Origin of the sequence: Mesorhizobium sp. M0816, from assembly GCF_040320005.1 — a bacterium.
Lineage (GTDB): Bacteria > Pseudomonadota > Alphaproteobacteria > Rhizobiales > Rhizobiaceae > Mesorhizobium.
Window position 1 is genome coordinate 55,905 of sequence record NZ_JAMYOT010000005.1, and the last position, 224,497, is coordinate 280,401.

The 224,497-nt window shown below is 62.1% G+C and carries 213 protein-coding genes, 2 tRNA genes and 2 pseudogenes (2 of these 217 only partly in view); 90 read left to right on the forward strand and 127 right to left on the reverse strand.

Annotated elements, in window-relative coordinates; all coding sequences use genetic code 11:
* The 3 genes in view from NKI17_RS09040 to cysS are tightly spaced (at most 6 nt apart) and all read right to left on the reverse strand, a layout consistent with a single transcriptional unit that may run on beyond the window.
* On the reverse strand, positions 1–329 hold the 5' portion of the coding sequence (locus NKI17_RS09040; RefSeq protein ID WP_023677742.1) for a GFA family protein. 163 nt of this gene lie to the left of the window's left edge; 329 of the gene's 492 nt are visible here — the first part of the coding sequence; the start codon lies at positions 327–329; its stop codon lies beyond the left edge, outside the window.
* A gap of 6 nt (positions 330–335) precedes the next feature.
* Complete coding sequence (locus NKI17_RS09045) at positions 336–722, reverse strand: VOC family protein (protein WP_023677743.1); 387 nt, start codon at positions 720–722, stop codon at positions 336–338.
* A complete protein-coding gene (gene cysS / locus NKI17_RS09050) occupies positions 719–2,188 on the reverse strand; it encodes a cysteine--tRNA ligase (RefSeq protein ID WP_352569650.1) in 1,470 nt (489 codons plus the stop codon). The genes NKI17_RS09045 and cysS overlap by 4 nt, the downstream gene beginning before the upstream one ends.
* Before the next feature lie 414 nt (positions 2,189–2,602).
* On the opposite strand from cysS, the gene NKI17_RS09055 reads away from it, so the two are divergent.
* Positions 2,603–2,752 (forward strand): hypothetical protein, encoded by a 150-nt coding sequence (locus NKI17_RS09055; protein ID WP_352569648.1) that lies wholly within the window; start codon positions 2,603–2,605, stop codon positions 2,750–2,752.
* A gap of 55 nt (positions 2,753–2,807) precedes the next feature.
* Here the strand turns inward: NKI17_RS09055 and NKI17_RS09060 are convergent, their stop codons facing one another.
* Positions 2,808–3,569 (reverse strand): SOS response-associated peptidase, encoded by a 762-nt coding sequence (locus NKI17_RS09060; RefSeq protein WP_352569646.1) that lies wholly within the window; start codon positions 3,567–3,569, stop codon positions 2,808–2,810.
* Between the two features lie 123 nt (positions 3,570–3,692).
* On the opposite strand from NKI17_RS09060, the gene NKI17_RS09065 reads away from it, so the two are divergent.
* The 4 genes from NKI17_RS09065 (at position 3,693) to NKI17_RS09080 (ending at position 6,060) form a co-directional block, all read left to right on the forward strand.
* On the forward strand, positions 3,693–4,118 hold the full coding sequence (locus tag NKI17_RS09065; RefSeq protein ID WP_352569644.1) for an NUDIX hydrolase: 426 nt from the start codon (positions 3,693–3,695) through the stop codon (positions 4,116–4,118).
* A 48-nt stretch (positions 4,119–4,166) separates the two neighbouring features.
* Positions 4,167–4,544 carry a TIGR02301 family protein gene (locus NKI17_RS09070; RefSeq protein WP_023677748.1) on the forward strand — a complete coding sequence of 126 codons (378 nt, stop codon included), beginning with the start codon at positions 4,167–4,169 and terminating at the stop codon, positions 4,542–4,544.
* A gap of 374 nt (positions 4,545–4,918) precedes the next feature.
* Positions 4,919–5,176 carry a hypothetical protein gene (locus NKI17_RS09075; RefSeq protein ID WP_023677749.1) on the forward strand — a complete coding sequence of 86 codons (258 nt, stop codon included), beginning with the start codon at positions 4,919–4,921 and terminating at the stop codon, positions 5,174–5,176.
* A gap of 80 nt (positions 5,177–5,256) precedes the next feature.
* A complete protein-coding gene (locus NKI17_RS09080) occupies positions 5,257–6,060 on the forward strand; it encodes a hypothetical protein (RefSeq protein ID WP_352905717.1) in 804 nt (267 codons plus the stop codon).
* 32 nt (positions 6,061–6,092) lie between these two features.
* On the opposite strand, the gene NKI17_RS09085 is transcribed toward NKI17_RS09080, so the two are convergent.
* Positions 6,093–7,424, reverse strand: coding sequence for a dihydroorotase (locus NKI17_RS09085; protein WP_352569642.1), 1,332 nt, complete (start codon positions 7,422–7,424; stop codon positions 6,093–6,095).
* Positions 7,425–7,507: 83 nt separating this feature from the next.
* On the opposite strand from NKI17_RS09085, the gene ygfZ reads away from it, so the two are divergent.
* The 3 genes from ygfZ to NKI17_RS09100 all read left to right on the forward strand — a co-directional run bounded on the left by ygfZ (position 7,508) and on the right by NKI17_RS09100 (position 11,203).
* Positions 7,508–8,368, forward strand: coding sequence for a CAF17-like 4Fe-4S cluster assembly/insertion protein YgfZ (gene ygfZ / locus NKI17_RS09090; RefSeq protein WP_352569640.1), 861 nt, complete (start codon positions 7,508–7,510; stop codon positions 8,366–8,368).
* The gene (locus NKI17_RS09095; RefSeq protein WP_352569638.1) at positions 8,368–9,000 is read left to right on the forward strand and encodes a YfbR-like 5'-deoxynucleotidase; all 633 of its coding nucleotides are present in this window, start codon (positions 8,368–8,370) and stop codon (positions 8,998–9,000) included. Before ygfZ ends, NKI17_RS09095 begins: the two co-directional genes overlap by 1 nt.
* A gap of 64 nt (positions 9,001–9,064) precedes the next feature.
* On the forward strand, positions 9,065–11,203 hold the full coding sequence (locus tag NKI17_RS09100; protein ID WP_352905718.1) for a putative bifunctional diguanylate cyclase/phosphodiesterase: 2,139 nt from the start codon (positions 9,065–9,067) through the stop codon (positions 11,201–11,203).
* 117 nt (positions 11,204–11,320) lie between these two features.
* On the opposite strand, the gene NKI17_RS09105 is transcribed toward NKI17_RS09100, so the two are convergent.
* The 11 genes from NKI17_RS09105 to NKI17_RS09155 all read right to left on the reverse strand — a co-directional run bounded on the left by NKI17_RS09105 (position 11,321) and on the right by NKI17_RS09155 (position 22,351).
* A complete protein-coding gene (locus NKI17_RS09105; protein WP_023719871.1) occupies positions 11,321–11,593 on the reverse strand; it encodes a DUF3303 domain-containing protein in 273 nt (90 codons plus the stop codon).
* A gap of 22 nt (positions 11,594–11,615) precedes the next feature.
* Positions 11,616–13,079, reverse strand: coding sequence for a RimK family ATP-grasp domain-containing protein (locus NKI17_RS09110; protein WP_352905719.1), 1,464 nt, complete (start codon positions 13,077–13,079; stop codon positions 11,616–11,618).
* The gene (locus NKI17_RS09115; protein ID WP_352795744.1) at positions 13,076–14,182 is read right to left on the reverse strand and encodes a peptidase C39 family protein; all 1,107 of its coding nucleotides are present in this window, start codon (positions 14,180–14,182) and stop codon (positions 13,076–13,078) included. The genes NKI17_RS09110 and NKI17_RS09115 overlap by 4 nt, the downstream gene beginning before the upstream one ends.
* 209 nt (positions 14,183–14,391) lie before the next feature.
* Positions 14,392–15,186 (reverse strand): anti-sigma factor family protein, encoded by a 795-nt coding sequence (locus NKI17_RS09120; RefSeq protein WP_352905720.1) that lies wholly within the window; start codon positions 15,184–15,186, stop codon positions 14,392–14,394.
* On the reverse strand, positions 15,183–15,701 hold the full coding sequence (locus tag NKI17_RS09125) for a sigma-70 family RNA polymerase sigma factor (protein WP_352448995.1): 519 nt from the start codon (positions 15,699–15,701) through the stop codon (positions 15,183–15,185). Before NKI17_RS09125 ends, NKI17_RS09120 begins: the two co-directional genes overlap by 4 nt.
* A 161-nt stretch (positions 15,702–15,862) precedes the next feature.
* Positions 15,863–16,195: a DUF6572 domain-containing protein gene (locus tag NKI17_RS09130; protein ID WP_051406156.1), complete on the reverse strand. Its 333-nt coding sequence runs from the start codon at positions 16,193–16,195 to the stop codon at positions 15,863–15,865.
* A gap of 36 nt (positions 16,196–16,231) precedes the next feature.
* The gene (locus NKI17_RS09135) at positions 16,232–18,934 is read right to left on the reverse strand and encodes a DUF2339 domain-containing protein (protein ID WP_352905721.1); all 2,703 of its coding nucleotides are present in this window, start codon (positions 18,932–18,934) and stop codon (positions 16,232–16,234) included.
* Between the two features lie 84 nt (positions 18,935–19,018).
* The gene (locus NKI17_RS09140; RefSeq protein WP_352905722.1) at positions 19,019–19,294 is read right to left on the reverse strand and encodes a PaaI family thioesterase; all 276 of its coding nucleotides are present in this window, start codon (positions 19,292–19,294) and stop codon (positions 19,019–19,021) included.
* Entirely contained in the window at positions 19,291–20,079 is a 789-nt protein-coding gene (gene recO, locus NKI17_RS09145) for a DNA repair protein RecO (protein ID WP_352622552.1), read from the reverse strand. The genes NKI17_RS09140 and recO overlap by 4 nt, the downstream gene beginning before the upstream one ends.
* A gap of 117 nt (positions 20,080–20,196) precedes the next feature.
* Positions 20,197–21,285: a porin gene (locus tag NKI17_RS09150; RefSeq protein ID WP_352905723.1), complete on the reverse strand. Its 1,089-nt coding sequence runs from the start codon at positions 21,283–21,285 to the stop codon at positions 20,197–20,199.
* A 361-nt stretch (positions 21,286–21,646) separates the two neighbouring features.
* The gene (locus NKI17_RS09155; RefSeq protein WP_352622548.1) at positions 21,647–22,351 is read right to left on the reverse strand and encodes an antitoxin Xre/MbcA/ParS-like domain-containing protein; all 705 of its coding nucleotides are present in this window, start codon (positions 22,349–22,351) and stop codon (positions 21,647–21,649) included.
* Positions 22,352–22,711: 360 nt separating this feature from the next.
* On the opposite strand from NKI17_RS09155, the gene NKI17_RS09160 reads away from it, so the two are divergent.
* On the forward strand, positions 22,712–23,149 hold the full coding sequence (locus NKI17_RS09160; protein WP_352782835.1) for a CPBP family intramembrane glutamic endopeptidase: 438 nt from the start codon (positions 22,712–22,714) through the stop codon (positions 23,147–23,149).
* Between the two features lie 103 nt (positions 23,150–23,252).
* Here the strand turns inward: NKI17_RS09160 and era are convergent, their stop codons facing one another.
* The 9 genes from era to rpoZ all read right to left on the reverse strand — a co-directional run bounded on the left by era (position 23,253) and on the right by rpoZ (position 30,750).
* On the reverse strand, positions 23,253–24,179 hold the full coding sequence (era, locus tag NKI17_RS09165; RefSeq protein ID WP_023677765.1) for a GTPase Era: 927 nt from the start codon (positions 24,177–24,179) through the stop codon (positions 23,253–23,255).
* Positions 24,176–24,901 (reverse strand): ribonuclease III, encoded by a 726-nt coding sequence (gene rnc, locus NKI17_RS09170; protein ID WP_352501816.1) that lies wholly within the window; start codon positions 24,899–24,901, stop codon positions 24,176–24,178. The genes era and rnc overlap by 4 nt, the downstream gene beginning before the upstream one ends.
* A gap of 4 nt (positions 24,902–24,905) precedes the next feature.
* On the reverse strand, positions 24,906–25,655 hold the full coding sequence (gene lepB / locus NKI17_RS09175) for a signal peptidase I (RefSeq protein ID WP_352905724.1): 750 nt from the start codon (positions 25,653–25,655) through the stop codon (positions 24,906–24,908).
* 77 nt (positions 25,656–25,732) lie between these two features.
* Entirely contained in the window at positions 25,733–26,146 is a 414-nt protein-coding gene (gene acpS / locus NKI17_RS09180; RefSeq protein WP_023719885.1) for a holo-ACP synthase, read from the reverse strand.
* The gene (locus NKI17_RS09185) at positions 26,143–26,724 is read right to left on the reverse strand and encodes a DUF2062 domain-containing protein (RefSeq protein WP_023677769.1); all 582 of its coding nucleotides are present in this window, start codon (positions 26,722–26,724) and stop codon (positions 26,143–26,145) included. The genes acpS and NKI17_RS09185 overlap by 4 nt, the downstream gene beginning before the upstream one ends.
* Positions 26,725–26,955: 231 nt before the next feature.
* Positions 26,956–27,330 (reverse strand): VOC family protein, encoded by a 375-nt coding sequence (locus tag NKI17_RS09190; RefSeq protein WP_352905725.1) that lies wholly within the window; start codon positions 27,328–27,330, stop codon positions 26,956–26,958.
* Between the two features lie 13 nt (positions 27,331–27,343).
* Positions 27,344–27,922 (reverse strand): orotate phosphoribosyltransferase, encoded by a 579-nt coding sequence (pyrE, locus tag NKI17_RS09195; RefSeq protein WP_352449004.1) that lies wholly within the window; start codon positions 27,920–27,922, stop codon positions 27,344–27,346.
* Between the two features lie 86 nt (positions 27,923–28,008).
* On the reverse strand, positions 28,009–30,237 hold the full coding sequence (locus NKI17_RS09200; protein ID WP_023677772.1) for a RelA/SpoT family protein: 2,229 nt from the start codon (positions 30,235–30,237) through the stop codon (positions 28,009–28,011).
* 111 nt (positions 30,238–30,348) lie between these two features.
* On the reverse strand, positions 30,349–30,750 hold the full coding sequence (gene rpoZ, locus NKI17_RS09205; protein ID WP_023677773.1) for a DNA-directed RNA polymerase subunit omega: 402 nt from the start codon (positions 30,748–30,750) through the stop codon (positions 30,349–30,351).
* A 278-nt stretch (positions 30,751–31,028) separates the two neighbouring features.
* On the opposite strand from rpoZ, the gene NKI17_RS09210 reads away from it, so the two are divergent.
* A complete protein-coding gene (locus tag NKI17_RS09210) occupies positions 31,029–31,610 on the forward strand; it encodes a LabA-like NYN domain-containing protein (protein WP_023677774.1) in 582 nt (193 codons plus the stop codon).
* The gene (locus tag NKI17_RS09215; protein WP_245274739.1) at positions 31,607–32,284 is read left to right on the forward strand and encodes a uracil-DNA glycosylase; all 678 of its coding nucleotides are present in this window, start codon (positions 31,607–31,609) and stop codon (positions 32,282–32,284) included. Before NKI17_RS09210 ends, NKI17_RS09215 begins: the two co-directional genes overlap by 4 nt.
* Before the next feature lie 30 nt (positions 32,285–32,314).
* Here the strand turns inward: NKI17_RS09215 and NKI17_RS09220 are convergent, their stop codons facing one another.
* The 4 genes from NKI17_RS09220 to dapA all read right to left on the reverse strand — a co-directional run bounded on the left by NKI17_RS09220 (position 32,315) and on the right by dapA (position 35,165).
* Positions 32,315–32,836 carry a hypothetical protein gene (locus NKI17_RS09220; protein ID WP_352622542.1) on the reverse strand — a complete coding sequence of 174 codons (522 nt, stop codon included), beginning with the start codon at positions 32,834–32,836 and terminating at the stop codon, positions 32,315–32,317.
* A 107-nt stretch (positions 32,837–32,943) separates the two neighbouring features.
* Positions 32,944–33,672 (reverse strand): GH25 family lysozyme, encoded by a 729-nt coding sequence (locus tag NKI17_RS09225; RefSeq protein ID WP_352569836.1) that lies wholly within the window; start codon positions 33,670–33,672, stop codon positions 32,944–32,946.
* 106 nt (positions 33,673–33,778) lie between these two features.
* A complete protein-coding gene (gene smpB / locus NKI17_RS09230; RefSeq protein WP_023768487.1) occupies positions 33,779–34,258 on the reverse strand; it encodes an SsrA-binding protein SmpB in 480 nt (159 codons plus the stop codon).
* Between the two features lie 25 nt (positions 34,259–34,283).
* Positions 34,284–35,165, reverse strand: a complete 882-nt coding sequence (gene dapA / locus NKI17_RS09235) for a 4-hydroxy-tetrahydrodipicolinate synthase (RefSeq protein WP_352449009.1) — start codon at positions 35,163–35,165, stop codon at positions 34,284–34,286.
* A 327-nt stretch (positions 35,166–35,492) separates the two neighbouring features.
* Between dapA and NKI17_RS09240 the strand changes: the two genes are divergently transcribed.
* On the forward strand, positions 35,493–37,532 hold the full coding sequence (locus NKI17_RS09240) for a lytic transglycosylase domain-containing protein (protein ID WP_352569996.1): 2,040 nt from the start codon (positions 35,493–35,495) through the stop codon (positions 37,530–37,532).
* A 230-nt stretch (positions 37,533–37,762) separates the two neighbouring features.
* Complete coding sequence (locus NKI17_RS09245) at positions 37,763–38,656, forward strand: alpha/beta fold hydrolase (RefSeq protein WP_352569837.1); 894 nt, start codon at positions 37,763–37,765, stop codon at positions 38,654–38,656.
* Between the two features lie 265 nt (positions 38,657–38,921).
* Here NKI17_RS09245 and NKI17_RS09250 read toward each other — a convergent pair whose 3' ends face one another.
* Positions 38,922–39,983 (reverse strand): tyrosine-type recombinase/integrase, encoded by a 1,062-nt coding sequence (locus NKI17_RS09250; protein WP_023677783.1) that lies wholly within the window; start codon positions 39,981–39,983, stop codon positions 38,922–38,924.
* A gap of 238 nt (positions 39,984–40,221) precedes the next feature.
* The gene (locus NKI17_RS09255) at positions 40,222–41,418 is read right to left on the reverse strand and encodes a porin (RefSeq protein ID WP_352569838.1); all 1,197 of its coding nucleotides are present in this window, start codon (positions 41,416–41,418) and stop codon (positions 40,222–40,224) included.
* Between the two features lie 449 nt (positions 41,419–41,867).
* On the opposite strand from NKI17_RS09255, the gene NKI17_RS09260 reads away from it, so the two are divergent.
* The 3 genes from NKI17_RS09260 (at position 41,868) to NKI17_RS09270 (ending at position 43,709) form a co-directional block, all read left to right on the forward strand.
* Positions 41,868–41,958 (forward strand) — tRNA-Ser (locus tag NKI17_RS09260).
* 222 nt (positions 41,959–42,180) lie between these two features.
* A complete protein-coding gene (locus tag NKI17_RS09265; protein ID WP_023677785.1) occupies positions 42,181–42,423 on the forward strand; it encodes a GIY-YIG nuclease family protein in 243 nt (80 codons plus the stop codon).
* A gap of 134 nt (positions 42,424–42,557) precedes the next feature.
* Positions 42,558–43,709: a porin gene (locus tag NKI17_RS09270; RefSeq protein WP_352471037.1), complete on the forward strand. Its 1,152-nt coding sequence runs from the start codon at positions 42,558–42,560 to the stop codon at positions 43,707–43,709.
* Between the two features lie 263 nt (positions 43,710–43,972).
* On the opposite strand, the gene NKI17_RS09275 is transcribed toward NKI17_RS09270, so the two are convergent.
* Positions 43,973–45,625, reverse strand: a complete 1,653-nt coding sequence (locus NKI17_RS09275; RefSeq protein WP_352905726.1) for a tetratricopeptide repeat-containing sulfotransferase family protein — start codon at positions 45,623–45,625, stop codon at positions 43,973–43,975.
* 80 nt (positions 45,626–45,705) lie between these two features.
* On the reverse strand, positions 45,706–47,358 hold the full coding sequence (locus NKI17_RS09280; RefSeq protein WP_352905727.1) for a tetratricopeptide repeat-containing sulfotransferase family protein: 1,653 nt from the start codon (positions 47,356–47,358) through the stop codon (positions 45,706–45,708).
* 120 nt (positions 47,359–47,478) lie between these two features.
* Between NKI17_RS09280 and NKI17_RS09285 the strand changes: the two genes are divergently transcribed.
* Complete coding sequence (locus NKI17_RS09285; protein WP_352905728.1) at positions 47,479–48,585, forward strand: pyridoxal phosphate-dependent aminotransferase; 1,107 nt, start codon at positions 47,479–47,481, stop codon at positions 48,583–48,585.
* Between the two features lie 32 nt (positions 48,586–48,617).
* On the opposite strand, the gene NKI17_RS09290 is transcribed toward NKI17_RS09285, so the two are convergent.
* On the reverse strand, positions 48,618–49,118 hold the full coding sequence (locus NKI17_RS09290) for a winged helix DNA-binding protein (protein ID WP_352905729.1): 501 nt from the start codon (positions 49,116–49,118) through the stop codon (positions 48,618–48,620).
* 199 nt (positions 49,119–49,317) lie between these two features.
* On the opposite strand from NKI17_RS09290, the gene NKI17_RS09295 reads away from it, so the two are divergent.
* The 11 genes from NKI17_RS09295 (at position 49,318) to NKI17_RS09345 (ending at position 58,038) form a co-directional block, all read left to right on the forward strand.
* Positions 49,318–49,596 carry an acylphosphatase gene (locus tag NKI17_RS09295; RefSeq protein WP_023677791.1) on the forward strand — a complete coding sequence of 93 codons (279 nt, stop codon included), beginning with the start codon at positions 49,318–49,320 and terminating at the stop codon, positions 49,594–49,596.
* 150 nt (positions 49,597–49,746) lie between these two features.
* The gene (locus tag NKI17_RS09300) at positions 49,747–50,409 is read left to right on the forward strand and encodes a TetR/AcrR family transcriptional regulator (protein WP_352591978.1); all 663 of its coding nucleotides are present in this window, start codon (positions 49,747–49,749) and stop codon (positions 50,407–50,409) included.
* Positions 50,410–50,457: 48 nt separating this feature from the next.
* On the forward strand, positions 50,458–51,621 hold the full coding sequence (locus NKI17_RS09305; protein WP_352905731.1) for an isovaleryl-CoA dehydrogenase: 1,164 nt from the start codon (positions 50,458–50,460) through the stop codon (positions 51,619–51,621).
* Positions 51,622–51,703: 82 nt separating this feature from the next.
* Entirely contained in the window at positions 51,704–52,096 is a 393-nt protein-coding gene (locus NKI17_RS09310) for an AbrB/MazE/SpoVT family DNA-binding domain-containing protein (RefSeq protein ID WP_023677794.1), read from the forward strand.
* Entirely contained in the window at positions 52,093–52,476 is a 384-nt protein-coding gene (locus NKI17_RS09315) for a type II toxin-antitoxin system VapC family toxin (RefSeq protein ID WP_023677795.1), read from the forward strand. The genes NKI17_RS09310 and NKI17_RS09315 overlap by 4 nt, the downstream gene beginning before the upstream one ends.
* A gap of 4 nt (positions 52,477–52,480) precedes the next feature.
* The gene (locus NKI17_RS09320) at positions 52,481–54,088 is read left to right on the forward strand and encodes a carboxyl transferase domain-containing protein (protein ID WP_352905732.1); all 1,608 of its coding nucleotides are present in this window, start codon (positions 52,481–52,483) and stop codon (positions 54,086–54,088) included.
* Position 54,089: 1 nt separating this feature from the next.
* Positions 54,090–54,620 (forward strand): O-acetyl-ADP-ribose deacetylase, encoded by a 531-nt coding sequence (locus tag NKI17_RS09325; RefSeq protein ID WP_352905733.1) that lies wholly within the window; start codon positions 54,090–54,092, stop codon positions 54,618–54,620.
* 115 nt (positions 54,621–54,735) lie between these two features.
* Positions 54,736–55,110: a hypothetical protein gene (locus tag NKI17_RS09330; RefSeq protein ID WP_352578451.1), complete on the forward strand. Its 375-nt coding sequence runs from the start codon at positions 54,736–54,738 to the stop codon at positions 55,108–55,110.
* Positions 55,111–55,139: 29 nt separating this feature from the next.
* On the forward strand, positions 55,140–55,520 hold the full coding sequence (locus tag NKI17_RS09335) for a hypothetical protein (protein ID WP_245274740.1): 381 nt from the start codon (positions 55,140–55,142) through the stop codon (positions 55,518–55,520).
* A gap of 43 nt (positions 55,521–55,563) precedes the next feature.
* Complete coding sequence (locus tag NKI17_RS09340) at positions 55,564–55,938, forward strand: hypothetical protein (protein WP_352591963.1); 375 nt, start codon at positions 55,564–55,566, stop codon at positions 55,936–55,938.
* Between the two features lie 111 nt (positions 55,939–56,049).
* Entirely contained in the window at positions 56,050–58,038 is a 1,989-nt protein-coding gene (locus NKI17_RS09345) for an acetyl/propionyl/methylcrotonyl-CoA carboxylase subunit alpha (protein WP_352905734.1), read from the forward strand.
* A gap of 96 nt (positions 58,039–58,134) precedes the next feature.
* Here NKI17_RS09345 and NKI17_RS09350 read toward each other — a convergent pair whose 3' ends face one another.
* Both NKI17_RS09350 and NKI17_RS09355 read right to left on the reverse strand, forming a co-directional pair.
* Positions 58,135–59,256, reverse strand: a complete 1,122-nt coding sequence (locus NKI17_RS09350) for a branched-chain amino acid ABC transporter substrate-binding protein (protein ID WP_352905735.1) — start codon at positions 59,254–59,256, stop codon at positions 58,135–58,137.
* A 378-nt stretch (positions 59,257–59,634) separates the two neighbouring features.
* On the reverse strand, positions 59,635–59,901 hold the full coding sequence (locus tag NKI17_RS09355) for an SEL1-like repeat protein (protein ID WP_010915070.1): 267 nt from the start codon (positions 59,899–59,901) through the stop codon (positions 59,635–59,637).
* Positions 59,902–60,360: 459 nt separating this feature from the next.
* Here NKI17_RS09355 and NKI17_RS09360 point away from each other — a divergent pair, with 459 nt between their 5' ends.
* The 5 genes from NKI17_RS09360 (at position 60,361) to NKI17_RS09380 (ending at position 63,999) form a co-directional block, all read left to right on the forward strand.
* The gene (locus tag NKI17_RS09360) at positions 60,361–60,705 is read left to right on the forward strand and encodes a DUF2147 domain-containing protein (protein WP_023677801.1); all 345 of its coding nucleotides are present in this window, start codon (positions 60,361–60,363) and stop codon (positions 60,703–60,705) included.
* A gap of 204 nt (positions 60,706–60,909) precedes the next feature.
* Complete coding sequence (locus tag NKI17_RS09365; protein ID WP_023677802.1) at positions 60,910–61,062, forward strand: hypothetical protein; 153 nt, start codon at positions 60,910–60,912, stop codon at positions 61,060–61,062.
* Positions 61,063–61,103: 41 nt separating this feature from the next.
* Positions 61,104–61,298 carry a hypothetical protein gene (locus NKI17_RS09370; protein WP_352905736.1) on the forward strand — a complete coding sequence of 65 codons (195 nt, stop codon included), beginning with the start codon at positions 61,104–61,106 and terminating at the stop codon, positions 61,296–61,298.
* 80 nt (positions 61,299–61,378) lie between these two features.
* Positions 61,379–62,881, forward strand: a complete 1,503-nt coding sequence (locus NKI17_RS09375) for an AMP nucleosidase (RefSeq protein ID WP_352905737.1) — start codon at positions 61,379–61,381, stop codon at positions 62,879–62,881.
* Positions 62,882–62,961: 80 nt separating this feature from the next.
* Positions 62,962–63,999, forward strand: coding sequence for an endonuclease/exonuclease/phosphatase family protein (locus NKI17_RS09380; protein WP_352905738.1), 1,038 nt, complete (start codon positions 62,962–62,964; stop codon positions 63,997–63,999).
* Positions 64,000–64,029: 30 nt separating this feature from the next.
* Here NKI17_RS09380 and NKI17_RS09385 read toward each other — a convergent pair whose 3' ends face one another.
* The 3 genes from NKI17_RS09385 to NKI17_RS09395 form a co-directional block, all read right to left on the reverse strand.
* Complete coding sequence (locus NKI17_RS09385; protein ID WP_352454346.1) at positions 64,030–64,626, reverse strand: DUF922 domain-containing protein; 597 nt, start codon at positions 64,624–64,626, stop codon at positions 64,030–64,032.
* Positions 64,627–64,737: 111 nt separating this feature from the next.
* Positions 64,738–66,417 (reverse strand): electron transfer flavoprotein-ubiquinone oxidoreductase, encoded by a 1,680-nt coding sequence (locus NKI17_RS09390; RefSeq protein WP_023677807.1) that lies wholly within the window; start codon positions 66,415–66,417, stop codon positions 64,738–64,740.
* Between the two features lie 104 nt (positions 66,418–66,521).
* On the reverse strand, positions 66,522–66,704 hold the full coding sequence (locus NKI17_RS09395; RefSeq protein WP_352905880.1) for a hypothetical protein: 183 nt from the start codon (positions 66,702–66,704) through the stop codon (positions 66,522–66,524).
* On the opposite strand from NKI17_RS09395, the gene NKI17_RS09400 reads away from it, so the two are divergent.
* The 3 genes from NKI17_RS09400 (at position 66,655) to NKI17_RS09410 (ending at position 69,139) form a co-directional block, all read left to right on the forward strand.
* Positions 66,655–67,299 carry a hypothetical protein gene (locus tag NKI17_RS09400; protein ID WP_023677808.1) on the forward strand — a complete coding sequence of 215 codons (645 nt, stop codon included), beginning with the start codon at positions 66,655–66,657 and terminating at the stop codon, positions 67,297–67,299. The two genes, NKI17_RS09395 and NKI17_RS09400, sit on opposite strands and share 50 nt — an antisense overlap.
* A 37-nt stretch (positions 67,300–67,336) precedes the next feature.
* A complete protein-coding gene (locus NKI17_RS09405; protein WP_352449032.1) occupies positions 67,337–68,218 on the forward strand; it encodes a uracil-DNA glycosylase in 882 nt (293 codons plus the stop codon).
* A 105-nt stretch (positions 68,219–68,323) separates the two neighbouring features.
* A complete protein-coding gene (locus NKI17_RS09410; protein WP_352636421.1) occupies positions 68,324–69,139 on the forward strand; it encodes a helix-turn-helix domain-containing protein in 816 nt (271 codons plus the stop codon).
* Here NKI17_RS09410 and NKI17_RS09415 read toward each other — a convergent pair whose 3' ends face one another.
* Together NKI17_RS09415 and NKI17_RS09420 are read right to left on the reverse strand one after the other, a co-directional pair.
* The gene (locus NKI17_RS09415) at positions 69,140–70,117 is read right to left on the reverse strand and encodes a DMT family transporter (RefSeq protein WP_502894460.1); all 978 of its coding nucleotides are present in this window, start codon (positions 70,115–70,117) and stop codon (positions 69,140–69,142) included. It abuts the gene before it with no gap.
* Positions 70,114–70,338: a hypothetical protein gene (locus NKI17_RS09420; RefSeq protein ID WP_352905881.1), complete on the reverse strand. Its 225-nt coding sequence runs from the start codon at positions 70,336–70,338 to the stop codon at positions 70,114–70,116. Before NKI17_RS09420 ends, NKI17_RS09415 begins: the two co-directional genes overlap by 4 nt.
* Before the next feature lie 154 nt (positions 70,339–70,492).
* Between NKI17_RS09420 and pepN the strand changes: the two genes are divergently transcribed.
* Together pepN and NKI17_RS09430 are read left to right on the forward strand one after the other, a co-directional pair.
* Positions 70,493–73,138, forward strand: a complete 2,646-nt coding sequence (pepN, locus tag NKI17_RS09425; protein WP_352905739.1) for an aminopeptidase N — start codon at positions 70,493–70,495, stop codon at positions 73,136–73,138.
* A 189-nt stretch (positions 73,139–73,327) separates the two neighbouring features.
* On the forward strand, positions 73,328–75,652 hold the full coding sequence (locus tag NKI17_RS09430; RefSeq protein WP_352905740.1) for a PAS domain-containing sensor histidine kinase: 2,325 nt from the start codon (positions 73,328–73,330) through the stop codon (positions 75,650–75,652).
* Positions 75,653–75,703: 51 nt separating this feature from the next.
* Here NKI17_RS09430 and NKI17_RS09435 read toward each other — a convergent pair whose 3' ends face one another.
* From NKI17_RS09435 to NKI17_RS09510, 16 genes are all read right to left on the reverse strand, one after another.
* Positions 75,704–76,183: an EF-hand domain-containing protein gene (locus NKI17_RS09435; RefSeq protein ID WP_352569858.1), complete on the reverse strand. Its 480-nt coding sequence runs from the start codon at positions 76,181–76,183 to the stop codon at positions 75,704–75,706.
* Positions 76,184–76,328: 145 nt separating this feature from the next.
* Positions 76,329–79,295 carry a bifunctional [glutamine synthetase] adenylyltransferase/[glutamine synthetase]-adenylyl-L-tyrosine phosphorylase gene (locus tag NKI17_RS09440; protein ID WP_352636419.1) on the reverse strand — a complete coding sequence of 989 codons (2,967 nt, stop codon included), beginning with the start codon at positions 79,293–79,295 and terminating at the stop codon, positions 76,329–76,331.
* A complete protein-coding gene (locus tag NKI17_RS09445; protein WP_352569861.1) occupies positions 79,295–80,764 on the reverse strand; it encodes a sensor histidine kinase in 1,470 nt (489 codons plus the stop codon). The genes NKI17_RS09440 and NKI17_RS09445 overlap by 1 nt, the downstream gene beginning before the upstream one ends.
* Before the next feature lie 6 nt (positions 80,765–80,770).
* Complete coding sequence (locus tag NKI17_RS09450; RefSeq protein WP_352454335.1) at positions 80,771–81,445, reverse strand: response regulator transcription factor; 675 nt, start codon at positions 81,443–81,445, stop codon at positions 80,771–80,773.
* Between the two features lie 399 nt (positions 81,446–81,844).
* Positions 81,845–83,401, reverse strand: a complete 1,557-nt coding sequence (locus tag NKI17_RS09455) for a Do family serine endopeptidase (RefSeq protein WP_352569862.1) — start codon at positions 83,399–83,401, stop codon at positions 81,845–81,847.
* Between the two features lie 116 nt (positions 83,402–83,517).
* Complete coding sequence (locus NKI17_RS09460; protein ID WP_352569863.1) at positions 83,518–83,982, reverse strand: cytochrome c-type biogenesis protein; 465 nt, start codon at positions 83,980–83,982, stop codon at positions 83,518–83,520.
* Complete coding sequence (locus tag NKI17_RS09465; protein WP_352569864.1) at positions 83,979–85,967, reverse strand: heme lyase CcmF/NrfE family subunit; 1,989 nt, start codon at positions 85,965–85,967, stop codon at positions 83,979–83,981. Before NKI17_RS09465 ends, NKI17_RS09460 begins: the two co-directional genes overlap by 4 nt.
* Before the next feature lie 14 nt (positions 85,968–85,981).
* A complete protein-coding gene (gene ccmE, locus NKI17_RS09470; RefSeq protein ID WP_352454332.1) occupies positions 85,982–86,425 on the reverse strand; it encodes a cytochrome c maturation protein CcmE in 444 nt (147 codons plus the stop codon).
* Positions 86,426–86,428: 3 nt separating this feature from the next.
* Positions 86,429–87,565, reverse strand: coding sequence for a c-type cytochrome biogenesis protein CcmI (ccmI, locus tag NKI17_RS09475; RefSeq protein ID WP_352756234.1), 1,137 nt, complete (start codon positions 87,563–87,565; stop codon positions 86,429–86,431).
* Positions 87,566–87,787: 222 nt separating this feature from the next.
* Positions 87,788–88,222, reverse strand: a complete 435-nt coding sequence (locus NKI17_RS09480) for an RT0821/Lpp0805 family surface protein (protein WP_352449042.1) — start codon at positions 88,220–88,222, stop codon at positions 87,788–87,790.
* Between the two features lie 121 nt (positions 88,223–88,343).
* On the reverse strand, positions 88,344–89,771 hold the full coding sequence (locus tag NKI17_RS09485) for an ATP-binding protein (protein WP_352454424.1): 1,428 nt from the start codon (positions 89,769–89,771) through the stop codon (positions 88,344–88,346).
* Between the two features lie 10 nt (positions 89,772–89,781).
* Positions 89,782–90,447, reverse strand: a complete 666-nt coding sequence (locus tag NKI17_RS09490) for a response regulator transcription factor (RefSeq protein ID WP_352569867.1) — start codon at positions 90,445–90,447, stop codon at positions 89,782–89,784.
* Between the two features lie 64 nt (positions 90,448–90,511).
* On the reverse strand, positions 90,512–90,811 hold the full coding sequence (locus NKI17_RS09495; RefSeq protein WP_352569868.1) for a hypothetical protein: 300 nt from the start codon (positions 90,809–90,811) through the stop codon (positions 90,512–90,514).
* A 373-nt stretch (positions 90,812–91,184) separates the two neighbouring features.
* Complete coding sequence (locus NKI17_RS09500) at positions 91,185–91,649, reverse strand: DUF3168 domain-containing protein (protein WP_352569870.1); 465 nt, start codon at positions 91,647–91,649, stop codon at positions 91,185–91,187.
* Between the two features lie 157 nt (positions 91,650–91,806).
* A complete protein-coding gene (locus NKI17_RS09505) occupies positions 91,807–92,079 on the reverse strand; it encodes a hypothetical protein (RefSeq protein ID WP_352570000.1) in 273 nt (90 codons plus the stop codon).
* A gap of 308 nt (positions 92,080–92,387) precedes the next feature.
* The gene (locus NKI17_RS09510; RefSeq protein ID WP_352905741.1) at positions 92,388–93,284 is read right to left on the reverse strand and encodes a LysR family transcriptional regulator; all 897 of its coding nucleotides are present in this window, start codon (positions 93,282–93,284) and stop codon (positions 92,388–92,390) included.
* A 129-nt stretch (positions 93,285–93,413) separates the two neighbouring features.
* Here NKI17_RS09510 and NKI17_RS09515 point away from each other — a divergent pair, with 129 nt between their 5' ends.
* From NKI17_RS09515 to NKI17_RS09535, 5 genes are all read left to right on the forward strand, one after another.
* A complete protein-coding gene (locus NKI17_RS09515; protein ID WP_352905743.1) occupies positions 93,414–94,307 on the forward strand; it encodes a methyltransferase domain-containing protein in 894 nt (297 codons plus the stop codon).
* 19 nt (positions 94,308–94,326) lie between these two features.
* On the forward strand, positions 94,327–94,959 hold the full coding sequence (locus NKI17_RS09520) for an NAD(P)-dependent oxidoreductase (RefSeq protein WP_352905745.1): 633 nt from the start codon (positions 94,327–94,329) through the stop codon (positions 94,957–94,959).
* Between the two features lie 175 nt (positions 94,960–95,134).
* The gene (locus tag NKI17_RS09525; RefSeq protein WP_352569875.1) at positions 95,135–97,294 is read left to right on the forward strand and encodes a transglycosylase domain-containing protein; all 2,160 of its coding nucleotides are present in this window, start codon (positions 95,135–95,137) and stop codon (positions 97,292–97,294) included.
* 97 nt (positions 97,295–97,391) lie between these two features.
* A complete protein-coding gene (locus tag NKI17_RS09530; RefSeq protein WP_352569876.1) occupies positions 97,392–97,976 on the forward strand; it encodes a DUF1214 domain-containing protein in 585 nt (194 codons plus the stop codon).
* A complete protein-coding gene (locus NKI17_RS09535) occupies positions 97,969–98,517 on the forward strand; it encodes a DUF1254 domain-containing protein (protein WP_352698706.1) in 549 nt (182 codons plus the stop codon). The genes NKI17_RS09530 and NKI17_RS09535 overlap by 8 nt, the downstream gene beginning before the upstream one ends.
* Positions 98,518–98,531: 14 nt before the next feature.
* Here NKI17_RS09535 and NKI17_RS09540 read toward each other — a convergent pair whose 3' ends face one another.
* Positions 98,532–98,717 (reverse strand): hypothetical protein, encoded by a 186-nt coding sequence (locus NKI17_RS09540; RefSeq protein ID WP_023677835.1) that lies wholly within the window; start codon positions 98,715–98,717, stop codon positions 98,532–98,534.
* 187 nt (positions 98,718–98,904) lie between these two features.
* On the opposite strand from NKI17_RS09540, the gene NKI17_RS09545 reads away from it, so the two are divergent.
* Complete coding sequence (locus NKI17_RS09545; protein WP_023677836.1) at positions 98,905–99,915, forward strand: DUF2336 domain-containing protein; 1,011 nt, start codon at positions 98,905–98,907, stop codon at positions 99,913–99,915.
* Positions 99,916–99,926: 11 nt separating this feature from the next.
* Here NKI17_RS09545 and NKI17_RS09550 read toward each other — a convergent pair whose 3' ends face one another.
* A complete protein-coding gene (locus NKI17_RS09550; protein WP_352454316.1) occupies positions 99,927–100,274 on the reverse strand; it encodes a DUF1491 family protein in 348 nt (115 codons plus the stop codon).
* Between the two features lie 170 nt (positions 100,275–100,444).
* Between NKI17_RS09550 and NKI17_RS09555 the strand changes: the two genes are divergently transcribed.
* Together NKI17_RS09555 and NKI17_RS09560 are read left to right on the forward strand one after the other, a co-directional pair.
* A complete protein-coding gene (locus tag NKI17_RS09555) occupies positions 100,445–100,705 on the forward strand; it encodes a type II toxin-antitoxin system ParD family antitoxin (RefSeq protein WP_023677838.1) in 261 nt (86 codons plus the stop codon).
* Entirely contained in the window at positions 100,698–100,988 is a 291-nt protein-coding gene (locus NKI17_RS09560) for a type II toxin-antitoxin system RelE/ParE family toxin (RefSeq protein ID WP_023677839.1), read from the forward strand. The genes NKI17_RS09555 and NKI17_RS09560 overlap by 8 nt, the downstream gene beginning before the upstream one ends.
* 23 nt (positions 100,989–101,011) lie before the next feature.
* Here NKI17_RS09560 and NKI17_RS09565 read toward each other — a convergent pair whose 3' ends face one another.
* Positions 101,012–101,779 carry a peptidoglycan-binding domain-containing protein gene (locus tag NKI17_RS09565; protein WP_352905747.1) on the reverse strand — a complete coding sequence of 256 codons (768 nt, stop codon included), beginning with the start codon at positions 101,777–101,779 and terminating at the stop codon, positions 101,012–101,014.
* Complete coding sequence (locus tag NKI17_RS09570; protein ID WP_352566204.1) at positions 101,754–103,499, reverse strand: ATP-binding protein; 1,746 nt, start codon at positions 103,497–103,499, stop codon at positions 101,754–101,756. Before NKI17_RS09570 ends, NKI17_RS09565 begins: the two co-directional genes overlap by 26 nt.
* A gap of 519 nt (positions 103,500–104,018) precedes the next feature.
* Between NKI17_RS09570 and NKI17_RS09575 the strand changes: the two genes are divergently transcribed.
* Both NKI17_RS09575 and NKI17_RS09580 read left to right on the forward strand, forming a co-directional pair.
* On the forward strand, positions 104,019–104,387 hold the full coding sequence (locus NKI17_RS09575) for a DUF5330 domain-containing protein (protein ID WP_023677842.1): 369 nt from the start codon (positions 104,019–104,021) through the stop codon (positions 104,385–104,387).
* 112 nt (positions 104,388–104,499) lie between these two features.
* Positions 104,500–104,928, forward strand: a complete 429-nt coding sequence (locus tag NKI17_RS09580) for a SufE family protein (RefSeq protein ID WP_023677843.1) — start codon at positions 104,500–104,502, stop codon at positions 104,926–104,928.
* Positions 104,929–105,042: 114 nt separating this feature from the next.
* On the opposite strand, the gene NKI17_RS09585 is transcribed toward NKI17_RS09580, so the two are convergent.
* Positions 105,043–105,468: a Ros/MucR family transcriptional regulator gene (locus NKI17_RS09585; protein WP_023677844.1), complete on the reverse strand. Its 426-nt coding sequence runs from the start codon at positions 105,466–105,468 to the stop codon at positions 105,043–105,045.
* 673 nt (positions 105,469–106,141) lie between these two features.
* Between NKI17_RS09585 and NKI17_RS09590 the strand changes: the two genes are divergently transcribed.
* From NKI17_RS09590 to NKI17_RS09600, 3 genes are all read left to right on the forward strand, one after another.
* Positions 106,142–108,253, forward strand: a complete 2,112-nt coding sequence (locus tag NKI17_RS09590; protein ID WP_352566131.1) for a S9 family peptidase — start codon at positions 106,142–106,144, stop codon at positions 108,251–108,253.
* Positions 108,254–108,330: 77 nt separating this feature from the next.
* Positions 108,331–108,957: a LysE family translocator gene (locus NKI17_RS09595; RefSeq protein WP_352501776.1), complete on the forward strand. Its 627-nt coding sequence runs from the start codon at positions 108,331–108,333 to the stop codon at positions 108,955–108,957.
* A 144-nt stretch (positions 108,958–109,101) separates the two neighbouring features.
* Positions 109,102–109,485 carry an SET domain-containing protein gene (locus NKI17_RS09600; protein ID WP_352905749.1) on the forward strand — a complete coding sequence of 128 codons (384 nt, stop codon included), beginning with the start codon at positions 109,102–109,104 and terminating at the stop codon, positions 109,483–109,485.
* Between the two features lie 11 nt (positions 109,486–109,496).
* Here the strand turns inward: NKI17_RS09600 and NKI17_RS09605 are convergent, their stop codons facing one another.
* From NKI17_RS09605 to NKI17_RS09620, 4 genes are all read right to left on the reverse strand, one after another.
* Positions 109,497–110,447 carry a cytochrome c gene (locus NKI17_RS09605; RefSeq protein WP_352905751.1) on the reverse strand — a complete coding sequence of 317 codons (951 nt, stop codon included), beginning with the start codon at positions 110,445–110,447 and terminating at the stop codon, positions 109,497–109,499.
* A gap of 9 nt (positions 110,448–110,456) precedes the next feature.
* Positions 110,457–110,900 carry a c-type cytochrome gene (locus NKI17_RS09610; protein ID WP_352449059.1) on the reverse strand — a complete coding sequence of 148 codons (444 nt, stop codon included), beginning with the start codon at positions 110,898–110,900 and terminating at the stop codon, positions 110,457–110,459.
* Positions 110,901–111,074: 174 nt separating this feature from the next.
* On the reverse strand, positions 111,075–111,671 hold the full coding sequence (locus tag NKI17_RS09615; protein ID WP_023677850.1) for a superoxide dismutase: 597 nt from the start codon (positions 111,669–111,671) through the stop codon (positions 111,075–111,077).
* Positions 111,672–111,778: 107 nt separating this feature from the next.
* Entirely contained in the window at positions 111,779–112,657 is an 879-nt protein-coding gene (locus NKI17_RS09620) for a branched-chain amino acid aminotransferase (protein ID WP_352847199.1), read from the reverse strand.
* Positions 112,658–112,808: 151 nt separating this feature from the next.
* Here NKI17_RS09620 and NKI17_RS09625 point away from each other — a divergent pair, with 151 nt between their 5' ends.
* The 4 genes from NKI17_RS09625 (at position 112,809) to NKI17_RS09640 (ending at position 117,169) form a co-directional block, all read left to right on the forward strand.
* Entirely contained in the window at positions 112,809–113,471 is a 663-nt protein-coding gene (locus NKI17_RS09625; protein WP_352591620.1) for a haloacid dehalogenase type II, read from the forward strand.
* 171 nt (positions 113,472–113,642) lie between these two features.
* A complete protein-coding gene (locus tag NKI17_RS09630) occupies positions 113,643–114,467 on the forward strand; it encodes a L,D-transpeptidase (protein WP_352636407.1) in 825 nt (274 codons plus the stop codon).
* Positions 114,468–115,017: 550 nt separating this feature from the next.
* On the forward strand, positions 115,018–116,073 hold the full coding sequence (locus NKI17_RS09635) for a hypothetical protein (RefSeq protein ID WP_352905753.1): 1,056 nt from the start codon (positions 115,018–115,020) through the stop codon (positions 116,071–116,073).
* A gap of 199 nt (positions 116,074–116,272) precedes the next feature.
* The gene (locus NKI17_RS09640) at positions 116,273–117,169 is read left to right on the forward strand and encodes a hypothetical protein (RefSeq protein WP_352569880.1); all 897 of its coding nucleotides are present in this window, start codon (positions 116,273–116,275) and stop codon (positions 117,167–117,169) included.
* A gap of 420 nt (positions 117,170–117,589) precedes the next feature.
* Here the strand turns inward: NKI17_RS09640 and NKI17_RS09645 are convergent, their stop codons facing one another.
* From NKI17_RS09645 to NKI17_RS09665, 5 genes are all read right to left on the reverse strand, one after another.
* Positions 117,590–117,781 (reverse strand): DUF6494 family protein, encoded by a 192-nt coding sequence (locus NKI17_RS09645; protein ID WP_023679340.1) that lies wholly within the window; start codon positions 117,779–117,781, stop codon positions 117,590–117,592.
* Between the two features lie 811 nt (positions 117,782–118,592).
* Positions 118,593–119,735 carry an MFS transporter gene (locus NKI17_RS09650; RefSeq protein ID WP_245274795.1) on the reverse strand — a complete coding sequence of 381 codons (1,143 nt, stop codon included), beginning with the start codon at positions 119,733–119,735 and terminating at the stop codon, positions 118,593–118,595.
* Positions 119,736–120,536: 801 nt separating this feature from the next.
* Entirely contained in the window at positions 120,537–120,806 is a 270-nt protein-coding gene (locus NKI17_RS09655) for a c-type cytochrome (protein WP_352532616.1), read from the reverse strand.
* A 132-nt stretch (positions 120,807–120,938) separates the two neighbouring features.
* Positions 120,939–121,976 carry a YncE family protein gene (locus tag NKI17_RS09660; protein ID WP_352636405.1) on the reverse strand — a complete coding sequence of 346 codons (1,038 nt, stop codon included), beginning with the start codon at positions 121,974–121,976 and terminating at the stop codon, positions 120,939–120,941.
* A 440-nt stretch (positions 121,977–122,416) separates the two neighbouring features.
* The gene (locus NKI17_RS09665) at positions 122,417–123,949 is read right to left on the reverse strand and encodes a helicase HerA-like C-terminal domain-containing protein (protein ID WP_352905755.1); all 1,533 of its coding nucleotides are present in this window, start codon (positions 123,947–123,949) and stop codon (positions 122,417–122,419) included.
* Positions 123,950–124,212: 263 nt separating this feature from the next.
* Here NKI17_RS09665 and NKI17_RS09670 point away from each other — a divergent pair, with 263 nt between their 5' ends.
* The 4 genes from NKI17_RS09670 to NKI17_RS09685 all read left to right on the forward strand — a co-directional run bounded on the left by NKI17_RS09670 (position 124,213) and on the right by NKI17_RS09685 (position 128,459).
* Positions 124,213–125,655: a methylmalonyl-CoA mutase subunit beta gene (locus tag NKI17_RS09670; RefSeq protein WP_352905757.1), complete on the forward strand. Its 1,443-nt coding sequence runs from the start codon at positions 124,213–124,215 to the stop codon at positions 125,653–125,655.
* Complete coding sequence (scpA, locus tag NKI17_RS09675; protein ID WP_352905759.1) at positions 125,652–127,775, forward strand: methylmalonyl-CoA mutase; 2,124 nt, start codon at positions 125,652–125,654, stop codon at positions 127,773–127,775. The genes NKI17_RS09670 and scpA overlap by 4 nt, the downstream gene beginning before the upstream one ends.
* A gap of 76 nt (positions 127,776–127,851) precedes the next feature.
* Entirely contained in the window at positions 127,852–128,073 is a 222-nt protein-coding gene (locus NKI17_RS09680) for an AbrB/MazE/SpoVT family DNA-binding domain-containing protein (protein ID WP_095496758.1), read from the forward strand.
* Positions 128,070–128,459 (forward strand): type II toxin-antitoxin system death-on-curing family toxin, encoded by a 390-nt coding sequence (locus NKI17_RS09685; RefSeq protein WP_352569885.1) that lies wholly within the window; start codon positions 128,070–128,072, stop codon positions 128,457–128,459. The genes NKI17_RS09680 and NKI17_RS09685 overlap by 4 nt, the downstream gene beginning before the upstream one ends.
* Here NKI17_RS09685 and NKI17_RS09690 read toward each other — a convergent pair.
* A complete protein-coding gene (locus NKI17_RS09690) occupies positions 128,456–128,929 on the reverse strand; it encodes a GreA/GreB family elongation factor (RefSeq protein WP_352449075.1) in 474 nt (157 codons plus the stop codon). The genes NKI17_RS09685 and NKI17_RS09690 overlap by 4 nt on opposite strands.
* A 74-nt stretch (positions 128,930–129,003) precedes the next feature.
* Positions 129,004–129,822 carry a class I SAM-dependent methyltransferase gene (locus NKI17_RS09695; protein WP_352905761.1) on the reverse strand — a complete coding sequence of 273 codons (819 nt, stop codon included), beginning with the start codon at positions 129,820–129,822 and terminating at the stop codon, positions 129,004–129,006.
* Between the two features lie 21 nt (positions 129,823–129,843).
* Here NKI17_RS09695 and NKI17_RS09700 point away from each other — a divergent pair, with 21 nt between their 5' ends.
* Both NKI17_RS09700 and NKI17_RS09705 read left to right on the forward strand, forming a co-directional pair.
* Positions 129,844–130,629, forward strand: coding sequence for a TetR/AcrR family transcriptional regulator (locus NKI17_RS09700; RefSeq protein WP_352569887.1), 786 nt, complete (start codon positions 129,844–129,846; stop codon positions 130,627–130,629).
* A gap of 92 nt (positions 130,630–130,721) precedes the next feature.
* Entirely contained in the window at positions 130,722–132,098 is a 1,377-nt protein-coding gene (locus tag NKI17_RS09705; RefSeq protein WP_352569888.1) for a TIGR03808 family TAT-translocated repetitive protein, read from the forward strand.
* Here NKI17_RS09705 and NKI17_RS09710 read toward each other — a convergent pair.
* Positions 132,091–133,095, reverse strand: a complete 1,005-nt coding sequence (locus NKI17_RS09710; RefSeq protein WP_352569889.1) for an asparaginase — start codon at positions 133,093–133,095, stop codon at positions 132,091–132,093. The two genes, NKI17_RS09705 and NKI17_RS09710, sit on opposite strands and share 8 nt — an antisense overlap.
* Before the next feature lie 26 nt (positions 133,096–133,121).
* Positions 133,122–134,288: an acetyl-CoA acetyltransferase gene (locus tag NKI17_RS09715; RefSeq protein WP_352569890.1), complete on the reverse strand. Its 1,167-nt coding sequence runs from the start codon at positions 134,286–134,288 to the stop codon at positions 133,122–133,124.
* Between the two features lie 224 nt (positions 134,289–134,512).
* On the opposite strand from NKI17_RS09715, the gene betI reads away from it, so the two are divergent.
* Genes betI through betB form a run of 5 tightly spaced genes read left to right on the forward strand, consistent with a single transcriptional unit; the run spans position 134,513 to position 140,815 of the window.
* Complete coding sequence (betI, locus tag NKI17_RS09720; RefSeq protein WP_352454288.1) at positions 134,513–135,103, forward strand: transcriptional regulator BetI; 591 nt, start codon at positions 134,513–134,515, stop codon at positions 135,101–135,103.
* A complete protein-coding gene (gene betC, locus NKI17_RS09725; RefSeq protein ID WP_352905764.1) occupies positions 135,100–136,629 on the forward strand; it encodes a choline-sulfatase in 1,530 nt (509 codons plus the stop codon). The genes betI and betC overlap by 4 nt, the downstream gene beginning before the upstream one ends.
* A complete protein-coding gene (locus tag NKI17_RS09730; protein WP_502894463.1) occupies positions 136,629–137,636 on the forward strand; it encodes a threonine/serine dehydratase family protein in 1,008 nt (335 codons plus the stop codon). Before betC ends, NKI17_RS09730 begins: the two co-directional genes overlap by 1 nt.
* A 3-nt stretch (positions 137,637–137,639) precedes the next feature.
* A complete protein-coding gene (gene betA, locus NKI17_RS09735; protein ID WP_352905768.1) occupies positions 137,640–139,292 on the forward strand; it encodes a choline dehydrogenase in 1,653 nt (550 codons plus the stop codon).
* A gap of 59 nt (positions 139,293–139,351) precedes the next feature.
* A complete protein-coding gene (betB, locus tag NKI17_RS09740) occupies positions 139,352–140,815 on the forward strand; it encodes a betaine-aldehyde dehydrogenase (protein ID WP_352624578.1) in 1,464 nt (487 codons plus the stop codon).
* On the opposite strand, the gene NKI17_RS09745 is transcribed toward betB, so the two are convergent.
* Together NKI17_RS09745 and NKI17_RS09750 are read right to left on the reverse strand one after the other, a co-directional pair.
* Positions 140,779–143,049, reverse strand: a complete 2,271-nt coding sequence (locus NKI17_RS09745) for an AGE family epimerase/isomerase (protein ID WP_023679318.1) — start codon at positions 143,047–143,049, stop codon at positions 140,779–140,781. The two genes, betB and NKI17_RS09745, sit on opposite strands and share 37 nt — an antisense overlap.
* Positions 143,050–143,066: 17 nt before the next feature.
* The gene (locus NKI17_RS09750; RefSeq protein ID WP_502894464.1) at positions 143,067–144,581 is read right to left on the reverse strand and encodes a phosphomannomutase/phosphoglucomutase; all 1,515 of its coding nucleotides are present in this window, start codon (positions 144,579–144,581) and stop codon (positions 143,067–143,069) included.
* Between the two features lie 205 nt (positions 144,582–144,786).
* On the opposite strand from NKI17_RS09750, the gene NKI17_RS09755 reads away from it, so the two are divergent.
* Positions 144,787–144,863: transfer RNA gene (locus tag NKI17_RS09755), tRNA-Pro, on the forward strand.
* A 70-nt stretch (positions 144,864–144,933) separates the two neighbouring features.
* On the opposite strand, the gene NKI17_RS09760 is transcribed toward NKI17_RS09755, so the two are convergent.
* The 4 genes from NKI17_RS09760 to NKI17_RS09775 form a co-directional block, all read right to left on the reverse strand.
* A complete protein-coding gene (locus NKI17_RS09760) occupies positions 144,934–146,553 on the reverse strand; it encodes an ABC transporter ATP-binding protein (RefSeq protein WP_352636395.1) in 1,620 nt (539 codons plus the stop codon).
* Position 146,554: 1 nt separating this feature from the next.
* Positions 146,555–147,673, reverse strand: coding sequence for an ABC transporter permease (locus NKI17_RS09765; protein ID WP_352636394.1), 1,119 nt, complete (start codon positions 147,671–147,673; stop codon positions 146,555–146,557).
* Positions 147,666–148,589, reverse strand: a complete 924-nt coding sequence (locus NKI17_RS09770) for an ABC transporter permease subunit (RefSeq protein WP_023679313.1) — start codon at positions 148,587–148,589, stop codon at positions 147,666–147,668. The genes NKI17_RS09765 and NKI17_RS09770 overlap by 8 nt, the downstream gene beginning before the upstream one ends.
* 159 nt (positions 148,590–148,748) lie before the next feature.
* The gene (locus NKI17_RS09775; protein WP_352569899.1) at positions 148,749–150,341 is read right to left on the reverse strand and encodes a peptide ABC transporter substrate-binding protein; all 1,593 of its coding nucleotides are present in this window, start codon (positions 150,339–150,341) and stop codon (positions 148,749–148,751) included.
* Positions 150,342–150,721: 380 nt separating this feature from the next.
* Between NKI17_RS09775 and NKI17_RS09780 the strand changes: the two genes are divergently transcribed.
* Positions 150,722–151,201, forward strand: coding sequence for a TadE family protein (locus tag NKI17_RS09780; protein WP_352618589.1), 480 nt, complete (start codon positions 150,722–150,724; stop codon positions 151,199–151,201).
* Between the two features lies 1 nt (position 151,202).
* Entirely contained in the window at positions 151,203–152,987 is a 1,785-nt protein-coding gene (locus tag NKI17_RS09785; protein ID WP_352905772.1) for a pilus assembly protein TadG-related protein, read from the forward strand.
* Positions 152,988–153,003: 16 nt separating this feature from the next.
* On the opposite strand, the gene bglA is transcribed toward NKI17_RS09785, so the two are convergent.
* The 10 genes from bglA to NKI17_RS09835 all read right to left on the reverse strand — a co-directional run bounded on the left by bglA (position 153,004) and on the right by NKI17_RS09835 (position 169,157).
* Positions 153,004–154,632, reverse strand: coding sequence for a beta-galactosidase BglA (bglA, locus tag NKI17_RS09790; protein ID WP_352905774.1), 1,629 nt, complete (start codon positions 154,630–154,632; stop codon positions 153,004–153,006).
* Entirely contained in the window at positions 154,622–156,628 is a 2,007-nt protein-coding gene (gene glgX, locus NKI17_RS09795; protein ID WP_352905776.1) for a glycogen debranching protein GlgX, read from the reverse strand. The genes bglA and glgX overlap by 11 nt, the downstream gene beginning before the upstream one ends.
* Positions 156,629–156,800: 172 nt before the next feature.
* Complete coding sequence (locus NKI17_RS09800; protein ID WP_352905778.1) at positions 156,801–158,429, reverse strand: alpha-D-glucose phosphate-specific phosphoglucomutase; 1,629 nt, start codon at positions 158,427–158,429, stop codon at positions 156,801–156,803.
* 3 nt (positions 158,430–158,432) lie between these two features.
* Positions 158,433–159,878 (reverse strand): glycogen synthase GlgA, encoded by a 1,446-nt coding sequence (gene glgA / locus NKI17_RS09805; RefSeq protein ID WP_023679307.1) that lies wholly within the window; start codon positions 159,876–159,878, stop codon positions 158,433–158,435.
* Between the two features lie 3 nt (positions 159,879–159,881).
* Complete coding sequence (gene glgC, locus NKI17_RS09810) at positions 159,882–161,147, reverse strand: glucose-1-phosphate adenylyltransferase (protein ID WP_254819896.1); 1,266 nt, start codon at positions 161,145–161,147, stop codon at positions 159,882–159,884.
* A 35-nt stretch (positions 161,148–161,182) separates the two neighbouring features.
* Positions 161,183–163,396: a 1,4-alpha-glucan branching protein GlgB gene (glgB, locus tag NKI17_RS09815; RefSeq protein WP_352569906.1), complete on the reverse strand. Its 2,214-nt coding sequence runs from the start codon at positions 163,394–163,396 to the stop codon at positions 161,183–161,185.
* Positions 163,397–163,542: 146 nt separating this feature from the next.
* The gene (locus NKI17_RS09820; RefSeq protein WP_352569908.1) at positions 163,543–166,011 is read right to left on the reverse strand and encodes a glycogen/starch/alpha-glucan phosphorylase; all 2,469 of its coding nucleotides are present in this window, start codon (positions 166,009–166,011) and stop codon (positions 163,543–163,545) included.
* A gap of 173 nt (positions 166,012–166,184) precedes the next feature.
* Positions 166,185–166,973: an ATP-binding cassette domain-containing protein gene (locus NKI17_RS09825; RefSeq protein WP_352618611.1), complete on the reverse strand. Its 789-nt coding sequence runs from the start codon at positions 166,971–166,973 to the stop codon at positions 166,185–166,187.
* On the reverse strand, positions 166,970–168,052 hold the full coding sequence (locus NKI17_RS09830) for an ABC transporter permease (RefSeq protein WP_023679302.1): 1,083 nt from the start codon (positions 168,050–168,052) through the stop codon (positions 166,970–166,972). Before NKI17_RS09830 ends, NKI17_RS09825 begins: the two co-directional genes overlap by 4 nt.
* Positions 168,053–168,140: 88 nt before the next feature.
* Positions 168,141–169,157, reverse strand: coding sequence for a sugar ABC transporter substrate-binding protein (locus tag NKI17_RS09835; RefSeq protein WP_352449223.1), 1,017 nt, complete (start codon positions 169,155–169,157; stop codon positions 168,141–168,143).
* Between the two features lie 229 nt (positions 169,158–169,386).
* On the opposite strand from NKI17_RS09835, the gene NKI17_RS09840 reads away from it, so the two are divergent.
* The 6 genes from NKI17_RS09840 (at position 169,387) to NKI17_RS09865 (ending at position 174,787) form a co-directional block, all read left to right on the forward strand.
* The gene (locus NKI17_RS09840) at positions 169,387–170,616 is read left to right on the forward strand and encodes an ROK family transcriptional regulator (RefSeq protein ID WP_352905781.1); all 1,230 of its coding nucleotides are present in this window, start codon (positions 169,387–169,389) and stop codon (positions 170,614–170,616) included.
* A 2-nt stretch (positions 170,617–170,618) separates the two neighbouring features.
* Positions 170,619–171,065 carry an RbsD/FucU family protein gene (locus tag NKI17_RS09845; RefSeq protein ID WP_352645766.1) on the forward strand — a complete coding sequence of 149 codons (447 nt, stop codon included), beginning with the start codon at positions 170,619–170,621 and terminating at the stop codon, positions 171,063–171,065.
* Positions 171,062–171,985 (forward strand): carbohydrate kinase family protein, encoded by a 924-nt coding sequence (locus tag NKI17_RS09850; protein WP_352905784.1) that lies wholly within the window; start codon positions 171,062–171,064, stop codon positions 171,983–171,985. The genes NKI17_RS09845 and NKI17_RS09850 overlap by 4 nt, the downstream gene beginning before the upstream one ends.
* Positions 171,986–172,238: 253 nt before the next feature.
* Positions 172,239–173,381: a DegT/DnrJ/EryC1/StrS family aminotransferase gene (locus NKI17_RS09855; RefSeq protein ID WP_352905786.1), complete on the forward strand. Its 1,143-nt coding sequence runs from the start codon at positions 172,239–172,241 to the stop codon at positions 173,379–173,381.
* Positions 173,382–173,399: 18 nt separating this feature from the next.
* On the forward strand, positions 173,400–173,606 hold the full coding sequence (locus NKI17_RS09860; protein WP_352576853.1) for a hypothetical protein: 207 nt from the start codon (positions 173,400–173,402) through the stop codon (positions 173,604–173,606).
* Between the two features lie 161 nt (positions 173,607–173,767).
* The gene (locus NKI17_RS09865; protein ID WP_352645761.1) at positions 173,768–174,787 is read left to right on the forward strand and encodes an LLM class flavin-dependent oxidoreductase; all 1,020 of its coding nucleotides are present in this window, start codon (positions 173,768–173,770) and stop codon (positions 174,785–174,787) included.
* 51 nt (positions 174,788–174,838) lie between these two features.
* Here the strand turns inward: NKI17_RS09865 and NKI17_RS09870 are convergent, their stop codons facing one another.
* The 3 genes from NKI17_RS09870 to NKI17_RS09880 form a co-directional block, all read right to left on the reverse strand.
* Positions 174,839–175,321 (reverse strand): RES family NAD+ phosphorylase, encoded by a 483-nt coding sequence (locus tag NKI17_RS09870; protein ID WP_352905788.1) that lies wholly within the window; start codon positions 175,319–175,321, stop codon positions 174,839–174,841.
* Positions 175,318–175,752, reverse strand: a complete 435-nt coding sequence (locus NKI17_RS09875; protein ID WP_352905873.1) for an antitoxin Xre-like helix-turn-helix domain-containing protein — start codon at positions 175,750–175,752, stop codon at positions 175,318–175,320. The genes NKI17_RS09870 and NKI17_RS09875 overlap by 4 nt, the downstream gene beginning before the upstream one ends.
* A 69-nt stretch (positions 175,753–175,821) precedes the next feature.
* The gene (locus NKI17_RS09880) at positions 175,822–176,448 is read right to left on the reverse strand and encodes a CDP-alcohol phosphatidyltransferase family protein (RefSeq protein ID WP_352905790.1); all 627 of its coding nucleotides are present in this window, start codon (positions 176,446–176,448) and stop codon (positions 175,822–175,824) included.
* Positions 176,449–176,501: 53 nt separating this feature from the next.
* Between NKI17_RS09880 and NKI17_RS09885 the strand changes: the two genes are divergently transcribed.
* A complete protein-coding gene (locus tag NKI17_RS09885) occupies positions 176,502–177,197 on the forward strand; it encodes a phosphatidylglycerophosphatase A family protein (protein ID WP_352905792.1) in 696 nt (231 codons plus the stop codon).
* A gap of 242 nt (positions 177,198–177,439) precedes the next feature.
* Here the strand turns inward: NKI17_RS09885 and NKI17_RS09890 are convergent, their stop codons facing one another.
* Positions 177,440–179,041, reverse strand: coding sequence for an FAD-dependent monooxygenase (locus tag NKI17_RS09890; RefSeq protein WP_352905794.1), 1,602 nt, complete (start codon positions 179,039–179,041; stop codon positions 177,440–177,442).
* Positions 179,042–179,138: 97 nt separating this feature from the next.
* Between NKI17_RS09890 and NKI17_RS09895 the strand changes: the two genes are divergently transcribed.
* Positions 179,139–179,582 (forward strand): MarR family winged helix-turn-helix transcriptional regulator, encoded by a 444-nt coding sequence (locus tag NKI17_RS09895; protein ID WP_352905795.1) that lies wholly within the window; start codon positions 179,139–179,141, stop codon positions 179,580–179,582.
* Positions 179,583–179,953: 371 nt separating this feature from the next.
* Here the strand turns inward: NKI17_RS09895 and NKI17_RS09900 are convergent, their stop codons facing one another.
* The 11 genes from NKI17_RS09900 to NKI17_RS09950 all read right to left on the reverse strand — a co-directional run bounded on the left by NKI17_RS09900 (position 179,954) and on the right by NKI17_RS09950 (position 188,940).
* Positions 179,954–181,243: an ABC transporter substrate-binding protein gene (locus NKI17_RS09900; protein ID WP_352905797.1), complete on the reverse strand. Its 1,290-nt coding sequence runs from the start codon at positions 181,241–181,243 to the stop codon at positions 179,954–179,956.
* A gap of 28 nt (positions 181,244–181,271) precedes the next feature.
* Complete coding sequence (locus NKI17_RS09905) at positions 181,272–182,108, reverse strand: carbohydrate ABC transporter permease (RefSeq protein WP_352905799.1); 837 nt, start codon at positions 182,106–182,108, stop codon at positions 181,272–181,274.
* Entirely contained in the window at positions 182,098–183,045 is a 948-nt protein-coding gene (locus NKI17_RS09910; protein ID WP_352569921.1) for a carbohydrate ABC transporter permease, read from the reverse strand. The genes NKI17_RS09905 and NKI17_RS09910 overlap by 11 nt, the downstream gene beginning before the upstream one ends.
* 24 nt (positions 183,046–183,069) lie before the next feature.
* Positions 183,070–183,933, reverse strand: coding sequence for a TauD/TfdA dioxygenase family protein (locus tag NKI17_RS09915; protein ID WP_352569922.1), 864 nt, complete (start codon positions 183,931–183,933; stop codon positions 183,070–183,072).
* 111 nt (positions 183,934–184,044) lie between these two features.
* Complete coding sequence (locus NKI17_RS09920; RefSeq protein ID WP_352569923.1) at positions 184,045–184,707, reverse strand: TetR/AcrR family transcriptional regulator; 663 nt, start codon at positions 184,705–184,707, stop codon at positions 184,045–184,047.
* Positions 184,708–184,745: 38 nt separating this feature from the next.
* The gene (locus NKI17_RS09925; RefSeq protein ID WP_352569925.1) at positions 184,746–185,138 is read right to left on the reverse strand and encodes a DUF982 domain-containing protein; all 393 of its coding nucleotides are present in this window, start codon (positions 185,136–185,138) and stop codon (positions 184,746–184,748) included.
* 8 nt (positions 185,139–185,146) lie between these two features.
* Positions 185,147–185,392, reverse strand: a complete 246-nt coding sequence (locus tag NKI17_RS09930) for a DUF982 domain-containing protein (RefSeq protein ID WP_352496211.1) — start codon at positions 185,390–185,392, stop codon at positions 185,147–185,149.
* 8 nt (positions 185,393–185,400) lie between these two features.
* On the reverse strand, positions 185,401–185,613 hold the full coding sequence (locus NKI17_RS09935; protein ID WP_352905802.1) for a DUF982 domain-containing protein: 213 nt from the start codon (positions 185,611–185,613) through the stop codon (positions 185,401–185,403).
* Positions 185,614–185,879: 266 nt separating this feature from the next.
* On the reverse strand, positions 185,880–186,122 hold the full coding sequence (locus NKI17_RS09940) for a DUF982 domain-containing protein (RefSeq protein WP_352503357.1): 243 nt from the start codon (positions 186,120–186,122) through the stop codon (positions 185,880–185,882).
* 879 nt (positions 186,123–187,001) lie between these two features.
* Positions 187,002–187,730, reverse strand: coding sequence for a hypothetical protein (locus NKI17_RS09945; protein ID WP_352569927.1), 729 nt, complete (start codon positions 187,728–187,730; stop codon positions 187,002–187,004).
* A gap of 40 nt (positions 187,731–187,770) precedes the next feature.
* Entirely contained in the window at positions 187,771–188,940 is a 1,170-nt protein-coding gene (locus NKI17_RS09950; RefSeq protein WP_352905805.1) for a coiled-coil domain-containing protein, read from the reverse strand.
* Between the two features lie 257 nt (positions 188,941–189,197).
* On the opposite strand from NKI17_RS09950, the gene NKI17_RS09955 reads away from it, so the two are divergent.
* A complete protein-coding gene (locus NKI17_RS09955; RefSeq protein WP_352905874.1) occupies positions 189,198–189,737 on the forward strand; it encodes a glutathione S-transferase family protein in 540 nt (179 codons plus the stop codon).
* A 9-nt stretch (positions 189,738–189,746) separates the two neighbouring features.
* On the opposite strand, the gene NKI17_RS09960 is transcribed toward NKI17_RS09955, so the two are convergent.
* From NKI17_RS09960 to NKI17_RS09980, 5 genes are all read right to left on the reverse strand, one after another.
* On the reverse strand, positions 189,747–190,604 hold the full coding sequence (locus tag NKI17_RS09960; RefSeq protein WP_352905807.1) for a protein-L-isoaspartate O-methyltransferase family protein: 858 nt from the start codon (positions 190,602–190,604) through the stop codon (positions 189,747–189,749).
* Positions 190,605–190,921: 317 nt separating this feature from the next.
* Complete coding sequence (locus NKI17_RS09965; RefSeq protein WP_352905808.1) at positions 190,922–192,043, reverse strand: LacI family DNA-binding transcriptional regulator; 1,122 nt, start codon at positions 192,041–192,043, stop codon at positions 190,922–190,924.
* An 88-nt stretch (positions 192,044–192,131) separates the two neighbouring features.
* Complete coding sequence (locus NKI17_RS09970; protein WP_352756458.1) at positions 192,132–193,661, reverse strand: amino acid ABC transporter permease/ATP-binding protein; 1,530 nt, start codon at positions 193,659–193,661, stop codon at positions 192,132–192,134.
* A gap of 76 nt (positions 193,662–193,737) precedes the next feature.
* A complete protein-coding gene (locus NKI17_RS09975; RefSeq protein ID WP_352637498.1) occupies positions 193,738–194,574 on the reverse strand; it encodes an ABC transporter substrate-binding protein in 837 nt (278 codons plus the stop codon).
* A 163-nt stretch (positions 194,575–194,737) separates the two neighbouring features.
* A complete protein-coding gene (locus NKI17_RS09980) occupies positions 194,738–195,604 on the reverse strand; it encodes a PfkB family carbohydrate kinase (protein WP_352679454.1) in 867 nt (288 codons plus the stop codon).
* A 102-nt stretch (positions 195,605–195,706) separates the two neighbouring features.
* Between NKI17_RS09980 and NKI17_RS09985 the strand changes: the two genes are divergently transcribed.
* Positions 195,707–196,708 (forward strand): SIS domain-containing protein, encoded by a 1,002-nt coding sequence (locus NKI17_RS09985; RefSeq protein ID WP_352905810.1) that lies wholly within the window; start codon positions 195,707–195,709, stop codon positions 196,706–196,708.
* A 64-nt stretch (positions 196,709–196,772) separates the two neighbouring features.
* Positions 196,773–197,900: an NAD(P)/FAD-dependent oxidoreductase gene (locus NKI17_RS09990; protein ID WP_352905812.1), complete on the forward strand. Its 1,128-nt coding sequence runs from the start codon at positions 196,773–196,775 to the stop codon at positions 197,898–197,900.
* Between the two features lie 683 nt (positions 197,901–198,583).
* Here NKI17_RS09990 and NKI17_RS09995 read toward each other — a convergent pair.
* From NKI17_RS09995 to NKI17_RS10010, 4 genes are all read right to left on the reverse strand, one after another.
* The gene (locus NKI17_RS09995; protein ID WP_352905814.1) at positions 198,584–199,021 is read right to left on the reverse strand and encodes a TA system VapC family ribonuclease toxin; all 438 of its coding nucleotides are present in this window, start codon (positions 199,019–199,021) and stop codon (positions 198,584–198,586) included.
* On the reverse strand, positions 199,018–199,245 hold the full coding sequence (locus NKI17_RS10000; protein ID WP_023679266.1) for a hypothetical protein: 228 nt from the start codon (positions 199,243–199,245) through the stop codon (positions 199,018–199,020). Before NKI17_RS10000 ends, NKI17_RS09995 begins: the two co-directional genes overlap by 4 nt.
* 341 nt (positions 199,246–199,586) lie before the next feature.
* On the reverse strand, positions 199,587–200,180 hold the full coding sequence (locus NKI17_RS10005; protein WP_352474439.1) for a DJ-1/PfpI family protein: 594 nt from the start codon (positions 200,178–200,180) through the stop codon (positions 199,587–199,589).
* A gap of 151 nt (positions 200,181–200,331) precedes the next feature.
* Positions 200,332–201,033, reverse strand: a complete 702-nt coding sequence (locus NKI17_RS10010) for a GntR family transcriptional regulator (protein WP_352905815.1) — start codon at positions 201,031–201,033, stop codon at positions 200,332–200,334.
* A gap of 323 nt (positions 201,034–201,356) precedes the next feature.
* Between NKI17_RS10010 and NKI17_RS10015 the strand changes: the two genes are divergently transcribed.
* Genes NKI17_RS10015 through NKI17_RS10025 form a run of 3 tightly spaced genes read left to right on the forward strand, consistent with a single transcriptional unit; the run spans position 201,357 to position 204,919 of the window.
* Positions 201,357–202,583 carry an iron-containing alcohol dehydrogenase gene (locus NKI17_RS10015; RefSeq protein WP_352905816.1) on the forward strand — a complete coding sequence of 409 codons (1,227 nt, stop codon included), beginning with the start codon at positions 201,357–201,359 and terminating at the stop codon, positions 202,581–202,583.
* 18 nt (positions 202,584–202,601) lie between these two features.
* Complete coding sequence (locus NKI17_RS10020; protein WP_352905818.1) at positions 202,602–204,089, forward strand: NAD-dependent succinate-semialdehyde dehydrogenase; 1,488 nt, start codon at positions 202,602–202,604, stop codon at positions 204,087–204,089.
* An 8-nt stretch (positions 204,090–204,097) separates the two neighbouring features.
* Positions 204,098–204,919: an alpha/beta hydrolase gene (locus tag NKI17_RS10025; protein WP_352905820.1), complete on the forward strand. Its 822-nt coding sequence runs from the start codon at positions 204,098–204,100 to the stop codon at positions 204,917–204,919.
* Here the strand turns inward: NKI17_RS10025 and NKI17_RS10030 are convergent, their stop codons facing one another.
* The 6 genes from NKI17_RS10030 to NKI17_RS10055 form a co-directional block, all read right to left on the reverse strand.
* A complete protein-coding gene (locus NKI17_RS10030; RefSeq protein WP_352905822.1) occupies positions 204,920–205,669 on the reverse strand; it encodes a ribonuclease activity regulator RraA in 750 nt (249 codons plus the stop codon).
* Positions 205,670–205,691: 22 nt separating this feature from the next.
* Positions 205,692–206,855 (reverse strand): mandelate racemase/muconate lactonizing enzyme family protein, encoded by a 1,164-nt coding sequence (locus NKI17_RS10035; protein WP_352905824.1) that lies wholly within the window; start codon positions 206,853–206,855, stop codon positions 205,692–205,694.
* A 33-nt stretch (positions 206,856–206,888) separates the two neighbouring features.
* On the reverse strand, positions 206,889–207,986 hold the full coding sequence (locus tag NKI17_RS10040; protein ID WP_352905826.1) for an ABC transporter ATP-binding protein: 1,098 nt from the start codon (positions 207,984–207,986) through the stop codon (positions 206,889–206,891).
* Positions 207,987–207,996: 10 nt separating this feature from the next.
* Positions 207,997–208,887, reverse strand: a complete 891-nt coding sequence (locus NKI17_RS10045) for a carbohydrate ABC transporter permease (RefSeq protein ID WP_352905828.1) — start codon at positions 208,885–208,887, stop codon at positions 207,997–207,999.
* Entirely contained in the window at positions 208,884–209,843 is a 960-nt protein-coding gene (locus NKI17_RS10050; protein ID WP_352905830.1) for a carbohydrate ABC transporter permease, read from the reverse strand. The genes NKI17_RS10045 and NKI17_RS10050 overlap by 4 nt, the downstream gene beginning before the upstream one ends.
* Positions 209,844–209,919: 76 nt before the next feature.
* Complete coding sequence (locus tag NKI17_RS10055) at positions 209,920–211,398, reverse strand: ABC transporter substrate-binding protein (protein WP_352905832.1); 1,479 nt, start codon at positions 211,396–211,398, stop codon at positions 209,920–209,922.
* Positions 211,399–211,616: 218 nt separating this feature from the next.
* On the opposite strand from NKI17_RS10055, the gene NKI17_RS10060 reads away from it, so the two are divergent.
* The 4 genes from NKI17_RS10060 to NKI17_RS10075 are packed head-to-tail and all read left to right on the forward strand — an operon-like array spanning position 211,617 to position 216,184.
* Entirely contained in the window at positions 211,617–212,327 is a 711-nt protein-coding gene (locus NKI17_RS10060; protein ID WP_352503622.1) for a GntR family transcriptional regulator, read from the forward strand.
* Positions 212,328–212,382: 55 nt separating this feature from the next.
* Complete coding sequence (locus tag NKI17_RS10065; RefSeq protein ID WP_352905875.1) at positions 212,383–213,549, forward strand: mandelate racemase/muconate lactonizing enzyme family protein; 1,167 nt, start codon at positions 212,383–212,385, stop codon at positions 213,547–213,549.
* 56 nt (positions 213,550–213,605) lie between these two features.
* A complete protein-coding gene (locus tag NKI17_RS10070) occupies positions 213,606–214,967 on the forward strand; it encodes a mandelate racemase/muconate lactonizing enzyme family protein (RefSeq protein WP_352905834.1) in 1,362 nt (453 codons plus the stop codon).
* A gap of 17 nt (positions 214,968–214,984) precedes the next feature.
* The gene (locus NKI17_RS10075) at positions 214,985–216,184 is read left to right on the forward strand and encodes a mandelate racemase/muconate lactonizing enzyme family protein (RefSeq protein WP_352905836.1); all 1,200 of its coding nucleotides are present in this window, start codon (positions 214,985–214,987) and stop codon (positions 216,182–216,184) included.
* Positions 216,185–216,462: 278 nt separating this feature from the next.
* Here NKI17_RS10075 and NKI17_RS10080 read toward each other — a convergent pair whose 3' ends face one another.
* Positions 216,463–218,049, reverse strand: coding sequence for a serine hydrolase (locus tag NKI17_RS10080; protein ID WP_352905837.1), 1,587 nt, complete (start codon positions 218,047–218,049; stop codon positions 216,463–216,465).
* A gap of 224 nt (positions 218,050–218,273) precedes the next feature.
* Here NKI17_RS10080 and NKI17_RS10085 point away from each other — a divergent pair, with 224 nt between their 5' ends.
* Entirely contained in the window at positions 218,274–218,480 is a 207-nt protein-coding gene (locus NKI17_RS10085; RefSeq protein ID WP_352905838.1) for a hypothetical protein, read from the forward strand.
* Between the two features lie 316 nt (positions 218,481–218,796).
* Here NKI17_RS10085 and NKI17_RS36995 read toward each other — a convergent pair.
* A pseudogene (locus NKI17_RS36995) lies at positions 218,797–218,922 on the reverse strand (IS91 family transposase); the annotation flags it as partial.
* 57 nt (positions 218,923–218,979) lie between these two features.
* Positions 218,980–219,288 carry a hypothetical protein gene (locus NKI17_RS10090; protein ID WP_352637518.1) on the reverse strand — a complete coding sequence of 103 codons (309 nt, stop codon included), beginning with the start codon at positions 219,286–219,288 and terminating at the stop codon, positions 218,980–218,982.
* Positions 219,289–219,374: 86 nt separating this feature from the next.
* On the opposite strand from NKI17_RS10090, the gene NKI17_RS10095 reads away from it, so the two are divergent.
* Positions 219,375–221,051 (forward strand): winged helix-turn-helix domain-containing tetratricopeptide repeat protein, encoded by a 1,677-nt coding sequence (locus tag NKI17_RS10095; RefSeq protein ID WP_352905839.1) that lies wholly within the window; start codon positions 219,375–219,377, stop codon positions 221,049–221,051.
* A 526-nt stretch (positions 221,052–221,577) separates the two neighbouring features.
* Here the strand turns inward: NKI17_RS10095 and NKI17_RS10100 are convergent.
* Both NKI17_RS10100 and NKI17_RS10105 read right to left on the reverse strand, forming a co-directional pair.
* A complete protein-coding gene (locus NKI17_RS10100; protein ID WP_352622882.1) occupies positions 221,578–222,090 on the reverse strand; it encodes an OmpA family protein in 513 nt (170 codons plus the stop codon).
* Positions 222,091–222,100: 10 nt separating this feature from the next.
* Positions 222,101–222,760, reverse strand: coding sequence for a L,D-transpeptidase (locus tag NKI17_RS10105; protein WP_352905841.1), 660 nt, complete (start codon positions 222,758–222,760; stop codon positions 222,101–222,103).
* A gap of 267 nt (positions 222,761–223,027) precedes the next feature.
* On the opposite strand from NKI17_RS10105, the gene NKI17_RS10110 reads away from it, so the two are divergent.
* Positions 223,028–224,089, forward strand: coding sequence for an aminopeptidase (locus tag NKI17_RS10110; RefSeq protein ID WP_352905842.1), 1,062 nt, complete (start codon positions 223,028–223,030; stop codon positions 224,087–224,089).
* A 243-nt stretch (positions 224,090–224,332) separates the two neighbouring features.
* Here NKI17_RS10110 and NKI17_RS10115 read toward each other — a convergent pair.
* Positions 224,333–224,497: pseudogene (locus NKI17_RS10115) on the reverse strand (hypothetical protein) (its annotated part continues 57 nt past the right edge of the window); the annotation flags it as partial.

Sequence of the window (224,497 nt, forward strand, 5' to 3'; positions counted from 1 at the left end):
TGGATGGTCGGGGCGATCTCCTCGGGGTGGTCGAATGTGGCGATGGCGAGGGCCACCCCGTCGGGCGCTTCGAAGGTCAGCGGCGTGCCGCATTCGGCGCAGAAACCGCGCAAAGCCGCGTTGGACGAGCGGAAGCGTTTGGGCTCACCGCGCGTCCAGTCCAGCCTTGCGCCGCGCACCGAGACCAGCGGCAGGTAGAAATTGCCGCTCGCCTTCTGGCACATGCGACAATGGCATACGGAAGCATCGCCGAGAGCTCCTTCGACGCGGAAGCGCACCGCGCCGCACTGGCAGCCGCCTGTATAGACCGGTCTGTTGTCGAGGCTCATCGCGCACTACTCCGGGGCATGGCAAACCGCCTCGACATTGTTGCCGTCGGGATCGAAAACAAAGGCGCCATAATAGTTCGGATGGTAGTGCGGGCGCAGGCCCGGCCCGCCATTGTCCTTGCCGCCGGCGGCAATCGCCGCGGCGTGAAAGGCATCGACCTCGGCGCGGCTGCGAGCGGTGAAGGCGACATGCTGATGATCCTTCGGCTTGTCCTTGCCGGCATGCAGCCAAAACACCGGCCGGTCGCGGCCGTAGCCGCCGACCTTGGCGCCGCCGGTATATTCCTGCGGCACCATGTAAAGCAGCGAGGCGCCGAGCGGCGCTATCGCCCTGTCGTAAAAAGCCTTCGACGCGTCGAAATCCGAAACGGTGATGCCGAGATGATCGATCATCTTTTTACCTCCCAGGTGGTGATGCGTTCGCCGGTGACGGGGTCCTTGCCGTCCTTCAACTGGATGCCTTGCGTCAGCAACTCGTCGCGGATGCGGTCGGCCTCGGCCCAGTTCTTGGCGGCGATCAGCGCGAGGCGTTTGGCGATCGCCTTGGCAATGGCGTCTTCATCCACCTTGGCTGTTGCGATGTCGAAGCCGAGGAACAGAAGCGATGCCTTCAGTGAAGCGGCAGCATCGTTGTCTTCGGCGGCTGCCTTGCCGCTACCTGCGTTGAAATCAACAGCATCACCAGCCAACTGCGTCAGCAACTGGAATGCGGCATAGGTGGCAAGGTCATCCGACAGCGCTTCGATCACATCCGCCGGCACCGGCTTTGCCGTCGGCGGCGCCAGATCAGCCGCCCGCTTCCATTTGCGCAGCGTATTCTCCGCCTCTTCCAGCTTGCGCACGGAGAAGTCGATCGGCTCGCGATAGTGCGTCATCAGCATCGCCAGCCTGAGCACCTCGCCCGGCCATTTGCGGCCGCCAAAGGTATCCGTCTCCAGCAATTCGGTGATCGAATAGAAATTGCCCAGGCTCTTGGACATCTTCTGGCCCTCGACCTGCAGGAAACCGTTGTGCATCCAAATCTTGGCCATCGTTTCGGTGCCGTGGGCGCAACGCGATTGCGCGATCTCGTTCTCGTGGTGCGGAAAGATCAGGTCGATACCACCGCCATGGATGTCGAACACCTCGCCGAGATAGGCGGCCGACATCGCCGAGCACTCGATGTGCCAGCCTGGCCGACCCCTGCCCCACGGGCTGTCCCAGCCCGGCTCCTCGGGCGAAGACAATTTCCACAGCACGAAATCCTGCGGGTTCTTCTTGTGCGCATCGACGGCGACGCGCGCGCCTGCCTGCTGCTCGTCGAGATTGCGCTTCGACAACTGCCCGTAATCCGGCATGGAAGCGGTGTCGAACAGGACTTCTCCAGCCGCGACATAGGCATGGCCGCGTTCGATCAAGCGCTGAATCAAGAAGATCATGTCGACCTTGCCGTCGGGCCTGGGCTCGACGAACTCGGTGGCGCGCGGCTCGACCGTCGGCTCCAGGCAACCGAGCGCCGCCACGTCCTTGTGGAACTGGTCGGCGGTCTTTTCGGTGACCCGCCTGATCGCTTCGTTCAGCGACAGCCTGCCAGAGGCAATCTCGCCGCCGAAATCGCGCAGTGCGCGGGCGTTTATCTTGTCGTCGACGTCCGTAATGTTGCGGACGTAAGTGACGTGCGCTTGCCCGTAGAGATGGCGCAGCAAACGGAACAGCACGTCGAAGACGATCACCGGCCGCGCATTGCCGATATGGGCGAAGTCGTAGACTGTCGGGCCGCAGACATACATGCGCACGTTGCGCGGATCGATCGGGAAGAAATCGTCCTTGCTCCGCGTTAGCGTATTGTAGAGGCGCAGGCTCTTCGATGCGTCAGACATACGTGCGTTCCCGGTGCGTTACTTTGGCATGATCTTTTGGGATCGTGCTCTGGATGGAGTCGGTTACGCCGAGGCGCAAATCGGGGTCCAGCCTGCTGGCCGGGGCGTTTGTCCAATCTGGGAGGAGATGAGGCGAAAACGTCCAGGACCAGCGCGAGGCTAGCCGATAATGCAAATGCCACAAATGGCGAAAGACGTTTTCATGGCCGGCTTTATCGCCTTGCCCGGTGTTGCCGTCAAGTCGCTACCTTCGCCAAAAATATCGTTGGCTCACAGGAATTGAGCCACTGAAACATTTTATTAAACAGGTCGGCACTGTGATGAAACATTCGCCGGCTAGATCAGCAAGCGTCACGATTTGGTCGGATTCGGCCAGCAAACGCAGACACGAAGACGTTACCAGGGAAGAGAACAATGCCTAAGCAAGAATCCAACCGCGTCAAGCAACCGGCGCTCGCCAGCCACTACCGGGCGATCGGCCCGGCAGCAATCGTCGCAGCTCTTCTGCACACCGCGAAGAAGAAGAAGCCGGCGCAGAAGATCGTTTCGCCGCGCGCTGCCTGAGAATGCCGTCGGGAAGGTTGAGGCGCTCACGGCGCACCAGCAATAGTAGCTTTTGCTAAAATAAATTCATCTGACTGTCGTTCGCGCCGGACTTCTGGCGCCTGACCTTCTCGGGCTCAGGCTCGACGACGCCCTTCTCCTGAATCTGCGGCCCGGTATTGACGACCTTGTTGACGAGGTCGGAAACCGGGATCGCTTCGAAGAAATCGGGCTGGGCGGGTCTCAGCAGATGGGCCACATCGCGCGGCTCGAGCGTGCGGCAATCCAGCCAGCGCGCGAAATCTTCGGGATGGATCACCACCGGCATGCGGTCGTGGATATGGGCAGTATCGGCATTGGCGTGGGCGGTCAGAATGGCGCCGGTGTCCATTTCCGAGCCGCCCGGCTCGGCATAGGTCTCAATCAGCCCAGCGAAGGCGACAAGCCCGCCACGCCTTGGCCGCACCCAATAGGGCTGCCCACTTCTGCCACCGGTTTGGTGCCATTCGTAGAATCCCGAAGCCGGTACCAGGGCGCGGCGATGGCGCATGGCAGCGCGAAACGACGCCTTTTCCGAAGCCCCCTCAGAACGCGCGTTGAACAGCAGCGGGAAGTTACGCGTATCCTTGACCCAGGCCGGGATCAGGCCCCAGCGCACCAGCATCGAGCGGCGGTCGGGCAGGTTCGAGCCCGCCGCCCGCGGCAATCCGGCGAGCGCCATCAGCACCGGCTGCGTCGGCGCGATGTTGTAGCGGGCCGGAAACTCCTCAAGTTCCGCCAGGCTGAGAAAGGCGGCGGTCTGGTCCGGAGTGGCCGTCAAAGCAAAGCGTCCGCACATGAATTCAGCTCTCGAATTGGTGGCATGTGAAAGTGGCCATGGAACCCGCCTTTCGCAACCGCTAAAGCTGTTCGCCGACGGCCGGTCCACAACGGGCTATGCCAATCGAGCGATCCGAAGCCCATGGAAGCACGCAAGATCATTCCGGCAGTCTCGGTCTGCGTCGTGCGCGAGAACACGGTGCTGCTGGTCAAGCGGGCCAGGCCGCCCTCGCAAGGCCTCCATGCCTTTCCCGGCGGCAAGGTCGAAGCCGGCGAGACGCTGGAACAGGCAGCACGGCGCGAATTGCTGGAAGAGACCGGATTGCAGGCGCGCCGCTACCGGCCGCTGCGGGAAATCCACATCGACGGCAGCGGCGACGGGCATCCGGTCGACTACTGGCTGACGGTGTTTGGGGCCGATTATGCTGGCGGCGAGGCGGTGGCCAGCGACGACGCCGAGACCGCGGCTTTCTATACGCTGGCCGAAATGACAGCGATGCCGCTCGCCGATGCAGTGTTTGAAATTGCCGACGATCTACTCGGTCCCAACAAAGACGGCGAGATCTGAGCCAGAGAATCGCCTTGCAGGCGACAAATTGTTTCAGCACAAGGACTCATGAGCCGCACGTCTTCTTTTCTCGCCGCATGCCTCGCCGTCAGTGTGGTTGTCGGTGCGCGCCCGGCGATTGCCGCCGAAGCACCGTTCGAGCCCGGGCTGATGCGGCTGGCGGAAGTGCTCGGCTCGCTGCATTTCCTGCGTAATCTGTGTGGCGAGAAGGGCGATCGGTGGCGAGCCGAGATGGAAAAACTGATCGCATCGGAAAATCCGAACCCGGAGCGGCGCGCCCGCTTCATCGCCAGCTTCAACCGCGGCTACCGGTCGTTCGGCGGTACTTATACGCAATGCACCGCCTCGGCGACGGAAGCCATCAGCCGCTACATGAAGGAAGGCGAGACGCTGTCTCGCGACATCGCTTCGCGCTACGGAAACTGACGACGGCAGCTGCCGTTCCGGCAAACCGGCATCAACCGCCGGCGCTGTGGGCGGCGGACGCGTTCGACACTTCTCCGCTTGCCTCGGGTGAGGTCTTGGTGCAAACCTGATGTTGCACTTTTGCAACTATGTTAACGAAACGTTAGCGCGCGAATGTGAAATTAACTCAAACTGAAGGTTTCCGTCCCCTTGGCCGGCCTAATCGGCTAAGTTTGAATCGGATCGGACGCAGGTTTGCTGGACGCGACGGAATTTGTAGAAGACGACCAAAAAAATGTCGTATTTACAAATACTTACTGCGCCTGCGTGTAAAAGGGACAACTCAAGCTTGATCCCTGTCCAACGGATCACCGCTTGAAAGGGTGGAAATCGCAATGGAACATGGCGTCAACGACATCGACGCGCTGGTCAGGGAAGAAAAGCGCCTGACCGCCGTGGAAAGCCACAGCGAAGCCTGGGCAGAAGGATTGTCGGCCGGGATCGAGCCGGAAATCATCGCCGAGGCAGCCCTCGAAACGGCATTCGGCGAAATGCTGCGCACCAATGGCGAGACCTCGGCGCTTGCCCTGCTCGATCGCATGCGTGAAAAGGTGATTGCCGGGGCCTTCGAGCCCGAAAGACTGCGGCACTGACCCCGGTTCTTTGACGACGGCGCGCCGCCGGACATCATGTCCGGGCACATGGATGGGCTGGAACCAGGGAGTAGCAGGCGGTGAATTTTTCGATATCAGGCAAGCCGCGCGGCCTGGTCCTCAGCATTTGGCTTACTGCTTCCTGCGCCACGATTCCCCTTGCACTGTTTCTTGCGAGCAGTCCCGCTCACGCCCTCAGCGAGATCAAGCGCGAAGACCTTCCCTCACCGGTCACGCCGCCACCCGACGGTGACATGTCGCCGCCCGGAAGTACCGTGCCGATGCCCGGCCCGCTCGGCACGACGCCACCACCGACCAGCCGGCCGACGCCATCCGACGAGCCGGAACAAACCGAACCGAAAGGGCCGGCCAACGATGGCGGCATGGCCAATCCGCATGTCGATCCGGACGCGCCCGTGCCCGAAGTCGTCTACGACCTGGCCAAGTTGCCGGAACCGGTCAGGCGCATGCACGATCTGATAGTCGAGGCGTGCAAAAGCGGCGACATCGAAAAACTTCGGCCGCTGATCGGCACGGGAGACATGATGACCCAATTGTCGCTGGGCGACATCGAGGGCGACCCGATCGCCTTCCTGAAGGGCCTTTCGGGCGATACGGAAGGCCAGGAGATCCTCGCCATCCTGGAAGAAGTGCTCAGTGCCGGTTTTGTCCATGTCGATGCCGGCACGCCGCAGGATCTCTATGTCTGGCCCTATTTCTTCGCCCTGCTGCTGGACAAGCTCGACGCCAGACAACGGGTCGAGCTGTTCAAGATCGTCACCGCCAGCGACTATGACGACATGAAGCAGTTCGGTGCCTACATTTTCTACCGCGTCGGCATCACGCCGACCGGACAATGGACGTTCTTCGTCGCCGGCGATTGAGTGGCTAAGCATGGTCTCTTGGAGACAGGAGCTTAGCCCGCCAACGCCTCGGAAAACTCCACCGCCCTACCCTGGCCCGGCGTGACGATCTCGCCTTCCCACATCACGCGCCGGCCGCGCACGATGGTGCCGACCGGCCAGCCGGTCACCTGCCTGCCGTCATAAGGCGTCCAGCCGGCCTTGGAGCCTTGCTGGGCGTTGGCGATGGTCTCGCGGCGCTTCAGATCGACGATGGTCAGATCGGCATCGTAGCCGGCGGCAATGCGGCCTTTCCTGGCGATGCCGAATATGCGTTGCGGGCCGTGGCTGGTCAGGTCGACAAAGCGCTGCAACGTCAGCCGGCCGGCGTTGACATGATCCAACATGATCGGCACCAAAGTCTGCACCCCGGTCATGCCGGACGGCGACGCCGGATAAGGCTTTGCCTTCTCGGCCAGCGTGTGCGGCGCATGGTCGGAGCCGAGCACATCAACGATGCCTTGCGCAACGCCGTACCAGACCCCGTCGCGATGGCGCGTGGCGCGCACCGGCGGGTTCATCTGGATCAGGGTGCCCAACTGCGCATAATCATCGGCGCTCAGCGTCAGATGATGCGGCGTCGCCTCGCAGGTCGCGACATCCTTGTGCTGTTCGAGGAAGCCTATCTCCTCGGCGGTCGAGATGTGCAGCACATGGATCCGGGCGCGGACCTGGCGCGCGATTCGCACAAGGCGCTCGGTGCAGCGCAACGCAGCGATCTCGTCGCGCCACACCGGATGTGAGGACGGATCGCCCGCGATGCGCTCGCCAAGCCGCTCGCGCAGCCGGAACTCGTCCTCGGAGTGAAAGGCGGCGCGGCGGCGTGTGTTCCTCAGGATCGAGGCAACGCCTTCGTCGTCCTCGACCAGCAGGTCGCCGGTGGACGAGCCCATGAAAACTTTTATGCCGGCCGCACCAGGCAGCCGCTCGAGATCGCCAGCGTCTTTTGCATTGTCGCGGGTCCCGCCGACCCAGAAGGCAAAGTCGCAATGCATGCGGCCGGTGGCACGCCGCACCTTGTCGGCAAGGGTTGCCTCACTGGTGGTCAGCGGATTGGTGTTCGGCATCTCGAAGACGGCGGTGACGCCGCCGAGCACCGCTGCCCGCGAGCCCGTCTCCAGATCTTCCTTGTGCTCCAGGCCCGGCTCGCGGAAATGCACCTGGCTGTCGACGACGCCCGGAACGATGTGCAGCCCACGGCAGTCGATCGTCTCATCGGCCGACGCCTCGCGGAGGTCGCCGATGGCAGCGATGCGCCCACCATTGATGCCGACGTCGCGAAAACCCTGGCCGTCGTGATTGACCACGGTGCCGCCTGTCAGGATGAGATCGTAGATGGGGGCCATACGGATCCGGTCTCTTGCGGGGGAAGTGCCAGCGGCTTACGTAATGGCCGATAGTTTTGCAAGATCAGGCTCGTTTTCCCACCATGCCCTTTGCCTCGCTCAGAGATCGCGCACTCGTTTCCGTGTCCGGGCCGGATGCCGAGCACTTTTTACAGAACATCCTGACCACCGACCTCGACGTGCTCGGCAGCAGCGAAGCAAAGCCCGGCGCGCTGCTAACGCCACAAGGCAAGATCCTTTTCGACTTCCTGATCTCGCGCGCCGACGAAAATGCTTTCCGACTTGAATGCCGTACCGAGACCGCCGATGATTTCATGCGACGGCTGACGCTCTACAAATTGCGCGCCAAAGTCGAAATTGCCAAGCTGGATCAGCCGGTTGTGGCCGTCGCATGGGGAAGCGATTCAACCACTTCGCAATTTGAATCAGCACCGTTTGCCGATGCGCGGTTTGTCGATACTGCCGTCAAGCGCTTCTACGGTGACACCGCAGATGGCGGCGACCTTGCCGCATGGCAAGCCTTTCGCATCGCCCATGGCATTGCCGAAAGCGGTGCGGACTACCAGCTCGGCGACGCTTTTCCGCATGACGTGTTGCTCGACGAGATCGGCGGTGTCGGCTTCAAGAAAGGCTGCTACGTCGGCCAGGAGGTCGTCTCGCGCATGCAGCATCGCGGCACTGCCAGGCGTCGGGTGTTGATTGTCTCGGCCGGACGCACCCTGCCCACTTCGCGCGCAGAGTTGACCGTGGAGGGGCGACCGGTCGGCACGCTTGGCTCGACCGCGGCCAGGACAGGCCTTGCCATTGCCCGCATCGACCGGGTCAAGGCAGCGCTCGACGCCGGCCTGCCGATCCTGGCGGAGGACGTCGCCGTGTCGCTCGCTATCCCGTCCTGGGCGAAATTCAGCTTTCCGCAGGAAGCCATCGGCGCGGAGGATGCCTGATGGCTGCCGATCGCGCCGGGGCGCCGCCGCGCGCCTGGCAGCGCATGCTGTCCGGCCGACGGCTCGATCTGCTCGATCCCTCGCCGCTCGACATCGAGATCTCCGATATTGCCCATGGCCTTGCCCGCGTCGCACGCTGGAACGGCCAGACCAGAGGCGAGCACGCCTTTTCTGTCGCCCAGCATTCGCTGCTGGTCGAAACGCTTGTCGGCGAGCTGATGCCGGATGCCGACGCCGACGCGCGGTTGGCGGCGCTGCTGCACGACGCGCCGGAATATGTCATCGGCGACATGATCTCGCCGTTCAAATCCGTGATGGGCGGCAGCTACAGGGATTGCGAGATCAGGCTGCAGCGCGCCATCCATCTGCGGTTTTCACTGCCGGCCGAACTCGACGCGGGACTGCGCAAGGAGATCAAGCGAGCGGATCAGATCGCCGCTTATTTCGAAGCAACGCTGCTTGCGGGTTTTTCGACGGCAGAGGCGACGGAGTTCTTCGGCAGGCCGCGCGGTTTCAATGCCGAGCGCTTCGACATCACGCCGCGCTCGGTGACCTGGGCGCAGAATGCCTTTCTCAAACGGTTTGCGGCGATCGAAAAGTCGCGACGCCAGACTGCCGTTCCAGCCGGCTGAAAACGGTAAATTAACCGGCAGGGACAACAGTGCCGTGGTTAACCATGGTCCATAGGCTTGCCTCATGCCCGTTGCCGGTATCAAGGCTGGTTCGTCCGTCCGCCGACGGAGGGCCAAAGGCGTTGGTCAGCCGCAACCTATTGAAGACGAGCTGCGCGAACAGAACGAGCGTTTTTCGGCAGCGGTCGAGAACATGTCGCATGGCCTGTGCATGTTCGATGCCGATGAACGGATGATCATCTGCAACAGGAACTACATCAGTATCTTTCGCCTCGACGCCGAAGTGGTGCGGCCCGGCATCCGGTTTTTCGACATCCTCCAGCACAGCGTGGATATCGGCATCGCCTCGCAAAGCGCTGAGCAACTCTATGCCATCCGCAAGCCCTATATCGACCAGGCAAAACCTTCCACCTATGAGGAAACGCTTGCAGACGGGCGTATCGTCAACATTTCGCACCGGCCGCTGGCGTCAGGCGGTTGGGTATCGATCTACGAGGACATCACCGAGCAACGGCGCGCCGAGCAGGAGTTGAAGGAGCAGCACCGCCGTTTCGACGCGGCACTTGCCAACATGTCGCAAGGCCTTTTGATGTACGATGCGGATGGCAAGCTGATCGTGCGCAACGAACGTTTCCTGGAACTTTATCATGTCAGGCCGGCCGACTTCCCGCTTGGCATGAGTCACCATGATGCGTTCAAGCGGCTGCTGGAACTGGGCATTTATACAAAGCTCGACCCCGACAGCGAAATCTCGCAAATCGAGGCCTGCCTGCGGGCGGGGAAAACACACGTAACGCATCGCCATCTCGCTGACGGCAGAACGCTGCTGGTTGCGCGCCGGCCGATGAGCGGCGGCGGCTGGGTCGCGACGTTCGACGACGTCACCGAGCGCAGGCGCGTGGAAGAGCGCATGACCCATCTTGCGCACCACGACACACTGACCAACCTGCCCAATCGCTCGATGCTTCGCGAACGGCTCGACCAAGCCCTGAGCGACACGAGAGACGGATCGCTGGCGATATTCTCGCTCGACCTCGATCACTTCAAGGCGGTCAACGACACTTGGGGCCATCCTTCCGGCGACTGGCTGCTGAAATGCGTGGCCGAACGGCTGCAACGGTGCCTGCGCAATGAAACGGACGTTGTCGCCCGCTTCGGCGGCGACGAATTCGTCATCATCCAGTTCAATCTCAAAAGCCCGGGCGACGCGGAAAAGTTGGCCAAACGCATCGTTGAGATCATCGGAAAGCCGTTTCGCGACAAAAGACACGACATGCGTGTCGGCATCAGTCTCGGCATCGCGCTGTTTCCGAATGACGGCAAGGACGCCGACACTTTGCTGAAAAATGCCGATATGGCGCTCTATCGGGCAAAGAGCGAAGGGCGCAACCTGTACCGCTTCTTCGAACCAGCCATGGACGCGATGGTGCGGGCACGCCGGGCGCTCGAAATCGATCTCAGGGCAGCGCTGTCGCGCCGGGAATTCGAGCTGGATTTCCAGCCGATCATGAACATCGCCTCCGGCGAAATCGTCGGTGCCGAAGCCTTGATGCGCTGGCGTTCGCCGGTGCGCGGCCTGGTACGGCCGGACGACTTCATTCCGGCCGCCGAGGAGACCGGGCTGATCGTGCCGCTTGGAGAATGGGCGCTGCGAAAAGCCTGCACGACCGCGGCAGGCTGGGCGGCTTGGCGCATCGCAGTCAATGTCTCCGCCGTGCAGATCAAAAGCGGTACCTTTGCCCGCAGCGTTATCTCGGCACTGGCGTTCTCGGGCGTGCCGGCCAACCGGCTTGAACTGGAAATCACCGAAACGGTGCTGATGGACGAGAGCGATCTGGTGCTCAAGACACTCAGGCAGCTACGCGATCTGGGCGTCCGCATCGCGCTGGACGATTTCGGCACCGGCTATTCGTCGCTGGGCTACCTCAGGCGCTTTCCCGTCGACAAGATCAAGATCGATCGCTCTTTCACCCGTGACATCGACAGTCGCGATACCGCGGCGATCGTGCGCACCATCATCGGGCTTGGCGCACAGCTGGGCATCACCGTCACCGCCGAAGGTGTCGAGACCGAAGCGCAGCTTGAATTCCTGCAAAAGGAGGGTTGTGTCGAGGCCCAGGGCTATTTGATCGGGGTGCCGTCAAAGGCGTCGGACATTAATCGGCTGCTGAAGTCGAGCGCGACGATCCGGCAGTCCGGCTAAGTGCGAAGCGCGGGCAACCGGCTCAGATCTCCTTGAGATGACGCTCGATCCGCGTGTTAACTCCTTGATAGGAGAAGGCGGCATTCAGGTGTGGCGAACCAGGAGGTTCCCAACGGGTCAGAGATGTCCGCTCAATGCCTCCACCATATCCTTGTTCGTCGCCACGGGAACGATCTCGAATTCGACCAGATCCGCCCATTCGATGACCCACCGCTGCAGGAGCGTGACGTCATCGGCCTCCACCAGCAGGAAGCAGCGGCTCATATCCGCTGCGATCCAGCTGTGGTGCACGAGAAGCGCGTCCGGCTTCAGGCGGCCCTGGTCGCGGAAACGGCGGTAGATCTCCTTGCGGTCGCAGCCGCGAAAATCCTCGGTTACGAAGAACAGCATCTTTTTCCCCTCAGTTCGGATATTATCGCCCCGGCCGGTCCAGCCGCTCCAGGAACCACTGCGTCAGCCGCACCCAGACCTCGTCTTTTTCGCCGGAGTCTTCCCAGCCGTGGTCGAGGTTGGGGTTGTCGTTGACCTCGATGACGAAGACGCCGTCCCTGGTTTCCTTGAGGTCGACGCCGTAGAGGCCGTCGCCAATGCAGCGCGCCGCGCTCACCGCCGTCTCGACGACATGGGCCGGTGCTTCCTTCAGGGTGAAGGTCTTGATGCCGCCCTGGTCGGGCTTGCCGTTGGCCTTATGATTGACGATCTGCCAATGTTTCTTGGCCATCAGATAATGGACGGCAAACAAGGGCTGGCCGCCGAGGACACCGACGCGCCAGTCATATTCCGTCGGAATGAATTTTTGCGCGATCAGGAGGTCGGAATCCTCCAGCCATTCGGTTGCGAGCGTCTTCAACTCTTCAAAGGTGCCGCATTTCTTGACGCCGCGCGAAAACGAGGAGTCCGGGATCTTCAGCACCAGCGGGAAGCCCAGCGTCTGTGCCGCAACGTCCAGGTCCGAGGTGCCGGCAATCATCACCGTCGGCGGCACCGGTACCTTGTTGTAGGTCATCAGCTCGTTGAGATAGACCTTGTTGGTGCAGCGGATCATCGACAGCGGATCGTCGATGACCGGCATGCCTTCCTGCTGGGCGCGGCGGGCAAAGCGGTAGGTGTGGTTGGAGATCGAAGTGGTCTCGCGGATGAACAGCGCGTCGTAGTTGGCGAGCTTGGCCAGATCCCGCTTGGTGATCGGCTCGATTTCGACACCCATCTTTTCAGCGATCTTGGCCCAGTGGCGCAGCGACGAAATCTCCGACGGCGGCAGTTCCTCATGCGGATCGACCAGCGTGGCGAAAGTGTAGCGCGCCGGCGTGCGGCCCTTGGTGTCGCGCCACTCGCGGTTGGTGTAGGTGTCCAGGCACTGGAGAAAGTGCGTTTCCTCGTCCTCGGTCATCCTGGCCAGGGGATGGAAGCCAATCTTGCGGATCGAGGCCCATTCGGCGCTGTCCCTGATGTGGAGCTCGAGCGCCGGGGCACGGAACCAGTCGAACAGAAGTTTTGCGAAGCGGTCCCAGATCCTGGATGGTCCGATGCCGAAGAAGATGCAGACCTTCTGCGGAAAAGCGCCGCCCAGGTCCTTGCGGCACTTGTTGAGTGCGAGTTCGAGTTCCGGCAACGCGTGCTCATAGAGCTTGCGTTCTGACAGGTCGATCATCGTTTCGACCGTCGGGATGACCTTATGGCCGCGCGAACCGGCAAGCAGCGACGCGTAATAGCCGCGGCTCTGGTAGCCATAATTGTTCGACAGGTTGATGACCTTCGGCCGCTGACCGCGAAACAGTGCCGGATGGGCAAGGTAGTCGCGATTGGTGATGATCTTGTGCGGCGTCGCCACCTGGTCGAGATCGTTCTGCCGGCCGGTAAGGATGACCCAGGTCATTGGCTGTCGCGCTTTCCGAGAGTGATGGCGGCGCGCAATCCGTCGCGGCCGAATTGCGCCATGTTCATGAAGATGCCGTAAGGCACGGGAATATTGGCAGCATCGAGGATCGTCTCCTGCCGCTCGTCCTCGACCCAGGGGTCGTGGATCAGGATATGATCGCCGTCGTCACCGATGGCCAATACCCAGTGCGGAACCTTCTTGCCGAACATCAGGAAGCCGCTGATCAGGACCAGCACCAGTTTTCCCTCTGCGATCGCGGTGCGAATGTCGTCAAGCCCGAATGAACGGTAATTCACCGGGATGCCGTAAAGTTCCGCGCGGCGGCGAAAGTCGACCTGCGCCAGCTCCATCACCCGGCGCTTGTCCTCGCTGCGCACCGACTGCAGGAACAGCGCGCCGTAGAAGGAGACATAGATCTCAGCAGCAAGCCCGCTCTCATAACCGGCGACGGCCAGCCCGAACGGTTCGCAGCCGCCCGGCCCCGACATCATGAAAACGGTCGTCGCCTCACGCCACAGCCGGATTTCCATCACTGGGTCCGGCACGAATCCGGGGCCGAAGTAAGCCATCGCCATCATCAGGCAGCATGGTCCGCAGGTGAATTCGCAAGTCTGCTGATAAAACGGCACTTCGGTGGCGACCGGAATGTCGCCGCGCAAGGTCTTTTCATAGCGCAGCGCCGTGGCGCCATCCTCGTAGTAGTCCGGTTCACGACCGATCTTGCGGTAGCCGCTCTGCTCGTAGATCTGGATCGCGCGCGGGTTGTCCTCGCGGACCTCCAAACGAAGCATCATGCGGCCGTGCTCGAAAGCGGCGGCCTCGGCCTCTTCCAGCAGCAGGCGGCCAACGCCACGGCCGCCGAAAAATGGACCGACGGCGATCGAATAGAGCCGCGCGACGCCGCTGCCCTTGCGAAACAGCACGACCGCATAGCCGGCGACGTGGCCATCGTTCTCGCCAACCAGCAGTTCGGCGGTGTCGCGTTCGATCAGTTGGCGAAAGGAGCGGCGAGAAATGCGGTCGCTCGAGAAAACAGCTTTTTCGATGGCGGCGAGGTCATCGACGTCGGACGCGCGGGCCTTGCGAATCTCGGCAGGCATGCGGGCTCAGAAAACCTCGATTGGGTTGTGGAAACGGCCCTAGTCTAAACATCGGTCACACCAGCCGAAGTGCCAGCATTCAGCAAGCGCTATCGCACCTCGATTAGGGCCGAATTGTGACAGTTTTCAAGGCAGGCAGGTCGCGCAAAGGCTTTGAAACGACCTTCGTGTTTCGGCATCGGCGCGGCTCCGGAAAAACGAGATCCTGCTCAGCTTTTCAAGCCCGCCAGAAGCTGGCCATAGGCGCTCTTGGCCACCGCAGCCAGCTGCTCGCGCGGCAGCGATCCGACGACGGCGCAGCCATAACCCTTGTCCAGCCAGTAGACGGCCTCAGGACCATTTTCCTCGGACCCATAGGTGCCCTTGGCCTTGGCCGCCGATTCGGCGATTACGAAGAGCGATATGCGCTCGCCCTTGTCGTCCTCGTAAAGCAGCATCGCGGCCTTGCCCTGGCCGGCAGGCAGCAGCCGGCCACCGACCAGTTGGAATCCCTGCGCCGTCAGATCTGGCGCGACGAGCTTCAAACCTACCTGGTTCGACAGCCAGTTCTGCAAATGATCCTTGTCGCTTGCCGGCACTTCCACAGCATGCCGCTTTTCAGCGGCATAGATGACGTGGGCGGCAATCGCCTCTTCGGCAAGCTGGTCCTCGGCCGTATTTTCCAGGCCGAGGCCGCCGACGCCGGCAAGATAGCCGCCAGCACCGCCAATCACCAGCATGGCGGCAGCGGCGGCCGCAAGCCACCAACGCGTGCGCGACGCCGCCGCTTTAACCACCGGCGCCTCGCCGAGCACCACTTTATTCAGCCGCACCGGGATTGGTTCGTCCAGCACGCCGTTAAAGGCCGCGCGCAACGCTGCCCGATCGGCGGCGTAGCGTGCGCTCTTGGCCTTCATCTCGGCATTGGCCTCGAGCCATGCCTCATAGGCCGTCCGCTCGTCGCCCGGCAACTCGCCATCGAGCGCCATGTGAATGTCGCGTTCGGAGAAATCGCGCCGGCTCATTTCTCGACGATCCTTATCGATCGGCGGCGCGCGGTATCATCCAGCAGCGCGCGCAGTTCCTCACGCCCGCGCGCGATGCGCGACATCAAGGTGCCGGCGGGAACCCCAAGGATGTTGGCGGCTTCGGCATAGGAAAACCCTTCGATGGCGACCATCACAAGTGCCGCGCGCCGGTCAGGGCTTATCGCCTGCAGCGCGTCGACGATCTCGCGCGAAGCGATGCTCTCGATCTGCTCGGCGGGTGCTGCCTGCGCCTCGCTTGCCTCGAGCGGCAGCATCGCCGCCTCGCCGCGCCGGTTCACCTTGCGCATCTGATCGATGAACAAATGATGCATGATCGTAAACAGCCACCTCCTGGGGCTTTCCCCTGTCTGCCAATTGTCGAGCCGCACGAGTGCCCGCTCGAGACAATCCTGGACGAGATCGTCGGCGGAATCGCGGTCGCGCAACAGTGAGCGTGCATAGCGGCGCAGACGCGGTATTTCGCCAAGGATTGCTGCCTTCTTTTCGTCCATGACCGCTGGTTCTGGAGCCCTGTCCGTGGTGATTGAACGCGCCTTCGCGGCGCGGCGCAAGCGGCCAGCGCGAAGCGGTCCGCCGCCCCGGTCACCCAAGCAACTGAATAACGCTGCCAGTGGCAGGTTTATTCCCGGCCGATCCCCACCTGAAGACCCCTCTACAAATTCCCCTTCGAGAGGTGCTGAACTTCAAATTGCAATCCGGCCTTTTCGACTGATACCGCAGCTGCGGTAAAGAACCATTGTACCTCGGCTGGCATAATAGACAACAATGCCACCGAAATCATAACGGGTCGCCCCACAGCATCCGGATGTTCTTTGTAGAATTGCCCTTCTAAAACGAAAACACAATATAGATTCAGTTTATTCTCTAGAAGCTCAAGATGATTTTCTACATCATCCCAATCGAGATCATCTACAATGCTGAGCAAATATTCACCATTTTTGCCTTTTGCGACAATATCCACGACGTCCGTATGCTGAACAGCCATCTGTCAATAGCCTTTTCCCGTGATCATAGACTCACACTAATTTACCTCCCTCGCGGCCCTTGTCAGCAGCCGCTGATAAAACAAGCCGATGCCGATGAGCACCGCGCCGAGGCCGATGAAGGACAGCGCCCGCAACACGCCTTCCAGTTCGGACATGTCGAAAATGAAGACTTTGAGCACGGCGACGGCGATCAGCGCCGCCGACGCTATGCGCAGCACCTGCGACTTCAGCCAGACACCGGCGGTGAGCAGCACCACGCCGATGACCAGCCACAGTGCCGAATAAGTATAGGTCTCGAGCTGGCCGAGGCCGCTCCACAGGCCGATGAACTCGCCCTTGAACAGCCGCCTGACCGACAGCGTCGCGTAGGCGAAGGCGAGCACCGCCGCCACTACCGCCAGCATGGCCGCATACCATTTCGGCCGCTTGTCGCGGGTATAGAGCGCCAGTGCGCCTGTCGCGACTGCCGGCAAGAGGTAGGCGAGCAACAGAAGGTTGAACACCGGAATGCTGCCGGTCGATTCGTCCGTCAGCAAGGGGTTCAGCGCCAGAAAATGCTGGAGGACGATGAACGCGACCGAGACCACGCCCGCTGCAATCGAGCCGTAGCGCAGCACCGAGCTTGGCGAGCGCATGTCAATGGCGACCAGGATGGCACCGGCACCGATGGCGATCAGCGTGTAGATCGCCTGTTCGGCAAGTGTCGCAGCAGCCGTATCGATGACGCCGCCATGCATGGCATGGCGCACCAGCATGGCAACGGCGAGCAGGGCAAACAGCGCGGCGCCGGCCTCCATTGCGAGGCGCGGTCGGCCGTTGGTGGTTCGGGCAAGCTGCCAGGCGGCAAAACCGAAAGCGAGCGCCGGCACGCCATATCCAAGCAGCAGCCAGTTGAACACCGGCGTCTTCGACAGGGACTCGGCACCGACGATGGTCGGGTCGAAGGCAGCGCGGCCGAGCACTGCAATCACCGCACCAACGGAAATCCAGCCAAGCACCGGATAGCTGCGCCAGCGCGTCGCCAGCGCCGGCACGACGGCGGCTGCTCCGAGCAGGATGGTTGTCCAGCCTGAACCGAAGGCCATGTGCAGCATCAGCAGGCCGGCAATCGCCGCGCCGCCGAGCGCGAAGGAGACGGCAGCGCCGCCGGTCAGCGGCGGCGCTTCGCCGCGCGCTATCCATTCGCCGCCGGCGACGAAGACGCCGACCAAAACGGCTGCGACCCCCGCATAAGCAAGGTCACGGTCGAGATTGCCGAAGGCAGACCAGAGCGCCAGCAGGATGACCAGTGGCGCGACAGCGCTCCAGGCCGCCCATGCGGCGGCGCGCAGCCAGCCAGCGGCCGCAAAACGGCGCGCTGCCCAAAAGCCGGCGCCGATGAAGACCAGGCCGAGCGCGATGCCGACCCTGAGCATCAAGGCATCGGACGCCACAACCGGCATGCCGTCGACGCCGAGAGCACCACCCGAAAAATCGGAAGCGATCGTGGTCGGCGGAATGATGCCGAGATAGACCAGTACCGTCGCCAGCCCGGCGGCGTGCAGCAGTGCAAGCGCCCGCGGCCGGTAGAGCGCCACCGCCACCAGGGCTGCGACAAGGGCGGCCCCCGGCAATGCACCGCGGATGGCGGCGAAGGCCGGATCGACAAACAGGGCCAGCGCCGAAAGGCCGACGAAGAAGCCCGGCGCGATCGACGGCCAGTCGAAGCCGCTGCCGGCGACCGCTTCGTCGCGGCGGCCAAGCCAGACGAAGGCGAGCACGGCCAGTGTCACCCCGTCGATAAAGAGGATGACGGCAAGGTTCGCCCCCGGCGCGTCGGTCATGTAGAAGATGGTCCAGATGCCCGTGGCGACGAAGGCTGCGGCCATCAAAAGCCTCCAGTCGCGGATGCGGGCAATGACGCAGGTGGCGGCGAGCACGATCGCCAGATAGCCGAACAGCGCCCACGGATTGGGCGCCTGCGAGGCGACCAGCAGCGGCGTCACCATGGCGCCGAGCAGGCCGACGCCGGCCAGCGCCTGACCGTGGACCAGGCTTGCCGCGATCGTCGCCACCCCGATGGCGCCGAGCAGCGTGAAAGCGAGCGTCGGGCCGATGAAGCCGTAAATACTGTACGCGGCGTAGACGGTACCGAACAGGATGAAAGCGCCGGCCGCCGTCAGGATCGCCGGGATATAGGCACCGGCGGCACCTTGCACCGGCACCCTGAAGCCGGTGCGCCGGATGAACTCGCCGCCGGCGACCAGCACCAGCCCGAGTGCCGCCGCCATGACAAGCCGCACGCGTGGCCCGAAAATGCCGGCCTCGATGGTGTAGCGGATCAGAAACAAGCCACCCAGCGCCAGCGCGATGCCGCCGACCCAGACCGCCCAGCGGGTACCGAGCGCCGTTTCGACGTCGGACTGGCGAGCTGCCTTCGCCGCTGCCGCCGGTTGCGCCGACTCCGGCGCGGACGGCGCCGTTCTATCGGCATCGGCCTCTGTAGCTGACACGACCGCTGCGGTCCGTGGCGATACGGCCATGTCGGCTGCGGCCGCAAGCGGGATTGCGGCATCCGCCGGTTTGCTGTCGTTTGCAGCCGGTTCCTTGGCTTGCGGCGGCAGCGCAGGCGTGCCCGAAAGCACAAGGCTGCGCAAGGCGCCAAGCTCGCGCTCGATCAGGCCGATGCGGCTCTGCTGGCGTGAAATGATGACGAACAGCGCGATGATGGCGACGAGGCCAATCAGGCTTTCAAACATGGCGGTTCCCCCAAACCAGGCCAGTTGTCACTGACATTCAATGTTCAGTGACATTCAAATGCGGCGGCCAAACGGCCGGTCCATTCAACGTGCCGCCAGATTGGCCGGAAAGATCGAGCATGTTTCGGTGCCGAAAGCCAGCAGCTTGCCGTTGGCGTCCTTCAGCGCCGCTTCCGAAACCGTCAGGGTGCGGCCCTTGTGCACCACTTTGCCCTCGCACACCACCTCGCCCGTCCTTGGCGTGATCGGACGCGTCAAATTCACTTTGAACTCGGCCTTCGCATAGGCCTCGCCCACCTGCGAAATGGTGCCAAGGCCGAGCGGCGAAACGTTTTCGGGATCAGGTTCAACTTCGCTCATCTGGTGGTTTCCCCGGTGGCGGTTTCCCCGGCGCTTGCCTTGCCGGATTCATGGCCGGGTGAATGATGCCTGCGCAAGGCGGCGAGAAACCCGGCGCGGGCGCCGGGAGGCTCGATGCCGCGCGGTTCGTAGACATGGCGGGTCAAAAAGAAGCCGGTCAGCCGGAAGGCGTCCTCGATCGCCGCCGGATCGGCGCGCAGCCCGGAGCCGCGCTGCAGGAAGGCAGGCAGCGCCAGCATCTTGTCGCGCCACGGCGCGCCCGCCGCCCGCGACACGGCGCGGCCGGATTTCGGCGAGACATAGGCAAGGTCCTGCCTGGTGCCGGTCGCCGCACACTGGCTGAGATCGAGGCCGAAACCGAGTTCGTCGAGTACCAGCAGCTCGAAGCGGGCCACCAGCTCGCCGGCGGCATCGGCATCGTCGAGATGAGCGATCATCACCGCAAGCGTCTCGTAAAGGCCGCCATGGGCGTCACGCTCAGGCAGAAGACGCAAATGCGCGGCCATCGTCTGCAGGCCGTAGACGGCAACGGCGCTGTCCATCAGCCGGGCGGCGTTCATCTCGATAGCCTCGACCTGGAAGGTGCCGAGATGCTCGTCGAGCCGCGCCCGCCACAACAGGTCGACGCGATTGCCGGGCTGCAAGACAGGCTGCTGTTTGCGCGAACGGCCGCCGCGCACGAGACCGAGATGGCGGCCATGCGCGCGCGTCATCACCTCGAGAATGGCGCTGGTTTCGCCATGCTTGCGGGTGCCGAGAATGATTCCCTCGTCGCGCCATTCCATGACGAGAGCTTGTCACCGGTTGGATGGCGAAATCAAGATGTGCGACGTATCCGCCGCCAAACCAAAACGGCCCGTAGCGTATCGCTACGGGGCGTTTTTTGCGAGATCGTCGTTTGATCAGAACGAGCGCTGGAAGCGGAAGATGCCGCCGATTGTGTCGGCATCGTCGGCATCGAAATTGTCGTAATAATCGACTTCGGCGGTGATCGTGTAACCAGGAACGATGGTGTAGGCGACATTGGCCGCAACGGCGAAGTCTTGGTCGTCGGTATAGGAGACCTGGGCGTTCAAAGACGTCTTCTTGTTGACGGCATAGCTGCCGCCGCCCCAGACGGCAAAGTTGCCAGTCCACGGCTTGTAGAAGTTCTTCGCGACGTTGTCGTCGCTGCCGTAGCCCGCCATCACGAACAGGGTCAGGTCAGTAATCGGCTTGACGTCGAGGCGAGCTTTGCCGGCCCATTCTTCTGACGTGCTGTTATAGGCGCCGACCGCAGTGATCGCACCCCAGTCGCCCTTGTATTTCACGCCGCCGACGACAAACGGAACGTAGCTGTCGATCGACTGGTCAGCGCCGGAGCCCGTTTCGACCGAGGCGACTGCCGTAAAGCCATTACCGCCGTCGAAATAGTAACTGATCAGGTTGGTGTCCTTGGTGCCGTAAGGAATGATAGTGTCCTGGACGACGTTGCCGGCGTAACCGATGAACGAATCATAGACAGTTTCATCCTTACCGACGCGGAAACCTCCAAGCTGGATCCAGGCGAAGTTCAGGGTAACCGCCTTGTTGTCCTGCACGCTGAAATCAACACCGCTCACGGTGTGTTTGGTGTTGCCGAAGTTGAAACGGGTCTCGGTATAGGTCTTCAACGTGCCGAACTCGGTCTCCTGGCCGGTCCACGTCTTCAGATTGAAGCGGGCATTCTTGTTCCAGGTCTGCTGCTCGTCACCGTCCAAAAGGTCATGTGTCGTCGCGCCATCGAAAACGCGGCCGGCGTCGCCGAAGCTGGCGTCATAGCGGACATAGCCGCCGATGCGCAGGCAGATTTCGGTGCTGGGGACGTAGTAGTAGCCGGCGCCGTAGACGTCGCAAATCTTGACGTATTCGGCGGGTTCCGGCTCGGCGACCACAACAGCGTCGGCGGCGCGCGCACCGGAGACCGCGACGAATGCCGCGGCTGAGCCGAGAAGAAGGCTCTTGATATTCATTTTCTGACCTCTCCAGTCAAAGTTAAAAATGGCTTTGGATTCATGGGTTGAACGGCTGAACGCCTCACCCACGTCGAAAAAGGCGCGCACCGCACCCCCTCTTCAGGCGGCGAACATACTCATCCGCATTCCAGTCTCAATGACGATTCCGAAAATAATCAATGTTTGTATAGCAGAATAAATTCATGTTGCACAAATATCACTTTATATTTCCTTCACATTTGCCCCCGGCACAAACGAGACACTGTCACAATTGTACAAAAATATACTTATGCCATTAGCCGGCAAACCGATACGAATCCGACATACATTCCTTCTACGTGTTCTTTTTTGGAATAGACTTCTAACGTTGGCAGCGAGGTCAAGGCGACTTCGCCATCGCTGCGTTCTGTGCGGCAAGAACGACTTCCGCCACCAGATCCCGTTTGAGCATTTCAATGGGAATACGTCCGGCGAGGCCGGGCGCGGGGCCGATCAGCCACGACCAGGCATGCCGTGGATCGGGCATCGCGGATAACACTTCCTTGATACCCGACGCCGGCCTGCCGTCGATGAACTGGGCCAGGGGAAATACATGTTTGCGGCCACCGGTGCGCAACGCAACGACCGTGCCGCTCCGCTGCCAGCGATGCAGGGTCGAGCGCGATATGTCGAGATTTTGCTGCAGGAACGTCGACCCGGCGACCCGACCGGCCCAGTCCTCGACCCGCATCGAGTCGAGGTCGCCCGTTCCGGCCAGGCGTTGGATGTCTGCCCCTTGGCCTTCGTGCGCCGTCGACAGATGCGTCCGGGCACGGCGTTCCGCAGCTTCGGCTGCCAATATCCGCACGAAACGCGACGCCATGCCGGGTAATCTTTCCTGCATGGTGTCGATCGCACTGATGTCGGTCGGCGCAAGCAAAGCCACGGCGGCGGCAACGGCGCCGGCGACCCTGCCCGCTGCAACGACCGCATCGCTGTTCGTCACCTTGCCTTGCCGCGCCAGCACGCGCTCGATCTCAACAGCGACGGCGCTTGCAAACTCGATCTGACGGATGGGGTCGATGCGATTCCAAGTCCCGGTCATGTCCTGATCTGGCTGTTTGCCTGCCGGATCCGGTTTGCTCGGAAGCGGGTCTTTCGCACAGCCTATAGGCAGGGTGTATGACGGAGAGACGACAAACGGGAACCACGCACGGTCGCAGTATCGGCAGGAGTTCCATTCGATCTACTGGCCGATTTTGCATGAAATATCGGAAATTTCTCAGAACCCGCTCAGGATTTCCCGTCGCGCCGGTACCAATAAGGAACGGGTCGACCGACGTGGTCGGCGCATAGCCTCCCGAATGATTCGGCGGCTGTTCAAGATGCAAGTCGACCGATCAGGCACCCCGGCGACCTCTGGGCCTGGAGCAACATTCCAGCTGTCATTGAGATACTGCCTATCATCGCGCTTTATGCGGTCTTCAGCGGCCCGCTTGGCGAAGAGCCGGGATGGCGCGGCTTTGCGACACCGCGTCTGCTAGCCAAGCATTCGGCGCTGGCCGGAAGTCTGATCCTCGGCGCTATCCGGGCGATCTGGCATTTTCCGCTCGGCCTGGTCGGCGATCTCAGCGTCTATGGCACAGTCAACGTTGTGCTAGCGGCAGTGGTATTTACCTGGCTCTATCAGAACACCGGTAGCGTGCTTCTCGCCATTCTGATGCATGTCACCCATCAGAACAGCGTACGCTTCCTGGGCAAGGTGTTCATCGACGCCGACCATGTGCAGCAGCAATGGATCGGTGTTGCGATCTGGGCGGTGGCTGCGGTCGCCATCGTTGCCGTCTACGGCACCGAGAGCTTCGCCCGCAGGTCGGCAACGCAGCTTGCTGGCGCCGTTTAATCACGGCGCCTCTGACGCAGAACATCTTGCCGACGGCGTGTCGCTGGCACTTGGGCAATCCTGAGGCGGCCAACAGGCCGCTCTGCGGATCGCCCAAACAGGCTCAGTGCGGAAATTCGAGCCCCATTTCACGGTAGCGCTCGGGATCGTCGCCCCAGTTCTCGCGCACCTTGACGAACAGGAAGAGGTGCACCTTCTGCTCGAGTATGCCTGCGATTTCCATGCGCGCGGCCTGGCCGATGGCGCGGATCGTCTCGCCCTTATGGCCGAGCACGATCTTCTTCTGGCTGTCACGCTCGACATAGATTGTCTGGTCGATGCGCACCGAGCCGTCCTTCTTCTCTTCCCATTTCTCGGTCTCGATGTGGGAGGAATAAGGCAGTTCCTGATGCAGCCTGAGATAGAGCTTTTCGCGGGTGATCTCGGCCGCGAGCTGGCGCATCGGCAGGTCGGAGATCTGGTCCTCCGGATAGTACCAGGGGCCGGCCGGCAAGGTCTCGGCGAGATAGTCGAGCAGGTCCTTGCAGCCGGACCCGGTCAGCGCCGAAACCATGAAGGTGCGCTTGAACGGCACCCTTTCGTTGGCTGCCGCCGACAATGCCAGCAACGTCTCGTGCTTGACCCGATCGACCTTGTTGAGGATCAACACCATCGGCTGTCGGACATCCTTCAGCCGCTCGAGGATGGCGTCGGCATCGCCCCGGATGCCGCGCTCGGCATCGATCAAGAGCAGCACGATATCGGCGTCCTTGGCACCGCCCCACGCTGTGGTCACCATCGCGGTGTCCAGCCGGCGCTTCGGCTTGAATATGCCCGGCGTGTCGACGAAGACGATCTGCGCGTTGTTGTGGGTGGCAATGCCGCGCACGATAGCGCGCGTGGTCTGCACCTTGTGCGTCACGATCGACACCTTGGCGCCGACCAATTGGTTGACCAGCGTCGATTTCCCCGCATTGGGCGCGCCGATCAGCGCGACGAAGCCGGAGCGGGTAGCGGGAGCTTCTGTTGCCGGAGCTTCGGTGGCGGTCATGCGGCACTCCCTTGATCGAGCCAGACGCCTTCCCGCTGCAGAAGTGCCGCGGCTGCAGCCTGCTCCGCCTCGCGCTTGGAGCGCCCGCTGCCGGTCGCCGGCGGATACGCGCCGACCTTGACACTGACGGTGAACAGCGGATCGTGGTCCGGTCCCTCGCGGCTGTCGATTATGTAAACCGGCACTGCGCCTGCCGCCTGATGCGCCCATTCCTGGAGTTCGGTTTTCGCATCGCGACGGGCGGCGTCAATGGCTTGCGAGCGCGGCTGCCAGTATTTGTGGATGAAGGCACGGGCCGCTTCCAACCCTCCGTCGAGATAGAGCACGGCGATCAGCGATTCCAATGCATCGGCGCGCAGATTGACGCGCTTGCGCCCGTCGAGGCCGCGTACGTCCGAACCGGCGCGAATAAGTTCCGGCAGGCCGATCTCCTCGGCAATTTCCGCCAGGGCTTCAGCGTTGACCAGAGCGTTCAATCTCAGCGACAGCTCACCCTCGGCGGCGTCGGGAAATGCCGCCAGCAGCATATCGGCAACGACAAGGCCGAGAACGCGGTCGCCCAGGAATTCGAAACGTTCGTAGTCGATGCCGGCGTGACTGCCGCGAGCGCTGGCATGGGTCAGCGCCCGCTGCAGGCGCTGATGGTCGCCAAAACTGTGGCCGGTGCGCTCCCTGAGCGCCTCGGCGAGCGCATCGGCGGTCAGCCGTTTCGTCGCCGCCATGGCCCTAATTGACGAAATGGAACAGGCGCGAGGCGCGCATCAGTGACGGCCATTTCCAGATTTCGAGCGGGCTGGCGCTGCCGCCGATCGAGAAGAAAATGAGGTTGGCGCGGCCGACCAAATTTTCGTCCGGCACGAAGCCGACGGTGAAGCGGCTGTCCGACGAGTTGTCGCGATTGTCGCCCATCATGAAATAATGACCGGGCGGCACCTTGAACTCTTTGGTATTGTCGCCGATCGAAGCCTGCGTCAGGTCGAGCGTGTCGTAGCTGACGCCGTTCGGCAGCGTCTCGCGATAGACATCGACCGGCCCGTTCTCCTCGGTGATGTCGTGGTTGTCGATCTGCCCGACCTTGACGCGCGGCACACCCACATCGTTGATGAAGAGCTGGCCATCCTTGACCTGGATCTTGTCGCCCGGCAGGCCGACGACGCGCTTGATATAGTCGACAGAAGGATCCGGCGGAAACTTGAACACCACCACGTCGCCGCGCTTCGGCTCTGAGCCCCAGATGCGGTCCGAAAAGATGTTCGGCCCGAACGGCAGTGAATAGCGGGAGAAGCCGTAGGACCACTTGGTGACGAAGAGATAGTCGCCTTCGAGCAAAGTCGGCCGCATCGACCCGGACGGGATCGAGAACGGCTGGAACAGGAGCGTGCGGATGACCAGCGCAAGCAGCAGGGCCTGGACTATGACGCTGACGGTTTCGCCAAGTCCGCCGGATTTCTTCTGGGTTTTTTCAGCCACGCTCATGTCGTCCTCGATTGTGCGTTGGATGGTATAGAGTCTCGGCGCGCGCTGGGCAACGTCATGCCGGTGGTCAGATGCAATCAATGTGGCGCTTCTTCGACCGGCAACGCTTCAATGATCACAAAGGCTTGAGCGAGCGGAAAATCATCGGTGATGGTGAGGTGGATCACCGCGCGGTGCCCTTCAGGCAGAATTTCGTCCAGCCGCGCTGCCGCCCCATTGGTCAGCGCCATGGTCGGCTTGCCGCTGGCCAGGTTGACGACCCCCATGTCGCGCCAGAACACACCCTGCGCCAGACCGGTACCCAATGCCTTGGCGCAGGCTTCCTTGGCAGCGAAACGCTTGGCGTAGGAGGCCGCACGCGCCGCGCGGTTTTCGGAGCGCGCCTGTTCGATCTCGGTGTAGATGCGCTGGATGAAGCGCTGGCCATGGCGTTCCAGCGACTTCTCGATGCGTCTGATGTCGATGAGGTCGCTGCCGATACCGATAATCATTCGGCAGGAACTTCCGGCCCGGTTTTTCCAGCCTTTGCGGCTCTTTCGGCCAGCCGCTTGCGGCGCTGCTCGTGGAAAGTGACCATGCCCCAGCGGGTGATGCCGTAAAACAGCAGGCCGAAAACCAGGCCGAGCGGTATTGCGCCGATCGTCATCGGCTTCAGCACCGGTCCCCACAATTGCGCAAAGGAAAGATTATGCAGCATGTCGCCGAGATGCGCGGGCGGGCCATGCGCCGGCAGGTGTTCATGCAGGATCAGCTTGCCGACCTCCCAGGAGGCGGCCCATAGCAGCGGAAAGGTCAGGGGGTTGCCGAAGACCGTGCCGAGTGCTGCCGCGACCAGATTGCCGGCGATCAGCCAGCACAGGATGGCAGCAATGATGAAGTGAAAGCCAAGCGGGAAAAACGACGCGAATACGCCCGCCGCAACACCGGCGGCCACGGCATGCGGCGTGGCCCTAAGCCGCAGGATGCGCTTGGAAAAATACCGCAGCGAGCGCGAGAACGAGCGGCGCGGCCACAAATAAGTACGCACCCGCTCGAAAAAACCATCAGGCTTGCGCCGTCGAAAAAGCACTCTGTTCCTGTTCCTAGTTCCGTCAATGGCTTCACGCCGGCTTCTCCAGCCGGGCGCGACAGCCCTATGCTGCGCTCTGCGGTCGCCGAAAAGCAACTACGACTTTGATATAGCGATGCGCTGGCCGAAGAACAACGAGGCCGAGGGCATCCGCTCGGTGGCCGGTCGCGCCAGCCTTGGGTATCGCCGTTCTGAACAGGGTATGATCGCGGCGAATTTAAGGAGCGTCGCTTAGGATCGATATTCGCTGACCTCGACGAGGTTGCCGTCCGGGTCACGAAAATAGACCGACATTATAGCGCCACGAGCGCCGGCACGCTCGACCGGGCCGACCTCTATCACCACACCATTGGCGGCGAGGTTGGCACATATCTCGGCGAGCGGCCGGGCAGCAATCAAGCAGAAATCTCCGGAGCCCGGCGCCTTGGCCTTCGGCTCGAAGGTACGCCCGACCTCATGCACATTGATCTTTTGCGTTCCAAACAGCAGCGCCGTTGGTCGATCCGGCTCGTCGAGGCGCTCGAAGCCAAGCACGCGCTGATAGAAGGCGCAGGTATCGTCCACCGAACGAACTGTCAGCACGAAATGATCGATGCCGGCAATCACGGCAGCGTCTCAGTCATATATTGCGGCTGCCCGGCTTGATCGCCGGTATGGCGGCGAGCTCGGGCGGCAGCATGTCGGCTGGATAGGCCGGAACTTCATATTCGGCGAGCGCGATCAGCGGCACGCCGACATCGGTCTTGCCGGCCGAGCGGTCGATGATGCATGCGGCGGCAACGACTTCGGCGCCAAGGCCGCGCAGGCAGTCGATGGTCTCGCGGATCGACAGGCCGGTGGTGACGATGTCCTCGACAATGACGACGCGCGATCCCTTGGCGATCTCGAAGCGGCGCAGCCTGAATTCGCCCCCTTCCCGCTCGACCCAGATCGCCGGCGCACCAAGATGGCGCGAGGTCTCATAGGCCGGGATCAGCCCGCCGATCGCCGGGCCGACGACGTAGTCGATCCTGCCGGGCACGCCAGTGCGGATCTTTTCGGCGAGCGCCTTGCACAAGCGCTCGGTCTTGTCGGCATGCATGAAAACGCGCGCCTTCTGCAGGAAGACCGGGCTGCGCAGGCCCGACGTCAGGATGAAATGCCCTTCGAGAACGGCGCCGGCCTCGCGGAAAATGCCCAGCACTTCATCGGTGTTCATCGTTCACTCCATGTCCATGGTGAATGGTGAATGGTAGTGAGAGCACCCTCTTCACTATTCACTATTCACTATTCACTATTCACTATTCACCCATTCACGCGCCTTGCATCGCTGACGCTCGAATTGTCCTTTAGCTGCGACAGCAGCCGGTTCAAGTGCTTGAGGTCCCACACTTCGAGATCGATCAGCATTTCGGTGAAATCGGGCGCGGTGCGCACCATCGACAGAGTGTGGATATTGGCGTCGTTGGATGCGACGACCTGTGCAATGTCGGCCAGCGAACCCGGCGCGTTGATGGCGGTGACCGAGACCCGCGCCGGGAACCGCTCCTTGGTACGCTCGTCAATATCCCAGCGCACGTCGATCCAGCGCTCGGGCTGGTCGTCAAAGGCCTGCAGCGCCGGCGACTGGATCGGATAGATGGTGATACCGGTTCCCGGCTGCACGATGCCGACGATGCGATCGCCTGGCACTGCCCCCTCCGGCGCGAAGCGCACCGGCAGATCGCCGCGCACACCGCGGATCGGCACCGCGTCGTCGCGCGGCTGGTTCTTGTCCTTGCGTGCGGCGCGGCCCGGAATCTGGAACAGCATGCCGGCGGCGTTGCGGATCTTCGACCAGCCCTCCTCGCGCTGCTTGGGCGCGACCAACGTGACACGCTCGTCCTTGTAGTCGGGAAACACCGCCTTCATGACATCGGTGGAGGCAAGTTCGCCTCGGCCGACCGCGGCCAGTACATCCTCGATGTCCTTGCGCGCCAGCCGGTGCAGCACCGGCTTCAGGCTTTCCTTGGTGAAGGTCTTGCCAGAGCGTTCGAAGGCGCGCTCCAGAATGCGGATACCGAGACCCGAATATTGCTTGCGAATGGCGTTCTTGGTGGCGCGGCGGATGGCCGAGCGTGCCTTGCCGGTAACGACCACCGATTCCCACGCCGCCGGCGGGACCTGCGCCTTCGAGCGGATGATCTCGACCTCGTCGCCGTTCTTCAGCTCCGTCATCAGCGGCATGATGCGGCCATTGACCTTGGCGCCGACGCAAGTGTCGCCGACGTCGGTGTGGACGGCATAGGCAAAGTCGATCGGCGTGGCGCCGCGCGGCAGCGCGATCAGCATGCCCTTCGGCGTGAAGCAGAATACCTGGTCCTGAAACAGTTCCAGCTTGGTGTTTTCGAGGAAGTCCTCGGGATTGTCGCCTTCGGCAAGCTGCTCGATGGTGCGCCGCAGCCAGGCATAGGCATTGGTTTCCTTCGAGATCGCATGGGCGGCACCATTCATCTTGCCGCCGGTATCCTTATAGATCGAATGAGCCGCGACGCCGTATTCGGCGATCTTGTTCATTTGATAGGTGCGGATCTGCAATTCGACGCGCTGGCGCGACGGGCCGACGATGGTGGTGTGGATCGAGCGGTAGTCGTTCTGCTTCGGCGTCGAGATGTAATCCTTGAAGCGGCCGGGCACCATCGACCAGGTGGTGTGGATGGCGCCGAGCGCGCGGTAACAGTCCTCGACCGTCTCGACAACGACGCGGAAGCCGAAAATGTCGGACAGCTGCTCGAACGACAGCGCCTTGGCCTCCATCTTGCGGAATACCGACCACGGCTTCTTCTGCCGGCTCTTGACCTCGGCCTTGATCGAATATTTGTCGAACAGCGTGGAGAGCGCTTTCTCGATCTCCGACAGCACGCCCTTGTTGCGCTCGAAGATTTCGGCCAGCCGTGCGGTGACGGCGCGGTAGGCTTCCGGATTGATGAAGCGGAAGGCAATCTCCTCCAGCTCCTCGCGCATGCCTTGCATGCCCATGCGGCCGGCCAGCGGCGCGTAGATGTCCATCGTCTCTTCGGCGATGCGCAGGCGCTTGGCTTCCGGCACATGGTCGAGCGTGCGCATATTGTGCAGGCGGTCGGCGAGCTTGACCAGAAGCACGCGCACGTCTTCCGAGATCGCCAGCAACAGCTTGCGCAGGTTCTCCGCCTGCTCGGCCTTCTTCGAGACGAGGTCGAGCTTCTTCAGCTTGGTCAGGCCCTCGACCAGCTTGCCCATTTCCGGGCCGAACAATTCGTCGATCTCGGCCCTGGTCGCCGTGGTGTCCTCGATCGTGTCGTGCAGCAAGGCAACGGCGATCGTCGCCTCGTCCATGTGCATTTCGGTGAGGATGGCGGCGACTTCGAGCGGATGCGAGAAATACGGGTCGCCGGAGGCGCGTTTCTGGTGGCCATGCTTCTGCATGGCGTAAACATAGGCCTTGTTGAGCAGCGCCTCGTTGACGTCAGGCTTGTAGCGCTGCACGCGCTCGACAAGCTCATACTGACGCATCATGGGCGGGATCTCGCAATGCTGAAATGAATTATGCGCCGCACTGGCGTACGGCGCATGTCATAGATAGCCACGAAACTGCCGACGCGAAAGTGTCGGCAGTTGTCGCTAAGATCAATAATCGTCGCTTTTTTCCGGCGGCACCAGGCCTTCGATGCCGGCCAACAGGTCTTCTTCGGTCATGCGATCGAAGGTGACGTTGTCCTCGGCGTCGTCGGCATCGGTGGCTGCAACGGCGCTGCCGGTCTGGTCGGCAATCGCCTCGCCATCGGCTTCCGGCTCATCGACCTCGACATGCTTCTGCAGCGAATGGATGAGATCTTCCTTGAGGTCATCCGGCGACAGCGTCTCTTCGGCGATTTCGCGGAGCGCAACGACCGGGTTCTTGTCGTTGTCGCGCGGTACGGTGATCTGCGCGCCCTGGCTGATCTGACGGGCGCGGTGGCCGGCCAGGAGCACCAGCTCGAAGCGGTTGTCGACCTTGTCGATGCAATCTTCAACGGTTACGCGGGCCATGAGTTGCCCCTTTCATGCCTGGATTTGATGGAAAACAGGCGCGGTCCATAACCCGAACGCCGCCAAAATACAAGCTTTTATGGCGGTGCGCAGCTCTGACGCGGGCCGCCTGCGACGACACAGCGCCGATCACAATTGCTTGCGGTGCGGCATGGTGCCTTGGATTGCCGTAAAACTGGCGTTATCTCGAACGATGAAGGCCAACAGGTCTATTATCAGACCGGCCGATAGTCGCCACCCATTTAGACGACCGCTTATTTCGAAAAAGGACATTTTCCATGTTCGATCCTCGTGAAAAAATCGCTCTCTTTATCGACGGTGCCAATCTCTACGCCACCTCGCGCGCGCTGGGCTTTGACATCGATTACCGCAAACTTCTGGCGAGCTTCCAGAAACGCGGCTATCTGCTGCGCGCTTATTACTACACCGCGCTGGTCGAGGATCAGGAATACTCCTCGATACGGCCGCTGATCGACTGGCTCGACTATAACGGCTTCAAGGTGGTGACCAAACCGGCCAAGGAATTCACCGACTCGACCGGCCGGCGCAAGATTAAGGGCAATATGGATATCGAGCTGACCGTCGATGCGCTCGAGCTTGCCGATGTCGTCGACCATTATGTCATCTTTTCGGGCGACGGCGATTTCCGCACGCTGGTCGAGGCGCTGCAGCGGCGCGGGCGCAAGGTGTCGATCGTCTCGACCATGGCTTCGCAGCCGCCGATGATCTCCGACGATCTGCGCCGCCAGGCCGACCATTTCATCGACTTGATGACGCTCAAGAATGAAGTCGGCCGCGATCCGTCGGAGCGGCCGGTGCGCCGGCCCGAACCGGCCGAAGTCGACGAGGAAGACTATTGACGGTCGTTGCCTTGACCGCGCCCCTGGTCGTCTCCCCCGAACCCGATCGCGATTGCCCGCTCTGCCCGCGGTTGCACGACTTCATCGCCGAGTGGCGGCGGCGCGAGCCGTCCTGGTTCAACGCGCCGGTGCCGACCTTTTTGCCGCCGGAAGGCGAGGATGCAGTGCGTCTGCTGATCGTCGGGCTGGCGCCGGGCCTGCGCGGGGCAAACCGGACGGGGCGTCCCTTCACCGGCGATTTTGCCGGCGACCTGCTCTACAACACGCTGATCGCGCACGGCTTTGCGCGCGGCGAATTCAAAGCGCGACCGGATGACGGGCTGGAGCTTGTCGGTACGGCGATTACCAATGCGGTGCGCTGCGTGCCGCCGGACAACAAGCCGGTTGGCGCCGAGATAGCGACCTGCCGGACGTTCCTGGTGCCGACGATCGCGCGATTTCCAAATCTGCGCGCTGTGCTGGCGCTTGGCTCGATCGCGCACCAGTCGACCGTGCGGGCGCTCGGCCAACGCGTTGCAGCCTATCCGTTCCGGCATGGTGGGCAGCAGCAGGCCAATGGCATCACGCTGTTTTCCAGCTATCATTGCTCGCGCTACAACACCAATACCGGCGTGTTGACGGAAGCGATGTTCGTCAACGTCTTCAGTCAGATAGAAGCTTTTCTGAAGACATAGAGTCGGGCGACGCCCGCCAGGGCACGAGCCCTAGATTCGGGCGATCGCGAACAACCAGGCCGGGAGATCCAGCAACCACAGAAACAGTGCAAGCTGCAGCGCGACGCGCAGGCGTTGGATGATCCGCCAATTGCTGGCCATGTCGGATTTGATGCGCAGCGCAAGCGCTCGGTGCATCCCGTCCAGGGTTGCGGGAGGGTGCTGATCGACGAAGTCCTGGAGCAGCTTCTCTGGATCGAAACGGAACGTATAGTTATAATACGGCCACACCATAATCGCGACCAGCAGCCCGATAAGAAAAAGCAATGTCAGCGCCAGCCAGTCCCAAGGCCCCACGCCATCCAGGAGCGCCCTGCCTCCGAGGAGAGAACTCGCGAACGCGGTTGCGAAGATCAGATTGCCGGCGCGCGTATTGAGACTTTCAACCACGCCCTGCTGGTGCTGGAGGCCACGCACCGCCTCCGCATAGACAAATGCCAGGCGGGGGTCGCCGCCGTCCGTCGCAGCAGGCGGGGCGTTGCTGTCATTGGTTGATGAAGGGCGCTCCGGCATCAAATGTACTTAGCACGGCGCCGCCTGCGATATGAATAGCCACATGGGGAACGCTTCGTCGCTCTGTCTTCGGGCCATCGAGGGTGTTTTGGTGGACAGGAATAGCGTCAATCCGACGCCGTCGCTTCAGGCGCTGCGGCAAACAATGCGGCCAGCGTCGCAGGTCCGCCCTGGAGAACATTCAGGTCGACGTCGCCGCTGATGCCGTCGACGCGGCCCCGGTTGTGATACTGCCAGTAGATCCAGTTGTCATGGCCCGGCCGCAGCGCCAGCGAACGCAGCCAGCGCGGGCGGCTGGCTAGCTGCCCGGCATAGGCTTGCGCCGCCTCGTCGGTCACATAGAGGATCGCCGTCTTGCCGAACGCCGCCTCGACCGGGCCGAGGAAGGCGGAGAGTTCGGCGCTCAGCTGTTCGGGAGTTGGCCGCTGCGGGCAATTGCCGCCGAACTCGATGTCTACCACCGGCGGCAGCAAAGGCTGATCGTGCGGCACCACCGAGATGAAGTTGCGTGCCTGATCGGCACCCGGTCTGCAGAAGGTGAAGAAATGATAGGCACCGACGGCAAGACCGGCGGCGCGGGCCGCGCGCAAATTGGCGGCGAAGGCATCGTCGACATGATCGCCGCCTTCCGTCGCCTTGATCACGGCGAAGGCGACATCGTCGGCGGCAACACGCCGCCAGTCGATCTGCCGCTGATGATGGGAGACGTCGATGCCCCTGACCGGATATTTGCCGCGATCCGGAGAAAACGTCTGGAAGTAGGTATAGCCGCCGGCCAGAACGAGGCCCGCCACGAGCAGACCGGCCGCGCCCCATAAGACGATCCGGTTTTTCAAACGAGACCTATCCCTTTTGGTCCGCCCTGCCCGCCGCTATGGCTCCGGGCGTTCGTCGCTCGAAAAGCCAAATCGCTGGCTTTTTTTCCGCTTCGCGGACCGCCCCTCACCCTCGCTCTTTCAGCAGCCGGCCCTTCTCGCGCGACCAGTCGCGCTGCTTTTCGGTCTCGCGCTTGTCGTGCAGCTTCTTGCCGCGGCCAACGGCGAGCAGCAGCTTGGCACGGCCTTGGTCGTTGAAGTAGATCTTCAGCGGCACCAGCGTCATGCCTTCGCGGTCGACGCTTTGCGCCAGCTTGGCCATCTCGCGCTTGTTGAGCAGCAGTTTGCGGCGGCGGCGCGGCTCATGGTTGAAGCGGTTGGCCTGCAGATACTCCGGCAAATAGGAGTTGATCAGCCAGATCTCGCCGCCCTCGACCGAGGCGTAGCTGTCCTGGATATTGGCCTGGCCCTGGCGCAGCGATTTCACTTCCGTACCGGTCAGCACCAGGCCGGCCTCGATCGTGTCGAGCACCTCATAGGAAAACCGCGCCTTGCGGTTTTCCGCAACGGTCTTGTTGTTGGGATCGGCTTTTCTGACTTGATTCATGATGCGGAGAGGTGGTGCCTCATCCTTAGTTTATCAAGCCGGCGTGCTTCATCGCCGCGTCGATCTTCTCGGCGGTCGACGGCTCGACCGTCATTAGCGGCGAGCGCAGCACATTCTCGACCTTGCCCAGCTTCGACAGCGCATATTTCGCGCCGGAAACGCCGGGCTCCATGAAAATCGCCTTGTGCAGCGGCAACAGACGGTCCTGCAGGTCGAGCGCCTTAGCGCAGTCACCGGAAAGCGTTGCCTCCTGGAATTCAGCGCAAAGCCTGGGTGCGACATTTGCCGTCACCGAAATACAGCCGACGCCGCCATGCGCGTTGAAGCCGAGCGCCGAGGCGTCTTCGCCGGAGAGCTGGATGAAATCCTTGCCGCAGGTGGCGCGCTGCTCCGAAACCCGCTCGACCTTGCCGGTGGCATCCTTGACGCCGACGATGTTCTTGAAGTCGTGCACCAATTGCCCCATTGTCTCCGGGCTCATGTCGACCACCGAGCGCGGTGGAATGTTGTAGATGATGATCGGCAGGCTGGTCGCCTTGGCGACGGCGGCGAAATGCGCATAGAGGCCGCGCTGCGTCGGTCTGTTGTAATAAGGCGTGACGACAAGGGCCGCGTCGGCGCCCGCCTTCTCGGCATACTGGACCAGGCCGACCGCCTCGTCGGTGTTGTTGGAGCCGGCGCCGGCGACGACCGGAACCCGGCCCTTGGCGACCTCAATGCAAACCTTGACGACTTGGCGGTGCTCGTCATGCGACAGCGTCGGCGACTCGCCGGTGGTGCCGACCGGGACCACGCCCGTCGTGCCTTCGGCGATCTGCCAGGCGATGAACGCGCGAAAGGCTTTCTCGTCGAAACGGCCGCTCTTTTCGAACGGTGTGACGAGCGCGGTCAGCGAGCCTCTTAGCATGTCGTCCAACTCCTTGGGACTAGCGCATGACCCCGAAAATCGCAGTCGATTTCGGAAAGGATCATGCGCCAAATTTAAATTGCTACAGCGTCCCTTGCGCGTCTGAGAAGACGCGCGGCGCTGTAGGTGTTTGTCGTGCGCGCCTTCTAGCCGAAAGCGAAGCGGCGCACCATAGTCTCGACATTGTTGCGCGGCAAGCATTGCGCCAGCAATTGCAATTCGAACGACCTCGATAAGGTTTTCTTTACGGGCCCTTCATCACATACGAATAGACTGCAGTTCATCTGTGCCCGTGGTAGCATCGAAGAATAGGAAATGACCAAATCCATGCCGACCAGGCGGCTTCATCTTTTCGCGCTTCTCGGCGCGATCGTTGTGCTGATCCCCGGCGCGGCGATCGGCGGCAGCGTCGATGGGCAGGTCACGTCGGCGATCCCGATGACGGAGCCGCAGAACGATGCACTGCAGCAGTCCCCTTCGCCATCCGCCAGCGTCGCGGCGCTGAAGAGCGGTCTCGATGCGCTGGCGGCAAACGACATTCAGCGCGCGCGCCAAGTGCGCGAAACGCTGCCGGCCAAATCGCTCGATCGGCACATCCTTGCCTGGGCGATTGCGCTCTATGGCGGCGACCAGGTGCCGAGCGGCGAAATCGCCGATGCCGCGAAGATGCTGCCGAACTGGCCGGGCACGATGGCCTTGCGCAAGAACAGCGAGCGCGCGCTCTATCGCGAGAACCCCGCGCCACAGGTCGTGGTGCGGGCGTTCGACGGCAGCCAGCCGCTGACCTTCGAGGGCGTGGTGATCCTTGCCCGCTCCTATGTAGCGCTGGGCGATACGAAGGCGGCGCGCTCGGTGCTGTCGCCATTCTGGCGCACCGAAAAGCTCGAAGCCACGGACGAGGCGGCGGTCATCCGCGAGTTCGGCGCGCTGATCCCGGCCGCCGACCATCGCTTCCGCATGGAGCGCATGTTTTATGCCGATCGGGTCGCTTCGGCGCTGCGCGTCGCCGGTCTCGCCGGCGCCCAGCAATTGGCCGATGCCTGGGCGGCAGTCACCAAAGGCGACAAGAACGCGGCCAAGCTGCTGAAGGCGGTGCCGGCAGCGCAGCGGGCGGCCGGCTATCTGTTTGCCGAAGCCGAATATCTGCGCAAGCAACAGAAATTTTCCGATGCCGCCGCGCTGGTGCTGAAGGCGCCGGGCGACCGCGACGCGCTGGTCGATCCGGACGCCTGGTGGGTCGAACGCCGGGTGCTGTCGCGCGAGCTGGTCGACCAGGGCGACATGAAGACCGCCTACAGAATAGTCGCCGCGCATGCCGCCGAAAGTCCCGCCAATGCTGCCGAGGCGGAATTCCATGCAGGCTGGTACGCGCTGCGCGGCCTCAACGACCCGAGCACCGCCGCCAAGCATTTTGCGCAAATCGCGGAGCTCGCCCAAGGGCCGATGTCGCTGTCGCGCGCCTATTACTGGCTCGGCCGTGCCGCCGAGGTCGGCGGTCCCGGCAGTGCCAAGGATTATTTCAGCCGCGCCGCCAGCTACGGCACGACCTTTTACGGCCAGCTCGCCGGCGAGCGTGTCGGCCAGCGGACCCTCAATATCGTCTACCCGCAGCCAAGTGCCGCCGACCGCCGGAATTTTGCCACCCGCGAGGCTGTCAGCGCCATCGAGCGGCTGCAGCAGGCTGGCTATGACCGCTATGCCGAAACCCTCTACCGCGACCTTGCCGGGCAGTTGAGCAGCCCCGGCGAACTGGCGCTGCTTGCGATGCTGGCGGAAAGACAAGGCAACCATTTCATGGCGCTGAAGGTCGGCAAGATCGCCGGCGCACGTGGCATCGACGTCGGCGCGCTGTCGCATCCGCTCGGCGTCATTCCCGACACCGCCAACATTTCCGGCTCGGGCAAGGCGCTGGCCTATGCGATTGCCCGCCAGGAAAGCGAGTTCAACATCGGCGCCGTCTCCAGCGCCGGCGCGCGAGGACTGCTGCAGCTGATGCCAGGCACGGCCAAGCAATTGGCGAAGAAGGCCGGCATGACATTTTCTCAGGCCCGGCTGACCACCGATGCCGGCTACAATGCGACGCTGGGCGCTGCCTTTCTCGGCGAGCAGCTCGGCCGCTTCGACGGCTCCTACGTGCTGACCTTCGCCGGCTACAATGCCGGTCCCGCCCGCGCCGCCCAGTGGGTGGCGAAATACGGCGACCCGCACGGCAAGGACGTCGATGCAGTCGTCGACTGGATCGAGCGGATTCCCTATACGGAAACAAGAAGTTACGTTCAGCGCGTGATGGAGAATTACGAGGTCTACAAGATGCGTATCTCCGGCAAGTACGATATTGTCGGAGATCTGGTGAACGGCCGGGGTTAGCCTTTCCTTCCCCCCTTGTGGGAGAAGGTGGCCGAGCGAAGCTCGGTCGGATGAGGGTGCTCCAGCTTGGTTCCGACAGCGCTCCGTCCAACACCCCCCAACCGTCTCGGCGCTAACGCGCCGATCCACCTTCTCCCACAAGGAGAGAAGGAAGAGCCCCCGATTTGACCGCCCCTGCCCTCGCCTGTAGCAGTCGCAACGATCTGACAGCAGCACGGAATCGAGTGTACATGCCAAACGACGAAGGCTTCTCCGATTTCTTCTACGCCGCGCCGGACGGGCTGTCCCTGCACGCCCGCATCTACGGCGAAGCGAATTCCGGCCGCTGGCCAGTCGTTTGCCTGCCCGGCCTGACCCGCAATTGCCGTGACTTTCACGAATTGGCGCTTTATCTGTCGGCGCAAGCGAAGCGCAACGTCGTCGCCTTCGACTATCGCGGGCGCGGGCAGTCCGCCTACGATGCCGATATCGGCCATTACAATATCGGCATCGAGGCGGGCGATATCCTTGCCGGGCTGGCGGCGCTGAACATCGAGAAGGCAGCCTTCATTGGGACGTCGCGCGGCGGACTGATCATCCATGTGCTCGGGGCGATGCGGCCGCCAGTGCTGAAGGCCATCGTCTTCAACGACATCGGCCCGGTGATCGAGTCGCAAGGTCTCGCCCATATCCGCTCCTATCTCGACCTCGCGCCCAGGCCGAAGACGTACGCAGAGGTGGTCCGCGGCCTGCGCAGCACCCATGGCGCGGATTTTGCGGCGCTGACCGATGCGGATTGGGAGCGGATGGCATCAGCCCTCTACCGCGAGACCGAGGAGGGATTTCTGCCCGATTTCGATCCGAAACTGGTCGAGACGCTGGCGGGGCTCGATCCCAGCCGGCCGCTGGCCGATCTTTGGCCACAGTTCGACGCGCTGGCGGCCATCCCGATGCTCGTCATACGCGGCGCGAATTCGAAGCTGCTGTCCGCCGAAACGCTCGAGCAGATGCGGACGCGCCATACCGATATCGAGACGATCACCGCCGACGGCCAGGGGCATGCACCGTTTTTGGAGTCCGGGATCCTGCCGGGCAGGATCGCTGGTTTTTTCGAACGGGCGGAGCGGCGGGGTGGTGGGAAGTAAAACTCAAGATCAAATAACCACCTTGAAAGCTTTACACGGACCCTATTTAGCGGTGACAGATTGTCGAAGTCGGTGCCCACGTTTCTTCCCTTCTCCCCCTGTGGGAGAAGGTGGATTGGCGCGTAGCGCCAAGACGGTTGAGGGGTGTTGGAAGAAATGAGGCGTTGGCGTTCCCTGGAACACCCCTCATCCGACCGAGCTGCGCTCGGCCACCTTCTCCCACAAGGGGAGAAGGGAGAGCCGTACGCGACCCAGATGGGCGACACTACCGGGATTTTGCTCTTTTCACCACGGTTTTCGGAGACTTTTCGCTCTTAGCCGGCTTATTCTTCTGCTCATCCATCGCTGAATGAGCAGACAAAGCGCTTGCGCCGCCACTGTCCGCGCCACTGCACCGCGGCGTCTCCAGCACAGTGACGCAGCCGTCGAGGTCGTTGGTGGCCAGATGGGCGTAGCGCATGGTCATCGACAGCGTCTGGTGACCGAGCCACATCTGTACGCGCCTGATGTCGATGCCGCCCTGGACGAGACGCGAAGCGCAAGTATGGCGCAATATATGCGGCACGACCTGATCGTCGGCGCCAAGCCCGACTTCGGCCTTAGCATCGTTCCAGATGGCACGAAACTGCGCCTGGCTGAGCTTGGTGAACGGGCCCTTGGGCCGGCGGCCCTCGGTCGCTGGCAGCTTGATCACCTCTTTTACCCGCTCGGTCATCGGAATGGTGCGGCTGCGGCCGGATTTGGTGATCCAGAAACTGACGCGGTGCTCCTGGATATCGTTCCAGATCAAACCCAGCGCTTCGCCGAGGCGGCAACCGGTGTCGACGAGAAAGACGGAAAGCCGATAAGCGTCCTCGCTGCGGCTCTTGATGGCAGCGAACAGCCGGGCCTCCTCGTCCCTTTCGAGGAAACGAATCCGTCCCGCCCGCTCCTTCTGGCGGCGGAACTCGGGCAGGCTGTGGATATCTCCCATCTTGTGAGCCTTGCGCAGCAGTTTGCTGAGGGCAGCCATCTTCCGATTGATGGTTGCGTTGCTGTTGCCGCGCTGGCGCAAGGTGCCGATAAGATTGTCGAGGGTGCTTTGGTCAAAGGCGCTGAAACGCTCCCCAAGGAGGATCTCGTCTATTTCGCCGATGAAGGAGCTGACATTGTATTTATGCCGCCCGTCATCCCAAAGTATGTCCCGGTATGCTGAAAAAAGTTCTCCGATCCTGTGCGACTTTACTTCTCGTATCTTGTTATAACTGTATTTTATCTTGGCAGTTTGAGAAGAAAACATCGAAAAATGATCAGAGGTTCCTCCCTCTTGAATCGCATCGTTCGTCATTATTCGCCACACCCCCGAGTGGATAGGCCTAGACCTACCTGCTTGGCGGTGCCCTTTCAAGAGTTTTAAGCGCTGCGGCCGATTTCATCCACCAGTGGCGGATCCCAACGACATCGTTCCACAACCCTGTTCAGCTACCGAACCCCCTTTTCCTTCTGTTTGCGACCAGTCGCGAAAACAAAAACAGCCCGGGCGTTAAAGCGCCCGGGCTGGATTTCACTTGCTTTAAGTCCAGCCCTTAGAACGAGCGCTGGAAGCGGAGGAAGCCGCCAACGGCGTTTTTCTTGTCGCCCGGGATGCCGGTCCAGTTGTATTCATAACCGGGCAGCGAGTCGCTATCGATGTGGTGGCTGTTATGAGCCCAGTCCACTTCGGCCGTGATCGTCATGCCGGGAACGATATCGTAGGCGATATTGGCCGCGACGCCAGCTTCCTTGGCTTCGTCATACGACGCCTGCAGGTTGAACGAGGTCTTCTCGTTGATGGTGTAGGTGCCACCACCCCAGACTGCCCAGTTACCGCCCCACTGCTTGTAGAAGTTGCGCGGGAGATTGTCGTCAGAGCCGTAGCCGGCCATCAGGAACAGCGACAGGTTCTGCATCGGCGTCACGTCGAGGCGAACCTTGCCGGCCCATTCTTCCAGGCTGCTGTCATAGGCAACAACACCGCTGATGGAACCCCAGCCCTGCGTGTACTTCACGCCGCCAACGATATACGGAACATAGCTGTCGACCGAGTCGTGACCGAGAGTGATGGCAGTATTGGCGCTGTTAAGGATAAAGCCTTCACCGGTTTCCAACGACGCCACGGCCGAGAAGCCGTTGCCGGCATCGAAGTAGTACTGGACGACATTGGTGTCGAAGCCGCCGTAGGGAACGATCGTATCCTGGATGACGTTGCCGGCGTAGCCGGTGAACGTGTTGAAGGCTGTTTCGTCCTTACCGACGCGAAGACCACCGAGCTGGATCCAGGCGAAATTCAGCGAAACGCCTCTGCTACCAAACCTGGAAAAGTGCTCGTCGAACCCAGGCACGGTTTGATAACCGGTTCCCCAGTTGAAGCGGGTCTCGGTGTAGGTCTTCAAGGTGCCCATCTCGGTTTCCTGGCCGGTGTAGGTCCTCAGTGTGAAGCGAGCCTGCTTGTAATAGCCGTCGTTGACGTTGTCTTCACCATCCAAGGCATCCGACAGGTCCTGGTACCTGGCGCCGTCGAACGAGCCAGCCTGGCCCACGGAGATGTCATAGCGGACATAGCCGCCGATGCGCAGGCAGATTTCGGTGCCGGGGATGTAGTAGTAGCCAGCGCCGTAGACGTCGCAGATCTTGACGTATTCAGCGGGTTCCGGCTCGGCGACGACGACGGCGTCGGCGGCGCGCGCACCGGAAACTGCGATCAGTGCCGCAGCGGAGCCGAGAAGAAGGCTCTTGATGTTCATTTTCTGACCTCCAGTCAAAAGTTAAAAAACGGGTCTGGGTATTCTTTGCTGAAGGACAGCGTTCCCTGCCCCATCCCCACTACCGAAAAAGATGCGCACCGCGCCGCTCCTTCAAACCCGACATTACCCATGAGACGGCGGCGTTCAACCACGATCGTACCGGCAAAAGGTTTGTGTTGGCGCTATACCCCAGCGTTGTTGCACAAATGACACGATTTGGCCTCACTCCGAAAGCTCCCGTTAACCAACAGCCCTTCGCAAGCCGTTGCAAACGGCGGATTCCGGCGATGGTCGGCCTGAAATGTGACCATGGCCCGAGTCGCGAACCAGGGAATTGCCGCAGAATCGCCACATCGCCGGGCGGCGCTTTGGCGAAGGGTCGATTTTTCAAGGATAATAGCGCCAGCTTGTTGATTGTGCCGGCGCTTTTCTTTATCCACCGGCGCAACGGAGAGGTGGCCGAGTGGTCGAAGGCGCTCCCCTGCTAAGGGAGTAGAGGTCAAAAGCTTCTCGTGGGTTCGAATCCCATCCTCTCCGCCACCCTACGCCCTGCGGGCTTCGGGTGGCAGGCCATCCTGCTTCGCGCTGCGCGCTTCGCAGGACAAGTCCAGCGAATCCCCTCTCCGCGCGATGCAGGATGCCCTCCGAAGCCGTAGCGAAGGAGGGCCGCAACCTCTTGGAACGCTTGCAAAATCGGGGTTGGCATATTCCTCCTTGCGAAGGAGGATGCACTCCAATGCGTTGGCGAGGGAGGGCCGGTTCGTGTGGTATGTATATCTGCTGGAAAGCAAGACTGCGGAAGGCGAGCGCTATATCGGTGTGACCTCGGACCTGAAGCGACGGATCGCTGAGCATAACGCCGGAAAATCCAGCCATACCTCCAAATTCCTGCCATGGCGGATCGTGACCTGCATCGCCTTCTCGAACCAAGCCAAGGCGACCTCATTCGAGCGTTATCTCAAATCCGGTTCCGGGCATGCTTTTGCCAGCAAACGCCTTTGGTGACCATCTGCCGCTCCTCACGTGATCGTGCAATAATCAGCGGTTTTCCCAAATAATAACGCAATCTCAGCTACTTACGACAGAAACACACGGTGCCAATTCCGCTCTTTCGTTCGATTCTGACTGGAGGTCAGAAAATGAACATCAAGAGCCTTCTTCTCGGCTCCGCTGCGGCACTGATCGCAGTTTCCGGTGCGCGCGCCGCCGACGCCGTCGTCGTCGCCGAGCCGGAACCCGCTGAATACGTCAAGATTTGCGACGTCTACGGCGCTGGCTATTTCTACATCCCCGGCACCGAAACCTGCCTGCGCATCGGCGGCTACGTCCGCTATGACATCGGCATCGGTGACGTCGGCTCATTCGACGGTGCAAAGACCACCGATCAGCAGGACGGCGACTCGCAGGATACTTACTACAAGCACGCCCGCTTCACGCTGAAGACCTGGACCGGCCAGGAAACCGAGCTCGGCACCTTGAAGACCTACACCGAGACGCGCTTCAACTGGGGTAACCACAACGATTACCTTGATGACAACTTCAATGGCGGTACGAGCGTTTCGCTGAACTTTGCCTGGGTCCAGCTCGGTGGTCTGCGCGTCGGCAAGGACGAATCGGCCTTTGATACCTTCATCGGCTACGCCGGCAACGTCATCCAGGATACGCTGGTCCCCTACGGCGGCTTCGACACCAATGTCGTCCAGTATTACTTCGATGCCGGAAACGGCTTCTCGGCCGTGGCTTCGTTGGAAACCGGTTCGGGCAGTGCCGCCGCTGATCCTGGCATTTTCCAAGACAGCAACAGCGGCAATGATTCCATCGACAGCTATGTCCCCTATGTCGTCGGCGGTATCAAATACACGCAGGGCTGGGGCTCGATCACCGGTGTCGCCGCCTATGACAGCACCTGGGAAGAGTGGGCCGGCAAGGTTCGCGTCGACGTTACGCCGATACAGAACCTGACACTGTTCATCATGGCCGGCTACGGCTCTGACGACAACATCGACCGCAACTTCTACAAGCAGTGGGGCGGCAACTGGGCAGTCTGGGGTGGTGGCACTTACACCATAAACGAGAAGACCTCGTTCAACCTCCAGGCGTCGGCTGACGATGACAAAAACTACGGCGTCGCCGCGAACATTGCCTACGATATCGTTCCCGGTCTCACGATCACTGCCGAAGTCGATTGGGCCCGCGACGGTCAGTTTGACAAAGCCTACGATCGCAACTGGACCAATGCCGACGACAAGGACAGCGTCGGCGGCATGCTCCGCTTCCAGCGCTCATTCTAACAGTCCGAGCTAGATTGAGATTGAACCCGGCGGGCAACCGCCGGGTTTTTCGTATCGGCGCGACGCAGCTGTCAACTCTCGATGCATAATGCAGGCTGCTGCTGAGCAGCCGATCGCAGGGCTGGTCGAATGCAATGCTCGCTCCGCACGCTTGTTCGTGCAAAAGAAAAACTTGGGCCGATCTGAAGAGCTGGCCTACCGGATCAATGTATCTCGACAGCAAGTCACGATCGACCTCGGCCGATCGGGCGCATCCTACTTGTTCAAATTTCAGCCAGATCGCCCAAGGCGTCAATCAGCGGCTGAATTGCGCTCTCATACTTTTTCCAGCGTTTGACGGATGAACTATAGATCGGCTGCCGGACCTGCCAGCGGCTCGGGGTATTGACCGATCCGCTCCTCTCGAAAAAGCGCAGGCACGAATCGTCCCAAGGCAAGCCGAGATGATCGATGAGACCGCGCGATTGCGTCTCCTGATCCGCAACCAGCGTCTCATAGCGGCTTTCGAAAATACGTCCGGGAAAGACCTTGTCCCAGTGCCGCATCAAGCGATCATATTCGCGGTAGTACAACCCGAGTGTCTCAAGGTCGGCGTTGTAGCCGTGGTCCTTGGTGAAATGCAAGACGAAGCAGGAGACGCAATTGTCGATGGCATCGCGCCGGCAATGAATGATGCGTGCGTTGGGAAAGAGAATTCCAATCACGCCGATAAACTCGAAGTTGTGCGGCATCTTGTCGACGATGCGGGGCGCGGCAGGCGCGTGCTGACGCAGATAGGACAGGTATTCTTCGGCCAGCGCCCTCGACTGATCCCTCGTCATCGACATAATCGAACTGCGCAGGTCCTCATCCGACAGTATTCTAAAGCCCATCGAGTTCGCGATTCGCCGCAGCTTCGTAAGCTCCCCGGCGCCATGGACATCCGGATGGCTCGCGCAGATCTGCTCGGTCAGCGTCGTCCCCGACCGGGGCATGCCCAGCACAAACACAGGCACTTCAGACGGACTGCCGTGGCCAGCCTTGGCTTCCAATAGTGATGGGCTGAATATCTCGATCATGGAATCGACGCTTCGGCGGTAGTACTCCAGGTCGAAATCGTGACCAGCGGCCTTTTTCGCCCTCTTGAAGTGATCTATCGCCTCTTCATAGCGTTGAAGGTCGTTCAGCACTTTTCCTGCCGCGTGGTGGAGCTGCGATGCAGCAACGGGTTCGAGCCTGGGATTGGAGAGTTCGCGCAGGATAGAGTCGAGCTCGGCAGGTTTTTCGATGAACTTTTGCGTGTCGACCAGGTAATTGTAGGCTGCCCCAACATCGACGCGACGTTCTATTGCCTGATCGAGATAGGCTCTGGCTTCGTCCATGCGGCCGAGGCTGGTGAGCGCACCAGCCAGACCAATCCGGACCATGGGATGGTCGCCGTTGATCTTTAGCGCCTTCTCGTAAAGGGGCAAAGCCATCTCGGCCTTGTCGAAGTTGACGTAGGCACGCGCTAGTCCGCAAAGCGCTTCCACCAGATCGGGTTTCAATTCGCAGGCGCGCTGCAGGTGCCTGATCGCAAGCAAGCTGTCGCCAAGCTTCAGACCGGCCTCTCCCAGGCTAAGGTGGAAATATGGATTCTGAGGCGTCTGGCTTACTGCCCGCGCAAAATATTTGAGAGCCAACTCGTCGTCGATACCGAGCCCCAACGTGCCGAGGATGTAGAGCGAAAGCGGGTGATTGGGCGTGCGGGCGAGAACGCGATGGCATAATTCCTCCGCCTCCGGGAGCCGCTTGGCTTGCTGAAGTTCGAGCGCCTGTCGCAGCAGCATGTCGTCAGCTTGCGCGCGCGAGGGCGATTTCACTTTCGACGGCTGCACTTTCGGCGCCGAACGGGACTTTATGTGTTTGGACCAAGCGGGCGGCAGTCGGTTGCTCATCATGTCTCGCTAGCAAAATGGTCCGGGAGAATCCAGCCTGGCCTGAAGGGCTGGCCTATCCTGTCGGGCGCCCTCCTTGTTCAAAGTTCGGCTAGGTCGCCCAAGGCGTCGATCAGCGGCTGGATCTTGCCCTCATAATTTTTCCAGTGCTTGACAGATGACCTGTAGATCGGCTGCCGGACTTGCCAGCGACTGGCCGTGTTGACCGAACCGTCATTCTCGAAGAAGCGCAGGCAGGCATCGTCCCAGGGCAATCCAAGATGATCGATCAGACGGCGCGATTGTGCCTCCTGATCCGCAACCAGCGTCTCGTAGCGACTTTCGAAGATGCGTCCCGGAAAAACCTTGTCCCAATGTCGCATCAGGCGATCATATTCACGATAATACAGCCCGAGCGTCTGCAGGTCGGTGATGTAGCTGTGTCCCTTGGAGAAATTCAGGAAAAAGCATGAGAGGCAATTGTCGATGGCGTCGCGGCGACAGTGAATAATCCGCGCGTTGGGGAAAAGAAGGCCTATGAGGCCTATCAGTTCGAAATTCTGGGGCATCTTGTCGACTATGCGAAGTGCGGTCGGCGCACGCTCACGAAGGTAGGACAGGTGCCCCTCGGTCAGCATCTTGGCTAGGTCGGGGGTGATCGGCACGATCGATTGGCCCAAACCCTGTGCCGAAAGCCTCGTAAGGCCGACAGCATTTGCGGTTCGTCTTAGCTTGCTAAGTTCTCCTGCGCCGTGAACATCCGGGTGGCTCGCGCAAATCTGCTCGGTCAGGGTGGTCCCCGAGCGGGGCATGCCCAATACAAACACGGGCACTTCCGATGGGCTTCCATAAGCCGCCTTGGCAGCCAACATATCCGGGTTGAAGAACTCGATCGTGGAGTCGACCCAGCGGCGATAGGTTTCCAGATCGAACTTATAGCCGGCGACCTGTTTGGCTTTCTTGAAATGATCTATCGCGTCGTCATAGCGCTTAAGGTCGTTCAGCACCTTGCCGGCAGCGTGATGAAGTGTCATCGCACTGTCCGGATCAAGCTTTGGGTTGCCAAGCTCGCGCAAGATGGACTTAAGTTCCGCCGGCTCTTCAGTGAATTTGCGCGTGCGCACAAGCTCATTATAGGCGGCGGGCATGGCGATGCGACGTTCGATCGCCTCTTTCAGATAGATTTCGGCTTCGTCCATGCGGCCGAGACCGATGAGTGCGCTGGCCAATCCCGCCCGAACGCGAGGATGATCGCGGTTGATCTTGAGCGCTCTCTCGTAAAGCGGCAGAGCCATGTCAGCCTTGTCGAATTCGACGTAAGCGCGTCCCAACGCGCAAAGCGCTTCCAGCAAATCCGGCTTCAACTTCAAGGCCTGCTGGATATGGGTGATTGCGGGCGAATATTCGCTGACCTTCAGATAGGTTTCACCCAGACTAAGGTGGTAATAGGGGTTTCGAGGCTCCTCGCCGACGGCTCGCGCCAAATATCGCAATGCAATTTCATCGTCGAGCCCGATGAATAGCGTGCCCATAATATACAATGCCAAGGGATGGTTGGGCGTGCGCTCCAGCACGCGACGGCACAGTTCCTTAGCCTCGGCCAACCGCTTGGCCTGCTGAAAGTCATACGCCTGTTTCAGCAGCATGTCGTCAGCCTGCGCCCGCGACAATGGTTTGGCTTTCGGCGGTTCCACTTTCGGCGCCGAGCGGGACTTTATATGTTTGGACCAGGCGGGCGGCAGTCGGTTGCTCATCATGTCTCGCTAGCAAAATGATCCGGGAGAATCCAGCCTGACGTGCCCGCCTGCCGCGGAACTTGCGCAGGCCAAGCTGGCAGGCTAGCAAGAAGGCCCCTTTTCGAACGAGCCTTTGCCATGCGCCCTCCCCTTACGCCGCTCATCGACGCGCTTCCCTCCACGGTGCCGTTTGTCGGCCCTGAGGCGCAGGAGCGTGATCGCGGCCGCGCCTTTCGCGCCCGCATCGGCGCCAATGAGAGCAGCTTTGGCCCTTCGCCGCGCGTCGTTGCCCGCATGGCCGAGATTGCCGGCGACATGTGGATGTATTGCGACCCCGATAATCACGATTTGAAGGTAGCCGTGGCCAGGCATCTCGGCGTCGGCGCCGAAAACGTCGTCGTCGGCGAAGGCATAGACGGGCTGCTCAGCCTGGTTGCGCGCATGTATGTGGCGCCGGGCGATGCGGTGGTGACCTCGCGCGGCGCCTATCCGACCTTCAACTTTCATGTTGCCGGCGTCGGCGGCCGGCTGGTCGCAGTGCCCTACGAGAACGATCGGGAAAACCTCGACGGCCTGCTGGCGGCAGTGGCCAGGGAAAAGGCGCCACTGGTCTACCTGTCCAATCCGGACAATCCGATGGGCAGCTGGTGGGAAGCCGCCGAGCTCAGCCGCTTCATCGAAGCCTTGCCGGAAACCACAATGCTGGTGCTCGACGAAGCCTATGGCGAATTAGGGCCAGCCTCAGCGCTGCCGCCGATCGATGTGGCGCGGCCGAACGTCATTCATATGCGCACCTTCTCCAAGGCCTATGGGCTGGCCGGCATACGCTGCGGCTATGCGGTGGCCGAGGCCCAGGTGATTCGGGACTTCGAGAAGATCCGCAACCACTATGGCGTCAGCCGCATGGCGCAGATCGCCGGTGTCGAGGCGCTTGCCGATCAGGCCTGGCTGGATAGCGTGGTGGCGCGGGTCGCCGCCGGCCGCCGGCGTATCGCCGCAATAGCCGAAGCGAACGGGCTGAAGCCGCTGCCTTCGGCGACCAATTTCGTCACCATCGACTGCGGCCGCGACGGCGCTTTCGCACTGAAAGTGCTGCAGACGCTGTTATCACGCGACGTCTTCATCCGCAAGCCGATGGTGCCGGTTCTCGACCGCTGCATCCGGGTCAGTGTCGGCCTCGACCACGAGCTCGACATCTTTGCCGAGGAACTGCCTGGCGCACTGGCGGCAGCGCGGGGGAACTGAAGAGCGCAACGCCGGGATTCCAGTGCTGCCCGCTATTTCTCCCCGAGCAGGCGCATGACGCACTTCAAGGCGTCCGATAATTCGGCAGCCGCGTCATCGGCGAGGCCGGCCGTCAGCCGGGCGAGGTCGCGATCCGCCGCAGCGTGAAGCCTGGCGAGCTCAGCACTTCCGCGAGCGGTCAGCGACAGGATACGTCTGCGCCGATCGGCTGCGTCAGAGCGTGTCTCGGTCAGGCCAGCGGCGGCGAACCTCCTCAGGACGCGTGTGACATAGGCCGGATCGAGCCGGAGTTCGGCAGCGATTTCGGAGGCCGCCGGCCGGAGATCGAGGTGGAACGCCCGTGCAAGAAACCCTGCCTCACCGCCGCTATTGGCGACAGCGCGGGATCGGCCGCCCAATTCGAACAGCAGCCGCGCCTCGCCCAGCGTATAGGCGCTGTGCGTCAAGGTCAGGTCGAGCAGCCCGATCAGGCGCGTGTAGAAGCGATTGAAGCCACGTATCTCCGCGACAAGGGCATTCCGATCGGCCGGCATGTCGACCTCCTTCGGACGGACCGCTCCGTCAGGGCCATGATCGCCTATTATTTGACTTAGTCAATCATCGGTGGAGGCGCCACCCATCTCGCAGTGCGAAATCTGGCGGATAGCGACCGGAGAGAAACCTTCGATGCACGTTGCGCGGTTGAATTTGCGCGGCGATGCGCCAGACTCGACTCAAAGGATGGAGAGCGCGATGACCGATCGTACGGTGCAGGTACGCATATACGGCAAGGTGCAAGGCGTCAGCTACCGGGTTTGGGTGCGGCGCGAGGCGTCGGCGCTTGGCCTTGCCGGGTGGGTGCGCAACGAAGTTGACGGCTCGGTGACAGCCTTGATTGCAGGAACCGGGGCGGCGGTCTCGACGATGATCGAACGGTTTTGGCAAGGGCCGCCAGGGGCAGCGGTTTCAAAGGTCGATGTCGAAGAGATCGAGGCTCGCGACACGTCGGCCGATTTCAGGATTGTTGCCTAGCAAGGCATGGTCCTGCTCATTCGCTTCCATCGCACAAAATTCTCCAGGGTGCAGATAGAGCAAATCTGAAGCCATTGCCCTGCCCGGACATGCCTCGGTTCTTGAATTAATTGAACGTTTGTTTTATTGTCCGCGAAAAGGCGGCTTGTCATGGCGCGTACGACCGGTTCCGACGGAGAGAAGACCGAAGCTGCGGTCCGCGAGGCGGCGGTCAGCCTGATTGCGCGTCTTGGCTACGAGGCGATGTCGATGCGCCAACTGGCGGCCGAGGTCGGCGTCCAGGCAGCGGCGCTGTACCGCTACTTCCCGACCAAGCAGGACCTTCTGTTCATGCTGATGCGTGAGCATATGGAAGGCTTGATCGAGGCGTGGCGCGCAACACGCCCTGTCGGCGCCGATCCGGCAGCGCGGCTTGCCGCTTATGTCGAAAACCACATCGCTTTCCATATCGAACGCCGCCACTCCACCCATGTCTCGAACATGGAGCTGCGCAGCCTGTCGCATGAAAAACTCACGCAGATCCTGCGCATGCGCACGGCCTACGAGAAGGAGCTGCGCGCCATCCTGCGCGACGGCGTCGAAGGGGGGTTATTCAGCATCGAAGACACCGGGCTCACCGCCATGGCGCTGATCCAGATGATGACCGGCGTCATCGTCTGGTTCCGGCCGGGCGAACGGCTGTCGATCGCCGAAGTCACCGCTACATATCTAGCAATGACAATGCGCCTTGTTGGAGCAAAGAGCGATGGCGCGAGGACGAGCCACGGCGCCGTGCGTCCATTCGAGCGCGCAACGGACGCTGCAGCACTTTGATTTCGCGCATGATCCCGATTTTCGCGGTCGTGCGCCGGGAGGAACGGCATGTACACGCATACGCTCAACTTCGGGCTTGACGAAGACATCGAGGCGCTGCGCGACCTGGTGCGGCGCTTCGCCCAGGAAAAGATCGCACCGATCGCCGCCGAGATCGACCGCTCGAACGAATTCCCGGCACATCTGTGGGCGGAGCTCGGCGGGCTCGGCCTGCTCGGCATCACCGCCGATCCCGATTTCGGCGGCAGCGGCATGGGCTACCTCGCCCATGTCGTGGCGATGGAGGAGATTTCGCGCGCCTCGGCCTCGGTCGGCCTCTCCTACGGCGCCCATTCCAACCTCTGCGTCAACCAGATCAACCGCTGGGCGACGCAGGCGCAGAAGGAAAAATATCTGCCTTCGCTCTGCAGCGGCGAGAAGGTCGGCGCACTGGCGATGTCGGAATCGGGAGCCGGCTCCGATGTGGTGTCGCTGCGCCTGCGCGCCGAAAAGCGCAATGATCGCTATGTGCTCAATGGCACCAAAATGTGGATCACCAACGGGCCGGATGCCGAGACGCTGGTCGTCTACGCCAGGACCGATCCGGAACTCCATTCGCGCGGCATCACCGCTTTCATCGTCGAAAAAGCCTTTGCCGGTTTTTCCGTGGCGCAAAAGCTCGACAAGCTCGGCATGCGCGGCTCGAACACCGGCGAGCTGGTGTTCGAGAATGTCGAAGTGCCGTTCGACAATGTGCTGCACGAGGAAGGGCGCGGCGTCGAGGTGCTGATGTCGGGCCTCGACTACGAACGCGCCGTGCTGGCCGGCGGGCCGGTCGGGCTGATGGCAGCGTGCCTCGACGTGGCGATACCTTACGTGCATGAACGCAGGCAGTTCGGTCAGCCGATCGGCGAATTCCAGCTGGTGCAAGGCAAGCTCGCCGACATGTATGCGACGATGAACGCGGCGCGCGCCTACGTCTATGCCGTGGCCGCCGCTTGCGATCGCGGTGAGACGGCCCGCAAGGATGCTGCCGGCTGTATTCTCTTCGCCGCCGAAAAGGCAACGCTGATGGCGCTCGACGCCATCCAGCTTTTGGGCGGCAACGGCTACATCAACGACTACCCGACCGGCCGGCTTTTGCGCGACGCCAAGCTCTACGAGATCGGCGCCGGCACCAGCGAAATCCGTCGCTGGCTGATCGGGCGGGAAATCATGGTGGAGGGCGCCTGATGGCGTCTTTTTGAGATTTTGCCAGAAGCCGCACGATGTGGCACACTTCGGCATATGTGCCACAACACAGGCGAGACGGACCATGGCTGGCAAAACGGGAAAGTCCGGATTTGACGAAGATCCGCAAGCACGATTCGATGCCGGCGCTCGCCAACCACAGCTTCGTGCTCCGGCGAAACGCGAGCGTGTCAAGCTTGGCGAGGGCGGGCGCTTCGTCATTCCTGCCGCGATGCGCGAGGAGATGGGCGTGAAGCCTGGCGAGGACATGATCCTTCATGTCGAAAACGGCGAGCTGCGGGTAAGATCGTGGCTGCAGAATCTGCGACGCGTCCAGGCCGAATTGTCGGCGCTGAAACAGCCCGGTGAAAGCGTCGTCGACGAATTTCTGAAGGAGCGGCGGGAAGAGCAGCGTCGAAGCGACAAGCGTCTGGACCGGCTTCACGCCGAAGGGACGACAGGAAAGCGGGCGAAATGAAGCCCTACGTCATGGACAGTTCGGCGGCGCTCGCAATCCTGCTCAACGAGCAAGGCACCGATAATGCTTTGGGGTTCGCGCCGGATGCACAATGCAGTTCGGTCAATGCGGCCGAAATCATCGCCAAGCTGATCGACAAGGGACGCAGCATGGAACAGGCCGCGGACGACCTCGCCAGTCTCGGCATGCCGATCGCCGTTTTCGACGACGCGATGGGCATCGCCGCCGGGCAGCTTCGACAATTGACGCGGCATCGCGGCTTGTCGCTGGGCGATCGGGCTTGCCTGGCGCTGGCAATTCGCGAGAATGCCATTGCCGTCACCGCTGATCGCGATTGGGGCGACCTCGATGTCGGCTGCAAGATCGAGCTGATCCGGTAGCGCCATGGCCCCCCTCACCTCTCAGATGTCGTCCGCCTCCGATGCCTTCCGCACCAATGCCGAGCGCATGCGGGCGGTAGTCGCCGATATTGCTGAAAAAGCCGCCGCCATCGAGCGCGGTGGCTCGGAAGAGGCGCGTGAGCGGCACGTCTCCCGCGGCAAGCTCCTGCCGCGGCAACGCCTAGCCCAATTGCTCGATACAGGCTCGCCCTTCCTCGAAATCGGCCAGTTCGCGGCATGGTCGATGTATGGCGAGGACATCCCTTCGGCCGGCCTCATCGCCGGCATCGGCCGCGTCGAAGGCACCGAAGTGATGGTCGTCGTCAATGACGCCACGGTGAAGGGCGGCACCTATTATCCACTGACGGTGAAGAAGCATCTGCGTGCACAGGAGATCGCATTGCAGAACAATCTGCCTTGCGTCTATCTGGTCGACAGCGGCGGCGCCAATCTGCCCAACCAGGACGAGGTGTTTCCCGACCGCGATCATTTCGGCCGCATCTTCTACAACCAGGCCAACATGTCGGCCGCCGGCATTCCGCAGATCGCCTGCGTCATGGGTTCGTGCACGGCCGGCGGCGCCTATGTGCCTGCGATGTCGGACGAGACAATCATGGTGCGCAACCAGGCGACCATCTTTCTCGGCGGGCCGCCGCTGGTGAAGGCGGCCACCGGCGAGGACGTCACCGCCGAGGACCTCGGTGGCGCCGACGTGCACACAAGGCTTTCCGGCGTTGCCGACCATTATGCGCTCGACGACGAGCATGCGCTGGCCATATGCCGGCGTATCGTCAAAAACCTGAATCGGAACAAGAATGTAAGCCTTGCCTTACAGAAATCGATTCCGCCGCTTCACGATCCACATGAACTCTACGGCATCGTGCCGACGGATCTGCGCCAGCCCTACGACGTGCGCGAGGTAATCGCCCGCACCGTCGACGGCTCCGAGTTCGATGAGTTCAAGCAGAATTATGGCACCACGCTGGTCACCGGTTTTGCCCATCTCAGCGGCATGCCGGTCGGCATCGTCGCCAACAATGGCGTGCTGTTTTCGGAAAGCGCGCTGAAGGGCGCGCATTTCATCGAGCTGTGCTGCCAGCGCAAGATCCCGCTGATTTTCCTGCAGAACATCACCGGCTTCATGGTCGGGCGAAAATACGAGGCCGGCGGCATCGCCAAGGACGGCGCCAAGCTGGTCATGGCGGTCGCAACGGCCAAGGTGCCGAAGGTGACCGTGATCATCGGCGGCTCGTTCGGCGCCGGCAATTACGGCATGTGCGGACGCGCCTATTCGCCACGCTTCCTGTGGATGTGGCCGAATGCCCGCATTTCGGTGATGGGCGGCGAGCAGGCGGCAACGGTGCTGGCCGTGGTCAAGCGCGAAGGCATCGAGCGCAAGGGCGGGGAATGGAGCGCTGAGGAGGAAGCGAAATTCAAGAAGCCGATTCTGATGAAGTACGAGCACGAGGGACACCCGCTCTATTCGTCGGCAAGGCTCTGGGACGACGGCATCATCGACCCGGCCAAGACCCGCGAGGTGCTGGCGCTCAGCCTTTCGGCCGCGCTCAACGCCGAGGTCGAGGAGACAAAATTCGGCGTGTTCAGGATGTGAGATGAGCGATACCGGCCAGAGGATTCGCATTCAAACCGGCGACATCACGAAGCTGGCGGTCGATGCCATCGTCAACGCCGCCAATACCTCTCTTCTCGGAGGCGGCGGCGTCGACGGCGCTATCCACCGCGCGGCCGGCCCCGAGCTTGTGGCAGAATGCCGGACCTTGCATGGCTGCAAGGTCGGAGACGCAAAAATCGCCAAGGGCTACAGGCTGCCCGCGCGCTACGTCATTCATACGGTCGGGCCGGTCTGGCAAGGTGGCAGCAAAGGAGAAGCCGAACTGCTCGCCTCCTGCTATCGCCGGTCGCTCGAAATCGCCGCCGCAAAGGACTGCCGGACGGTGGCGTTTCCTGCGATCTCGACCGGGGCCTACCGCTATCCGAAGGATCAGGCGACGCAAATTGCTGTCGGGACCGTGAGCGCCTTCATCGGCCAGAACATCGTTCCGGAAACCGTCATTTTCTGCTGCTTCGACGAGCCGACGGCCGAATTGTATCAGCGGGTCGTCGCTGCACTCGGCAGGGTGTGACCCTGCGCGGGAGACAACCCACCACATCTCCAGACTATTTTTTGCTTCTCGATCTGGCCAGACGAAAGAATCACGGCTATTGATCATCGCAAATACCAATGGGGATTGGGCGAAGATGAGGCGGCGGGTTTTTCAGAGAACAACTGTGCATTTACTTGCAGGGTTGCTTATATTAGTGACCCCTGGCATCGGCGCAGCGGAGTCGCTGGCGGGAAGCAAGGGCGAGACCCGTTTCTATCCCTATTTGCCGCAGAGCCCGAAGGATCCGTGTACCAGGGCCTACAAGGCCTATGTAGCGGCCGGCGGCCATTCAGCCTATGCAACCACTCCGTATTCCCGGGTGCGTTTTCTGTACATCATCTGCGGCTCGCGCTTGAATGCACCGTCACAGCAAGCTGCCGAAGAATTGGCGTTGAAATCCTGTCAGGCCGCCCGCAACAGTTACAGAGTTACAACAGGCGGCGGCTGCGAAATCGCTGCCTCCAAGTAGGCGAATATATTTCAGTGTTTGGGGTTCAAATGGGTTTGGCAATGAAATCTTTATCAATCAAGCGAGCAACCATGTCGGTACTTGCACTGCTTGTGGCCTCTGCACCGAATGTCGGCGCCGCCGAATCGCTGGCGGGAAGCAAGGGCGACAGCCGCTTTCCGGTCTATTTTGCACCGGGTACAATCGGAGGCTGCGGCAAGAATTACAAGGACTATGTGGCGGCTGGCGGTCACTCGGCCTATGCGATGACGCCATTCAACTGGGCAACCGAATTCACTATTTGCGGTGCTTATCTGAATGCAACATCCCAGAAGGCTGCGGAGGCGCTGGCGTTGAAATCCTGCCAGTCCGCGCGCAGCAAGTACAAGGTCACGACTGCAGGGGCCTGCGCCATAGCTGCCTCCAAATAGACCGACACTCGTCGGCCTTCGACGTATTCAATGGGTGGGAAAAATGAAATCTATAGGCGTCAAACAAGCAGTCTTCTCGCTAATAACCGGGTTGCTTCTAATCTCGAGCCCCAATGTCGGCGCGGCGGAATCGCTGGCTGGAAGCAAGGGCGACGTCCGCTTCTACCCGTATTTTCCGGCGACCGCGGATCGGCCATGCACCAAGGCATATAAGGCCTATGTGGCGGCCAGCGGCCATTCAGCTTATGCGACCACTCCGTATTCCCGGGTGCGTTCGTTGTACATCCTGTGCGGCTCGCGCTTGAATGCGCCCTCGCAAAAGGCTGCCGAGGATATGGCGATGAAATCCTGCCAGGTCACCCGCGACCGTTACAGGGTCACGACCGGGGGAGCTTGCGAAATCGCGGCCTCAAAGTAGGCAGGCCTCGCTTGCCTACCCTTTGACCGCCAGACTACAAAGCAGGGCATTGCCGCAGTTCGCGTGACGAGAATTCGCGCCGTTGGCGGCAGCTCTGCCTGTGGAGGCCCGATGTTCGCCAAGATCCTGATCGCCAACCGTGGCGAGATCGCCTGCCGGGTGATCCGCACGGCACGCAGGATGGGTGTGCGCAGCGTCGCCGTCTATTCCGACGCCGACGATCGCGCCTTGCATGTCGAAATGGCCGACGAAGCGGTGCATATCGGCGCCTCTCCCGCCAACGAAAGCTATCTGCGCGGCGACAAGATCATTGCGGCGGCCTTGGCCACAGGTGCCGAGGCCATCCATCCGGGCTACGGCTTTCTTTCGGAAAACCCCGAATTCGTCGACCAGGTCGCGGCGGCTGGGCTGATCTTCATTGGCCCGTCGGCGGCCTCGATCCGCGCCATGGGACTGAAGGACGCGGCCAAGCGGCTGATGGAAAAGGCCGGCGTGCCTGTCGTTCCGGGCTACCATGGCGAAGCGCAGGAGATCGTGTTGCTCGCCTCCAAGGCGCGCGAGATAGGCTACCCCGTACTGATCAAGGCGCGCGCCGGCGGCGGCGGCAAAGGCATGCGGCGCGTCGAGCATCCCGATGATTTTTCGGAAGCACTGTCGGGCGCGCGGCGCGAGGCGAAAGCCGCGTTCGGTGACGACCGCGTCTTGGTGGAAAAATATGTCGACAAGCCGCGCCACATCGAAGTGCAGGTGTTTGGTGACAATTTCGGCAACGCCGTGCATCTTCACGAACGCGACTGCTCGGCACAGCGCCGCCACCAGAAGGTGATCGAGCAGGCGCCTGCCCCGGGCATGACGCCGGCACTGCGCAAGGCGATGACCGAGGCGGCGGTGAAAGCCGCCAAGGCAATCCACTATTCCGGCGCCGGCACGATCGAGTTCATCGTCGATGCCTCGCAAGGGCTGAAGGCCGACCGTTTCTGGTTCATGGAAATGAACACCCGCCTGCAGGTCGAGCACCCCGTCACCGAAATGGTCACCGGCATCGACCTGGTCGAGTGGCAGTTGCGGGTAGCCTCCGGCGAAAAACTGCCGAAGACGCAGAGCGAGATCGCGCTCTCCGGCCACGCCTTCGAGGCGCGCATCTATGCCGAGGACGCGGCAAGAGGGTTTTTGCCGGCGACCGGCACCTTGCACCATTTGAAATTTCCGCAGCCGGCACCGGAGGGTGCGACCATGCGCATCGAAACCGGTGTGCGCGCCGGCGATGCGATTTCGCCGTTTTACGACCCGATGATCGCCAAGCTGATCATCCACGGCAAGGACAGACGGGCAGCGCTCACAGCGCTTGGCGCGGCGCTGTCGCAGACAGAAATCGCCGGCTCGACGGTCAACACTGCCTTCCTTGCCGCCCTAGTCGCTGATGCAGATTTTGCGGCGGGCGATGTCGATACCGGCCTGATCGCTAGGCATCTGCAGGCGTTGACGGCGGTTCCGCCGCCGAGCGGTGAGACGATTGCCGCCGCGGCACTTGCCGCGTCCGGTGCGGGCGACTTGCCGTCCTCGGACGATCCCTGGTCGTCACTGGCCGGCTATGCGCATTTCCACACTGTAGCGCGGCGCATGCTGCTGAAGTTTGGCGAGCAGGAGATCGTCACGCGCGTGTCGGTGCGGCCGGACGGACGGTTCGAGGTGGCGCTGGATGCGCCCTATGACAGCGTCAATTCGCATGATCTTCGCGCCGCGCCTCGCCTCGCCCGCTGGCCGGGCCACGTCACGGTCTTCGATGGTGCAATAGGCTACGGTTTTGCCGTGCCGGATCCGCTGGCGCGAGCCGACGAAGCCGCCGCCGCTTCCGGCAGCCTGCGCGCGCCAATGCCCGGCCTAGTCAAATTGGTGCGTGCAGCCAGAGGCGAGTCCGTGATCAAGGGCCAGCCGCTGCTGATCCTGGAGGCGATGAAGATGGAGCACACCATTGCCGCGCCCCATGACGGGGTTATCGCCGAGATTGCTGCCGAAGGCGCGCAGGTAACCGACGGCACCGTGCTGGTTCGCTTTGCCGAGGAACCTCAGTTGACTGCTGTTTCCCTATCCACGAAGTGATCTCGAACGCGTGACAAAGGCGTCGCCAAAAACAACATGGCCGGGTTTGACCCCGGCCATGTTCAATTACAGCAGCGCGTCTTGGCGCCGCGGCCATCACGGCTGGATCGGCGCGTATTTGCCGTCGTGCCACTGGTTGATGTCGTAGCTGGCGTTTTTGAGGTCGCCCTTCTCGTCGAAGGTGACCGAGCCGACAACCGTGCTGATCGGCTGGCCGTTCTTTAACGCTTCAGCGACTTTTGCCGGATCGTCGCTGCCGGCGCGTTTGATGCCTTCGGCGAAGGCCTGGATCACCGCATAGGAAAACAGCGTGAAGCCCTCCGGCACGAAGCCGCCGGCCTTGATCTTGGCGATGGCTTCCTTGGCTTCGGGCTTCGCCTGCGGATCCGACGGGAAGACGAACATGGTGCCTTCGCCGGCCGGACCGGCAACCTGCCAGAATTCCGGCGAAGCGATCGAGTCCGGCATGATCAACTGGAACTTGAGGTTCTGCTCCGCCGACTGGCGCAGGATCAGGCCGGCTTCGGGGTGATAGCCGCCGAAATAGACGACGTCGGCTTTCAGCTCCTTGAGCTTGGTAACAAGAGCGGAATAGTCCTTCTCGCCGGCGTTGATGCCCTCGTAGAGGATCTCTTTGAGACCGTTCTGGTTCATCGTTGCCTTGACGGCATCGGCCACGCCCTGCCCATAGGCGCTCTTGTCGTGCATGATGACGACGTTCTTGCCGGCATATTTCTTGGCGATCCAGGGACCGATGAAAGCGCCCTGCGCATCGTCGCGCGTATAGAGGCGCATGATCGTCGGCCAGCCGGCTTTCGCCGCTGCGTCGGTTAGCACCGGGTTCGAGGAAGCCGGACTCATCATCAGCGCACCGGCTTCGGCGTAGACAGCGGAGGCCGGGATGCTGGAGCCCGAGCAGGCGTGGCCATCGATGAACTTGACACCATTGGCGATGATGCGGTTGGCGACCGAAACCGCCTGCTTCGGATCGCACTGGTCATCCTCGACGTCGAGCTTGATCTGGCGGCCGTCGACGCCGCCCGCCGCGTTGATCGCGTCGGCGGCGGCTTGCGCGCCCTGCTTGAACTGATCGCCGATGGTGGCAAGCTGACCGGTCATCGGTCCGACCACCGAAAAGGTGATGTCGTCGGCGAAGGCGACCGGCGCGGTCATCATCAAGCCAAATATGGCTGCGCTCAAAATACTGAATTTCTTCATGGTGACACAACTCCTCCACTCTCGCGCGACCATCCCGGCCGCGCCTCTTCCAGAGTGGCGGGAGAATTTCATCCTTCACCGGAGCTGTCTAGGCGCATCGTCGGCGCTCGATTGGGCCTGCACACGCGGTCCCAAAGACAAAGCCGCGCCAGCCTTGTTCCGGCCGGTCGCGGCTTTTGCCATGAGCTTCCCAACGCATCGGCGCCAGGACCCGCTCGCCTTCCCTGTCTATTGCACAGCTTGCCGCCGTGTTCTTGATCTTGTTGGCTCAGCCGTCTTGCGCGGCCTTGATTTTTCGAGCCCGGCCCTCTGCGCGGCCTTGACCCGAAGCATCCCTGTTGTGATGTCAGTACCCTTGTGAAGTCGATGCCGGCGAATTCAGTGCATCGTCATCCATTCGCGAGCTTCGCGCAGCGCCTTGGCGATCTCGACCTTCGACATGGCGGCAGACAATTCGGAGCGCAGTTCCGCGGCGCGGGCCGAACCCTTGATCGCGGCGATGTTGAACCATTTGTGGGCGGCGACGACATCGGTCTCGCAATCGCGGCCAGTCGCATACATCATGCCCAACTCGAAAAGAATATCGGCCTGGGCAGTTGCCCCCATGGCGCCGAAGCCGGCTTCAAGCATTTCAAAACGTGCCATTTCAAATCCCCTGTTCTGGCTCCCGAGAGCTGTCTCCGTCTGTCCCTCGGTGTCCTTGATTACCGTCGGGGGCGGCCGCTCTTTCGATGCTTTCGAGAATGCCCCGGAGGCTTGAATCCGTCGTTAAATGGCGTGCTTAATTTGAGGAAAACAAAGCTAAAACAAGAGGTAAACGCGAAAATTCGTTAAGGATACAAAGCCAGCAATCGCGCCGGTTTGCACAAGATTTGAAGAAAACTTGCGAGGCGCGGATCAAGACTCCGCTAACCACAGAAGACAAAGACGTGTGCGGCCCGTTTCATTTTTCGCCGGCGCGGCCGATCGGGAGCGGGCAAAAACCCGCAACCCTTCCGTCGCGGCACCGCTTTTGTTTTTCCGGGAGCTGGACTAGCTTACGTGTGCGTAAGGGGCAGACACCCGGGACGGAGCCCGATTGGACTTACCTGAGGGAGGAAAGACATGTTTCGACAAGTGAGCCTGGCCCTCGCGGCCGCAATAATGATGACCGGCGCGGCATGGGCCGATCCGATCGAAGGCAATTGGAAAACGCAAGCCGGATCGACTGCCGCCATTTCGGGTGGCGGCGGGGCATTTTCGATTACGCTCAAATCCGGCAAATTTGCCGGCAAGAACATCGGTTCACTGAAGGTTGCCGGCGACAACAAATATGCCGGCACCATAACCGACCCGGAAACCGACAAGACTTATTCGGGCAAGGCTTCGCTTTCCGGCAGTTCGCTCAAGATGAGCGGCTGCGTGCTCGGCGGGCTGATCTGCAAGAGCCAGACCTGGCACAAGCTCTGATCGTGCCCTTCCTGCCGGGGTGAGCGGGGCCAGTCGGCCCCGTTTTATCGGCCTCGCAGCCATGGCGTCGCCATGGGTCGCTGCACTCAAGGCGGACCCTCTCAGAAATCATCAACCATTTTTGAACCCCAGATGAACGCCGGGATCAGAGCCGGTTCACCCTGGGCAAGGCATTGTCATGCGTGTTGAAGGAGACACCGCGCAATGCTTGCCCGCCGCTTCACCATCGTCTGCCTGCTGATGAGCCTGTTCGGCATGTTGTTCGCCGTCCTTGTCGCCGAAGCCGGCCGGCCGTCCCGCTCCTGGGACGTCGCCAGTTCCTGCCGACTCGGTTGCTTGAACCATCTTCACCACTGAAACGACAAAGAGCTGAACCTTTAGAGAAAAGCAAAACGCCAATGAACCGCCTCGCCGCCAACACCCTCAAGACGCTTCGGCTGCTGCCGCGCGCGGCGCTCATCCTGACTGTTCTTTCGGTACCGGTACTGGCCGTGCCGACGATGCGCACCAATCCCGGCTCGACGATCGAGGCGCCTGCGTTGAGGAAGTCAGGCCTCGGCTTTGTGCTGCTGGTTAGCCTGCAGCGCGGTTAGCAGACCGAAAAACGCCGACAGCGCGTATTGAGGCCGCCTTACCCCCTCCCAACCGCGCGTCCAACTCTCTATATTGGGTCATGGAAAAGCGAATCTATCCCCAAGCCATTGAATCGGTGGTCACGCCGGAGCCGTTTGGCCGGCAGAGCTTCAACGACGCCAAGAAGGCCGTCGCGGCCCTACAGGTGCTTTACGACCGCAACACCAAGTTCCTGCGCGATTCATTTGCCGCGCTCGCCGCGGGCGGCGACAACAACAAACGCTACCGGGCTTTCTATCCGGAGATCGGCGTCACCACGAGTTCCTTTACGCAAATCGACTCGCGGCAGGCCTATGGCCACATGCCGACGCCGGGGCATTTCTCAACCACCGTCACCCAGCCTGCTCTTTTCGAAAGCTACCTCACCGAACAGCTTCGGCTGATCATGCGCAACCACGGCGTTCCCGTCACGGTTTCGGAATCGACCACTCCCATCCCGCTGCATTTCGCCTTCCTCGAAGGCACGCATGTCGACGGCACTGCTGCCGAGCGCATCAAACGGCCGATCCGTGACCTGTTCGACGTGCCGGATCTCGACGGCACCGACGACCAGATCGCCAACGGCACGTTCGAAGTGGCATTGGGCGAGGCACGGCCGCTGGCGCCGTTCACCGCGCAACGGATCGACTATTCGCTGCACCGGATGTCGCATTATACGGCGACCAGTCCCCAGCATTTCCAGAACTTCGTGCTGTTCACCAACTACCAGTTCTACATCGACGAATTCGTCGCCCGTGCACGCGAATTGATGGCCAATGGCGGTGATGGATATGTCGAGTTCGTCGAGCCGGGCAACATCGTGACCAAAGCAGGGGACAGCGCGCCCGGTGAGGGTGCTGCGCCGCCTCGCCTGCCGCAGATGCCGGCCTATCATCTGAAGAAGCCGAATCATGGCGGCATCACCATGGTCAATATCGGCGTTGGGCCTTCCAACGCCAAGACGATCACCGACCATATTGCGGTGCTCCGGCCGCATGCCTGGGTGATGCTCGGCCATTGCGCCGGCCTGCGCAACACGCAGGCGCTCGGGGATTATGTGCTGGCCCATGCCTATGTACGAGAAGACCATGTCCTCGACGACGATCTTCCGGTCTGGGTGCCGATCCCGCCGCTAGCCGAAATCCAGGTGGCTCTGCAGGAAGCGGTCGCCGAGGTGACCGGGCTTTCCGGATATGATCTCAAGCGCATCATGCGCACTGGCACCGTCGCCACTATCGACAACCGCAATTGGGAGCTGCGCGACCAGCGCGGGCCGGTCCAGCGGCTGTCGCAGTCGCGGGCGATCGCGCTCGACATGGAATCGGCGACGATCGCCGCCAACGGCTTCCGCTTCCGGGTGCCCTATGGCACGCTGCTTTGCGTATCCGACAAGCCGCTGCATGGCGAATTGAAGTTGCCGGGCATGGCGACCGAGTTCTACAAGCGGCAAGTGGCGCAGCACCTGACCATCGGCATCAGGGCGATGGAGAAGCTGGCTGAAATGCCGATGGAGCGACTGCATTCGCGCAAGCTCAGGAGCTTTTCGGAAACGGCCTTCCAGTAAATGCCGAATCGCATGTGTCGGTCCAGGTCAGGACATTTCGTCATCTTGATTGAGCCGCACTTCTGCCGATAGACAAAGCGATGGCACGTGTTCGGGACATGACGGTTGCGCTGGCATTCGTCGCAATGCTTGCACTCTCGGCCGCGCTGGTGGCCGGGTTCTTCGGATCGCTGCATCCGGCCCTCGATTCCTTTGCTCATTTCCGCGTCCATTTTTCGGTGCTGATGGCGCTTTGCGCGCTGCCGCTGCTCGCCACCTCGTTTCGCCTGCAGGCCGCGGCCGCATTGCTGTTTGCGATAGCCTCCTTTGCCACCACGTCGAATGCCTTGCCGCTTTCGCGGCTATGGCAGGTGCAGGCCGCCTACGAAGCCAAACCCGGTGACGAGCCAGTCTACCGCCTGCTGCAGATGAACCTCAGGTTCAACAATCCAACGCCTGAGAAGGTGCTGTCGCTGATCGGCCGGACCCAGCCTGATGTGATCACCCTCGACGAGGTGTCCGAGATGTGGAAGGCAAAGCTTGGGCTGCTATCCGGCGCCTATCCCCACCGGATCCTCTGCCCATATCCCAATGGCGTGTTCGGCGTTGCGCTGCTGTCCAGACGACCGTTTGCCATAGGCACGGAGCCGCACTGCGACAGCCGCGGCGCGATGGCGATCGCCACGGTCGATTTCGGCGGAACCGACGTCGATGTCGCCGCCATCCACCTCACCTGGCCATGGCCGCACAACCAATCACGGCAGATTGGAGGGTTGTCTGACGAAATCGCCTCGCTTGGCGAGACGTCGATCCTGGCAGGCGACTGCAACGCAGCGCCATGGAGCGCCGCCGTCCGGCGCGTCGCATCGCTTGGCAAGCTGACTGTAATGCCGTCGGTCGGGCCGACCTGGCTCTACAGAAGGCTGCCGGATTTCCTGCGCTTCGCCGGACTGCCGATCGACCAGGTTTTCAGCAAGGGCGCCATCGTTATCCGTTCGGCGTCGACCCTTGAGGACACCGGCTCAGACCATCTGCCGGTGCTGGTGGAGTTTTCGCTACGGTCGGATGAACAAAAGCCGCTCGACGAGCACCAGACGGCGACCGCGCTTGCGGCGCTGCCTGGCGGGACGCGAAGCTGAAAATCCGCAGTCCAATCTCGACCTGGCTTATTACTGGCCCACAAAAGCGCGGATGAGGTGCTCGACAGGGCCGCCGTCGCGATGCTCGTGCGCATCGAAGGCGATCTGCTTTGCCTCGTATTCGGCATAGATGGCATTGATCCGGCGCTTTGCCTCGCGACGTGCCTCGAAACAGTGCGGGTCATCACCGACTGTCAGCCCTCGAACCGACTTTTCGGTGGCCCGCATCATCTGTCTGGCGATGCGGCCATGGGTCTCTTCATGGGCGCGGACGCCAGCGAAGAACCGCTTCCAGCGCTTCTGCAGCGCAGGCGACGTGGCTGAGACTAGTTTGGGATAGGTATAGAAGAGATTGAGCGTCCCGTTGGCCTGGCGCAGGCGGCAGACGCCGTTTTCCCGATGGGCGTCGAAGGTCCAATCATCGACGCTGTAGCCGGTCTGCGCGATGGCGTGGGTCATGAAGCCGTGCTTCGGCCCACTGCGATCCATGGCCTCGATCAGGGCCGCGCCGGTGGTTCCGGCAATGCTGTAAGTTCGTGTCTTGACCAGCACCTTAGTGCCGGCCAAGGCTGCAGGGGCGCACAATGCCCCGATCGCCACAACGCTCGTCAGAACTGCCAGGCGCATTTTTCCTTCCTCCCTGTCGCCGCAGAAAGGAAACACAGGCAGGCGGTTTATTCAACAATCCTACGGTTGCGCTGCTCCTCATCTTGTTTAGTCCGGAGCAAACCTTGTGACTTACATGTTCTGGTAGACCGGGCCCTCGCCGCCCTGTGGCGGCACCCAATTTATGTTCTGGTTCGGGTCCTTGATGTCGCAAGTCTTGCAGTGCACGCAGTTCTGCGCGTTGATGACGAAGCGCACATCCTTGGCCGCAGGATCGGCGGCGGCATTGCCATCCTTGTCGACCCATTCGTAGACGCTGGCCGGGCAGTAACGCGTCGAGGGCCCCGCATAGACGTCATGCTCGGAGCGCTTCTGCAGGTCCATGTCGGCGACGAGCAGATGCACCGGCTCGTTCTCCTCGTGGTTGGTGTTGGACAGGAACACCGACGACAGCCGGTCGAAGGTCAGCACCCCGTCCGGCTTCGGGTAGGCGATCTTCTGGTGCGCGGCGGCCGGTTCCAGCGTCGCGTAGTCGGCCCTGCCGTGCTTCATCGTGCCGAAGGGCGAGAAGCCGAACAGCGTGTTCAGCCACATGTCGAGGCCGCCAAGGCCGACGCCGACAATGGTGCCGAAGCGCGACCATAGCGGCTTGACGTTGCGCACTTTCTTCAGGTCCTTGCCGATATCGGTGGCGCGCCAGGTGGCCTCGTAGGAGGCCAGCTCGTCATTGGTGCGGCCGGCGGCTATCGCATCACAGACATGCTCGGCCGCCAGCATTCCGGAGAGCACGGCATTGTGCGAGCCCTTGATGCGCGGCACGTTGACGAAGCCGGCCGCGCAGCCGATCAGCGCACCGCCGGGAAAGGACAGTTTCGGCACCGACTGCCAGCCGCCTTCGGTGATGGCGCGGGCACCGTAGCCCAGCCGCTTGGCACCCTCGAAGGTGCCGCGGATCGCCGGATGGGTCTTGAAGCGCTGGAACTCGTCAAAGGGCGACAGATAGGGGTTCTTGTAGTTCAGGTGAACGACGAAGCCGACTGCCACCTGGTTGTCCTCGAGATGGTAGAGGAAGGAGCCGCCGCCGGTCTTCATATCGAGCGGCCAGCCGAAGGAATGCTGGACAAGGCCGGGCCGGTGGTTTTCCGGTTTGATCTGCCAGAGTTCCTTGAGGCCGATGCCGTATTTTCCGGGCTCACGACCGTCGGAAAGGTGGTGTTTGGCGATCAGTTGCTTGGCCAGCGAGCCGCGCGCGCCCTCGCCGATCAAGACATATTTGCCCATCAGCGCCATGCCCGGCGCAAAGCCCGGACCGTGCGTGCCGTCCTTCTCGACGCCCATGTCGCCGGTGACGACGCCGGTGACCGCACCGGCCTCGTTGTAGAGCAGGCCGACCGCGGCAAAGCCCGGATAGATCTCGACGCCCAGCGCCTCGGCCTTGGTCGCCAGCCAGCGGCAGACATTGCCGAGCGAGACGATATAGTTGCCGTGATTGTTCATCAGCGGCGGCATCAGGATATTGGGCAGACGGAACGAACCGGCGGGGCCGAGAACCAGGAAATGGTCGTCGGTGACCGGTGTCCTGAAGGGATGACCCTCCTCTTCGCGCCAGCCGGGCAGCAGCCGGTCGATGCCGATCGGATCGACGACGGCGCCGGACAGGATGTGCGCGCCGACTTCGCCGCCCTTTTCCAGCACGACGACGGAAAGCTCGGGATTGACCTGCTTGAGACGGATCGCGGCGGCGAGGCCGGCCGGGCCGGCGCCGACGATGACCACGTCGAATTCCATGCTTTCGCGTTCGATATCGCTCATCGATCCCTCACTGGCTCGCTATTCCCGGCCTTGCTGGCTCACGCGCTGCATAGCGCATCAAATAGCGACGGGAAACCGGCGCGGACGTGACAATACCGATTTCGTCAAAAAGTCGCGTCCTGCCGCACAGATTCGCGGTGACGAGCATCAATCATCAATCCTATTCCGTTTGCACAGATATGTCGCACTGATGTTTTTAATTGTTCGACGGCTTGCTTATCGGCCATACTTCCCGCCATGCGCATATTCGGGCCGGCTGGCTTTTCATCGACGCGCTTTTTTTTCACGCCCGGCCGGTTTTGCCGTGCGGCGCTCTTGGCGCTTCTGCCACTGACGGCCCTCGATGCCCGTGCCGAGCAGCAACTGGTCTGGGCGACCGGCGCCTATTCCTTTTCCGACGAGCGCGGCGGTTTCCGCATCACCGGGGCTTCCGGCATCGGCACGAAGGAGGATCCGCTGGTCATCACCGAAGAGCTGAATTCAGCGACGCCGGTAACGCTGGCCATTCGCACGACAAGGCCGATCCAGCCGTTCGGCAAGGCGGGAGACTTCGCCAATGGTCTGATGTATATGCGCATCGACGTGCTCAACAATAGCGGCCAAGCCTGGGTCGAGTTCCAGTTCGAACTCCAGGAGATCCTCGACCAGCCGAGCGTGTTCGGCGACGGCCTGTCGTTCGACCAGCGCAACAAAACGCCCGAAAATATCTGGTCGAGCAGCTACGCCGATTTCGACCGCAATTTCGAACCGTATGACCGCCTGCTGTTCAAGAACGGCAAGATCGACCCGCTGAAGACCGCCAGCTTCTATTTCCTGATCACCGACTACACGCCGCGCTGGACGTTCTATCTGGTGCAGGATCCGCGCATACCGTCGAGCTGAACTTGCAAATTCAAGCTCCGCGGCCGAATGTGAAACCATGACTGCCGCCCCCCACACTAGCCGAGCCGATCTCGCCGAGCTGCTGGCCTTCTACGCCAGCGCCGGCGTCGACGAGGCACTTGAAGAACAGCCGGTAAACAGATTTGCAGAAGCCAGGCCGCCGGAGCGGGTGCCTGCGGCTGCCGCTCTGCCGGCCGGTGAAAATGCATCGCCTCATCGCTCGACGAGCGTGTCGCGCGCCGAAATGGGCGAGAGACCGAATACGGCACCGGCAGTGCGAACGTCCCCGGCCATGTCAACGGTGCCCGACGAGGCGCAGGCGGCATTGGCGCGGCAACTGGCGAGATCGGCGGCAAGCCTCGACGAGCTTCGCCAGCACATGGCGGCATTCGACGGCTGCAATCTTAAATTCACCGCCAAGAACCTGGTGTTCGCCGACGGCAATCCGACTGCCGCGGTGATGCTGGTCGGCGAAGCGCCGGGCCGCGACGAGGATATAGAGGGCTTGCCGTTCGTCGGCCGCTCGGGCCGGCTGCTCGACCGCATGCTGGCCGCGATCGGTCTTGACCGGACATCTGCCTACATCGCCAACGTGATTCCCTGGCGGCCGCCGGGCAACCGCACGCCGACGCCGCACGAGACCGAGATCTGCCGGCCGTTCATCGAGCGGCAGATCGAACTGGTCAATCCGAAGGTGCTGGTCAATCTCGGCGGCCCGTCGGCAAAGACCCTGCTCAACACCTCCGAAGGCATATTGCGGCTGCGCGGCAACTGGCGCGTCCACACGACCCCGTCTGGCGTCGCCATTCCCGCCATGCCGACCCTGCATCCGGCCTATTTGTTGAGAACGCCGGCGCACAAGAAGCTGGCGTGGCGGGATTTCCTCGAAGTGAAGGCGAAGTTGCGGGCACTTGGGTAACGGTGCAGAACGCGTCTTCCGTCCTCCCCTTGCGAGGAAGGAAGGGCGGCATCATGACCTCGCAGGTAATTGAAATGCGCCCACTGCCGGCCTAGTCATCTCGTCATGACAGCAGCCCAGATTTCCGCCGGCAGTCTCATTCGCGAATGGCGTACACGCCGGCGCATGAGCCAGCTCGACCTCGCTATGGAGGCCGAGATCTCGCAGCGGCATCTGAGTTTCGTTGAAAGCGGCCGCGCCGCACCCTCGCGTGACATGGTGCTGCATCTGGCGGAGCAGCTTTCGATCCCGCTCAGGCAGCGCAACCAGCTGCTGCTGGCCGCCGGCTTTGCCCCGAGCTTCAGCGAACGACCACTTGACGATGCCTCGATGGCACCGGCGATGGCGGCGGTCGAGACCGTGCTCAAGGCGCACGAGCCGTTCCCGGCGCTTGCCGTGGACCGGCATTGGAACCTGGTGTCGGCGAACGCCGCCATCGGCCCGTTCCTCGCCAATGTCGCCGACGCCTCCCTGCTGAAGCCGCCGGTCAACGTGTTGCGCCTCAGCCTGCATCCCGGCGGCATCGCGCCGCGCATCGTCAACCTTGCGGAATGGCGGACGCATCTTCTGGAGCGGCTGAAGCGGCAGAACGACGCTGCCGCCGATCCGGTTCTGGTCGAGCTCGAGCGCGAGCTTCGGGCCTATCCGTCCGGCCTTAAAGGCAGCCGGCCGGCGCCGGTCGAACCGAACGCGATTGTCCATCCGCTCAAGCTTGCCCATGGCGACGCGGTGCTGTCGTTCATCAGCACCATCACCGTGTTCGGCACGCCGCTCGACGTGACGCTGTCGGAGCTGGCGATCGAATCTTTTTTCCCCGCCGACGAGCAGACGCGGGCGGTGCTGATGCGGCTGGCGAAAGAGCGGACCGACGCAGCGGGCTGATCACCCTTCCGGCGCGACGGCCTTGCGGGTGCGGGTGCGTTCGAGACCCAGCTGGCGCTCGCGCCAGATGATGAAAATCCCCGCCGCAACCACGATCATGCCGCCGACCAGCATGTTGATCGTGGCGACGTCGCCAAAGACCAGATAGCCGACGACGACGCCGAGGATCATCGAAGTGTATTCGAAAGGTGCTACGACGGAAGCCTCGGCATGGCGATAGGCCGAGGTCATCAGGATCTGGCCAAGCCCGCCGCAAAAACCCGCGGCAATCAGAAGCCCCGCCTGTGCTGGCGTCAGCGCATGCCAGCCGAATGGCAGCGAAAGCAGCGCCATGACGCTCGCGGTTACCGAAAACCACAGCACGATGGTCGCCGTCCGCTCGCTCTGGACGAGGTTGCGAACCAGGAGCATGGCGATGGCCGAGATCGCCGCGGCTATGAGGGCGGCGATGACGCCAAGCACCTCCTGATCGCCAAGGGCAGCGCCCGAACTGAGCAGCGTCAGTTCCGGCCACGAGATGATCAGCACCCCGACCAGGCCGACGGCAACCGCACTCCAGCGATAGATGCGGATGGCTTCGCCGAGGAAGATCGAACTGAACACCACGACCAGCAGCGGCTGCGCGTAGTTCAGTGTGATCGCCTCCGGCAGCGGCAGCCGCGTCAGCGCGAAGAAGCCGAGCCCCATGGCACAGACACCGACGACGCCGCGCGCAATGTGGTTGAGCGGGCGCTTTGTCGAAAAGGCGGTTCCGAGTTTTCCCTGGAAGGCAAGGAAGGCGATGATCGGAAAAATGGCAAAGAAGGAGCGGAAGAAGACGATCTGCCCCGCCGGCACGGTGCCTGCCGCCTTGATGCAGGACGACATGCCGACGAAAACCGCCACCGATACGATCTTGAGCAAGATCCCGGTCAGCGTGCTGTGCTCGCCGGCAAGGTCGCCAGCTGCAAGCACTGGCAAATCCGGTCTGGCTGTCACGCCCCTTTTGCTTCCTCGATCGCCGCCCAGATGCACGCCGGCGTTGCCGGCATGTCGATATGCCTGATGCCGTAGGTGCGGTAGAGCGCGTCGGTCACCGCATTGTGCGCGGCAGGCGTCGACCCGATCGTACCCGCCTCCCGCGCGCCCGTGATGAAGGCCATATCCTCGCGACGCAACACAGAGGCGCTCGTTCCGAATTTCGGCGTGACGACGGTCATGGAAGCCTCGCGATGATGGTTGGGAAATGATCGCCTGAAATAGACGTCGCTGCAGTTTTGTCGAGGGAGCGTTTCGTGTAAAGAGCGCAGACTTCAAATTATTTGGACCAGCGGACCCGCCCGCCGCTCCCGGATCGACAGGAAAAATCAAGGAATGCGCACAGATACCGGCCAGGTCTTCAAGCTCGAAGACTATCGCCCCAGTGATTATCTCATTCCGGAAACCAGCCTGACTTTCCGCCTTTCGCCTGAAGCAACGCATGTGACCGCCGAGCTGACGGTCGAACGCCGCGACGGGATTGCGGCGTCGGTGCCACTGGTGCTGGATGGCGACGGGCTGACGCTCCGCAGCATTGCCATCGACGGCCAGGAGCCGAGCCCTGCGGATTTTCTCGCCACGCCCGATCAACTGACAATCATCAGCCCCCCTGCGACAAGGTGCTTCCAGCTGAGAATTGAAACCGTGTTGGCGCCGGCGCAGAACGAAGCGCTAATGGGCCTCTATCGCTCGAGCGACGTCTATTGCACACAATGCGAGGCCGAAGGCTTTCGCCGCATCACTTATTTCCTCGACCGTCCCGACATCCTGTCGGTCTATACGGTCCGCATCGAAGCTCAGCGCCGTGAGGCGCCGCTGCTTTTGTCCAACGGCAACCCGGCCGGCAGCGGCGAGCTTGCCGGCGGCTGGCACTATGCGGTCTGGCACGACCCCTTCCCCAAGCCGTCCTATTTGTTTGCGCTGGTGGCGGGCGACCTCGGCAAGATCTCGGACAGTTTTGTCACCCTGTCTGGCCGCAAGGTCGAGCTCGGAATCTATGTCGAACCGGGCAAGGAGAGGCTCGCCGGCTACGCCATGGACGCTTTGAAACGGTCGATGAAATGGGACGAGGAGGCATTCGGCCGCGAATACGACCTCGATGTCTTCAACATCGTCGCCGTGTCCGACTTCAATATGGGCGCAATGGAGAACAAGGGCCTCAACATCTTCAACGACAAGTACGTTCTTGCCGACCAGGAAACTGCGACCGACGCCGATTTCGCCAATATCGAAGCCATCATCGCGCATGAGTATTTCCACAATTGGACAGGTAACAGAATCACTTGCCGCGACTGGTTCCAGCTTTGCCTGAAGGAAGGGCTGACGGTTTTCCGCGACCACGAATTCTCGGCCGATCAGCGCTCGCGCGCCGTCAAGCGCATCGCCGAGGTTCGTACGCTGCGCGCCCATCAGTTTCCCGAGGACCAAGGGCCGCTGGCGCATCCGGTCCGGCCTCGCCGCTACCGCGAGATCAACAATTTCTACACGGCGACGGTCTACGAAAAAGGCTCGGAAGTCGTGCGCATGATCCATACCATCCTCGGCGCCGAGACGTTCCGCGCCGGCATGGACCTCTACTTCGAACGTCACGACGGCCAGGCGGCGACGATCGAAGACTTCATCAAAGTGTTCGAAGACGTCTCGGGTCGCGACCTGTCGCAGTTTTCGCTGTGGTATCATCAGGCCGGTACGCCGAACCTGACCGTCAGCTCGGCGTATAATCCGGCGGCGCGGGAATTCACGCTCGAAATCGAGCAGTCGGTGCCGCCAACACCGGCGGAAAGCCGCAAGCGGCTGATGCACATTCCGCTTGCCTTCGGCCTGGTTGGCGCCGGTGGCGAGGCGATAGCCCATAGCGGCGTCGAAGGGGCGAATGTCGAGGACGGTGTCATCCATATCCGCAAACGCCGCCATGTCGTCAGGTTTTCCGGGATTGTCGAGCGTCCGGCCATGTCGCTCAACCGCGGCTTTTCGGCGCCGGTGACGCTTTCGGTCGAGCAGCGGCCCGACGATCAGTTTTTTCTGGCTGGCCACGACAGCGACGCCTTCTCGCGCTGGCAGTCGTTCAACACGCTTTTGACTGATGCGCTGATTGCCGGTTTCCGCCAGATCCTGGACCACAGGCCAACCGAGATCAGCGCCCGGCTGACCGAGCTTGCCGGCAAGACAGCCGGCGACGAAGCACTCGAACCCGCCTATCGGGCACTGGCCCTGGCGCTGCCCGGCGAGGCCGATATCGCCCGCGACATCGGCAAGAACATCGACCCCGACGTCATTTTCGCGGCGCGCGAGGCGCTGGCAGTTGCGATCGCCGGGGCCAACCGCGAGATATTCTCCAAACTTTACGATCGGCTCGCCGACAATGGCCCGTTCAGCCCGGACGCGGCCAGTGCCGGGCGGCGGGCGCTGCGCAATGTCCTGCTGGACTATCTCTCCTTGCTGCCGGGAGGTGCGGGACTCGCTGCCGGGCACTTCCAATCGGCGACCAACATGACGGATCGTGCCGCGGCGTTGACCGTTCTTGCGCACCGTCACCATGGCTCACCTGAGGCGACCAAGGCACTGGCCGATTTCGAGGCGAAATATGCAACCGATCCGCTGGTCATGGACAAATGGTTCCAGACCCAGGCCAGCGTGCCCGGCCCGCAAACCGTGGACGCGGTGCGCGCCTTGACCAGCCACCCGGCGTTCTCGATCGCCAACCCGAACCGGGTACGGGCACTCATCGGTACGTTTTCCAGCGCCAACCAGACCGGCTTCCATCGCGCCGACGGCCAAGGCTACCGGCTTTTCGTCGAAACGGTGCTGCAGGTCGAAAAACGCAACCCGCAGGTGGCCGCCAGGCTGGCGACGGCGCTCAGGTCGTGGCGCTCGCTCGAACCGGTGCGGCAGGCCAAGGCAAGGGAGGCGTTGCTTTCGATCGCCAATACCGAGAAGCTGTCGGCCGATTTGCGAGACATCGTCGAGCGCACCCTGGCGTAAGCGACCTCCCGTTCTCCCCTTGTGGGAAAAAGGGAAGACCACCCGAAAACCCCATTATTTTAGTCGATTTTTAATCTTTTTTCGCCGCGCCTCTGGACAAGGCGAATCACCTTTGATTCTTTAGTGACGATTCGGAAGTGCGGCGTTGCCGGATCGTCAAGCGGGACAGAAAATCGGGGAGTGCCATTTATGGCGAAGGCGGACGCGTGGGGCGCGCCCGGTGGGACGGCGTTTGAGCGTCGCGAGGCGCGAAGCGACGGTCTCGCGGGCAATACGCGGCTCATCGCCGAACCTGCCTACCGACGGCTGCTGGCAGCCGAGCCGCTGTTGCGGCGATCGATCCCGGCCCTCATCATCATGTTTCTGTTGATCATCGCAGTACTGCGCTTTCTTTCGCTGATGAACGAGCGCGACGAGATCGAGCGCGACGCCAAGGCGATCCTTGCGCTGGCCGCCGGCCAACTGGCCAGTTCGATCGCCGACGCGACCATGGTTTCCGCGCCCGGCGCGATCCAGGACCTGCTGGAGAGCACCGGTCGTCAGGGCGCGATGGGCCGAAGCCACGTACTGGCGATCACCGATAGCGCCTTCAAGATCATTGCCGTATCGCCGCAGTCGATGCACTGGGAGGGGCGATCGCTCGATGGCGTCGTGCAGGGCGGGCAGCCGCTGTTCATGTTCGGTGACCGCGCCGGGGTAATGGAGGTCAACATCGGCGGACAGGACTGGTACGCGGCAGTGAGCCTGGCGAATGGCCGAAGGGGTGCCGCGGCAGCGTTCGTGCCGCAGGAGGCAGTTTTTGACGCCTGGCGCAAGACGGTCTCACTCAACGTCACGCTGTTCGTGCTGACGGCCGGCGTGCTGATCATCATCCTCTACGCCTATTTCGGCCAGGCGGCGCGCGCCCAGGCCGCCGATCGCATCTATCTCGAAGCCCACCAGCGCATCGACATGGCGCTGGTGCGCGGCCGCTGCGGCCTGTGGGATTGGGACATGGTGCGCGGCAAGATGTACTGGTCGCGCTCGATGTACGACATGCTGGGCTACGAGCCTTGTGACACGATGCTGTCGTTCGGCGAAGTCGATGAAATCATTCATCCCGAGGACGGCGATTTGTTCGAACTCGCCAACAGGATCGTCGCACGCGAGATCGACCATATCGACCAGGTGTTCCGGATGCGCCATGCCGACGGGCAATGGGTTTGGATGCGCGCAAGAGCACACGTTATCGACCCGGAAGCGCCGGAGATCCAGCTGATCGGCATCGCCGTCGACGTCACCGAGCAGCGGCATCTGGCGCTGCGCTCCGAAGCGGCGGACCTGCGCCTGAGGACGGCCATCGAAAACATCAACGAATCTTTCGTGCTGTGGGATTCGTCCGAGCGCCTGATCATGTGCAATTCCAAATACCAGCAGGACAACGGCCTGTTGGATCGCGACGTGATGCCGGGCGCTCCGCGCGCCGTTCTGGAGGAACGCATGCTGGCCTTCGCCTTGGAGCGGCGGCTTGCCAACACCAACGGACCGCAGGGAGGCGTGACCTTCGAGCGCCAGCTTGCCGACGGCCGCTGGCTGCAGGTGAACGAGTTGCGGACAAGGGACGGCGGTACCGTCTCTGTCGGCTCCGACATCACCCAGATCAAGCTGCACCAGGAGAAGCTGGTCGACAGCGAGCGCCGGCTGATGGCGACAATCCATGACCTCAGCCTTGCCCGCCGCGCGGAAGAAGAACGGGCTCGTGAGCTCGTCGAACTCAATCGCAAATACATGAAGGAAACCGAGCGCGCCGAAGCGGCGAACCGGGCGAAATCCGAATTCCTGGCCAACATGTCGCACGAGTTGCGCACCCCGCTCAACGCGATCATCGGCTTCTCGGAACTGATGGAACGGCGGCTGTTCGGGCCGCTGGGTTCGCCGCGCTACGAAGAGTATGCCACCGACATCAACGGCAGCGGCAAATATCTTCTCGGCGTGATCAACGACATTCTCGACATGTCGAAGATCGAGGCCGGCCAGTTCGCACTGGATCAGGAAGAAATCGATCTCTGCCCGCTTATCAGGGAGACGGTTCGCGTCGTCTCTCTGCAGGCGGCGGAAAAGTCGATCACCGTCGAAACCCGCATCGCCGATTCGCTGACGCTGTTCGCCGACCGCAGGGCGATCAAGCAGATCCTCATCAACCTTCTGTCCAATGCGGTGAAGTTCACCGGGCAAGGCGGCCACATCTCGGTCAGAGCCCGCAGCATTTCCAGCGCGCTGATCCTGACGATCGAGGACAATGGCTGCGGCATCCCGAAGGCGGCGCTGAGCAAGCTCGGGCGGCCATTCGAACAGGTGCAAAACCAGTTCTCCAAGAGCCATGCCGGCTCCGGCCTCGGCCTCGCCATCTCGCGCTCGCTGGCCGAGCTTCAGGGTGGCGCGTTGAAGATCCGCTCGACCGAAAGCGTCGGAACGATCGTCTCGGTACGCATCCCGATCAAGAAAGCCGCGCAGGCGGTCAGGGCCGCTGCCTGAATGACAAAATAAGTCTCCGGCGGCTCGCGCCGCCGGAGCGGTTGTCAATTCTCACTGCATGCCGTCAGCGCCATCATTGCCCTCGCCGTCCCATTGGCGGTGACGGCCGGGACCCTTCGGCAGTTCGTTCTTCTCGATTTTCCCGTCATTGTCACGGTCGAGCATGGCGAAGACCTTCTTCTGGCGGCTTGTGATGTCGTCGGCGGTCAGCGTGCCGTCGCCCTTGGTGTCGTAACGGGCGATGATGCGCCTGGCCATCTGCTCGAAGCGTGCTTTCTCCAGCGCGTCGGCGAGCTGTGCCACGGTCAGCTTGCCGCCATTGTCGGCGACCATCTTCTTCAGCCGCGCGTTCATGGCGTCGGAGAACTGGTCGAAGGTGATGGTGCCGTCATTGTCCTTCATGACCTTGCCGAGGCGCATCATCATGCCGTCGCGCGGCCCGGCCCCGGAGTGCTCGTCTGCATAGGCAGCGGTGCCGACGGCGCCGGCCAGGGCTGCGAAAACGAGTGCAAGTCTGGTCGTCTTTCTCATGGTCTTCTCCTGTTGCATCGTCACCCCCGATGCTAGAGCGGCGGACCTTCAATCCCCCGCTCTATCTCTTTGATTGAACATCGGAACCTCCCAAAGCAGGTCGCAATTTTGGGCCCGATGCTCTCGCCCGTACGGCTGGTTGCCGTCACGGTTGTTTCGCACGAAGCAGAAGGTCGAAATCCTTTCTGACCTTCTGCGACGTCTCCCCGAGATGCGCTTCAAGCACCCCGAAATCCGGCAGGTCGGTGACGGCCAGAAGCAGATCCGAAAGCCCTGGCGGAACGTCGTCTCGTTCGAACGCGCCGGTGAGGCAAAGCCGTATCATCTGGGTCAGCGCCAGATAGAGCGAATAGGCATCCACCAGTTCCTGCCTGACCTGGGCGCTGGCGAAATCCGGCGCCAGGCGCGACAGGACCTCAGCCGTGCCGGTGGCCCTGCGGCCTGCCTCGATCTTTCCGGTGATCAGCGCAATCTGGGCAATGAATTCGAGATCGATGAGGCCGCCCGGGATCAGCTTGATGTCCCAGGGATCGCGCGGCGGCTTCTCCTTGTCGACCATGGCGCGCATCTCGGATGCCTCGGCCATCACCTTGGCTGGATCGCGCGGCAGAGCGAGCACTGCGGCAACTTCTCCCTCGACCTCGCGGCAGAGCTCGGCATCGCCGCCGATCGTGCGGGCGCGCGCCAGCGCCATGTGCTCCCATGTCCAGGCTTCCTGGCGCTGATACTTCTTGAAGGCGTCGACATGGGTGGCCACCGGCCCCTTGTTGCCGGACGGCCGCAGGCGAAGGTCGAGCTCGTAGAGCACGCCCTCGGCGGTCGGCGCCGAAACGGCGGCGATCAGCCGCTGTGTCAGCCGGCTGTAGTAATGCGACGGGGCAAGCGGCTTGTCGCCGTCGGACTCCTCCGCATCGGCGTCGTGATCGTAGAGCAGGATGAGGTCGACGTCGGAGCCCGCCGTCAGTTCGCGGCTGCCGAGCTTGCCCATGCCGAGCAGCGCGACCCGGCCGCCGGCAATATAGCCATGACGCAAAGCGAATTCCGCCATCACCGCCTGCAATGCCGCCTCGATGGTCAGGTCGGCGAGATCGGAAAAAGCGCGGCCGGCGCGCGGCGGGTCGATCGACCCGGCAAGCAGCCTGACGCCGATCAGGAATTTTTGCTCCGAAGCAAAGATGCGCAGCCGGTCGAGCACGTCTTCATAGGCTCTGTCGCCTTCGAGGAAGGCGGCAAGGCGCGCCGACAGATAGGCGCGGTTTGGCAGTTCGCTCAGCAGCGCCGGATCGAGCAGCCCATCGAAGACATGCGGCCGGCGCGTGATGATGGCGGCCAGCCGCGGTGCCGCGCCCATGATAGTCGCCATCAGCTTCAGCAAAGCCGGATTCGACTGCAGCAGCGAAAACAGCTGGATGCCGGCAGGCAGGCCGGCAAGGAATTCGTCGAAGCGGATCACTGCGTCGTCCGCCCGCCGCGTCTGGCCGAAGGCTTGCAGCAGCGCCGGCGTCAGTTCGGTCAGCCGCTCGCGCGCTTCCGCCGACCTGGTGACGCGGTAGCGGCCGAAGTGCCAGCCGCGGATAACCCGGCAGATGTCGCTCGGCCGCTGGAAGCCGAGCCGCTGCAAGGTCTGCAAGGTGTCGGGATCGTCGACGTCGCCGGTAAAGACCAGATTGCCGATGCCGGCCGAAAGCTCCGGCGCGGTTTCGAACAGCGCTGCATAGTGGCGCTCGACCTGGTGCAGCGCCGCGCGGAACGTTTCGGCAAAGCCTGCCGCATCGGCAAAGCCCAGCATGCGGGCGACGCGCTCCAGCCCCTCTTCGTCCTCCGGCAGGATATGCGTCTGCTGGTCGGCAACCATCTGGATGGCATGTTCGACGCGGCGCAGGAACCAGTATTGCCTGGTGAGCGCATCGCGCGCGTCGGCGGTGATCCAGCCGCGCGCGGCGAGCTCGCCGAGCATCGGCACGGTCTCGCGGCCGCGCAGTTCGGGAAAGCGGCCGCCGGCGATGAGTTGCTGGGTCTGGACGAAGAACTCGATCTCGCGGATGCCGCCGCGGCCGAGCTTGACGTTGTGGCCTTTGACCGCGACCTCGCCATGGCCCTTGTGGGCGTGGATCTGGCGCTTGATCGAATGGACGTCGGCAATCGCCGCGTAGTCCATGTATTTGCGCCAGATATAGGGCTGCAGTCCCTTCACGAACGCGGCGCCGGCGGCAACATCGCCGGCCACCGGGCGCGCCTTGATCATGGCGGCGCGCTCCCAGTTCTGGCCGCGCGCCTCATAGTAGCGCAGTGCCGCCTCGACCGGGATCGCCAGCGGCGTCGAGCCGGGATCGGGACGAAGCCTGAGATCGGTGCGGAAGACGTAACCGTGCTCGGTGCGGTCCTGGAGGATACGGACAAGCCGGCGGGTCAGGCGCGAAAACAGCTCTGTGGCATCGAGCGGATCGACGACGGCAGGCGCATCGGGGTCGAAGAAGACGACGAGGTCGATGTCGGAGGAGAAGTTCAGCTCATGCGCGCCGAGCTTGCCCATGCCGAGCAGAATCCAGCCCGAGCGTCGCGCCGGATTTTTGGCATCCGGCAATCGGAGCTTGCCTTGCTCATGCGCGTCGCGGAGCAGGAAATCGACAGCCGCACGCGTGCAGGCGTCGGCAAGGTCGCTCAGTCGCCGCACCGTCAGCGAGGTCTCGGCTTCGCCGGCGAGATCGGCCAAGGCGATCAGGAAATGCGCCTCCGCCTTGCATTGGCGCAGCTCCATCATCAGGCTGCTTTCGGAGACGGCCTGTACGCGTGCTGCCTTGTCGACCGCGGCGCCGATCGATGATAGCCGCGCCTCGATGGCCTCGTCGAAAAGCGCATCGAGTATCCGCGGCCGGCGGCGCGCGGTATCGCGCAGGAACGGCGACAGGTCGAACACGGCGGCGAGGAAATCCTGGACGACCCCCTTGCCTGCCAAGAATTTCGCCAGTCGCGGCAGTTCTTTTTGCCGCGCGGCGTCGGCGATCTCCGACAATTCCTGCCTGGCGCGGCTTGCATCCAGCGGAACGAGCTTTATCGTCGGCTTCAACAGCCTGTCCGTTTCGAGGCGTCGCACTGCCATCCTCGCCACCATCAGCGATCCTCCCGCCCGGGAAAACTCATGACGACGGACAATCCGGGATTGCCGGGCAGAAGCTCAAGCCGTCCATTGTGGAACGTCACGATCGCCTTGGCGAGGCTCAAGCCAAGGCCGGAACCCGGCTGCGAGCGGCTCTTTTCCAGCCGCACGAAACGCTCGGTCACCCTGGCGCGGTCGACATCGTCGGGAATGCCCTGGCCGTTGTCGGAGACGGCGAGTCTGATCTCGCTGCCGACACGCTCCAGCGTCACGCGAACCGTAGGCCTGGAGGTCGAGTCGGTCGAATATTTGATCGCGTTGTCGACGATGTTGGACAGCGCCTGGCCAATCAGCTCGCGATTGCCGTTGACGGCGAAGGAACCTTGCACCGAAGTTTCGAGCGTCACGCCCGCCTCCTCCGCTACCGGCTCGTAGAGTTCGACGACGTCGTGCACGGCAGCGGCCAGATCAACCCTGGTGGTGCTTTCCGAGGAATAGCCGGCTTCCAGTCGCGAGATCATCAGGATGGCGTTGAAGGTCTTTATCAGCTGATCGGATTCGGCGATCGTTCCTTCCAGCGCCTGCCGGTAGTCGCTGGTGTTGTGCTTGCCGGAAAGCGTCGCCTCGGCGCGATTGCGCAGCCTGGTCAGCGGCGTTTTCAGGTCGTGGGCGATGTTGTCGGAGACCTGCTTCAGGCCCTCGTTGAGCGTGGCGATCCTGGCCAGCATGGAATTGAGGTTTTCCGACAGCCGGTCGAACTCGTCGCCGGCGCCGGTGACCGGCAGCCGGCCGGAAAGATCGCCGCCCAGGATACGGCGGCTCGCCTCGGACACGCTGTCGATGCGCTTCAGCGCCGCGCGCCCGACAAAAAACCAGATCAGCAGCCCGCCGACGCCCATCATGCCGAGCGCCAGCATCAGAGCGCGGCGAATGACGGCGCGGAAGCGCTCCGGCTCGCCGAGGTCGCGGCCGACCAGCATGATCATCTGGTTGGGCAGGCGCAGCACCAGGGCAATGGCGTTGTGGCCTTTCTCGCCTTCGGCCTGGACTTCGCTCTGGGCGGGCTCGTTCGGGTCGGCGACCGGGTTGCGCTGCCGCTCGAGCTCGCCCTCACCGAAGCGGCGGTAGGAGAACGGTTCGGTGGTCCAGCCCTCGGCCTCGATCACGCCCGGCTCCAGGCTCTGCACGTTGCCGGTCAGGATCTGGCCGTTGGCATCGGCGATCAGATAGAGATTGGCGCCGGGCTGGCGGGAGCGCTGCTCGACGACACGGACCAGCAGCGGCAAGCCGCCGCGCTGATAGGCGCGGGCGAGGCCGAGCACCTCGTCGTTGATCGTGTCCTGGGTCTGGCCGGTCAGCATGCGCGCCGACAGCGAGGTCATGTAAAACACGAGCAGCACCGCGCAGATGGCGAACAGCAGGAGGTAGAGCGCCGAAAGCCGCGCTGCCGTCGTCTTCATGATGGCCGGCACGGAAAGAGTCATGGGGTTCTAGCCGCTTTTCAGCATGTAGCCGGCGCCGCGAACCGTGTGCAGGATCGGCTTGTCGAAGCCCTTCTCGATCTTGCCCCGCAGCCGCGAGATATGAACGTCGATGACGTTGGTCTGCGGATCGAAATGGTAGTCCCAGACATTCTCGAGCAGCATGGTGCGCGTCACCACCTGGCCGGCATGGCGCATCAGATATTCGAGCAGGCGGAACTCGCGCGGCTGCAGCGTTATCTCGCGCCCGGCGCGGCGCACCGAGTGCGACAGCCGGTCGAGTTCGAGATCACCGACCCGGTAGACGGTTTCGGCTTCCCTGGCGCTGGCGCGGCGGTTCAGCACCTCGACGCGGGCGAGCAGTTCGGAAAAGGCGTAGGGTTTGGTCAGATAGTCGTCGCCGCCGGCGCGCAGACCGGTGACCCGGTCGTCGACTTCGCCGAGCGCCGACAGGATCAGCACGGGCGTCGTATTGCCCCGGGACCTGAGCCCGGCAATGACGGACAGGCCGTCGCGACGCGGCATCATGCGGTCAATGACCATGACGTCATAGTCGCCGGAATCGGCGAGCGCGAAGCCGGTTTCGCCGTCGCCGGCGACATGGGCGGTATGGCCGGCCTCGGCGAACGCCTTCTGCAGGTAGTCGGCTGCCTCGCGATCGTCTTCTATGACGAGAATCTTCATAGAACCGTTATACGCGATTTCACTGGAAGATTGAGTGGCCGGCATATGCATCGTGGCCTTCTCCATGACGTATCGCGAACAAAGTGATTCAGGGATACGCGGTAAGTCTTTGTTTTAGCATGTCGTAGCCTAAAATCGCTTCACGCCTTGAGCGGCATGTTCGAGCGGCAGCGGGCGATGGGAGGCCCGCTGCCGCTGGGGCGGAACACGATGACTGACTAACGTATTCAGGCCCCGTGCTTTCCCGTGCGGTGGCTCGGGGGTGTTGAAAACCGCCGCATCGGAAAAGTCGACCACTAGAGCGCCGCGCGTCCTCTTGGACGCGCAAAGGACGCTCTAGCACCTTGAATCGGCGCATGAGCCTTTCCGAAAACGGAATACGTGTTCGGGGTCATGCGCTCAGCCCTTGGCGACAGGCAGTGCGACGAAGCGGTTGCTGTCGTCGCGGGTGATCTGCATCAGCACCGCCTTGCGGCCGGACTTCACCGCGTCGGCCATCGCCTTGTCGACGTCGCCGGCGCCGTTCACTTCCGCCGAATTGACGGAGGTGATGACGTCGCCGGGCTGGATGCCGCGATCGGCGGCATCGCTGTCGGGGTCGACATCGGTCACCACAAGGCCCTTGCCATTGTCAGACTTGGTGACGGTCAGGCCGAGATCGGCGAGCGTGTCGGTCTTCGGCGCGGGGGCAGGCTGCTGGTCGGCCGAGGCCTGCTTGTCGCTCGACGGCAGCTTGCCGAGATCGACCTTAACCGCCTCGCTCTTGCCGTTGCGCCACACCGTGACATCGACAGATTTGCCGGGCGGGTAAGCGCCGATCAGGCGGGCGAGTTCCTTCGGCGAAGCAACGTCCTTGCCGTCCACCTGGGTGATCACGTCACCGGCGGTGATGCCGGCCTTCTTGCCGGGACCGTTGTCCTGTGCGCTGGCAACGAGCGCGCCCTTGCCGGACCCAAGGCCAAGCGACTCGGCGATTTCGGGCGTGACCGGCTGGATTTCGACGCCGAGCCAGCCGCGCTGGACTGTACCGTTCTTCATCAGATCCTGCACGACCTGCTTGGCGGTCGAAGCGGGAATATCGAAGGCAATGCCGACGCTGCCGCCCGACGGCGAGAAGATCGCGGTGTTGATGCCGACAACCTGGCCGTTGAGGTTGAAGGTCGGGCCGCCCGAATTGCCGCGGTTCACCGAGGCGTCGATCTGGATGAAGTCGTCATAGGGACCGGCGCCGATATCGCGGCCGCGGGCCGAGACGATGCCGGCGGTAACCGTGCCGCCGAGGCCGAACGGATTGCCGACAGCCACCACCCAGTCGCCGACGCGAACCTTGGAATCATCGGCGAAGTCGACATAGGTGAACTTGCTGCCGTCATCGACCTTGAGCACGGCAAGATCGGTGCGCGGATCGGTGCCGATCAGCTTGGCGTCGAGTTCCTTGCCGTCATTGGTCACCACGGTGAAGGCGGTGCCCTCCTCGACGACATGGTTGTTGGTGACGAGATAGCCGTCATCGGAGATGAAGAAACCGGACCCTTGCGCCACCGGCCGCGGCTGGTCGTTGTTGCGGTCACGGTGTCCAAAACGGCGCATTCCGTTCGGGCCCTGATCGCCGCCTTGATCGCCAAAGCCGCGGAATTCGCGGAAGAACCGGCGCAGCTGCGGGTTGTCGGGAAGATTGCCTAAGCCGTCCTCGTCGTCCATCTGGCCGGAACCGTCATCGGCCGTCGACTGGATCTTGGCCTTGACGCGCACGCTGACGACCGCCGGCGAAACGCGCTCGACCACATCGGCGAAGCTCGGGACCTGCGGTGCCTCGACACGCACGGCGTCGGCCAGCACCGGGGCTGTCCCGGTGGCAACAGCACCAAAGCCGATCGCGCCGGCAATGGCCAGGGATGCGGCTGCGGCCAGCAGGCGTTTACGGGTGCGAAGATATGAATTGGGGGCAACATTCATGGTTATCGTATCCTCTTTTCAAGGGACGCCCCTTGATTGGCATCCTCGACAAAGGAAATAGAGGGCCGCACATTACGGCGCCATTTCCGGTACATGAAACTTTCGTAATGTATCGATCAATCGCGGCGGAGCATCTTGTCCAGCGCCGCCTGTTCCTCGGCAGTTAATGCAGCGGTCACCGTCGAATGGCGCGAGCGGGCGGCCAGCAGGATGAATGTCCCGCCAACGAGCAGCAGAAGAACTGGCGTCCCCCAGAGCAAAACATTGCGCAGATTGAAGCGTGGCTTCAGCAGCACGAATTCGCCGTAGCGCGAAACGACATAGTCCATCACCTGCCGATCGGTATCGCCGGCGACCAGGCGCTGGCGCACAAGGATGCGCAGGTCGCGGGCGAGGTCGGCATCGGACTCGTCGATCGACTGGTTCTGGCAGACCATGCAGCGCAGGCCTTCCGACAAAGCGCGCGCCCTCGCCTCGAGTGCCGGGTCGGCGAGCACCTCGTCGGGCTTGACCGCCTGCACGGCGCCGGCGAACAAGAGCGCCAGCAGCAGGACCAGCGAGGCCAGCGTGACCCTTTTCATTGCGGGCTCGCCGATGGCACGCCGGCCGCAGCCTTGCGGCGCGACGGTGCGCCGACGCGCAGGCGGCGGTCGAGCAGCGACATCGCCGCGCCCGCCATCATCACCATTCCGCCGCCCCAGATCAGCGTCACCAGCGGCTTCCACCACAGACGAACGACCACAGAGCCATCGCTGCCCTCGTCGCCAAGCGAAAGATAGAGCTGGCTGAAGCCGATCGTCCTGATGCCGGATTCGGTTGTGGTCATCTGGCGCACCGGATATGAGCGCTTGGCCGAGGTGATCTCGCCGGTGACGCTGCCGTCGGCGCCAAGCAGGGCGAAGCGGCCGCGATCCTCACTGTAGTTAGGCCCCTGGGCCGGGTAGAGTCCCTCGAAGCGCAGCTTGTGGCCGGACAGTTCGACGGTCTCGCCGGCATGCATCGACAGGATTTTTTCGGTGCCGAAGCAAAGCGTGCCGACAATGCCGAGCGTTGTCAGCCCGAGGCCGAGATGCGCAAGCGCTGTGCCGAAGACCGAGCGCGGTAGGCCGGCGAAGCGCCTGAGCATGGTGGCGGGCGCGACGGTGCCGAAGCCGGATTTGACGGCGAGATCGGAGAGCGCGCCGCAGATCAGCCAGAAGGCAAGGCCGACACCGAGTGCCGCCAACACCGAAGCGCCATCGATGAACAGGGCCGTCACCAGCACGGCGAGCAGCGCCGCCGCGAAAGCCGCCATCAGGCGCTGGGCGACCGCGAAAATGTCACCGCGCTTCCAGGCGAGGAGCGGCCCGAACGGCACGACGACCAAGAGCGGCACCATCAGCGGGCCGAATGTCAGGTTGAAGAACGGCGCGCCGACCGAAATCTTGTCGGCAGACAGGGCTTCGACGACGAGCGGGTAGAGCGTGCCGACCAGCACGGTGGCGGTGGCGGTGGTCAGGAACAGATTGTTCAGGACCAGCGCGCCTTCGCGCGAGATCGGGTGAAACAGCCCGCCGGCCGTCAGCCGGGAGGCGCGCAAGGCAAACAGCGCCAGCGAGCCGCCGATGAACAGCGTCAGGATGCAGAGGATGAAAACGCCGCGCGTCGGATCGGTGGCGAATGCGTGCACCGAGGTCAGCACGCCGGAGCGCACCAGGAAGGTGCCGAGCAGCGACAGTGAGAAGGTCAGGATCGCCAGAAGCAGCGTCCAGATCTTCAGCGCCGAGCGCTTTTCCATGACGATCGCCGAATGCAGCAGCGCCGTGCCCGCCAGCCACGGCATGAAGGATGCGTTCTCGACCGGATCCCAGAACCAGAAGCCGCCCCAGCCGAGCTCGTAATAGGCCCAGTAGGAGCCCATGGCGATGCCGCCGGTGAGGAACATCCAGGCAACCAATGTCCACGGCCTTACCCAGCGCGCCCACGAAGCGTCAATGCGGCCCTCGATGAGGGCAGCGACAGAGAAGGAAAAGCAGATCGAGAAACCGACATAGCCGAGATAAAGCAGCGGCGGATGGATGGCGAGGCCGAGGTCCTGCAGGATCGGGTTGAGATCGCGGCCCTCGATAGGCGCCGGATTGAGCCTGACGAACGGGTTCGACGTCGTCAGGATGAACAGGAAGAAAGTGGCGCCGATCGCTCCCTGCACGGCAAGCACATTGGCCCGGAGCGTCGCCGGAAGATTGCCGCCGAAGACGGCGACGAGCGCGCCGAAGAAGGTCAGGATCAGCACCCAGAGCAGCATCGAACCTTCGTGATTGCCCCAGGTTCCGGTGATCTTGTAGATCAGCGGCTGCAGCGAATGCGAGTTCTCCCAGACGCTCTCAACCGAGAAGTCGGAGCCGGCGTAGGCGGTTGCCAGCGCCACGAAAGACAGCGCCGTCAAGGCAAAGCCGGTCAGCGCGGCCGGTGCGCCGACGGCCATCATCTTGTGGTTGCCGGTGCGCGCACCGAACAGCGGCACCATCGTCTGCACCAGGGCCAGCGCAAACGCCAGGATCAGGGCGAAATGTCCGGTTTCAACCATTGTCACCGCACCCGCTAGTCACTCTTGCTCTCCTGCCATACGCCCTTGGCCTTGAGGCCGTCGGCTACCTCCTTCGGCATATAAGTCTCGTCATGCTTGGCCAGCACGCTGTCGGCGACAAAGACGCCATCGGGGCCAAACGAGCCTTCGGTGATCACGCCCTGTCCTTCCCGGAAGAGGTCGGGAAGAATGCCGGTATAGGTGACCTTGACGTCCTTCTGGTTGTCGGTCACCGAAAAGGCGACGGTGGCGCCTTGGCTACGCTCGACCGTGCCTTTTTCGACGAGACCGCCGAGCCTGATGCGCTGGCCCGGCTGAAGGCTGGCGGTGGCCAGATCGGCCGGCATGTAGAAATAGGAGGCCTTCTGGCCAAGCGCATAGAAGGTCAGCCCCGTGGCAACACCGAGAAACCCCAGCCCCGCTGCGATCACCGACAGTCGTTTCTGCTTGCGCGTCATCGTCTACTCCGTCGCCGTCACGCCAAGCGAGGCGGCAAAGGCGGTGAATTTTCTGGCCTGATCGCTGTCCGCGCCAAAGACGGCGATACCGCGATTGAGCGCGTCACGCGCCTGATCTGTCTTGCCCAGCACGGCATAGGAACGAACGAGCTGCATCCACCCTTCCTCGTCGCGCGGATTTTGCCGAAGCTTTTCGTCGAGGCCGGCAACCATGGTGCTGATCATGGCTTGCCGGTCCTGCGGCGACATCGAGGAAGCAGCATCGATATCCTCGGCGGTCGGCCCTTTCGCGGGCGCCTCCGAAGCGACGCTGCGGGCGGCGGATTCGGCCAGCGCCTGCTCGACGGCGCCGCGCCACGGCGAGCCCTGCGGCAAGGCGGCAAGCATCTTTTGCCAGGCCGCCGTGGCTTCAGCTATGCGGCCTTCCTGTGCCATGCCCATGGCGAGATAGAACGATGCCTTCGGATTGGCCGGATCGAGCTTCAACGCCGCCTCGAAAGCCGCCTGCGCTTCGGCGGAGACAATGCCGCCGGCCGCATTGGCGATCGCCTCGCCAAGACCCGCCTGGCGGGCGGCGCTGTCGCCGTCGAGGCGGATGGCGTTGCGATAGGCGGTCACCGCATCGGCGTATCGCTGCATGCGCAGATAGACCGGCGCCAGCACGTCCCAGCCGCGGCCATCGGATGGGTTGGCCGCCAGGTGCGCCTCGGCGCGGGCTATCAGCTCGTCGACCGAGCTGTCGGCGGGGTTCTTGGCCAGGCGTTCGCTGAGCGGCTGCGACGGCAGGTCGGGTGAGCCGAGCTGGCCATAGAGGCCCCAGCTGACCAGCGGAACCAGCAGCACGGCCGCCGTCGCCACCAGCCTTGTCGACCGCGACGGTTGCGTCGCCGTGTCGTCGGCGTGGCCGGCATTGCTCAGGCGAAGGATGCGGCGGGCGATTTCGGCGCGTGCCTCTTCGGCCTCCATTGGCTGGATCAGGCCACGCGCCATATCGCGGTCAAGCTCGGCCAGCTGGTCGCGATAGACTTCAAGGTCGTGATCGCCGGCAGCGGACGCGTTCTTCGATCCGCCGGCCAACGGCAGCAGCACCGCCAGGCTTGCGCCCAGCGTCAGGATTGCGGCTATGACCCAGAACAGCATGGCTCTTCCAATAGAACGAGACCCTTGCCCTGCCAACACAAGCGTGCTGCGACGCTTTGGCGGGGCCGCTCCGATCGATAATGCATGTCGCGCAAAAGTGTGCAGCGGTTTTGCGATAACGACCATGCATCAAAGCAAGGACCTAAAGCGCGTCGCATGAGGCCGGTCGCACGCGACGCGCTTTAGTGCCGGACCGGAATCGGCGGATCGATGGCCGGCCAGCTACGTCAGCGGCGTCCAGCTGCCGTCGGCATTGCGGCACGCGGTTCCGCGCGCGGTGGCGCCGGCGGTGCCGGTAAACACCGTATGGGTGTATTGCCGGCAGTCCTGCGAGCCGACGCGATAGGGCTGGGCGGCGACCACTTCGCCGCGATGGGCCGAACCGTCGCTCTTCCAAGCCACTTTCTGGCCGCTCGCCGTGTATTCAAGCGCCTTGTATTCCGCCTCGAGCGCGCTGCGCTTCTCGGTCTCGCTCAGGCCGGCGCCGATAGAGCCGCCGACGAGGCCGCCGCCCATGGCGGAGATGATCGTCGTCGCCACCTTGGCGCCGCTGGGGGGCGTCGCGGCCGGCGTCACCGTAACGGCCGGGCCCTTGCCGAGCGTTGTGCAGCCGGAGACGGCGAGCAGGGCGGAAACGAGCGCGACGCGAATCTTCATGCCAATACCGGCTTTCTTGAGCTGGACCGCCGCGCTGTCAGCAGCTGGCGCGGCCATAATGTCGATGTTTGTCGGAAATTTGGCCGCGGCCGGCCACCTGGAAAAGCAATCTGGAAAAGCATTACTGAAGGCTCCGCAATCGAACCATCGCCTTCAATCCACCCATGACGGATCGTTCCAGCGCCAGAGAGCCTCCATACTCGTTGACAAGGTCGGCGACAATGGCAAGTCCGAGCCCGCTGCCCGGTTTTGTCTCGTCGAGCCGCCGGCCGCGCTGCAACACCTCGCGCGCCTTGTCGTCGGGAATGCCGGGGCCGTCATCCTCGATGCTGATCTCGAACAGGTTGGCTGCGCCTTCCGTGCCAGCGCCACCCTTGCTGGAGATTGGCTTGACCGAAACGGCGACCGCGCTCCTTGCCCATTTCATCGCATTGTCGAGCAGATTGCCGAGCAGCTCCTCCAGGTCCTCGCGTTCGCCGGCAAAGACGATGTCGGTGGCCGGCAGTGAGAGCGACAGCGCCGTCTGCGGGTTGAGCTTCTGCAGCACCCGAACCATGCGCTGGACCAGCGGCGCCACCGGCGTACGGTAGACGACGCTGTCGCGCTGCGCGGCGACGCGGGCACGTTGCAGATAATGGTCCACTTGCTTTTGCATGGAAGCGGCCTGCTCGGCGATCAGCTGACCCTTGGCGCCACCCAGCGCCCGTCCCTCGTTGAGCAGCACGGCAAGCGGCGTCTTCAGCGAGTGAGCCAGGTTGCCGACCTGTGTGCGCGACCGCTCGACGATACGCCTGTTGTTCTCGATCAGCGCATTGGTCTCGTTGGCGAGCGGCTCGATCTCGGCCGGGAAACGGCCGTCTAGGCGCTGCGCGGTTCCTTCGCGCACCATGGCAAGCGCATTCCTGACCCGGCGCAGCGGCTGCAGGCCGAGCAGGATGGCAATCGCATTGATGGCGATCATGCCGACGCCGAACAGCGACAGATAGGTCAAAAGGCGCCGCTGGAAGGTGGCGATTTCCTGCTCGAGCTCGGTCTGGTTGCCCATGACGCGGAAGCGCGCGGCGCGGTTTTTCGCATCGAGCACGAACTCGCTCTCGAACACCTCCAACTGCTCGCCTTCGATGCCGTCCGCTGAATAGCTGCGCTGGAAGCTGGCATTGAAGGGCACCTCGGCAACGCTTGGCGACGGGATCGCCTTGGTCATCGACGACGAATGGAGATCGCCGTGCACGCCTTCCGAGGCAGGCTCGACCGACCAGTACCAGCCGGAATTCGGTTCCGAGAACCTCAAATCACCAAGGTCGGGGGCGCCGGTCAATTGGCCGCTTTCAGAAACGCCGACCGAGCCGATCAGGTTGAACAGATGCGCCGAAAGCAGGCTGTCGAAACCGCGCTCGCTGGCCTGGCGATAGAGCGTGGTGATCAAGGTGAAGATGACGACCAGAGTGAGGATCGCCCAGACCGTGGAAAAGGCGATGACGCGAAACGCCACCGAACGCGGCCATGACCGCAGCGACGGCGTGTTCGAGACGGCGGGTTTTGTAGGCAGCGGTTCCGCGTTACGCCTCCGGCTTACGCATGCGGTAGCCCATGCCGCGAACAGTTTCGATCATGTCGATGCCCATCTTCTTGCGAAGCCGTCCGACAAAGACCTCGATGGTGTTGGAATCGCGGTCGAAATCCTGGTCGTAGAGATGCTCGACCAGCTCGGTCCGGGACACCACCTCGCCCATATGGTGCATCAAATAGGCAAGCAAGCGGAATTCGTGCGAGGTCAGCTTCAGCGGCACGCCGTCGACGTCGGCCTTGGAGACCTTGGTGTCGAGGCGGAGCGGCCCGCAGGTCAGTTCGGACGAAGCGTGCCCGGCAGCACGCCGGATCAAGGCCCGCACCCTGGCCAGGATTTCCTCGATGTGGAAGGGTTTGGTGACGTAGTCGTCGGCGCCGGCGTCGATGCCGGCAACCTTGTCGCTCCAGCGGTCGCGTGCCGTCAGGATCAGCACCGGCATCTTGCGGCCGCCGCGCCGCCAGCGTTCGACCACGCTGATGCCGTCCATCTGCGGCAGGCCGATGTCGAGCACGACGGCATCGTAGGGCTCGGTGTCGCCGAGAAAGTGCCCTTCCTCGCCGTCGAAAGCGCGGTCGACGACATAACCGGCATCGACCAGCGCGTCGCCGATCTGCCGGTTGAGATCCTTGTCATCTTCGACGACGAGTACGCGCATGCGGGAGGCCTGTTGAAACTGGTCAGATATAGGCCGATTCCGGCAGACTGGGAAACGGCACGGTTCAGTTCAGCGGAACGACGATCTCGGAGCGACGGGGACGCTGCCCGTCCTTGCCCGGAACGAGCACGACGATGACGCAGACCGGCTGGCCGCCGCGTGTCGACTGCGAGGCCTTGGCCAGGGTGCCGCCATTCTGCTCGGCCACCTGCTGGCCGATCGCGTAGCAGTCGGACGCGGCGACGACGACCGGCTGAGTCCACTCGGGCACGACAGCGGGGATCGCCATCGCTTGCGACGCAAGCAGACCGGCGGCTGACAGCGCCAGTGCCGCGGTCCGGAAGTGGGAGCGAAGGGTTTTCATGGTCAGCGTTCTAACGCGCCGGTGCTGAACGTGATATGAACGGTGAACGCTCGAATGCATGCCCGCCACACCCCTGAAGCGCGAGATTACCGGATTGCCATTTCGCCGCCCGGCTCCGCGAAATCGCCAATGTTTAACCTAGCCCTCCAATCCTTCGCCGACAACCGGCATCATCTGGCGGGCAGGACCATTTGGGAGGACGAAGCATCCGGCCCAAGGCAACCGATGGCAGTTCAGGCGAACCGAACCTGAAACAAAAAACCCGCCTCTGCGGCGGGTCGCTGGCGCCATCAGCACCATAGGGGAATTAGTAGCATAGCTGCCGGCACAAAGCAAGAACAAAATTGTCCGATTTGCAAAAAGTGCCCGGTGCTCAGCCCTCGTCCTTGATCACGGCACGGAAGCGCAGCAGCCCGTGATGGGCCGAAAGGTCCTCGTCGTAGCGGGCTTCGGCGAATTCGAGCTTGAGGTAGGCGCGGCGATGTTCGCCGAGCGAGAGAGCCGTATCGCGCAGGCGGGTGCTAACAAGGTCCATGATGTCATTGGTTTCCTTGCTGGCCTCTGATTTCGACCAGACATGCAACGTCAGCAACTGTTCTGCGTCGTTCTCCATTCCCGTTGCCCAATCGTAGACGCTGGTGCGGCCGAAGGTCATGTGGGGGAACGCAACATTTTCCGGCGCACGGTCGAACAATCTTGCGTCGCCCAATGCCGCCGATAAATCGGGATCGCCATTCACAGCATCGAATATGGCCTTCTGCAATTCGACGGCCGGCGCGGTCATCGTCTTTCCCTTCGCCCGTCGCGTCGAGCTCCCGGCTGCGTAGCTGCGTTGCATGAAGGCATCCCGCCAAAGCGCGAATCAGCGCGTCTCATGCGGATTATGAACCTTCATGATCTCGGCAATAAGCCCTGCTCCTGCAACCCGCGACGGCACGGCCGACGAAGCGGATGCGTTTGCTTCCTGGCTGCAGCTGGAATGGGAAATGTCAGGCTCATGATTTGGGCTGCGTCGATGCGGATACGGCCTGCTTGAGTGCCCGCGACGCCCGCTTCTTCTTCGGGGCGACCGGATTCAGAGCTGCCGCCGCGCGGTCCGCCTCTTCCTTGGCCAGTCGCAATTCCCTCAGCCTTGCCGTCTTGATGGTCCTGGCCTTCGCCTCCGAGAGATATTCGGCAGTTGCTTTGTTCCGCTCCGCCGCCTTCTTTTGATTTTCCATGAAGCGAGCCTCAGATTTTCCCATGATGTTCTGATTGCCTTGGGCCATCCGTAAAATCTCCTTGCAGCTAAAGTCGAAAACGTGAATTTCACTGTAAGATAGGTGTTTCACAGCGGAAATTCAATTCTCAGGCATTTGGCATGACCCAACTGTGGTGAGAGACCTAGCGGAAATAATACCTGTTAATATTATCGGGATCGCAAGATTCTCTGGCGCTCCCGCAAATCGAGTATCCAGCGAGTCTTCCGAGAGAACCAACGCCGGACGATAAGGTGCGACCCGCAAAGAGCGGGACAAGCGTCCCGTGTGACGACTGCCAATCCTCGGCACCTCGCGCAAGCGGCTGCACCATGCCCCTACTGCGTCTCGCCGCTGATCACCTCGGCATGGTCCTTGATGATGGTAGAAACGAAGCGGATGACGGCGCGCACCGGCGCCTCCGCCCCGATTTCACGGCGATAGACGAGCGACACCGGATGACTGCCGAGAATGTCGGGGGCAAGGCGCACCATCCGCGGTTCAGCTTCGGCCAACATGCAGGGCATTACCGCCAGACCGGCGCCACTCAGAGCCGCCGCCAGCATTTCCGTCATTTCGGCAACGCGAAGGACAATTGTCGCGCCGGCGCCGTGCGCCTCAACCCATTTGGCGCCGGGGACGCCGGCAAGGCTTGCGTGAAATCCAATGATCTCGTGTCCGGCCAGCTGGCGAGGGTCGATGGGCATCGGGTGACGGTCGAGATAGCGCTGGGACGCGTAGATCGACCAGCCCGCAACACAAAGCTTCTGCGCGATCAAATCGTCGTCGGCGATGGTGCCGATCCTGACCGCTAGGTCGGCCTCGCCGTGCTGCAGGTCCACGGGCCTGCTGCCGCTCGTCAGTTCAAGATTGATATCGGGGTGGGCCTTATGGAACCCGGCCATACGCTCGGCAAAAAGGGGGCTGAAGCCCGACGGCAGTGCCAGCCGAACGCTATTCTTGCCCGAACGCACAAGCGCCGTCAGTGCTTGCATGGTACGTTCAAGGTCATCACCGAGCGGCAGCAATGTCTGGCCAAGCGGCGTGATCTCGATACCTTGCCGCATGCGCACGACAAGCGAAACCCCGAGTGCCGCCTCAAGAGCAGCCAGGCGCCGGCTGATCGTCGTGTGACGCACGCCGAGCACGCGCGCAGCTCCCGACAACGTTCCCGCGCGGGCGGCAGCGAGAAAGTAGCGCAGATCGTTCCAGTCCGGTTCGCCGGTCTTGATCACGAACCTAGTCTAGATCAATTCCTCGCCGCGCACCTGTGCAGTTTTGCACAAGCATGCCCGGAAATTGCAAATCGCCTGAATTTGACGTCCGCGCGAGAATAGGCCTGATCCAATTCAGGGAAGCGATCGATGGATATCGAAGGTTTGCGAACGATGGTGGCGCGGCACGCGACGTCGGCCAATGCGTTGGTGGCGCTCGGTTTGGCGATGGAGGCGCGTATTTCCGGCACGCCACTCGAGGGCAGTGTGGCCCGGCGCACAGGGGCCGTGCTTGCCGAACTCGGCGCCTCCGACGTCGTATCAGGTGCTGGCGTCATCGAACTCACGCCGGTGCTGGCCAGCATCCGGGTCGACCTGCTTTCAGGTGGCAAGCTGCTGTCGCGCTCCTCCGAAAGCGTCGAGGCCCTGGAAGCCCGTTTACGCCAGGCCTTCGGCGACGTTTCATCTGGCTTCCCGGCGTTGCTGAAGCGGCTGATCGCGCCACAACTGACCGGTTTGCCGGAGAGGCTCGCCGCACCGGGCGCAGCCTTCCTGGATATCGGCGTCGGCGTCGGCGCCCTGTCGGTGTCGATGCTGCGGCAATGGCCCGGCCTGAAGGCGGTCGGTGTCGATCCCCTGCCTGAAGCCATCGCGCAGGCCGCTGCCAACGTCAGGGCAGCCGGGCTCGAACATCGCATCGAACTGCACACCGGGCTGGGCCAGGATATCGCGGACACGGACGCGTTCGACCTTGTTTTCGTACCAAGCGCCTTCATCCCCGAGCCGGATGTCAGGGCCGTCGTCAAGCGCAGCTACGCCGCGTTGCGGCCCGGCGGCTGGCTGCTGTTGGCAATGGTCAATCCTGGACCGGATGCACTGGGAGACGCCCTCGCCCGCTTCCGCACCACAATGTGGGGCGGCACGGTCTTTGAAAAGGGCGCAGCCCAGGACCTGGTCGATCAGAGCGGCTATGCCGACAGCCGGTTGCTGCCCGGCCCGACCGGGGCGCCTGTCGCCTTCGTCGCCGGGCGTAAGCGGGGCTAACGGTTTCCAGGAGCGGACGATGAAACTGCTGATCTTCGGCGCTTCCGGTGCGACGGGTCGACTGCTTGTCTCGGCGGCGTTGGCGAAGGGCCATGCGGTGACCGCCTTCGTCCGCACGCCGGGCAAGCTTGCCATCAGCCACGAAAATCTGAAGGTGATCGTCGGAAACGTCGCCGATCGGCAGGCAGTCGAACGCGCCGTTGTCGGGAATGATGCGGTTTTCAGCTGTCTTGGGGTGGGCGTGCCGCTGAAACGCGATCCGGCCGTCGTTGCCGGCATCGGCTTCATCGTCGCGGCGATGCAACAGGCCGGCCCCGAACGGCTCATCTATCTTTCATTCCTTGGCGTTCGCGACAGCCGGCGGCAACTGGGCCCCCTGTTGGGCAACATCATCGCGCCATTGGTGCTGCGCCATGAGGTGGCGGACCACGAAGTGAAGGAAAGCCTGATCGTTCAATCCAATCTCGACTGGACCATCGTGCGGCCCCCCAAGCTGAGCAATGGGGCGGCAACGGGTGAATTTCGCCACGGCAATGGCATCCGGTCGGCGTCGCTGCTGCCGACACTGGCGCGGGCCGACGTAGCGGCCTTCATGCTCGCCCAGATCAACGACACCACCTACTCGCGCAGGACAGTCAGCATCCTGCGCTGACGCCGCACGGGAGCCGTCTTCCCCTCGACAAACCTCCCGCTTATCTTCATCGCCCTTATCTTCATCGTCCTTGTAGGCAGCGCCAAAATGGACGAATAGTCATAGCGGCGCGCCGCCGTGAAATTGCCGGTATGCGGTTTCTCAGTTGGCGGCATCGCCGCAGCCGGATCCTGGAATGGCCAGTCCTTTGGAACCACGCAAGAGAAGAGGTCCGATCGCCGCAAGGCTGCTGGCGGTGGATGCATGGATCGATTCCTCGGTCTACGAAATCGGCTTCAGGGCGCGCCAGTTCTGGGAAGCGGCGACCATCTTCTCGCGGCGTTTCCGCGTCGGCGGCTGGCGCCGTGGCCTGATCGAACTGTTGAGTGAAGGCTTTACGCTCGGTGCCGGCGGCATCGTCGTGCTTTTGGCGCTGGCCTTGCCGGCCTTCCAGATAACCGCCGGCGACTGGCGCACGCAAGGCGACTTCGCCGTCACCTTCCTCGACCGCTACGGCAACGAGATCGGCCAGCGCGGCATCATCCAGCGCGATTCGGTGCCGGTCGACGAGATGCCCGACCATGTCATCAAGGCGGTGCTGGCGACCGAAGACCGCCGTTTCTTCGACCATTACGGCATCGATGTGCTCGGCCTGTCGCGCGCCATATTCGAGAATGTGCGGGCAAATTCCGTCGTCCAGGGTGGCTCGAGCATCACCCAGCAGCTGGCCAAGAACCTGTTCCTGACCAATGAGCGGACGTTCGAGCGCAAGATCAAGGAAGCGTTCCTGTCGCTGTGGCTCGAAGCCAATCTGTCGAAGAAGGAAATCCTGCAGCTTTACCTCGACCGCGCCTATATGGGCGGCGGCACCTTCGGCATCGAGGCGGCAGCCGATTTCTATTTCGGCAAGAGCGTCAAGGACCTGAACCTTGCCGAGGCGGCGATGCTGGCCGGCCTGTTCAAGGCGCCGACCAAATATGCGCCGCACATAAACCTGCCCGCCGCCCGGGCGCGGGCCAACGTGGTGCTGTCCAATCTGGTCGATTCCGGCTTCATGACCGAAGGCCAGGTGCTGCAGGCAAGGCTGCACCCGGCCGAAATCGTCGACCGCGGCGAGCAGAAGAGCCCCGACTATTACCTCGACTGGGCCTTCGACGAGGTCAAGAAGATCGCCGCCAAAGGTGGCCCGCACTCGCTTGTCGCCCACACCACCTTCGATGCCAACATCCAGAAGGCGGCCGAAGAATCGATGGAGTTCCACCTCCGCCAGTTCGGCAAGGAATACAACGTCACCGAGGGCGCCATCGTCGTCATCGAGACCAATGGCGCGGTCAGGGCGATCGTCGGCGGCCGCGACTACGGCGCCAGCCAGTTCAACCGCGCCACCAAAGCGCTTCGCCAGACCGGCTCCTCGTTCAAGCCCTATGTCTATGCGACGGCGATGGAGCATGGCTTCACGCCGGATTCGGTGGTTTCCGGCGGACCCATCTCCTGGGGCAGCTGGTCGCCCCACAATTACAATGGCGGGTCGGCCGGCAACGTCACGCTGATCACGGCGATGGCCAAATCGATCAACACGGTGCCGGTGCGGCTGGCCAAGGATTATCTCGGCATCAAGCCGATCAAGGCGATGGCCGAGGCGATGGGCGTCGAGTCGCCGCTTGAATCGCACAAGACCATGGTGCTCGGCACGTCGGGCATGACCGTGATGGACCAGGCGACGGGTTACAGCGTGTTTGCCCAGAACGGCTTTGCCGGAACCCGGCACGGCGTCAGCCAACTCTTCACCCGTACCGGCGAGGTGGTCTACGACTTCGCCAAGGATGCGCCGCCGCCGCACCGGGTGCTATCGGAGCAGGCGCTCAAATACATGAACACCATGCTGGCGGCGGTGCCGGTGATCGGCACTGCCCGGCGCGCAGCCCTTCCAAACATCGTCGTCGCCGGCAAGACCGGCACGACCCAGTCCTACCGCGATGCCTGGTTTGTCGGCTTTACCGGCAACTACACGGCCGCCGTCTGGCTCGGTAATGACGACTTCACCGCGACCAACAAGATGACCGGCGGCACGCTGCCGGCCATGGTGTGGCAGCGCCTGATGCTCTATGCGCACCAGAATATCGACCTCAGACCGATCCCCGGCCTCGATCACCCCTTCGTCGATGCCGAAATCGCTGCCAAGGCCGAGGAAGCGGAGAAGAAGAGCGCCGAACAGGCAGCAGCCGATGCCGCCGCCGAGCGTCCGCCGGTGCTGTCCAGCCGGACCACCCAGACCCTGAAGGAACTCACGAAGCTGTTCCAGGCGGCACCCGTGCTCGACGCGCCCGCTGCGCCGGAGACCCTGTCGGCGCTCTGAGCGGTCAATTCCACAGGGCCGCTTGCCACAAGGCCCTGCGCCGCGATATCCCCGAGCGGCAATCTTTCAGTCCCGGCCTTCGGTTCCCTGCCTCCTCATGCTCAAGAACGCCTTCCTGACACTGCTTTCGCTTGCCATAGCCGTCGTCGGCGGTGGCGGCAGCGTCTGGTATGCACTGAAGCTGCAGGATGGCGTCGGCGCCATCAGGATCGGCCAATGGACCGCCTTCCCCGATATCGGCACGCCGACGGCAGATCCCTATTCGAAGGCCCGCGTGGCTCGCGAAGGCGTGCTGGCGCTCGGACAGGCGGAAGGACTGTCCTTCATCGCCGAGCGCGATTCCGGCGGCGAACAGCTCAAGCGGCAATGTGCCTACAAGATTGCGGGCGGCTTTCCCACCGCCCGGTTCTGGACGCTTTATGCCGCCGACCAGTCGCTTGGCGTGGTCGAGACCGGCAAGCCGAGGCCGGCTGCGCTGCAGTCCTATCAAGTGCTGCGCCAGGCCGACAATTCGGTGGTCATTTCCGTCGGCAGCCGCCCTGTGCCCGGCAACTGGCTGCTGACCAGCGGCGCCGGCAAGATGTACTTGGTGCTTACGTTCTACGACACGCCGATCGCCAGCAGCACCGGTCTCTCGGACGTCACGCTGCCGCAGATCCAGAAGGTCGGCTGCAATGCGTAGCCTGCTGCATGCCGTGCTGCTCGGCCTGCTCGGCGCCGGCATCGTGCACATCATCGTGCTGCTGCTCGTCCCCGAGTTTTCCGAACGCGACGCCTGGTCGCGATTGGCCATGGCTTCGGATCTCTACAAGATGACCAGGCTCGACGCGGAAGCCGGCGGCGCGCCGGTGGTGAAATCGGTCGATCCGCTGTTTTATGCGGCGGCATGCCGCTTCGATCTTGCCGAGGGGATGATGCGGGTCAAGGCACCGGGAAAGGTGCCGTTCTGGTCGATATCGGTCTACGACCGCGGCGGCCACAACATCTACTCGTTCAACGACCACAGCGCGACCGCAGGCGTGCTCGACACCGTTGTGCTGACGCCGGCCCAGATGATCGAGGTCCGCAAGGATCTTCCCGAGGAACTGCAAGGGGCCATCTTCGTCGAGGCGCCGATAGAGGAAGGCGTATTCGTCGTCCGTTCGTTCGTGCCCGACGACAGCTGGAAGCCGATCGTCTCGCGGTTTCTCGAACAGAGTTCCTGCGAACTGCAGGATTTTTAAGCCGGTTCCGATGCTCAGTGATGCGGTACCGGCAATGTTCCCGAAGGTCCCGGCTTGTCGGGGCCGGCCGGCCGCGTTTCGCCCGTCAGCGGCCGCTGCTCGTAGCGCACCCCGGGAAAGATGATCACTGCCGCCGGCGCGGCTTGTTGTGCTCGATTGGTTGCCGCCGTTCGCGGCACGAAAGACAGTACCATGCCCATGGTTCGCGTATTCCTCTCGGTTGCCCCGGAGCACAACGCAACGCCTCCATAGTCGATTAAGAAGGTAGTAGGTTAACGGAGCGCTAACGGATCGCCGCTAAATTGATCTTTGTTCTTGGGAAACGCGAAACCGGTACAGCCCGGCAGAGCGCTGTCCAGATCGTGTCGAGTGTCGGGCGTATCCTTCGTGTCAGCTTCGGATTTCAGGCAAATCGCAGCAGGAGCTGAATCGGGAAAGGCCGAAAGGCTGTTTCGCGCCGCGGTATCGGCGTTCTGCTCGCTCACCCGCCCTTCGCGCCGGGAAATCGCGCAGCTCGAAGACCTGACGCTGCCGCTTTTCGAGAATGTCTCGGTCGAATCGCGCCGCTACGTCGCGGCAGCCCTTTCCGAATGCGAATATGCACCTGCCGCGCTGGTGCGGCGGCTTTGCCAGGAGCGGGTCGACATCGCCGCTCCGCTGCTGATCCGCTCGCGCGCCCTCAGCGACGTCGACCTGATCGCGCTGATCGGGCGTCACGGCCTGCCGCATGCCCGTGCCATTGCCCGCCGCAAGGATCTCAATCAAACGATCGCGGATCTCATCAAAGTGCTCGAAAGGCCGACGCTGGTGCGGTCGCAGCAGCAGCCGGAAACAACCGCCAAAGCCGCGTCCGAAAACGCCGAAGTGGTTGCGGGCGAGGTCAACAGGCAAGAGGCTTCCGATGCCGCTGAAACTGTACGCCGCAGGCTGCGATCCATGATGCGCGCCGAGAGCGGCGCCGCCATCAGTCCGTTCGTCGAGCCACAAACCTATGTCAAGCTGCGCGAGACCGCGCTGACCGGCAATGCGGCATTCTTCCAGACAGCGCTCGCCGATGCGCTCGAAGTCGATTTTTCAACGGCGCGGACGCTCACCGCGAGCCACAATTACACACCGCTGCTGGCCGCCTTGCGCGCGCTCGACCTTAGTGAAGACAAGGCGTTCCTGATCACGGCGGCCATCTATCCGACCGAGTTTCCGCACCCGCAGGCGATCCGCATCTTCCTCGACCGCTACCGCCTGCTGCACCGCGACGCGGCGTTGGACAGGCTCCGCGGCTGGAAGGCCGACACCGTGTCGAAAATCGTTCGCAAGCCCGGGCGCGTCGCCGCAAATGCCGACCTGCGCAAGCCGAACAGCGCCGATATAGCCGCCACCCCAAAGGCGCGTCGCGTCTGAAGGGCTTGCCGTTAAGACGCCTTGACCGAGATAAGCTCCTCGACGGGAATGGCGCCCGCCTCGATCTCGACCACCCAGATATCCGGATCGAATCTCTTCTCGCGCTCCAGCCGCGCGTCGAAGATGGCGGCATCGTCGCCTTCGCCAAGCAGGCTGAAAAAACGGTCGTCCGGCCTGGCCGAATCGTAACTCGTCTGCGGCGCCGGCCCGAACAGCGCTATCTCCCCCAGCCTGCCCCGCGCCAGCACGAAAACCGCGCCGGCTTCCGTCGCGCCGCGCTTGACCACGGCGGCAAAGCCGCCGGCGCTGAAAACCCGGCGCAACAGCGCCGACACCCACAGATCGGTGGTTACCCGCATGGCGCGACCCTGCATGATTTCGGTTTTGTGGCGTCGAGATTGTCACTTATTCGCGAGCAACGGTTGGCTATCATAGCGAGTCCCCGGAATGCGACGATCTACCCAAGACCTAACAAATCTTGTTAGCCCCTGTGAAAAATGCTATAGCGTCCGGTATGAAAGCCCAGCCCATGCGCACTCTTACTGTGTCGCTTACGCCCAAGCAGGCCGCCCGTCTACAAGACGCCGTGAACAGCGGAGACTATGCTTCCAACAGTGAAATTGTCAGGGAAGCACTACGTCTATGGGAGCAGCGCGAGGAATTCCGCACTCTTGAACTGGAACGTCTCAAAAGGGCGTATGACGAAGGGATGGCAAGCGGCGAGGGCCAGCACGTGGATCGCACGGCTTTCTTACGCGCTCTGAAAGCCGAACGCGCAGCCCGTGGCTGAATACCGGCTCACCCCCCGAGCTTCTCAGGATTTGCGAGATATTTGGCACCACATTGCCATCGATAACGAGAAGGCGGCTGACAAGCTGATCGGACGCATTTTCGACAGGCTGGAATTGGTTTGCGAGCACGCCAAAATGGGCGCAGCTCGACCGGAATTGAGCGCCACCGCCCGCATTCTGGTCGAGGGACGCTACATCGTGATTTATGAGCCTATGCCCTACGGCGTGTTAGCCGTGGCGATAGTCCACGGAATGCGTGACCCGGAGCAATGGCTTAAATAGACCGGGAGACTGGGTTTCGACCCTCAGTTGGTCAAGCCGATCTCGCGCATCTTGACGTAGACGATCTCGTCGGGCTCGCCGGTCTCCGGCAGGCCGAACAGTGCCTGGAATTCCTTGATCGCGGCCTTGGTGCGCGCGCCGACGACGCCATCCAATTGAATGTCGTCATTGCCGAACGCTTTCAGTCCGGCCTGGATCTTGACGATGCGGGGATCCGGCGCCACCGCATTTGCCGGTGCGGACGCTGGAATGGCGGCTGGAACAGCGGCCGTTTCGACCGGCCGCGGCACGGGATGCGGAACCACGGCTGCGGTCGTCGGCGTGGCACCCAGTTGATCCAGCAGGACGCTGTCGATCTCGCCGGAGGCATTCAATCCGACCTTCTGCTGATAGGCCTGGATGGCCTTGCGCGTATTCGGTCCGGGAATCCCGTCCACGGTGCCGGAATAGAAATCGAGATCCTTCAAAATGCCCTGGACCTGTTCGACGACCGGGTCGCTCTTGATCGGCGCAGCGGCCGGACGCACGATATTGATGGTGGTTTCGGGCTCGTCGCTGTCCGCCCGGGGAAAGCGCTCGATACTCCTGGTGGCGAAAAACGCGCCGGCATGCGGAAATGGCTGGTACCAAAGCGCGTTCGCCGAGACGTAGAACAGCGTCACCAGGAATGCGGTGGAGCCGCCGACCACAACAGGATTGCGCGAGATCAGGCTGCCCAGAGCCATAGCTCCGTGCTCGAAGGCATTGCCGCGGCGTTTGACCGCCTTAGGCTGTTTTGCGGAGCGACCCATTGCTCTCCCCCTTGCCACCGTCCGCTCTGGCTTTGGCCGCGGACATCGGCACCACGCCGGCCTTCTCCGCCGAGCGGCCCGTCGGGCCGCTCACGGGAAGGCTGATCGTCACCGTAGTGCCCTCGCCCGGCATGCTTTCGATCGACATGGTGCCCTCGTGCAGCGCCACCAGCCCCTTCACCAGCGAGAGCCCGAGGCCTGTGCCTTCGAAACGGCGGGTATAGTCGTTCTGGATCTGCATGAACGGCTTGCCGAGATTGGCGAAATCTTCCTCGGCGATGCCGATGCCAGTATCCCGGACCCAGAAATGCAGCCGCGAGCCGATGCGCTTGGCGCCGATGACGACATTGCCGCCTTCGGGCGTGAACTTGATCGCGTTAGAGACGAGATTGATCAGGATCTGCTGCACGGCGCGACGGTCGGCATTTATTTCGCCTGCGTCCGGCGCGATCTGGGCCTGCAGATCGATGGCCTTTGCCTCGGCTTGCAGGCGCATCATCGATTGGCACATCTCGACCGCTTCGCGGAAGCGGAACGGTTCCGGTTCGGTCGCGTAGGCGCCCGATTCGATCCGCGATACGTCGAGTATCGAGGTGACGACGGCGAGCAGGTGCTGGCCCGAATCCCTGACCAGCCCGACATATTCCTTCTGGCGCGGATCCTTGAAGCTGCCGAACATCTCGTGCAGCAACATGTCGGAAAAGCCGATGATGGCATTGAGCGGGGTGCGCAACTCATGGCTGACGACGGCAAGGAAGCGTCCTTTCGCCACCTCGGCGGAGGCAGCCGCCTCATTGGCGGCGGCAAGCTCCTGGCGCAGTCCGGCCAGTTCGTCGTTCTCGCGCAGAAGAAGCGTAAAGACAGTCTCCTGCCCCGGCGCGCGCATCATCTCGAGCGAGAACGGCCGGTAATTGTCGGCCGTCACGCCACTGCTCTGCGGCAGCCGTACGCGAAGGTCGAGCCGGCGCGACAGGGCGCCATCGCGCATATCGGCCAGCGCACTGAGATACGGGACGCGGTCGGACAGATGGATGCGATCGAAAAGTCCGGTGCCGAAAAGCAGCTCCGGTGGCAGCCGCAGCATAGTGCGTGCCTTAGCCGAGACGTCCAGAACCTCGCCATGCGCCGCGATTCGCAGCACGACGGCGTCGATGAGGTCTTCGAGCCGGTGGCTGCCGGCCGGATCGAACTGTGCGCTGGCGGCGCCGCGAAGCGGAGCGATACGCGGAATGAGCGTGAGTGCCCAGGCCAGTGGTACCAGCCAGTGCCATGCGGCGATTTCGGTCTGGTCGAGCGGCAAGACGGAACCGGCTAAAGGCTGCAGCAAGACTGCGACAAAGGCCGATATGGCGCCCCAGATCACGGCACGGCGCGACTGGCCGATCCACCACGCTTCAAACGGCACCGCCACCGCGAGCAAGGCAACCGGCGAGGCCACACCGCCGGCGGCAGCGATAAGGGCACCGAGGGCAACGCTGCCGACGACCAAGGCGAGTTGGCCGGCCAGGGTCATCTTGCCCGATGCAGCCACCAGCAGGGCGGCGAACCAGCAAAGGCCGAACGCCGCAAAGATGGCAGCCACGGTCACGGCCGCGCCCATGCCCGACGTGACCAGCGTCACCGCTGCACCCGCGCTGAAGAAAGGAGCCGCCAGCATGGCGCCAATGAACCGACTGTGGCGGCGACGATCGCTCTGGCCGAGCACGGACGGATGAACCATCCGTTCGCAACCGGCGGCTATCGCGCCCGGCAACTCGGCGTATCTGGCCTTGATCGCACTCAACTCAACGCACCCGGTCGTGAACGGCCCTGCTTTGCAGGCGGCTTTTGTCGATTCCGAAACTCGCATCCAGCGTTTAAGGAATGGATAAGGCTGGGCCGATGGTCCCCCGGCAGGCTGCAAATATCGGGATACCGGCGGGGAAAAACCGGGGCAATTGCCGCCATAGTAAACGGAGCGTTATCCACACCGCCCGCGCCTGCACCTACGACCGATGGCATCAAACTGTCGCCGATTAAGAAAATGATAATGAAAAACAATAGGTTGGATGGTTATCATTTGCTGAATAAAATCTGAGCCGTTCGAGGCAAATGAACTTCAAAACGCTTCGTTTCGAATCTACCTAAAATTTAAGGAAAACTGTTGCTTTCGGGACAAGCCGTCCTTTGCGCGTCTGTGTCAGTATCGCGGTACAAGGGTCGTGCGGTTCGGATGCATGACGTCATAAAGGACAGACAGATGGGCTTTCTGATAAGAGCTGCTTTCTGGTTTTCGCTGGTGCTTCTGGCGCTGCCGCTGGGTGTCGGCGCCGATGATGCGGGCCGCGAAAGCGTCGGGCCGCTCCAGGCGCTGTTTGCGGCGCGCGAAGCCGTCGGCGATATCGCCGGCATCTGCGAGCGCAAGCCGGACGTGTGCGAGACCGGCAAATCGGCAATGCACACCATCACCGCCCGGGCCAGGGAGACCGCCAAGATCGCGGCCGCCATGCTGGACGACAAGGCCGCTGAACCCGATACGGTGACGACCACCGGCAGCGTGTCCGAGGAAATCGTGTTGCCGGCGAAAGTCGATTTGCCGGCGAAAGTGCACTTGCCGGCGAAGAACTGAGACTGTTTCGGCCGAATTCATCGCTAAACCGCAAGGCTCTCGCTCTCGGCACCTGCGGCGTTTCTCCTCTTTTTCCGTGACGTGGCAGCGCCGGATGACTATATCCGGGGGAATGACGACGACGATCCAGACCATCCGCGACGACTTTTCCCTGCTCGACGAGTGGGAAGACCGCTATCGCTATGTGATTGAACTGGGTGAAGCGCTGCCGCCGTTTCCCGACGAGCAACGCATACAAGCCAACAAGGTGCCCGGCTGCGTCAGCCAGGTCTGGCTGACCACCGAGCAAGGCGGGGGTGTCGACCCCGTTATCACCTTCAAGGGCGATTCCGACGCGCATATCGTGCGCGGCCTGGTCGCCATCATGCTGGCGCTGTTTTCGGGACGGCCGGCCAGCGAAATCCAGAGGACCGACGCAGAGGCCACATTGAAGGCACTCGGACTTGACGAGCACCTGTCGCCGCAGCGCGCCAATGGTCTTCGCTCGATGGTCAAGCGCATCAAGCGTGACGCCGAGGCAGCGCTGAAGCAGACCGCCTGACCGGACGGCAATTGCCGGCGGCATGAAGAACTGGCGGCCTGAGCTTGGTCTCCCCACAATGCGAAAACGGCGCCTGTAGGCGCCGTTTGAGTATCAAACCGGAAGAGCCGCTTGTCAGCGTCCCTTGCGCTTGCGGCCGAGACCCATCTTCTTGGCGAGCTGCGAACGGGCGGCCGCGTAATTGGGCGCAACCATCGGATAGCTCGGGTCCAGGTTCCACTTTTCACGATACTGGTCGGGCGTCAGATCATAGTGGGTCATCAAGTGACGCTTGAGCGACTTGAACTTCTTGCCGTCTTCGAGACAGATGATGTAGTCGTCATGCACCGACCGCTTCGGATTTACCGCCGGCTTCTGCTTGTCGGCAGGCGGCTGCTCGGCGGCCCCGCCGACACGCCCGAGAGCGGCATGGACATCGGCGATAAGGTTCGGCAGTTCGCCGACCGGTACGGGATTGTTGCTGACATAGGCAGCCACCACGTCGGCGGTGAGCTCGATCAGCGCGTCACTGTTTCTGGAAGGTGTTTCGGTAATATCCATGGCGTTCAGGCCCCAACGAGAATTGTTTCTGTTTGCGCCCGTTTCGATAGTTGGGCATCGCGCGAACTTGTGCAGGAAAAAGCCTCCGCGATTCGCGTCGCGGCATCTTAATGGGCCGGGCCGCCAAGTAAGTCAATTCGCTTCTTTCGGTCTATTCAGCGATACAAGTCAAATCTTCCATATTCAGCTTCACTCTTTCGTGCAAAGCGTAACTTTGCCGTTTTTTCTGGTCAGACCAGCATCGACTGACGCCGCGGCAAGCAGCCATTACACAAACGGCAGCAGGTAAATAGAGTTCGATGCTTGACCCTGCCGGCGGCATTACAGCCTGGATGATCGGCGGATTCAGTAAAATCATAGGTTGCGAAGCGTTACTGTTGCTCGCGAGCCGTCGCCGGAGCGGTGCGCTGTGTCATTGAAACGGGTAATGTATTTCCGTAGACCCAGCCATATCGGCCACTTGCCAAGCCGCGAAGGCAGTTGCATGAGATTGACCGGCACTGGCAGGGTCATCGCAGCGACGGCGAGAACCGCGGCAGTCCGAGAAGAAATATTCGTTATCCGCTCCTCCAGCCCGTCCTCTCGAGCCACCACGACAATAGATCATAGCCCTTGAACCCGCGCTGCTCGGCGTGTTCATTCGCCATTCAAGTAGCTTCCACAGCGAGACGCAATGACCAGAACCCCAGTGTTTCCGACCGCCACGCCGCCGCAGCCGGAGAAGCGGCCGATCTTCGACACGCATCACGGCATAACGCGGACGGACGATTATGGCTGGCTGAGGGCCGCCAATTGGCAAGAGATGTTCAGGGATCCGTCCCTGCTCGACGGCCAAATCCGCGCCCACCTCGAAGCCGAGAATGCTTACCAGGCGGCGCTGATGGCCGATACGGTCCAACTGCAGAAGCAGCTTTTCGCGGAAATGAAGGGACGCATCAAGGAAGACGATTCTTCCGTGCCGATGAAGGACGGACCTTACGCCTACGGCTCCTCCTTCAAGCTTGGCGGCCAGCAGCCGCGTTATTTCCGCACGGCGCGTGACGGCGGCGACAAGCAGATATTGCTCGACGGCGATGCCGAGGCCGAGGGCAAGCCCTATTTCCGCCTGGGCGGCGTCGATCATTCGGACGACCACAGCAAGCTGCTCTGGGCCTTCGACGACAAGGGTTCCGAATTCTACACGCTGCGCGTCCGCGATCTGGCCGGCGGCAACGATCTGGCGGACAGGGTCCCGGACACCGGCGGCGGCGGTGTGTGGGATGCCGGCAATGACGGTTTTTTCTACACCCGCCTCGACCCCAACCACCGTCCTTCCAAAGTGCTGTTCCATGCGCTTGGCGACGGTCCTGAAAACGACCGGCTGATCTACGAGGAGACCGATCCCGGCTTCTTCATGGATGTCGGCGGCACGCGCTCCAACGAGTGGATCATGATCGGCATCAACGACCATGAGACCTCGGAATACCGCATCATGAGCGCCGACGATCCGTTCGCAGAGCCGAAGCTGGTTGCGGCGCGCCAGACGGGCCTGCAGTACGAACTCGAGGAAGGCGGCGACATCTTCTTCATCCTCACCAATGCCGACGGCGCCAAGGACTTCAAGATCATGACGGCGCCGGCCCATGATCCGGTGCGCGCCAACTGGCAGGAACTGGTGCCGCACGAAGCGGGCCGGCTGATCCTTTCGGTGATCGGCTTCAAGGACCACATGGTCCGGCTCGAGCGCAAGGAAGGCCTGCCGCGCATCGTCGTGCGCGACCGCAAGAGCGGCGAGGAGCACCTGATCTCCTTCGACGAGGAAGCCTTCTCGCTCGGCCTGTCCGGCTCCTACGAATACGACACCGAGATCATGCGCTTTTCCTATTCGTCGATGACGACCCCGGCGCAGGTCTTCGATTACAACATGCGCACCCGCGAGCGGGTGCTGCTCAAGACCCAGGAAGTGCCGTCCGGCCACGACCCGGAGCACTACGTCACGCGCCGGCTGATGGCGCCTGCCGCCGACGGCGAACTGGTGCCGATCTCGCTCCTCCATCACCGCGACACACCGCTCGACGGGTCCGCCCCTTGCCTGCTTTACGGCTACGGATCTTACGGCATAGCCGTACCCGCCGCGTTCAACACCAATCTGTTTTCGCTGGTCGACCGCGGCTTTGTCTACGCGATAGCCCATGTTCGCGGCGGCAAGGACAAGGGCTATGGCTGGTACGACGACGGCAAGCGGGCGAACAAGATGAACACGTTCACCGATTTTGTCGCTGCCGCCCACCACCTTGTCGCCGAACGCTATACGCAGCATGACCGCATCGTTGCGCAAGGCGGTTCGGCCGGCGGCATGCTGATGGGCGCGGTCGCCAACATGGCGCCGCAATGCTTCGGCGGCATCGTCGCCGAGGTTCCCTTCGTCGACGTGCTCACCACCATGCTCGACGCCAGCTTGCCGCTGACGCCGCCGGAATGGCCGGAATGGGGCAATCCGATCGCGTCGGCGGAGGATTACCGGACCATCGCCGCCTACTCGCCCTACGACAATGTCGCCGCACTCGACTATCCGCCGATCCTGGCGCTGGCCGGCCTGACCGACCCGCGCGTCACTTATTGGGAGCCGGCCAAATGGGTGGCGCGGCTGCGCGACCGCAAGACAGGTGGGAATCCGGTGCTGTTCAAGATCAACCTGGATTCAGGCCATGCCGGCGCCTCCGGCCGGTTTTCAAGACTGGAGGAAATCGCCTTCACCTACGCCTTCGCGCTCAAGGTGACGGGCAAGGCCGAGCTTGCGGCGTGAGCATCGGCGGATGAGCGGTCATTGCCTTCCGTTCCGCGACGTGGCTTCATTGGCGGTGAGAGTTGCGGAGCCCACCAATGATCGATCTCGCCACGTTGATAGCTTATGTCGCGGTTGTGCTTGGCTTTGTCTTCATCCCGGGTCCCGCCACTCTTCTGACGGTGGCGCGGGCAACCAGTTCCGGAACCAGGGTGGGCATTGCGACCGGCGCCGGGATCGCGGCCGGCGACGTGGTTCACACCTTCATGGCGATCGTCGGCATTTCGGCGATCATTGCCACGTCGGCGGCGCTTTTCAGCATCGTGAAGTACATCGGCGCAGCCTACCTCATTTATCTCGGCATTCGCGCGATCATCGAGAAAACGCCGGCCTATCCGGCCGCCGGCGCACTTGCGATCCCCGCTGCCAAAGCATTTCGGCAGGCTGTTTTGACCGAGGTTCTCAATCCCAAGACCGCGCTTTTCTTCCTCGCATTTCTTCCGCAGTTCGTGCGGCCTGAAAACGGATCGGTGATGCTTCAACTGGCGATATTGGGCGTCATCTTTGTTCTGTTGGGCCTCGTCAGCACGGTGGTTTTCGCCGTGGGTGCGGGCGGCCTCGGTGCATTCCTGCGCCGAAACCCGACAGTGCTGAGATGGCAAGGCAAGGCTGTCGGCGGTATCTATTGCGCCTTAGGCATCCGGCTGGCGCTGCAACAGCGCTAGGCCTCGACAGGCGACGAGCCGTACGACGCTTCGGATAATGGGCAGGCACAGCTGATTTTCCGCTCGCAATTGCAAAGGTCGCGCGCTACCCAGTGCGCGGCCTTTTCACAGCCGCGCCAACACACAATCACCCAGGGATCTGCCATGTTGCTCGTCGATGTCTATCTCGACAAATCGCCCATCCAGGGCATCGGCGTCTTTGCCAAGAACCACATTGCCCGCGGCACGCTGGTCTGGAAGCTCGACCCGAAATACGACCGGCGCATCGAGGTAGCGGCCTACGAGCGGGAAACCGGGCCGGTCAAAACCTATCTCGACCGCTACGCCTATCCGGACCGGCGCGACCCGAATTACATCGTCTTCGAAGCCGACGATGCGCGCTACATGAACCATGCCGACAGCCCGAATTGCGACGTCTCGCAGCCGGAGGAGACCTATGCCTTGCGCGACATTGCGCCCGGCGAGGAAATGACCTGCGACTACAATCACTTCTTCGAAACCGGCTTCGACTTTCTCGGCGACCGCTGACGCAACGGCCGTCAGCTCGACGGCTTCTTGCGCGCCGGATAGCCGTTGGGGTGCGGCGGCACGGCTTTCAGGTAGGCGGCGATCGCCGCGCGGTCCTCCGGGGTCAGCACGGCCATGTTCCGCTGCACGTCGACCATTGCGCCGCCGACCGTATCGAAATCCGGCGTGAAGCCGGTTTCGAGATAGTTGGCGATGTCGGCCTCGGACCAGTCCGCGATGCCGCCCTCGCCCGACGTGATGTTCGGCACGATGCCGCTGCCTTCGGCGGCGGCCGCACCTGCCAGCCATTGGCTCTTCCTGGTGCCGCCGGCAAGATCCCGCGGCGTGTGGCATTCGCCGCAATGGCCGGGGCCTTCGACCAGATAGCGGCCTGTCACCACCGGATCCGGTGTGCCGTCGGCAAAGGAAACGACCGGCTGGTCACTCAAATAGAGCAGCTTCCACAAGCCAAGACCGCGTCGGACGTTGAAGGGAAATGCCAGCGAATTGGCGGGCGCCTTGCCGGCGACCGCGGGTAACGTCTTCAGGAATGCATAGAGATCGGCAATGTCGGCCGGCTTCATGCGCGCGTAGGAAGTATAGGGAAATGCCGGATAGAGATGCTCGCCCGACGGTGACACGCCCTTCAGCATGGCGTTGGCAAGATCCTCGACCGACCAGGCGCCGATGCCGTCCCTGGTATCCTGCGATATGTTCGGCGGCACGAAGGTGCCGAATGGCGTCTTGAGTTCAAGGCCGCCCGCCAGCTGAAGGCGGGCGTCGCCTTGCGAGCCAGGCTTGGCATGACAGGATGTGCAGCCGCCGGCGTAGAAGATGCGCTTGCCCCTGGCGGCGTCGCCAGGACCAAGCTCAGCCAGCGTTGCGGCATCGAGCCTGACCGGAGCCGACAGGAACCAGCCGGCAATCGCGGCCGCGCCGCCCAGAACGAGGGCGGCGCCGACAAGTTTCTTCAGCAAGCGCATTGCCCGCTATCAGCCTTTTTTCACCCTGTAGTTTTGATGACAGTTGCCGCAGCCGCCGCCGATGGTGTTGAACTGCGCCTTCAACGCGTCGGCATCCGCAGGTGCTGCGGCGACCGCCGCCTTGACGTCGGCGAGGTACTTGCCTTCAGCCGTCTTGAAGCCGGCCATGTCCTGCCAGATTTTTGGGGACGCCGTGGTGTCGCCGGTGTCGCTGCCCGCCGGGAAAAGCGTGTCGACGCCGGCATGGAATTTCTCGGCATTGACCTGCAGTGCCTGCAACGCCGTCAGCACCGAAGCGGCGTCGTAGGGCGTCTCGCCCTTGACCACTTTCGACAAGCCGGCGGCGATCTTGCCACGTTCCTTCATCAGGGCCTGCCGGTCGGCTACCGGGTCGGCAAATGCCGCCGAACCGGCGAAGGCGAGCATCGAGATGGCGAGGATAAGCTTTCTCATTCACTTGGCTCCATGTTGAAGGCAATTCAGGATGCGGCCCCACCCCGATGACAAACGGCAAGGATGGCTTAAAAATTCCGACGCTTCGCCTCACGCTTGCGTGAAATTTTTGCAGCTGTCGTTCTGATGCTGAAAAAGAAAAGCCCCGGTTCTGCCGGGGCTTTCTGGAACGGATCAGGCCTTTTCGTAGAGTTCGAGCACATAGTCCCAGTTGATGAGACTGTCGACGAAGGCTTCGAGATATTTCGGCCGGGCGTTGCGATAATCGATGTAATAGGAATGTTCCCAGACATCGACGCCGAGGATCGGCGTCGCGCCATGGACGAGCGGGTTCTCGCCGTTCGGCGTCTTCGAGATCGCCAGCTTGCCGTCCTTGACCGAGACCCAGGCCCAGCCCGAACCGAACTGGGTGGTGCCGGCGGCGATGAAGTCGGCCTTGAACTTGTCATAGCCGCCAAGGTCGCTGTCGACCGCCTTTTGCAATGCGCCCGGCAGCTTGTTGCCGCCGCCGCCCTTCTTCATCCATTTCCAGAAATGGATATGATTGTAGTGCTGGGCGGCATTGTTGAAGAGGCCCGCATTCTTGCCGAAGGACTGTTTGACGGCCTCTTCGACCGACAAATCGCCCATGCCCGCCTCGGCGGCCAGCTTGTTGCCGTTGTCGACATAGGCCTTGTGGTGCTTGTCGTGATGATATTCCAGCGTTTCCTTGGACATATAAGGCTGCAAAGCCTCGTAATCATAGGGCAAGGCGGGCAATTCAAAAGCCATCGGTCGTACTCCCTCGTGGAAAAATCCGGTGTCGATACCGGACTAACATAGGACTGGATTGGTCTGGAACAACTCCGGAAACGAAGCGCCGGCCGCTTTTTAGCGGGTCAGCCGGGCGAAGTCGAATGCGCCCATTCCCAATAGAGTTCGCGCGCCTTCTTGGCCACCGGTCCCGGCTGCAGATTGCGATCCTCGATACGGGTGACCGGCACGACTTTCGAGTGGTTTCCCGTCGAGAAGATTTCGTCCGCCTCCAGGAAGTCGCGGATCGACAGCGTCTTTTCCGTCGTCGTGAAGCCGTATTCGCCTAGCAGGGCCATGGTGCGCGCGCGGGTAATGCCGGACAGGAAGGTGCCGTTCGGCGCCGGCGTCAGGACATGGCCGTCCTTGACCAGGAAAATATTCGAGGTCCCGGTCTCGGCGACATTGCCCAGCATGTCGAGCACGAGCGCATTGTCGAAGCCGCGCATCTTGGCTTCTAGGATGGCCCGGCCGTTGTTGGGATAAAGGCAGCCGGCCTTGGCGTTGGTCGGCATGGTTTCGATGGTCGGGCGCCGGAACGGCGACACCGTCACCGAAAACCCCGCCGGCGAGATCATCGGCGATTCGTAGAGGCAAAGGCAGAAACGCGTCGAGGCCGGGTCGGCCGGGACGCCCATATAGCCGCCATGCTCGGCCCAATACATCGGCCTGATATAGACCGCCGTCTTGCCGTCGAACTTCTTCAGCCCGTCCCAGGTCAGGCCGACGATCTTGTCGGTGCTCATCGTCGGCTTCAGGCCGAGCGCGATCGCCGAGGCGTTCACCCTCGCTGCATGGCGATCGAGATCGGGAGCGACGCCCTCGAACCAGCGGGCGCCGTCGAACACGCTGGTGCCGAGCCACATGGCGTGGCTGCGCGGCCCTAGAATGGCAATATTGCCCTCGTACCAGTCGCCGTCGACGAAGGTCCATGTCGCGGATTGCGCCGCAGTCGCCAATGTCATTGCCAGGTTCCGTTCGATGCTTGTTGCGGCGCATTGGAAGATGCTTTGGCGGCCGCCGTCAACCGGCTTGGCTGAGATTTGTTGAGGCCAGCGGGCTGGCGGACTGCAATCAGCGCTTGCGCCTTGCCTTACGCGGCCTCAAAACTATCGAATGCAGTTCGCGGCTTACGTTTTCGACGCCTATGGCACGCTGTTCGACGTGCATGCGGCCGTGCGCCGTCACGCCGACCAGATCGGGCCGGACGGCCAGTTGCTGTCCGAGATCTGGCGCGCCAAGCAGCTGGAATATTCCTGGGTCAGGACGCTGATGGGGGCCTATGCCGATTTCTGGCAGCTCACCGAGCAGGCGCTCGATTTCGCCCTGAGCAAGGTTCCGTCCGCCGATGCCGGGCTGAAGGCGAAGCTGCTCGAGGCTTATTGGCGGCTGGACTGCTATCCGGAGGTGCCGGCCGTGCTCAAGGCGCTCAAGGCATCGGGAGCAAGGCTGGCGATCCTGTCCAACGGTTCGCCTGAAATGCTGCAAGCGGCCGTCAAGTCCGCCGCGCTCGACCAGGTCCTGGACGACGTCTATTCCGTCGACAGCGTCAGGCGCTTCAAGACCGACCCGTCGGTCTACGACATGGTCACCACGGGCTGGCGCCTCTATCCGGGCGCTGTCTCTTTCCAGTCATCCAACCGCTGGGACGTCGCCGGCGCCACCAAATTCGGCTTCAGGACGGTGTGGATCAACCGCGCCAATCAGCCAGAGGAATACCGGGATTTTCCACCGGCCCTGATCCTGCCGTCCCTTGAAGGTCTGGTCGCCGGGGGGTGACACCGGACATGTTGCCTCGGCGCAACAGTGACGATCCAGTCACAGCTTTGCCTTTGTTTGTCCACCCTGCGGCCAGAATTGGAACCGCCTATCGCGCCGGGCATTGCTCGGCACCTGCGCAACAGGACGCATTTATGCTTTGTTGCGATTTGAGACTTAAAAAAGGCAATCATGTTCACACCCCCATCGTCCTCTCTGCGCCTGAGCCGTCGCGGTTTTCTCAACGCAGCAGCCCTTGGCGCCGCCTCGGTCGCGGTCTCCAGTTGCACCACGCTGTCGCAACAACCGGTCGAGCCACCGCCGCCGACCTATGTCGAGCCGGCGCTCGGCGACTATGTGACGATGTATGGGGCGATGTCCGATGGCGGCTTCGAGCTGCCGGCCATACCGGTCGACAAGATCGACCCGCAGTTCCTGCGCCAGATCGTGGACGATCCGACCGGGCAGCAGCCGGGCACCATCGTCGTCGACACGACCAATCACTTCCTCTACCTGGTGCGCCCGGGCGGCCAGGCGATCCGCTATGGCGTCGGCCTCGGCCGCGCCGGCTTCGAATGGTCGGGCGATGCGGTGGTCCAATGGAAGCAGAAATGGCCGAAATGGACGCCGCCGGACGACATGATCGCCCGGCAGCCGGAGTTGAAGCCGTACAGCGCCGACAATGGCGGCATGCCCGGTGGGCTCAAGAACCCGCTTGGCGCGCGGGCGCTTTATCTCTTCCAGGGCAACCAGGACACGCTCTACCGCTTGCACGGTTCGCCGGAATGGCGGTCGATCGGCAAATCGGTGTCGTCGGGCTGTGTGCGCCTGATGAACCAGGACATCATCGATCTCTATGATCGTGTGCCGAACAAGACCCCGGTCGTGGTGACGGCCGACATCGGTCAGCCGATGGTGGCGACAGCAAACCGCAAAGCCATTCCGATCGACGCCGGCGTGCCGGAAGGATCGATCCTGCTCGGCCCGATAAAAGCGGTGACCAACTCGATCTTCTGAGCTGGTCGAAAGCGCGGGCGGGATTGCTCACGTCTCCTGCTGGTTTTGCCGAGCGTCGGCTTGCCCGTGCCCGCTTTTAGGTCCGATGCTTATGCCGAGCCCCCCGATAGCCGACATTCAACGCAACCAGCGTTCCCTACCCATTGCTGCCCGTCCTGGGCCGTTTCTCCTTCCCGAAACCCGACGTTGAGCGCAACCAGCGCTCCTGACCCTTGCCAGACATTCCAAGGCCAGTGATCGCGATCGTCGGCTATGGATTATTGTTTGCGGTCATTCAGCCCGACGGTTCGAGGCTGTTTGCGATGAGCGGAAGCGGACCTTCCCCGATGTGACCATACTGCGACGCCTCGGCTCGGAAGCGGAGCGTCCACTAGGGCGCCGGATCGCTTCGGATTGATTTGGCTAAGAGAGGTGGAAGCTGTTCGCGTCTATCCGCGACGTTGACCATAACAATTACCGACCATGATCATCTTGACATGCACAATAAGCAGTAGCCTGCGACCACGTTGACCCTTAGTCTGCAACCGTAGGCAACGGTTCAATACGGGTCATGGCAACGCAACTTACTCGGTCGGCGGTTCGCATTTACGGGGCGTTGTCTGCACTCGGAAATGACAGCGGAAACGTGCTGGAACGGTTGCTGCCGTTCTTCGATCCGATCTTGCGCCGTCACAATGGCAGCAAACTCGACCCAGATGTCATCGCCGCAGCAATTCGCGATATGTACAAGTGGAACTTCAACTCCGATCTGGTCGAGACATTTGTCCCTTACTTAGAGCGTCACGGCTGGATTGTTGCTGACATCGCAGGTGCCAAGGATACCACGTATACGATTCAGATGGCTGACAACGGCGAGCCGGATGCATCCACTCAGACCGTTGAGGCTGAGCTACGCCGCATCGCCACTCAGTTTAAGGAGTTCTCCGAAGCGCTTTCGCCACTCACTACAATCCCCCGAGACGTCGAAGAGTTCGAGGACATCCTTGTCGAATGGCTCCTTTACGTCGAAGCGTTCAGCGAGAAGAGCATCGAGTTCAAAGCGGGCGTCAAACCGGATGCGTCAGGAAAGCTGCGGCAGGTAGTAGAAATCCCCAATACGACCTCCCTCCGAGACGAAGAGAAATTCCTGTGCGCGCGCTTCGTCAAACATGCAATCGAGGAGAACCAAGGCAGTGCTGAGGTACTTGCCCGGATTGCAGCTATCGGGCTTCTGACCGAGGTCGTTCAGGACTTTGTGAAGCCGGTGACCTCGGTCGATAAGACCGACCTCGTTGTCTATCTGGATGCGCCAGTTGCGATGGAACTTCTCGGTGTCTCCGGGAAGTTGGCGCGCGAGAACACTGCCCCTGTCGTGGCCGAACTCATCAGGATCGGGGCCTCGGTTCGAATTTTCGGGCAGAGCCTCGACGAGATAAAGAATAACCTGCAAGCCGTCTTGAAGAATCCGCGCCCTACAGGCCCGACTGCGCATGCCCTATTGAGGCGTGAGGTCTTGCGGGAGTATGTGAACGAGGTGTCGCGCAACCCTGCTCCCCTGTTGGACGCAGTGGGTGTGAAGGCTACGTATCGAACCCGGGAGCAGGCCATCCGAGCACCAGTTCTTTAACAAGGACAACTGGCAGGACCTTTACGGCAGGCTCAGTTACGCCGAGAATCCGTTGGCGCGTGAACACGACACCGACATCACTGCCTTCATTGTCAGACAGCGGCGGGGCAGAACTAGCCGAGACATATTCAAGTCGCACGCGGTCGGCCTGACTCGGAACGGTCTTCTTGCCCAAATTGTCCGCCGAGCGTGTGTCCAAATGAGCGGACTGCCTGACGAAACGGTGCCGCCCGTCGTTCATCGCCGCGTACTTGCGACCGCCATCTGGCTCCGCACAGGCATGGGGGCCGGTGATCTCAACATTCCAAAACGAATGCTGCTGGCAAGCTGCGAACATGTGCTCGCGATCCGTCCGGGAGTGGTAGCGGCCGTGAAGCGGCTCACTGATGCGCTGGGGGATGACGACAAGAGCCGCCAGCTCGATTTGCTGATTTCGCAGGATCGCAGCGCGCAGGCCCTCATGGATAAAACGCTAGGTGTGTCCAACGTCGTGACCGAGGAAAACCTCCCGCTTTTGTGGCAGGAGATGCTGCATCCGCACCTCGAAGAGGAACGTCAGAAAGGGCTGGAAGCGGTCAACAAGGCAAAAGCCGAAGGGAAAAAACGGTTAAACAAGGTCAATGAACGAATTGAGACGATACAGAAGGAGAGGGAGCAAGAAGCAACAATCTTGGGCGCAAAGCTGGAGGCCAAGCACCGTGAGGACCGTTATGCGATTGAGGCCCTTTGCACTGATGTCGAGGGGACCCTTCGCCGCAACAGAGCCGTCAGAATCGGCATTGGTGTGGTCTTGGGCTCGATCTTCTCTGTTCCGCTGCTGTTGGACACAACGCCAATAATTCGAGCGGCTTCTTTCGTTATTGGCTGGTTGCTGGCCTACCTTACTGCCACGGGTGGAAGGTTGCTCGGGATCAGCACCGATGAAACGCAGGCACTCAAAGCGCTGCATTCCGCCGCAGAGCGCAGGAAGCTAGTGAGTAAGCTCGACCAATTCGACGTTAGCTGGAACAAGACTGCTTTCGTCGTTGCGGACCAGCCGGAGCTACCCTCTCGTGATCGCGTCGATCTGTTCAGCTTGAGCAACGCCGGTAAGTAGAACCGCGTCGCAAGCGACGACGTTTTAGAAGGTGGCAGCGCAGACGCCTCCCCCGACGGTGATGACCCCTAAAGGCCGCCAGGCAAATGGTAGGGTGCACGCCTCATGATCGCAAGGAGGCCACGTGACTGTTATGTCCGTCCGCGCTATCGAACGGCAAGTAATGGGATCGAGACATTCCGTTAGTAGCTGACCAATGACCGTTCGTGGCGCGATCGAGGCGATGCTGACTTCGCCTACTCAGCAGCTGCCAGCGCGGGTCAAACGGCTTGGTTGGGTCGGTCTTTCGCGTTCCCTCAGAGTCGCAAGAGCGTGGGGTGAGCGGTACTACATCGACCCGGCCAGACGCCATTCCAACCGCTGATCCGTCTCGACGGCTTTCGGCCGCGTTGGACGTTTCGCTAGGTCGCTTCGCCCGGCTTATGGAAGTTCGATCTCGCCGTCCACCACGTGGTTGAGGCCGGTGCCTTCCGCCGTCAGCGTCATGCGGACCTTCAGCTTCTTGCCGCCGATTTGCCCTTCGCGCACCGTCTCCTCGATCTTGCGCTGTGAGGTGACGCCGACTTCCTTCAGGAACTTGCGGATCGACATGTTGACGGCGTCTTCGCTCATGGCGGAACTCCTCTGTGTCCGGAAGGGATTGTAAGGGAAGGCAAGGGATCAAGGAAGCAGGACGGTGACGTACGGTTTTATTGAAATAGACCTCGAGCCGGGAGGAGACGTCGGGTCCTTAAACTTGATCGACCCCTGGCAGGAGGAGTGGAACCGATCGACGTCTTGCGCAGAAGGAGCACTATGACGGCCATCTCGGCCTTGATCTGACCGATCAGGAAAAGAGTGATCTGATCGAGTACCTCAAATCGATCTGATCAGCACTCGGCGCTTCTTTGGGTTCGATTGGGAGGAAAGACCATTAAAGAAGATCGTGGTGAGATAAATTGCGGGTCGGCACAACGTAAGCCAGGCCAAGCGCTGTCTCGCCGGAAATTTCTTAAGGCGTCGACGACCGGCGCGGCGATTTGCCGGTGCAGGTGGGCTTGCTTCCTGCATGACAGGTCAGCCTGCGGCGCGCGGCGCCGAAACAACCCCAAAGCCTGTGGCGCTTTATTAGGATGTTCCAAACAAAGGTCGCCGCTGCGCCGGGTGCACCCATTTCCTGAAGCCGAATGCATCCTAGATTGTCGCGGGTGAAATCAGCCCCGATGGTTGGTGCCGCTTTTACAAAGCACGGCCTGCCTGATCGGCAGAGCCCAGCGGAGACTTTCGTTGTCTGCTGCGCTGCGGGTGATGGTCTGCAGGCATCGCGTCGAGGATGTCGGGTCACATCAGGCATTCGACAAGTCCGGAGTCAGAGCCGAAGTGATCGACGATCTTTCCAACATTTGCCTTCGCGATTGACCCCTCCCCGTCAAGCACCCAAATATCAGCGTTCCTCCGGCGGCTTGAGGTGCCGAAACTGCATCAGCAGCAGCAGATCGTAAGCGATCTTCAGTGCACCGCAGATGAGGAGGGGCCAAGCCCGGAACGAGGCAGCGAACAGAGCGCCCGCCAGGGCGGGACTGGCTGCGGCAGCCAGGCTGCGCGGGACCGATGTGAAGCTCGCGGCGGCTGCCCGCTCCGCCTCCGTGACGACCGCCATGACGTAAGATGAGCGCGTCGGGACGTCCATCTGCGAAAGCGCGGCACGGATCAGCAGCAGGGCGAGCGCCAGAGGGAGCGTCGGCGCAAGGGCCGCCAGGATCAGGGCGATGCTGGACGGAATGTGTGTGAACACCATCGTGTTGATGAGTCCGATGTGCCGCGACAGCCAGGCGGCAACGGGGAATGAGAACGCCGAAAGGACGCCGGACCAGAAGAAGAAAAAGCCCGCTTCCGAAAGCGACAGGTCGAATTTTTCGAAAAGCCACAGGGCAAGCAGCGACTGGACGAGGAAGCCGCCGGCAAAGGCATCAAGGCTAAAAAGGGCCGCAAGCTTGAAAACGATATTCCGCGAGGGGCCAAGCGCGGACGTGCTGCCGGAGTCCGACGTTGGACGGCGCTGCGGGATCTGCGCGTAAAGGAGACCGCCGAGCAGGCCCAGCAACGCATAGAGCACGAACATCGCCTTGATGCCGGTGAGTTGATCGAGGCCGGCTGGAGCCAGAAGATCAGGTGTCACCGAAGCGAGCGCGCCAACCGCGGCTGCGAGCGCACCCACAAGGCTGTAGCGCGCGAACATCTTGGTCCGCGCGGCGTCGGTGACTTCGCGTGTGAGAACGGCATGCTCTAAGGGCACGAATACGCTGACGCTGCCGGCCGACGGGTTGATGGTGCCTGCGAAGGCGATCACCAAAAGCAGCGCGTAGTCGTGGACCACAGCAAAGGCCACACCCGTGGCGACCATCAGACTGGCGGCGGCAAACAGGAGTTGGCGGTGATCGTGTCGGGCACCAAGGAGTCCGACGGCGATGGTTAAGAGCGCTGAACCGAGCAGCGATCCGGTTGCTATGATGCCGACCTGCAGAGGCGCGAAGCCTAATGCGAGGAGATAGACCGGCAACAGAACGGCCACAAAGCCGTCGCCCATGTCGCGCAAGGCTCGGGCCGCAAAAAGAAAAGTCGCCGGGCGGATCTGCTGCACTGATCTAGCCTGCCCTCATCACCTGCGTTGGCGTCACCGGCTTTGGCAGCGTCGCTCGACAGGGCCGGAAGATCATGACGGAGTCGCGTTAGACATTCCAGCGAGGCGAATATCGGTTTCAATCCTCAGGCTGCCGCCCAACAATGCTGATTCATATCGTGTCAAGGCTTGCAACGACCGAAGACGCAACTGGCGCATATTGCGCTTGGCTGTCAAGGTCGGGAATAGGGTCAGAACCTGCCCGTGACCTTGCATACAGGACGTGCGGACACCAAGCTCCACCCACTTCACCGTGCCGAGCGTCATATACACCAACGCGTCGCCCCGGTTGTCCTCAGGTAGTCCTCAAGTTGGCCCGCGTGAATTCGCGGCGCGGGACGGCGGCAGCGGAGATGGCGGCGCGCTCTGTCTCGAAGATGTCCTGCGTCTGTCGCAACCTGAAAAGAAGGCTGCCATCGCGGAAGAAGTTCCGTCAGATCGTGGTCGCGGACGCGGACGTTGCGTGGCAGTCATGACCAATTGAACCGGACAATCCAACCTACCCACGTCTTACCAAGTTAGGACCGGTGATCCCAGCAGCGCCCTCCGCGACAAATTCGAACCTGGCTATCAAGCGTCACCGCCCTGGGCGGCAGGGAAGATTCGTCGCCTGATGCGCGAACACGATCTACAGCCGAGGATCAGGCGGCCCTTTGTCGCCACGACTGGATAGCGATCACGACCGCCCTTCCGCAGTCCCTATACGACTCACTTGCGAAACGCAGCCGGTGCACGGTCTTCACCTCCAGCCTGATGATGCCCTTCAGAGGCTTCGGTGATTTTCTCGTATTCCGATTGCGACATCTCTGGAAGACGTCGGGTAAAGGCCACCATCGCCCATAGCTCTTCCTGGTTGTGCGTTGAACCAAACGCAGGCATCCCGGTCATTTTAATGCCGTTTTGCATGATCCAATAGAGCTCAGCATCATCCAACAAGGCGTAATCGAGTCGACCGTCGGCATGTACGGCGATTTGCAAGGTATCGCTGGAAAGGTGATGCAAGAGATTGAGTGCTTAGAGCTCCTGGCCATTGAAGCATCTCCGCCCGATGCCGAATAGGCAATCGGTATGCAGCTCAACAGGAAAACGTCGTCCACACGGGTGCGCACCTCAAGGTGTTGGACGAAACGCCCAGATTGCCGGCAGCTGCTCTCCGCCCGCTCGAACCGCGAGAAGAAGCAGGTCAAGCGCGGGAACAAAGAGCGAAGTGCGCGCACCGGACACAGTCGGAATATGCGCGATGCGTCGATATGGCGGGTCCCGGGTATCCAGCACGTCAATGAATCCGTCTCCGCAGCTGATATAGGCTCGCTGCCGTTTCGAGTCGACGAAAACATCGTCGGCATCACCGCAAATCTTCGCAGTCGCGACGAGCGAACCGTCTCCCATGGAGAAGATGCCGAGCCACGCAGGGTGGCGAAAAGCTATAAGGACGTGCTGGTGAGGGTCGTCCAACGCCATCGGAAAATTGCCGGCCAAACCGGCGGTCGGCCAGCTTGCGATTTGAGCCAGTGATGTGCGGTCGACGACCGCGATTGAATGAACGTCCGGCAGGTTCACAAAGACGTGGCTCGTCCTCGCGTCGAGCTGAAAACTTTCGGGATGCGCCTTTAGCGGCACATCGCCGGTTTTCCGGTTAGTCGTGGGATTGATGACAGCCAGCGCACCGCTGCCATACCCCACAAAGACCCGATTGGTCGCGCTATCCACGCGAACATTGTCGGCATCTTCCCCTAGGTCGACTTTGCCGATAGCGGCATAATCGGCTCCTCGAAACAATCGAACCGAGCCGTCGCCGGCATTCGCGACATACAGGGTGTCGGTCCCTTGCAGGTAGCCGACACCTTGTGGTTCCCGTAATCCCTTGATTGTGCGAAGCACGGTTCGATGGGTGAGATCGACCACCGCCATGCTGTTGTTGCCGAGTTCTGCAACGAACAAGCGCCGCCTCTTTAAATCGATCGCCATGTGATCGATGCGGCCGCGCACATCTCCGAGTGGGATTCTGGCCTCGAGCCGTAATGGCGGCTCCGTGCCTTGGCCCGCAGCGTCAAACGTCGCAACCGGCAGGTTTGCCGCAGCCATCAAAGCAGTTGCGACAATTCGCGACAATAAGTGAAGTGCAATTGAAAGGAACCTGCCATCCACGCGCGCCATCCCTCAATAGGATCTTGCGCAGTGCTTGACGGAAGCCGTCTGAAGGGGAGACTGCTCATCCCCTCAGTTCAGATTAGGCCAATGACCTCTTGATTACAAGCGACGGGCAATTGGATAGTGTCGCGGATTGAACTTCGGTTTTGGGTGGTCGACTCCGACCGTTCGACCTCTGATGTCCAGCATCAGATTTTTACCCTGACGTAACGAAGCGATAGCGGCACTGATTACTGATAGCGCCGAGCCAAGGACGCAGCTATGCCCGCTGATGGTCGTATCAGGCTGTAGCGCGAACGGCAGGTTTGGAGAAACGCAATGAAGGTCGGCAAATGGCGCATAGCCGCCGTCCTCTGTCCACCAGATCTGGCTGCTGGCGCTTGATGCCAAGACAGAATTTGCCAACACAGATGCCCGCCTTCGGGTCCGATGCCCCCTCACCGCCCCCTGGACAGGCTCCCCAAAATCCCGCGGACGATCGCTCGTCCGACCGACGAGCCGACCGAGCGCACGATGGATTTGATCGCCGCCTCCGCCACCGTCTGGCGGTTGGAGGGGCGCGGCGCGCGGCGGCGGCCGGTCGGCTGGGGATCGTCATTGCCGAAGCCGGGAATGGTCCAGCGCGAACGGCCTGCGTCCTGTTGCTGCGCCTGTGCCTCCTGGGCGTCCTTGGCCTTCTTCTGCAGCATCTCGAAGGCCGATTCGCGATCGACGGTCTGGTCGTACTGTCCGGCAACCGGGCTCTCTGTGATCAGCTTGCGGCGCTCGTCGGGCGTGATCGGGCCAAGGCGCGAGGACGGCGGGCGGATCAGCGTTCGCTGCACCATGGACGGCACGCCCTTGGCTTCCAGCGTCGAGACAAGCGCCTCGCCGGTGCCGAGCTGCGTGATCACGGTTGCGCAGTCGAAATCGGGATTGGGTCTGAACGTCTCGGCCGCCGTCTTGACGGCCTTCTGTTCGCGCGGCGTATAGGCACGAAGTGCGTGCTGCACGCGGTTGCCGAGCTGGGCCAGCACCGTTTCAGGGATATCCAGCGGATTTTGCGTGACGAAATAAACGCCGACGCCTTTCGAGCGGATCAGCCGGACCACCTGCTCGACGCGGTCGATCAGCACCTTCGGCGCGTCGTCGAACAGAAGGTGTGCCTCGTCGAAGAAAAAGACAAGCTTCGGCTTGTCCGGGTCGCCGACTTCCGGCAGTTCCTCGAACAGTTCCGACATCAGCCACAGAAGGAACGTCGCATAGAGCCGCGGATTCATCATCAGCTTGTCGGCGGCGAGCACGCTGATGGCGCCGCGTCCATCGCGCGTGGTGCGCATGATGTCGGATATCCGCAATGCCGGCTCGCCGAAGAAATTCGCGGCTCCCTGCTGCTCCAGAACCAGCAGCGTGCGCTGGATCGCACCGACCGAAGGCTTGGTCACATTGCCGTAGCGGGCGCCGATCTCTTCGGCGCGGTCGGCGATGTTGGCCAGCAGTGACTGCAGGTCCTTCAAGTCGAGCAGCAGAAGGCCTTCCTCGTCGGCGATGCGGAAGGCGATGTTCATGATGCCTTCCTGCGCCTCGGAGAGGTTCATCAGCCGCGACAGAAGCAGCGGCCCCATCTCCGAGATGGTGGCGCGGATCGGGTGGCCCTGCTCGCCGAACAGATCCCAGAAGATGACCGGGAATTCCTGGAATTCGTAGGGATCGAGCTTGACCTGCTCGGCCCGCTTGACCAGGAAATCCTGCGCTGTGCCCATCATGGCGATACCCGACAGGTCGCCCTTGATGTCGGCGCAGAATACCGGCACGCCGGCATTGGAGAAACCCTCGGCCAATATCTGCAGGGTCACCGTCTTGCCGGTGCCGGTCGCGCCGGTGACCAGGCCGTGACGATTGCCATATTGCAGCAAAAGCTGTTCGGGCCGCTGATAGCTGTCGTCCGGCTTGCGGCTGGCCCCCATGAAGATACTGGTATCATCGGCCATGTGCCCGGTCTCCGCAAACCTATAGGGTTGAATGCCCTGATCCCTTGAAGAAAAGGGAGCCCCGCCGCAGGTATAGTGAGGCCATTGCGCAGCGACAATGGGCACCGTCGAAAATGGCTTTTGCAGCTTGCGGAACCTGCCCATGTTTGGCAATCGGTTGACGGTCGCCGTCACGGAAGGCGTGTACGCTGCATTGTGATATGCGACCGGGGACCGTAGACTGACGTAGCAGGCCGCTGCGGCCGCTAGAATGAGGAGAACGGATGGGCGCCGGTGCCTTGACCCAGGATGCCGAACTTCCGAACGCCGACCGGCAACGATGGCTGGCGCTGGCGGAGAAGGCGCTGGCCGGCGGGTCCTTCGAGGAAAAGCTCGTCTCGCATACGGACGACGCCATCCGCATCGAGCCGCTCTACGAGCGTTCGGTAACCGCCGAGCCTGTCGTGCGCGCCAACCCGGGATCACCGTGGATCGTCAGCCAGCGCATCGACGATCCGGACATAGGCCGCGCCAGTGCGCAGGCGCTGGAAGACGTCGCGCAGGGTGCCACCGGACTGTCGCTTGTCTTCGAGGGTGCGCCGAACGCCTTCGGCTATGGCTTGCCGAGGACGGCGGAGGCGCTGGAGGGCGTGCTCGACGGCGTGCCGCTCAACCGCATCCAGATCCGCATCGACGCCCATCCCTGGAGCCGTGCCGTGGCCGATTGGCTGGTGGCGTTTTTGACCAAGCGCCGCTCCGACCCGGCAAAGCTCAACCTCTCCTTCGGCATCGATCCGGCGGCGATATTTGCCGGGACCGGCAGGCTGCGCATGTCGATCGAGGCTTTGCAGGCTTCGATGCCGCAGTCGCTGGCGCATTTCTTTTCGATGGGGGTGCCCGGCGTGCTGCTGGAGGCCGACGGGCGGGTATTCCACAATGCCGGCGCCACCGAGGCGCAGGAGCTTGGCACCATGCTCGCCTCGGCCGTCTCCTATTTGAGGCTGTTCGAGAAGGCGCGCCAGCCGCTCGTCTACGCGGCGCCGCATATCGGTTTTGCGCTCAGCGTCGACCAGGACCAGTTCGTTTCGACGGCCAAGGTCAGGGCGTTGCGCAGGCTGTGGGCGCGTGTCCAGGAGGCCTGCTCGATACCGCCCTCCACCGCCAGCATCCATGCCGAAACCTCCTTCCGGATGATGACGGCGGCCGACCCGGAAACCAACATCCTGCGCACCACCATCGCCGCTTTCGCGGCTGCCGCCGGCGGCGCGGATTCGATCGCCATCCTGCCGCACACGATCGCGCACGGCCTACCCGCGGATTTTGCTCGCCGCGTTGCCCGCAACGCGCAACTGATCATGGCCAATGAAAGCCACATCGACCACGTCGCCGATCCGGTTTGCGGTTCGGGCGCCGTCGAAGCGCTGACTGCGGAGCTCTGCGCGGCGGCCTGGCAGGAGTTCCAGCAGATCGAGGCGGAAGGCGGCGTGCTGACCAGCCTTGAGCAAGGCCACATCCAGAGGCGCGTCCAGGCAGCTTCCGCCCGCCGCAACACAGCCTACCAGGCGGGCGAACGGGCGATCGTCGGCACGACGCTGCACCCGTCGAAGACCGAGCGTCCGGTCGAGACGCTGGCGGCGGAGCGGCGGCCTGCCTTCACCGAAGGCGTTGCGGTGTGCGAGCCGCTATTTCCGATCCGCATCGATCAGTCGATCGGAGCCGTGCCATGATCCCGGATTTCAGCCAGATCGCTTGGTCGCCGCCACGGCGGGTGCCGGTCGAGGTCAAAGGCCAGCGGATGACGCCGGAAGGCATCGCCGTCAAGCATCTCTACAACCAGGGCGATCTCAAGGGCTTGCCGCACCTCGATACCTATCCGGGCCTGCCGCCTTTCGTGCGCGGCCCCTATCCGACGATGTATGTCCAGCAACCCTGGACGATCCGGCAATATGCCGGCTTCTCGACTGCCGAAGAGTCCAACGCCTTCTACCGGCGCAACCTTGCCGCCGGCCAGAAGGGCCTGTCGGTCGCCTTCGACCTCGCCACGCATCGCGGCTACGACAGCGACCATCCGCGCGTAGCCGGCGATGTCGGCATGGCCGGCGTCGCCATCGATTCCATTCTCGACATGCGCCAGTTGTTCGACGGTATCCCGCTTAACGAGATGACGGTATCGATGACGATGAACGGCGCGGTGCTGCCGATCATGGCGCTCTATATTGTGGCGGCGGAGGAACAGGGCGTCGCGCAGAAGGATCTCACTGGGACCATTCAGAACGACATCCTGAAAGAGTTCATGGTGCGCAACACCTACATCTATCCGCCAAAACCTTCGATGCGGATCGTGTCGGACATTTTTTCCTACACGTCGAAGCACATGCCGAAGTTCAATTCGATCTCGATCTCCGGCTACCACATGCAGGAGGCGGGAGCGACGGCGGACCTCGAGCTCGCCTACACGATTGCAGACGGTATCGAATATGCCCGCGCCGGCGTCGCGGCCGGCCTCGACATCGACCGTTTCGCGCCGCGCCTTTCCTTCTTCTGGGCGATCGGCATGAATTTCTTCATGGAAGTCGCGAAGCTGAGAGCAGCGCGCCTTTTGTGGGCCAGCCTGATGCTGAAGAACTTTTCGCCAAAAGACGAGCGCTCGCTGTCGCTGCGCACCCATTGCCAGACTTCGGGCTGGTCGCTGACGGCGCAGGATCCCTACAACAACATCATCCGCACCATGATCGAGGCGATGGCCGCCACTCAAGGCCACACGCAGTCGCTGCACACCAATTCCTTCGACGAGGCAATGGCGCTGCCAACCGACCACTCAGCCCGCATCGCCCGCAACACGCAGCTCATCCTGCAGAAGGAATCCGGCACGACGCGGATTATCGACCCGTGGGGCGGCTCTGCCTATCTCGAACGGCTGACGCATGATCTGGCGGCGCGTGCGCTTGCGCATATCGAGGAGGTCGAGAGCCTCGGCGGCATGGCCGCGGCGATCGAAAAGGGCCTACCGAAGCTGCGCATCGAAGAGGCTGCCGCGCGCACCCAGGCGCGCATCGATTCAGGCGAACAGATCGTGGTCGGTGTCAATGCTCACCGTCCCGGCACGGACATCGACGTCGACGTGCTGAAGATCGACAATGCCGAAGTCAGGGCGCGGCAATTGTCGAAGCTGCAGCGGCTGAAAGGCACGCGTGACGTCGCCGCCGTCGAGAGCGCGCTCGATGCGCTTACCCGTGCTGCCGGGCGTAACGGAAACCTGCTGGAATTCGCCATCCGGGCCGCACGCGCCAACGCCACGGTCGGCGAGATTTCGCTGGCGCTGGAAAAGGTTTTCGGCCGCCATGTCGCCTCGGTGCAGACGATCTCCGGCGTCTATCGCAACGCGCTCGGCGACAATCCGGTGGTCGACCGGCTGCAGGACAAGATCGTCGCGTTCGAGGAGAAGTCCGGCGGCAAGCCGCGCATTCTGGTCGCCAAGATGGGGCAAGACGGCCATGATCGCGGCCAGAAAGTGATCGCCACCGCCTTTGCCGACCTAGGCTTCGACGTCACCGTCGGGCCGATGTTCCAGACGCCGGACGAGATCGCCAGGCTGGCGGTCGAGCACGACGTGCACATCGTAGGCGCCTCGTCGCTGGCAGCAGGCCATTTGACGCTCATTCCCGAACTCAAACAGGCGCTGAAGAAGCTCGGCCGCGACGACATGCTGATCGTCGCCGGCGGCGTCATTCCACCGCAGGATTACGATGCAGTCCGGCAGGCAGGCGCCACTGAGATCTTCCCGCCCGGCACGGTCATCCCGGAAGCGGCGGACCGGCTGATGGATCGGCTGCTGCAGGCCGGCTGACGCTTGTTATAATGTCTGTCTGTTGTAACGAGAAACACGCTGAGTTATAATCAGCGTTGCAACAGGATGCTTCACCATGAACACGACCATTCGCAAGATCGGCAATTCCGAAGGCGTGATCCTGCCGAGGGAGCTTCTCGATCGTCTGAACCTGAAGGCCGGCGACCAGCTTCAAATCGTTGAAACAGGTGACGGTCTTGCGCTGAAGCCGGTGGACGACAGCTTCGAGCGGCAAATGAAAGCTGCCCGCGAGGTGATGGACAAATACAAGGTCGCGCTTCAGAAGCTCGCCGAATGAGCTGGGAGTTTCTGACGCGGCGTGCAGTCGAAGCCATGCACGCGGAGCAGTTGCGCCGACACGGCGGAGCACAAGGCTTGAGGGATGAAAATGCCCTCGAATCGGCGCTCGCTCGCGCCGAAAACAAGGCCAACTACGGAGACCCGTCGGTTGAGGAACTCGCAGCCGCCTATGTCTTCGGCATTGCCAGAAATCATGCCTTTGTCGACGGCAACAAACGCACGGCCATTGTCGCTGCCGGCGCATTTCTGATTGTGAATGGTTATGCCCTGACGGCCAATAACGGCATGCTTTACGAATTCGTCATGGGCGTCGCCGCCGGCGAAATCGACGAAGCTGGTGCCGCGGCGTTCTTCCGCGATCATGTCGTCAAGCTCGAAGACTAACTGTCGGAGAGCTTGACGATCTCCCATTCCTTGCCGTTGACCACGGCAATTTCGCCGATCTTCTTGCCGAACAGCGCCATCGCCATCGGCGACATATGGGAAATTGTCCCTTTGCCCGGATTGGCTTCGTCCTCGCCGACGATCTTCCAGTGCACCTTCTTGCCGTCGTCGCTTTCCAGGGTGACACCCATGCCGAAACGAACCAGGTCGCTGCCCGGTTCCGGCACCGAAAGCTCGGCGCTTTCCCGCCGTGCCGTCCAATAGCGGAGATCGCGCGAGACCAGCGCGATGCGCTCGCGGTCGGCCCTCTTCTCGGCTCTGCCCAGTTCGTCGCGCAGAGCGGCCACCTCGGCATCGATCAGCGCCATGCCGCGTTCCGTGACCAGATTGCGGTGATGGCTGATCGGCCGCTCGCCGATGCCGGCAATGGCGTTTTCGCTGTCTTCCTCGCGGGTGAAGGCCCTGCTCATCCGACGAACTTAGGCCCGGCGCGACGACTCCACAAGCCATTGCTGAAGAAGAGGATGGTGACGGAAATCTGGGTTCAATACCCGACGTTTAACAGCCGCTTGGGGTCCGGTTGCGCAACTAGGTAGCGGAGCCCCTTGGTTCCGACGTCGCCTTGCTCAACGATATTGAAGCCGTGCCGACCGAGATCCGCTGCAACTTTGTCCAAATCGACGTAACCATGCCGGTGGAGCCGAAAGGTGCTCTTCCGGCGCGGCGGTTTCGCAAAATCGACGATAAGCACACGACCGCCCGGCCTCAGGACGCGGAAGGCTTCTCTGCCGAATTCCTCGCGGCCCTTCTTTGGAAGATGGTGGAACATCAGCGTGCTGAGGACGACATCAAATTCCCCGTCCTTGAAAGGCAGTTCCTGAGCGGTGGCGGTCGAGAACCCGACTTGTAACCCTGCCCGCCGGGCCTTTGCCGTTGCGCGCGCAACCATTTCGGCGGAGGCGTCGACGCCGTCCACACGCCCCTCCGGCCCCACCTTCTGTCTGACGAGGAGCGCGGTGGTGCCGGTGCCGCACCCGACATCCAGGACCACTTCTCCCGGATTCAGCTCCGCAAAGCTTAATATCCTTTCGCGAAAAGCACGTTCGCGACCGAAGGTCAGAAGCCACGCCAGCATATCGTACAGGGCGGCGGAATGAAGCGTGATGCCGACATGCGGCGCCTTCTCCTCGCCGGCGGCCGGTCTGCGGTCCTTGGCGGACAGCCGCCCGTGAGCGCTTTGCCATATCAATAAGCTCGCGACTACGACGAGTGCACCAGCATGAAGCAGGAGGACGGGAACTCCCAAGGAAAAGACCGCATTTGCCTGTCCCAACGAGAAAAATGCCGCGAGCACCACGGCCATTTTGACGAGCGCGACTAGCGCATGCCCTCCAACTATTGTTCCGAAAAGACGTTGGTGCATTGCTTTATCTCCGGCCAGCCGGGCATCGCGCCGGGCCTTCCGCAAGAGCATAGGATACTGGACAGTGTGTCCAGTATCAGTTTTACTGGCCACATCGCACCGACGCGCCCAATACTGGACGATTTGGTGTCCTTTGGCCGGAAAAGGATGTTGCCGATGCCAGCCGGACCGATCGACCGTCGGGTCGCCAGGACCCGCAGCCGACTGCAGCAGGCGCTTTTCAGATTGACCGCCGAGAAGGGATATACGGCGATCACGGTCGAGGACATCTGCAGGGAAGCCGATGTCGGCCGCTCGACTTTCTACACGCACTATCCCGACAAGGACCGCTTGAGGAAAGCAACGATCGACGAGCATATGAAGGGCTTGCAGGCACGTGGTGCCGAACGCCATTCGCAGAGAAATGCCAAGGGCTTTTCCTTCAGCGGTCCGGTGTTCGAGCATGCTCTTGCCACGCGGGAGATGCACCGTGCGCTGATGGGCGGGAAAAAGCGCGAAATGCCAGAAGAGATCCGCGGCTGGATAAGCAGGCAGGTTCGCCATGAGTTGGCGAATATCCAAGGTGATGAAGGCGGAGTCAGACTTGAGATCGCCACACGCTTCATCGTTGGCGCGTTCTTTGAAGTGATGCACTGGTGGCTTGAGAAGGATACGAAGCTGTCTCCCGCGGAGATCGACCAGATATTCCTGCAACTTGCCTTCAACGGGGTAAATGCGGTGATCGCCGAGCCAACGAGGATCGAATAGGGGCCAAGCGTCAGATTTTCACCACGAGTTCGACCGGGCTAGTCTGGCACGAATCCTGCGGCGTGAGCGTTGGACGCAAGGGATCTGTGCCGATGTTGAACAGACGAACGCTGCTTGCGCAGACCGCCGGCTTTGCCGTCATGGGGCTTTCGATCGGCAATGCAGCGGCGAAAAACCTTCCCGGCATCGAGAAAGCCGCGATGCGTAGCGCGATCAACGCAACCGAGCTCGGCGTCCGGCCCGGCGCGCTAGACGATCAGAGCAAGGCTTTCACCAAGCTGCTGCGCGACGCGCACGACCGCGACATGCCGGTGTTCCTGCCGCCGGGGATCTATATCGTTTCCAACCTGTCGCTGCCCGGCCGCGTGCGCCTGTCCGGCGTGCCGGGCGCATCGCGGATCGTCTATGGCGGCAATGGCCATCTCATTATGGCCGAACGGGCCGAGCATGTCGAACTCAGCGGGCTGGTGTTCGATGGCAGCAACCGCTGGATGGGCGACTACACGCAAGGCCTGCTCGATCTGCGCCGCATCGCCCATCTGGTCGTCGACAACTGCCAGATGACCGGCAGCGGCAAGAACGGTCTGGCGCTCGAACACGCCTCGGGCCGCATCCAGCGCTTGGAGATATCCGGTGCGGCCGATGCCGGCATCTATTCGGTCGAGGCCGATGGCCTGGAAATATCAGGCAATAGCGTCTCCGACTGCGCCAATGGCGGCATCCTCGTGCACCGCTGGCAGGCAGCGGAAGACGGCACCATCGTCAGCGGCAACCGGATCGAACGCATCCAGGCGCGCGGCGGCGGAACCGGCCAGAACGGCAACGGTATCAATGCCTTCCGCGCCGGCAACGTCATCATCTCCGGCAATATTGTTTCGGACTGCGCGTTCTCGGCGATCCGCGCCAACAGTGCCAGCAATTTGCAGATCACCGGCAATACCTGCTCGCGCTCGGGCGAAACGGCCGTGTATTCCGAATTCTCATTCGAAGGCGCGGTCATCGGCAACAACATCGTCGATTGTGCTGCGAACGGTATTTCGATCGTCAATTTCAACGAAGGCGGGCGCATGGGCGTCTGCTCCGGCAACGTAGTCCGCAACCTGTCGACCAGCGGCCCCTACCCTGCCGATGCGCCCGGCTTCGGCGTCGGCATCATCGTCGAGGCAGACACCACAGTTTCCGGCAATGTCGTCGAGAATGCACCGCTCTACGGCATGCAGATCGGCTGGGGACCGTTCATGCGCAATGTGGTCGCTACGGGAAACATCGTCCGCAAGGCGGGGACCGGCATCGTCGTCACCGTGGTCGAAGGTGCCGGGACGGCAATCATCTCCGACAATGTCATCGACGGAGTCCAGAACGGCGCGATCGTCGGCCAACGCTGGGCCGAGCGAGTGACCGGCGACCTCGCCGCATCAGGCAATGCCGGCTATGCGCATCTGACCGTCGAGCGCAACCACGTCAGTTGAGGGTGGCCGTCGGCCGGAGCGCGCCGACTTTGGCGCCGATCCGGCTTTCGATGGGCGGATTTGCCTGTTCGATCAATTTCGCAGCGAGCGCGTGGTCGGCGTGCAGCAGCTTAGCCAGCACGGCCGCGACCATCACTTCAGCGGCGCGGCCTGCGCCATCGTCGCATTTCAGCGCGATGCCAAGGCCAAGCTCCGGAACGGCGGCGCAAAAAACACCTTCGGCGCCTCCCTTGACGAAAATCCGGCCCGGGGCGGCCTCCATCATCGCGACGTCGGACCTGCCCGTGCCGGCGACGAAAAACGGCTCGGCCATGCAGGCAGAAAGCAGCCGCTTCGCCGCCCGGGCGCGCACCGGCTCGAAGCCGGCACCTGTCGCCATGCGGGCAAAGCCAAGGGCAAAGCTGCGCAACGGCGCGGCATAGGTCGGAATCGAGCAGCCGTCGGTGCCGCGGTGATCGGCGTCATGGGCAGCACCGGTCACCGCCTGCATCGCTTCGCGCACCATTTCCTGCGAGGCATGGCCAGCCTTGACGTAACCACGATGGGCGATGCCGCTGTGAACGCAGGTGCATAGGAAGCCTGAGTGCTTGCCGGAACAATTGTTATGCAAGGCGTTCGGCGCACGGCCGGCGCGCGCGAGCGCCAGCGTCGCCCCGTGGCTCGACGGCCAATGCGCGCCGCATTCGAGTGCCGTCTCGTCGAGGCCGGCTTTCGCCAGCATGGCGCGTGCCAGCTCGACATGCGGCGGCTCGCCGGAATGGGAGGCGCAGGCCAGCGCCAGCTCCCGGTCACCGAAGCCGTAGGCATCGGCAGCGCCGCTCTCGACCAGCGGCAACGCCTGGATCGCCTTGACCGCCGAGCGCGGGAACACCGGCTGTGCCGTGTCGCCGATCTCCCAGACGGGCTTGCCGTCGGCGTCGAAGACGGCAACAGCGCCGCGATGGGCGCTCTCGACGATAGCGCCGCGCAAGACTTCGACCAGAACCGGATTTGCCATGTCACCTCCCGCAAATGCGGGCGGGTTTATCTGATCCGGTCGAGAATGGAAACGTAGTTGGCGACCGCGGCACCACCCATATTGAAGATGCCGCCGAGTTTTGCTCCCGGCACCTGGATGCCGCCCGCCTCGCCGACAAGCTGCATGGCGCTCAGCACATGCATCGATACGCCGGTGGCACCGATCGGGTGGCCCTTGGCCTTCAGTCCACCGGACGGATTGACCGGCAGCCTTCCATCTTTCGCCGTCTCGCCATCCAGGGCCAGCTTGGCGCCCTCCCCCGGCTTGGCCAGGCCCATCGCCTCATACTCGATCAGTTCGGCGATGGTGAAACAGTCATGCGTCTCGACGAAGGACAGGTCGCCGAGCGTCACGCCCGCCTGCTTCAGCGCCTGGTTCCACGCCTGCTCGCAGCCTTCGAAGGCGAGAATGTCGCGCTTCGACATCGGCAGGAAATCCTGCACATGCTCATTGGCGCGGAAGGCGACGGCGCGGCGCATCTTCAGCGCCGTGGCCGTGTCGGCAAGGACAAGCGCGGCGGCACCGTCCGACACCAGCGAGCAGTCTGTGCGCTTCAGCGGACCGGCGACGAAGGGGTTTTTTTCGCTTTCCTGCCGGCAGAACTCGTAGCCGAAATCCTTGCGCATCTGCGCGTAGGGATTGTCGACGCCGTTCTTGTGGTTCTTGGCGGCGATCATCGCCAGCGCATCCGACTGGTCGCCGTAGCGCTGGAAATAGGCTTGGGCGATCTTGCCGAAGACGCCAGCGAAGCCTGCCGGCGTGTCACCGTCCTCCGGCAGATACGAGGCCTTGAGCAGGTTCTTGCCGATATCGGGACCGGGCGTCGTCGTCATCTGCTCGGCGCCGACCACCAGCACGATACGGGCGGCATTGGCGTCGATGGCGCGGATGCCTTGCCTGACCGCCGCCGAGCCGGTGGCGCAGGCGTTCTCGACGCGGGTCGCCGGCTTGAAGCGCAGCCGGTCATCGGCCTGGAGGACCAGGCTCGCGGTGAAATCCTGGGCGGAAAACCCGGCGTTGAAGTGGCCGAGCACGATCTCGTCGACGTCATCTGGACCGATGCCGGCATGATCGAGCGCCTCGACTGCCACCTTGGTGATCAGGCCCTCCAGCGTCTCGCCTTCGAGCTTGCCGAAGCGCGAATGCGCCCAGCCGACGATGCATGCTGTCATGGCGATCTCCATCCTGTGGACCCGGGCTACGCGATACTGCGCGCGCATCAGCATTGTTCAAGCATGAACCGTTTCGCAGGCCTCGTGAAGGGGCCAGAACCGCACAATCGCTTGATCTTGATCATCTGGTCATAGTGCCTGGCTTTTGCCAGCAAATCAGGCCGGATTTTTGTTGATTGATGCGTCAATAAAAAATAATCTTGTCCCAATAGGCCGGAGCAGGAATGCCGAAACTCGGAATGGAGCCGTTGCGCCGCAGGGCGCTCATCGACGCAACGATCTCGGCGATCGGCGAGCGCGGTTCGCTTGATGTGACGATGTCGGAAATCGCCGGGCGCGCCGGCGTGTCCTCGGCGCTTGCCCACCATTATTTCGGCGTCAAGGACGAATTGCTGTTGGCGACGATGCGGCACATCCTGAGCGAACTCACCGCCGATACGCGCCGTGCACTTCGCGCGGCCGGCACGGCGCGCCAGCGCGTCTCGGCGGTGGTCGCGGTCAATTTCTCCGACATCCAGTTCCAGCCCGAAACGATCGCCGCCTGGCTCGCCTTCTATGTCGAGGCGCAGAAATCGGCAGCACTCCGCCGGCTGCTCAAGGTCTATGCGCGCCGGCTGCATTCCAATCTGCTCAGCGGGCTGGCCGGCATCCTGCCGAGAAGCGAGGCCGACCGGGTCGCCGAAGCGACCGCGGCGCTGATCGACGGGCTCTATATCAGGCGCGCGCTGAAGGACGGTGTTCCCGATGCCGCGACCGCGATTGCACTGGTCGAGGACTATCTCGAAACGAAGCTCAGCGGACGGCAGAAGCAGTGACATCCAAGCGACCCAACATCCTGATCGTCATGGTCGATCAGCTCAACGGAACGCTGTTTCCGGATGGGCCGGCGGACTTCCTGCACGCGCCGCATCTGAAGGCGCTCGCCGCGCGTTCGGCGCGTTTTTGCAACAATTACACCGCCTCGCCGCTCTGCGCGCCGGGCCGCGCCGCATTCATGAGCGGCCAGTTGCCGTCACGCACCGGGGTCTATGACAACGCTGCCGAATTCGCGTCTTCGATCCCGACCTTTGCCCATCATCTGCGCACCGCAGGTTATCACACCTGCCTCTCCGGCAAGATGCATTTCGTCGGGCCGGACCAGTTGCACGGTTTCGAGGAGCGGCTGACCACCGACATCTATCCGGCCGATTTCGGCTGGACGCCCGACTATCGCAAACCCGGCGAGCGCATCGACTGGTGGTATCACAATCTCGGCTCCGTCAGCGGCGCCGGTACTGCCGAGATCACCAACCAGCTGGAATATGACGACGAGGTCGCCTTCCATGCGGTGCAGAAGCTTTATGATTTTGCCCGCGTCTCCGACGATGCCGCACATCGGCTCTGGTGCTTGACGGTTTCCTTCACCCATCCGCACGATCCTTACGTCGCGCGGCGGCAATACTGGGACTTCTACGAGGATTGCCCGGCGCTCGAGCCTGAGGTCGGCTTCATTCCTTACGACAGGCAGGACCCGCATTCGCAGCGGCTCTACCGCGCCAGCGACTATGACAGGTTCGACATCACCGCTGAGCAGATACGCCGCGCACGGCGCGGCTATTTCGCCAACATCTCCTATCTCGACGACAAGCTCGGCGAATTGATGTCGGTGCTCGAGCACACACACATGCTCGACGACACGATCATTCTGTTCTGCTCGGACCATGGCGACATGCTGGGCGAGCGCGGCCTGTGGTTCAAGATGTGCTTTTTCGAAGGTTCGGCGCGGGTGCCGCTGATGATCGCCGGCAAGGGCATCGCCGCCGGCCTGATCGAGACGCCGGTCTCCAATCTCGACGTGATGCCGACGCTTTGCGACCTCGCCGGCATCGACATCAGCGCGATTGCGCCGTGGACTGACGGCCAGTCGCTGCTGCCGTTGCTGAACGGAAAGAAACGCTCCGCGCCGGTGCTGATGGAATATGCCGCCGAAGGCTCCAACGCGCCGATGGTGGCGATGCGCGAGGGCCGCTACAAATTCATCCATTGCGAGATCGATCCGCCGCAACTGTTTGATCTTGAATCGGATTCGCAGGAATTGACCAATCTCGCCGCCGATCCGGCCAATGCGGCATTGGTGGCCGCTTTCACCGACAAGGTGCGGGCGCGCTGGGACATGGCGGCCTTCGACGCGGCGGTGCGTGCCAGCCAGGCACGCCGCTGGGTGGTCTACCCGGCGCTGCGCAACGGCACCCATTATCCCTGGGAATTCCAGCCGCTGCAGAAGGCATCGGAGCGCTACATGCGCAACCACATGAACCTCGACCTGCTCGAAGAGCAGAAGCGCTTTCCGCGAGGCGAATGATGGCAGATAGTCTCGTCCCCTCGCTCGACCATCTCAGGCAGGCCTATGCCGTCACCTCCAAGGCGACGCAGGTCACGCCGCTGCTGGAATCGGCGGCACTCGCGCGCGAGACCGGCGCCGCCCGCGTCTTCGTCAAGGCCGAATCGCTGCAATGGGCAGGATCGTTCAAGGTGCGCGGCGCCTACTGGCGGCTGAAGAAGCTCTCGCCTGACGAAGCCAAAAAGTGCGTCGTCGCCTACTCCTCCGGCAATTTTGCGCAGGGGCTAGCGGCGGCTGGCCAAGCGCTTGGCATTCCCGTCACCATCGTCATGCCGATCGACGCGCCGGCCGCCAAGCGCGACGCCACATTGGGTTACGGCGCGCGCGTGGTGCTGACTGACCATGGCGAGCGCGCGCGTGAGGAAGTCGCCGCCGCCAAGGCGCGCGAGATCGCCGCGAGCGAAGGCCTGGCGCTGCTGCACCCGTTCGACGATCCGGAGATCGTCGCCGGCCAGGCCGGTGCCGGGCTGGAGGCACTCGACCAGATCGCCGCCAGGCAAGCGGAGGCCGATCTCTTGTTCTGCTCGGTCGGCGGCGGCGGCCTGATCGGCGGTGTTTCACTGGCCTTTCACTATCTGTCGCCAGCCACGAAGATCATCGGCGTCGAGCCGGAAGGTTTTGACGGCATGGGCTCGTCGCTGGCGCATGGCGCCATCGAAACCATGCCGATCGGGCCGAAATCGATCTGCGACGGGCTGATGTCGCGGCGGCCCGGCGACGCGCCGTTCGCAGCGGTGAAGGCCGCCGGCGTTCGCGGCGTCACCGTCGACGATGCTTCGGTGCGGCGCGCCATGCGCCTCGCCTTCGAGCGGCTGAAGCTGGTGCTCGAGCCATCCGGCGCTGCTTCGCTGGCGGCGTTGCTCGGCGGCAAGGTCGACGTCACCGGCAAGACCGTTCTCGTAATGGCAACCGGCGGCAACGTCTCGCTGGCCGATTTCATTGCGCATATGAACCACGGGCGCGCATGAACCATGCTTGAAGCGGATTTCGTCATCATCGGCTCCGGCTCGGCCGGTTCGGCCATGGCCTACCGGCTGTCGGAGGACGGCAAGCATTCGGTGATCGTCATCGAATATGGCGGCAGCGATATCGGGCCGCTCATCCAGATGCCGTCGGCGCTGTCGATCCCGCTCAATATGAGCCTCTATGACTGGGGCTTTGCCAGCGAGCCGGAGCCGCATCTCGGCGGCCGCGTACTAGCGACGCCGCGCGGCAAGGTCATCGGCGGCTCGTCGTCGATCAACGGCATGGTCTATGTGCGCGGCCATGCCCGCGACTTCGACCATTGGGCCGAACAGGGCGCGACCGGCTGGGGCTTTGCCGATGTGCTCCCGTACTTCAAGCGCATGGAGGACAGCAATGGCGGCGAGAATGGCTGGCGCGGCCATGGCGGCCCGCTGACTGTGCAGCGCGGCTCGAGGACGAACCCACTCTACGGCGCCTTCGTCGAGGCAGGCCGTCAGGCCGGTTTCGAGCTGACCGACGACTATAATGGCGCGAAGCAGGAAGGCTTTGGGCCGATGGAGCAGACCATCCGCGGCGGCCGTCGCTGGTCGGCCGCGAGCGCCTATCTGAGGCCGGCGCTGAGGCGGAAAAATGTCAGCCTGGTCAAGGGTTTCGCCCGGCGGGTAATCATCGAGAATCAACGCGCCACCGGCGTCGAGATCGAAGTGCGCAAACGGATTCAGGTGGTCAGAGCGCGGCGCGAGGTGATCGTTGCCGCGTCCTCGATCAACTCGCCCAAGATCCTGATGCTGTCCGGCATCGGCCCCGGCCAGCACCTTAGGGAGAACGGCATCCTGGTGATCGCCGACCGGCCCGGAGTCGGCCGCAATCTGCAGGACCATATGGAACTTTACATCCAGCAGGAATCGACAAAGCCGATCACGCTGAACTCCGTCTTGAACCCGTTCTCGAAGGCGCTGATCGGGGCACAATGGCTGTTCTTCAAATCCGGCCTCGGTGCCACCAATCATTTCGAGGCGGCCGCCTTCGTACGCTCGCGCGCCGGCGTCGACTATCCCGATATCCAGTATCACTTCATCCCGGCCGCGGTCCGCTATGACGGCAAGGCGGCGGCCAAGGCGCATGGTTTCCAGGCGCATGTCGGGCCGATGCGGTCGAAGTCGCGCGGTTCGGTCACGCTGCGCTCGCCCGATCCCAAATCGAACCCGGTGATCCGCTTCAACTACATGTCGCATCCGGACGACTGGACGGAGTTCCGCCACTGCATCCGACTGACCCGCGAGATCTTCGGGCAAGCGGCCTTCGATCCGTACCGAGGCAAGGAACTGTCGCCGGGCTCGCATGTACAATCGGATGAAGAGCTCGACGCCTTCATTCGCGACCACGCCGAAAGCGCCTACCACCCTTGCGGCACCTGCAAGTTGGGCCGTGCCGATGATGCGATGAGCGTCGTCGATCCGGAATGCCGCGTCATTGGCGTCGAAGGGCTTCGGGTCGCCGATTCCTCGATCTTTCCACGCGTCACCAACGGCAATCTCAACGCGCCGTCGATCATGACCGGCGAGAAGGCCGCCGACCACATTCTCGGGCGTACGCCGCTGCCACCGTCCAACCAGGAACCATGGATCAATCCGCGCTGGCAGGTGTCGGACAGATAGGCCATGATCCGGCGGACGCATATTCCGCATGCCGCGACAACACGATTTGGAGAACAGTCATGCGCGCCCAGCCAACGGCATCGCATTATGTCAACGGCCGCTATATCGACGACGAGCGCGGCGCAGCGCTGCCGGTTATCTATCCGGCAACCGGCGAGACCGTCGCCATGCTGCGCTCGGCGACGCCGAACGTGCTGGAACTCGCGATCGAGGCCGCGCGTGCGGCACAGCCGGCCTGGGCTCGGCTGAAGCCGGTCGAGCGCGGCCGCATCCTGCGCCGTGCCGCCGACATTTTGCGCGCGCGCAATGCCGATCTGGCGCGCATCGAGACGCTGGATACCGGTAAGCCGATCCAGGAGACGCTGGTTGCGGACGCCCCGTCGGCGGCCGACTGCCTCGAATATTTCGGCGGTGCCGTCACCGCCTTTAATGGCGAGGCCGTCGATCTCGGCGGACCCTTTGCCTATACCAGGCGCGAGGCGCTCGGCGTGTGCGTCGGCATCGGCGCCTGGAACTACCCGATCCAGATCGCCGGCTGGAAATCCGCTCCGGCGCTCGCCATGGGCAATGCGATGGTGTTCAAGCCGTCGGAGAACACGCCGCTTTCAGCGCTGGCGCTCGCCGAAATCTACACCGAGGCCGGGCTGCCCGACGGCCTGTTCAACGTCGTGCAGGGTTTTGGCGATGTCGGCGCCGGCCTTGTCGGCCACGATGTCGTCGCCAAGGTCTCGGTGACCGGCTCGGTGCCAACCGGCCGCAAAGTGCTGTCGCTCGCCGGCTCGAAGATGAAGCACGCGACGATGGAGCTCGGCGGCAAGTCGCCGCTGATCGTCTTCGAAGACGCCAACCTCGAAAACGCCATCGGCGGCGCGATGCTCGGCAATTTCTATTCGACCGGCCAGATCTGCTCCAACGGCACGCGGGTCTTCGTGCAGAGTAGCATCCATGACCGTTTCGTCGAGAGGCTGACCGAACGGACGAAGAAAATCCGCATCGGCGATCCGCTCGATCCGGACACGCAGATGGGGCCGCTGGTCTCGAAGGCGCAGCACGACAAGGTGGTCTCTTACATCGAGGCCGGCAAGCAGGATGGCGCGGTGCTCGCCTGCGGCGGCAACGTGCCTTCGCTGCAGGGTTTTCAGGGCGGCTTCTTCGTCGAGCCGACGGTGTTCACCGGTGTCGTCGACACGATGCGCATCGCCCGCGAGGAGATTTTCGGGCCGGTCATGAGCGTGCTGAAATTCGACAGCGAGGACGAGGTGATCGATCGCGCCAACGATACCGAATTCGGCCTCGCCGCTGGCGTGTTCACGCGCGACCTGGCGCGCGCCCATCGTGTCATCGCCGAACTGCAGGCCGGCATCTGCTGGATCAACGCCTACAATCTGACGCCGGTCGAAATCCCCTTCGGCGGCTTCAAGCAGTCCGGCATCGGCCGCGAGAATTCGCTCGCGGCACTGGCGCTTTATTCGCAGCTGAAGTCGGTCTACGTCGAGACGGGTGATGTCGCCAGCCCGTACTGATCCTTGGGCGCCGTGCCGTCCAGATACTGCGTCAGCGCGCATACGAGATGATAGAAGATGCTGGCCGGCACCTCGCTCGCCAAGGAGCGGCCACGCTCGTCGATGCGGTCGATCCACAGGCCGAGCGGTGCCGGATTGATGTGCCAGCGGAACAGCCGGCCGACACGCGCCTCGATTTCCGGCTTCAGGTCGGGACCGCCCGAACCGTCCAGCGCGATCGCCGCCTTGATCGCTTCGGCCTGCGGCCAGCTGCGCGAGACGCGGTCGAGCGGCAGTCCTTGCCGCGAGACGGCGCCGTAGGCGAGGCCCGTGGCGCGGTTCAGGCCATTGGCAATCGCCGACGCGTAAAGCTTCCGGGCAAGGCCGGTCAAGCCGCTCTGGCCGCTGCGCCCGGCGAAGTCGACCAGCAGCGAGGCCCATTCGAAATGATGGCCGGGTTCGGTCCACGTGCCCTTCCCGCCAGGGGCCGGCCGCCATTCATGGTCGAAATACTCACCCAGCGTCCAGCTTTCCGGGTCGAAGAAATGGCTGCGAAATAGATCGACGATGCGCGCGGCGCGACGAAGATAGGCGCGCTCGCCGGTCGCCTGATGCCAGGCCAGGAATGCCTCGAGCAGATGCATGTGCGGGTTGGAGCGGCGCTCGCCCTCACCGCTCGAGGTCTCGCGGAAGCCGGTCAGGCGTTCGTCCTCGAGATGCGCGTCGATGAACGCAAAGGTCTCCTGGCCAAGCCGCAACGCATCGGGATTGCCGCACATATGGGCATGCGCCAGCGCCAGGAGCACGCAGGAATGGTCATAGGCATCCTCGGCGGCGTCGGCGACGGTGCCGTCGACGTTGAGCGTGCGTACCCAGCCGCCATTGTCGGTACGTCCGTGCCTGGCCATGAATTCGAGGCCGTGGCTGATCAGCCGATCGGCAGGGCCGTTCCAGCCGCGCGCCTTGGCAACGGCGAAGGCGTAGATCTGCCTGGCCTGCGTGCGCATGCGCTTGGGTTTCATCAGCGGGGCGGCATCGAAGCCGAGCGCCTCGTGGAACCCGCCGTGGCGCTCATCGACGCCGACCGTCGACCACAACGGCACCGTCTCCTCGAACAGCCAATGGTGCACGCGGCGCTGCCAGGCGCCGCTTTCGATGACGCGGTCGTCGGCGGGCGTGAACCTGGTCTCAAGGCGGCCGCTCTTTTCGAGCTGCTCGACGATCTTCTTGACGTTCTGGCTGTGGCTGACCGGGGCAACGAAAGTGGCGTCGGCGGTCGACACGATGGCGACGTCCTTCAGGCCTATGGCCGACAGCAGGCGGCCGTCACTACGGATATAGGAGTTCTCGCAATCGATGGCGACGACATCGCCGACAATGACATTGCCCTGCGTGTCGGAGGGGCCGACGTCGAGCAGCGATTGCCAGGAGCCGAGATCATTCCAGCGAAAGCCGGCCGGCACCATGGCGATGCCGCTGGCGCGCTCCATGATCGCATAGTCGATCGATGTCGATGGGATGGCGGCATAGAGCTCCAGAGGCATGTAGAGGCCGGAAAGATCCGATGTCGCAGCCTGGTAGGCAGCCTCTGTGGCGCTCCAGATGTCGGGCTGGAAGGCCATGAACGCGTCGCGCATGGCACTGGCGCGAAACAGGAAGATGCCGGTGTTCCAGTAGAAATTGCCGGCCTCGAGATAGCTCTGCGCCGTGGCGAGATCGGGTTTTTCGACGAAACGCGAGACATCGCAGATGCCATCGCGCTCGCCGGCCACCTCGATGTAGCCGTAACCGGTCTCGGGTTGGGCGGGCTTGATGCCGAACACCACCAGCCTGCCTTGGCGCGCGGCCGCCGTGCCGGCCTCGATGCTCCGCCAGAATTGCTGTGGCGTCGCGATCTCATGATCGGACGGCACCACCAGCACCAGGCTGTCGCCGAATTCCGACAGCGTGCGCAGGCTTGCCAAGGCGACGGCCGCGGCGGTGTTGCGTCCGGTCGGCTCGAACAGCGGGCCGCCGCCGGAAAGCTCGTGACCGGCAATGTCGGCATGAACGCGGTCGGCATGCCTTTCCGAGGCAATCAGGAAAACCGGCGTTTCGCCTTCCGGCCGCGCGGTCAGCCGCCGCAGCGTCTTGGCCAGCATTGAGCCGTCGCCCGAGAAATCATGGAACTGCTTGGGATTGTCCTCGCGCGACAACGGCCACAGCCGCGAGCCGACGCCGCCGCTCATCACAAAACTGACGATCCGTTCGGTCATGAAAACAAGCCTCGTGCTCAAAAGGTCTGATTGTAGGCGCCGACTTCGGGGCTGCGGCGCAGCACCGCATCGACGGCTTCGAACATCTGCCGGCGCCGCTCGGACGATACCGGGCTCTCCACCACCACCACAAGCTCCGGCTTGTTCGATGATGCGCGCACCAACCCCCAGGTACCATCCTCCGCCACGACCCTGACGCCGTTGACGGTGATCAGTTCGGCGATCTTCTGGCCGGCGAAGACCGTGCCCTCGTCCTTCATCTTGCGAAAGTCGCCTACGACGCGCTCGACGACGCCGTATTTGAGCTCGTCGGCGCAGTGTGGCGACATGGTCGGCGTGCCGAAGGTCAGCGGCAGATCGCGATAGAGGTCGGCCATGCTGCTTTGCGGGCTGCGATCCAGCATCTGGCATATGGCGATGGCCGTGACCAGGCCATCGTCATAGCCGCGGCCGATCGGCGGATTGAAGAAGAAATGGCCCGATTTTTCGAAACCGGCGGCGGCGCCGAGTTCGGCGACGCGCCGCTTGATATAGGAGTGACCGGTTTTCCAATAGTCGGTGACCGCGCCATTTTCCCGCAACACCTTGTCAGTCATGAACAATCCGGTCGACTTGACGTCGACGACGAAAGTCGAGCCGGGATAGAGGTGCGAAATGTCGCGCGCCAGCATGACGCCGACCTTGTCGGCGAAAATCTCGTTGCCTTCATTGTCCACCACGCCGCAGCGATCGCCGTCGCCGTCGAAGCCAAGCCCGACATCGGCGCCCGTTTCCAGCACCTTGTCGCGAATGGCGTGCAGCATCTGCATGTCTTCGGGGTTGGGATTGTAATTGGGAAAAGTATGATCGAGCACGACGTCGAGCGGGATCACCTCGCAGCCGATCCTTTCCAGTGCCTCGGGAGCGAAAGCCCCGGCGGTGCCGTTGCCGCAGGCGGCCACCACCTTGAGCTTCCTGGAGATACCCTTTCCTGCTGTCAGATCGTCAAGGTAGGTTTTGCGGAAGTCCGCAACGAAGTCATAGGAGCCGCCACCGACAAGATCGAAATCGCCTGAGAGCACGATTGCCTTCAACGCGCTCATCTCCTCCGGACCAAAAGTCAGCGGGCGCGCCGCGCCCATCTTGACGCCGGTCCAGCCATTCTCGTTGTGCGAGGCAGTGACCATGGCGACGGAGGGCGTGTCGAGCGCGAACTGGGCGAAATAAGCCATCGGCGACAGCGCAAGCCCGACATCCTTGACCCGTGCGCCGGCCGCCATCAGCCCGGAAACCAGGGCCAGCTTTATGGCAAGCGAATAGGAGCGGAAATCGTGACCGGTGACGATGTCGGGTCCGGCACCCAGGCGACGGATCAGCGTGCCGAGCCCCATGCCGAGCGCCTGGACGCCGATCAGATTGAGTTCCGGCGTTTCGTTCGAGCCGGGATGGCCGAACCACCAGCGCGCATCATATTCGCGAAACCCGGACGGCTTGATCAGCGCCGAGTTTTCAAACTCAAAAGTGTTTGGTCTGACATCGCTAACGATCTTCATCGACAAGGCTGCAAACTCCAGGCGGCTGAATCAGGTGCTTCGAGGCAAGTGGACGGTTACCCAGAAGCCCTTTAAGCCGTGTTTGTGCGACAGGAAACTGAAACCTGTATGACGTGGCGGCGAAAGCGAAAGAAATGCGACAGAAGCGCTGCCATTGGCGCTTGCAGTAACCAAACGCGGCGGCTATAAGCCCGCGGTCTGGTCACGGAGTGTAGCGCAGCCTGGTAGCGCACATCGTTCGGGACGATGGGGTCGCAGGTTCAAATCCTGCCACTCCGACCAGAAAAAACAGCGGCTTAGCTGTTTTTGTTCCCGAAACAACCACCATCCGCCGCAGTTCTGACCAATCGCGCTATGCGCTCAGGCGAAATCGCGTCACGTCGATGGCCGCGGCCATCAGTGTCTGCGTATAGGTTGCCTGCGGATTGCTGAAGATCGCCTCGGCCGGTCCCTCCTCGACGATCTTGCCCTGCTTCATGACGATGATGTAGTCGGCCATGGCGCGCACGACGGCGAGATCGTGGCTGATGAACAGATAGGACAGTTCGTGATCGGCCTGCAGCTTGCGCAGCAATTCGACGATCTGCTTCTGCACGGAGCGGTCCAGCGCCGAGGTCGGCTCGTCCAGCACCACCACTTTAGGCTTGAGTATCATGGCGCGCGCAATGGCGATGCGCTGCCGCTGACCGCCGGAGAATTCATGCGGATAGCGGTTGCGCGTGTTCGGGTCGAGCCCGACTTCGAGCAAGGCATCGACCGCGCGGAGATCGCGCTGCCTGCCCGACAGATTGGGCTCATGGACCAGGAGCCCCTCGGTGATGATCTGGCCGACGGTCATGCGTGGCGACAGCGAGCCGAACGGATCCTGGAAAACCAGCTGCAATTCGCGCCGCAGCGGCCGCATCGCCTGGCGGTCGGCGTGGGAAATGTCGCGGTCACCAAGCCGGATGATACCGTCGCTGGGCAGGAGCCGCAGCAAGGCGCGGCCGAGCGTCGATTTTCCCGAGCCGGATTCGCCGACGATGCCGATCGTCTGGTTGCGCTTCAGCCGTATCGAAATGCGATCGACGGCGCGCAGCAGCAGCGGCTCGCCGCCAAGAAATCCGCCGCCGATCTTGAAGGTCACCTCGACGTTCCTGCCTTCAAGCAGGACAGGGGCATTCGGAGGCGGCGGCGCCTTGGTGCCGGTCGGTTCGGCGGCAAGCAGCATCTTGGTGTAGCCGTGCTGCGGGTTGGCGAAGATCGCTTCCGCCTCGCCCTCCTCGACCACCTCGCCATAGCGCATCACATAGACCCGATCGGCAAAGCGCCGGACGATGCCGAGATCGTGAGTGATGAAGACGATCGCCATGCCGAGCTTGCGCTGCAATTCGGCGAGCAGCATGAGGATCTGCGCCTGGATGGTGACGTCGAGCGCGGTCGTCGGCTCGTCGGCGATCAGTATGTCGGGGTCGTTGGCCAACGCCATGGCGATCATGACGCGCTGGCGCTGACCGCCCGACAACTCGTGCGGATAGGATTTCATCCGCCGCTCCGGATCGGGAATATGGACCAGCCGCAGCAGCTTGAGCGCCTCCTCGCGCGCCGTGGCGGCGCCAAGTCCGCGATGCTTGCGGATCGGCTCGATCAGCTGGTTGCCGATCGAATAGAGCGGGTCTAGCGACGTCATCGGCTCCTGGAAGATCATGCTGATCTTGCGGCCGCGGATCTTGTTGAGCTCGGGCTTGCTCAAGGTCAAAAGATTGCGGCCGCGATAATCGACGGTGCCGGTGGCTTCGCCGTTCGAGGCGAGCAGGCTCATCGCCGCCATCATCGTCTGGCTCTTGCCGGAACCGGATTCGCCGACGACGGCGACGGTCTCGCCTGATTTGACGTGGATATTGATGCCCTTCACCGCCTCCACCACACCGTCGAGGGTGCGGAAGCGCACCCGAAGGTCCTTGACGCTGAGGATGGTTTCGGAAGCGGCCATCTCAACGATCCTTCGGGTCGAGCGCGTCGCGCAGCCCATCGCCGACGAAATTCAGCGCGAACAGCGTGGAGACGAGAAAGAAGGCCGGGAACAGAAGCAGCCAGTTGGCCGAGCCGATGTTCTGGGCGCCAACCGAGATCAGCACGCCCCAGCTGGTCATCGGCTCCTGGACGCCGAGCCCGAGGAACGACAAAAAACTCTCCAGGATGATGACCTGCGGAACGAGCAGCGTCATGTAGATCACCACTGGCCCGAGCAAATTGGGGATCACATGGCGCAGCAGAATGCCGCGCTGGCCGACGCCCATCGCCTCCGCCGCCTGGACATATTCCTGCCGGCGGATCGACAGCGCTTGTCCGCGCACGATGCGCGCCATGTCGAGCCACAGCACCGCGCCGACCGCCAGGAACATCAGCACGAAGTTCCTGCCGAAGAACACCACCAGCATGATGACGAAGAAGATGAACGGCAAAGAATAAAGCACGTCGACGACACGCATCATCACCTCATCGACCCTGCCGCCGGCAAGGCCAGCGGTGGCGCCGTAGAGCACGCCGATGACCACGGCCACAATGCCGGCAAGCAGACCGATGGCCAGCGATATGCGCCCGGCCATCAGCGTTCGGGACAGGAGATCGCGGCCGGTATTGTCGGTGCCGAACAGGAAATATTGCTGCTTGATCGAGGCACTCATCACCATTTCGAGACCGTCCGGCGATTTGCTCTCGATCTTTGTGTCATCAAAGGTATCGGAACGATCAAGGTAGCGAATGTTGCGGTCATCGATCGGCTTGGACGATTTGACGGTAACGAACACACGGCTGTCCTCCTGCCGCCACTCCTTGATGTCGACGCGCATTCGCCTGATCGCCTCATCGAGAGCGCCTTCGATCATGTCGGCCTTCGGATAGGCGGAGAAGCTCGGCGGCGTACGGACATAGTCGGCATAGATGGTGGTGTATTTGTGCGGCACGAGATAGGGCCCAAACACGCTGATGACGGCGATGAAGGCAAGATAATACAGGCTGAACATGGCCGCGCGATTGGCCTTGAGGCGCGCCCAGGCGTCACCCCACAGGGACCGGCCGACGACCGGTGCGGCAACTGCGATATCAGTCATAGCGCACCCTCGGATCAACGACCCCATAGAGGACGTCGACGATCAGGTTGAAGACAATGGTGAAGAGCGCGATGACCACCACCGTCCCCATCACCAGTGTGTAGTCGCGGTTGAGTGCAGCAACGACAAAATGGCGGCCGATGCCCGGGATAGAGAAGATGGTCTCGACGATGACCGAGCCGGTGAGAAGGGCTGCGGCTGCCGGACCGGTGAAGGAGACGATCGGCAGGATGGCGCCGCGCAGTGCATGCTTGACGACGACCGACCAGTCCGACAGACCAAGTGCGCGTGCAGTGCGGATGTGATGCGAGTGCAGCGATTCGATCATCGAGCCGCGCATCAGGCGGGCGACGATGGCGATCTGCGGAAGGGCGAGCGTCAGCACCGGGCCGACCTTATTGATGAGGGCTCCATCGCCCCAGCCGCCGATCGGCAGCAGCCTCCAGGTCAATCCGAATGCAAGCTGGATTACCGGGGCGATGACGAAGGTTGGAATGGTGCTGCCGGCGGTCGCCAGCGCGATCACCGAATAGTCGGCAAGCTTGTTCTGGTTGAGCGCGGCAACACTGCCGAGCACGCTGCCGAGGAGCAGCGCCAGAATGAGCGCCGAAGCGCCGAGCTGGATTGAGATCGGCAGGCCCTCCTTGAACAACTCGCCGACGGTGAAATCCGGCATGTTGTAGCTGGGGCCGAAATTGCCGCGCAGAAGATTGCCGAGATAGTGGACGTACTGCAACCAGAGCGGATCGTTGAGGCCGAACTGAGCTTCGAGATTGGCCCTGATCTCGGGGCTCAGGCCCCGCTCCTGGTTGAACGGGCCGCCCGGCGCGACGCGTATCAGGAAGAACGCCATGGTCACGATGACGAACAGCGTCGGAATGGCGGTCAGAAGCCGCCGGAATACGTAACGCAGCATCGGTGCCCCGCTTGATCCAGAACAACGCGCGTCCAGCTGGACGATTGCGCTCTAGCCTTCAAATCTTCGCATCGGCTTTCCGGAAATCGATCCGATTCACGGAGGTCCGATGCGACGGCAAGCCACCGCGCATTCGATGCGCGGTGGCCCGGCCAGGGATCAGTCCTTGCTGATGAAGCGGGACGGATGGATGTCCATCACATTGTCGTCGAAGCCATGCAACTTCGAGGAAACGATATCGTGGTAGCTGTAGTAGAGAAGCGGGATCTCGCCGACGTCATCGATGAGGATGCGCTCGGCCTCGGCGAGTTCCTTCATGCGTTCTGCAGGGTTGCCGCCGGCGGCCGCCGCCTTGTCCATCGCCGCCTCGTATTTTGGGCTGTTGTAGACCGAATAGTTGTTGCCGCTGGCTTTGCGGGAGATGCCGAGGAAGGTTTCGGGATCCTTGTAGTCGGCAATCCAGGCGGCGCGCGCCACGTCATAGTCACCCTTCTGCTCGAGGAAGGAGTAGTGGGTCTTGGTGTCGGTATTGAGGAGTGTGATCTCGACGCCAAGCGGCTTCAGCTGCTCCTGGATCGCGACTGCCGTGTTCTTGTGGTTCTCCGAAGTGTTGTAGCGGATCTGCATTTTCAGCGGATGCTCGGGTGTATAGCCGAGTTTCTCGAGGATCTTCTTGGCAGCGTCCTCGCGGTCGATCTGCGGCATGTCGGCGTATTTGGCCATTGCCGGCGTATAGCCCTCGATGCCGGGAGGCACCATGGAATAGCCGGGCAGCATCGAATTCTGCCAGACTTTCTCCGCCAGGAAGTCGCGATCGATCGCCATCGAGATGGCGTTGCGCAGCTCGACATTGTCCCACGGCGCCTTATCGGTCTTGATCGCATAATAGTAGATGCCGAGATATGGCCCGACACGGACCTGGTCGCCGAATTTGGTCTTGAGATCGGCGAGCTGTTCGGTCGGCAGGTCGCCGTAACTGTCGAGTTCGCCCGCCTCGAAGCGCTTCATCGCCGACGAGCGATCCTCGGTCGGAATGTAGTTGACGACGTCGAACTTGACGCTCGCGGCGTCCCAGAATTTCGGATTCTTGACCAGCTTCAGATGGTCGTTGGGAATCCACTCCGCCGCTGTAAAGGCCCCGTTGGAGACCAGCTTGCCTGCCTTGATCCAGTCGGCGCCAAGCTTTTCGATCGACGCCTTGTTAACAGGATAGGTCGCCTGATGGGTCAGCATCTCCAGGAAATACGGCGTTGGCGCCTTCAGCGTGACTTCGAGGGTATTTGCGTCAATCGCCTTGACGCCCATATCCTCCGGCTTGCCCTTCTTGGTATTGACCTCCTCCGCATTCTTGACGGGATAGAGCATGGAAGCGTATTCGGCAGCGGTGGCCGGATCTTCCAGCCGACGGAAGGAATAGACGAAGTCGTCCGCCGTCACCGGGCTGCCATCCGACCAGAGGCCGTCCTTGCGCAGCTTGAAGGTGTAGACCTTGCCGTCGTCGGACACCGTCCAGCTTTCGGCGGCGCCCGGAATGAGATTCGTCTTCTGGTCATGCATGACGAGGCCCTGGAACAGGTCGCGTATGATATCGGCTTCGTAGACCGTCGAGGTCTTGTGCGGATCGAGCGTCTCCGCTTCGGCGGCGGCTCCGCGGTTGTAGACGGTCTCGGCGAAAGCCGGCGTGTAGAACGTACCGGCGGCCAAGACCATGGTCGTGGCGAGTACCGTCGCCTTCAGCACATGTTTCAGCATGGAGTTCTCCCTAATGACGTCGCCCTTCGGCCACGTCTCTAAGTGTTGACGCCCCGAAACCGATTGGTTGGTTCCTTCGAGCGCGCAGCCGGTTCCCTTTCCGGCAGCTGGTGGCCAAACAGTAACGTGGAGATTTTTTATTTCAACAGACTCTCGGGGTCACCCAAAGTAAGGGGGCCGGGGCAGTCGTTTTGCGGGCGGCCAATCAATGGTCGAAACCATGAGTTTGACTGGGTTTCCTGGCCACAACGCCGATCTGGGAGATAATCTGGCCGATCATTTCAGTTTACCGGAATGTATTAATTGGTTCTTAGGCAACCAAGGGTTACAAATTTCGATGGGATCGGCACATCGACCTTGGGTTCCAACGGGCAAGGGCAATGAACAAGATAGACAGTAATACTGTCGCATTGAAGCGTAAAATATTGCGCCAAGTACGGACGAATCTACGCAAAATTGGAGAAGAGTCCGGAACTTCCGCGGTCGAGTTCGCCCTGCTTTCCCCAATCTTTATCCTTCTTTTGCTCGGAATGGTTGCATATGGTATCTATTTTGGTGCAAGCAACTCCTTGCAGCAAATCGCCGCCGATGCCGCCCGCACCGCAATTGCCGGATTGAATCAAACCGAGCGCCAGGCGCTGGTGGCGAGTTTCGTCAAAAACAATGCCAGTGGATACCCGTTCGTCGATTCCGGCAAGCTGACCTATCAGGCGACGGACAGCACGGCCGACGGAAATCAGTTCGTCGTGTCGATCCAGTACGATGCCAGCAACCTGCCGATCTGGAACCTGTTACCAAGCCTTGCGATGCCGCAAACCACGATCTCGCGCAGATCTACCATCAGGATTGGAGGCATTTGAAATGTCGCAGTTCTTGCTGAGGAGCATCGGGCGGATCGCTCGCTCGATGGTTGGCGACAAGAAGGCGAACTTTGCCGTCATGACGGCGCTGATAGCGCCGTTCGCGCTGGGGTTGGCGGCCTTCGCTGTCGACGAAGGTTCGATCTACACGGAGCGCAGGGAAGCCCAGGCGATGACCGATCTGGCGGCGATCACCGCGGCGTCGAACATCAACAATATGGAAGCCGCGGCGGTAACCACGCTCAGTGACAACCGAATGCCCGGCATCATTGTTCAAAAGGCAGGTCAGACAATCGTTCCCACGGTTGGCAAAACCGTCGTGTCGGTCACCGGCGGCCGATACTCAGCGGCGTCCTCCGTTGGCGTCGACAAGCGCTTCGAAGCCGGTAAAACGCCTTACAACGCCGTTCGCGTCACTCTGCAAAAAATCCCCGCCCGGTATTTCGCCAGTTCGCTCATCCCTACTCCGGTTGTCGGCACCGAAGCCATTGCCAGCGTGACCCCGCAAGCGATGTTCTCGGTCGGGTCCAGGCTCCTCAGCGTCAATGGCGGCATCCTCAATGCGCTTCTCAGCAAGTTGCTGGGCGCCAATATCTCGCTCAGCGTCATGGACTACAACGCGCTGATCTCGGCCGATGTCAACGTGCTTTCGTTCGTCGATGCCCTTGCCGTACAGTTGCAACTGACAGGTGTCAGCTATTCCGACGTTCTGGCGTCAAAAGCGACGGTAGGCCAGATCGCGACCGCCATGGCCAATGCGTCCGGATCGGGCAGCGCCAGCAAACTTGTGCTGCAGACGATCGCGTCGAGGGCAACCAACACGGTCAAGATACCCCTAAGTCATCTTATCGACCTTGGCTCGATCGGCAGGCTCGGCCTCGGACAAAAGTCTCCCGGCTTTTCCGTCGACGCAAGCGCGATGGGCATGCTGGGTGCCGCCGCCTCGCTGGCCAATGGCTCAAACCAGGTCCAGGTCGATCTCGGCGCCACTATTCCGGGACTTACCTCCACCACGCTCGCCATCGCCATCGGTGAGCCAATGCAATATTCACCCTGGCTGGCCGTCGGGGAAAAAGGCACCGTGGTGCGCACCGCGCAGACGCGCATCAAGCTGGTCACCACAGTGGGCATCGGCAATTCCAATCTCGGCGGCGGCATCAGTCTGCTATCCGTCAACCTGCCTCTGCATGTCGAAGTCGCCTATGCGGAAGCCAAGCTAACCGACATCAGTTGCCCGACGGGCCGGCCGGATAGCATCAAGGTCTCGATCGCCGCGCAGCCTGGCGTGGCCTCGCTACACCTTGCCGCCAGCGACGCCGACAACAACGCATCGGCCTTCGCCGATTTCAGCAATCCGCAATCGTTCTCCGATGCCACGATTGCCCAGGTAAGCGTGAAGCTTCTGCTGCTTACCCTCAATCTGCTTGATGTGAAGGGTTCGTCATCACTTGCCATCACCAACAACGATCCGACCACATTGACGTTCGACAGCACCGATATCGCCAACAAGACGATAAAAACTGTCGCCACAAAAAACCTGACGCAATCACTCACGACATCGCTGGTCAGCGGCCTCTCGCTCTCGGTCAATGCACTGGGCCTCGGGCTGGACGTGACGGCCCTGCTCGGAACGGTTAAGCCGGCGGTGGTAACGGTTCTGAACGGCGTGACGGCGCCGGTCGACGAACTGGTCTATAACGTGCTTGCAGCTGTCGGCGTGCATGTCGGCGAGGCCGATGTGCGGGTTGTCGGCGCGACTTGCGGGCGCTCCGTGCTCGTTCAATGAGATAATGAAATAGAGCTCAGCCGATCCGGCCGAGGAAGCAGCCCAGCGGCGGCAGCGACAGAGTTCTTTCCTGCAAGACGCCGGCAGCACCGCCAAGGTCTATCGGCTCTATCGTTTGCAGATCCGGTGGCAATTGCCAGCCGGCCGGCTCGTCGGCGAAATTGAAGACACACAGCAGCTTTTCGTCACCGCCTTCGCGAATGAAAGCAAGGTCGTCGCCTTCGGCATCGAGGAACCGGATCGAGCCTCGAACCAGCGCCGGATGCTGCTTGCGCAAGGCCAGCATCGCCCGGTAGCTCGCCAGGACGGAGGTTTGCTCGCCGTCCTGGACGTCGACCGCCTGGGCGCGATGGCTTGCCGGGACCGGAAGCCACGGCTTGCCGGTCGAAAAGCCGGCATTGTCGGGGCCAGCCTCCCAGACCATCGGCGTTCGGCACCCATCCCGTCCCTTGATTGCCGGCCAGAAGCGGATGCCGAAGGGATCGCGCAAATCCTCGAACGCCAGTTCGGCCTCCTCCAGCCCGAGTTCTTCGCCCTGGTAGAGGCAGATCGATCCGCGCAGGCAAGAAAGCAGCACGATCGAGAATTTCGCCACCCTGTCCGGATCGCCGCCCGGCCTTGTCCATCGACTGACATGGCGCACGACATCGTGGTTGGAGAACGCCCAGCAAACCCAGCCGTCGAATACCTTACTCTCGAAGGCCTCGACACAGCCACGCACATGCGACGCGGAGAATTGCGGGCCGAGCAGGTCGAACGTGTAGGACATTTGGAGCTTGTCGCCACCGCCGGTATAGGCGGCGAGTGTCTGCAAGGAACGCGTTTCGTCGCCAATCTCGCCGACAGCGACGCGGTCTTCATATTCGTCAAGCAAGGCCCGGAAGCGCCTGAGGAAAGCAAGGTTTTCCGGCTGGCTCTTGTCGAACAGATGCTCCTGATAGAGATAGGGGCTGGTTGCCGTATTGGTGCCGGCGACGCTTTCCGCCAAAGGCGGGTTGCTGCGCAGCCAGCGGTCGTGGACGTAATAGTTGACCGTATCCAGCCGGAAACCGTCGACGCCGCGCTCGAGCCAGAACCGCACCGTTTCCAGCAAGGCGTCCTGCACCTGCGGGTTGTGGAAATTCAGGTCCGGCTGCGAGGCGAGGAAATTGTGCAGGTAATATTGCCTGCGCGTTGCGTCCCATTCCCAGGCCGGGCCGCCGAAAAGCGACAGCCAGTTGTTGGGGGCGGTGCCGTCGGGCTTCGCATCGGCCCAGACGTACCAGTCGGCCTTGGGGTTGTCGCGGCTCGTGCGGCTTTCGACGAACCATTCGTGCCGATCCGACGAGTGCGACAAGACCTGATCGATGATCACCTTCAGGCCGAGCCGGTGTGCCTCGGCAACCAGCGCGTCGAAATCCTCTGATGTGCCGAACATCGGATCGACGGCGCAGTAATCCGAAACGTCGTAGCCCATATCGGCCATTGGCGACTTGAAGAAAGGCGACAGCCAAACCGCGTCGACACCCAGCGATGCGACATGGGCCAGCCTCGAGGTGATGCCGCTGAGATCGCCGCTGCCGTCGCCTGTCGTATCCTGGAAGGAGCGCGGGTAGATCTGGTAGATGACGCAGCCGCGCCACCATTCGGCATTGTCAGCCATCATGGCTCTCCCCTGCGCCCGCCCGCGCTGTCCTGCTTTCGATCATGAACAGGACCGTTCGCCCAGGCACCGGCCGCGAGATATCGCTACTATCCGGTTCGATAGCTGGGCGCCAAAGAAAACCCGCCCGTTCCGGCAGCGTGAACATGCAGGCCCGGCGGTCGCCGTTGATGACCACCGCAAGGCGACTGTTCTCACCGCTCCCGAGAACCATGACCAGCCGGTGCCGCCTGGCATCGTGCCAGGCGGCCTCGTCGAGCGGCATGCCGGTTTCCGTCAGCCAGGCTACGTCTGGGATTTCCGAGCCCGCAGGCGGTTCTCCGGTCAGGAACGTTGTGTCCAAGAGCGCCGGCACGACACGACGCATCCTGGCGAGCAGCGCCGTATGGTGCTCGAGCGCCAGGTCGCGCCCGGCCCAGTCGAGCCAGGTGATGTCATTGTCCTGCGCGTAGGCGTTGTTGTTGCCGCGCTGCGTGCGGCCGAACTCGTCGCCGGCCGTCAGCATGATCGTGCCGCGCGAGGCAAAGAGCGTCGCCAGCAGCGCGCACTGGTCATCGAAACGGGCCGTAACGATTGACTGGTCGCCGGTCTCGCCCTCGAGGCCATTGTTCCAGGACAGGTTGTCGTCGTGGCCATCGCGGTTCTGTTCGCCATTGGCCTCATTGTGCTTGTGCTCATAGGCAACGATATCGGCCAGCGTCATGCCGTCATGCGCGGCGATGAAGTTGATGCTGCGGCTCGTTGTCTGGCCTGCTTTGGAAAAGACGTCGGACGAACCGGCAAGCCGGGTCGCCAGCGCACCGATAATGCCGCCGTCGCCGCGCCAGAAGCGGCGGATATCGTCTCGGTATTTGTCGTTCCATTCGAGGAAGGGCGGCGGAAAATTGCCGAGCTGATAGCCATCCGGTCCGATATCCCAAGGCTCGGCGATCAGCACCCGGTCGCCAAGAACAGGATCTTTGCGAATGGCGTTCAGCAGCGGCGCATCGGCGTCGAAAACGCCGTCGACGCGGCCGAGGATCGGCGCCAGGTCGAAGCGGAATCCGTCGACACCGGCGCGCTGGACAAAGTGGCGAAGCGTGTCGAGGACCATTTCCCGGACGACCGGATGATCGCACGCAACCGTATTGCCGGTTCCGGTGTCATTGACCAGAGCGCCGTCCGGCTCGTGCCGATAATAGGCGCGGCTGTCGAGGCCGCGCAGCGACAATGTCGGGCCGAGCCGGTCGCTTTCGCCGGTGTGGTTGAACACCAGGTCGAGAATGGTGCCGATGCCGGCCTCGCGCAGCGCGGCGACCGTTCCGCGCAACTCGGCCAGACCGCCGGGCGCCAGTCGCGGATCGAGCGCCATGAAGGTCACGGGATTATAACCCCAGGCGTTGCGCAGACCGAGCGGCGGTAAATGCCGTTCGTCGATCGATGCAGTCATCGGCATCAACTCAATGGCTGCCACGCCGAGTTTTTGCAGATGCTCGACAACGAGGGGGTGAGCGAGCGCTCCAATGGTGCCGCGTTGCTTCTCGGGAATGTCCGAATGCAGCTTTGTGAAGGCGCGTACCGGCACTTCGTAGATGAGGCCGCCGGACCGAAACAGAGGCGGCAAGGCAGGCAAGGGTTCCGGCAAGGCGCCAGCAATGGCCTTCGGCATCAGCGACGCCGTGTCGGCCCCCGCGCCACGGCGGGCGGCTAGCCGGCCGTCATAGGCATAGGGCCTGTCGATCTCGACGGCATAGGGATCGGCCAGCAGCTTGTCGGGATCGAACCAGAGACCGTGTTCCGGCGCGTAGTCGCCATCGGCGCGGAACCCGTATCGGGTGCCGGCGGCGAGACCGGCAACAAAAAGTGCGTGGACGCCCTCGCCTTCCGACTGGAGTTCCAGCCGGTCGATTTCGCGGTTGCCGTGTTCGTCGAAAATCGAGACCCAGATGCGCCGAGCCGACGAGGACCATGCGGCGAAGCGGATACCTTCCTTGGACATAGTTGCGCCGAGTTGGCTCACGCGCGCTCACAGCAGCAGAGGGGTGCTCCAGCTTGGCACCCACGGCGATCCGTCCAACACCCCTCAACCGTCTCGGCGCTACGCGCCGATCCACCGCTCGGGGGCGAGCCACGGGTCTCGCCCCGTCCTTCGGACCCCACAAGGGGAGAAGGAAAGGCGCGCCGCTCTAGGCTCACGTAATCACGCTCGGCTTGGCGCGGCCGGTATGGCTGCGAATCCCGGCAATGTCGTCGGCCGCCGCGATCAGATCGGCAAGCGCCTCCTGGGTGTCGAGATCGTGACGGTTCTTGTCCGGCTCGTAGCGCTCGACATAAAGCCGCAGCGTCGCGCCCGAGGTGCCGGTGCCGGACAGGCGGAAGACGACGCGTGAGCCGCCTTCGAACAACACCCTGATGCCCTGGTTCTTGCTGACCGAGCCGTCGACCGGATCGTGATAGGCGAAATCATCGGCGCTGGCGATCGTCATGCCGCGCACGCTGGTGCCAGGCAGCGAGCCGAGCTTGGCGCGCAGCTCGTCGACAAGCGCGTTGGCACGATCGATCTCGACCTCCTCGTAGTCGTGGCGCGAATAATAGTTACGGCCATAGGCCGCCCAATGCTGGGTGACGATCTGCTTGGCGCTTTCGCCGCGCACGGCAAGGATGTTGAGCCATAAAAGCACAGCCCACAGGCCGTCCTTTTCGCGGACATGGTTGGAGCCGGTCCCCGCACTCTCCTCGCCGCAGATCGTTGCCATGCCGGCATCGAGCAGATTGCCGAAAAATTTCCAGCCGGTCGGCGTCTCGTAGATGCCGATGCCGAGCTTTTCGGCGACCCGGTCGGCAGCACCGCTGGTCGGCATCGAGCGGGCGATGCCTTTCAGCTGGGCCTTGTAGCCCGGCGCCAGATGGGCGTTGGCGGCGAGCATCGCCACCGAATCAGACGGGGTGATGAAAATTCCCTTGCCGATGATCAGGTTGCGGTCGCCGTCGCCATCCGAGGCGGCGCCAAAGTCTGGCGCATCCGGCCCCATCATCTCGTCGTAGAGGTGTTTTGCATGCACCAGATTGGGATCGGGATGATGGCCGCCGAAATCCGGCAGCGGAATGAAATTGCGGGCGGTGCCGTTGGGCGCGCCGAGCCGGTTTTCGAGGATCTCCTTGGCGTAGGGGCCGGTCACCGCATGCATGGCGTCGAAGCGCATGCGGAAGCCCGACTTGAACAGCGCCCGCAATGCGTCGAAATCGAACAGGCTTTCCATCAGTTCGGCATAGTCGGCGACAGGATCGATGATTTCGACGGTCATGTCCCCCGTCTTGACCGTGCCGATCGTGTCGATGTCGACCTGCCCGATATCGGCGATCTTGAAGCTTGAAATCGCCTTGGTTTTTTCGAAGATCGCGTCGGTCAGCTTTTCCGGCGCCGGGCCGCCATTGCCGGCATTGTACTTGATGCCGAAATCCTCATGCGGGCCACCCGGATTGTGGCTAGCCGACAGGATGATGCCGCCAAAGGTCTTGTATTTGCGGATGACATGCGAAGCGGCCGGCGTCGACAAGATGCCGCCCTGCCCGACCATCACCTTGCCGAAGCCGTTTGCCGCGGCCATGGCGATGGCCTTCTGGATGACCTCGCGGTTATAGAAGCGGCCGTCGCCGCCGATCACCAGGGTTTTGCCCTCGAACCCGTCCAGCGCATCGAAGATCGACTGGATGAAGTTCTCGGCATAGTGCTCCTGCTGGAACACCGGGACTTTCTTGCGCAGCCCGGAGGTGCCGGGCTTCTGGTCGGGATAGGGTTTGGTGGCGACGGTGCGGATCATCAGTCAGGCAGCCCTTTTCGAAAGCAGCAAGCGATAGTGTTGGACATATTTTTCGGCGCTTTTGTCCCACGAAACGTCGGCCTTCATGCCTTGCCGCTGCATCGACGTCCACACTGCGGGATTGGCATGCGCCTCGACAAGGCGGCGGACGGCGTGCAGCAAGGCGCCGGCATTGGCGGGCGCAAACTGGAAACCGGTCGCAACGCCGGCAGAGATGGCGGCTTCGTTGGCATCGATGATCGTGTCGGCAAGGCCCCCGGTACGGGCGACGACCGGCACGCAGCCATAGCGCAGGCCGTAAAGCTGTGTCAGCCCGCAAGGTTCGAAGCGCGATGGGATAATGATTGCGTCGCAGCCGCCCTGCATGGTGTGGGAGAGTCCCTCGTCATAGCCGACGACGACGCCGATGCGGCCGCGATGGCGGGCTGCGGCGGCAAGCAACGCGCCTTCCAGCCCAGCGTCGCCAGACCCAAGGATTGCCAGCCGTGCACCTGCCGCGACGATGCCGTCGACGGCCGCAGCCAGCATGTCCATGCCCTTTTGCCAGGTCAGCCGGCTGACGACGCAGACGATCGGGCTGTCATCGCGATCGAGGCTGAAACGGTCCTCGACCGCGGCCTTGTTGGGCATTCGCGCCTTGAGCGTCTTTGCGGTGTAGTTGGAGGCTAGATGCTTGTCGGTTTCCGGGTTCCATATCTCGGTATCGATGCCGTTGACGATGCCATGGAGATCGACGGAGCGCATGTTGATCAGGCCGTCGAGGCCCATGCCGAATTCGGGCAAGCGGATTTCCTGGGCATAGGTCGGGCTGACCGTGGTGATCGCCCAGGCGGCCTGCAGACCGGCCTTGAGGAAGCCGACGCCGCCATAATATTCGACGCCGTCGAGCGCCATCGCCGCTGCCGGCAGGCCAAGCTCGCCAAAAATGCCGGCGCCGAACTGACCCTGGAAGGCGAGGTTGTGCACGGTGATCATCGACGGCGTGCCGACCGCCTTGCCGTAGCGCATGTAGGCAAGCGTCATTGCCGACTGCCAGTCATGGGCATGGACGATATCGGGCAGGTAGCCCGAGATCGCACCGCCGGCAATATCACCGCCTACCTGGCTCAAGGCCGCGAACCGGCGCCAATTGTCCGGCCAGTCGGCGCCAGTCGCGTTGCCGTATGGGCCGCCGGGACGGTCGAAAAGATGCGGCGCGTCAAGCACGAACAGGTCGAGCCCGGCGATCTGGACGGCATGCACCGAGGCCTTGCCGCCCTGCAGCAACGGATATTGCTGAACCGGCTTTTTTTTCCTGAAGGCTCCCATCACCTGGGGATAGCCGGGGACGAGCGTGCGCATGGTGACGCCCTTGCCGGCCAATGCCACGGGCAAGGCGCCGGTTACGTCGGCGAGCCCGCCGGTCTTGACCAGCGGAAAGATCTCGGGCGCCACCGACAAAACCTGCATGCACTACGATCCCAGCCTGTTGATCATGTCCTGCGTGACGAGGCAGATGCCTTTTTCCGAAACGCGGAAACGCTTGGCGTCGAGGACGGGATCCTCGCCGACCACCAGACCCTCCGGGATCCTGACGCCGTGATCGATGACCACGCGCTTCAGCCTGGCGTTGCGGCCGACATGGACGTCCGGCAGCATGACGACCTCCTCCAGCGTCGAATAGGAATTGATGCGCGCGCCGGTGAAGATCAGGCTTCGCTTCAGCGAAGCGCCCGAAACGATGCAATCGCCCGACACGAGAGACGACACGGCCGACCCGCGGCGGCCATCCTCGTCATGCACGAACTTTGCCGGCGGCTTCAACTCGGCATAAGTCCAGATCGGCCAGTCGCGGTCGTAAAGGTCGAGTTCCGGCGTGATGTCGGTCAGGTCGATATTGGCCTCCCAATAGGCGTCGACCGTTCCGACGTCGCGCCAATAGGCCTCGTTCTCGGCGGTCGAGCGCACGCAGGATTTGGCGAAGCGATGGGCGATCGCCTTTCCGTGCTCGACGATGTAGGGGATGATGTCCTTGCCGAAGTCGCGGCTCGAGCCGGGCTCTGCTGCATCGCGACGCAATTGCTCCATCAGGAACTTGGTCTTGAACACATAGATGCCCATCGAGGCCAGCGCAAAATCCGGCTTGTCGGGAATGCCTGGCGGATCGGCGGGCTTTTCGATGAAGGAGATAATGGTGTCCTTGGGATCGACATGCATGACGCCGAAGCCGGTAGCTTCCATGCGTGGCACTTCGAGGCAGCCGACGGTGACGTCGGCGCCGGCCTCGACATGCTGGCGCAGCATCATTTCGTAGTCCATCTTGTAGACGTGGTCGCCGGCCAGGATGACCATGTATTCCGGCCCATAGGCCTCGATGATGTCGATGTTCTGGTAAACGGCGTCGGCGGTGCCCTCGTACCATTGCGTTTCCGACACACGCTGGCTGGCCGGCAGGATATCGAAACTCTCATTGCGCTCGGGCCGCAGGAAGTTCCAACCGCGCTGCAGGTGGCGGATCAGCGAATGCGCCTTGTACTGGGTGGCGACGCCGAGGCGGCGGATACCGGAATTGAGCGCATTGGACAGCGCGAAATCGATGATGCGGGTCTTGCCGCCGAAATAGACCGCCGGCTTGGCCCGGCGGTCGGTCAGTTCCTTGAGCCGGCTGCCACGGCCGCCGGCCAGCACATAAGCCATGGCGTCGCGTGCCAGCGGCTGTGTTCGTTTTATTTCAGCCATTCCTATCCTCCCAGGTTAGATGCTCCAGACATAGCTCAGTCCGGGACGAATTCGAGCATGATCGTCGACAGCGGCGGCAAAAGCATCGTCGCCGAAATGCCTCCTCCTTCCGCCTGAGCCTCGACGCCGCCGCTATTGCCCTTGCCGGAACCGCCATAATCCGTGGCATCGGTGTTGATGATCTCGCGCCATTTTCCGGCGTGCGGCAACGGCACGCGGTAATTGTCGCGCGGCACCGGCGTGAAATTGGAAATGACCGCGACCGGGTTGCCGCCCGGCGCGCTGCGCAGCCAGGCAAATACTGAGTTCGCGCTGTCGTCGACGATCAGCCAGGAAAAGCCCTCCGGCTCGCAGTCGCGGGCATGCAGCGCGGGGCGCGAGCGGTAGAGATAGTTGAGATCGCGCACCGTCTGCCAGACGCCGCGGTGGAGCCGGAAATCGAGCAGGTTCCAGTCGAGCGCGCGCCCCTCGCTCCACTCGCGGCGCTGTGCGAACTCCTGGCCCATGAACAACAGCTTCTTGCCGGGATAACCCCACATGAACGCGTAATAGGCGCGCAGCGTCGCGAATTTCTGCCAGTCGTCGCCGGCCATCTTGTTGAGCAGCGTGCCCTTGCCGTGCACCACTTCGTCATGGGACAGCGGCAGCACGAAATTCTCGCTGAAGGCGTAGACCAGACCGAAGGTGATGTCGTTGTGGTGATGCTTGCGGAAGATCGGCTCCTTGGAGAAATACTCCAAAGTGTCATGCATGAAGCCCATGTTCCATTTAAAACCGAAGCCCAGTCCGCCTTCATGCACCGGCTGCGAGACTTTCGGCCACGAGGTCGATTCCTCGGCGATGGTCATCACACCTGGATGGTGGCCGTAGACCTCCTTGTTCATACGCTGCAGGAAGCTGACCGCTTCGAGGTTCTCCCGCCCGCCCTTCTCGTTGGGAATCCATTCACCGGCCTTGCGCGAATAATCGAGATAAAGCATCGAGGCGACCGCATCGACGCGCAGTCCGTCGACGTGATATTTCTCGGCCCAGAACAGCGCATTGTTGACCAGGAACGAAATCACTTCGCGGCGCCCAAAATTATAGATCGCGGTGTTCCAGTCGGGATGGAAGCCCTTGCGCGGATCGGCATGTTCGTAGAGCGCGGTACCGTCGAACTTTGCCAGACCGTGTTCGTCAACCGGGAAATGCGCCGGCACCCAGTCGAGGATGACGCCGATGCCTGCACGGTGGGCGCCGTCGACGAAGCGGGCAAAACCGTCCGGATCGCCAAAGCGGGCAGTCGGCGCATAAAGACCCGTCGTCTGGTAGCCCCAGGACGGGTCATAAGGGTGTTCGGAGATCGGCATGAATTCAATGTGGGTAAAACCGGTCTCGACCACGTAAGGGATCAGCCTGTCGGCGAGTTCATCCCACGACAGGAAGCTGCCGTCGTCGTGAAGCCGCCATGACCCGGCATGGACCTCGTAGATCGATACGGCTTCGCGCCTGTGGTCGGCATTGCGCCAGTAGTTCCGGTGCGCCTCGTCACCCCATTCATGCGCCGGCGGCAATGCCGTCACCGAGGCGGTGGCCGGGCGCAGTTCGGACTTGAAGGCGAACGGATCGGCTTTGAGCGGCAATCTCACGCCATCCGGCCCGATGATTTCATACTTATACGGGCGGCCAGCGCCGATGTCGGGAATGAACAGCTCCCAGATGCCGGTGTCGCGGCGGACGCGCATGGTATGCCTGCGGCCGTCCCACTCGTTGAAGTCGCCGACCACCGAGACGCGCCTTGCATTGGGCGCCCACACCGCAAAATGCACACCCGATGCACCTTCATGGTCGATGAGATGGGCGCCGAGCTTGTCGAACAGCCTGAGATGCGACCCTTCGGCGATGTAATAATCGTCCATCGGGCCGAGCACGGGACCGAAGGAATATGGATCGGTCAGCCACCAGTCACCGCCGGAATTCCTGGCGTGATAGCGCAGCGGCTGGCGTTTGCGCAGCGACAGTTTGCCTTCGAAGAAACCGCGGTCGTCGCGTCTCGACAGCTCGCCGGCCTTCTTGCCGGTCAGCGTATAGGCGGTGACGAACTCGGCATGAGGGACGAAGCAGCGGGCGACAAAGCCCTTTCCCGCCTCATGCACGCCAAGCACGGCAAACGGATCGCCGTGCGTGCCGGCGACAATCGCCGCGACATCGCCGGCTGGCGCCAGTCCGTCCGGCCCGCTTGTCGCAACGGTCGCGCGCGGCTTGCTCATCAGGCAGTGACCCTCCCCGGGCACCAAGTGTATGTTTCTAGTGGAGTTTTGAATTCGACATTCGCATGCCGCCTTACCCTCCAAGGGATGCGAGGGTCAAATCCACTCCACTAGGACCACATTGTTCGTGGCCTCATGCAATCATATCAGGCGGGCACGTGCCATATGTCTTTCGCATATTGGCGGATCGTTCGATCGGACGAGAACCAGCCGACGCGCGCGACATTGCGGATGGCTCTGGCGTACCAGTCCGGGCTGTTGCGCCAGATGGCATCGACGTCGCGCTGGGTGGCGGCGTAGGCATCGAAATCCGCGGCGACCATGAACCAGTCGCTCTGGTAAAGACCGTTGATCAGGTCGCGATAACGGTCCGGATCGTCAGGTGAAAAGACTCCGGATGAAACCGCGGCCAGCGCCTGCGCCAATTCAGGCGATCCCTCGATCACAGCGCGCGGATCGTAACCATTGTTGCGTCGCTCGGCGACCTCATCGGTGGTCAGGCCGAAGATGAAGATATTGTCGTCGCCCACGCATTCCTTGATCTCGACATTGGCGCCGTCGAGCGTGCCGATGGTCAGCGCGCCGTTCAGCGCGAACTTCATGTTGCCGGTGCCGGATGCTTCCATGCCGGCGGTCGATATCTGCTCCGAAAGATCGGCGGCCGGCATCATGATCTCGGCCAGGCTGACATTGTAGTTCGGCACGAATACCACTTTCAGCAAGCCGCGCACCGCCGGATCGCGGTTGATGACCCGGGCGACGTCATTGGCAAGTTTGATGATCAGCTTGGCGTTGTGATAGCTGGGCGCCGCCTTGCCGCCGAAGAATTTGACGCGAGGCATCCAGTCGCGCTCCGGATGCGAGCGGATCTGGTCGTAAAGCGCGACCGCTTCGAGAATGTTCAAGAGCTGGCGCTTGTATTCGTGGATGCGCTTGACTTGGATGTCGAACAGCGCCGATGGGTCGACCTTGATGCCGAGCCGGTCGGCAACGAGCTTGGCAAGCCTCGCCTTGTTCGCCCGTTTGACGGCGGCGAACTTGTCGCGGAAGGCGGCGTCCTCAGCGAAAGGATCAAGCCGCTTTATCTCGTCGATGTCGTCGAGGAAGCCGTCGCCAATCGCCTCTCGGGTGAGCGCAGTGAGGCCGGGATTGCACTGTATCAGCCAGCGCCGCGGTGTGATCCCGTTGGTCTTGTTGTTGATGCGATCCGGGTAGAGCCTGTGGAGGTCGGCAAACACCGTCTCCTTCATCAATTCCGTATGCAGTGCCGACACGCCGTTGATCGAGTGCGAGCCGACAAAGGCCAGATTGCCCATACGCACGCGGCGATCGCCATTTTCCTGGATCAGCGAGATGCGGCTGATCTGCTCGTCCGAGAACTGGTCGGAGGCGCGCGCCTCAAGCAGCACCTCGGCGTTGATGGCGTAGACGATCTGCATGTGGCGCGGCAACAGCCGCTCGAACAGCGGCACGGGCCAGCTTTCCAGCGCTTCGGGAAGGAGCGTGTGGTTGGTGTAGCCGAAGGTGCGCTTGGTGATGCTCCAGGCCTGGTCGAAATCCATGCCGTGGACATCCATCAACAGGCGCATCAGCTCGGCTACGGCGATCGCCGGATGGGTGTCGTTGAGATGGATCGCCGCCTTGTCGGGCAGCGATTGCAGGTCGCCATACTGGCTGAGATGACGCTGGACGATGTCCTGCAGCGAGGCGGTGGAGAAGAAATACTCCTGCCTGAGCCGCAACTCCTGGCCCGCCTTGTGGGAATCGGCCGGGTAAAGGACGCGCGACAACGCATCGGCCTTGTTGCTTTCGGCGAGCGCGCCGATGTGATCGCCGGCGTTGAACTTGTCGAGCAGGATCGGGTCGACCGGCATGCCGGACCACAGACGCAGCGTGTTGACGCGGTTGGCCCGCCAGCCGACAACCGGCGTATCATAGGCGACTGCCAGAACATGTTCGGTCGGCTTCCAGACGTGGCGCTCGAGCCGGCCGTCCTTCGACGTGACCGATTCTACCGAGCCGCCGAAGCCGACCTCGAAGGAGCGTTCGCGGCGCTCGAACTCCCAGGGATTGCCGTGATCGAGCCATGTCTCGGGCAGCTCCACCTGCCAGCCGTCATGGATCTCCTGCCGAAACATGCCGTTGGCGTAGCGGATGCCGTAGCCATGCGCGGGGATATTGACGGTCGCCATGCTTTCCATGAAGCAGGCGGCGAGCCGGCCAAGACCGCCATTGCCAAGGGCAGCGTCCGGTTCGAGCGCAGCAATGATGTCGAGGTCGACGCCAAGCGACGACAGCGCCTCGCGCATATTGTCCATCAGGCCGAGATTGGAGAAGGCATCGCGCATCAGGCGGCCGATGAGGAATTCCAGTGACAGGTAGTAGACGCGCTTTTCCTGCTGGGCGTAGGCCTCTTGGGTCGCCTGCATCCAGTGATCGACTATGCGGTCGCGTACAACCTTGATCGAGGCGGTGAGCCAATCGTACTGGGTTGCAACGTTGGTGCCCTTGCCGACCCTGTATTTGAGGGCTTGCAAGACTTCCTCGGCGAGCGTCTTGGGATCCGGGTTTTTGAGCGTGGGCAGAGGAGCTTCGGTTGTCATCGCGCGCGTCATGCTGCCTCTCGTGACGTTGCCAGGATCATGCGGCTTTCACCATCTCTGCCAATGCTAGTGCATCCCACCGGATGTTCAATCGATTCGGGTGATCGCAAGCCGGGTTGCCCTGCGGCAATTTGGCCGTGAAACACCGCGTTGGGCGCCCTCCGCGACGGGCCTCAAGTTCTTGCTCAGGCCGCCAGCGCCGCTTCCGGCGGCACCTTGGCGCCGGTCATGAAGGCGACCGCGTCGGACATCGTATACTGCTTCGGATCGATGACGCAGAGGCGACGGCCGAGCCGGTGAATGTGGATGCGGTCCGCCACCTCGAAAACATGCGGCATGTTGTGTGAAATCAGCACGATCGGCAGGCCACGCCGTTTGACGTCGAGGATCAGTTCGAGCACGCGGCGGCTCTCCTTGACGCCGAGCGCGGCCGTCGGCTCATCCATGATGACCATCTTCGAGCCGAAGGCGGCGGCACGCGCCACCGCCACGCCTTGGCGCTGGCCGCCCGAAAGCGTTTCCACCGCCTGGCTGATGTTCTGGATCGTCATCAGGCCAAGCTCGGTGAGCTTGTCGCGGGCACGCTTTTCCATCGCCGGACGGTCGAGCATGCGCAGCCATTCACCGAGGAACCCCGGCTTGCGGATCTCCCGGCCGAGGAACATGTTGTCAGCGATCGACAGCGCCGGCGACAGCGCCAGGTTCTGGTAGACGGTCTCGATGCCGGCCTCGCGGGCCTCCATCGGCGATTTGAAGGCAATGGGCTTGCCTTCAAGCCGTATCTCACCTTCGTCCGGGGTGACCGCTCCGGAAATGGCTTTGATAAGCGATGACTTGCCGGCGCCGTTGTCGCCAATGACAGCAAGGATTTCCCCCGGATAGAGGTCGAAGTCTGCGCTGTCGAGAGCGGTGACGCGGCCGTAGCGCTTGACCAGGCTGCGCGCGGTAAGGATCGGTTCGTGAATCTGGTTCATGCCGAGATCTTCCTGATCCACTGGTCGATACCAACAGCGATGATGATAAGGGCTCCGACGGACAATTGCGTCCATTGCGGGTCTGTCCCCCAAAGCCTGAGGCCGAGCGCGAACACGCCGACGATCAGCGCACCGAAGATGGTCCCGAGGATGGAGCCGCGGCCGCCGAACAGCGAAGTGCCGCCGATCACCACGGCGGTAATCGAATTGATGTTCTCGAACTGCCCGGCCTGCGGCGAGACCGATCCGATGCGTCCGATCAGGGCCCAGCCGGCGATGGCGCAAATGATACCAGTCAGCGTGTAGACCGCGACCAGCATCCGGCTGACGCGCACACCCGACAGCTCCGCGGCCTCCGGGTCGTCTCCGACCGCATAGACATGCCGGCCCCACGCGGTGTGATTGAGCACGTACCAGGCAATTGCCGCCATGATCAGCACCAACAGCACGCCATAGGTGAAGACGGCGCCGCCGATCCTGAACGATCCGCCGAAAAACTGCAGCAGCGGCGCCGTCGTCTCGAGATCCTGGCTGCGGATGGTCTCGTTACCGGAATAGATGAAGTTGATGGCAGCGTAGATCGACCAGGTGCCGAGCGTCACGATGAAGGGCGGCAGTTTCACCCAGGCGATGAGAATGCCGTTGATCAAGCCGCAAATCGCGCCGACAAGCAGCCCGACGGCAACGGCCACCGGCGCTGGGACACCGTAGTGCATGGCAAACTGGCCCATGACGACCGAGCTCAGCACCATGATGGCGCCGACGGACAGGTCGATGCCGGCGGTGAGCACCACCAGTGTCTGCGCGATGCCGACCATGCCGGTTATCGCCACCTGCTGGAGGATCAGGGTGAGGGTGAAAGGAGAAAAGAAGCGTCCGCCGACGACGACTGCGAACAGAGCCACCGAGATGATCAGGATGATCAGCGGCACCATGGCAGGGCTTTTGTGCAAGCGGTGTTGGATGCTCTCCAGCGTCGAGCGGGAATGCGTCTCGAATGAAGCGACGCTGGTGTCGCTAGTGGCCAGGACCGTCTCGAATTCCTGCGGTCCCTTGCTCCTGGTTGTTTCGACGCTCAAGTCGACCTCCCGCCTGTGATGTGGAGCGGCCGAAACCGCTCCACATTCTCTATTGTTCTTTTGAAGTTGAGCCGATCAGGGGATCAAATCAACCCCAGCACTTGCTGAGGCCTTGCTTCGTGTCGATGGATTCGATGCCGGCGGCAGGCTTGTCGGTGATCAGCGTCACGCCGGTGTTGTAGAAGTTCAGACCGGGCGACGGCTCAGGCTTCTTGCCGCTGTCGGCAAAGGTCTTAATCGCCTCGATGCCGAGCGAGGCCATGAGCAGTGGATATTGCTGTGAAGTGGCGCCGATCACGCCCTCGGCAACGTTCTTGACACCCGGGCAGCCGCCATCGACCGAGACAATCAGGACGTCCTTCTCCTTGCCGACGGCCTTCAGCGCCTGGTAGGCGCCCGCGGCCGCAGGTTCGTTGATGGTGTAGACGACGTTGATATCCGGATCCTTCTGCAGGCAATTCTCCATGGCAGTGTGCCCGCCATCCTCATTGCCGCTCGACAGATCGTGACAGACATTGCGTGCGTCGGTTTCGTCGCCGATCTTGTTGGGGTCGCCGAGGTCGATGCCGAAGCCCTTCATGAAGCCTTGATCACGCTGCACGTCGACAGAGGGCTGGCTGGCGATAAGATCCATGTAGGCGATGTGCGCGTCCTTGGCCTTGTCGCCCAAGGTGGCCTTTGCCCAGGAGCCGATAAGCTCGCCGGCCTTGAAATTGTCGGTCGCAAACGTCGCATCCGCGGCGTCGGCAGGCTCGAGCTGGGTGTCCAGAGCGATCACCAGCACCCCTGCATCACGCGCCTTCTTCACCGCCGGCACGATGGCCGCAGTGTCGGTGGCGGTGATCAAAATGCCCTTGGCGCCGTCGGCGATGCAGGATTCGATCGCCGCAACCTGGCCCTCATTGTCGCCTTCCGCCTTGCCGGCGTAGGCCTTCAGATCGACACCAATTTCCTTGGCTTTCGCGGCGGCACCTTCCTTCATCTTGACGAAGAAGGGATTGGTGTCGGTCTTGGTGATCAAGCAGGCGCCGACCCCGGCGGCCGATGCCGTCGACGCAAAGGCCATCAGGCTCAGTCCGGCCGCGGCAAACACGGTGGATTTCAACAGTTTTGACGTGGTCACGATTTTCCTCCCATGGAACCATTTAGGATGCCGGCCAACCGGCATCTGCAGCGCGTCCGACGAAATCTCCCAGTGTCGACGCCGATCTCAAGAGACACCAGTCCGCCAGCACTGTCAATAATTAAATCACTCTTATTTATTATTGACATCGCAGGATTGTTCACCCACTCTAGACCAAAAGCATTGAGGGGAAACGACGGGAGGAACAGGGGTGGAGACCGGCGTTACGAGGCACGGTTCGCCCGATGCGGCCGAAAGCCGCCTGCACCGCGGCACCAATCAAAGCGGCATGCGGGACCACAATGAGCGGCTGGTGCTGTCGCTGGTGCGTCAGCACGGCAGCCTGGCCAAATCCGATATTGCGCGCATGACGGGCCTTTCGGCGCAGACAGTGTCCGTCATCATGCGCGAGCTGGAGGAGGACGACCTGCTCGTCCGCCAGGCGCCGTTGCGCGGCAAGATCGGCCAGCCCTCGATACCCATGGCGCTCAATCCCGACGGCGCCTATTTCATCGGCCTGAAGATCGGCCGCCGCAGCGCCGAGCTGGTGCTGATCGATTTCCTCGGCAATGTGCGCTCGATGCTGCAGCATTCGTACCGCTATCCGGCGCCGCGCGAGACGGTGGAATTCGTCACGAGCGGCATGAAGAAGATGCGCGGCGAACTCACCCCTGCGCAGGACAAACGCATCGCCGGGCTTGGCATCGCCATGCCGTTCGAATTGTGGAACTGGGCCGATACCGCCGGCGCGCCGCGTGAAATCATGGACGAATGGCGCCATCGCGACATCCGCGCCGACATCCAGGCGCAATGCGAATTTCCAGTCTATCTGCAGAACGATGCCACCTCGGCCTGCGGCGCCGAGCTCGTGTTCGGCAACGCGGCGGGCGCGGCGCGCGATTTCGTCTATTTCTACATCGGCGCCTTTGCCGGCGGCGGCATCGTGCTGAACGGCCGGCTGTTTGGCGGCCCAACCGGCAATGCCGGCGCGCTGGGCTCAATGCCGGTGCCCGGGCCTGACGGCAAGCCGACGCAGTTGATTGACGTGGCGTCGATCGCCATGCTGGAGAAGGCGCTCAACGCACGCGGCGTCGAGGCCTCGCATCTGTGGACATCACCGGGGGACTGGGGCGAGATCGGTGCCGAGCTCGACGACTGGATCGCCAGCGCTTCGCAGGCGCTCGCTTATGCCATCGTGGCGGCGTCCTCTGTCATCGATTTCGAAGCGGCGGTGATCGACGGATGGATGCCGCTCGGCGTGCGCCGGCGGCTTGTCGATGCTGTCATCGAAGCCATCGGCAGGATCGACGGCGAAGGCCTGAGGCTGCCGGCCGTTCGCGAGGGAACGGTCGGCATCCATGCGCGGGCGCTGGGTGGCGCCAGCCTGCCGCTGTCGGAGCGCTTCCTCATCGGCTCGACCACGATTTCCCGGAGCTTCTGAGCATGCTGATCGGTATCCCGGCGCTGCTCGGCCCGGAGCTTCTGGCGATGTTGCGCGCCATGGGACATGGCGACGAGATCGCGCTGGTCGACGGCAACTACCCGGCCGAACAGCAGGCACAGCGGCTGATCCGCGCCGACGGTCATCATCTCGCCCCGGTGCTCGATGCGGTATTGAGCGTATTGCCTGTCGACGACGCCGTGCCGCAGGCGCTGTTTCGCGCCTCGGCCAAAGGCGATCCCCTGCTCGCCGATCCGGTTCACCATGAGATGGAAGCGATCTGCGCCAGGCGTGCGCCGGGCCGCAAGGTGGTTGCGCTTGCCGGCGCTGACTTCTATGCACGGGTCAAGGCCGCGCACGCGATCGTCGCGACGAGCGAGCCGCGGCTTTATGCCAACATAATCATTCGCAAGGGCGTGATCTATCCGCCGGAAAGCAAGACTTCATGATCCTCTGCTGCGGCGAAGCCCTGATCGACATGCTGCCGCGCACCACGACCGAGGGCGAGCCGGCCTTTGCGCCTTATGTCGGCGGTGCCGTCTTCAACTCGGCCATTGCGCTCGGCCGGCTCGGCGCGCCGGCCGGCTTCTTCTCCGGCCTGTCGTCGGATCTGTTCGGCGGCCAGTTCAGGGAGGCACTGGGGGCCAGCAAGGTCAGCTCGACCTATGCGCACACTTCGCCGCGGCCGACCACGCTCGCCTTCGTGCGGCTCAGCAACGGCCAGGCGACCTACACCTTCTACGACGAGAACACCGCCGGGCGCATGCTGACCATCGAGGACTTGCCGGAACTCGGCAGCGAGATCGAGGCCATGCTGTTCGGCGCCATCAGCCTGATCTCGGAGCCGGCCGGATCGGCCTATGAGGAGTTCATGCGACGCGAGCATGAGCGCCGCGTGATGATGCTCGACCCCAACATCCGGCCAAACTTCATTCCCGACAAAGCCAAGCACCTCAGGCGCATCCGCGGCATGATGGCGATGGCCGACATCGTGAAACTGTCGGACGAGGATCTGAACTGGTTCGGCGAAGCCGGCTCGCATGAGGACGTCGTCCGCAACTGGCTGGATCGCGGCCCGAAGCTGATCGTCGTCACCCACGGCAGCGAGGGCGCGGTCGGTTACAGCAGCCAGCACCGCGTCACGGTCGTGCCGGACAAGGTCGAGGTGGTCGATACGGTCGGCGCCGGCGACACGTTCAATGCCGGCATCCTCGCCTCCTTACACGAGCAGGGCCTGCTGTCGAAGACGGCAATCGCCAGTTTGCCGGAAGACGCCATCCAAAAGGCGCTGACGCTCGGCGCCAAGGCCGCGGCGGTGACGGTATCGCGGGCCGGCGCCAACCCGCCATGGCGGCATGAAATCGCCTGACCGGCTGGTGCGCAGCCCATGGACTGCTCACCGGCGATCACTTTATGTTTCGTCCAGCCTGGCGGGCGGGATGCGAAGCCTGTATCAGGCCGGCCGAAGCCCGGATTTCCCCGCGTTTAAGAGGGCAGATCGGAAATCAGAGGTAACAGGCTGCGACACTTGAGCAATTCAGGGTTTTGCCCTGCGGCTTTCTCGGCCGTGCCAAGTCTGCTACCAGCGGCCGGTTATCTGGCTAAAACCGTTTGAGGCCGACATGCAGTTCATCGATCTTGGCGCGCAGCGCGAACGCATCCGCGACAGGCTGAAGGCGGCAATCGACCGCGTCGTCGACGAAGGCCGCTATATTCTGGGGCCGCAGGTCACCGAATTCGAAAACAAGCTCGCCGCCTATATCGGCACCAAGCATGTGGTCGCTTGCGCCAACGGCACCGATGCGCTGCTGCTGCCGCTGTTTGCCGCCGGCATCGGCCCGGGCGACGCGGTGTTCGTGCCGAGCTTCACCTTCGCCGCCACGGCCGAAGTGGTGGCGCTGACCAGGGCCGAACCGGTGTTCGTCGACGTCGATGCCGACAGCTACAATATCGACATCGCCAGCCTCGAGGCGGCAATCGCCATGATCAAGGCGGAGGGCCGGCTGAGGCCGAAGGCAATCATTCCCGTAGACCTGTTCGGCCTCGCCGCCGATTACGAGGCGATCATGGCCATCGCCGATCGCGAAGGCCTGATGGTCATCGAGGATGCGGCGCAGGCGACCGGCGGCTCGGCTCACGGCAAGATGTGCGGCTCGTTCGGCACCGTCGGCTCGACCAGCTTCTATCCGGCAAAGCCGCTTGGCTGCTATGGCGACGGCGGTGCGATGTTCACCAATGACGATGCGCTGGCCGAACAGCTGCGCTCGTTCGCCTTTCACGGAAAGGGCGAAACGCAATACGACAATGTCCGCGTCGGCATCAATTCACGGCTCGACACGCTTCAGGCGGCGATCCTGATCGAGAAGCTGGCCATCCTCGAAGACGAGATGGTGGCGCGGCAAGCGGTCGCCAATCGCTATGCCGAAGGTCTCGGCGATATCGTCAAGGCGGCGCGCAATCTGGGCGGCGGCCGCTCGGCCTGGGCGCAATACGCCATCGAAACGCCGAAACGCGACGGGCTCAAGGCACATCTCGGTGAAAAGGGCATTCCGTCGGTCATCTACTATGTGAAACCGCTGCACAGCCAGATTGCCTATCGCGATTATCCGCGCACGCCGACCGGCCTTGCCGTTTCGGAAGAGTTGCCGAAGCGCATCCTGTGCCTGCCGATGCATCCCTATCTGAGCGAGGCTGACCAGGACCGGATCATCGAAACGATCCGTAACTATATCGGCTCGAATTCGGCGCATGTAGCGGCGGCATAAATTCGAAAGTTTCGAAGAGTGGTCGCGGAATACATCGACGAGTTCATCATGTTCTGCGCCGGGTTGTGGATGGCTGGCGTCGGCTTCGGATTTCTCGCGGACCCGTTCCAAGCTCGCCCCGGCCAGCAGCAAGCATGGTGGACCAACTTTGGGACTCGCTTCAAATGGATGGGACCGCTGTTGATCCTCATCGCGATATTGCTCGCGTTCGCGGCACCTTCCTAGACTCGCGTCCGACGGCAGCTCGGCACGGTCGGCATCGTTGATCAACAACCGCCGATTCAAGCTTTGCGCGTCAAGGCAGGCGATCATCGGCACCGATTTTGCGATGCTTTGCTGCGCGCCGCAGCATAGTCTGCACCTGGCTCCCCTTTAGGCTGGTTCTCATGAAGAAGATTGGTTTCCTCTCGTTCGGGCATTGGACGCCCTCGCCGCAATCGCAGACGCGGACGGCATCCGACGCGCTTTTGCAGTCCGTCGACCTGGCCGTCGCGGCCGAGGAGCTGGGTGCGGACGGCGCGTATTTCCGCGTGCATCACTTCGCGCGCCAGCTCGCCTCGCCCTTCCCGCTGCTGGCGGCGGTTGGGGCGAAGACCAGCCGAATCGAGATCGGCACGGCGGTGATCGACATGCGCTATGAGAACCCGCTCTACATGGCCGAGGACGCCGGCGCCGCCGACCTAATCGCCGGAGGGCGTCTGCAGCTGGGCATCAGCCGCGGCTCGCCGGAGCAGGTGATCGAGGGATGGCGCTACTTCGGCTACGCCCCGCAAGAGGGCGAGAGCGATGCCGACATGGCCCGCAGACACACCGGAGTGCTGCTCGAAGTGTTGCTGGGCAAAGGCTTTGCGCAGCCCAATCCGCGGCCGATGTTTCCCAACCCGCCCGGCCTGCTTCGCGTTGAACCACACTCGGAGGGCCTGCGCGACCGCATCTGGTGGGGCGCCGCCACCAACGCCACGGCGGAATGGGCGGCGAAGCTGGGGATGAACCTGCAGAGTTCCACGCTCAAATTCGATGAAGGCGGAAAGCCGTTTCACATCCAGCAGGCCGAACAGATCCGGGCTTTTCGTGAGGCCTGGAAGACGGCCGGACACACGCGCGAGCCGCGGGTGTCGGTCAGCCGGAGCATTTTTGCCTTGGTCGACGATCGCGACCGCGCCTATTTCGGCGGCAATGAGAGCGGAGATCAGTTCGGTTACATCGAGGCAGACAGGCGCGCCGTCTTCGGCCGCTCCTATGCCGCCGAGCCGGACATCCTCATCGAGCAGCTAAAGGGCGACGAAGCCATCGCGGAGGCCGATACGCTGCTGCTTACCGTCCCCAACCAGCTCGGGGTCGACTACAACGCCCATGTCATCGAGGCGATTCTGACCCATGTCGCCCCAGGCTTGGCCTGGCGCTGACGAGTTTGAACAATCGACGCCGCAGGCAGGAACCTGCCCCTCCTGACCTGCTCAGGAGCCGAACAGGCGACTGTCCCAATATACGGGTTGATGCAGGCTGGCTGTGATCAAGGCAAACTCCGGATGGGTCGGATTGATCAACACGTTGTTGTCGAGACGAGCCACGACGCTTGGCACGATCAAGATCGCGCTGCGGCGCTCGATATACCACGTCTCGCCGAATTCCTTGCTCACCTTTGCCGGCATCATATCCCACCCCGGCAGCGACGGCTGCGAAAATATCTCGTAGCTTAGCCCGCGCGGAACCATGATGTGGACGTAGTGCTGGTTGGGCGGCAGTCTGCCGCTGCCGTGCACCAGCTTTTCCAGCAACGCTGTCGAGTAGTGCTCGCTGGTGTAAATCACTGGGCTGCCAGGCGTGTTCCAGCGGCCGGGCGCGATCGTCGAGCCCGTCGCGTCAAAGAACGGATAGATGCCGGCAGGATCGCCGATCCTGAAGCACGGCAGCGTCCGATCGAGTATCTGCGCCGTCAAGCGGCAGTGCCGTATTTCAGGCCTGCAAGGATATCGATCACCAGCTCGGCGCCGATCTCGTTTTGGATGACCATTTCGATCGGGCGTCGGTCTTCCAGCATGGGATGAGGTCGAAATAGAAAGTCACGAGCCTCATCTTCGATCTTCCAGACGTCGAGGGCCAAGTCCCATGCACGAGCCACCCGTGCCACCCGCATGCCCTCCTCCGAAGACAGTCGAAGAGCGCCCCTCTTGCGACGTTCATAGGTTGCCTTTGGAACAAGGCGGTATTTGAATTGGGCATCGTCCGGTGCCAGCAATTGTGAGACGCGTTCGAGCGCGCCGATGGGCAATCCGCCTTCAATTCGAGCCATCAGCCCGAATGGGGACCGTGCAGCCGTTTCCTTGGGCGACAGCCCCAGCACGTCGGCTATATTTCCAAATGCTAACATCTCTGCTTCCCATTCATATGAAGCAGTATATAGCCTCACATGAGGCTGAATGCGAGCGTTCTTGCGGTCTCACGGCTGGTTGCCGTCGGCTCGTTTAAGCATCGCAAATGCGCGACTGATCCGTTGCAGCGCTGTGGCGTTGGCCAGCACTGCGTACAGCGCGAACCCGCCCGCCAGAATCCAGGGCGAAGCCGCGCCCATGGCGGTCGCGACTCCGTCCGTGGCGAGCAGCACGCAAATGAACACCAGACGTTCCATCCGCTCGAAGAAATCCGGCCAACCGTGGTTTTTCACAGGGATTTCCAGCGCCGTCCGCGCCTTGGCGTAACTGGTCAGGATCCCGCCGGCGAACGCGAACATTGCGATCGCCCACAGATCGGCGACCCAGCCGATAGCCGCAAAGACGGCCAATTCTTGATAACGGTCGACGACGGCGTCGAAATAGCCACCGGCCTTGGTGCTCATATTTGTCCGGCGGGCGACCGCACCGTCCAGCGCGTCGAAGGTGAAGGCAAACGCCAGGCAAAGGCCAAAGGCAAGACTTGAATGGTGATAGACATAGGCGGCCGACGACAAAGCGACGAGCACGAGCCCGCTGGCCGTAACCTGGTTCGGCGTCATGCCGATCCCGATCAGCGGAGAAGCGGCCTGCTCCCATAGCGGGTCGATGCGACTTTTCATGAGACCGGCGATCATGGCGGCTCCTCTGATGATGTCGTTTCACCGAGCTTTACCAGCAATTTGCGGGTTTGTTCCACCGTCGCCACCGTTCGACTTGGTCAACGCAGACGGAGAACTGGCTCAGCAACGTTCTCAACCCGCCGCAACAGCGATTTCTTTTTGGCGGATGCGGCCGGCGGATTAAGGCGCTCGCCAAAGCTGACGGAGCAAATCGAACGGCGGTCTGGCGGCAGCACCCGAACGATGTGACTATGATTGCTTGCGATCCGTGGGAAGCCGGCCGAGAATCGATGCATGAATTTCCACCCAAGTTCGCCTACCTGCTCGCGACCTCTGTCGGCGCGGGATTATCTCCAATATGGCCGGGCACGGCGGGCGCAATGGTTGGAGTGGCTGTTGCCGCAGCTCTGATACCTGCATCGCCTTGGCTGACCGTGCTTGCCTATGCGGCCCTGTTCGCCGTTGGCGTATGGGCGTCATCGCATGTTATCTCCCGTACCGGGACGGAGGATCCGCAGATCGTCGTCATCGATGAGACCTTCGGCGCCGCCGCGACACTTTCCATGCTTCCGATCGACCCACTCTGGTGGGCAGCAGGCTTCCTTGCTTTCCGGTTTTTCGACGTCGTCAAGCCTTGGCCCATCCGTATCATGCATGACAAGGTAAGGGGTGGGGCCGGCATTATGCTGGACGACGCGGCCGCGGCTGTCGTCGCTGGGGCGTTGCTGCTCCTGCTGAACGGTTTGATCAACCATTTGCCGTAACCGCGACATTCGGTCTCGACTGCCAACGGCCAGCACGATGGTCCATGGGAGTTTAGCACCACAAGGGGAGGACCGGACCAATGCGAAGCTATAGAATCGCGGCCATTCCAGGCGATGGGATCGGCAAGGAAGTCGTAGCGGCCGGGCTTCGTGCGCTGGCCGTCTGCGCCCTTGGCATCGCCCGCATTCCCGGCGACGACATCGGCGTGCCAGAACGCAGGAGGCATCCGCTCTCCCGCCGCTCACCGATGGTGTTCGTGTGCCTGCGTGCGGAAACCAAACCCGTCAAGTGTTTCGATCAGCACCTGTACGCGATCAGGCACACCGTGCATTGACCGCCACGCGACAAAGCCGTCCGGCCTGACCAAGACAGCACCGCCGCTTTCAACCCCGAGCGCGGAAGGCCACCGATGGTCCAAGTCAATCAGATCCCCATTGGCCCCCAAGGCGTGGCAGGTCAGCGGCATACGGAGGCGTTGGCTTACGGCGTCAGCGGCCTGACACCATGCTTCGTCGGCGCAGAGGAGAAGAAGATCGCGATCGCACAAATCGAGACTCGAAATCCGCTGGCCGGCGCGCCCGACCGCGAAATGCGGTAAACGCGTGCCAGGGCGACCCGACAGCTTGGCGGATTTTTGGAACGGGTGATCGTCCGGTGTGGATTCCCGAGCCACGATGCCTGCAGTGTAGCGTTGGCCAAATACCACGTCGTAATCCTCGACGATCGCAACAGGAGGAGGCAACCGCTTCGACGGATCGTCGAACCATTTCTGTAGGCGGGCGAGCGCTTGCGCCAACGTAGCCTCGATGACCGGCCGGCGCTCCATGTCATAGCTATCCAGCAACGAGGGATCGGCATGCCCGCGTGCTACCATCGCAAGCTTCCAGGCAAGGTTATGGGCGTCGTGGATACCTGAATTGCCACCGAAAGCGCCTGTTGGGGGCATCACATGTGCGGCATCCCCCACAAGAAACGCGCGGCCTCGGCGGAATTGGCGCGCTGTGAGGGCGGCCACTTCCCAGGAGCGCGCATCGACAAGCCTCGTCGTGATGTCCGACCGGCCCGCACCTCGTATGATCAGTTCCCTGCACTTGGCTTCATCAAAATTCTGGGGTTTCTCGCCCTTTTCGGGAAAGTACTGGAGCGCCAGAAGCCATCGTCCACCCTCCCTGGGCGTGAAGGTCCCGTTGAGGTCCGTCACGAAGCACGACGTGAAGCGCTTGCCGCGTATCGTCGGAGGCATGTCCGTGTCAAAGACTACATTCATCCAGTTCTGAAGGCCGCCTGCCCCGCTGCGGCTGATCTCCAGCCTCTCTCGCAGGGAACCGTTCGCACCGTCCGCGACGATCAGATAGTCGGCCGAGATGACCTCCTTTGCGCAGGTCGCGATATCGCGAATTTCCGCGCGGACGACGGTCTCGTCCTGATCGAAAGTCACCAGCTCCGTGCTAAAACGCACGTCTGCACCGTTCCGCTCGGCGTAGCGGCGCAGAATCGGTTCCAGGACGTGCTGATCACACGTCGCCGGTTGCGTGGGGCTGAGGGCACTTGCATCCGGCCACGCCGGTCCGCCCCATTGAATCTCCGGATCGGCGAGACTCCTGGCGCGCGCAATAGCGCCTGCCTGCTGGTCCCCCGTCCGATTTGTACGAATCTCCTCTTCGAGGCCGAGGCTTCGGAAGCTCTCCATGCTGCGCGGGGAGATGCCGGCAAACTTGTACTGGATTGACGTGTCGGGATGACGCTCGACGAGGACACACGCAAGGTCGTTGTGAGCCAAAAGGGCGGCCGCCGTCAGACCGTTCAGGCCGCCGCCGACGACGAGAACCGTGGTATTGGTCATCTCGGATCTCCTCTCATTGGTTTGACCACAAAAACATTTTGATTGATCAAATCATATGATTAGTCCAAATATGTGTCAAGTTACGAAGGAGCGTGGAATGAGACCGAGCCAAGATCGCTTGCAGCACGCCACCGAGGCATGGCGCCTGATGTTTGATTTCCTGATCCGGTCCGCGCCGGACCGGTTGGAGATCCAGCGGAAATTGGGCCTGACGCCCAACGACTCGCGCGCCCTCTTCACGCTCGACAAAGATGCGGGCAAGCCGATCGGCGCATTGGCCGCTCAATGGCACTGCGACCCTTCGACGGCAACCTGGCTGACCGATCGGTTGGAGCAGGCGGGGCTCGCCGCACGTGTTCCGTCGCCAAGCGATCGCCGTGTCAAACTTGTCAAGCTTACGGCCAAGGGTGCTGCAACCATTGAGGAATTGACAAGGGAATATCACAAGCCCCCTGCCGAGATGCTTGCGCTTACACGCGCGGATCTGGATCAGCTGGTCGGCCTGGTCAGAAAGTTACAGGCTGGCAAGTTCGAAGGTTGATTACGTCCCCCCGAGGGGGCATCCCGTGCACCACATGAAATAGCAGGCGATAAGCGTCCCGGCGCCGCTCGAAAGCATCTACAGAGTCAGTACGCCATGCGTGCCGACAAGCGGCATCATGGCATCTACCTCGATCATGGGGAGTCGCCGACGGTCAGCGGCCATTGCCTATGCCGCGTAGTGGGATATCGGCGGCGGTGCGATGAACCTGCTATCTGCGCCAGCGCACTGCCAGGCAGTCCTGAGCTCGCGCGATCGAATTCAGGTCCATGGAACATCGCCTCACCCGACGACCACTTTACGACCGTGCTGATCCTCGCCGGTTGGTCGCCTGGCAAGTACCAGGCGACTTGGCGACGTGGCCCGTACGATTACGCTGGCATCAGCGGCTTGACGCGATCGACAATGGCGGCGACCGCTTCCTTCGGGCTCTTGCGACCGAGGACTGCGAGCTGAACCTCCTCGAGAAACGTCGACTGAGCGCGAGCGGCTTCGGGAAAAGCCGGGAAGGCCGGTCGCGCTTTGGCGAGCGCGGCAGCCTCGACCTTCGCCTGCGGCAGCGACCCGGCGAACGACGGCTCGGCATAGGTCGAGGTGCGGACGGGGCCATTGCCGTTGCGCGCCATGTCGAGTGTGGCGGCCTTGCTCGCTACGAAGCGGATGTAGCTCCAGGAGAGCTTCTTGTCCGTCGAATTGGCGGGAATGGCCATCGCCCAGGATTCGACGACCGGATGCATTTCGTGACCGCTGCCGAGGGTTTTGGAGCCGGGGAACTCGATCGCCTTGATCTTTCCCGGTGCGGTCGACTGTTCCTTGTTGTTGAGCTGCGCGTAGCGGGCGAAAGGCAGCACCGCGAAGGCAGCGCGCCCCTGCTGCATCCACGTCACCATGTCGTCGTTGCGCGTTGTGGCATAGCTGCGGGGCAGCGCGCCGGCCTTGAAGAGGTCGGCAAGCACGGACAGGCCTTTTTCCATCGCCTCCGGATCGGGGACCACCTTGAACTGCTTGTCGATGAAATCGCCGCCGAAGGCGCGGGCGAACATGACCGGGAAGACGGCGAGGTCACTCGCAAGGATCATGCCGACGACGGGCGTGCCGGACCTGGAGGTGAAGGTCAGCTTCTTCGCCTGCTCGACCAGCTCCTCCAGCGTGTTCGGTGGCGCCGAAATGCCGGCCTCCTGAAGCAGCTCCTCGTTGTAGAAAAGCCCCTGCGTAGCATGGCGCACCGGAACGCCGACGAGCTTGCCGCCGACGGTCATCGACTGGCGCAGGCCCTCGGCGATATCGTCGAAATCCTCGATCGGCTCGGCTTTCCGGAGATCGTCTAGCGGCTCGAACAGCGAGGCGATCTGCGACGTCATGCGGTTGTCGATGACATAGCCGACGTTGAAATCGGTCTCGCTCAGGCTCGCCTCCCGGAATAGCCGGTCCTGGAGCGGATTGCTGTCGAGCGTGGTCCAGGATATCTGGGCATTGTTCTTGTCCTCCCAGGGCTTGATGACATTGCCAGCGGCGCCGGTCGTCAGGTTGGCTTGGTGGACGCGATGGCAAAGCACGTTCAGCGTCTTTACCTGGGCATGGGCCAACCGACCCAAGGCACCCGTCGCGCCGGCGGCCATCGCCGTCGTCAGCAGGGCTCTGCGTGTCATGTGCAAAGGCATTGTCTTCCTCCCTTTCTCGGTGACGTCGTCACCCCTTGGTCGCGCCGGCGGTCAATCCGGCGACGAGAAACCGGTTCATCAGGACCACGAAGACGAGAACCGGCAGCAATTGGACGGTAGAGGCAGCAAAGAGCACGCCCCAGTCGACGCCATCGATCGAACTGATCATCTCCGAAAGGACCAGAGGCGCGGTCTTGGCGTGGTTGGCGGTAAAGATATAGGCGAACAGAAACTCGTTCCACGCGAAGACGACGACGAAGACGGCGACGGCGAGCATGCCGGGCGCTACGAGCGGCAAGATGATCTTCACAAGGATCGTCAGCGGCCGCGCGCCATCGAGGACGGCCGCCTCGTCGAGTTCGCGCGGTACCTGGTCAATGAACGTGCGCATCAGGAGCGTGCCGAGCGAGACGAAGAAGGTCGCGTAGAGCAGGATCAGCACCAGATGGGTGTCGTTGAGCCCGAGCCGATTGACGACCGGGAACAGTGGCAGCGTCACGACGATCGGCGGGATCAGCCGCGATCCGATCAGAAACATCACTGATCCCTCCAGGAAACGGACGCCTCGATAGCGCGAGTAGGCAAAACCGGCGAGCAGACTTGCCATGACGGCAAGCGCCGTCGCCCCGGTGGTGATGACCAGGCTGTTGACGAGCCCGTCGAAAAAGGCCGGCCAGCGCTGCCACAGCGAGGCGTAGTGCTCGAAGGTCGGTTCGAAGAAGAGCTCCGGTGGAACCGCGAAAATCTCGCGACCGGGTTTGAACGACGAGAGCACGATGAAACCGATCGGAAACAGCGACCAGACGACGATTGCCGCAACAGCGAGCGTCTTTCCGGCACCGATGGCGAGACGCTTAGAACGCATTGGCCACGGATTCCTTGCGCAGCCGCCATACATAGCCAGTCGCAAGCAGCAGCGAGATGACGACCATCATCCACGCCGTCGCGGCCGCCGTGCCGAACGAGTTGTAGCGGAAGCCTTCCTGATAGAGATAAACGGAAACGACCTCGGTCGTGCGCGCCGGGCCGCCCTGGGTCAGGAGCCAGACCTCGGAAAAGAGGCGGAAGGCGAAGATGTAGCGGAAGAGCAGCGCGATCAGGATCGCTGGCGCCAGAAGCGGTAGCGTGATGTTGCGGAAGAGCTGGAACGCGTTGGCCCCGTCGGTGCGCCCAGCCTCGTAGAGCTCCTTCGGAACCGCGAGCCGTGCCGCATAGAGAATGATGAATGTGAATGGCAGGTGCAGCCAGATTGTCAGCAGGCCGACGAGGATGAGGCCATGGGAAGGGATGAACGTCCAGTCGAGCGTCGGCAGCCCGGTGTATCGCAGCATCAGCGTGATCGGCCCGACGTCTGGATCGAACAGGAAGCGCCACATTGCGACCGCCGTCACCTCGCTGATAGCGTAAGGAGCGAGCACCACGACGAGCATGACACGCTGGAAGGGAAGCCCGGAGGCGAAAAGCAGAGCCAGGCCGAGACCGAGCAGAAGTTCGATATGAACCGCGACGGCGACGACGAGGACCGTGTTCCAGATCGAACCCCAAAAATATGGATCGGTGAGGACGCGGATATAGTTATCGAGCCCAACGAAGCTTGCCGATTGGCCGAATGACGAGGCCTCGAAACTCAGCCACAGGACGAAGATGGAGGGCAGCACGATGATCCCAAGCACCAGGAGGTGCACGGGCGTCGCATAGAGATAGGCAGGCGAAAACGCGAAGCGCCGCCTCTTGGTCTCGCCAGCCGCTTCCGCCGCCCCTTCCCCTCTGTGGCCGACGGACGCCTCGGAACCAAATGCCATTGCTCCTCCCTGAGCGGTTGCGCGTCAGCCGTCCCTGGCGGCAAGTGGAACGGTGCCCTCCACCGTCGTTCGGTACATCACCCGGCGATATCCGGGATAATCGTTGATGGCAGTGTGCAGGACGTGGGGATTGTTCCACATGCCGAGCGTCTTCGGTTCCCAACGCAGCCTGCAGTTGAACTCGGGCCGGACAGCCCGCGCCATCAGGAAGTCGATCATCGGCTTGCTTTCTTCCTCCGTCATCCCCTTAAAATTGGTCATCACGCTGCTGACGAAGACATAGCGCCGGCCAGTCTCGGGGTGCCGACAGATCACAGGGTGCTCGACGACGGCATTCTCGATCGCCTCGACATCGGCCTTGACGCCCAGCCGACTGTGGGCCGCGTTGATGGCGAAGACCCCGCGGCCGCTATGGACGCCCGTCAGCCCTTGCAGGATTTCGACCAGCCGCGGCGAAAGCGAGTCATATGCCTTCTCGAGGCTTGAGAAGCATGTGTCGCCGCCGACCGGCGGCACCTCTTCACCGTAGAGGATCGTAATGCCTGGCGGCTTTGGTAGCCAGGCGAGGTCCATGTGCCAGTCCTCGCCGATCACCTTGCCCGTGTCGTCCGGCTCGCGCACGAAGCGCACGATATCGTCGAAGCCGTCGATCGGCGTGTGCACCGGATTGCCGCTAAATGGCCCGAACCGGCGCGCGACCTTGTGGACGCCAGCGGCGTCAAGCTCCTGATCGCGCACGGCGAGCGCATGATACTGGTAGAGCGCGCGGCGAACGTCTTCGAAAGCATCCTCGCTCGCGCCCGCCAGATCGATCCCGCGGATTTCTGCACCGAGCGCTCCAGTGAAGGGGCTGACCTCGAAACGGGTGAATTCGTCATCGCGTAGCACGTGATCCTCCCTTGTACGCGCCTCGTCGCCGCCACGGGCTGACTTACCTGTAAGTAAGTAACCCGGAGGCTAACATCTGTCAACTCGCCCTCGCTTTGATCCACTGGATGTCTAGCCTCGGCGCGAGCCCTTCCCCGCATCCTGCCAAGCTGCGCGGATGATCGCCGCCAGTGCTGCGAAGGTCCTAGCGACCTCGTCGAAGCTTCCGGTGTCCTGCGTCATCGGTGGACAGGACAGAAGGGTAATGCGCAGCATGTGCACGAGTTCGTCCCTGAGCGTGTCGGGAGAAAGTTCTCCATCCTTCACAGCCTGGTCCACCGCATGGCGTAGGCTCTGTTCATAGACCCGGTTGACACGCTCCAGGGCATGTTCGGCTGGTTCGCCGAGAACTGGGAGGTCGTGGCGAAGGCGCGAAAGCGGGCTCCACATATTGCGGGCTCCCGTCTCAGCGTTGAAACGTTCATAGAAGCGGCGCAGATCCTCGAGCTGCATATCGAGACGGTCGAAGAACCGGATATCGGGGGTCGTCCAGAAGCGCTTGATGCGGGCCTCGGCGTTGGCGGCGAAGTCCGCGATCAATTCCTCCATCAGCTGACGCTTGTTGCCGAAGTGATGATGGATGTTGGCGCGCGTCGTGCCGATTGCCGTCGCTATATCGCCGAAGCTGAAACCATCGTGGCCGCGCAGGACATAGAACTCGGCCGCGACCTCTTTGATTCTGCTGCGGGTAGAGTGCGCCTCATCGCCGGGAGATCCTGAAGTGTTGGCTCTCATATCCCTTCCGAAATTCATGCCGCTCGCCATCGCGACAATCAGCATACGAAACGTGCTGCAACCGTCCGCCGGTCGGCACAGACGCGATCAGCGTTGCTACACCATACAATGTCATGGGATGTACCCGTCGTACATGGATCTTCTTCTACGCTCAGGTGGGAACTAATTTGCGCCAGTTCGCGACATTCAACGTTTCGCACGAACATCCCCTCCTCCTTAGCAGCAGCCCCGAAGGCCTTACGGGCCTCCTCCGGGGTCGCCCGATCCTCGACGGCGTCGATGCATAGTTGCACAGCCTTCCTCCACTTAGGTCCCATCTTGATCCACTTCAGGAGTTCCTCGGCGGCACCCTCGACATTGTTACACCCGTAGGTGACCCCAGGTCGGTCGGTCTTGACGTACACCGGAGGGGAGAACCAATGGGTTGCCACGACACCTCCTACTCAGGGGAGAGATACATCTTGGCCTCCTTTGCGGCAGCCTCAAAGGCCTTTCGCACCACCTGAGGGTCAATCGAATCGCCCTCCAGATCTGACAGGCACAGCGTCACCGCCTTATGCCAGCAGGGTCCTCTCCGGGTCCACGTTTTGAGCTGCTCAAGGGCTGCCCTCGCATTGTTGCAGCCATGCCTGACACCGGTTTCAGTCTTCACGAACACCGGAGGGACGAACCAATGGGTTGCCATGATACCTCCTAGTCAGGGGAGAGATACACGTTGGCCTCCTTGGCAGCCGCCTCGAAGGCTTCACGGACCTCTTGGGGGGAGGATTTGCCCTCGAATGCATCGACGCAGGATTGGACAGCCTTGGTCCACTTCGGGCCCTTTGTGTCCCACCCCATGAGCTCCTCGGCGGCTCCCTCGACGTGGCTGACCCCATTGCGAATGCCCGGACGTTTCGTCTTCACGTAGACCGGTGGAGAGAACCAGAGAGGACCCATAAGGGGGAACTTAGAGCGGCAAGAGCCCGCCGACCAACCCCGCTTTAGCCGCAGCTAAGGGAACGATGTAGGCCCTCGCGGGTTTAGAGGTGGCAGCGGGATTCTTCGTGGATGTGCAGCCGCTGTGGGGGGGTCCGTCGCCTCTCCCTCACTGGCGGCGGGCTCCTTTCGCGCGAAGGCGGTGTTGGTAATAGACACCTAGAAGCTTATACCGCATCCAATTTAGCTAGTTCTCATTGGGGGAGTAATGTCCCCTCCTCTTTTGCAGCAGCCAGGAATGCCTTGCGGGCCTCCTCAGGTTCCATCTCGTCGAAAATCACGGCCATGCAAACGCGCACCGCGAGGTCCCAGCAAGGGCCACGCTTGGTCCACTTCATCAGCTCCTCGCCGGCTTTCTCGGCGTTGTTGACGTTGCGGATGATCCCGGGACGCTCGGTCTTGACGGGGACCGGAGGGTTGAACCAGTGGAGAGCCATACGTCACTCTTTGTCGGCCCTATCAAGTTCCTCCAGCAAATACCTTTGCTCAGCCGGCAGCTCCCATTCTACAGGCAGATTTAGCAGGTTGCGAAGGTAATTGCGGATTACCTCTGAGGTGATCCAGTGCCGCACAACTTTGGCAATAACCTTCTGTTTGGCTTTATCGATTTCAACCACATTCGGGCCTACATCTTAAAAGGACCGAACTGCACCTCGAGCGGATTTGTTCCTTAAGGGGGCCAGAATGTTTGATACAAAAATCTGGGCGGGTGATCGGATAACTGGCTCGCGCGAGGCCCCCCGCGCGCCCTTCGTTTCCCACTGGCGAGGCCCTAACAATCCCCGTCAGAGAAGTTGGAACCCAACATCGTGAGCCTGAGCCAGAAGTTACGCAGCCAGCAGCCGTTCTGCATCTATTGTGCCGGATCGGCTCGCGGCGTCGACATCGACCACGTGCCGCCACGGGTCTGTTCGATGGCAAGTGGCGACCGAAGGGCGGGAAGTGACTACCTGCAAGGCATGCCATGAAGGGACGCGCGAGATGGACGATGTCGCGGCGTTCGCAAGCCGTTCCTGCCCAACCCGACGACCGGGGGACAGCATGGTTGTCATTGGTCATGACGATCACCTGGGCGGTGCGCCAAGAGGGCTTGGGCACGGCAGGCGCACCGTCTAGGGACAAAGGCTGCCGATGCTTCGTCAGGATTGTTCCGATATCAGCGAGTCCGCTTCTTGATAGGTCTTGCGACCAGTACGCACGCGCGCGCGGCCACAGGTCGAGGCTAGGAAACTCACACTCGCGGGCGCTGGTTGATCACCGAGCCAACACGAGCGACCTCGGCTAAGCGCCGTGTGTCCCTCTTACAGGCTTGGCTGCTATATTATTGCAGTGACCCTGCCCGACGCATCGAGGCGACAACTGACTTGCGCCTGCCGGACTTCGATGCCACCTTGTCTAGCGTAGTCTATTCGCACCTCGATCGGCGCCGTGAGTGCGCCTCGACGTTGACGCAAGGCACCTGCGCTTACCGCGTGGACACGGACGGCGCCAAGCGGCGTCGCAGCGGACACGATCGCCGCGCGGCAGGCGCGCACCACTGCGGCTGGCGTACCGGTTTTCGCTTTCAGCGGTGCCAGAAACTCAGCGGGATAGCCCTTGGTGACCCGCTCGGACCCACCGTCACCAGGTTTAGAGGGCAGGAGGACGGGTGGCAGGACGATCGATTGCCTGGCGGTCTTGGGAGAGGCAGTGGCTGTGGTGGCTGCGGCCGGACTACCGGGAGCGGTAACCGATTCGTTTTCGGCGGCTGGATCGTCGCCCACACCGACATCCGTCGAAATCCCTCCGCCTGTGTCACCTACGGTGCCGCTGGCACTAACGCTTGCGTCGACTGAGCCGTCATCTGCGCCGACCGAAGCTCCAACGCTTGCTCCGCCTACACCGTCGACGCTCGTGCCCACCCCCACAGATACGCCTTGCGAACCGGCACTCACTCCAGCACCGACCCCGGCACCGCCAACATTGCCGCCTACACCTGCATCAAGAGCCGAGGCAGGCCCGATTGCGATCCCGATCGTCAACGCGGCTGCGACGTATTTTTTCATTATCATACTCCCCTGCGGCATACATTTCGCTCACTATTCTTCACTGGCCTAGGTCGAGCTTTTTCGGTGGTCGCGTTGGGAGCAATGCGGCGGGAAGAGCGATGGTTGACAGCAGAACAGGTTGCGGTGACTTTTGGACCTTCACTTTCTGTTTTTCCGGCAAGCCCGGTTTACGGACTGGTTGGAAGCCCGAACGCGATGGCCTACTTGCATGTGCACTCGCGGGGGTACGTGCTTTCGGCGCGCGCTCCACAGCCGCAGTGCGACGCTTACCCTTGACAATATCAATTGCCTCACGCGCGGCACTGAGGCTGCGGGCTAGACCGATAGCCCTTTCACGCTCTTGGTCCAGCGCCGCACTCAATTCTATCGAGTTCTGCTTTAAAGCATCGCGTTCCTTGCGAACGATGGCGAGGGCTCGTACAGCTGAATCTGCTCGTTCGCGTCCCAGTTCGAGTGCTTCTCGAGCTTGCTTTACAGCGGCCTCGGCCACCTGTCGGTCCCTTATGGCGTTGGCCTGCTCGACGGCTGCCAGATTTGCGCCTGTCTTAAGAGCATCGATCGTTTGGCGAGCCGTAGTAAGTTCTTGTTCCAAGAGCTCAACCTTGTGCCGCTCGTCATCAAGCGCTCGCTTGGCAGCAAGCTGAGAGACTTCCATAGAGGGATGCGCTCCAAGCGTGGCAGCCTTCTCGCTGTTCCAGAGACTGGCTTCGGCCCTGTAGCTTTCGATAACGCGCTGCGCCGTCTCCAGATCGAGCGCGAGCGCTTCGTCTGTTCGCTGCTGCTCTTTTAGGGCTTGTGCTTGCTGAGCCACCGTGTCTGTCAGTACGTGTGCCTGGGCGCTTAGGTCACGTGCGCCGCGCTGCATAACGTCTAGCTCCGCTCGTGCTGCGGCCAATTCGCGGCGCAAACCCTCCACATGCTCGCCGAGCGGCGTTTGCGCGCCCTCCTTGGGTGCCTGTGTTTCGCTGAGCACCAGCTCTCCAGATATATAGGATCCGAGCGCGCTCGGTTGCGGCTTGCCCGGTTGTTTGTCGACCTCGGTGTGTTCCGAAACCACGACCGACGAGCTGTCGTTAGCTGCGGCAACAGCTGACGCTTCGGGCGCCAACTGACTATTTGCCGGAGATGCCGACAGCAGAACAAGGCATAACGGAACGAGGGATAGCATGGCGCTACACCCCCTGCCGCGTATCTGCAGATGATTCATCACTGAACCTCACCGACCGCGGCCCTCACCGCTATTGTATTCTCCACTTACGCGCGCGGCGCTGGATCAATGCTAGTGAAGCACCCTCGGCAACGCCAAGGCACCGAATAAGGCGTAAAGCCTGCCTCCTATTTCCTTACTTGTCATCATTCGAACGAACGGAACTTTCGTTCATTTACTCTGGGGGTTGTCTGAAACCCCGAAAGGCTGCCCTGCTCAAAACGGCTCTGTCTGGTCACTCCAGAGCCTCCAAGATACTGGAGGTCACGCTCTGGAGGAGGACGAGCCCCATCAATCGCAACGAGGATGTGTTTGCGATCAATCCGCTTAGCAAAGTGCCCGTTCTCGTTCTCAATGACGGTTATACGATCTTCGATTCGAGCGTAATCTGCGGCTATCTCGACGATCTCGAAAGCAGTCGTCGGCTCATCCCCGAAAGAGGGCGAGCAAAATGGTCCGCCTTGCGCCTCCAGGCGCTCGCCGGCGGCATGTGCGACGCAGGCATTTCCATCCGCTGGGAAAACGAGCGCCGCCCTGAACATCTGCGTTACCCTGCCTTGGGCGCAGGCATGACGATGAAGCTCATCGAATCCTACAATTTCGTGGAACGCGCGGTCGAATTCGACGCGCCGCTCCATGTCGGCCACATCGCGCTCGCCACTTGCCTAAGCTGGCTGGAGTTCCGGGGACTGCCGGACTTCTTGCAGGGAAGGCCGCGACTGACACAATGGTATAGATCCTTCGTGGAACGCCCTTCAATGCGTGCCACACCCTACGGCGGCGACACGCGAGATTGACATCGACCGCTAGGCTTTCGAAATCCAGTATGTGTCGGTCACCAGCCAAGCGTTCTCGAGGCCATTTGCTGGTCGCCCTCGATGATATTGCGCGAGACCAGTGAGCTTGCCTCGGGCAGCCTTGAGGGCGGCCATCAAGGCCTTTTCTTCGTCACTGCGCCTAGCTCCGCTGCAGGGATAAAACCCGCATGGCATAAGTGATCTTACAGGAAACGTACAGCCAGCCCTTTCCAGAAGCATCATGACGCCTCGTTGGTCTTCACCTGTGAACGGCAGCGCCATCCGACCCGTGTCGGATAAATTTGAAAGCCACCGTTCCGGCACGTGCGTCACTCCGGCAAAGGCGGCCACGACATCGAGGTTTGGCAGATCAACTGCCCGCGTTGCATCACCGGGTATCACTTCTATATGGGCGTAATGAGCAAGATTGCTTTGCGCGCGCCGAGCGAGTTCTTCGTCGATCTCATATGCAATCACGCGCCCTTCAGAACCCGTCAGTTCCGCGAGGATGGCGGTGAAATAGCCGACACCAGCGCCCACCTGAAGAACAGTCTGGCCGGCGGCGAAGTTCAGATGGTCGAAAACCAATGCCCAAAGCGACGGCAAGCCGCTGTTTAATCCGCGCTTTTCGTCAAGCGAGACCAGAACGTCGTGGTAAATCTCGTGAAGTGCGGCTGAAGGGCTGGTATGGACCGCCCCGATTTGCAATCTCGAATGGATACGCCAAGGCCCGTTGCCAAGGTAGTGTTCGCGCGGAACCTTTGCGAAGGCCTCGATGACTGCAGGGTTGTGCAAGACAGGCGATGAGACACGCAGGTCCTCGGCAAACCACCGGCGCGCTTCACTAACATCGGTTCTTGTTGGCATGGAATATCGGCTCCCGGATTGTGCGCACTCTGTGATGCTCTCAGAAAACCGGCCGACGGCAAAGGATCGCTATCCCCGCACTGCGCGGCGATGCTCGTTGTTTGTTTGCCTTCGACCGCGCCCTGCCCTCTCCGCCCCTCGACCCGCCCGGCTGCTGGCGTTCGCCGTTTAACCGAAAATGGCGCGTCGGCTCCAGGTCAGCGATTTCAAACTAACTTGTCGATGTTTCCAGAATGAAGCACGACCGTTTTGGGTCAACGCAACCACAGCTTGAAATGTCAGGGACGCACCTGCTGCGGAACCTCGGATGATCCAACCTACGATTGGCCATGCACGGCAATGGAATTTCGTTCCACGATCTGGGCTGCCAGGACACGATGCTCGAAAGGTAACGTGGCCTGCGCTAGCCTCTTCAAGAGAAGCTCCGCCGCCGCCGCCCCGATCAAATGCGCCGGCTGGGCGATGGCTGTGATACCCTGGGCCACGAATTGCATCCAATCGAGATCGTCGAAGCAAAGCAGCGAAACGTCTCCTGGAATCGCAAGCTTTAGTGCGGAAGTCGCCTCCAGAACGCCTGTCGACATCACACCATCGGCGGTAAATAGAGCGGACGGCGTATTGCGCATTGTCAGCAGATCGAGCGCCTCCTTGCGAGCTGCCTCGCTAGAATAGACCGCTACGCGGCGGATCAACCGCAGATCCGGCTCGATACCTGCGGCACGATGGGCTTCGAGATAACCCAACAATCGTTGCCAGCTTGGATGATGGTGGCGAACGTCGAAGCTGGAGAGATCAGCGTTCGCCACAAAGGAGCCAACATCATCGCGGTGGCCCGGCCCGAGTTCCGCCAGTATTCCGATGCGGCTGTGTCCGGCGGCGATCATGGCCGCGATGCTGTTACGCGTTACAGAAACGTTGTCGACCACGACTGAATCGGTTTCCAGGCCCGCCACTATGCGGTCGAACTGCACGACGGGGCAGCGGGCCGCGACTGCTTCACGAAGATGATCCGGCTCGTCCACGAAGGTCGATGAGACGATCAACCCATCGACCTGCTTTTCCAGCAGCAACTGCACCGCCTCTCGCTCGAGTTCGGCATTTTCGTCACTATTCGTAACGATAACCCCGAAGCCGCCACCGCGCGCGACATCCCCTATTCCGCGCAGCACGCTGGCGTAGAATGGGCTTTCGATGTCGCCAACCACAACTCCGATAGTCTGCGTCTTACCGGTGATCAGGCCTTTGGCCAGGCGATTGGGCCGATAGCCCAGCGCAGCTGCCGCCGCGCGCACCTTCTCCCGAACCTCAGGACTGCTGTAGCCGTAGTCACCAAGTACACGCCCCGCGGTGGCGGAGCTCACCCCGGCCCGACGAGCGACCTCTATGATAGTTGCGTTTTTCGACGATTCTTGAGTCACTCGGCAAACCCCGCCGCCCATGCGCACGCGTGACGGCGACCTAGCGGCAGTTAATCCCGCCCCGCAAGGCCGAACACCGCAACAGCCGCCGTTGCGCACACCATTGCAATCACAGCACCTCTGACAGAAAGCGCCGAAGACGCGGGCTTTGCGGATTGTCGAATAGATCCTCTGGTCGGCCTGCCTCGACGATCCGCCCCTCGTCCATGAATACGACCTGGTTCGCGACCTTGCGAGCGAAGTTCATCTCGTGCGTAACGACCACCATCGTCATCCCGCCCCGTCCGAGGTCGGCCATCAAGTTCAAGACACCTTTGACCAATTCCGGATCGAGGGCACTGGTGACTTCGTCGAACAGCATGATTTCGGGTTCGAGGGCCAGGGCGCGCGCGATGGCTACCCGCTGCTGTTGCCCGCCCGAGAGATTGGCCGGCCGATGGTCTTTGCGCTCCAGCAGTCCGACTTCATGCAGCCTCGCTAAGGCCGCTCCCTCAGCCTCCTCGCGCGACATGCGTTTTACTTTGCGCAGCGCCAGGGTGATGTTGGCGAGGGCGCTGCGGTCGGGAAACAGATTGAACTGCTGGAAAACCATGCCGACGCGCCGGCGGAGTTGGTCAGAGGTCTGTTTGTAGATGCTTTCGCCATCGAGCAGAATGTCACCGGCTCGACACTCTACGAGGCGGTTGAGGCAACGCAGCAAGGTCGACTTGCCCGAGCCGGACGGACCGACGAGGCAGGTGACGGTCCCGGGCTCGACTTTCAGACTGACGTCATGGAGCACCTGGACGGCGCCGTAGGCCATGTCGATGTTCTTGACCTCGATGCCGCCGCCCTTGAAGCGGGTGGGCGCCACTGCGGGCAATTTCGCTGCGCCCGGCACGCCGGCTTCGGCAAGCTCGGCGACTTCCTTGAGGCCGCTCTGCACAGCGGTGATACGTTTGCCGACGCGCATGCGCGCGTCGATGTAATTGACGAGGTGGGTCAGCGGCACCGTGATCACGAGATAGAACACGCCGGCCAGCAACAGCGGCGACAGGTTGCCGGTCAGCACGGCCTGGTCCTGGCCAACGCGGAACAGTTCGCGTTCGGAGGCGAGCAGACCAAGGAAATAGACCAGGCTGGAGTCTTTGACGTTGCCAATGAACTGGTTGACCAGTGCAGGCAGGACGCGGCGGATGCCTTGCGGGATCACCACCAGGCGCATGCCTTGGCCATACGTCATACCGAGAGTGCGGGTGGCGTCGATCTGACCACGCTCGACGCTCTGGATGCCGGCGCGGAAAATCTCTCCGATATAGGCGCCGGCGATCAGGCTGAGCGCCAGAATGCCCAGCGGATAAGGCGATGGACCGAACAGATCTCGGCCCAACCGCGCGAAGCCTTGGCCAATGATCAGGATCGTGACAATAGCAGGAAGCCCGCGGAAGATATCGGTGTAGACTCGGGCAAGGAGTTTCAGCGGCCGGTTCTCTGAAATCCCCATGACTGCGAGGACGATACCGATCAGCGTCCCGAAAAACGTCGAGGCAAGGGCCAGGATCAAAGTGTTCTTGAGGCCGACCATCACCATGTTTGGCAGAACTTCTGCCATCGCCTGGAAATCAAGGAAGCTGCGGGCGAAGGTATCGAACCAGCTCATATCAAGTCCATCTATAACTCGGCCGGGCACCGTTGCTCACGGGCCCGGCCGGAAACGAAAATGAATACGCGCGAATTTACTTCTTGGGCAGATATTGATCCGGCATCGGAGTGCCCGGGAACCACTTCTCATGCAGCCGTTTCCAGGTGCCATCGTCCATGGCCTGGCGCAGCGCCTTATTGAGCGCCTCGCGGAAGGCATCGTTGCCTTTCTTGACCACGAACCCGGCCGGCGCATCGAAGGACGGCACATTCATTGTTATCTTCAGGTTCTTGTAGCGCTCCACATACTGCTTGGCCGACTCATAGTCAGTGAAATGGCCATCGATCGTCCCGTTATTCAGCGCCGCCACCGCAGTGTTGTTGTCGGGGAATTTGACGATGTCGCCCTTCAGATTCTTCTCGGCATAGATTTCCTGCAGCGTTCCCTGGATCACGCCGATGCGCTTTCCGGCGGTGCTCTCATTGCTCGTCAGTGCCGGATCAGCCGAAATGATCGACAGGTAGCCGGCGAGATAGCCGTCGCCAAAATCCACTGTCTTTTTGCGCTCCGCGGTCGTGCCGATGGCGGCGACAGCGACGTCGAACCGGCCGTTGGCAACCGACGGCAGCAGCGCCGAGAATTCCTGGCCGGTGAAAACGACCTGTTCCTCCTTGAACCCGAGCCGGCGCGCCACATCGCGGAAGAGTTCAGCGTCGAAGCCAGTGAAGTTACCGTTGGCGTCGGTGAAGACATAGGGTTTCGCATCGCCCATGGTTCCGACGCTGATCACCGTCGGGTCGATGAGGTTGTAGGGGTTGTCGGCCGCGTTTGCCTGCGTTGACGAGGCCAACGTGCCAAGTCCTGTCAACAGCGCGATCGTCAGCGCCAGACCGGATTTCACAAGTTGGCGCCTGCTCGAATTCGTGTGCATGTCTTCTCCTCTTACGATTGGCCGAACTCGGCCCTGCGATCCCACTCGACGTCTCATCCATCAAAACGCTCTTAGGTGGCGTTTTGGTCAGATAGGTGAGAACGTTATCATTTCCTCTAGCATTGTCCATTTCTCGCGTCAATTGTTTCGGAGAATTTCGCTGCTAGACGGTTTTCCAGTCTTGAGCGTGCCGAGCTCCGCGAAGGATCTCCGGCGTCATCTTTCCTAACTCGATTGCTGTCGCATGGCCGATCGCCCCGTAGTACCGGCAGGTAGCGGCCGCCGCCTCCGCGGCATGGCCGAGAATGTCTTGAGGCGCCTCTTCCTTAAGCAGGCCGAATAGCGTTCTGGCGATGAAGGTGTCGCCCGCGCCCAGGGTGTCGACCGGTTCGACCAGCCGCGCCTGGGTGCGGTAAGAGACCGTGTCGGCGTGAAGCACCGCGCCGGCTCGGCCACGAGTCACAAGGACCCACTTTGAACCATATCCAAGGAGTTCGGCTGCGATTGCGGCCAATTCGTTGTCGTCGAGACCGTCACCCGAGACGGAAGCCAGATAGCAATAGGGCCCAATCTCGCGTCGATGTCCCGGTTCCCGCCGCGTAGAAAAGTCGTAAGACAGCAGGGACTTACTCGATACAGCGGCAACCCACGGGTCTAACCCGCTGGACTGGCCGATGTGGACGGCCTGAAAGCTCGAGAGAAAATCCAGATCTTCTTGCGTCGGCGTAAACACCGAAACTCCGAGATCGAAGTCCAGGAAAATCCGATCGGCGTTGCGGTGACCTATGAGGCAGTAAGCGGTCGGCCCCTCGAGGCGCCGTAATCGGGTGATGTCCACGCGCTCCGACGCCAGTGCAGTGCAGATAAGGTCCCCCGCCCGGTCTTTGCCGATCGCTCCGACATAGGCCGATCGCCCGCCGAAGCGGCTGACATAGACCGAGACATTGAGGCAATTTCCACCAGGATACATCTCGCCGCGAGCAAGATAACAATCGACCACGTTATCGCCTATCGCGGCAATCTTGACCATTGCAGGACTTTCAGTTTAAAGGATGTGATAACGTTCGCACACTGGCTGCCATCTGTCAATTGTGCGCCGGCCCGCAGCTCTGCCAACGAGACGAGGAAGCTCATGATTTCCGCCCTGCCCGCCGACGTGGAACGCGCCCTGACCGCTACGGCGGGCAGGCGGTTTTCGCACCTATTCCTCGTGGCGTGCGGCGGCTCGCTCTCGATCATGATGGCAGGCAAATACTTCGTCGACCGTCACAGCGGCACATTCGCCTGCGACATCTACAACGCGGATGAGTTCGTCTGCCGAGACCCGCGACGGCTGGGACCCGACGCGCTCGTTGTCCTTTGCTCGCAGACCGGCACCACCCACGAAACTGTGCGAGCGGCCAATCATGCAAAGGATCGAGGCGCAACGACAATCGGCATGACGCTCGACCAGATATCGCCCCTCGCGCGGGCGGTCGACCACGCCGTCGCCTACCAGGCCTCCTACACGACGGGCAAAGCAATCGATTCAGCCTGCAGCAACTACGGCGTGCTCTATATGTTGCTCGCCGGCCTGATCGATGCTCGGGAGGATGCCGGGCTAACTGCCGATGTGCTGATGAGCCTGAGCCATCTTCAGCCGGCGATAGAGCGTGCGCACCGGACCTATGCCGACCGGTTTAAGGCCTTCGCCCCCCGTTTCGCGCCGCGCAATGCGATCTACACACTGGCCAGCGGTGCCAGCTATGGTGCGGCCTATTCGTACGCCATCTGCGTGTTGATGGAGATGCAGTGGTACGACTCGCAGGCCATACACGCCAACGAGTTCTTTCACGGCCCATTTGAGGTGGTGGACCGGGATGCTTGCTTCGTGGTCTTGCTGGGTTTGGACGAAACGCGGAGCCTATCCGAACGCGCCCGCGACTTCCTTTTCAAACATGGAAGCCGGGAAAACATCCTGGTGCTAGATGGAGCGGAACTCGACCTCAGCGGTATGTCCGATGACATCAAACCCTATCTCGTGCCCTTGGTCTTCTTCGACACTCTATGGCGTTTTGCCTATGAGCTGGCCGGCCTGCGTGGCCGGCCGATGCTCGATGGCCGGCGCTACATGAAGAAGCTAACGGACTACTAGTTCCGCCGCGCTCTGCAGCGATCCAACAACTCCCAGCCCGGCTTCTGCGTAAAAGGATTTCCCTATGACTGCATCTGCAAAACCGCGCCAAGTCGTCGTTGTCGGCGCAGGCATCTTCGGCACCTCTTCCGCGCTGCACCTCGCTCGTCTTGGCTTTGATGTAACCATTGTCAATGACGGCGCGCCGGCCAACGGTGCATCCGGCCGTTCACTTTCCTGGCTGAACTCAGCGCGACGTGCCGACACTGCCTATCACCGCTTGAGGCTTGCAGGCATCGACCGTTATCGGACCCTGGCGGCCACAAGGCCGGAAACCGCGTCGTGGCTTCGCTTTGACGGCGGCCTCACCTGGGATGCGGATGATGAGGCGAACCAGATCGCGTCCATCTGCCAGCTGGAGCAGGAAATTGGTTATGACGCGCTTCTGCTCGGCCCTGCCGAAGTTGGTGCAATGACGCCCGGCGTCAACGCCAGCGCCATCACCCCGCAGGGCGCCATCTTCAATCCTGGCGAAGGATGGGTTGACCTGCCCTGCCTGATCGATCTGCTGCTCAATGAGTTCCGCTCCCGCGGCGGCAAGCTCGTCCAGAACGCCGGACGCGTGCGGATGGATGCCACAGGTGGTCGCGCGCGTGGCGTCGTCACTGCCGATGGTGCGCCGATAAAGGCGGATGCAATGGTCCTTGCCGTTGGGCCAGCGACGCCTGTCATGCTTGCGGAGATCGGCGTCCATGTCCCCGACGCCACGCCGATTTCACTTCTTTTGAAGACCAAGCCGACCAAGACCGAGCTCCGTGCCGTGCTGAATACGCCGCGCGTGGCGGTGCGCCCGACGCCGGATGGCGCATTTGTTTTGGATTCGGCATGGTCGGAGGAAGAAGTCGTGGTCAACCCGGACGGCACCTACACCGTGCACGACAAGACCATCAAAGGACTGCTCGACGAGGCCAGTGCCGTGCTCGACGGCAATCCGCGGCTCCAACTCGCTACCTATGCTGTCGGCCCGAAGCCTATCCCCGGCGACGGCGAGCCGGTGCTTGGCTCAGTCGAGACCGTCGCCGGGCTTCACGTCGCCTTTAGCCACAGCGGCGCCACGCTTGGACTGATCGTCGGCGAATTGCTTGCCAAAGAAATCGCCTCCGGCAATCCGCACCCGATGCTTGCAACCTTCCGCGCCAACCGTTTCAGCTGACAGGGCATCGCGGCCGAGGTCGAACTGGCCAGATGGGCCGCGGGCCTGGGGAATCCTGGCAAGGTCGCTAAACAGCGAATTTCTGCCTCTTGCAGCTTCAACGTTGGACCGAGGGTGGTCAAGGCCAAGAAGCTGAGGTGCCCGGAGGAGCATCTCCAACCCGAATCCGAGCGTGAACTCGGCCGCGCCAACCATCGAGATGAACACGTCCCGCGGCATGCCGAAGGTCAGAAACGGCTTATCTTCGACCAGCGGGTAGAACCACTCCGGATAGGCTCGATGTCGCGAGGTCCTAGAGGTTGTAAGGTGGGACACGAACGTGCGGCGCGTCTGTCTGGCGCCAGTCTCGAAAGTATTGGCGACTACACCGCCAGCGCCCCTGAGCACCGATGTCTTGCCATGGATCACCCAGCAAACATTCGTCGCCAAGAAACAACAGCTTCGCTTCGTAAGCCGACGCATTGTACCAGTCGCAGGCAGCCGCGCAACGGTTCAAGCCCGACCTTGACTGGAAGCTGGAGGACGAACCATCCAAGAGGGGCGGCATGTTGAGACACTCGTGGCCTTGGACGAACGGTAGCGCATTGCGCCTGAGCGCACCGGCCTGATGGTGCTGCGCGGCTACGCCTATCTCAACCTGCGCGGTTCGGCGATGCAGAACAGACAAAAAGAGCCCGGCCGGTCTACCTTGTGGGAATCAGGTGCAGTGCAGACTTCCCGCCCTTCACGGCCGCGACTGACAGCTTGCGGTCAAAGCTCGCAAGTTGGCCGCCACGCGCCTTGGCGAGCGCGAGAAGATACGTATCCGTGACCTGTGCCGAGGTCAGGATTTTCGCTGCATCGATGTCGCCTGAGCCAACCAGGCTCACATCGTCGGGCCAGAAGCTGTGCCCGTGCAGAGCCCGCAACTTGGTAACGATTTGCGCAACGACGGCGGGCGAGCCGGGAGAATTGGGATATCTTTGGTTGCCGACGATGCGCAGGACGCCGTTTTCGGTGATGGGACACGTAGCCCATGCGGCGTTGCCGGCCTGTTCGAACCAGTCATGCGCGTCGTCATGGGCGACGTGGCCAGGATCGATCAGTGCGATCAGCACATTGACATCGAGCAGGAACGTCAAGGCAGTTCGTCTCGCAGGGCATTGACCGTCTCAAGCGTGACAGGAGGTGCATCCGGCCGAGGCGACAGTAGAGGAATCCCGTTGCGCTCGCCGCCGGCTTGAGGCCGGCGCAGAGAGCGCCGGGCGAGATCGGTGATGACCTCGCCGAGGCTGCGATCCTGCTGCCGGGCGATGGCCTTGGCCGCGACTAGGACGTCGTCATCGATCGCCAGTGTGGTTCTCATATCGCCCTCCTGGTGCGCATCAATCATCACGCATCATATAGAGCAGCAACGTCGGGTACTCAAGCGGTGCGACTTCCGACAGCGGTGCGACTTCGTAGCGTCGTAAGCAGATGAGTTGTCCGGATTAGGTAGCACGAGTTGTCCGATCACTCGTAAGCGAGTTTGGTTTCCCTCACCCTTTGACTACCGACAAAGTTGCGCAGGGCCGAGGGGACCGTTATGGCCGCGCTACCTAAGGGACGTGCCTTCCGGAAGCTTATCAGCTCGGGAGACTATCGGCAGAAGCTACGGAGGCTGCAGCAAGGACCGACGCACCCTTTTGGATGCGTCGGAGCAAAGGTCTACGCGTGGCGGATTTCCGTTCCCAGCACCTTCAGGCATTCGCGGATGAACGCAGCAAGCGCCGTCCAGCCTTTTGCCGAAACCATCGTCCCATCCACATATGCCTCCGTTGGAGACAGGTCGATATAGGTGCCGCCCGCAAGCGTCACTTCGGGCTCGCAAGCCGCCAGCGCGCCGACCTTCTTGCCACGCACGACGCCGTCTACCGCAATCAGGATCTGCACGCCGTGGCAGATCGTGAAAATCGGCTTCTTGGTTTCGTGGAAGTGGCGCACCATCGCCTGCACGCGCTTGTCGGTGCGGATGTATTCGGGGCCACGACCGCCCGCGCAGTAAACAGCGTGGTATTGCTCCAGCTGCTTCTCAGCGTCGGAGAAGGTCTTGTTGATCAGCGCATAGTGGCCGAGCTTTTCGGTGTAGGTTTGATCGCCCTCGAAATCGTGCAGCGATGTTTTGATCAGGTCTCCGGCGCTTTTGTCTGGGCACACGACGTGGACGCTGTGGCCCACCGCTTCCATCGCCTGCTGGTAGACGAAGATTTCGTATTCCTCGGTGAATTCACCGGTCAGCATCAGGATCTTTTTGCCTGGCATGGTACTTCCTTTCCTGTGACAACGGCCGGGCGAGACCTGTACTCGCCTGGTAGGTTTGAGTTTCTAGAAGGGTGAATCGGGGAAGTAGTCTTCGTTGGCACTGGCCTGCGTGATGACCGTCAACGGCGGGTACGGGGACATCGGGACAGTCTCAGTCGAACGCCAGCAACAAACGGTCGCGGGAATGCTCGATATGGCGACGCATCGCCTGCTCGGCAGCGGCAGGATCGGCCGCAGCGAAAGCGGCCAGGATGGCCTCATGCTCGTCAAGCGCCTCCTCGGTGACGCGCGAATGGAACATCAGGCGGAATATGTGGAAGTGGGTATGCTGGTGCGCCAGTGTCTCGCGCACGAGTTCGTTGTTGGCGAATTCCATGACCTTGTCATGGAAAATGGCATCCTGGCGGGCGAAGTTGGAATACCGCAGGCGCTCGTCCTTGCCCTCACGGCGCGCCATGACGCCGGCCGATGTCTGAAGCTGTGCGAGCTTTACCTCGTCCATGAGCACCGCTGCCTTGGCTGCACCATGAGGCTCGAGCAGCAGGCGAAGCTCGTAGAGTTCATCGAACCGTCGTTTCGTAATCTGCGGCGCAGCGCGGTAACCGATCAGATGCGTCTTCAGCACCAGGCCTTCGCCTTCGAGCCGGCCGAGCGCCTCGCGGATCGGCGTGTGGGACACGTTGAATTCCTTGACCAGGCTGTCGACGGTGATGCGCGAGCCCGGCGCAATCTTCAGGGACATGAGTTGCGCAAAGATCGCTTCGTAGACGTCCTCAACCAGGCTGCTGGAGCGCTGGATACGCCCGCCGGTGAGGTTCGCTTCGTCTAGACTGGGTAAGTTCATGGCCTGCATGTATTGCCTCTTGACACATTGAGTTGCTAACACGATGCTCCGGCCAATGCAATCCTATATCATATACGATTTTATAGAGGATATCATTTGCGGCAGCTAGGAGACAAAGCAATCGAATTTGCAGCGGCCCTGCTGGAACAGCGTCCCGCCCTGGCAGCCCGTGCTTCCTCACCTGCTGAACGGACCGCCAGCGTTGCGGGCGATGGTTCGGCACGTCGATACGCAACCGCGCTGCGAGACGGGTTTTACATCGAACCCGGCCTTGGGGCCGAGTTGAACGCCATCTCGCATTCCAATCCAGTCATCATCACAGGATGCAGGTCATGAGCCTTTTCGCTGCCCTAAGGCTGCCGCGCGAAATCCTCTTCGGGAAGGGCCAACGCCATGTCATTCCGGTTGTGGCGGCGAGGCTCGGGCGTCGCGCACTCGTCTGCACCGATGAACGTTTTGCCGCAACGGGCCTGTTCGCAGAGATTGTCACGAGGCTGCGAGCCGCCTCGATAGACGTACTGGTGCATGATCGTGTGCTGCCCGACGTTCCTCGGGACACCGTTGCCGTCTGCGTCGAGGAAGCACGGAAGTTCGCGCCCGACGTGGTGATCGGCATTGGCGGCGGCAGTTGTCTCGACATGGCGAAATGCGCCGCGTTGCTCATCAGTCACGGCGGTCAGCTCCAGGATTACTACGGCGAGTTCAAGGTGCCCGGTCCGACGCTGCCGTTGATCGCGGTGCCGACGACAGCCGGCACGGGCTCTGAAGTGACCCCGGTTGCCGTGATCTCCGATCCGGATCGCACGCTGAAGGTCGGCATCTCCAGTCCGTATCTGATCGCGGCCGCGGCCATCTGCGATCCTGAACTGACAATGACATGCCCGCCGGCATTGACGGCGATGGCAGGCGCCGATGCGCTGACGCATGCAATCGAGGCCTTCACCGCCGCTAGGCGTGGGACCGATCCCGGCCTTCCGCAGAAACATGTCTTTATCGGCAAAACCGCCTTGACCGACCACTTCGCCCTGCTGGCGATCAAGCTGCTTGGCCGAAGCCTTGAAACGGCATACCGCCGGCCCTCTGACGAGGACGCCCGGGCCGACGTCATGATGGGTGCACTTGCAGCCGGCTGCGCGTTCGGAACGGCCGGCACGGCGGCAGCGCACGCCGTGCAATATCCGGTTGGCGCGATAACCCACACCGCTCACGGATTGGGTGTCGCCACCATGCTGCCATTCGTCATGAAGTACAACAGAACAGCCGCAGCGACCGAGATGGCCGAGATCGCCAACGCGCTCTGCCTCGATGGAAAAGGCCGGACGCCCGAAGAGTTGGCCGACGCGACCATTGGCGAGGTCAGTCGGCTGTTTGGGGCAATCGGGATCACCCCCACGTTGGCCGAGCTGGGGCTGCCTGCCGACAAGCTCGATTGGACGGCGGAACAGGCGATCGGTATCGAGCGCCTCATCAAGAACAATCCGCGGCCATTCGATTTGAGGTCCATGCGACGCCTGGTCCAGGCCGCCTTTGATGGCGACCTCGCCAGCTGCGTCATGTAAACAAGCGGGAATATCGAGATGAACACGTTTTCACAGGTTCTGTCGGATGATCAGGGCGTCAGCGACTTCCACACAATTTCGCACCGGCTGTATATTGGCGGCCAATGGCGGCAGTCCGCGGATGGCAGGGTAATTCCGGTCATTGATCCGTCGACGGAAGCCATCATCGCGGCCGTACCCGATGCGACCTTGGAGGACGCGGCCGCCGCCGTTGACGCCGCTGCCAAAGCAGCCCATGGCTGGCGAACAACGTCGCCGCGAAAGCGTTCCGAGATCCTCAGACGCTGCTTTGAGCTGATGACGGAACGATCGGAGGCACTGGCTACTCTCATCGCACTGGAAAACGGCAAGGCCCTGCGGGATGCCCGCGGCGAGATCGCTTATGCCGCGGAATTTTTCCGCTGGAATGCCGAGGAGGCCGTTCGCATTACCGGTGAATTCGGTATTGCGCCTTCCGGTACCAATCGCATTGTGGTCGACTACGAACCGATCGGCATATGCATCCTGATCACGCCCTGGAATTTTCCTGCCGCGATGGCGACGCGCAAGATCGCGCCGGCACTTGCCGCTGGATGCACGGTGATCCTGAAGCCGGCCAGTGAGACCCCGCTTACCGCCTACTCGCTGGCCGCGCTCTACCAGGACGCGGGCGTTCCACCAGGGGTGGTCAACGTCCTGACAACCTCCAGTCCTGGGCCTTTGACAGCCGCCATGCTGGCCGATCCGCGGGTGCGCAAACTCTCCTTCACCGGTTCGACGGGTGTGGGTCGCGCTCTGCTGGCAGAGGCTGCCAGGCATGTGATCTCGTGTTCCATGGAACTCGGCGGCAACGCACCGTTCATTGTGTTCGACGACGCCGATCTCGAAGCGGCGCTCGATGGCGCAATGGTGGCCAAGATGCGCAACGCCGGCGAGGCCTGCACGGCCGCAAACCGCCTCTACGTCCAATCTGGCATCTACGAAGCCTTCTGCGAGGGCCTCGAGAAGCGGATGTCGTCGCTCAAGGTCGGCGCCGGCACCGACCCGGACACGGAATGCGGGCCTATGATCACGAAAAAGGCGATCGAGAAGATAGACCGCCTTGTCGTCGACGCGGTCACACGCGGCGCGCGGGTCTTGTGCGGCGGCTCAGTCCTGTCCGGACGTGGTTTCTTCTACCCTCCGACAGTGCTTCGCGACGTGCCGGGCGACGCAAAGATGGCGCATGAGGAGATATTCGGGCCGGTGGCGCCAATCTCGAGCTTCGAAACGGAGGCCGAGGTCATCGCGCGCGCCAATGACACCGAATATGGGCTTGCTGCCTACATCTACACGCGCGATCTGGCGCGCGGCATGCGGGTGGCCTCGCGGATCGAGGCCGGGATGATTGCTCTCAACCGCGGGCTGATGTCCGATCCAGCAGCCCCCTTCGGCGGCGTCAAGCAGAGCGGGCTCGGCCGCGAGGGAGGGCAGCATCACGGCATTGCGGAATTCATGGAGGCGAAATACCTCGCCATCAGCATGTGAGCAGAAGAATGCAAGGCGATCCCTTTCGCATCCGCGACCACGTCGCGGATTTTGACGAAATCGTGCAGGACTTCGTTGATCGCAGCGAGGTCGCCCGCGCCACCATTGCGATGACCGCTGACGTGGCCTACGGACCGGATCCGACCGAGACCATGGACCTGTTCTTTCCCGCGGGCAAAAGAACGGCGCTTCCGGTGCACATCTTTGTCCATGGCGGCTACTGGAGAATGTTCTCCAAGCGCGATTATTCATATATGGCGACGACGATTACCCAGGCCGGGGCCATTGCCGTCATCCTTGATTATGCTCTGATGCCCAAGGTCCGAATGGCGAGGATCGTCGACCAGGTGCGCCGGGCCAAGCACTGGGTCCTGGCCAACATCGCCGATCATGGCGGAAGCCCGGCGGCCCTGACCGTCAGTGGTCATTCGGCTGGAGCCCATCTTGCAACGTTCCTGTTCGATGGGGCGCACACCCCCTCGAATGTAAGGGCAGCCCTTCTGTTGAGCGGGCTCTACGATTTGAAGCCGCTCCAGGATTCCTTTCTCGCCAACGAGATTGGAATAACCGACGAGGAAGTCGCCATGTTCACGCCGCTCGCCTGTCGGCATGATCCTCAAACCAAGGCGGCGGTTCTGGTCGGAGCCAATGAGACGCCACCCTTCCATCAGCAAGCCGATCGATTCAAAGCAAGCTTGCTGCGGCAGGGATCGTTGGTAACGTCGCATGTGCTCCCGAACCGCAACCACATGGACAGTGTCAGAGATCTCGGCGTGCCGGGGACCGGGGCTGCCGATTGCCTGGAAGAACTGATCGCCAAGGCCTGCTGATTAACTCGGGTTCTCCAGGCGATTTGTTTTGCGCCACTCCTCGTACTCCCCGCGGGCATCGTCATGCAGCGGATAGTAGCGTTGCAACGGGCCGCCCTCCATGAGCTTCGCTCGCGAGAACTCCTCCCAATCGTGATGCTTTTGTGAGTCTTCGATCACCTTCGGGGCCATTGCGACGGGAAGCACCACCACCCCGTCGTCGTCGGCGACGATGATGTCGCCGGGGATCACCGTGACACCGCCACAGGCAATCGGAACGTTGACGGCGTTGGGATAGATGCTCGTCTGCACATGATAGTTTGGCGTCCAGCCGCGCAGCCATAGGGGCAGATCGAGCTTTTCGACATTGGGCCGGTCGCGCATGCACCCATCGATGACGATACCGGCCCCGCCCCTGCCCTTGAAATACGTCGACATCATATCGCCGAAGACGCCCGAGCTCATGTCGCCGCGCGCGTCGACCACGACCACATCGCCCTCCTGCGCGTGGTAGAGCACGTGCCGGTGCAGTTGCGTCTCCGGATCGGCATATTCTCCTTCGGTGAAGAGGTCAGGCCGCTGCGGCAGGAACTGCAGCGTCAACGCCGGCCCGACGATCGACTTCCCGTGGTTTTGCGCCACCGGACCAACCATGTGCGGATTACGGAAGCCCATGTGGCCAAGCGTGCCGGCAACCGTCGCGGCGCCGATCTCCCTTAGCGCGTCGATCAGGTCTTTAGGCGGCCGCGTGATATCGGAAGTATGCGTCATTGTGGACTCCGGATGAATAGAACTACCAGTTCGTAACAGAACCATCGCGGCGCTTAAGGTGAGGCGCTTCCCAGAAACGCAAACTCTGCGCCTGGACCGCAACTTCGTTGACCTCGACGCCGAGTCCCGGCAGATCGCCGACCGGGTAATCGGTCCCGTCGAGCCGTGGTTGCACGGGGAAGAAGTCGGAATTGTCGAAGCCCAGCTTTGTTTCGGGTGCCCTGGTCTCGAGCCACGCGAAGTTGGGTACCGCGGCAGCGAGATGCACGGTCGCGGCCGTGCACACTGGACCAAGGGGATTGTGCGGCATCAGGTCCACATAATGCGCCTCGCTCCAGCCAGCGATTTTCATCGCCTCGGTGAGCCCGCCGACATTGCAAACATCGATCCGGTTGAACTGATGGATGCCGCGCTCGATGTAGGGCAGGAACTGCCACTTGCTGGCAAATTCCTCGCCGATGGCAAAGGGGATGTCGGTCATCGTGCGCAGCGATTCATAGGCCTCCGGCGTTTCGGCCCGTATCGGCTCCTCGAGGAAATCAAGCACGCCGCGACCGAGCTTGTTGCAGAAGCTCGCGGCCTCTGCCACCGACAGCCGATGATGATAGTCGAGGCCGAGGACCGCGTCGCTGCCCAGCGCCTCGCGCGCCTTGTTCAGCATACCCGCGGTAGCGCCGATGGACTCGCGCGGCTCGAAGATGTCCTTGCTGTTTTGCCCGAAGGGGAAGAAGCGGATCGCCTGCCACCCCTGCGCGCGAAGTTCGCGGGCCCGTTCGATGGCAACGTCACCCTCGGCCTCGTCGCCGGTCGAGGCAAAGGTGGGAATGCGGTCGCGCTGCTTGCCGCCCAGCAGCTCGTAGACCGGCACGCCCAGCGCCTTGCCCTTGATGTCGTGAAGGGCGATGTCGATGGCGGAAATCGCCGCCTGAAGGACTCGCCCACCTTCGAAGTACTGGCTGCGGTAAACCTCCTGCCAGATCCGTCCGATCTGCATCGGGTCGCGGCCGATGAGAAACTCGCGATAGTGCTCGACCGCGCCGGCCACGGCCCTCTCGCGACCGCTCAAGCCGCTCTCGCCCCAGCCGAAGATGCCTTGGTCAGTCTCGACCTTGACGAGCATCTGGTTGCGCGTTCCTACCCAAACCGGATAGGGCTTGATCGCGGTGATCTTAAGCTTCTCAGTCATCCACGCCCACGTTCCACACGCATCGGCCCTATCTCAGTTGGCCTTGAGGGCCATTTCAGTTTCGCCGTCGAACAGATGCATCCGCTCCTGGTCGAACTCGAGCCAGATCTGCTCGTCGGGCGAGACGGCAATGTTTGGCGGCACGCTGACGTTAACGATGGCGCCGGACAGGAACGCCTGGACGAAGGTGACGTCTCCGGTCGGCTCCACCGTATAGGCTTTGGCCGGGACGCTGCTTGGCACCGCACTCTTGTGCAGCTTGATCGTCGAGTGACGTGCGCCGAGCACGACTTTCCTGGTCGTCGCTTTCGCCACCTTCTGGGCATTGCGCGGTGAGAGCTCAAGGCGCCAGCCCTCGGCGCCGGTCAACACCGTGTTGCCGTTTGCCGTCGAGGCCTGCAGCGGAATAACGCTCATCGCCGGGCTGCCGATGAAGCTGGCCACGAACATGTTCACCGGATGGGCAAAGACCTGCGCCGGTGAATCGTATTGCTGCAGGTAGCCGCCATTCATCACCGCCATCTTGTCAGCCATGGTCACGGCTTCGAGCTGGTCGTGCGTCACATAGATAATCGTCGCCTTGAGGTCCTGGTGGAAACGCTTGATCTCCGACCGCATCTGCACGCGCAGTTTGGCATCGAGGTTGGACAGTGGCTCGTCCATGAGGAACACTGCGGGGTCGCGAACGAGGGCACGGCCAAGAGCCACACGCTGCTGCTGCCCGCCCGAAAGTTCGCGCGGCTTGCGCTCGAGCAGGTGCGTCATGTCGAGCACTCGCGCCGCTTCCTTGACCTTCTTGTCGATCTCGTCCCTGGGGAGTTTGCGCATCTGAAGCGGGAACGCGAGGTTCTTGTAGACCGATTTCTGCGGGTAGAGCGCGTAGTTCTGGAACACCATTGCGATGTCCCGGTCCTTGGGGTCGAGGTCGTTGACCACGCGCTCGCCGATGATGATGTCGCCCGATGTGATCGGGGTCAGCCCAGCGACGAGATTGAGCGTGGTTGTCTTGCCGCAGCCTGAAGGGCCGACGAGCGCAACGAACTCGCCGTCATTGACCGTCAGCGAAACGTGGTTGACAGCTTTGAAGCTGCCATAGCTCTTGACGAGATCTTGGAGGACCACGTGGGCCATCGGCAACTCCCTAGTGCTTGACCGCGCCTTCTGTAAGGGCGCGTACGAAGTATCGTTGCAGGACCAGGAACAGCACCACGACGGGCACACTCATCATGAAGCTGGCCGCCATCAGGCCCGGAAAGTCCGTCGTATTTTCCGAGAAGAAGCGTTGGATGCCGACCGGCAGGGTCAACTGCTCGTTCTTGGAGAGGAAGGTGTAGGCGTAGATGTACTCGTTCCACGCGCCGATGAAGGAATAGATTGCGGTGGCGATGATCCCCGGCGTCGAGAGCGGCATCACGATCATGATGAAGGCCTGGAACCGTGTTGCGCCATCGATGCGCGCCGCCTGCTCAAGCTGCACCGGGATATTGTCGTAAAAGCCCTTGAGCAGCCAGATCGCCAGCGGCAGGCCAAAGGTGAGATAGGTGAGTATCAGTGAGCCATGCGTGTTTATCAGACCGATCGCGCGCATCAGGATGAAGAGTGGCACGAGAAAGATCACCGCCGGGAACATATTGCGCAGCAGCACGGCAAAGAACAGGAAATTGCGGCCGGGGAAACTGAAGCGCGAAAACGCGTAGGCCGCTGGGACAGCCACGATCACCGAAAGGATTGTCGTGACGGTCGACACGAAAAGGCTGTTCCAGAAGAAGCGGAGGAAGTCCTGGCCGACGCTGTTCTGCGGATCGAGCAGTTTCTGATAGCTGGCGAGGGTAGGTTCGTCCGGCCACCATTGCGGCGGGAATTGCGTCGCCGCGAATCCGGACTTGATCGAGGTGATCAGCATCCAGATCATCGGCAACGCGGTATAAAGCAGCATGAACACGAGGAATATGCGCCCGGCCCACCGCCATCCGTCGACGCGCATGCGGCGACGGGTCTGGGATCGAGGGGCTGTCTCGGCAATCGTGCTCATGCGCTCCCCTCTTTTCGCTCGTTGCCGCTTAACGCACGGACGTAGAAGTAGCCCAGCGTCATCAGCGTGAGGAACAGGAGCACCGAATAAGCCGATGCCACGCCCCAGCGCTGCCGTCCGAAGGCGAGCTCATAAATGTGGGTTATCCAGATATGCGATGCGTTCGACGGCCCGCCGCCGGTCATGATCCAGGGGATGATGAAGGAATTGAAGTTGGCCACCGCGAGCAGCAGCATCGTCACCACCGAGACGTTGCGCAAGTGCGGGAAGGTGACGTGCCAAAAGCGCTGCCACGCATTGGCACCGTCGACTTTTGCGGCACGCAGCAATTGGTCGGGGACTGTCTGCAGGCCGGCCATCATCATGATCATGGCAAACGGAAACTCGCGCCAGATATTGACGACGATCAGGGAGGGCAGCACCGTGCTGACATTGTCGATGAAATTCGGCGACTGGGCGGCCAATCCGAGGCCGACCAGCACCGCGCCGATGATCCCGAAGTCCGAATGGTAGATCCACTTCCAGATGTAGGAGGCGGCGACGGCGCTGATGACCCAAGGGATGATCAGGACGGCGCGCAGGACACCACGGCCGATGAAGTCGCGGTGGAGCGCCAGCGCTGTGGCAAACCCCAGGACAAAGGAGATGAAAGTTGACCCCAGAGTCCAGATCAGTGTGTTCCAGGTGACTTTCCAGAACACCTGACTGGTGAGGATGGTCGTGTAGTTGTCGAAGCCGATGAAGGTCTTGTCGCGGAGTTGCAGGCCAGGCGGTGTCTTAAAGAACGACAGCTCGACCGTGTAGTAGATCGGATAGGCGATGACGATGAGCATCACGGCGATCGCTGGGAGCACGTACGCGTAGTCCGCGCGATGCTCCCAGATCTTCCGCAGCGCGCCGGACCAACCGGGTTGCAATCTTCGGCGAGCCTCGGCCTTGCCGGTCACGATCGTCACTTGTGGCGTGCCCTTTTTCTTCGGAACGAGGCGGCTGCGCCAGCGGCGCAGCCGTCAGTCGTAGATCCGGCCTGGACTAGAGTCCGCCCATCAGGTCTTTCACCTTCTTGGCCGCGTCGTCCGCTGCCTCGTCGACGGTCATCGCTCCGGTCAGGGCATTCTGCAGCATGTCCGGGATGATGATGTTCATGATCTCGGGGGCCTGCGGCAGAGCTGGGAACGGGATGCCGTATGGCAGCATCGAGGTGGTGACGTCGAGGAACTTGATGTTGTCCAGACGTTCCTTCATCCACTTGGTCTTGAAGCCGTTGAGGTTGCCCGGGTTTGATCCGGCGTAGGCCATCTTCAGCGACCATTCAGGGCTCGTCCACATGCAGATGATAGCTTTCGCGGCCGGCTCGTCTACCTTGCCGCCCTCGACATATTCGGGTTTCAGGATGTGAATGTTCGAGCCGCCAAACACGACGGCGCGCTTGCCGTCGGGACCAGTCGGGATCAGGCCGTAGCGCATGTTGTCGATGACCGTCTGCGCCTTGTCCTTGTCGGTGCCCGTCGCCTTTTTCTGCAGGTCGAGCATGACGTTGTAATCGGACGGGTGCGAGATCATCATGCCGAGCTGGCCGGCGACGAACAGGGGCTGATTATCGGCCTGCTGATTGGTGAGTGCCGAAACCGGAACCGACTTGTCGCGAACATACATGTCGTAGGAGGCTTGCAGCGCCGCCTTGCTCTGCGGACTATCGAGCTGGACCTGCTCATAGGTCGGATTCGCGGTGGCTTCGTCGAAGACGCCGCCGCCATAGGCCCATAGCTGTGGCATGAAGCGGTACGGCGTATTGCCGGCATTCTTGCGAGCCACGAGGCCATAGCCGGCAATGCCGAGCTTATCGTGGATCTGCTTGGAATACTTGACCACGTCGTCCCAGGTTGCCGGCGGCTTGTTCGGATCGAGCCCGGCACGCTTGAAGATGTCGGCGTTCCAGATGAACGCCATCGTCTCGTTGTTGGTGGGAATGCCGTAGGTCACGCCCTCCCAGGTCACGGCCTTCATGGCGCCGGGCCAGAAATCCTCGGTCGAATACCCCACATCCTCTGGCTTGAGCGGCTGCAGATAGCCCTTTGAGGCGAACTCGGTGCCACCCAGGATTTGCAGGCGGACCGCCATCGGCGCGGCATTGCCCAGGAGCGCGGTGCGGAACTTGTCGAGAAGGTCGTTATAGGTGAGGGCTTGTTCCTCGAGCTGGATGTTCGGGTATGTCTTGCGGAAGGTCTCGAAGAATTCCTTGTAGTACTGGCGCAGGAGGTCGGGGTCGCCCTCGAACACGCCCTGATACCAGAAAGTCAGTCGCCCCTTGTAGTCGAGCGGGGTGACCTTGGCGCAATCGGCCGCCGTGTCAAAATCCTGTGTGCCCGCAATCGAGCGCACATATTCCGGCGACCACTTGCTCAGGTCAACCGGCGGTGCACCCAGCGCCGATGTAGACGTCAGGGATGCCATCAAAGCAGTGGCGACAGTGCCGCGCAGGACGGCACTGCCGAGCGCAATTCTCGTCATAGGTATCCTCCCTGGTTCTCCCATGCCGCCCTGCGCCGAAGCAAAGCGGTCCTTGCTCGTTTCGATCGCGAGGATGCCTCTTTCTGCTCAGTGTATCCTCTCGATCGCTTGGTACGTTTTCAGATCATGGATTGCCTGTCAACGCGCAGAATCGTACATTGTTTGCGAAAGCCGTGTGTGATATCGGGCAAGGTATGTATTAAATTGGGGAGCCGGCCTTGGCCGAAATAAGCGATTTCAAAGCAATGCCACCGGTGGGGACAGATCCCATCGGGGCCTCCAGCGAGGGCGCCTCGCTTTATGAATTGATCAGGGAAGATATCATCGAGGGACGGCTCGCTGCCAACGAACGGCTTGTCGTCACCGATCTCGCCCGGCGTCACGGCACTTCGACCAATCCTGTGCGCGAGGCGCTGCAGTTGTTGCGCGGCGAAGGGTTTGTCACCTTTATCGCCAACCGCGGGGCGCGCGTCCGACCCATTGATCAAGATTTTGTCCGAGATATCTACGAGATCGGTGTTCTGATCGAGCCAGCCCTGACACGATGGTTTGTGAATATGGCGACCGGCGAGGACATCGCCGAACTCGAACGTCTCCAAGGCCTGATCGAAGAGAACAATTTCGCCGACACATTCAGGCATAGTGAGCTGGATACCGCTTTCCACACCGTGATGTACCAGCGGCACTACAACCGCCACGCAGCCGAGCTTTGGTGGAAGCATCGCGAAGTGCTGCGAGCCGTGAGCCGTCGTTTCAATTTCACGCTGGCGCGACGTGCCGCGATCATGCGCGAGCACCGCGAACTCATCGCGCTTGTGAAGGCGGGAGAGGCCGACAAGGCGGCCGAACTCGTTTCCCGCCATGTCGAGGGTTCGGGCCGGCATATTCTCGAACAGATGCGAGCGCGCAACGCCGCTCGGGCCGGATAGAATGTCTCAGTCCAGAACATCGTTAGCTGATCATTTTCAGGCAAAGGTAGTTGAGATGAAAATCACGAGCATTCGGCCGTGGCTGATCAAGTCCGATGCTTCTTACTGGGGAGAGTTCCTGTTCGTCGAAGTGACGACCGACGAGGGAGTGAGTGGCTGGGGAGAGATCACCACCACGACAAGGCTCGCCAACCGCGCTCTCTGCACGATCCTGCGGCAGATCGGCGTCGCCGTGACAGGCGAGGATCCGGCGCGTATCGAGCATCTCTGGCACAAGATCTTCCGCAGCTTCACCTACATGGGAAGCCGCGGCGCCGCCGTCGAATGCGTGAGCGCCATCGATATTGCCCTCTGGGACATCCGGGGCAAAGTCCTCGGCAAGCCGATTTACGAGCTACTTGGCGGACCGGTACGCGATGAAATCGCGCTCTACACCCATCCCAACCAGGCCAAATTCACCAGCAAGGAGGCTGTGGTCCGCGAAATTTTAGACATTGTCGAGTCCGGACACACTGCGCTCAAGTTCGATCCCTACCCCCACCAGGGCCGCAGCGCCGATGGCCTGCCCCGCGAACAGCGAGACGGCTACCTCGATGGCAGCATGACCCGCAAGGACGAGCGCGAAGCCGCCGAACTCACGGCTCTGATCCGCGAAACGGCAGGACCCGATGTCGACATTCTCATCGATGCGCACGGCCGCTTCGACGTCCCCACCGCCATTCGCCTCTGTCGGAGCCTCGAGGAGGCCGGCCAGATCGACTGGTTTGAGGAGCCCTGCCCGCCCGAGAGCCTTAACGCCCTCAAGCAGGTGCGTGAGAAGGTCAATACCGCCATCTCATGGGGCGAGCGCGGCCACACGAAGTGGGATTTCGTGCCGGTACTCGAGAACAGGCTCGCTGATTACATCATGCCCGACGTTACCTGGACCGGCGGCATTACCGAACTCAAGAAGATTGCTGCGCTGTGCGAAGCCTACTACGTCCCGGTCTCGCCACATGACGCCGCGGGACCGATCAACGTGGTTGCGGGAGCGCAGGTGATGATGACCGTTCCCAATTTCTACAAACTCGAAACATCGGAGTGGAACCTGGGCAAATACGATCACCTGATCGACAGACCACTCGACATTTCGAACGGCAGCCTCAAGCTGATGTCGAAGCCTGGTCTCGGTATTGAGATGGACCGCGACTACCTGCAGGCCCACGAGATTGAGCTGGGCTAGCAACACTCTATGCCGGCCCAGGCTCCGGGACGACAAGCCGAAAACGAGGATAAGTCATGGCAAAGACAGGTGGCGCCGACGAAGCGCTCAATCGGGTGAACGCGAACTCCAAGCCATCCCAGCTTCGCATCACCGACATGCGGGTAGCCGAAATCGTCGGCGCGCCGTTCACCTCAACCCTGCTCAAGATTTACACCAACCAGGGCATCGTCGGGCTTGGCGAGGTGCGCGACGGCGCCAGTGCCACCTACGCGCTGATGCTGAAGAGCCGGCTGCTTGGCGAGAACCCTTGCGACATCGACCGCCTGTTTCGCCGGATCAAGCAGTTCGGTGGCCACGGCCGGCAAGGCGGCGGCGTCTCGGCGGTCGAGATCGCGTTGTGGGATCTCGCCGGTAAGGCCTATGGCGTTCCCATCTACCAGATGCTCGGCGGCCGGTTTCGGGAGAAGGTGCGCGTCTATTGCGACACCGACGCTACCGTGCCGAGCGGCACCGAGACCGGCAAGCGCCTCAAGCAGCGCATGGCGCTCGGCTTCACCTTCCTCAAGATGGATCTGGGGCTGATGCAGATCGCGGATGTACCCGGTGCGGTCGTCTCCCCTGCCGGTTCACTTGAAGGGTACCGCATCCATCCCGGCCGCGGCCCGGTCAAGACCATGGAGGAGCGGCGCGCCCGCAATGCCGCTTACGATTTGCATAACGTCCCCCATCCGTTTACCGGCCTCCACTTTTCCGACAAGGGCCTCGACCTGCTTGAACAGTACATTGCCGAGGTTCGCGATGTTATCGGCATGGATATTCCGCTCGCCATTGACCATGTCGGCCACATCTCGCTGCAGGACGGCATTCGGCTCGCCAGGCGGATTGAAAAATACGTGCCGGCCTGGCTCGAGGATGTGATCCCATGGCAGTACACCGAGCAGTTCCGGCAACTGCAGGCCGCCACCACGGTGCCGATCTGCACCGGCGAGGATATCTACCTTAAGGAAGGCTTCGAGCCTCTGCTCAAGAGCGGCGGCCTCTCCATTATCCACCCGGACCTGCTCACCAGCGGGGGCATCCTCGAGACCAAGAAGATCGGCGACATGGCCCAGGACCACGGCGTCGCAATGGCCATCCATATGGCCGAAAGTCCAATCGCCGCAATGGCCGCGGCACATGTCGCGACCGCGACCGAAAACTTCATGGCGCTCGAATACCACTCTGCCGATGTCGACTGGTGGGACGATATCGTCACCGGCGTTCCCAAGCCGCTCGTGAAGGACGGCTTTATCACTGTTCCGGACAAACCTGGCCTGGGGATTGACGACGTCGTCGACGAGGTGATCTCGCAGCATCTGCAGCTGGGTGTCACCGGCATCTGGCAGCCCACGGATCACTGGGACAACGAGTATTCCTGGGACCGCACCTGGAGCTGAGGCGAAAAGAACCGAAGATGAAGATCACCGATCTCCGCTGCGCCGTCATCGGCAAACATCCCATCGTCCGCATCGTTACCGACGAGGGCCTCTATGGCCTTGGCGAAGTCGAGTTCACCAAGACCTATCTCAAGCCTTGGGTGCTGCATTTCCGTGAGGCGCTGATCGGCGAGGACCCTACCGACGTCGAGCGGGTGATGCTGAAGATCCGCCAACGCGGCTCTTTCAAGCCCTATGGCGCGGCGGTAAGCGCTATCGAGCATGCGTTGTGGGACATAGCCGGCAAGGCCGCAGGCGTGCCGGCCTACAAACTGCTCGGCGGCAAGGTGCGCGACAAGGTGCGCGTCTATAACGGCTCGATCCGCCAGAAGCGAACGGGGGACCGGCCGGAGGATTACGCCGCTGACGTGAAATGGATGATGGAGCAGCCGCAGAATTTCTTCATGATCAAGCAAGGGATCTCGTTCCACTCCAACATGAAGGACACCATCGAGGACTTCCATTACGGCGTGAAGCAGAAGAAGGCTGGCTACCACGGTGCCATGGATCAGGGCGTCATCAGCGAGCGCGGTTTCAACCACATGCTCGACTGCGTGATCGCGATGAAGGAAGTGCTGGGCGACAAGGTCAGCCTGGCGCTCGACTGCGGCCCGGGCTGGATGCTGCCCGATGCGATCAAGTTCGCTCGCGCGGTCGAGAAGTACAATTTGATGTGGCTCGAGGATATGCTGACCGGCGACTATGTGCCGTGGGTCAATCCGCAGGCCTATCGGGAGCTGACCACCGCCACCTCGACGCCAATTCATACCGGCGAGCAGATCTACCTGCGGCACAATTTCAAGGAGCTGATCGAAACGCAGGCGGTGCGCGTCATCGGCCCCGATCCGGCCGATATTGGCGGCATTGCCGAGCTCAAATGGGTCGCCGAGCACGCCTGTATGCACTCGATCCTGATGGCACCGCACGGCACCGCGAACGGCCTTCTAGGCCTCGGCGCGCTGATCAATGTCTGCGCCACGCTGCCCGCCAACTACATTGCCTTCGAATACCCGAGCGCCTCCGACCCCTGGTGGGAGGACCTCGTAATCGGCCTGCCGTCGCAGATCGTGAAGGACAGCATGGTGGACCTGCTGGAAGCGCCGGGGTTGGGCCTCGACATCGACGCCGAAGCAGCCAGGAAGTATCTCCGGGAAGAGGATGCAGGCTTCTTCGACTGAACCATCCTTCTTGCGCCACCCAGCACCACGCGGACCGCTTCACGCAACCTGTCATCCGGAATGACCGTTTCGGGGCCTGGAGCCGTCGGTCTGCTTCGGATCAGCGGCTGGCCAAAGCCGACGTAGCTTGTCGGAAGCTCCCGAGCAAATGCCGGCTTCCTGATTTCTACGCCCGGAAGCGAACCGTCACAAATCCGCCATCTCAGGCATCACCTAGCAGATGGCCGGTTCGCCTTTTCGACGGCATGGGGTGTATGGAGCACCCGACGCCTCCACCCTTACCTCTGAAAATGCCCCAACCCGTTCTCATTGAGATAATCCACCGTCATCACCCGCGCGCGAAGGCCGCCGGAGGAACCGACGAACTTCACCGATGACAGCGAGCCGGTCGGCGCGTTCTCTCCGCGGGGCGTGAGGGCGTAGGTGTCGCCGTCCCAGTGCTCGAGCGTGAACTGCATGGGCTTGGGGCCGAGTTCGAGCATCAGCTTGTCGCCATCGGCCCGCACGGTGGCGGTGTCGAAATAGTTGCTCGTATATTGGCCCTCGTAGAAGGATGGACTGCGCGCCTTGGCGGGGTTCGTCGGCTTGTCCTTGCCGGCGAGGTCGCCCACCGGCTTGTAGTAGGCCATGAACCGCGGCTTGATGTAGGGATACCAGTCGCGAGTGACCTGGCCATATTGCACGATGTCCATGAAGCTGGCGGCGACCGCCTCGGCGGCGCCGACGGGGGAGCCGTTGGTGAGCACGACGATGCCGACATCGGCCGAGGGCAAGATCTGGAAGGTGGTGCCGGCGCCGAGCAGGAAGGCGCCGGAATGGCCCATGGTGGTGCGCCCATTGGCGTTCACCCCCACATTGAAGCCATAGCCATAGGAGCTGGCCCGCGTATCGGGCGTCTCGCCGCGGTAGGTCACGCTCTGCGGTGTGATGGCGGGCTGCAGGATCTTCGGGTCGATCATGGGCTGGCCGTTATAGGTGCCGTCGCCAAGCAGCAGGATCATCCACTTGGCAAGATCCTGGGCGCTGGAGGAGACGCCGCCCGCCGGCGCCTGCTGGTCGGGGTCGCGGTCATAGAGCGGCTCGAACACATTCTCCGCCACGCGCGCATGCAGCAGGGCGCGGTTCTTGCCGGCGGCAATGAAGTCCTCGTGCCGATAGCTGCTCGAGCGCATGCCGAGCGGATCGAACAACAGGCTCTTGGCCAGCGGCTCCCAAGGCTGTTTCTCGGCGTGGGCCACTGCCTCGGCGCCGACCGTCGTGCCGAAATTGGCGTAGTGATAGGAGATGCGGAAGGGATCGAGCGGCACCATCCACAGGCTCCCGACGATCTGCTTGCGCTGGAAGCCGAGATCCTCGAGTTCGTCGCCCGCCGCCATCGGCAGGCCCGAGCGATGCGCGAAGAAATCGCCGATGGTGGCGTTGCCCGAGACATACTCGAGATTGAGGCGAAAGCCGTCCCAGACCTTGCCGACCGGGGTATCCCAGTCGAAGCTGTGGTCCTTCGTCATGGCGATCGCGGCCACCGTGGCCGAGATCGACTTCGACACCGAGGCGACCTGGAAAATGGTGGTGCTGCTGACCTTAGAAGTGTCGTCCCGGTTGTCGCGAAGGCCATAGCCCTCGTCAAAGATCATTTTGCCGCCATGCACCACCGCCACGGCGAAGCCGGGAACGTCGGATGCTTCCTTGACTTTCTTGACGATGTCCGGCAGCGCGGCCAGCGCCTTCTCGACACCGCCGGGATACAGCTGCATAGCATCCTGCGGCGGCGATGGCCCAAGCTCCGGCAGGCAGGACTGCGCGGCTGCCACGGCGGGCAGCATGATAACGAGGGAAAGTACCAGGAGAGCAGCGACCTTCTTCATTGCATGTCCTCAAACTTGCACCGGCAGATGATCGGACCATACGCGGCAAGATGAAAGATGGTTGCGGCTATTTTCTAATGAAATGTTTAAGTTCAAAGATCAGACAGAGACGGCGGCTGCGTGTCATGTGATTTCGGAGTGGTGAAGTATCCGTGTTACCTACGCGCCCGGCAATTGGATGGGATTGGGCGGGAGAACGTCAACTTTCCAAGCCCGAGCGGCAAATGGCATCCGATCACGAGTTGTTCGCCGACGGGCTGGCGGCCAACCAGAAAGTCATCGAAGCCAGCTATATGGCCCATCGCGGGGCCCTATGGCCTGCTGCATGGAGTCCGATGGCCGAGGGGCCGGGACGCTTCGTCTTCACCGATCTTGCCTGCGGCACGGGGCCGTTTGCTGTCCGTCCGGTTATTGCCGCGGGAACCAGTTAAAGCCGCCGTTCGGCTCGCGTGAAGAGTTTCGGGCGCCGGCAGGCGTACGAAAGTCCCCGAGGAAGGAACCCGCGGGCCGCAGACGATGGCTATGGGGATTTCGGATTTCGGCAGATGTCGGCGATGGCGTGACCGCCGTCGGGAAGCGCTGGGGTGAATGCGGACAGACCGCTTCGTTGCGCCCCCGCGCGGTGTTGTCGGCTTGGTCGGCAGCTGGATGCGACCTCTTCAGCATCGAGGATCATCATGGACGTGCGTCGATCCGTTGCCGGAGGCTGAGTGCCTGCAGCTGAAGGCTGAACCATTCCATGCCGGGTCATGGCGTGCTGCTCCCGGTCGACCGGGACCCGTGTGGTGGTCCGCGCGGTTGCCTCCACCGTTCAAACAGCTCGATGACGATCATGCGGCCGCCGCAGCACGGGCACGGCGGGCGGAAGTCGTCCGATTAGTCGGGGTCGCCGTCGTCGGGCGGCACGGCAGGGGCGGTCGAGGATCGCCCTCACTGACCCTCCTGGGTAAGTTGGAAGATACTGGCCGTCCGAGTAGGACCAACGTTAGTTAGCTCACAGTACGTGAAAGAAGCAAAAGAACCCGGTTGCGGCGGAAGAAATTCCCCCTGATGCTTCCATGCGAGGCAGGTTTTGATCGAATCGAAAGATTTTTGTTCTCGGCGTTCATCGATGCGGCCATGGACAAATACGAGAGAAATTACATGCGCGGTTGCATTTAGAGATTGAGGATCTGCTTTCGCAGCCGTTGGCACTGCCAAGAGAAGAGCCAGAGCGATGATGAGCTTGGTGCGATTCATGTCGTCCTCCGTTTCATCCGGTGCTGCTGGGATCGCTTGGAGGCGAAGGCCGAATGGGCTAAACTAGAGCGCGCCAGGAAGGTGAAATGTCCCGAACGGCCCCTGAAATTGACCTGAAATCTGCTGAAACGATCACGTTCCGCGGTTTTGTCTTCCTGACCAAAAGCAAAGAACTCCGAACCGTCGAAGGCAAAGCGGTCAATCTTCGCAGCCAGTCCGCCGAGGTGCTCTCGGTGCTCGCGGCGCGACCCGGCGAAATCGTCTCCAAGGATGCGCTGATGCAGGCGGTTTGGCCCGAGACCTTCGTGACCGACGACAGCCTCACTCAATGCATTGCCGATATCCGCCGCGCGTTGGGGGACGACGCGCACGTGATGGTGGAAACCGTCCCAAAGAGAGGCTACCGACTGAACGCCGATCTATCGGACGCGGCGGACCCAAACGCCGCAGCCGGCACGGAACGTGCCAGGACACGATTATCGCAGCGCGGCTTCATTCTTGCTGCACTCGCTCTCCTTGCGGCAGCGATCGGCGCATACTACGGCGCGGAAGCATGGCGAGCCGCTCCCGTTCGTTCGAGCGGCATGCCCAGGATTGCGATCCTTCCCTTCGACGACATGAGTGCCGGTGCGGACAAGGGATATCTCAGCGATGCCGTTGCCGAGGGGATCATCACCGAGCTGGCGCGGAGCAAGACTTATGCCGTCATCGCCCGGAACTCGAGCTTCAGGTACCGCGGTAAGCTGATCGACGCCAGACAGATTGGAGATGAACTCGGCGTCGACTACCTGCTCGAAGGCAGCCAGCAGAAGATCGGAGACCGGCTGAAAGTGTCCGCCCAGTTGCTGAATGCGCATGACGGATCACATGTCTGGGCCAACTCCTACAACCGGGAGATTGGCCATCTTTTCGTCGTCCAGGAGGAAATCATCCGCACGCTTGCGGATCGGGTCGGAGTAAGGATCGAGCGACCCTTGCCACAGAGCGATGCCGCGCAGGTCAGCGCGCTCCGCTATTACCTGATGGGGAGGGCCAAGATCGGAGAGGATATCTCAGCCGAGGGGAACGAGCTGTTAAGGCAGTTCAGCCTCAAGGCGATCGAAGCGGATCCGAACTCCCAGTTCGGCCATATCGGGCTGGCCTGGTACTATCGCAATGACGCGGTATTCGGGTGGCACTCACAGGAACACAACCGGAACGAGGCGTTGAAACTCGCTGCCGAATACGCCGACAAGGCCATCCTGCTCGCTCCTGATGACGCTGAAGCGCATGAGGTCCGCGCCAGCACCCACACCGAAGGCGGAGAGGTGGAGCAGGCCCTTGCTCAGTACGATCAGGCGATCGCCTTGAACCCGAGCGAGTCGCATATCCTCGTCATGAGTACGAACGTGCTGCTGTATGTTGGCCGCGCCGACGAAGCAATCGATCGGATCGAGCAAGCCAAAGGCATCGATCCCTTCCACCCTGACTGGTTCCACTGGCAGATGGGCTGGGCGCTCTGGGAAAAGAATGATTGTGAAGCGGCGCTGGCTGCGATGCGGAAAATGTCCAGAATCCCGAGCGGCGCACAGCGCATGCTTGCGGGGATCCACGCTTGTCTAGGAAACAAGCGAGAGGCAAAGGAAGCGCTTGCGGTTTTCCTCCAGAACACTCCCAGTGAATCCATCAGTAAAGAACGCAGGGAGTGGGACAAGATTTGGACCGCACCCGGAAGCCTCGACCGCTGGATCAAGCAGATGCGGTTCGCGGGGTTGCCGGAGTGACGGCCAACCGTATGCGGCCCAGCAGAAATCATGGGCTGCAAACGACCCTTGAAGTGCGCCACGAGCGCTGGTGGCCCTCACGCCCAGGGCGACGATGCTTACCAAACACCTTCATTTCCTCAGTTTTATCTTGCGACTTGCGACTTGCGACTTGCGACTTGCCAGGCTGGCCGATGGCCAGCCTGATGGCCGCAGAGACGATCGCGGTAATGCCCCAGGCCCATCCGCGCTTCACACTCAAGGTCTTTCGTCGCTAGGAACCCTACAGGGAGGCGGAGGTGCTCGATAAGATTGTCACGCTCCTGCGCCGTGCCGGTATTCCGGACTGACCTTGGTCGTCTACTTGCCGCCTTTGTCTGAACCAATGACAGCTGCGTCCGCAATTACTATCCTGGCGACGCATGCCGCTGCGTCCGCTTTGGGGAATCAAAGAACGCGAGCCCGATGACCGACATTAGGCGCAAAGCAGCCATGCCGCCGTCGCGTGTGAGACTCTGCTTCGGGTCACAAGCAGAACAGCAGCCCCCTACGGTTCGTCCCTCTCATCGCGCAAATTAGACACAACGCGGCGGTTCTGCGACCTGCAGGCGGTGTCGGGGCACTCGCGGACGAGCCTGTCCTTGCCGTAGCCCTTGGCCCACATGCGGTTGCGGTCTATGCCGCCGGCGGCGAGGTAGTCCATCACCGCATCGGCGCGCTGCTGCGACAGCGCCATTTCACTTGCGCCGGGATCGTCGGCGAAACCCTGCAGCTTGAGCAGCCAGCGCGGATGCTTTGCTAGCCAGGCGATCTGGGTGTCGAGGGTGGCCTTGGCGACAGAATCGAGCGCGGCCGAACCTTGCGTGAAATAGGTGCGGCGGCCGACATTGAGGATAAAATCCTCCTCGCTGCCCGGCTGCACGTTCTGGAAGCCGGCAACCTCGGTGTTGGTGACGTCGGGCGTGGAAGGGGCCAGCGTCTTGCTGGTCGAGCAGGATGCGGCCAGCACCAGCAGGCCCGCGGCGAGCAGCCGGCGCGTGTTTTCAATCATGCGGTTCATGCGGCGCCAATCATTCGACAGTGGTGGAAGCGGGCGCCTGGTCGGCGATGTGCGGCAGGACCTGCACCGCGGTGCCGATCGGGCAGCGCTGGTAGAGGTCGATGATGTCTTCCGGGAACATGCGGATGCAGCCGCTGGAAGCGTCGGTGCCGATGCTCCATGGCTCCAGCGTGCCATGCAGGCGGTAGCCGGTGTCGGCGCCGTTGCGGTGCAGATAGAGCGCGCGCGGCCCGAGCGGATTGTTGGACGCGCCGCCTGCGACCATGGGCGGTAGGTCCGGCTTGCGCTTCCGCATTTCGGGGGGCGGGACCCATTGCGGCCACAGCGCGCGGCGGTCGATCGTCGCGCGGCCGTACCATTTGAAGCCGTCCTTGCCGACGCCGACTCCGTAGCGGATGGCGGTCTTGTTTTCCATGATGACGTAGAGGAAATGGTGGCGGGTATCGACCACGACGGTGCCGACCGGCTCGCTGCTGAAATACTTGACGATCTGGCGATGCCATCTCTTGTCGATCTTCGCGAAGTTGGTCTTGCGATACACAAAATTGTTGTCGCTGGCGGTACCGGCGAAAAAGGATTTTGCCGCCGCTGCTTGAGCAATATTGCTGGTTGCACCCACCGCGACCAGCCCCAGGCCGCCGAGCACGACACCCCTGCGTGATAAAACCATCGGCAATATTCCCCCCCATGCCAAAAGCCTGGCGGACCATAGTTGAGAATTATTTCGCCTCAAAGTGGAAAATGCTGCGTTGCTTCAGTCCGCCGTGTCCGGACATTCGGCAATTTGGCGGCGTGTGACCGAATTGTGACAATCTTGCCGAGGACGAACGTCTAGCCTAAACCCCATCCAGGATCTTAACCAAATTGGCGCGACGGTTTCGGACCGGGCGTAGTTGCGACATTTGCCCTATCCGGACGTGTGAGCGATGCTGTGGGCATGATGCATGCTTTTTTTCGTTCGGTTGCTGCGATGATCGTGATGTCCGGCGTGGCAGGTTGCACCAGCATTTCCTACTACGCACAATCCCTGAAGGGTCACCTGGAGATCATGGCGGCGCGGCAGGATGTAGGAAAGCTGATCGACAATCCTTCGACCCCTGGGACATTGCGCGCTCGAATGGCATCGGCGAGCGCCATCCGACAGTTTGCGATAGATGAACTAGCGCTGCCGGACAACAATAGCTACCGCAGCTATGTTGACGTTGGTCGGGACGCGGTGACATGGGCCATCTTCGCAGCGCCGGAATTCTCGCTGACGCCACGAACATGGTGCTTTCCAGTGTTCGGATGCGTTCCGTACCGAGGATACTTCTCCAAAAGGTCTGCGATTGAAACCGCTGTCGAACTTCAGAGACAGGGCCTGGACGTCTATGTGACGGGCATCACTGCATATTCCACACTCGGCTGGTCAAGTGACCCGCTGCTAAGCACCATGCTCAGCCAAGATGAAGCGGGTCTTGCAGGGCTGGTGTTCCATGAGCTGGCCCACCAGCGCGTCTACGTACAGGACGATTCCGGGTTCAACGAGGCGTTCGCTACCGCTGTCGAAACAACCGGTGTAAGAAAATGGCTGCGCGCGAATGGGGATACTGCCGGTTTGCGCCGTTACGAAGCCGACCGGAGGCGCAGAGCTCAATTTCTTGCGCTGGTGTCGCAGACCCGAGACGAGCTAAGGCACGTCTATGACGACAGCGCTACCTCTGAGCAAAAGCGGGCCGCAAAGATAGCCGCGATCGAACGGCTGCGGATGCGCTACCGAGAGATGCGCGACAGTCGCTGGCATGGATACCGGAGGTACGATGTCTGGTTCGATTCTCCGATCAACAACGCGAAGCTCGCCGCGACTTCCGTCTACGGCGATCGGGTGGCGACGTTTCTCCGCTTGTTCGATTTGTGTTCGGGCGACTATCCACGATTCTTCGCGTCGGTTCGATGGATAGGAGCGTTAGACAAATCTGACCGCGCCGAAGCGCTCAAGGCGGCAGATTCATGCGATTGATCCGGTCAAATCCGCAAGCCAGAAGCGGCGAATCGGTCGCTGATGTACTCGGCAGCCGGAGCAGGTGATTGAATTGACCATTTGTCGGCCGATTTCCTAGGTACTTTGACGTCCGGCGGGGCCGGAAGCCGCATGCCGGCCTACAGAAGCCAAAAGCGGACTTGCCTGAACTCCCTGCGGGATCTTGGACCACAATGATTGCCGGCGGGCCGTGGCGCCGCAGCGCGCGCCCCTACGAGGCCGAAAACTCACGCTCACGCCGCGCTGCCGAAAATAAGCCTGCATTAGCTTGCGGCCCGAACGGTTGTTCTGCGCCAGCCTGGTCGGATCGAACACCGCTTGTTCTATCCCCTCTCGCGCCAGCGCTGCTTTGAGCGCCGCGATATGTGCGTCGATGTCGGCATTGTT

What these genes read in the sequence shown, in the direction of transcription:
- NKI17_RS09045 (WP_023677743.1), bottom strand. Translation starts at nt 722, where the DNA reads ATGATCGATCATCTCGGCATCACCGTTTCGGATTTCGACGCGTCGAAG.
- cysS (WP_352569650.1), bottom strand. Translation starts at nt 2,188, where the DNA reads ATGTCTGACGCATCGAAGAGCCTGCGCCTCTACAATACGCTAACGCGG.
- NKI17_RS09055 (WP_352569648.1), top strand. Translation starts at nt 2,603, where the DNA reads ATGCCTAAGCAAGAATCCAACCGCGTCAAGCAACCGGCGCTCGCCAGC.
- NKI17_RS09060 (WP_352569646.1), bottom strand. Translation starts at nt 3,569, where the DNA reads ATGTGCGGACGCTTTGCTTTGACGGCCACTCCGGACCAGACCGCCGCC.
- NKI17_RS09065 (WP_352569644.1), top strand. Translation starts at nt 3,693, where the DNA reads ATGGAAGCACGCAAGATCATTCCGGCAGTCTCGGTCTGCGTCGTGCGC.
- NKI17_RS09070 (WP_023677748.1), top strand. Translation starts at nt 4,167, where the DNA reads ATGAGCCGCACGTCTTCTTTTCTCGCCGCATGCCTCGCCGTCAGTGTG.
- NKI17_RS09075 (WP_023677749.1), top strand. Translation starts at nt 4,919, where the DNA reads ATGGAACATGGCGTCAACGACATCGACGCGCTGGTCAGGGAAGAAAAG.
- NKI17_RS09085 (WP_352569642.1), bottom strand. Translation starts at nt 7,424, where the DNA reads ATGGCCCCCATCTACGATCTCATCCTGACAGGCGGCACCGTGGTCAAT.
- ygfZ (WP_352569640.1), top strand. Translation starts at nt 7,508, where the DNA reads ATGCCCTTTGCCTCGCTCAGAGATCGCGCACTCGTTTCCGTGTCCGGG.
- NKI17_RS09095 (WP_352569638.1), top strand. Translation starts at nt 8,368, where the DNA reads ATGGCTGCCGATCGCGCCGGGGCGCCGCCGCGCGCCTGGCAGCGCATG.
- NKI17_RS09100 (WP_352905718.1), top strand. Translation starts at nt 9,065, where the DNA reads ATGCCCGTTGCCGGTATCAAGGCTGGTTCGTCCGTCCGCCGACGGAGG.
- NKI17_RS09105 (WP_023719871.1), bottom strand. Translation starts at nt 11,593, where the DNA reads ATGCTGTTCTTCGTAACCGAGGATTTTCGCGGCTGCGACCGCAAGGAG.
- NKI17_RS09110 (WP_352905719.1), bottom strand. Translation starts at nt 13,079, where the DNA reads ATGACCTGGGTCATCCTTACCGGCCGGCAGAACGATCTCGACCAGGTG.
- NKI17_RS09115 (WP_352795744.1), bottom strand. Translation starts at nt 14,182, where the DNA reads ATGCCTGCCGAGATTCGCAAGGCCCGCGCGTCCGACGTCGATGACCTC.
- NKI17_RS09120 (WP_352905720.1), bottom strand. Translation starts at nt 15,186, where the DNA reads ATGAGCCGGCGCGATTTCTCCGAACGCGACATTCACATGGCGCTCGAT.
- NKI17_RS09125 (WP_352448995.1), bottom strand. Translation starts at nt 15,701, where the DNA reads ATGGACGAAAAGAAGGCAGCAATCCTTGGCGAAATACCGCGTCTGCGC.
- NKI17_RS09130 (WP_051406156.1), bottom strand. Translation starts at nt 16,195, where the DNA reads ATGGCTGTTCAGCATACGGACGTCGTGGATATTGTCGCAAAAGGCAAA.
- NKI17_RS09135 (WP_352905721.1), bottom strand. Translation starts at nt 18,934, where the DNA reads ATGTTTGAAAGCCTGATTGGCCTCGTCGCCATCATCGCGCTGTTCGTC.
- NKI17_RS09140 (WP_352905722.1), bottom strand. Translation starts at nt 19,294, where the DNA reads ATGAGCGAAGTTGAACCTGATCCCGAAAACGTTTCGCCGCTCGGCCTT.
- recO (WP_352622552.1), bottom strand. Translation starts at nt 20,079, where the DNA reads ATGGAATGGCGCGACGAGGGAATCATTCTCGGCACCCGCAAGCATGGC.
- NKI17_RS09150 (WP_352905723.1), bottom strand. Translation starts at nt 21,285, where the DNA reads ATGAATATCAAGAGCCTTCTTCTCGGCTCAGCCGCGGCATTCGTCGCG.
- NKI17_RS09155 (WP_352622548.1), bottom strand. Translation starts at nt 22,351, where the DNA reads ATGACCGGGACTTGGAATCGCATCGACCCCATCCGTCAGATCGAGTTT.
- era (WP_023677765.1), bottom strand. Translation starts at nt 24,179, where the DNA reads ATGACCGCCACCGAAGCTCCGGCAACAGAAGCTCCCGCTACCCGCTCC.
- rnc (WP_352501816.1), bottom strand. Translation starts at nt 24,901, where the DNA reads ATGGCGGCGACGAAACGGCTGACCGCCGATGCGCTCGCCGAGGCGCTC.
- lepB (WP_352905724.1), bottom strand. Translation starts at nt 25,655, where the DNA reads ATGAGCGTGGCTGAAAAAACCCAGAAGAAATCCGGCGGACTTGGCGAA.
- acpS (WP_023719885.1), bottom strand. Translation starts at nt 26,146, where the DNA reads ATGATTATCGGTATCGGCAGCGACCTCATCGACATCAGACGCATCGAG.
- pyrE (WP_352449004.1), bottom strand. Translation starts at nt 27,922, where the DNA reads ATGAACACCGATGAAGTGCTGGGCATTTTCCGCGAGGCCGGCGCCGTT.
- NKI17_RS09200 (WP_023677772.1), bottom strand. Translation starts at nt 30,237, where the DNA reads ATGATGCGTCAGTATGAGCTTGTCGAGCGCGTGCAGCGCTACAAGCCT.
- rpoZ (WP_023677773.1), bottom strand. Translation starts at nt 30,750, where the DNA reads ATGGCCCGCGTAACCGTTGAAGATTGCATCGACAAGGTCGACAACCGC.
- NKI17_RS09210 (WP_023677774.1), top strand. Translation starts at nt 31,029, where the DNA reads ATGTTCGATCCTCGTGAAAAAATCGCTCTCTTTATCGACGGTGCCAAT.
- NKI17_RS09220 (WP_352622542.1), bottom strand. Translation starts at nt 32,836, where the DNA reads ATGCCGGAGCGCCCTTCATCAACCAATGACAGCAACGCCCCGCCTGCT.
- smpB (WP_023768487.1), bottom strand. Translation starts at nt 34,258, where the DNA reads ATGAATCAAGTCAGAAAAGCCGATCCCAACAACAAGACCGTTGCGGAA.
- dapA (WP_352449009.1), bottom strand. Translation starts at nt 35,165, where the DNA reads ATGCTAAGAGGCTCGCTGACCGCGCTCGTCACACCGTTCGAAAAGAGC.
- NKI17_RS09240 (WP_352569996.1), top strand. Translation starts at nt 35,493, where the DNA reads ATGCCGACCAGGCGGCTTCATCTTTTCGCGCTTCTCGGCGCGATCGTT.
- NKI17_RS09245 (WP_352569837.1), top strand. Translation starts at nt 37,763, where the DNA reads ATGCCAAACGACGAAGGCTTCTCCGATTTCTTCTACGCCGCGCCGGAC.
- NKI17_RS09250 (WP_023677783.1), bottom strand. Translation starts at nt 39,983, where the DNA reads ATGACGAACGATGCGATTCAAGAGGGAGGAACCTCTGATCATTTTTCG.
- NKI17_RS09255 (WP_352569838.1), bottom strand. Translation starts at nt 41,418, where the DNA reads ATGAACATCAAGAGCCTTCTTCTCGGCTCCGCTGCGGCACTGATCGCA.
- NKI17_RS09270 (WP_352471037.1), top strand. Translation starts at nt 42,558, where the DNA reads ATGAACATCAAGAGCCTTCTTCTCGGCTCCGCTGCGGCACTGATCGCA.
- NKI17_RS09275 (WP_352905726.1), bottom strand. Translation starts at nt 45,625, where the DNA reads ATGAGCAACCGACTGCCGCCCGCTTGGTCCAAACACATAAAGTCCCGT.
- NKI17_RS09280 (WP_352905727.1), bottom strand. Translation starts at nt 47,358, where the DNA reads ATGAGCAACCGACTGCCGCCCGCCTGGTCCAAACATATAAAGTCCCGC.
- NKI17_RS09285 (WP_352905728.1), top strand. Translation starts at nt 47,479, where the DNA reads ATGCGCCCTCCCCTTACGCCGCTCATCGACGCGCTTCCCTCCACGGTG.
- NKI17_RS09290 (WP_352905729.1), bottom strand. Translation starts at nt 49,118, where the DNA reads ATGCCGGCCGATCGGAATGCCCTTGTCGCGGAGATACGTGGCTTCAAT.
- NKI17_RS09295 (WP_023677791.1), top strand. Translation starts at nt 49,318, where the DNA reads ATGACCGATCGTACGGTGCAGGTACGCATATACGGCAAGGTGCAAGGC.
- NKI17_RS09300 (WP_352591978.1), top strand. Translation starts at nt 49,747, where the DNA reads ATGGCGCGTACGACCGGTTCCGACGGAGAGAAGACCGAAGCTGCGGTC.
- NKI17_RS09305 (WP_352905731.1), top strand. Translation starts at nt 50,458, where the DNA reads ATGTACACGCATACGCTCAACTTCGGGCTTGACGAAGACATCGAGGCG.
- NKI17_RS09310 (WP_023677794.1), top strand. Translation starts at nt 51,704, where the DNA reads ATGGCTGGCAAAACGGGAAAGTCCGGATTTGACGAAGATCCGCAAGCA.
- NKI17_RS09315 (WP_023677795.1), top strand. Translation starts at nt 52,093, where the DNA reads ATGAAGCCCTACGTCATGGACAGTTCGGCGGCGCTCGCAATCCTGCTC.
- NKI17_RS09320 (WP_352905732.1), top strand. Translation starts at nt 52,481, where the DNA reads ATGGCCCCCCTCACCTCTCAGATGTCGTCCGCCTCCGATGCCTTCCGC.
- NKI17_RS09325 (WP_352905733.1), top strand. Translation starts at nt 54,090, where the DNA reads ATGAGCGATACCGGCCAGAGGATTCGCATTCAAACCGGCGACATCACG.
- NKI17_RS09330 (WP_352578451.1), top strand. Translation starts at nt 54,736, where the DNA reads ATGAGGCGGCGGGTTTTTCAGAGAACAACTGTGCATTTACTTGCAGGG.
- NKI17_RS09335 (WP_245274740.1), top strand. Translation starts at nt 55,140, where the DNA reads ATGGGTTTGGCAATGAAATCTTTATCAATCAAGCGAGCAACCATGTCG.
- NKI17_RS09340 (WP_352591963.1), top strand. Translation starts at nt 55,564, where the DNA reads ATGAAATCTATAGGCGTCAAACAAGCAGTCTTCTCGCTAATAACCGGG.
- NKI17_RS09345 (WP_352905734.1), top strand. Translation starts at nt 56,050, where the DNA reads ATGTTCGCCAAGATCCTGATCGCCAACCGTGGCGAGATCGCCTGCCGG.
- NKI17_RS09350 (WP_352905735.1), bottom strand. Translation starts at nt 59,256, where the DNA reads ATGAAGAAATTCAGTATTTTGAGCGCAGCCATATTTGGCTTGATGATG.
- NKI17_RS09355 (WP_010915070.1), bottom strand. Translation starts at nt 59,901, where the DNA reads ATGGCACGTTTTGAAATGCTTGAAGCCGGCTTCGGCGCCATGGGGGCA.
- NKI17_RS09360 (WP_023677801.1), top strand. Translation starts at nt 60,361, where the DNA reads ATGTTTCGACAAGTGAGCCTGGCCCTCGCGGCCGCAATAATGATGACC.
- NKI17_RS09365 (WP_023677802.1), top strand. Translation starts at nt 60,910, where the DNA reads ATGCTTGCCCGCCGCTTCACCATCGTCTGCCTGCTGATGAGCCTGTTC.
- NKI17_RS09370 (WP_352905736.1), top strand. Translation starts at nt 61,104, where the DNA reads ATGAACCGCCTCGCCGCCAACACCCTCAAGACGCTTCGGCTGCTGCCG.
- NKI17_RS09375 (WP_352905737.1), top strand. Translation starts at nt 61,379, where the DNA reads ATGGAAAAGCGAATCTATCCCCAAGCCATTGAATCGGTGGTCACGCCG.
- NKI17_RS09380 (WP_352905738.1), top strand. Translation starts at nt 62,962, where the DNA reads ATGGCACGTGTTCGGGACATGACGGTTGCGCTGGCATTCGTCGCAATG.
- NKI17_RS09385 (WP_352454346.1), bottom strand. Translation starts at nt 64,626, where the DNA reads ATGCGCCTGGCAGTTCTGACGAGCGTTGTGGCGATCGGGGCATTGTGC.
- NKI17_RS09390 (WP_023677807.1), bottom strand. Translation starts at nt 66,417, where the DNA reads ATGAGCGATATCGAACGCGAAAGCATGGAATTCGACGTGGTCATCGTC.
- NKI17_RS09400 (WP_023677808.1), top strand. Translation starts at nt 66,655, where the DNA reads ATGCGCATATTCGGGCCGGCTGGCTTTTCATCGACGCGCTTTTTTTTC.
- NKI17_RS09405 (WP_352449032.1), top strand. Translation starts at nt 67,337, where the DNA reads ATGACTGCCGCCCCCCACACTAGCCGAGCCGATCTCGCCGAGCTGCTG.
- NKI17_RS09410 (WP_352636421.1), top strand. Translation starts at nt 68,324, where the DNA reads ATGACAGCAGCCCAGATTTCCGCCGGCAGTCTCATTCGCGAATGGCGT.
- NKI17_RS09420 (WP_352905881.1), bottom strand. Translation starts at nt 70,338, where the DNA reads ATGACCGTCGTCACGCCGAAATTCGGAACGAGCGCCTCTGTGTTGCGT.
- pepN (WP_352905739.1), top strand. Translation starts at nt 70,493, where the DNA reads ATGCGCACAGATACCGGCCAGGTCTTCAAGCTCGAAGACTATCGCCCC.
- NKI17_RS09430 (WP_352905740.1), top strand. Translation starts at nt 73,328, where the DNA reads ATGGCGAAGGCGGACGCGTGGGGCGCGCCCGGTGGGACGGCGTTTGAG.
- NKI17_RS09435 (WP_352569858.1), bottom strand. Translation starts at nt 76,183, where the DNA reads ATGAGAAAGACGACCAGACTTGCACTCGTTTTCGCAGCCCTGGCCGGC.
- NKI17_RS09440 (WP_352636419.1), bottom strand. Translation starts at nt 79,295, where the DNA reads ATGGTGGCGAGGATGGCAGTGCGACGCCTCGAAACGGACAGGCTGTTG.
- NKI17_RS09445 (WP_352569861.1), bottom strand. Translation starts at nt 80,764, where the DNA reads ATGACTCTTTCCGTGCCGGCCATCATGAAGACGACGGCAGCGCGGCTT.
- NKI17_RS09450 (WP_352454335.1), bottom strand. Translation starts at nt 81,445, where the DNA reads ATGAAGATTCTCGTCATAGAAGACGATCGCGAGGCAGCCGACTACCTG.
- NKI17_RS09455 (WP_352569862.1), bottom strand. Translation starts at nt 83,401, where the DNA reads ATGAATGTTGCCCCCAATTCATATCTTCGCACCCGTAAACGCCTGCTG.
- NKI17_RS09460 (WP_352569863.1), bottom strand. Translation starts at nt 83,982, where the DNA reads ATGAAAAGGGTCACGCTGGCCTCGCTGGTCCTGCTGCTGGCGCTCTTG.
- NKI17_RS09465 (WP_352569864.1), bottom strand. Translation starts at nt 85,967, where the DNA reads ATGGTTGAAACCGGACATTTCGCCCTGATCCTGGCGTTTGCGCTGGCC.
- ccmE (WP_352454332.1), bottom strand. Translation starts at nt 86,425, where the DNA reads ATGACGCGCAAGCAGAAACGACTGTCGGTGATCGCAGCGGGGCTGGGG.
- ccmI (WP_352756234.1), bottom strand. Translation starts at nt 87,565, where the DNA reads ATGCTGTTCTGGGTCATAGCCGCAATCCTGACGCTGGGCGCAAGCCTG.
- NKI17_RS09480 (WP_352449042.1), bottom strand. Translation starts at nt 88,222, where the DNA reads ATGAAGATTCGCGTCGCGCTCGTTTCCGCCCTGCTCGCCGTCTCCGGC.
- NKI17_RS09490 (WP_352569867.1), bottom strand. Translation starts at nt 90,447, where the DNA reads ATGCGCGTACTCGTCGTCGAAGATGACAAGGATCTCAACCGGCAGATC.
- NKI17_RS09495 (WP_352569868.1), bottom strand. Translation starts at nt 90,811, where the DNA reads ATGAAAACCCTTCGCTCCCACTTCCGGACCGCGGCACTGGCGCTGTCA.
- NKI17_RS09500 (WP_352569870.1), bottom strand. Translation starts at nt 91,649, where the DNA reads ATGCAACGCAGCTACGCAGCCGGGAGCTCGACGCGACGGGCGAAGGGA.
- NKI17_RS09505 (WP_352570000.1), bottom strand. Translation starts at nt 92,079, where the DNA reads ATGGCCCAAGGCAATCAGAACATCATGGGAAAATCTGAGGCTCGCTTC.
- NKI17_RS09515 (WP_352905743.1), top strand. Translation starts at nt 93,414, where the DNA reads ATGGATATCGAAGGTTTGCGAACGATGGTGGCGCGGCACGCGACGTCG.
- NKI17_RS09520 (WP_352905745.1), top strand. Translation starts at nt 94,327, where the DNA reads ATGAAACTGCTGATCTTCGGCGCTTCCGGTGCGACGGGTCGACTGCTT.
- NKI17_RS09525 (WP_352569875.1), top strand. Translation starts at nt 95,135, where the DNA reads ATGGCCAGTCCTTTGGAACCACGCAAGAGAAGAGGTCCGATCGCCGCA.
- NKI17_RS09530 (WP_352569876.1), top strand. Translation starts at nt 97,392, where the DNA reads ATGCTCAAGAACGCCTTCCTGACACTGCTTTCGCTTGCCATAGCCGTC.
- NKI17_RS09535 (WP_352698706.1), top strand. Translation starts at nt 97,969, where the DNA reads ATGCGTAGCCTGCTGCATGCCGTGCTGCTCGGCCTGCTCGGCGCCGGC.
- NKI17_RS09540 (WP_023677835.1), bottom strand. Translation starts at nt 98,717, where the DNA reads ATGGGCATGGTACTGTCTTTCGTGCCGCGAACGGCGGCAACCAATCGA.
- NKI17_RS09550 (WP_352454316.1), bottom strand. Translation starts at nt 100,274, where the DNA reads ATGCGGGTAACCACCGATCTGTGGGTGTCGGCGCTGTTGCGCCGGGTT.
- NKI17_RS09555 (WP_023677838.1), top strand. Translation starts at nt 100,445, where the DNA reads ATGCGCACTCTTACTGTGTCGCTTACGCCCAAGCAGGCCGCCCGTCTA.
- NKI17_RS09565 (WP_352905747.1), bottom strand. Translation starts at nt 101,779, where the DNA reads ATGGGTCGCTCCGCAAAACAGCCTAAGGCGGTCAAACGCCGCGGCAAT.
- NKI17_RS09570 (WP_352566204.1), bottom strand. Translation starts at nt 103,499, where the DNA reads ATGGTTCATCCGTCCGTGCTCGGCCAGAGCGATCGTCGCCGCCACAGT.
- NKI17_RS09575 (WP_023677842.1), top strand. Translation starts at nt 104,019, where the DNA reads ATGGGCTTTCTGATAAGAGCTGCTTTCTGGTTTTCGCTGGTGCTTCTG.
- NKI17_RS09580 (WP_023677843.1), top strand. Translation starts at nt 104,500, where the DNA reads ATGACGACGACGATCCAGACCATCCGCGACGACTTTTCCCTGCTCGAC.
- NKI17_RS09585 (WP_023677844.1), bottom strand. Translation starts at nt 105,468, where the DNA reads ATGGATATTACCGAAACACCTTCCAGAAACAGTGACGCGCTGATCGAG.
- NKI17_RS09590 (WP_352566131.1), top strand. Translation starts at nt 106,142, where the DNA reads ATGACCAGAACCCCAGTGTTTCCGACCGCCACGCCGCCGCAGCCGGAG.
- NKI17_RS09595 (WP_352501776.1), top strand. Translation starts at nt 108,331, where the DNA reads ATGATCGATCTCGCCACGTTGATAGCTTATGTCGCGGTTGTGCTTGGC.
- NKI17_RS09600 (WP_352905749.1), top strand. Translation starts at nt 109,102, where the DNA reads ATGTTGCTCGTCGATGTCTATCTCGACAAATCGCCCATCCAGGGCATC.
- NKI17_RS09605 (WP_352905751.1), bottom strand. Translation starts at nt 110,447, where the DNA reads ATGCGCTTGCTGAAGAAACTTGTCGGCGCCGCCCTCGTTCTGGGCGGC.
- NKI17_RS09610 (WP_352449059.1), bottom strand. Translation starts at nt 110,900, where the DNA reads ATGAGAAAGCTTATCCTCGCCATCTCGATGCTCGCCTTCGCCGGTTCG.
- NKI17_RS09615 (WP_023677850.1), bottom strand. Translation starts at nt 111,671, where the DNA reads ATGGCTTTTGAATTGCCCGCCTTGCCCTATGATTACGAGGCTTTGCAG.
- NKI17_RS09620 (WP_352847199.1), bottom strand. Translation starts at nt 112,657, where the DNA reads ATGACATTGGCGACTGCGGCGCAATCCGCGACATGGACCTTCGTCGAC.
- NKI17_RS09625 (WP_352591620.1), top strand. Translation starts at nt 112,809, where the DNA reads ATGCAGTTCGCGGCTTACGTTTTCGACGCCTATGGCACGCTGTTCGAC.
- NKI17_RS09630 (WP_352636407.1), top strand. Translation starts at nt 113,643, where the DNA reads ATGTTCACACCCCCATCGTCCTCTCTGCGCCTGAGCCGTCGCGGTTTT.
- NKI17_RS09635 (WP_352905753.1), top strand. Translation starts at nt 115,018, where the DNA reads ATGGCAACGCAACTTACTCGGTCGGCGGTTCGCATTTACGGGGCGTTG.
- NKI17_RS09640 (WP_352569880.1), top strand. Translation starts at nt 116,273, where the DNA reads ATGAGCGGACTGCCTGACGAAACGGTGCCGCCCGTCGTTCATCGCCGC.
- NKI17_RS09645 (WP_023679340.1), bottom strand. Translation starts at nt 117,781, where the DNA reads ATGAGCGAAGACGCCGTCAACATGTCGATCCGCAAGTTCCTGAAGGAA.
- NKI17_RS09650 (WP_245274795.1), bottom strand. Translation starts at nt 119,735, where the DNA reads ATGGGCGACGGCTTTGTGGCCGTTCTGTTGCCGGTCTATCTCCTCGCA.
- NKI17_RS09665 (WP_352905755.1), bottom strand. Translation starts at nt 123,949, where the DNA reads ATGGCCGATGATACCAGTATCTTCATGGGGGCCAGCCGCAAGCCGGAC.
- NKI17_RS09670 (WP_352905757.1), top strand. Translation starts at nt 124,213, where the DNA reads ATGGGCGCCGGTGCCTTGACCCAGGATGCCGAACTTCCGAACGCCGAC.
- scpA (WP_352905759.1), top strand. Translation starts at nt 125,652, where the DNA reads ATGATCCCGGATTTCAGCCAGATCGCTTGGTCGCCGCCACGGCGGGTG.
- NKI17_RS09680 (WP_095496758.1), top strand. Translation starts at nt 127,852, where the DNA reads ATGAACACGACCATTCGCAAGATCGGCAATTCCGAAGGCGTGATCCTG.
- NKI17_RS09685 (WP_352569885.1), top strand. Translation starts at nt 128,070, where the DNA reads ATGAGCTGGGAGTTTCTGACGCGGCGTGCAGTCGAAGCCATGCACGCG.
- NKI17_RS09690 (WP_352449075.1), bottom strand. Translation starts at nt 128,929, where the DNA reads ATGAGCAGGGCCTTCACCCGCGAGGAAGACAGCGAAAACGCCATTGCC.
- NKI17_RS09695 (WP_352905761.1), bottom strand. Translation starts at nt 129,822, where the DNA reads ATGGCCGTGGTGCTCGCGGCATTTTTCTCGTTGGGACAGGCAAATGCG.
- NKI17_RS09700 (WP_352569887.1), top strand. Translation starts at nt 129,844, where the DNA reads ATGCCCTCCAACTATTGTTCCGAAAAGACGTTGGTGCATTGCTTTATC.
- NKI17_RS09705 (WP_352569888.1), top strand. Translation starts at nt 130,722, where the DNA reads ATGTTGAACAGACGAACGCTGCTTGCGCAGACCGCCGGCTTTGCCGTC.
- NKI17_RS09710 (WP_352569889.1), bottom strand. Translation starts at nt 133,095, where the DNA reads ATGGCAAATCCGGTTCTGGTCGAAGTCTTGCGCGGCGCTATCGTCGAG.
- NKI17_RS09715 (WP_352569890.1), bottom strand. Translation starts at nt 134,288, where the DNA reads ATGACAGCATGCATCGTCGGCTGGGCGCATTCGCGCTTCGGCAAGCTC.
- betI (WP_352454288.1), top strand. Translation starts at nt 134,513, where the DNA reads ATGCCGAAACTCGGAATGGAGCCGTTGCGCCGCAGGGCGCTCATCGAC.
- NKI17_RS09730 (WP_502894463.1), top strand. Translation starts at nt 136,629, where the DNA reads ATGGCAGATAGTCTCGTCCCCTCGCTCGACCATCTCAGGCAGGCCTAT.
- betA (WP_352905768.1), top strand. Translation starts at nt 137,640, where the DNA reads ATGCTTGAAGCGGATTTCGTCATCATCGGCTCCGGCTCGGCCGGTTCG.
- betB (WP_352624578.1), top strand. Translation starts at nt 139,352, where the DNA reads ATGCGCGCCCAGCCAACGGCATCGCATTATGTCAACGGCCGCTATATC.
- NKI17_RS09745 (WP_023679318.1), bottom strand. Translation starts at nt 143,049, where the DNA reads ATGACCGAACGGATCGTCAGTTTTGTGATGAGCGGCGGCGTCGGCTCG.
- NKI17_RS09750 (WP_502894464.1), bottom strand. Translation starts at nt 144,581, where the DNA reads ATGAAGATCGTTAGCGATGTCAGACCAAACACTTTTGAGTTTGAAAAC.
- NKI17_RS09760 (WP_352636395.1), bottom strand. Translation starts at nt 146,553, where the DNA reads ATGGCCGCTTCCGAAACCATCCTCAGCGTCAAGGACCTTCGGGTGCGC.
- NKI17_RS09765 (WP_352636394.1), bottom strand. Translation starts at nt 147,673, where the DNA reads ATGACTGATATCGCAGTTGCCGCACCGGTCGTCGGCCGGTCCCTGTGG.
- NKI17_RS09770 (WP_023679313.1), bottom strand. Translation starts at nt 148,589, where the DNA reads ATGCTGCGTTACGTATTCCGGCGGCTTCTGACCGCCATTCCGACGCTG.
- NKI17_RS09775 (WP_352569899.1), bottom strand. Translation starts at nt 150,341, where the DNA reads ATGCTGAAACATGTGCTGAAGGCGACGGTACTCGCCACGACCATGGTC.
- NKI17_RS09780 (WP_352618589.1), top strand. Translation starts at nt 150,722, where the DNA reads ATGAACAAGATAGACAGTAATACTGTCGCATTGAAGCGTAAAATATTG.
- NKI17_RS09785 (WP_352905772.1), top strand. Translation starts at nt 151,203, where the DNA reads ATGTCGCAGTTCTTGCTGAGGAGCATCGGGCGGATCGCTCGCTCGATG.
- bglA (WP_352905774.1), bottom strand. Translation starts at nt 154,632, where the DNA reads ATGATGGCTGACAATGCCGAATGGTGGCGCGGCTGCGTCATCTACCAG.
- NKI17_RS09800 (WP_352905778.1), bottom strand. Translation starts at nt 158,429, where the DNA reads ATGATCCGCACCGTCGCCACCAAACCCTATCCCGACCAGAAGCCCGGC.
- glgA (WP_023679307.1), bottom strand. Translation starts at nt 159,878, where the DNA reads ATGCAGGTTTTGTCGGTGGCGCCCGAGATCTTTCCGCTGGTCAAGACC.
- glgC (WP_254819896.1), bottom strand. Translation starts at nt 161,147, where the DNA reads ATGGCTGAAATAAAACGAACACAGCCGCTGGCACGCGACGCCATGGCT.
- glgB (WP_352569906.1), bottom strand. Translation starts at nt 163,396, where the DNA reads ATGAGCAAGCCGCGCGCGACCGTTGCGACAAGCGGGCCGGACGGACTG.
- NKI17_RS09820 (WP_352569908.1), bottom strand. Translation starts at nt 166,011, where the DNA reads ATGACGCGCGCGATGACAACCGAAGCTCCTCTGCCCACGCTCAAAAAC.
- NKI17_RS09825 (WP_352618611.1), bottom strand. Translation starts at nt 166,973, where the DNA reads ATGAACCAGATTCACGAACCGATCCTTACCGCGCGCAGCCTGGTCAAG.
- NKI17_RS09845 (WP_352645766.1), top strand. Translation starts at nt 170,619, where the DNA reads ATGCTGATCGGTATCCCGGCGCTGCTCGGCCCGGAGCTTCTGGCGATG.
- NKI17_RS09850 (WP_352905784.1), top strand. Translation starts at nt 171,062, where the DNA reads ATGATCCTCTGCTGCGGCGAAGCCCTGATCGACATGCTGCCGCGCACC.
- NKI17_RS09855 (WP_352905786.1), top strand. Translation starts at nt 172,239, where the DNA reads ATGCAGTTCATCGATCTTGGCGCGCAGCGCGAACGCATCCGCGACAGG.
- NKI17_RS09865 (WP_352645761.1), top strand. Translation starts at nt 173,768, where the DNA reads ATGAAGAAGATTGGTTTCCTCTCGTTCGGGCATTGGACGCCCTCGCCG.
- NKI17_RS09875 (WP_352905873.1), bottom strand. Translation starts at nt 175,752, where the DNA reads ATGTTAGCATTTGGAAATATAGCCGACGTGCTGGGGCTGTCGCCCAAG.
- NKI17_RS09880 (WP_352905790.1), bottom strand. Translation starts at nt 176,448, where the DNA reads ATGATCGCCGGTCTCATGAAAAGTCGCATCGACCCGCTATGGGAGCAG.
- NKI17_RS09890 (WP_352905794.1), bottom strand. Translation starts at nt 179,041, where the DNA reads ATGACCAATACCACGGTTCTCGTCGTCGGCGGCGGCCTGAACGGTCTG.
- NKI17_RS09895 (WP_352905795.1), top strand. Translation starts at nt 179,139, where the DNA reads ATGAGACCGAGCCAAGATCGCTTGCAGCACGCCACCGAGGCATGGCGC.
- NKI17_RS09900 (WP_352905797.1), bottom strand. Translation starts at nt 181,243, where the DNA reads ATGCCTTTGCACATGACACGCAGAGCCCTGCTGACGACGGCGATGGCC.
- NKI17_RS09905 (WP_352905799.1), bottom strand. Translation starts at nt 182,108, where the DNA reads ATGCGTTCTAAGCGTCTCGCCATCGGTGCCGGAAAGACGCTCGCTGTT.
- NKI17_RS09910 (WP_352569921.1), bottom strand. Translation starts at nt 183,045, where the DNA reads ATGGCATTTGGTTCCGAGGCGTCCGTCGGCCACAGAGGGGAAGGGGCG.
- NKI17_RS09920 (WP_352569923.1), bottom strand. Translation starts at nt 184,707, where the DNA reads ATGAGAGCCAACACTTCAGGATCTCCCGGCGATGAGGCGCACTCTACC.
- NKI17_RS09930 (WP_352496211.1), bottom strand. Translation starts at nt 185,392, where the DNA reads ATGGCAACCCATTGGTTCGTCCCTCCGGTGTTCGTGAAGACTGAAACC.
- NKI17_RS09940 (WP_352503357.1), bottom strand. Translation starts at nt 186,122, where the DNA reads ATGGCTCTCCACTGGTTCAACCCTCCGGTCCCCGTCAAGACCGAGCGT.
- NKI17_RS09945 (WP_352569927.1), bottom strand. Translation starts at nt 187,730, where the DNA reads ATGAAAAAATACGTCGCAGCCGCGTTGACGATCGGGATCGCAATCGGG.
- NKI17_RS09950 (WP_352905805.1), bottom strand. Translation starts at nt 188,940, where the DNA reads ATGAATCATCTGCAGATACGCGGCAGGGGGTGTAGCGCCATGCTATCC.
- NKI17_RS09960 (WP_352905807.1), bottom strand. Translation starts at nt 190,604, where the DNA reads ATGCCAACAAGAACCGATGTTAGTGAAGCGCGCCGGTGGTTTGCCGAG.
- NKI17_RS09965 (WP_352905808.1), bottom strand. Translation starts at nt 192,043, where the DNA reads ATGGGCGGCGGGGTTTGCCGAGTGACTCAAGAATCGTCGAAAAACGCA.
- NKI17_RS09970 (WP_352756458.1), bottom strand. Translation starts at nt 193,661, where the DNA reads ATGAGCTGGTTCGATACCTTCGCCCGCAGCTTCCTTGATTTCCAGGCG.
- NKI17_RS09975 (WP_352637498.1), bottom strand. Translation starts at nt 194,574, where the DNA reads ATGCACACGAATTCGAGCAGGCGCCAACTTGTGAAATCCGGTCTGGCG.
- NKI17_RS09980 (WP_352679454.1), bottom strand. Translation starts at nt 195,604, where the DNA reads ATGGTCAAGATTGCCGCGATAGGCGATAACGTGGTCGATTGTTATCTT.
- NKI17_RS09985 (WP_352905810.1), top strand. Translation starts at nt 195,707, where the DNA reads ATGATTTCCGCCCTGCCCGCCGACGTGGAACGCGCCCTGACCGCTACG.
- NKI17_RS09990 (WP_352905812.1), top strand. Translation starts at nt 196,773, where the DNA reads ATGACTGCATCTGCAAAACCGCGCCAAGTCGTCGTTGTCGGCGCAGGC.
- NKI17_RS10000 (WP_023679266.1), bottom strand. Translation starts at nt 199,245, where the DNA reads ATGAGAACCACACTGGCGATCGATGACGACGTCCTAGTCGCGGCCAAG.
- NKI17_RS10005 (WP_352474439.1), bottom strand. Translation starts at nt 200,180, where the DNA reads ATGCCAGGCAAAAAGATCCTGATGCTGACCGGTGAATTCACCGAGGAA.
- NKI17_RS10010 (WP_352905815.1), bottom strand. Translation starts at nt 201,033, where the DNA reads ATGCAGGCCATGAACTTACCCAGTCTAGACGAAGCGAACCTCACCGGC.
- NKI17_RS10015 (WP_352905816.1), top strand. Translation starts at nt 201,357, where the DNA reads ATGAGCCTTTTCGCTGCCCTAAGGCTGCCGCGCGAAATCCTCTTCGGG.
- NKI17_RS10020 (WP_352905818.1), top strand. Translation starts at nt 202,602, where the DNA reads ATGAACACGTTTTCACAGGTTCTGTCGGATGATCAGGGCGTCAGCGAC.
- NKI17_RS10025 (WP_352905820.1), top strand. Translation starts at nt 204,098, where the DNA reads ATGCAAGGCGATCCCTTTCGCATCCGCGACCACGTCGCGGATTTTGAC.
- NKI17_RS10030 (WP_352905822.1), bottom strand. Translation starts at nt 205,669, where the DNA reads ATGACGCATACTTCCGATATCACGCGGCCGCCTAAAGACCTGATCGAC.
- NKI17_RS10035 (WP_352905824.1), bottom strand. Translation starts at nt 206,855, where the DNA reads ATGACTGAGAAGCTTAAGATCACCGCGATCAAGCCCTATCCGGTTTGG.
- NKI17_RS10040 (WP_352905826.1), bottom strand. Translation starts at nt 207,986, where the DNA reads ATGGCCCACGTGGTCCTCCAAGATCTCGTCAAGAGCTATGGCAGCTTC.
- NKI17_RS10045 (WP_352905828.1), bottom strand. Translation starts at nt 208,887, where the DNA reads ATGAGCACGATTGCCGAGACAGCCCCTCGATCCCAGACCCGTCGCCGC.
- NKI17_RS10055 (WP_352905832.1), bottom strand. Translation starts at nt 211,398, where the DNA reads ATGACGAGAATTGCGCTCGGCAGTGCCGTCCTGCGCGGCACTGTCGCC.
- NKI17_RS10065 (WP_352905875.1), top strand. Translation starts at nt 212,383, where the DNA reads ATGAAAATCACGAGCATTCGGCCGTGGCTGATCAAGTCCGATGCTTCT.
- NKI17_RS10070 (WP_352905834.1), top strand. Translation starts at nt 213,606, where the DNA reads ATGGCAAAGACAGGTGGCGCCGACGAAGCGCTCAATCGGGTGAACGCG.
- NKI17_RS10075 (WP_352905836.1), top strand. Translation starts at nt 214,985, where the DNA reads ATGAAGATCACCGATCTCCGCTGCGCCGTCATCGGCAAACATCCCATC.
- NKI17_RS10080 (WP_352905837.1), bottom strand. Translation starts at nt 218,049, where the DNA reads ATGAAGAAGGTCGCTGCTCTCCTGGTACTTTCCCTCGTTATCATGCTG.
- NKI17_RS10085 (WP_352905838.1), top strand. Translation starts at nt 218,274, where the DNA reads ATGGCATCCGATCACGAGTTGTTCGCCGACGGGCTGGCGGCCAACCAG.
- NKI17_RS10090 (WP_352637518.1), bottom strand. Translation starts at nt 219,288, where the DNA reads ATGAATCGCACCAAGCTCATCATCGCTCTGGCTCTTCTCTTGGCAGTG.
- NKI17_RS10095 (WP_352905839.1), top strand. Translation starts at nt 219,375, where the DNA reads ATGTCCCGAACGGCCCCTGAAATTGACCTGAAATCTGCTGAAACGATC.
- NKI17_RS10100 (WP_352622882.1), bottom strand. Translation starts at nt 222,090, where the DNA reads ATGAACCGCATGATTGAAAACACGCGCCGGCTGCTCGCCGCGGGCCTG.
- NKI17_RS10105 (WP_352905841.1), bottom strand. Translation starts at nt 222,760, where the DNA reads ATGGTTTTATCACGCAGGGGTGTCGTGCTCGGCGGCCTGGGGCTGGTC.
- NKI17_RS10110 (WP_352905842.1), top strand. Translation starts at nt 223,028, where the DNA reads ATGATGCATGCTTTTTTTCGTTCGGTTGCTGCGATGATCGTGATGTCC.